Origin of the sequence: Methanosphaera sp. ISO3-F5 (genome assembly GCF_034480035.2) — an archaeon.
Taxonomy (GTDB): Archaea; Methanobacteriota; Methanobacteria; order Methanobacteriales; family Methanobacteriaceae; genus Methanosphaera.
Map to the genome: position 1 here is coordinate 2291362 of NZ_CP118753.2, position 214683 is coordinate 2506044.

Below are 214683 nucleotides of genomic sequence, written 5' to 3' on the forward strand. Positions count from 1 at the left end.
AAGCCTGAAAATCACAGTAAACAGGACGAGCAATGTGGGTTATGGTTCCAAAGTTTACGTTAAAGGATTATTAACAGATAAAAACGGTAAAATAATAAAAAACACGGTGATAACCATAAATATTAATGGTAAAATTATCAGAGCTAAAACTAATAATAAGGGAACATATAATCATAGCTTAACTACCAGCAAATTAGGAACTAATAATATTAGTGTAAGTTATCCTGGAAACAAAAATTATAATAAGGTTACTAAGAAGGTTACTTTTAAGGTAGTGAAACAAAAGACCAGGTTAAGTATTGCTTCTGTTAAGCAGGTCTCTGGTATGAAGAAGGTTAAAGTTACTGGTAAATTTGTTACTGTTGATGGTAAGGCAATCCGTAATAGTAATGTTCTGGTAACGGTTAATAAGGTTAAGAAGTATGCGAAGACTGATAAGTATGGTGTGTATACCGTTACCGTGAATGCCGTGAAGGGTAAGAATAGTGTTCTTGTGAATTTCGGGGGCAATCGGTTCTATGAAAAAAATTCTGGTGTTAAAAAATCTGTGAAAATTGTTTAAATACAATTTTTCTTTGACCTCCCCTTTTTAATCTATTTTTTTTAATAATTTGGACTTTCCTAGTATATTTTTCATTTAATACTGATTATTTTTACAAATTAACTTGTTTATTTCTAATTTATCAACAAAGACCGTTAAAATTATATACATTAGTTGAAAGAATATAAATCATAATAGATAAGTTTACAACAGACAAACTTGTTCTATGTTAACAAATTACAAGCATAGGAGGTAGTGACAATTAGGAACAAAAAAGTGAAAATAGTATTAACAGTCATGACAATACTGTTTTTGTTTTTAATAATCAGTAATGTTTCCGCAACAAATGAAACCGTGACTCTAGAAAAAGACTCAACTAATGATAACATAGACACAGTAAGTTCACAATCAAATGATAAAAGCGTGAAAAAACAACTTATTGAAGAAAGAATAGTTAAAAAAGATAATGCAACCACTGAGAGCAACCTTCAACTAGAAGATCCAGACATTCGTTTAAGTGATTCAGAAATTCATCCAGGCGTGGAAAAAACATTTCTTGCACTGGTACCGGAAGATGCTAATGGAAGCAGTGTATTTAAAATAAACAGTAAGACAATTTCTCCACAATTACAAAATGATGCAGGAGTAGTAACATACACTTATATCATACCAAAAACATACAAATCAGAGGAATATACATTAAGCTTAGTGTTTTCAGGTGACGAGAAATATGCCGGAAAAACCGTGAATGCTACACTAACCTTAACTCCTGAGGGAGGAAGAGTTAATGCCAGCATGATCATGAACAATAGAAGCATTAAATATGCAAAGCCAAGCATGTTAACTGTTAAATTAAACAAGGATGCATTTGGTGTAATAATACTAAAAGCCAATGATACTAACATTTCAGCAATAAAATTTACAGATGGAGTTGCAAAATACAATTATACCACAAAACTTACTCCGGGAGTTTATACTTTAACAGCACATTATAATGGAAGTTACATGTACACTCCGACAACAGTAAATGCAACATTAACTATTAAGAAATTAAAATCAACATTAACATTAAATAATATTACATCAAAGGCAGGAAAGTTAACTTTATTTAAAGCTGTTGTTAAGAATGAATTAAATAAGTCAGTAAGTGACATGAATGTTACATTTAAGTTAAAAAATAAGGTGATAGGCTCAAATATTACAGACAACAGGGGAGTTGCAAGATTATATTACACGTTACCATCATCATTATACAATAAAACATACAATATTAGTGCAATAGGACTGGCAACAAACACAACATCTTGGTCAAAAAATACTGGTATACTTAAATTAACACAACTAAAAACAAGTGTTAAAGTTCCAAATATTTCAACCAAACCTTCAAAAACTGTGGTGATTTCGGCCACTGTACTTGACCAATTCAATAATTACGTGACAAAGGGTAATGTTACCTTCAAGAAAAGTGGAAAGACACTGGGTAGGGCAAAGGTTGTTAATGGTTTTGCAAAATTCACATACACCACCAACTATCGAACATCAAATAAGACAAATGTTTATGCTACTTATAAGGGTGATTGGAAGTATGCTTCTTCAACAGGAAAAGGAACATACCAGGTTACTAAGCTAAAAACTACTGTAAGTGCTAATGCTATTGATGCAAAGCCTAACTCTGTCATAACATTCACTGCAATAGTAAGAGATCAGAACCAGAACTATGCAACGGATGGTAGTGTGAAATTCTACCTGAATAGTAAACTGATGAAAACTGTTAAAGTTAAGAAGGGTATTGCAACGGCAAGGTATGCTTTAAAATCATATTCTGCTAAGAATTATAGGATAAAGGCAGTTTATAGTGGTTCAAAGATTTATAAGCCAAGTTCCAATACTAATACTATGACTGTGACAAGGTATGAAACTACTATTACTGGTAGTGAAATGTTTGCTATGGTGGGTTCAAAGTCAAAGATTACGCTCAGCGTAGTTGATGAGGAAAGATATAATGTGAATAAGGGCAGAATTAAGTATTATATTAACAATAAGTATATTGGAAGTGCTAAGGTAGTTAATGGTGTTTCAACTATCAGGTACACTGTTCCGAAGGAGTATGATGGTAAGATTGTGAAATATTATGCCAATTATGTTAAAAATGGAATTTATGATTCCAGTTCATATAGTGATAGTTTAACTGTTACTCATCAAAAGACTGTGTATGTTAGTCCAAATGGTAGTGACACGAACCTTGGAAGTAAAGCTAAGCCGTATAAGACTATTAAGTATGCTTTAAATCATATTTCATTATTTGGTACGATTAAGTTAGCTCCAGGTACTTATTCAACTTCTGGATTAAAACTTAACACGTCTGTGAATATTATTGGTAGTGGCAGGTATGTTACTTTTATTGATGGTAAGAATAGTGGTGTTCCAGTATTTAATATTACCAAGAAAAATGCAGTTCTCACGATGAGGGGAATAACCATAAGGAATGCTAGGAGTAAGCACCAATTTAGTGCACCTGCAATCGTAACATCAGGTAAATTAAACATCATAAATTCAAGATTTGCAAACAATACTGCTAGTGGAGCATTCTCTGGTGGGGCAATATATACTAATGGAATACTAAATGTTACAAACACGGAATTCAATAACAACAAGGTAACCAGCACCAACAGCCAGGGAGGAGCAATAAGATGCTACGACAACACAACCTACATAACCAACTGTAAATTCATAAATAACAAAGTTACAGGTAAAAACTCAACCGGAGCATCAGCAATATACTCCGATTCATGTGACATAATCATCAACCAGACAACATTCACCCAGAACATAGCAAAAGGAAAATACATAACAGGAGGAGTAATCCGTAGCATAGCCAGCGCAATTGTAATAGAAAACACTAAATTCACAGGCAACAAGGTCACTGCAACAGACTATGCAATAGGAGGTATCATAGGATCATTAAACAGTGGAATATCCATGATAAAAACAACAATAACCTCAAACAATATACAAGCAACAAACACTGCCGGAGGAAGCGCAGTATACATTGAAACTGCTGCAATGGACATTAAGAATTCAAGAATATCATCAAATACTGTGAGTGCAAAGAACACTTATGGTGGAGCAATATACACATACAAGGCAAATATCAACATCAACGACTCACAAATCAACAATAACAAGTTAACAGACACTGATAATGCGTATGGTGGAGCATTATATGCTTATGATGGACAGATTAATATAACAAAAACAAAATTCAACAGTAACACTATTAAAGCTAAGAAACTGGCATTGGCCGGAGCAGTATACACATACTCAAGGATAGTGATTAAAAACTCAGAGTTTGCTAAAAACTATGTGAATGCAAGTAATCTTGGTGGAGGAGCAATAGCTAACATGGGCCAGTTAACAGTTACCCATTCAAACTTTATCAACAACACAGCATATCATGCTGGTGATGCGATAACTGCAACAAATACTTCAAAAAACAGTGTTGAAAACAATTATTGGGGTTCAAGTAAGCCAACATGGAGTAATCTTTTATACAGTGTACGTAAGCCAAAAGCATACTCTAAGACCAGAATAAAATAATTAGGATTAACTAGTGTTAATTCTAACACTTAATTCTCTTTTTTTAATATTTTTAATGTTTTACTAGAACATAATTCTATTATAAGAATTATCTTTAGGCAAAAATTATTATATTTTATAAAATAAAAAGTATTCTATATATAGAAAATTTAGAAACAATAAAATAATAATAGAATTAAATTTAATAATATTTTTTTTTAATAAGGATAAGGAGTGATAAAATATGGGATGGGATGATGCACCAGCTCATGTATGCAGAGGAGGAGATGCTAGAGGACTTGCATTCTGTTGTCCACCAGTAAAACCATGCCCTGTTCATACAAAAATAGCAGAAATAGGACTTAGTCCACAAGAGTTCGTGAACATTAAAGAAGAATTTGGTAAAAAAACAAAACTTGGAGTAGGTGCTGCAACATGCTTTGGTTCCCTGATCTGGTGTTGTAAAGCTTCAAAACCATGCCCACTCAGAGACATGGAACTTCAGGCCAATGGAATTTCACATGATGAATACATGACCCTGAAAAAAGAGTTAGCAGAGGAAATACTTAAACATTCAAATGTTAACACCAACTCATACACTGATGAGGACATTAATAGTCTTGCAGAAACATTCAACATATCCTTTGATGAAGCAAGACAGGCACTTGATGATGCAGATAATGATTTGAAAACTGCTATCAAGAATTTAAGACTTAAAAGTTTATAGTTAAACTTTTAATAATTAACTTTTTTTTATTATTTAATTTTTTTGAGAGTATGTTACTATGGGACTTACTTCCTTATTTTTTGAAATGAAAAACAAGCATGTTTTGATAATAGGTACTGGTAGTGTGGGTATTCGTAGGAGCAAACGCTTCCTGGAAAGTGATGCGAGAGTTTCCATAATTACACATGATATTGATTCAAGTGTTAAAGAGGAACTTGAATCCTTAGGGGCTACTTTTTATCCTGATGAGTGTCGGGACAGGTTACTTAGTGAATGTGACCTTGTTGTTGTTGCAACAGATAATCTGGAGTTGAATGAGGAGATTGCTCTGAAGGCTAAGGATAAGCTGGTTAATTGTGCTAGTGATACTAGTTTAAGCAATGTTATTGTTCCTTCCACGTTCATGCTGGGTAATGTGACAGTATCATTATATACTGGTAATAAAAGCCCTCTTATGGCTAAGGAATTGCGTAAAAAGATTCAGAGCGTTATTACTCCTAGGGATATTTTAAATATTGAGTTACAGGAACGTGTTAGAGAACTTCTTAAGAATAATATTGATTCTCAGTCAGAAAGAAAAGAGTTTATGATTAAAATAAAAGAGGATTCTGTTGTTCAAGGATATATTGATGATGAAGATTTAGATTCTGCTGTATGTTATGTTAAAGAAAAGTTATTATTAAGTTAATTATAGTTGAATAGAGACCATATAATGTTTAAGTAGTATAAACTTAAAATATAATAAAAAGAACAATACTTTATTGAAATAATAAAAGGAAATACCATTTTTTAGGAGAATGAACTGATGCTAGTTAACATAAGAATAGATTTCAAAATAGCTGATGTAGGGTCAATGGAAAACTCATATGCGAAGCTTGATGCTTTAAATGAAAAGATACATAATAATACTAAAGTTTTAGAAGAAGTTACCCTGAAAACGTGCAATCGTTATGAAATATACTTAATTTTAGATGAAAATATTAACATTCCAACCACAACATTCATAGTTGAAAAGGATGATAATGCAATTAATCATTTGTTACGTTTAGCATCAGGTCTTGAGTCCATGATTATGGGTGAAGATCAGATCCTTGGACAAATTAAGAATGCTCGTAAAAAAGCTATTAAGGAAGAGACTATTGGTCCTAAGCTTGAAAAGGTGTTTACTAAGGCTATTCATGTCGGACAGTCAATTCGTAAGAACACTCATATTAATGAGGGTGGAGTGTCTGTTGGTAGTGGTGCTGTAGAACTTATTGAACAGAAGTATGGTAGTGTTGATGATAAGAATGTTCTTATTGTTGGTGCCGGTGAAATGGGTACTATTGTTTCCAAGGCTTTGCTTAATAAGAATACTAATGCTATTGTGGTGGCTAACAGGACTTTTGATAAGGCTCAGCAATTAGCTGGTGAGCTTGATGGTATTGCTATTCGTTTTAAGGATATGGATGCTACTCTGGACAAGATTGATATTTTAATCAGTGCTACTGGTGCTCCTCATAGCTTAATTAATAAGGATAGGTTATCATTTTTACCTGAGGAACACTTGAAAAACATGATTATGTTGGATCTTGCTAATCCTCGTGATATTACTGAGGATGTTAAGGAGTTGGGTGTTCAGTTGTATAATCTTGATGATCTCAGATATGTTCAGGATAAGAATGTTGAAAAACGTGTGAAGGAAGCTGAGAAGGCTGAGAAGATTATTGCTGATGAAACTGTTCTTTTGAAGGATGCTCTTAAGCAGATGGAAATTACTCCTATTTTATCTTCCCTTAATGTTGAGGCGGAGAAGGTTCGTAGTAATGAGTTAAAGAAAACATTGCATATGCTTGACTTGGATGAGGGTGATGCTAAGAAGTTGGAATTGTTAACCCATAGTATTGTTGATAAGATGTTGTTTAAGATTATTAAGAATTTGAAGTTAGCTGTCAGTAATGATGATGATGAAACTATTAAGGTTGCACGTAAGGTTTTGATTGATTATAATGAGGAGTAAATATTTCCACCCCAACAACTATTTTTAAATTAAAAAAAACCAAGTAGTATTCAGGTAGTTGTTACTATAACTACTAATTTAATCTAAGTTATTTTTAAAAACAAGTATTTATCAGATAATTTTCTATTTTTAATTAATATTAATGTAGATGTACTGTAACTTTTTTATCAAAATACTGTTTACAAATAGGAACACGAAAATAAATTAACTACCCCCAGCATTGAATTATTCAATTCACAAATATTAATGTAGAAAATTATTGACTATTGACTGTTAAAACAGTAAAACCTTTAAAAGATTAGCTTAATTTCTCATAACTTAAAGAATACAGTTTAATCTATATTATTGATAAAATTTTTAGTATATGGACATGCTACCAAACATTTCCCACATACAGTATCTGCTTTCCCAAGATTTTTCTCAGACACCCTTAATGCATATTCTTCACATTTTTTATCATTAAAGAATTCATCACGATATATTTTATAGTTCCATTCCTTACCACTTATTGCTCCCCCTAGACAAGCTTCCTTACATATAATACATGACCCACATTTTGATTCTAAAATTGGTGTTCCATAATCCAGTGGTGCATCAGTTAGAACTGATGACAATCTTAATGCAGATCCATGATCATACGTTGTTAATAATGCTGATTTGCCTATCCATCCAAGCCCCGCTTTTGTTGCAACTGTTTTATGCGGCAGTTCAAATGAATTATTTTCTCCAAAATCATGACCTAAACGTTTTTTGGTTTGAGCATATGCATTATATCCTTTTTTTATTAGAAATTTTTCACATAACATTCCAAGATTGTCTAATTTGGAGTTCATTTCAACTAATTCCATAACGTATTCCATTGTTGGAGCATTAGTCATTCTTCTAATAATGTCCTTAGGATATGTTATGTAGAATATTATACCGGAATTATATCCTTCAATTATTGTAACATCACTAATATCTGCAAATCCGACCCGGTCTGCACCATGTTTTAATAATAGTTTCCTTAATTCTCCTGATAAAGACATGAAGTAATATTTATTTATGAAATTATATTAACATTTTTAAATTATTACCATAATTGTCCGATTGATGAGATTAGTAATAATTTTTTTTTGAAAAAATAGATTTGATAACGGCGTTGAAAAGTAAGAATAAGATAATTTGTTATCTTATTCTTTTGCAGCTAAAACTATGTCTTCTGCTTTAATAGTTTTACGACCAGCATGTTTTGCAAATTGGTATGCACGAATTGCTAGGCTTTCTCCTACTTCTTCAAGTGCACCGGCTAGTTCTACTGCTGCTTCATCACTTACTCTTGCTGCACCAGAATTTTTTAAAATTCTTTTGATAGGTGCGATTGGTAATTCTGTCATAAATATCATTATCTCCTTAATTTAATTAATTATAATGTTTGATAGTCTCAATATATAAATGTATCTTAAAATGATAGGAATATTCCAATAATTTTGTTTTTTATTGTCTGTTTTTGAGAAGATTAATTATCTACTTCCATCTAGAAGATATATCCTTAAAAATATATAAAAAAAATATTAATCATAACTAATATTAACACTAACAAATATAATTTAAAATATAAACAATACAATCAATAAGGAGGAAATCATGATGTATAATAAGATATTATTACCTACAGATGGTTCTAAAAATTCTGAAAAAGCAATAAAACATGCACTAACAATAGCAGAATACGAAGATGCAGAAATCATTATTCTTAATGTAGTTGACAGTGTTTACTTAACAGGATTACCAGAAGAAGATTTAATCACAAAATCAGAGATGATCCTTGAAGAGGAAAGTAAAAAAGTTACTTCAAGAGTTGAAGAAATAATCCATGAACTCGAAGAAGAAAAAGGATCAAATGCAAAAGATATTAAATTAAGTACAAGAACAGTTGAAGGTAATGCTGCTGATGTAATACTTAAATTATCTGAAAAAGAAGATATAGATTTAATTGTTATTGCAAGTAGTGGTAAACACATGCTTGACAGATTCCTTCTAGGTAGTGTAACTGAAAAAACAGTCAGACACACAAAAGTTCCAATTCTTGTTATTCCAAATAAGGAATAACTACCTTATTTTTAATTTTTTAAAGCAAAACCACATTTAAATAGGAAAAAAAATATGAATAAAAAACTTATAACTTATACTATTATAACTTATTACTAATACAATTATAACTTATAAATAAACAAAGTATAACAAATAACTTACACACTTATAACAAAACAAGAAAAAAATAAAAACCACAACAAACAAATATAAACACATTATAAATCCTTAAAAAATAGAAAATGTTAAAGAAAAAACAACAAAAGGAGGAAAAAAACTTTGGCATACGAAGGATACCTCAAAGATTTTCTGGAAACATCCAACATAACCGTAGGAGACACAATAAAAGTAACAAAACCAGGAATAACCCACAAAGGAATGTTACTCGAAAAACCAGATTACTCAAATGAGAACACAATAATACTAAAACTAAATAGCGGATACAACATAGGAATAGACATCAAAAACGCAAAAATAGAAAAAATCAGCACAGGAGAAAAACCAAAAATAGAACTAGACCCTGTAGACAAAGAAATAAGCCCCAACAAACAAAACCTATCCATCCTATCCACAGGAGGAACAGTAGCAAGCGTAATCGACTACAAAACCGGAGCAGTACACCCAGCATTCACCGCAGACGACCTGCTAAGAGCAACCCCCGAACTAGTAGACCATGCAAACATAGAAGCAAAAGCAATATTCAACATACTAAGCGAAAACATGACCCCCCAATACTGGAAAGAAACAGCAGAAGCAATATACAACGAAATAAACAACGGAGCAGACGGAATAATAATAGCACACGGAACAGACACAATGCACTACACAGCATCAGCACTAAGCTTCATGATAGACACCCCAGTACCAATAGTACTCACAGGAGCACAAAGAAGCTCAGACAGACCATCAAGCGACGCATTCACAAACCTAATGGCATCAGTAACAGCAGCAAAATCAGACATAGCAGAAGTAACAATATGTATGCACGCAACAGAAGACGACCCACACTGTGACCTACACAGAGGAACACGAGCAAGAAAAATGCACACATCCAGACGAGACACATTCAACAGCATAAACATGAACCCACTAGCAAAAATAGAAAACAACAAAATAACAATAAACGACAAAGAAATAAAATACACAAAAAGAAACGAAACAGAACTAAACCTAAACAATAACCTAGCAGACAAAGTAGCATTAATAAAAATGTATCCTGGAATAAACCCAGAAATCATAGACCTATACGTTGACAAAGGATACGATGGAATAGTAATAGAAGGAACAGGACTAGGCCACTGCAGTGACGACGTAATTGATAAAATATCAAGAGCAACAAACGAAAACATACCAGTAGTAATGACATCACAATGCCTCTACGGAAGAACCAACATGAACGTATACAGTAGTGGAAGAAGATTACTACACGAAAATGTCATACCAGTAAGTGACATGCTACCCGAAACAGCATACACCAAACTATTATGGGCAGCAGGCCAAACCGACAACATAACCGAAATACGCAACATAATGCAAAAAAATCTTAAAGGGGAACTAAGTACAACAATATCCCAGAATTATTTTATAAAAAACTAGAAGGAATGAAAATATGCCAGAAGATAAATTTGATTATAAAAAACTAGGATTAATGATGGGATTAGAAATACACCAACAATTAGACAGTCAAACAAAACTATTCTGCAGATGCCCAAATTCTTTAACAGACAAACAACCAGAACGAAAAATATACCGCCGATTAAGACCAACACAGAGTGAACTAGGAGAAATAGACAGAGCAGCATACGAAGAATCACAAAGAAACCTACAATTCGTATACGAAGCATACAACCACCACACATGCCTAGTGGAAGCAGATGAAGAACCACCAGCAAAACTAAACCAAGAAGCAGTAGACATATCAATCATACTTGCAAGCCTAATGAACATGAAAGTAGTGGATGAATTCCACACAATGCGTAAACAAGTAATTGATGGAAGTAACACCAGCGGATTCCAAAGAACAGGTATCCTCGCAACCGACGGATACGTTGAAACAGAATTCGGTAACGTAACCATAGAAACACTAGGATTAGAAGAAGATGCAGCACGTCGTATAGGAGAAGAAGAAGGAAAAATAGTATTCAGACTAGACAGACTAGGAATACCTTTAGCAGAAATTACAACATCACCCGATATGCACCACCCAGAACAAGTAAAACAAGTAGCATACCAGTTAGGACAAATACTAAGAAGTACTCGTGTAAAAAGAGGACTTGGTACCATAAGACAAGACCTTAACATCTCAATCAGAGAAGGTGCAAGAATAGAAGTAAAAGGAGTGCAAGACCTTGAACTAATGCCTACAATAGTAGAAAATGAGGTTCAAAGACAACTAAACCTAATCGACATAGCAAACACACTAAAAGAAAGAAATGCCGAAGTTGAAACAAAAATATATGATGTAACAGAAGTATTTGAAAACACAGAGTCAAAGGTTGTTAAATCAATACTCGCAGAAGACAACAGTAAAGTATTAGCAATAAGGCTCAGACACTTTGATGGACTTATAGGCAGAGAAGTACAGCCAGGCAAAAGACTTGGAACAGAATTCAGTGAACACGGAAAGAAAATGGGTGTTTCAGGATTATTCCATACAGATGAATTACCAAATTATGGTATAACCCAAGAAGAAGTAGATAAAGTAAAATCCGAACTTGACGTAACCGGAGATGATGCATTCATACTAGTTGCAGGTCCGGAAGAAAAAGCATACAATGCATTACAGGAAGTTATTAAACGAGCAAAACAATCACTGGAAGGTGTTCCTGAGGAAACCAGACGTGCACAGGATAATGGTAATACTGAGTACATGAGACCATTACCAACTGCCAGCAGAATGTATGTTGAAACGGATATTCCAACAGAAGTAATAGACCCTGAAAGAGTAAAACGTATCGCCTCAGATCTTCCAGAACTACCAGTAGTTAAAAAGGAACGTATACAAAAAGAGTATTCTTTAAGTGAAGAGTTAGCAGAACAATTAGTTCAACGTAACAATGCAGATTTATTCGAAGAAATTAAAGCAGAACTCCCAAGTATGGATGCTACCAAGATTGCATCAGATATCGTGTCCACCATCCGTGATTTGAAACGTGACGGACAGGACGTATCATTATTAAATAAGGATGTTCTTGTAGAAATTTTTGCTCTTGTAAATGATGATGTGATTCCTGCTGCTAAGACAGAAGTCATATTCAAAGACGCATGTAATGGAATTAGCCCAGAAGAATCAGTTAAAAAGAATAATTTGGAAAAATTGTCTGATGAAACAATTAGTGCTGGAATTAATGAGATTGTAGAAGAAAACAAGTCTATGATTGTAGAACGTAAGATGGGTGCTATGGGCCCACTTATGGGTAAAGCTATGGCTAAGTTCCAGGGAAAAGCTGACGGTAAGACTGTGAGCAAATTGTTAACCCAGGAAATTCAGAAAATTATAAATTCCTAAAAAAAATAGTTTTTGATGTGTTTATATTTATTCACATCTTTTTTTAATTTCTTTTTTTAGTTCATCCCAGAATACTATTTCCTCACCACAACCAGAGATAAATATTGAATCATATTCTGAATTATTTATAATTTCTATTATTTTGTTTATTCTCTGCTGGAAGTCAAATTCTATAGGAACATATGTTGCATCATAATCATCCTTTAACTGATTATAATATTCCTCAGCTGCATCTAATGATGTTCTACCCGGCATAACAATTAAATTATCAGGATTTAATGCTTTAATTGATTCTGCATGATCTTCAAATATTTCTTCCTCATTAGCATCGGGTGTTGTATATATGAATTGTAAGTTTTCTTGGATAAAATCTTTCATGAATAATGAATTAATTTTTAATGCATCACCATTATCTCCCTGTCCTACTCCTATTACCTTGTTTCCAATATTCCATATTTCAAAACGTCCCGGTGGTACTATGAATTCATAGTTTTCAAAGAATTCCTGTAAACTTTGTTGAATGTTTTCACTTGATGAGAAAACTGAGTATGTGGTTATTGCAGTTAAGCAATTGTATATGTTATGCAATCCTATTAATGGCAATTCTAGTTTTAAAGTGTATTGAATGTTTTTTCCCTGGATATAATTGTATACATCTGCATTTATTGTTAATTTACAATTATTATTGTCTTTAATGTATTCTGTTAATTTAACGTTTAGTTCTGGTTTGCTGAATCCGCAGTCACATGAATAAATTCCTCTATGATTAAAGTAACGTTTTTCATATTTGAGTTTGTTTCCACATTTTGGACATTTGGTTTCCTTTTCTTCGAATATGTCTTCATAATTTTTTAAGTCTAGACCATAGTACATTACTTTATTATCTGATTCCTTGTTTTTTCCTATGAATGTTGTGTATGGATCGTCCCCATTTGTTATTATAACACCATTTTTCATTGACTGTGATAGTAACGTTTTTGCTTTAACATAATTTTCGAATGGGTTTTTAACTCCTGCCACTTGTGTGTGTTCCCTTGATATATTAGTATATGCTACTCCTATTGGTTGGATTGTGTTACAGATTAAGTCTGGAGTTCCATGCTCGATATCTCTTATACCATATTCGAAAACTCCAAATTCTGATTTTTGTTTTAGTAGAGCTGTTGCTAATGAGTATATTGTGTTGTTACCTACACTTGATGATAGGTTATAGTCTTTTGAGAAGAGTTTTATTAGCATTGTTGTGGTGGTTGTTTTACCGTTTGTTCCCGTGACAAGTATTGACCCCCTTTGGATTTGTTTAGAAGCCAAATCTTCTAATCCTTCTTTGCCCGTGACTTTCAGGTATACTAATCCTGGGAAGCTTTGTCCTCCGGTTGGAAGAATTTTCAGAAAGTATGTGGACAAGTTTGCCATATTTTTTGCAATAGCATATTTTATCTTATTAACCATTATTAAACCCCTATACACCTTAATTAAATTATCCTGATAATTTAAATGTTAAAAATAATTTTTTTTTAATGATTATTTTTTTATAAAAAGAACATATCACATTTATAGTATGTTATTATATAGTTTTATTATTATTTAAACTATTATTATTTCAGGGTACCAGATTCGGATAATAATTATTCATATTTAAATAGATATAATATTAATATAGAATTATTGAGAGTACTTGACAAAATTATTTTTGATAGAAAAAAAGTATTACTCCCTTTGGGATAATCCTTTTATATCTTATAAAAATAATGATTGTCTTTGCAAAATCAAACTAACAATTATTACAAAATAATTATGATATAATCATAATTTTTTTTGTAAAATGTTTAAATGGGTTTAATTTTACTTGGAGCGTACTGGACCCACTTATACAGTCGTTCAAAATTGAATTTCTGCTTACATTTACGTATAATATTGGCAGCAGCATTTACATCGGCATTGATAAGTTTTCCTTCACTTGTTTTGTATAGTCCTCTTTTTATTCTTGTTCCTTTGAATTCATAAGATTTGTTATTGTTTGGCCGGTATGTTGGTAGTATGTCGTTGTCTAGGAAGCTGCTTTTGCTGGTGTAGGATTCTTCTTGGATTATTAGTGTTATGTCGTGTATTTTGCATTTGTTTTCTAGTTTTTCTTTGAATTTTTTGAATGCCATATGTGCGAATATTTGATTTTGAGGTGGTCTCATATTGCTTTGGTTTTGAAAATCCTTGTTATATCCGAGAACTATTGTACCAATATCCTGTTTTTCACATATACTTAGTATAAACCGGGTGACGTGATTTAAATAGTTGTTTTGTATTTGTTTAAACTTGGTGTTTATCTTTGTTATTCTTTTGGATTTTTTTAGACCTTGTTTATTTAATATTGATTGGTAATGTGCTATTTTTTTGTTTTTGAAGGCTATTTGATTTTTTAGAAATCTCCCGTCCACAATAAATGGAGTCCCTTCCGTTGTAACCAGTGTTGCAAAATTATTAACACCCAGATCAATACCCATAACATTATCTTTATCCAAACCGAGTGGTTCTTTTTCTATTTGATAAGTAAAGTTTGCCTTAAACATTTTACCATCGTCTATTGGTATTATTTCCACCTGAATAATCTTTTTATCACGTATATCCTCTGGAATTTTAATCCTAGGCCTATACTTCACATCATCTAATTCTTTCTTATATTTCCTACTAAGAGGTAATTCAATAAAACCCTCCGCAAGTTTCTTTTTAGAAGAGGTTATAGACTCTTTCGGTATAATAATATTATGTAAACGATTGTCATGCTTTTTAGGACTATTAACCTCCCGATCAAATTCATTATCAATTTTTTTATTCAATAATACAACATACCCATTAAAAGAACCCACATGCTTTTTAATAGTCGCATTTGCCAAATGAGCTTGAATAAAAGAATAAACATCACCATATTTAGATTTAACTTTATTAATAATGGTTTTATAATTTATTTTTTTATAATGTTTTTCATCACTTTTTTTGATTAAATGGGTTGTTTCTACAGCATAATTTCTTAAATCATTAAGTTTAGATGAAATATCCACTAAAACATTAAACTGCTCCTTAGAAAGCCCACGAACCAGAATACTCTTAGTCAAATACAAATTATCATCAACACACATAACAAATAACTAAAAAAAAAATTCACCCCAATTTCAACTTTTATAAAAAAATCATAAAAGAGTAAACAATAACATAAAATATAAAATATACTTATAATTTATAAAATTATTGAATAAACTTATGATTTTATAATAATATTCTATACAAACACATATATAAATGTAATCCAGACATGATAACAAATAAAAGGGGGGAACTGATAACTAATATAAAACCCATAATCAAATAAATATAATAATAAACAAAAAAAAATGTCAAAATGAAAAAAGTATTACAAAAACAAATAAAAAGATAATTTTGTCAAATACTAATTGAATAAAAAAAAAATTGTAGAAAGTGAGATTATGTATGATGTTATTATTATTGGAGCAGGTCCAGCTGGACTTACTGCAGGAATTTATGCTGGACGTGCAGGATTAGATGCTCTTATCATTGATCAGGGACAGAGTGGGGGTACTGCAAATACTGCTCCATTAGTTGAGAATTATCCTGGTTTTGATAAGATTCCGGGTGATGAGTTGATGAAAAATGTTTCCCAACAGGCAGGTTTATACTGTGATATTGAAGAGTTAACGATTGTTCAGGAAATAGTGAAAAGTTCTGATAATTCTTATGAAGTGGTTACTCATAAGGGTTCTTTTACTTCCAAGTATGTTATCTTGGCTACTGGTTGTGAACATAGAACTTTGGATGTTCCTGGTGTTGCCGAGTTTACTGGCAGGGGTGTGTCCTATTGTGCGGTTTGTGATGGTAATTTCTTTGTTGATCGTGAGGTGATTATTGTTGGTGGAGGAAACAGTGCTGCTACTGAGGCATTGTACTTGAATCGTATTGGTGTTAAGTGCAGTATTGTTCATAGGCGTGACAAGTTAAGGTGTGATGTTAAGCTTCAGGAAGATCTTGAAAAGAACAATGTGCCTATTTATTGGGATAGTGAGCTTAAGGAAATCAGGGGCGAAATGATGGTTGAGGAAGCAGTTATTATAAACAAAAAGACTGGCAAGGAAACAACACTCAAAGTCAATGGAGTCTTTATTGCTGTGGGCAATATTCCAAATAATAAGTTAGCACTAGATTATGGAATTAAATGTAATGAGTACGGATATATCATAACTGATGAAAATATGAAAACCAGTGATGACAACATTTATGCAGTTGGTGATGTAACAGGCGGAATAAAACAGATAGTTGTAGCAGCAGGCCAGGGTGCAATAGCCAGTGACAGCATCCAATACTTATTAATATGATTAACATGACAAACAAAGAGTTACAAGAAGAAATAATAAATGATTTAAAAAATGACTTCCCAGAAATAGAAATTGAAACAGAAAATGACAACATTATAATAAGAGCAGATACAAACACATTATGGGAAATATTTGAAATATTATACAAAGGATTAGATAATGTTGAATTTAATATGGATAAAGATAAAGATAGCCATATAATTATAAAAACATGAAAAAACGATTAACGAGGTGATGCAATGAAAAATAGGGCAGAAAGCAAATATTTAACAGATGAACAGATAAGACAACAAATAATACAAAACAGGGTAGAGGCAAAAGTTCTTGTAATATCACCAGTAGGATACCCAGTAGAAAGTAATTTCATTGAATCCCCACAAATAGAAGTGTCCAACAAGGAATTATTTGAATTATATGCCAAAGAACAGTGGAATGGATACAAAGTACATAAAAATCAGTACATATTTGACCAAAAACTGATGCCTGACTTTGCATTTCAGGTAGTGGAAGTAAGACCAGATAATTCATATATAACAAACAATACTTCAATTCTTGTCTTATCACCAGAAACAAAGGTAGAACTGGTTAAAACAAGCACTGATATTAAAATTGATGATGTTATAGGTCAACAGAAAGCTAAAGATAAAACTAGGATTATAACAAAATATTTGGAAGAACCTGAACGATTTAATGGATGGGCACCTAAAAATATATTGTTTTATGGTATGCCCGGAACAGGAAAAACCATGCTTGCACAGGCACTGGCAAATGAGTTGAACATTAATATTCAGATGATTAAAGCAACCAGTCTTATTGGTAGTCATGTTGGTGATGGTGCTTCTCAGATACATGAGTTATATAAACAGGCAAGGATTAAGAAGCCTACATTGATTTTTATTGATGAGATTGATGCTATAGCTTTGGAGAGAAAATATCAGTCATTGCGTGGTGATGTGACAGAGATTGTTAATGCTCTTCTTACTGAAATGGATGGTATAGAAGATAATGATAATGTTATTACAATTTGTGCTACTAATAATCCGGCATTGTTAGATTATGCTGTTAGAAGTCGTTTTGAAGAGGAGATTGAATTTACATTACCTGATGATAAGGATAGATTGAAAATTTTGGAAAACAATGTTAAGATATTACCTTTGGAATGTGCTTTTAATATAGATAGTGTTATTGAGAAGACTAAGGGTTTGTCTGGTAGGGATATTAAACAGAAGGTTTTGAAAACTGCTCTTCATAAGGCTATTACTGAGTCCAAGGATGTTATTGGTGATGAGGATATTGATTATGCTATTAAGGAGTGTAGGAAGGAATTTGTGAATTCTGATACTATGTTTACATAATTCTGTTTTTCTATTTTTTTTATAGAATTTAGTTATAAGTTATTAGATTTTAGTTTTTATTAAATAACTTAAAAGTTATAAGTTATTAAAGATAAGTTATAATTATATAAAAAAGTAAGAAAGAATTCCAAAAAATCCTAAAAGAAATGAACAAAAAAAGAACAAATAAAAAAATAATAATAAAATTTTAGAAAATAATAGAAAAAATAATAAAATATTAAACAATATCCAACAATCAAAAATAGTTATAAATACTATGAAAACCAAATATATAAGTAGTGAGAACGGAAAGGGTTTTCCTACTTGAAAAACCCTGAAAAAAACCGCCCTCAAAACAACCCCCAAAAACCAAAAAAAAGGGTACAAAAAAATAATTACAATAAAAGGAGATAAAATATATGTCATATGTTGACGAAGTAATTGACAAAATTACAAAAGAAAACCCAGGTGAACCTGAATTTCACCAAACACTAAACGAAGTATACAAATCAATAGAAGTAGTAGTAGACGCAAACGAAGAACAATACAGAAAAGACGCACTTCTAGAAAGACTAGCAAACCCTGAAAGACAAATAAAATTCAGAGTACCATGGGTAGACGACGAAGGCCAAGTACAAGTAAACACCGGATACAGAGTACAATTCAACAGCGCAATCGGACCATACAAAGGCGGACTAAGATTCCACCCATCAGTAAACATAGGAATCATAAAATTCCTCGGATTCGAACAAATATTCAAAAACTCACTCACAGGACTACCAATAGGCGGAGGAAAAGGAGGATCAAACTTCGACCCTAAAGGAAAATCAGACCGCGAAGTAATGGCATTCTGTCAAAGCTTCATGAACGAACTATACAGACACATCGGCCAAGACCAAGACGTACCAGCAGGAGACATAGGAGTAGGTGGCCGTGAAGTAGGATACCTATACGGACAATACAAAAGACTCACCAAACAATACGAAGGAGTACTAACCGGAAAAGGACTAACCTTCGGAGGATCACTCGCAAGAACAGAAGCAACCGGATACGGACTACTATACTTCGCACAAGAAATGCTAAAAGCAAACGGCGAAACACTAGACGGAAAAACCGTAACAGTATCAGGTTCAGGAAACGTAGCAACATATGCAATAGAAAAAGCACAACAACTAGGAGCAAAAGTAGTAACAGCATCCGACTCAACCGGATGGGTATACGACCCAGAAGGAATAGACGTAGCATTACTCAAAGACATCAAAGAAGTAAGAAGACTCAGAATGAGCGACTACGCAGCAGAAAGACCATCCGCAGAATACCATGAAGGAAAAGGAGTATGGACAATAGAAGCAGACGTAGCACTCCCATGCGCAACACAAAACGAAGTAGACATAGACGACGCTAAAAACATAGTAAACAACAACTACTTCGCACTATCCGAAGGAGCAAACATGCCAACAACACTCGAAGCAACAAAATACCTACAAGACAACGGCGTACTCTTCGGCCCAGCAAAAGCAGCAAACGCTGGAGGAGTAGCAGTATCAGCACTAGAAATGAGCCAAAACTCAGAAAGACTATCATGGACATTCGAAGAAGTAGACAACAAACTCGCAAACATCATGAAAAACATCTTCAAACAAATCCAAGACAGCTGTGCAAAATACGAACAAGGCAACGACTACGTTGCAGGTGCAAACATTGCAGGATTCGAAAAAGTTGCAGAAGCAATGCAAGGACAAGGAATCGTATAGATTCACTCACCACTCACCTCCTCTTTCACATACAAATACTCATTATATAAAAAAAATTAATTATATTTAAACACATATTCATCCAAACCAATAATGAAAAATAATAAGTTATAATTTATTAAAGTATAATTTATAATAAAACTAAAGTTTTACACAACAAAAAATATGACCAAAAAACTTGAACAAAAAATTATAACTACATCAAAAAATATTTTAACATAACAAAAAAAATGCCATAAATAAATATAATAATGATTAGGGTATTATTGTTTCTAATTCTACACAACAGATAGAAAAAAATTAACGATGCAATTAATATTTCATTCATAAGATTTGCATTATTATGAACATTTTAGTAATAGTTTTTACATAATTATTATATAATTATGAATTTTATATTAAAAAGGTGATTATTTGTCAACATTTAAATCGTTAGAGGAAGCTCGTGAAAATTTCAAAGAGGATAAGTTTGCAACTAATATGGGTGCAAGGATTGATGAATTAACAGAAGAGTATGCTGTTTGTAGTTTAGAATTGAATGATAGTCATAGAAATGCCTATGGTGGAGTTATGGGTGGGGTGATTTTTACTCTGGCTGATTTTGCTTTTGCTGTTTTATCTAATCATATTCATTCTTTGACAGTTGCTCAGAGTGTTAATATTAATTATTTGAGTGCTGCTAAGGGTGATAAATTAATTGCTAGGGCTACTTGTAGAAAAAGTGGTCGTACTACTTCTATTATTAATGTGGATATTAGTGATGATACGGGTCGTGATGTTGCCGTGTTTATTGGTAATGGGTTTAAACTTTAATCATTACATTCCCCCTTTTTGAGTTTGTTTTATTTTTTTTCCAAGAGTTTATGATAAGTTTTTAGTTATAAGTTTTTAGATTTAAGTTATAATATATATGATTAGTATAATTAACATCCTAAATCAAAAATATAAATTAAGAAAGAAAAATGTAAAGGAAATATTTTTTATGAGTAAAAAGGGTTCAGTAGAAGAAAGAGACTTAGTCAATAAATTATGGGATGCAGGTTTTGCCGCCATGCGTGCACCAGCCAGTGGAGGTGCAACAAAAAGACCATTACCAGATGTTCTTGCAGGTAACGGCAAAATATATCTGGCAATAGAAGTAAAATCCACCAGACAAGACCACATATACATTGACAATGAGAAAATAAGCAACCTACAAGAATTTTGCAACATATTTGGTGCCACACCCTATATTGGTGCTAAGTTTATCCGTAAACCTTGGAGATTTGTTAAAATAGAAGATTTACATATTACCCGTAGCGAAAATTATAGAGTCAATACAGATCTTGCTTTCAGCAAAGGTTTAGATTTTGAAGAAATAATAGGTGGTACTAAGCAGACTCGTTTAATTTAATTATTAATTTTTTTATTATAATAAGTTATAAGTAACTAAGTTAAAAATAATAATTACATAAGTTATAAAATATATAAAAAACATGGAAAAAAAAACATGTCAACACAAAAAACAAATAATAAGGAAGTACTAATATTTCACAATACTTCCTGCAGCATCACGCCTGTACTTTCCAAACTCAGAAAGTTGACTTAACTGTTTTTTATCAAATACTGGTCCTTCTACGCATACTCTGTAACCTGTATCGTCTATACAGCATTGTCCACATATTCCTAGACCGCATTTCATGTATCGGTCTAATGCTAATTGACAGTCTACATCATATTTTTGACTTAATTCTAGTAGTTTATATGACATTATTTCTGGTCCACAGCCCACGATTATGTCGTATTCTCCGGTTTGAAGCATTTGTTCTGCTAGTTCTGTGCTGAATCCTTTAAATCCTTGGCTTCCATCATCGGTACATTCATGTACTTTTATGTTTTCTTTTTCAAATTTTTCAACGAAGACTAATTCTTCTTTACAGCTTGCAGCAGATATTAGGTCAACATTATCATAGAAGGATAGTAATGGTGCTAGTGATGCTATTCCTGATCCTCCACCTACGGCTAGTATCTTCTTATAATCTGATAATTCGTATCCGTGGCCGTATGGTCCTCTGATTCCTATTTTGTCGCCGACATCTATGTTTTCATACATGTTTTCTGTGAATGGTCCTGCTTTTCTTACTGTTATACCCATTTGATTGTTTTCTTTGTCTATTACTGATATTGTCATTGGTTTTTCTGTGTTTAAGTCCCATACCATTACGAATTGTCCTGGATGTATGTCTTCTGTTATTTGGAATGGGAATATGAATGTTTTTACTGTTGGTGTTTCGATTATTGTTTCTTTTATTGTCACTACTTTTGGTACTTCATCATCATATACATTTTGAATCATCCTAAAAACACTCCTTATAGTTCATGTGATAATCCTATTATCTCGGTTATGTTGTTATATCCGTTTTCTTCTAGGAATATGCTTAGGTCGTCGGTTATGTTTTTGAATATTTCCGGGCCATCATACATTATTGATGTTCCTATTTGCAGTAGGCTTGCTCCTGCATACATGAATTCAAGCACATCCCTGTAATCTTTTATTCCACCGACTCCGAATATTGGTATGTCGACTGTTTTATATGTGTTGTATACGCATTTTAGTGCTATTGGCTTTATCATTGGCCCTGCTATTCCTCCGAGTACGTTGTTGAGTATTGGTTTTGCTGTCTGGTAGTCTATTCTTAGTCCTGGTCCTACACTATTTATTAGTGTTAGTGCGTCTGCTCCTGCTTCTTCGCTTGCTTTTGCTATTTTTGTTATGTCTGTTACGTTTGGTGTTAGTTTAACTATTATTGGTACGTCTTTTATTGCATCTTTTACGCTGCTTACTATGTTGTATGTCATTTCGGGGTCTTCGCCTATGTTTGATCCGAATCCACATTTTGCGTGTGGGCATGAAACGTTTAATTCGAATGCGTCAACTAGTTTTTTTGTTTGTTCTGCTACTTCACAGAATACTTCTTCACTATCACCATATATTGATGCTATTACTGGTGTTTCGTCTCGTATTTCTTCTAGTTCCATTAGTTCTTCCTTTTTTGCTTCGACTCCTGGGCTTGCTAGTCCTACTGAATTTATTACTCCTCCCTCTATTTTTACGATTGTCGGGTTTTCGTATCCATCGTTTGCTTCTAAGCTAAATGATTTTGTTACTATTCCACCGGCTCCTGCTCGTGCTACCATTTTCATACTGCTGGCAGTTGTTCCGAGGATTCCTGCTGCTAAAAATAGTGGGTTTTTCAGTTTCATTCCAAGAATATTAGATTTTAACATGATATTTCCTATTCCATTTTTTTTATTAGTATAATTTTTGTTTTTTAAAGTTAATTAATATTAATTAATAATACTAAAAATATTATACATGAAAGCTTTTATTACAACAACTAGTTTTGGATTTATTGCCCTGGATGAAGAATTTAGTATTGTTGATAAATTCTTGTTTGATGAAAGGCAGGTTGAATTCTTAGAGAAAGTTGAAAAGAGGGAGTTAACTGATGAAGAAGTTGAATTGATTGGACGTTTACTTGAAGATTATGATGAGGTTATCATTGAAACTAATAAGAGTAAGTCAGTTTATGATGCTTTATTTGATCAGGGAAATGTTTTTGTTGAGAATTTCACGGGTCATGGAGATTATGTTAGGGCGAATTTTGATGAAATTATTTCTTCGTTGACTGATGTTGATATAGGAAAGAGTCTTAACAGTTCTTATAATATTTTAGCTTCTCGTAAAATACGGGAGTCTGTTAAAACTAATGATGTTATGATTGTTGAGACGATTAATTCGTTAGATGAAATTGAGGAAAGTAGTGGAAAGCTGATTGAACGTTTACGTGAATGGTGTACTCCTATTCTTCCGGAGCTGGATAAGCTTCATAATCATGAGTTGTATTCCAGGATTATTGCCGAGTATACTAGTCGTGAGAATATTATTGAATCGAATGTTTTGGACAATACTCATGTTAGTTTAAATCCTGATTATAGTGTTGATATTGGTGAAGCTGATTTGATGATTATCCGGTCTTTTGCTAAGAGTGTGTATAGTTTGTATGAAACTAGGAATACTTTGGAAGAGTTTATTGATTCTAAGATTAGGGAGGTTGCTCCGAATATGTATGATGTTGCTGGGGCTAATCTTAGTGCCAAGCTTATTGCTCATACTAATGGTCTTGAGAATTTAGCTAAGCTTCCTAGTAGTACTGTTCAGATTATTGGTGCTGAGAAAGCTATTTTTAGGCATTTGAAGACTGGTGAAAATCCTCCTAAGCATGGTTTGATTTTCCAGCACCCTCTTATTCGTGGTTCTAACTGGTGGGTTAGGGGTAAATTGGCTCGTGCTGTAGCTGGTAAGATTACTATTGCGGCTCGTAAGGATGCTTTTAGTGGTGATTATGATCCAGGTTTACGTGTTGAGCTTGAGGAAAGAATTGATGAGATTAAGAAGGCACATCCTTTTCCTGAACGTAAGAAGAATAAGAAGGATGATTCTGGTGATAATGGTCGTAAGAAGAAGGGTAAGAAAGAGCGTGGAAAGAAGAAGAAACGTAATAAGAAGAAGTTAAGAAAAGGAGAATATACTTATTAAGATGAGGAGTTGAATATTATGCAGGTAATTGAGATTGGTGAAAATGTTTATCAGATTGATAACAGTATTGCTACTGTTAATTTGACTCCTGGGATTCAGGTGTATCAGGAAAAATTGATTGAATATGAGGGTAAGGAGTTACGTATCTGGAATCCTAGGCGTTCTAAGTTAGCTGCTGCTATTGTTAAGGGTTTGCATACTTTTCCGTTTAAGCATGATTCTAAGGTGTTGTATCTTGGTGCTTCTGCGGGTACTACTCCTTCGCATATTTCTGATATTTGTGTTGATGGTCGTGTGTATTCTGTTGAGTTTAGTCCTACTATGATGAGGGATTTTCTGGACGTGTCAGGTAATCGTGAGAATTTGTTTGCTATTCTTAATGATGCTACTCGTCCTCATAATTATCAGCACCTTGTTGAGAAGGTTGATGTTGTTTATAGTGATGTTGCTCAGGCTACTCAGACACAGTTGTTCCTGGATAATTTCAGACTATTTGGAAAAGATGATTGTGTTGGAATATTAATGATTAAAGCTAGAAGTATTGATGTTACCCGTAAACCAAATGATATTTTTAAAGAAGAAAAGAAACGTTTAAAAGAAGGTGGCCTGAAAGTTATTGAAGAAATAAAACTAGACCCATATGAGAAGGATCATATAGCATTTATTTGTGAAAAAAATTTCTAAAAAAAAGTATGAAAAAATTAGAAAAGGATTATAACATAGAACATACCTTCTCAACAATCCTTTTAGATATGTTCTCCTTAGTATCAAGACAATACTTCTCATAACCATCACGATCAACCAGGTAAACCTCATTATTATCAGAACCAGGCCCACCATCCTCAACCAATATATCATTAGCAACAATAATATCAGTACCATAATTATTCATACGATTAACCGCCTTTTCTATGAGAAACTCCTCACTAACACCAGCCTCGGCCTTAAAGCCAACCACAAAAGTGTCAGGATTCAAAACTTTAATCTGTTTTAAAAGCTTAGGCAACCTAGTAAAATGCACAGTAACATCATCATCCGATGAAATCTTATTTTCACAAACATCACCCACCGAAAAATCAGATATAGCAGCTGCCGAAACATAAACATCAGAACAGACAACTTTTTCTTTTAAAACATCCATCATTTCACGAGTAGACTCAACATCAATCCGGTGAAAAAGCTTAGGAACATGAGTTCTTATAAGACCACAGATAAGTGTGACATTTGCTCCCTGCCGGTAGGCTTCCTTAGCAATTTCAACACCCATCTTACCAGAACTTCTATTGGTTATACCCCTCATAGCATCCATAGCTTCAAAGGTAGCACCAGTAGATACTAAAACATTCTTACCAGCAAGCTTCTGATTACCAGTTAATCTTTCAACTTCCAGGACAATATCATGCCTTGATGGAAACTTAGCCTTACGTTCAGATTCATTAGGCTCCATAAAATAGACATGCTCATTATCTTCCTTAATCTTCTCAACATTATCACTGATTGCTTCATACATTGATATGTGCATTGAAGGAACAAATAAGATGGGAGTATCATAACCACTAGCAGTTAAGAGCAATGTTGTGACTGTTGTATCTGCAATTTTATGTGCAAACTTGCTGATAGTGTTTGCAGTTGCTGGAGCTACTAGTATCAAGTCTGCCTGTGCTCTTGTTACATGTTCCACATAACCAGTAATCTTGGTTATTACAGGATTTTTTGTGGCAAACTCCATGGAGAGTGGAGTTATGATCTCTGTGGCGGCTTCTGTCATGAAGCATTCCACTTCATATCCATGTCTTTTTAATTCATGAACTAATTTTAAATCTTCTGTAGCGGCTATGCTGCCTGTTATACATAATATTATCTTCATCTTATCGCCTTATTATGAAAAGAACCTGTTTACTTGTTCCATGAATGTTGATGCTAATGAACCATCATATGTTGGGTCGTTTTTTAGTTTGAATGTTCCCATTATTAAGTCATAACTGGACCTTTGTGATTCGTATGATTCCAGTGGTGCTGAGAAGAGTACTACATACATTTTTCCGTTGCTCATTTTTATCCATGTTGCAACATGTTCTTTTTGTGTTCCATCTGCCTCGTTTACAAGGTATCTGTGTACTATTACTGACTGGTTGTTTATTGTGGTTTTTACTTCCTGGATATTCACATAGTTCGGTGATTTAACCAGATTTTTATTATTGTTACTGCATGCTTCCTGTATGTCTGCTCCAAGTTCTAATGGTACTTGCTGTACTACTGCTGATATTTTAGGATTTTGTTTATCTGCTACTGCTCCTATTGATCCTTCTGCTACGCTGTTTACTACTTGCCAGCTTTCAGGGTATTGGAATGTAATACCGTTTGATTCGAATGTTTCTCCGGATTTGAACAGGTCGTCTGTTATGCATCCAGATAATGAAACTACTATTACTATCAGTATTGGTATTAGTATTATTGTTTTGTTTATTTTCATGTATTACACCCCCCTAATTACCGGAACTTGAACTTGAACCTGAACCTGAGCTACTCGAACTTGATCTTGAACTAGAACCTGAGCTGCCCGAACTTGATCTACCACTACTTCCATAGCTACTGCTGCTTGATGAACTAGAACTACTTGAAGATGACTTCTTATAGTTAGAATATGATTTCTTAGAATATGTCTTAGTCTTATTATAAGTTATATTTGCAGTATTATTAGTCATATTTGAAGCATTTAATGTTGTTGAATCTGCTGAAAAAGCAGTGTCTGATACTGTTACATTAGGTGAAGTGTTTGCTTGAGAATTATTTATAGCAGTAATTCCCGCAATTATTCCAATACCAAATGCCAACAATAAGAACAGTATGATAAATGCCCTCTTGGTTGTGCTACTGAACATGTTAGCACGCTGTATCTGTCCATAATCTTTTCCTTCACTTTTAGAGTACTGGTCTACAAATTCATCATATAACTCTTCTTTTTTAGCCTTTTTTTCTTTTATGAGTGAAGGTTTGAATCCTTTAGATTCCTGAAGTTTCGATACTGTTTCCTTGTTACCTAATTTTCTTTCATAACGTATACGTAGTGTATCATATTCATCTAATGTTATGTTTCCTTTATTTTTTTCTTCTTCCAATTCTTTTAATTTTCTTTCTATATTATGTCGAGAGCTTCCTCTTGCTATGCTAATTCCCCCCAACAGTTATAGTTGAATAAGAACCTAGTACCTTAAGGATACTGACTTCTTCTTCAATTGCAGATAATGTTCTGTTTATATGAGGCTCATTTATATGTCCCTGCATATCAATAAAAAACAAGTATTTGCCCATGCCCTTTTTTGAAGGTCTGGATTCAATTCGAGTAAGGTTTATGTTTTCCTGAGCAAAAAGTCGTAACACTTCATAAAGTCCTCCGGGCTTATCTCCTTTTAATAAGATAATTATTGATGTTTTATCATGTCCTGTGACTTCTTCTTGAGATTTTTTTGAAATTATTACGAAACGTGTAATGTTATTATCATAATCCTGAATGTTTTTATCTATTATTTCTAGATTATATTTCTCTGATAATATTTCATTACCTATTACTGCGGCGGTGGATAATTCTGTTACATAACGAGCAGCATTTGCCGTGCTTGACATTGCATGAACTTGTTTGTTTATGTTGTTTATATAATGTCTGCATTGAGCTAGTGCTTGTTGATGAGAACAGATTACGAATATGTCATCCAAGGTTTTTCCTTTCTGTGCTAAAAGATTCTGTTTTATTGGTAATTCTAATTCTTTGTATATCTTCAGATTATATTGTGTTAAAGCATCTAGTGTTACGAGTACTGATCCTTCTGTTGAATTTTCAATTGGCACTACTGCTTCGTCTATTTCATCATTTTCTAATGATTCGAAGATATGAATTATATTATCATAGGGCACTATTTCAGTATCCTTATCTATAACTTTTAGTACGGCTTCATGGGAAAATGTGCCTTCTGGTCCCAGGTATCCTACTTGTTTATTTTTTTTCATTATTATATAATATGTTTAAATATCTTGTTAATGTTTGTGAAAAAATAGGGTGTACATTTTTTTTGCTTGGAGGTTAATGCTAATGAAAATATAAAAATATTAAAAGAGGAAATAAAACTATTTTTAGTAGTTTCCTCTTTTTCTGTTGTAGTCATAGATGTATTTGAGTATGTCTGTTTTTGAAACAATACCCTGTACCTTGTTTTTGTCATCAGATACTGGCATTCCACTGAATTCTTTTTCAATCATTATTTTTGCAACTTCTGCTATTGAAGCATCTTTTGTGGTTGTTTCAATTGTCTGTGACATTACTTCCTGTATGAAGAGGTTTCTTATCTGTGAGTGCTGATATTTTTCAGGTACTCGTTTTTTGAAGTCTATGATTGTTTTTGCCATGTCTTTTGCTGTGAATATGCCTATGATGATTCCATTGTTTACTACAACTAGTCTTGCAATGTCGTTATCTATCATTAATCTTCTTGCATGTACTAATCTTTCATCTGGATTAATGGTTATTACACGTTTTGTCATTACGTCTTTGATTGGTGTTTCTGAGTATGCGTCGGTGTTTGCTTCTTTGAGGAAGTCTGTTTTTGTCACCATACCTACTATTTTGTCACCATCAGTTATTGGTATTCCACCTATATGGTTTTCCACCATCTTTTTAAGAACTTGTACTTTTGATTCTTCAACATTTGCTGTTATTACTTCATCGGTCATGATTGTTGAAATTCTCATGTGTGAAAGTGGAACTTCTTCGTATTTTGCTGAAGCAATTTTTGTTGCCATGTCTTTTTCTGTTATGATTCCTACAAGTTCGTCTGTTTTTGGAGAAATGACTGGTAATCTTGAAATTTTATGTTTACTCATCAGTTTTAAAGCATCATTTATTGTTTGATCTTTACGTACTGTGATAATATCTTTAGCCATTACTTTATCTATTGTCATTTAAATCAACTCCATTTATTTTTTAAACAATATAATTAATTCTATGGTTTTCTAGATATAAATAAATATTTCTTAGTTTTGAATATTTTTGTAGAAAATCTTTATTTATTATTGGATTACTGATTTTAGTAAGTCTCTTATTGTTATTATTCCGACCAGTTTTCCTGTTTCATCGTCTGTTACTGTTAAACCTCTGATATTGTCTTTGAACATTTTATCTGCTACTTGGTCTAGTTTATCATATTTGGATACGCTTATAACATCTTTAACCATTAATTCTTCGATGGATACGTTTACCACATCATCTCCTTCATTTGAGAATAGTTTTGCGAATAGTTTGTGTTCTCCGATGTATTTAAGAATGTCTGATGCTGTTACAAATCCTAGTAATTTTTCTTCTTTACTGGCTGATTTTACATCTTCCCCTACTATTGGTATTCTTCTTATGGAGTTTCTTACCATTATTTTTGTTATTGCTTCTATTTTTGTTCCTGGAGTTGTTGTTATTAGGTTGGTTGCCATTACATCCTGTACTTCAACTGAGGATATTAGTGTTTGTAATTTTTTTACTACATCTCCTTCTGTTACCATTCCAACTATTTCTTCTTCACTGTTTATTATTGGGAATCCGCCTATGTCTTCTTCTAACATTAGTGTTGCTGCATCTATTATTGTGTCCTTGTTTGTCATGGTTTTTACGCCGGTTGTCATGATTTCTTTTATTGGTGCGTTGATTGCTGATAGGAAGTTTCCTTTATGTTTTTCTGTTATTAGATTGTATTTTTTTCCTCCTCCAAAGAAATCTAGTATATCCATTGTGGTTACGATTCCTAAGAGTTTTCCTGTTCCTGGATCAGTTATAGGTACTCTTCTTATATCTTTTTGACTCATAAGGTTTGCTATTTCAATTATTGTTGAGCTTTGTGAAGCAGTTACAACGTCCTTATATGCTATTTTCATGATGTCGCCGTCATTTTCTGCTTTTTTAGTTTGTAAGTCTAGGTTATCGTATGTTTTTAATTTTTTGATTAATTTATTTTTCATTGTTTTGTCTCTCCTTGTGTTTTGGTTTAATTTTTATAATATAATTGAAATTTGTTTTATACTAATATTTTTTTTTTAATCATCTGAGTCATCTATACAATCAGAGCAGATGTATTTTCCGTCAATTTCTTCTAGTTGACCGTATACACCACAGTTTTCACATACTCCTTCGTCGAGGTTTTCATCGTAATCTATTGAATAACTTGCACCGTCTTGGTAATTCTTATCATCTATACTTTTTTGTTCTATGAATATTTCGATAAGTTCTGGTGATACTCGGACTATGTCTGTGAGTGTTATTATTCCTTTGAATTCTTCTTTGTCAAAGACTAATAATACTTTGCGATTGTTTTTAATCATTAATGAAGAAGCTTCATATAATGTTGAGTCTATGTCTGTTTCCACATATTTGTCCATTACCATTCCCGCAGTTATGTCCTGTGGTGAAATATTTTTTGATACAACCTTTGAAATAATACTGTTGGTTGTTACTATTCCCTCTACTTTGTCATCTTCTATAACCACGGAACTAATATCGTTTTTAGTCATTATGTCTGCAATATCGGATATTGCTGTGTCACTTGTTGCTGTTATTACATCGTATGTTACAGCATCTTTAATACTAAAATTGTTATCCATTTCTAATTCCATGTTTATCACTACTCCGAGTTAAAAATTTTTTAGTAACATAATTATTATTATGTTGTTTATAATATACTTATTCTTTTATTATGTGGAGTGTTTTTAGTGTATTATTTAATTTTTTTGTGTGCGAACTATTTTTTCTGGTTTTATGTTTGGTTTAGGTGTGTACTGTTTATTTTTGTATAATCTGCTTGTTTTTTATGTTAAATGATTAATTAAGGGTTTTGATTAAGGGAAATTTTTTAGAGTGGTGAGAAAATTTTAAATAGTATAAAAACCTAATAGTATGAAGTTTGAATTTAGTTGTATTGGAAATTATCGGCTTATCTTATTTGTTAGTGTGTTATTGTGAGTAACTGGTGTTGAGGGTTGTGTGTTCTGGGAAAAAAATAGTTAATATATGGTGGGTGGTTATGTTATTCTATTTCCATGTATTTGTGGATTTGGGGGATTATTGCTACTTTGAAATGTTTTCCTATTGTTTCGGATATTTTGAATAGGTTTTCTTTATTTTTCCATAGTGACATTGGACTTACTGGTTGCACTATTATCTCCACATTGCTACTTACCCCGGGTATTAAATCCTTCAAAATATCTTCAATAATCTGGGTGGAAGTTGTTGGAGATACAACTATTTTAATATAATATTGAATATTATTGTCTTCCATTATTTGTATGGATTTTAACTCATTATCATATACATTTAACCATTCATCTTCACTGTTAAAATGTTCCGGTAATTTAATATCCATCGAAACAATATCAATGACATCACACAACTTTGCCAAATTATCCGGCAAAGAAGCATTAGTTTCGAGCATGGCCCTGTAACCATATTCGCTGAGAAAATCATGAATATAATCACAGTGAAGCAAAGGCTCGCCACCAGTAATTTCAAGGGAATCAACATCAACAGTCATAAGACTCTGAATTTCTTCATTTAATTCCTCAAAGGAATAATACCTTCCAACATCCACATTTTTACTATCCTGGGTATCACAGTACTTACAATCAATATTACATCCGGCAAAACGAATAAATATCTGACGTTTACCAATCAATAAACCTTCACCCTGAATACTGGAAAATATTTCAATTATTTTAGATTTAATAAGAATAACCCCAATTATTTGTTAAGAATATGACGATAAGTAGCTCCCTGACCGATACCTTCATTGACGCGTACTTCTATATATTCCAGGGTATCCATATCACTAAGTTCTTCAACAATCTTATCAGTAATATAAACAGATAATGATTCTGCAGTAGTAGAAGGTATTGGCAGTAATAGTGCATCCTGTTTTGGAAGCTTATATTCCAGACAGTCCAGGACTGTGAATTCCACCGATTTATCATTATCAAGGGTAATTTCCAAATCAGGACTATCCACTGGTATCAGTACTCTGTGATCTAGTGACTTGCAGATTTTCCTAGCAATACTCTTTAAAATTTTGAAGTCTATTACGAAGCCGAATTTTCCACTTCTTTCTCCGGACACTTCCACATCCACTATGTAACTGTGTCCATGTATTTTTCCGCATGATTCGTGTCCTATTACCATGTGTGCTGCTGAAAATCTTAAATTTGCATGAATTCCATCTAAATTTACTTTCATATCATTTATCCTCCTAGAATACTTTTGTTTTTGTAATGTCTTTATCTATTGTTTCTATCATTTCTATATAAGCTTGTGCTATTTCATCCTGTAGGTTGTGAATGTCGTTATGGCTTAGATTATTATCTTCTAAGGCTGATGTTTGAACATCATCAGGTGTTCCTTTTGTTGTAATGTTTAATGCAAAGTGCATTTTCATGCTGCTGATTGATGCTGTGGCTATGGATACTGATAGTTTTTTATTGTCTATGAATATGTCATCTCCGTCTTGTGTGGTTTTGATTCCGTAATTTAGTAGTTTGTCTCTTGTTATCATTACTAGGATTCTTTGTCTGTGGTATGCTAGTTTCAGGTTTCCTGGTTGTTCGTCGAAGTGTTCTACTATGAAGTTTAGCATGTTGTCTCCTTTAATATCTAGGCCTACATCTTCATAGTCTATTAGGTTATCGCCTAGTATGTTCATTGGTCCTATCCATGATACTATTGTTGAATCTTTTACTTTAAATTCCTGAAATGCCCATGATGGATTTATTTGACTTCCATCATATTCGTTTCCATCTTCCCATTTTAAGTACTGCATTTTATCACTCATTATTTACTTATATTTTTAGGATGTATTAATTTTAATGATAATTGATCAATGCTATCAAGTTAAGGATTTCTTCTTTTTAATATCTTATTTTTCTATTTAATCACCATTTTTAACTTTATTTTTACTTAATTCTTCATATTATATTATTATACTTTATACTACTAATTGTTTTTTATTTATATCTATTTTTAAGTATTAATTATAGTTAATTTTATATATTACTTATTATATAGTTTTATTTAAGTAATTAGATATGTTAATAGTTTTTATTTGATGTATTGTCAAGTTTTTGTTATTTATATTTGTTTTTGGTGTGATTTATTATGTGTTTCATGTCTTTTGTTTCTGATTAGATAGTGTCAACACTTGTGGGTATGAATTTCATATTACAATATAGTTACAAAAGTATGAAGTTAAATTTGATGTTATAAATTTGTTTTTTATCGCCCCTTGTGGGCGTGCTTCAAAAAATAAGTGATAATTAGGTTTATATAGTAAAAAGGAGAGATATTATATTATGAAATCCCAAAATACCTCTCCTATTAATAATTATGACGACAAACAATATAAACTTGACGATTATTTTGATGAACTACCTAAGCAATGTAGCCGAAAAGAATATATAGAAGATAAAATTGAAAAATTAAATTCCAATTTAACGATCTTTAAACTTAATGATACGTATCATTTAAAACAGAAACATGTTTATTGTCCTGAATGTTATTCTAAAGATATAAATGAAAAAGGATATTACTCTAGAGGAATATTATTAATGGATTATGGTCTTGTTGATTGTAAAATTAAACGATACAAATGTAAACATTGTGGAAACGATTTTTCAGCAGATATTTCTTCTATTGTAAAACCTAATTTTACAGTATCAAATGAAGTATTAGACATTGTAGAAACATATTACTCAATTGACTTCACAAATGTCAGAAAAATCAGAGAATTCTTTGAAAAAGTTCATGGAATTAAGATATCCCATCAAGAAATTCAAGACATCTTAGTCGATTATCATATTCATTTTAATCCAAATATTAAAGAATATTCAGGATATTATGCATTTGATGCTTTATGGATAAAAATAAAAGAAATCAGTGATAAATACGTGTTTTTATTAGCATTAGTTGATGTGTGTCATGATACTATTGTAGCTTATAAAGTTGTTGAACATGAAACAGAAGAAGAAGTACTAAAATTTCTCAAAGAAGCCACATCAAATCAAGAACGAAAAGCCATTACAACAGACTTAAAACCCGAATACATGTCTCCCATCAATGCTTTAGGATTTAAACATCAATTTTGTAAATTCCATTTTAAACAAAATAACAATAGAATTATCAGAAAATATGTTAAAGATAACAATCTACCTGAAGAAAAAATAAAAGAATATAAAAAGTTTTTACCAGAATTATATGAAATATATGATGTAAAAACTCAAACAGAAGTAGCAAAAATCGTAAAAAACTTGAAAAAGAAAATAAATGACTTTCCCGAAGTTATTCAATACATAATTAATGAAAAATCAGCACCGTATTTTAAAAACTTAACATATTTCCTTGAAAATGCAAAAATCGAAAGCACAAGCAATATCCTAGAAAGAATATTTGAAGATCTTGCTCCAAAGCATGTGAAAAAATGTTATAAAACTATAAAAGGATTTTTATCAAGATTTAACTTAAAATTAAAGCGATGGGATGAGAGAAATGCGATTTACTGAAATGATGTTAAAATACCCACACATCTTGACACCACCTCTGATTATCTGGAAAAAATTAATAAGTATTGTTGTAGAAAATATGTATTAGATGATGTTCATTTTACTCGTAAGCGTAAAATTGGGATGGATGATTTGATTCTTCATCTTATTACCAATAAAAACCGTGCTAATGTTGTAGAATGTTTATCTTTTTATAAAGAACTTAAACAGGATGATTTTGTGACTATTACTCCTCAAGCTTTTAGTGAAAAACGACAATATTTGGATCCAAGAGTATTTGTTGATATGAATTCTGATTTGATGTCTGATATTTATAATCAAAGTGATGAATTAAAGGAATATAAAGAATATTGGGTATTTGGTTGTGATACAAGTGTTATTGATTGTCCTAATACACCTTTAACTAAAAAAGAATGGGATGTTCCAAAAGATAATCCTATCCACGAATATCGTAGTAGAGCAAGAATTTCTGCCATTACTGATGATTTAAATCATTTTATTCTATCTTCAGAAATAGTTCCTAAAAATACATCAGAAGTAGAGTTAGCAATAAACCACATAAACGATTTAAAAGATAAGATAACTCTCAATAAGAGTATAACAGTATATGACCGAGGATATAACAGTACAAAACTAATATTATATCACTTGATTAACAAATCAAACTTCATAATAAGATTAAAAAAGGACACCTATAAAAATCAACGAGCAAAAATGCTATCAGATGATGAAAACATAGAAATCAAAGTCAAAAAAATTCATAAAAAAGATTTAACACCTGAAGAAAAAATAATTGCTAAAAGTATAGGAAACCCACAAATAAGAGTAGTGAACATACCAGTAACAAGATCCAATGGAGAAACATACATAGAATCATTAATAACCAATCTTCCACAAGAAAAATTTACCCCAGAAGACCTTAAAAGATTATATGGAACCAGATGGGAAACAGAAATCAATTTCGACAGATTAAAAAACAGATTAGACATAGAAAACTTCTCAGGACAAAAGAAAATAACTATACAACAAGACTTTTACAGCCACATATTCATTTTCAACATACTAATGGCAACATACAATGACGCCACACAACAAATAAACCGAAAATCACGAAAAGAAGTACAAGAAAAACTAGAATACAAACCAAACTTAAACACAATAATAGGACTAATAAGAAAATACCTATTAAAACTAGTATTCGAAGATAAAGCAACACGGACAAAAATAATAAAGCACATAACAGAAATAGCATCCAAAAGTTTAGTCACAACAAAAATAAGCCCACCCCCAAACACCAACAACAGACTAGCACAAGACCCAACAAACAAACACCCCGGAAACAACAGAAAACCATAAAAAAACAAAATGAAAAAAAAGTTACTTCAACACAAAATCCTTAACTTGATAGCATTGATAATTGATAGTGGGGGGGGGGTGGATGTTTTGTTTTATGGTGGGGGAGTTTAGTATGTGATGATAAATTTTGAAAAATAAATAGTGTGTAATGTACATATAGTATGTGTGAAATAAAAGTTTATGACACCAAAATATAATTTATTAAAATAACATTAAATTTACTGATATTTATGCCATTAACATTGAATATAAATAAGGCAGTGATGCATTAAATTAATGTTTGTATTGGAGGGAAAAAAATAAAAGTATTATAAAGTTTCATTAACCCTATCAATATCAAACTTAGCAGTACTTGCAATAGCCATAACAGCCATAACACCAGCCTGAACAGGATCAGTAACAACCAAATCAGCATGATCCCTTACTGAACCCACCATATTTAAACTAATAACCTTTACGCCATAATTCTCTTTAATTTCATCAATAGCATCCACAATAGAACCACCCATCAATGAACCTGCAAGTACCAGTCCACTTACGCGTGGAAGACTGCCAACAGCACGTACCGCTTCTGCTAATTTTTGTTCACCTGCCAGTGGTATGGTATCAATACTTATACGTTCACCCCTAATATTATGACGATCAGCCTCTGTTATAGCACCAAGCGCTACCTGAGACACCTGTGCCCCACCGCCGATTATGATGATACGCTTCCCCCATACCTGATCCATTGAGGGTGACTTGCTTATTTCTTTAACCTCTGATAGATTATTCAGCTCATTAATTACATTATCCAAAGACTCTACTTCTTCAATTTCCATGTAAATATGTGCATTATCTATAGAATCTTTGTGCATATGTGTATAAACAATATTTATATTGTTTTGAGCTATAAAATCTGTTATTTTTCTTAGAACTCCTGGTTTATCGATAGTTTTTATGTTTATTGCATTTACCATTTTTATCACCATAAAAATAAAGATTTGAATCAATTATGACTAATTATTCCTAGTTAATGTTTTGTAGAAAATATTTATAATATTTATTTCATCTCTTTTAATTCAGCCATGAAAAAATAATAAAAAATATTTTAATGAAAATAAAGCAATCTTTATATACTACGTTATTAAATATAATAACTGTGGAACAAAACCACAATAAGAATAACAATTAAAGTAAGGGTATTGTTATTAAGATTAAAAATTAATAAATTTAGACCCCTAAAATATATATTCAAGTAAAAATAAGGAAAATATTCACCATTTGATGAATTCTTGAATGACAATATCCTTTGCACATCCCACAAGAATATACAAAACTTGACATTCTTTTTTTTATAAATTTTTAAAATGCTTTAAAAAACAGTAGAACATAAAACATTACTTAATAAAAAATAATTCTCAATAAAAATAGTAAAATTAATTAAAAATAGGAAATGAATCCTCTTTTAATAGCTATCCATACGGAAAACTTTCATAACTTTTCCAAAAAAGCCCATTTCTTCTTGTTTTTTGACTTTCTTAGGAATAGCATTGTTTGGTAGTCTTACCTCATATCCACAATTTGGACATAAAACTTTGTCTCCTCCACAACCACAAGTACAATCAAGTAATTCTTCCTTGGATTCGTCAAATTCGTGTCCACATAATCTACATGATATCATATTATTAGCCTCATGTTATTTTTTAAATACTTCTTTAAGTTTTTTTAAGAATGATTCTTCATCAAATTCTTGTTGGCGTAGCTCTTTAGGAACTGGAACATCATGTCCACAGTTAGGACATAATACATTACTTCCATGACAATCTCCAAATCCACACTTAAAGTCACATGGTCCCACAGTTTTTTCATCAAACTTGTTACCACATAACATGCATTGTATCATATTTTTTTATCCTCCCATTTTATTTCTTGTTTTTATTAGGATATTTTTTAGTATTAACTCCAATAATCATGAAAAAACACCTCCCCATAAATTCTTCTAAAAAAAAGATGTAATAGTATAAAGTGTTATACTATTTATTTATATCCAAGTAATAATCCTCCTTGGAAAACAATGAGTGAAAGCACGTAAGCAATGACCAGACATATACCTATTGATGCAAACATCCATTTCCATGAGTTGGATTCTTCCTTGATAGCACCGATTGCTGCGAAACATGCAGGGTATAATAAAGTGAATACCATGAATGAAATTGCTGATAATGGTGTGAACATCTGAGAGAGTACACCTGAAATTCCTTGTTCATCATCTTCTGCTAGTGAGAATAATGTACCGAATGTTGATACTACAATTTCTTTTGCCATTAATCCGAATACTAAAGCTACTGCTGCTTGCCAGAATCCGAATCCTAATGGACCAAATAGTGGTGCTAATATGCTACCAAACATACCGATTAGGCTGTTTGCTGAACCGTATTCTACTCCAGGTGGTAGGTTTGCTAATATCCATACAAGTACGGATGTACCTAATATGATTGTACCTGCTTTTTTGATGAATAAGAATCCTCTTTCCCACATGTGTAATACTGCACTTTTTAGTGTAGGTATTCTGTATGGTGGAAGTTCCATGATAAATGGTGATGATTCTTCTGAGAATACTGAGCTTTTAAGTACTTTAGCTACTATTATTGCTACAATCATACCTAATATGTAGAGTCCGAATGTTACTACTGTTTGTTGGAATGGATCAGAGAAGAATGCTGCTGTGAATAATGCGTATATTGGCACTCTTGCACTACATGATATGAATGGTATTGCTAACATTGTGGATATTCTGTCACTTTCGTTTGATAATGTTCTTGTTGACATGATAGCAGTTACTCCACATCCAAATCCTAATATCATTGGAATAAATGCTTTTCCTGATAATCCCATTACTTTGTGCATTGCTCTGTCTATTACGAATGCTGCTCTTGCCAGGTATCCTATGTCTTCTATTAGACTTAGTAGGAAGAACAGTATGAAAATGATTGGTACGAATGTTAGTACTCCACCTACTCCACCGATTACTGCATCTATGAGTAATGATGAGACTAGTCCTTCACCGAATATTTGGAATAAGTATTCGCTTAATATTCCCCATCCTTGATCTATTAGGTCTTGGAATGGTGCTCCTATTGTGTATGTGATTTGGAATATTAAGAATATTACGATGAAAAATATTGGAAGTCCTAAGTATTTGTTTGTTACTATTTTATCTATTTTATCGGTAATTGATTCTTTTTCGCCTGTTGGTTTTTTTACTGATTGTTTTAGGATTTTGTCTATTTCTGCGTATCTTGCATCAATGAATGTGTCGTCTACATTGTCATTGAATTTGTTTTCTAGTTCTTTTCTTATTTCTGTTACTTTTCGTAGGTTTTGTTTGTCTGATGATTGTTCGGCTAAGTCTAGGACTTCGTCGTCGCCTTCGAGTAATTTTACTGCTGTCCAGCTGTCTGGTGCAGATCCTACTTTTAAGTGTGGGAATAGTTCTTTTACTTGTTTGATTTGTTCGTCTAGTTCAAATCCATAGGTTAGGTTTGCTGAGTTGTCGGATGGATTTTTTGCTGCTTTTATTGATGCTTTTACTAGGTCGTCTAGTCCTGTTCCTTCTCTTGCATCAACTACTACTACTGGTATTCCCAGTGCTTTTTCTAATTTTTTTATGTCTATTTTGAACCCTGCTTCTTCAGCGTAGTTTAACATGTTTAATGCGAGTATGGTGTTTGCACCAGTTTCCATTATTTGTAATGTTAAGTATAAGTTTCTTTGTATGTTTTCTGCGTCTATTACGTTTATTACTGCGTCGTTTTCTTCGTGTATGATTGCGTCTCTTGAAACTTGTTCTTCTACTGAGTATGGGGTTAAACTGTAATTTCCTGGTAAATCTATTACTTCAATATCATAGTTATCAAATGTAAAACTACCAGATTTTAGTTCTACTGTTTTACCTGGCCAGTTTCCTACGTGTTGTTTCATACCTGTTAGTTGGTTGAATACTGTACTTTTTCCTACGTTAGGGTTTCCGGCAAGTAAAAATTTTAATTTCTCCATGTCATACCTCTTAACTAACTTATCAATTTAGGCTTGCCTAAATTGAGTTGTATTTTATTACAACTTAAAATTTAAAATGAAAATAAATATTAACCCTTTAGTTAATAATAAATAAAAAGATACAATTAATTAGATTTATTCTAATTCAATTGCCTGAGCTTCTTCTTTTCTTAAAGCCAAAGAAAAACCTTGAATTCTAATTTCAACAGGATATCCTAATGGTGCTTTCCTTTCTAATTTTACTGGAATTCCATTAATTAAACCCATTTCCCTGAGATGTTTACCAAGAGTTCCTTTTACTCTGTGTTTTCTAACAATTCCTGTTTCTCCTGGTTTTAAGTCATCTACTGTTTTTGCCATGAAATGCCTCCTATAAATAATATAAGTTTATCTATGATATTTTACCATCAAAAAAAAATATTTAACACGATAATTAGGTCAATGAAATAATTTTTTTTAAACACATAATTAGTAATACCTAATTAGGTATACCTAAGTTTTTCATAGTATATAAAGTTTTGGTGAATAAAAATTTATAACAACAAAAAAAAGTAACAAAAATAATAAAAAATTGAAAAAATAATAAAAAAAACACTAAAAAAAAATTGTAGAAGGTAATTAGTTACCTTCTAAAGCTTTTCTTTCTTCATCTAATTTATGTTTAGCCATTTGGAAGAGAACTAAGTAATCAGAATCATCCATAACAGGAATAACTTCTAAACCTAATGCTTCATGTTCTTCAATCCAATCATCATTAAGAACAGGAACTTCTAATTTAATTGGTTCATCGCTATGATTAACAACAATTAAGTTTCTGAAAGTAGTTCTAAGTTCTACAATGTATCCACCTAAACCTATTATATGATGTTCACGTAATACTATTTTCATGTTATCACCTTATAATAATACAGTTGTTAAAACAGCTGTTACAACTCCCACTACTGCGATCATACTTGTAGCAATGACTGTAGGATAGAATTCACGGTTAGTGAATAATGGTGCGAAAGCACTGGTTACAGCAATTGCCATTGTGATGATAATTGAACAAATAATAGGTATTATTATTGAAATATTCAAAGGATTTAGAGCAAAGAATGGTGGCATACCTAAGAATAATGTTGAATAAATACATGCTCCAACAAATATTAAGGAAGCGTGAGCCATTGTATAAATTGCTCTTGATTTTGACATATATTCCATAATAGGACCTTGAATTACATCAGAGTGACCTTCCAAGTATGCGAAAGGATTTGAATTTAATATAATTAAGAATCCTATGAAGAATACTATTGAACCAATTATACCTGGTAGAGTGAATAAGAAAGCACCGTTAACTTGTTGGAATCTTACGATTTCAATTAAGTCAATACTTCCAGCCATTATTACAGGTATAAATAATGCTATATAGAATGGTAAACTACCAAATGAAACAAGTCTTAATGACCTATTTGCACTTATTGTTTCTAAGAATGATTGTTTAGCACCTCTATGTTTTCCACCTTTTGCTTGGTCAGGGAAAGGCATTGTTTTAGACATAAGTGACTGTGAGAATGAACTCATGAATAAATATAATACTTCTTCCACTTTTAATAAACCTACAACTGCTACTATACTAGCAAATGGACCCCATGCTGCCATTACAGGAGGCATTAATATAAGGAATAATGCTGCTACTACAATCAATGTTACAATAGGTAATGCGTTGTATACTCTTGGCATAACTGCTGATGGTTTTAAAGCTTTTTTATAAAAGAACTTTAATGTAGTGTATATACCAGGACTAGTAAGTTGAGGTCCAATCCTTTGTTGTACCCTAGCTTCTGATTTCTTTTCAATACCTGGTAACCATAAAGCTACGAAACCAGCAATTATGAAAGTAACGACTACATAAATGATTGATGTTAATAAATCCATTGTCTGATCTCCTATAATTTAATTATTTGTATAGCTCTATCAGTACAAGTGAAACATGGATCACAAGAAACGATTGCAAGCTGAGCATCCTGTACTGGGTGACCAATACATGATTCTTGCATAGCACCAATGTTAGACATTGATGGTGTTCTTATAATACTGTGTCTTACTTTTCCATCTTCTAAACCATATGAATGGTAACATACACCACGAGGTACTTCTATGTAACTTTTATATACTGGAGAGTCAACCATTTCCCAATCCCTATTTACAACAGGTCCTTTAGGTAAGTCTCTGATAACTTGTCTAATAATTTTAGTTGCTTCAAAGATTTCTGTAGCTCTCATTAAAATGTTAGCTGCTACGTCTCCACCATCTTGAGTTATTACATCAAATTCAATGCCTTCATATTCTGGCATTTTTGTTCTGTAATCATATTCGTATCCTGTTGCCCTTAATGTTGGTCCGGTAACATGTAAATCTAATGCTTGTTTTTGTGATAATTGACCTGTACCAACAATACGGTGCATTACCATAGGGTCTGAAACAAACCTTTCAGCAAAGTCTCCAACTTTTTCATCGATGTAATCCATTACATCAAGAATTCTTTGTTGTTCTTTTAAGTTTAAGTCTGCTCTAGGTCTTACTCCACCGAGTACAGATATACCGTATTGTACCCTGTTTCCACCCATCATGTATAATAGTTCCATTACAGATTCCCTGATGTAGAAAATTCTCATTGCGAATGTTTCATGGTTTAATACTTCGGAACCGTGTCCTAAGTAAAGCATGTGACTGTGAAGTCTTTCAAGTTCCTGAGCTAATACTCTTAAGTATCTTGCTCTTTCAGGTATTTCTATACCGAGTGCACCTTCACCAGCACGACATGAGTTGAATATGTGTCCATTTGAACAGATACCACATACTTTTTCTGTTAAAGCATTTGCTTTTTCTACTGGTAATCCTTCCATGATTCTTTCAATACCTCTATGGTTTAAACCTACAGTAATCTCAGCATCCTTAACTATTTCGTCTTCTACGAATAGTCTTACTCTGTAAGGTTCTAATGCTGCTGGATGTACTGTACCCATATCGATTTCTGTTTCAAAAACTTGTCTTTCTACTTCGTTACAAGTTGTTGCTCCATCTATTTTTGTAACCATATATAAATACTCCTTACAAATTTTTTAATCTTTTAAGCCATTAATGATAGGAATAACTGATGCTACACCAGCCACTACATCTTTAGCTCTTACTGCACATCCAGGGATTTTTGCATCTACTGGTATTACGTTTTCTACTGGTCCTTCGATTTCTTCGGATGGTATTTCTCCGTGAATATTTTTGTAAACTCCACCGGTTAGTGCACATGCTCCTACTGCAACAACTAATTTTGGATTAGGTATTGATTCGTAGATTTTTATCAGTGGTTCTTTTGTCCAGTGAGTTACAGGACCACTTACTACAAGAACATCAGCTTCTCTTGGGTTCCAAGTTAAGTATACGTTATACTGTTCTAGATCGAATTTTGGAGATAAAACTGCGTTAACTATTTCAATATCACAACCGTTACAACCACCAGTATATACGAGCATTACGTGGATGGATTTTGATCGTGAGGTTCCTTTAAGTCCCATATTAATCCCCCTTATTCCTCTACAGCTTCACTTGAATCAGCTGCTGATTCTTCTTGAGCTTTTAGTTTTTCGTTCATTTCTTTTCTCTTTTGGATAATTGAATCATCAGTTAAATATTGTGCGATATATTTAATTTTTGCATCTGGTATTTCACTAGGATCCAAAAGCATACTGTTTACATCTTTACTACATTTATTACCAACGTGATTTGGATGTATTGTTGCTGCTACTCCAAATAATGCGAAGATAGGACAGAAATCGTGACAGTGGTAACAGTGAACACAATCAAGTTCATTGATTTCTGGTACTGCTGTTTTAACTATTCCGTCTGCAATTTCTACTGGTTCTATTGGAGTCATTACAATAGCTTTTGTAGGACATACATTTGAACATCCACCACAACCAATACATTCAACTTCTGCAACTAAAGGTGCTGGTTTAACATTTCCGGTTAATACATCGTTACGGAATTGCATGTCAGTTACACGGTCACTTGCAAAGATTAATCTTTTGAGGTTGGTATAAATTCCATTTAAAAATATTTTTCCTAAACTCATATTTGTGCCTCGAAATCTCTTTGTATTTTAATTGCTCTTGCTGGACATGCAGTCTTACAAGCTCCACAGTAGATACATCTGTCCTGGTTAATATTCAGGTTACCTTCTTCGTCAGCAGTGATTGCTTTGAATACACATGCATCTACACAACGATTACAGCCAACACATAAGTTGTTGTTTATCATTGAGTATCCACTTGAAATTTTCATTTTAAGTGGTGTGGTTTTTGGTATTGCACTTACAGGGCAGTGCATTGCACATTTTTCACAAAGTACACATTTGTCAAAGTTTACATTTACTCCGTCATCGGTTACAGTAATTGCATCTTTTGGACATACTTCTTCACATATTCCACATTTTAGACATTGTGGTGCAACTTCACCGTTCCATGTAGCGCTTGCAAATTTACGTGCATCGTATTTACATTCGCTTACACATCCTCCACACATTACACATACTCCTTCAAGTGTAATTTTAGAATCTGGTACGAATTCTAGTACGCCTTGAGGACATGCGTTTGTACATGGTGCGTGTTCGAAGTCTGTTGCACATGCTGCTTCTCCGTTTTCGTTTCCGCATAGTGTGCATAAGTCAACATCGAATCTGATTCTTTTGTTAACTATTTGTAATGCTTCTGTTGGACATGCGTCTGCACATAGTTCACAGTCTACACATGCTATCATTCTTGTATCATTTTCAACGTCATATTCTGGTTGATTGATTTCAAGTTGTAAGTGTTTTGCTGTGATTGCATCGTTTGGACATTCAATTAGACATTTGTAACATAATGCACATTTTCCCATGTCGACTTTGTATGGGCCGCCTTCTTCTACTGGTCCTATTGCGTCTCTTGGACAGACATCTATACATAAGTCACATTTTGTACAGACACCTGGTTCTATGTATGAGAATTTAATTGAATTTGATGGACAGAAGTATGCACATCTTCCACATTCTATACAGTCTTCATGGATGGTTCCCACGTATAGTCTGCTTGCAGAGTCTTTTTCTGTTGGTACTGCCTTTTTAGGTGCTGGCATTCTTGCATCGTTTTTACATGCTGGTACACATACTCCACAGTTGGAACACATTCCCATGATTTTTCCATCTTTAACTGTAATTACATCTACTGGACAAACGTTGATACACATTCCACATAAGTTACATTTAGTTCTGTCTACTACATAACCACCAAACTTGTTTTTAAATATAGCTTTGTTTGGACATACACGTTCACATTTTCCACAAGTTATACAGCTAACTACTTTTCCGTCTACTAATTTTATTGCATCAGTAGGGCAAGCATCTACACAATCACCTGAGCCATCACATTTTCCTGGATTTGATAAAAACATTCTCTATTACCCCACTTAAGCTTTAATTTTAGTTCCTATTAATCCTCTTCCAATAATTGCTCCGATTACACCCATTACAAATCCTGGTCCTAATGGTAATCCACCATAGTATGGGAATGTTCCTAACCAGAATGCTACTAGTAATGCACCGATTATTATTGCTATCCAAGAGGATGTGTTTAATTTTATTCCATTAGTTGGAGTTTTATGCATCATTGCTCCAGCTATAATCCCTATTATTAAAGCACAAATTGTTGGCCCGGTGTATAACATACCGAATAAATTAGGACCTACTGATTGTAAGAATGGTACTGTTGTTTCTAAAACCATTAAAACTCCTCCTAATCAATTTCCTCGTTATCTATGTAATCTCCTGCAAATTTAGTTACTCCGTAGAAGAGTATTACTAAAGTTGTTAATCCGATAAATACTTTTACACCGATTGCGATGTTAAGGTATGGGATTATTCCTGCGTGTAATGCGTCAGGATAGTTTAACATAGATTGTAATCCTGCTGGTACTAATCCGTAAATGTTTGTACCTACATTGTAAAGGAATGAGCCACCAGCAAATAATCCTACTAATCCTAGGCATATGTAAAGTAATGCTCCGCAACTTTCCACTAGGGACATTCTTGCGTGGGATAAGTTGAATGGATTATCTTTTAGTCCGTAAGCAAGTATACATAATATTGCTCCAGAAGCCATCATAGCTCCACCTTGGAAACCTCCACCAGGTGTTATGTGACCACCGAGTATTGTCATTATACCATAGCCCATCATAATAAATGATACGGGGTATGCGATTAATTTAAGAAGATCACTCATCATCGTCACCTCCAAGGTTTACTTTTCCTCTGCCGAATACTAACATTGTGGTTACTACTGCACTTACTAAGATAAATGCTTCTCCAAGGGTATCGAATCCTCTGAAATCGAATACAATGTTTGTTACTAGGTTTGGTGCTATTGATACACCAAGTCCTTGGTATATGTAGTTGATACCAGGGAAGATCATTCCACTGAAGTTAACCATTGAGTTTAAGAATATTGCTGAGAATGCTGCTATAGCTAATATTAGTGCTATGTCTCTTATTGAAGCCTGCATCTAGAATACCCCCCAGTAGAATACTATTGCAAATATTGCTAATGTTAATACTGCGTAGAACATCATGTTGTTGAAATCATCACTATGTTCTTTGTACAATTTAGGCATTATTGGTGTTGCGAACATGAATAATAACATTAATGCTACTACTACAACAATCATTAATGCTGGACTGACAAGTCTTATTGTTAATGCAGCTATTAGTAAGGATGCCATTAACACTAATTCTGCAGACAGGATTGATGATGTTTTTGATCCGTTTACTAATGTTTTTTCTGGATCTTGCCCAAATGTACTTTTTAAAGTTTCTACGAATTTGTCGTACATATTCATCTTATCACCTTACTATAATGCAAATGCTGTTAGTGCTAATACACCTAATCTATTTACTACTAAACCAGGGAAGAGACCTATGATTAAACATACGATTAAGAACACTACCATTACTGCTACTGTTGTTTTTGGTATTGGTGCAGATGATATTTCTAGATCGTCAGGTTTTTCTCTGAGGAATATTGCGTATGCCATTTTGAGGAATGCGAGGAATGTTACAATACTTAATATTATCATTATTACTGCTAATTCTGGGATTCCTGCTGCGATTGCTGCTTGACATAATAAGTATTTACTTTGGAATACGTTGAATGGAGGTACTCCTGCCATTGCGAATCCTGCAAGTACTGTTAGTAATGCTGCTGTTGGCATGGTTGGTAATAATCCACCAAGTTTACTAATTTTACTTGTTCTGGTTTTGTATAATACTAATCCGAATCCTATGAATAGGAATGAAGTTACTACTAATTCGTTTACTGCTTGGAATAATCCTGCTGTAATACTGAGTGGTGTTGCTAATCCAATACCTACTCCTATGTAACCGAGTTCTCCTACTGCTAAGTATGCGATGATACGTTTGTAGTCATCTTGTACCATAGCCATACATATACCTAAGATCATTGCAACTACGCTTACTGCGAGCATTGCCATTTGTGCTGTAGGTAAGTATCCGAAGATTCTTATGATTACTAATCCTATTGCGATACATGCTATTACGGAGAATGATTGTAATAACATTGATCCGCTAGGTAATCCTTTTGAATAGATTTCTGATTTAATTGCGTTGAATGGTGGTAATCCTGTTGCGTATAACCATCCATAAATTAACATACCTGCTGCAAATAATAATACTGGGTTTGTAGGGTCTACGAGTCCACTGTGTATCATCATTACTATATCGGTAATGTTTACGTTACCTGTTAATCCGAGGATTAATGCTATACCTAAGAGCATGAAGGATCCTCCAACTTCTCCAAGTAACATGTATTTTAAACCAGTTTCATAGTTTCCTTTTACTCTTGATACTAGTATAAGTCCTACTTGTACTAATGCTGCAATTTCAAAGAATACGTATAAGTTGAATATATCGTCTGTTAATACGAATGCCATTAATGCTGCTGATAGCATGAATAACATGTATAAGTATACACCGGATGTTTTCTTTGTTTCAGCAATTGATATGAATACTGCACACATTGCTACTAGTCCTAGTATGAAGAGTATTACTTGTTGTCCTGGACCGAATGCGTATGTAATTGCTGGGTGGAATAATTGAAGGAATGCTCCTTTACCTGTTATTAAGGTGTTTATTGCACTTGGTATTGTTGCTGTTAATCCACCGTTTATTAGAGGTTTGTATCCACCAAAGAAGTGGTTTCCGTATACTGCGATTATTGGAATTATTGGTAGACATATTGCTCCAATGTATCCGAAAAATTTGGTAACACCGCTGTGCTCATGTAATAAGTTTACTAATACAGCACATATTATTGGAATAATTACCATTAATGGTATAAATATTGTTCCATCCATTAGCAATTACCCCCTTTGGTTGTATTTATAGCACTATTCATTGTTTTCCTCTCCTAATTTTTTATCGTTTAAAAGAGCGGTCGCACTAAGTGTTCCATGTCTTTTGTATAAAACTACAGAAAGTGCTAGCATTACTGCAAGTGTACTTGCACCAATTACGATACTGGTAAGTACTAATGCAAATGGTAATGGATATGATGCTTGACCTAAAAAGCTGTTTACATCCATATTTTGTAAGAACATATATGGAATTCCGTTTGCTCTGTAACCTAATGCGATTAATAATAGGTTTACACCGTCTCCAATAAATGCTGCTCCTATAATTTTCTTAAGAACATTGTCTAGGTAGACTAATGCTATTAATCCGATAATCATTAAAAGTGCTGCTGTGAGTAATGCACCTAATTGAACAATTTCTACTGCCATTAGGAATCACCTTCCACTTCATCGGTTACAGGAGGTTCTCTAGTTTTTAATACTGAAAGACCAACTAGTGTTGGGACGATAGCTGCTCCTACTACAGCTTGTGTTAATGCTACATCTGGAGCTAATAATATTTGATGAATAGCTGCTATTGCAAATCCAGTTACACTGGTTAAAACTGCCATTTTAAGTAAATCTTTTTGTATTAAACATACAATAGCTCCTAATATTGCGAAAACATATAATGCGATAGGTACAGCATTTTGTACTAAAATATTTACATCTATCATTTTAATGCTCTCCTTGTTCTCCACGGTAATGTCCACTTGCTATAGCGTGTGTTGCGAATGGTGCTAGTATAAAGTATACTACTCCTAATGCTGGTTCTCCAATTAATATTAAGATTAATACACTGACCATATCAACTATACCTAAAATTTCTAATCTTCCAAATACAGCGTATTGTAATGCATCATCTGTATTTGATAATAATCCTTTTGCGGTAATTAATACGATAATACCTAGTATAATAAAGACTATTCCTAAAATGATTGAAATTGGATCACCCATAGTTAAGGAAAGACTTAATCCTGCATCTGCCATTATATTTCGCCTCCACCTAAAACTGTAGCGGCTGCAATTGTTCCAACTGGGCTTAATATAATTAATGCAAATGCTATATCTCTACAGAATGTAACTCCTGTTAATGAGGTTACCATTGTAAGTACTACTGCAAGAGCAATTGTGAATCCTGCTACCCCAGCTAATGCTGAACCAGTAGTTTTTCTTGCTGCTATTCTTAAAGTAGCAAACATGTAGATAACTAGACATAACATTAGGAACAATTCAGATATTGTTAAAAAATCCATCTCATCACCCTATGCTTATTCTAACATTTTCTTAATTGTTGACTCAAGAGGTATGATGTCCTCACGTGAACGAGGAGTTAATGCAGATACTGTTAATACACCAGTTTCTTGGTTCATATCAATTGTGATTGTACCAGGTGTTAAGGTGATTGTGTTGGATAGTATTGCAAGAGATACTGGACGTTTAAGGTCTGGTATGATCTCCACTACCACAGGATCTACTTCACCCTTGAGACAGCAACTAGCAGTGCTTAGTACTGCCTTAATTATTTCGACTACTAATCTTACGAAAAATTCAATTCCGTAGATTATTCTACTTAAAAACATAAATTAAACTCCGTTTTTATATATTGAACATCATCCATAACATTATTATAGAATTCTCAGAGAATCATATACCATATAATCTCCAAGCCATCCCCCATTGTTCACCTGGGTTAATCTGACTCCTATTTCAAGCCAAATGTTAAGTTAAATTAATTAGCTACAAAAACTCCATACTTAAAAAAGAAAAACTTCACATTCAAGTATATAGTATGAATATATTTATGAGAAACTACATATTTAATTGTTATGAATTATGTTTAGGCTAACTTAAAAAATACAAATAATTATAGACAAAATGTAACAAAAAAATAGAAACAAACAAAAAAAGAAAAAAAGGAATTTAAATGATATAATTGAGGAAAGGCCGGAAAGTAAACAGTATATGACCAAACTCATTCACATAAGCAACTGCCAAAAACAGCCATATGCCAATAAAAACAAAAGCCAAACCCCTATGATACTCCCTGTCAGATAATGGCCAGAAAACTGCAAGACCAGACGGAGTCATCAAATCCAATATAAGATGACTGGAAGCACCAAGAAACAACATAATAAATATTAACCTCCAATCAATAACACTAATATTAACAGGTGCCAGGAAAAGACAAACCGCCAACAATATCTCATAATAAGTAAGAACCCTCCTACTGACCACAAAATAACCAAGAAGTGACAACATCACAAAAATGGCAAGATTATTAGGCATCACATAATTAGCATAATCCGCCAAACTAATAACCACGGGAAGAAAACCCATCATCATAAACAAGAAAAGAAAACATATGACCGTCACACCAATCAGCGAATGAGTTAAACCCCTATGCTTAGAATAATAAAAAGTAACAGCAAGCAATATTATGATTAAACCAGACAATACCGAACCTTGAAGAATAAAAAGCAACAATGAAATTATTATACCAACAAGGAACATAGAATTAACCTTATACTTATTATGCTTATGATCCATATCAGGAATAGAAGCACCAATAAGTGCAAAAAACAAATAAAAGAAGCTTGGAATAAACGGTAATGCTAAAATAATTCCAGCTAATGCATGAGTCTTGTATGATGGCATATCTTCAACCCTCCCACTTTAAGTTAAATGAATATATTAGTTAATATTATATTACACCAAAATAATTTAAAAAACTAATTATTTGACTATAAGAAAAATCAACACTACCCACATCAATAAAGCCACACCGTGAAACACTCTCACAAGTAACAGCCGGAACACCCCTAATGTTTGATTCATCCTCAACAGCACCCCTTAAAACAGATCCCGCATCACCCACCGGCAAAATCCTGGATGAAGTATCCCTACAAATCCTTTGCGCTATCCTAACACTCTGAATAAGAGGCCTTACCGAACAGAATACTGAAGCAAAACCAGGCTTTTTACCAGGATCAGTAGTATGACAATCACAAAGAGCAGTTACATTATTATCCACAGCATAATCAACTATACTCCTAGTAACACCACACCTATGAGCATTACGATTCATATCCAAAGAATTAAACTCCCTAATATTAAGCATTGTAGACTCCGGAATAGAAAAAGGCATTATATGAAGTTTACATTTAAGATTAATATTACCCATAATAATTTCATTCATCAAACATACCAATGCAGCCTGTGAAGATAATTCATCACCATGAACCCCACCAACCAACATCAAATCATAACGACCAGAACCAGTTGTGAAAACTATGGAACCATCAAGTGTTCTATCAACACACCCCACCAATTCACTGTTTTTCCTGAAACCACTATTAATAAAATAACGATTCAAATGAGTATTAGCTAAAACATTACCACCAGTAGACGAATCTATAGAAATAAAATCAAAATTAGACATGAAAAAAACCCATCCTATTACTAAATGGTATGTTTAAAAAAATATTTAAAAGTAACACACAGGAAATAATACCCAGAAAAAAAAATATAATCTGTAAACTATAATTTTCCCAAAAAAAAGATACTGGTATGAAGTACCACTAGTGTACCCCACACCTCACTACAAAAAAAGTAATAATCGGTTAAGATAACAAAAATCATGCTAAAGTAACATTACTAGTCTTCTTATACGCATTATAATTTTTGTTACCATTATATGCTAGTGTTAAGGATATTTTCTTAGTAGTGACTGGTTTTGTTATTGTGTATGTTCCTTCGGTGTTTGTTTTTGCAGTGTATGTTTTGTTGTTGATTGTGATTTTTACGTTACTGTTCATCAATACCTTATTGTTAGCATCCACCAGTTTACCTGTTATAGTAGCCTTTGCATTACTGTAACTGCTACCGGTTAATGTAACTTTAACGTTCTGTTTTGCAACTTTGAATGATGTCTTAGCAGTAGCCTTCTTATAATTCTTATTACCCTTATAGGACACTGAGACATTATTTACACCAATACTGGTTGCTTTTAGTGTTAAAGTGTACACTCCCTTGTTATTGGTTTTTGCAGTGTATGCTTTACCATTAATGTTAATATTTACTAGTGTGTTCATAATAACTTTACCATTAGCATCAGTTAACTTACCAGTAACCTTGACAGTGTTTTTGTACTTTGTACTGGTAATCTTGTTTACTGTGATTTTCAGTCCCTGCTTATAGACTTTGAAAGTTTTCTTAGCAGAAACCCCGTTATAATTCTTATTACCATTATAAGATACTGTTACATTATTAGTGCCCACAGTCTTAGCAGCCACCGTGTATGTGAATTTACCGCCAGCAACAGTCTTAACCTTAACAGTCTTACCATTAATGTTCAAGTTCAAAAGAGTATTAGCAATAAGTTTACCATTAGCATCACTTAAAACACCCGTAATTTTTACTTTATCACCATAATATACAGATTTAATACTATCAAGTTTTAGTACAAGATTCTGACGTGCCACCTTAAATGTAGTAGTGTTCTCAGCATAATTATAATTATTATCAGCATCAAAAGACACAACAACACTATTATCACCAACAACAGAAGCACGAACAGTTAAATTATATACTCCATCTTTATCAGTGGTGACTTTCTGAGCAATACCACCAACACTCACACTAACAGGACTAGAAGCAATAACATTACCATCACAATCACTAAGCTTACCAGAAATAGTGACGTTCTGACCAAACTTAGCACCAGGAATACTATTAACTGTTATAACAGCATCCTTAGCCATGTTATCTTCCAATTGTTTAAGAATAGCATCCAACTTATCATTCAACTGCTTATTCTGGTCCTGTAATGCTTTGTTTTGTTCTTGTAATGCCTTGTTAGCATCAGTTAAATTCTTAGCAGTACTGTCTAATTTATCATTTAACTCTTTGTTTTGTTCTTGTAAGTCCTTGTTTTGTTGTGTTAAATTATTTTTAGTATCATTTAACTGTTCTGATAAATCCTCATTATCTTTTGTTAAGTTATCAAGTTGTCCCTGTAAGTTCTTGTTCTGTTCTGTTAGGTTAGCTGTTTGATTAGCTAACTGTTCTTTAAGCTCATTATTAGCCTGAGTAATATTATCTAATTGTTCACTAGTTTTATTGTTTTGTTCCTGTAATTGTTCTAGTTGTTCTCGTAGTTTATCATTTTCTTTCTGTAAGTCATCTAACCTGTTTAGTACTTCGTTCATTTCACGATCAGTATCACGGATAGTAACATCCTTACTAGCACTACTTCCATAAACATCAACCGTACCGTCGAATGTTACGGTGAGACTGTTTACACCAAGGCATGGAGTGTAAGTGTAAGTATATTCACCATCATTATTAGTAGTTACAATTACTTTAGAACCGTTAAGGTTTAATGTAAGATTAGCACCACCAATAGGAGTATTCTTACTGTCCACAAGTTTACCAGTGATAACTAACTCTTCACCATACAACGGACTATTAGTCTCCAATGTAACAGTACTGTTTAACATCTGAGTAATTTTCACATTACGCACAAAATCATTATAATAATAACTGCCCGTAAAGTTAGCAACAAGATACTCGTCACTGTACCCCTCAGGAAGAGCAACATTAGATATGAATTTACCATTACTTACCCTACCAGAAGCTAACTCCTGACCATCCAAAGTAGACAATACAATCCTACCATCAGTAACATTCACTCCTAAGTTATCACTTAAAGTTAACTCAACATCTGCAACATTACCATCCACACTTACCATAGGAGTCACGAGAACATCAGCCTTACTAGTATTCAAAGTGATAGTGGTAGAGTTTGTATTGTATGCATCAGTACTTGGGAAACTAACTGTAATCTTACCTGAATCTAACCATTCCTTAGTAACCATTTCATCTAATGTTGCAATACCATCAACCGTTTCAACTGTGTAACTTGAACGTCCAACAGTGAAAGTAACATTAGTATCACTTACAGGATTACCATTCTGATTAAGGAAAGTAGCAGCAACTGTTGCTTTCTCGTTAAGTTTTGCAGTGAATTCATCAACAGTTATTGTTACATTGGATTTAACTACGTCAACATTTACTTTAGTTACATTGTCATTGTATTTAATCCCATCATAATACCATACTTTAATAGGATAATTTCCAATAACATATGATGGTAATGTAACAGTTGTTTGACCATTAACTAAATCTTTCTTATCAATAAAGTATCCATCATAATAAACTTCAACATAACCACTAGTAACAAGCATATTGTTATCAATATCATTAACTGTAACTGTAATTACTGGTGTATCATCAGCAAAGTACTGACTTTCACAACCAATACTTATCTGAGTACTATATGCAGGATTGTTATCCTCAACAATATTGTCACCACCAGTGACACTATAATCACCAAATGATGAACTGGCAATCAAAGTATTATATCTAACATTATTATTGTTTGAATCATCATCAAAGATTATAGTATATTCAGCAGTAGTGTTTACTGTGTTATTTTCAAAAGTGTTAATTCTTGAGTTAACTATGTTAATTGAATTGGCAGAATTGAAAATGTTATTATTGAATATGTTATTACTAGTTGAATTTAATGTAACTTTACCATTAAAAGTACAACCATCAAATATAATATAACTTTGATTAACAATTAAATCCTTATTGAAAGTACAATTATAGAAAGCTATATTACCAGTTTCAAAAATAACATCCCCATCAAATGTGATACTATTAAAGTTAGTTTCTTCAGAACCTGCAAGTAAATACACATTAGAAGTTAAACTAATATCACTCATATCTGTTAAATTTAACGCCTTGTTAATATACATGTCATTTAGATTAGAAGTATATATTAAGATATTAGATGATGAATTAACAGTATTTAAAAGATTACCATTATTATCAAATACTTGATTAATTTTTACAGAAGTGAAAAGAATATACGTGTTATCTTTTGGATATTCATTCATTACAATAGAATCTATGTTAGTAAAATCTTCAGAGTTAACATATCTTGAGATTGATTGAACTGTTGAATTAATCAATAATAAATAGTTTCTTATTCCAGGTCCTTTACCTGTTGGACCAACTTCGTATGGTATTATTGAGTTTTTAACAGTTAAAAAAACTCCTGATACGCCGAAGTTAAATGTTGAAAGGAAAGTAGAATTCTCTATTACTAAGTCAACTGACCAATCGTTCCAATCTTCATCAAGACTACTAATCTCATATTCTTTATCACTTAAATTAAATACTAAAATATCACCATCTTTAAAAACATCTGCTTTAAACATATACTCTTCAAACCAATCATCATAAGTGAAATATTCTTCAACATTACTATCATTTATATAGAACACCCTTGGCATTTTTACCTCTTCATTGTTGCCTTCAGATGTAAATTCAGTACTGTTACTTATAGCATCTTCACCATAACCATTATTACTAAGTAACTTGTTATTAGTTAGAGTATTATTTTCACCAGTTATTTTTACTGCATATTCTTCATCAGAGTATATTTCATTGTTATTTAATGTATTGTTATTACCGGTAACTGAAACTTGATTTGCAGTATTATTTTCAAATTTAACATTATTGTTTATTGTTACTGTATCTTTGAATGTGTTGTTGTATACTGTTGCTTGGTTAATTGTTGTTTTTGTGTAAAAAGTATTATTTGTTACTATTCCTGGGAAAGATATTTCTGCAGGTGTATGTGCTCCTTCAACCGCATTATAATCAGAATATGTTATAATATTGTTTTTAAAGGTTATTGAATCAACTTCTGTTACCACCCCATATTCAGCTTCTGCATATTGATTTTTTAGTGGGATAGATGTGTCAATATAATTGTTTTCTATTATATGTCCTTTACCTGATAATGCTAAACCATAACATGTTCCATAACCATACGTGTAAAATGAACGGATTGTGTTATTTCGAATTGTTATGTTAGTAGAAGAACCCCCACCATACGTGGTGATATATAATAAATTTCCTATTATTCCTTCACTTCCATCTCCTTCAATGGTGTTGTTTTCAATAAAACAATTTTGTGAACCGGTAATTACTACATTACTGTGTCCACCATTTGCAAAAGTTTTAAAAAAACTGTTAGCAACAGTAATATTATTCGAATTATCACGGATAGTAAATGATCCAACACCAAAACCTATATTTGATTCACAAATTGCAGTAATATTATCAATATGTACATTTTCAGTATTGCTTATATTAATCCTAGTATTATGAAAAGTTATTCCAGTAATATTAGTTCCAGCACTTCCTTCCGTTAATTGGAAAATACCATTAGTATAACTACCGGAAGTATCAGTAGAATGTGTATCCAAATCAATGTAAGCATCACCACTAGATGAAATAATATTTAACGGTTTATTAATATTTAAAGCATATCTTGGATTATCTAATTTACCTTGAATGTCAATAGTATCCCCTTCAGTTACATTTTCATTAAATTTACCATCAGTAATATATTCATCAAAGTTGTTTGAGTTTAGTGTGATTGTTTGTGCTTCTTTTTTTATATTATTTTTCTTATTTTTTGTAATGATTTTTTCATTAACACTGCTTGTTATTTCATTATCATTTTTAGATTTCTCTGTAAGATTAATTGTATTATTACTTTTTGTTGTGTACTTTTTAGTATGTGTTACTTGATCTGAATTATCACTGTCTACAGTATTAAGTGTAGTTTGATCAATATTAACACTTTGTATTGCTACTTCATTTACAGTATCTTCAGATACTTCTGTTGCCATTGTTACTGACATACATAGTATTAGTAGCATTCCTAGTAGAATAGTCTTGAAAAACTTACTATTCAAGATGATTTCCTCCATTATTTTTTTAATGAATGATTATAAGTTCATTTTTAATTAATTTTTTATTATAATCATTGTGGAATTTCTTGTATTCTTGAATAAATGTGGTTTTGGTATTTGTGGGAATGTTTGATGAGTTTATGTAATTTTAATAATTGGGTTATTATTGAGTTTGTGTGTCTTATGTAATCTTAGTTTATATTTTTTTGTATTTTTTTGATTTATTCTTGAATATTCATTCCATAACTTAATAATATAGGAGAAAAAGAATAGTAATTGTATTAATTTAGGAAAATATTATATTTTGGGTTTTATATATTTTCTAAGATTAATATGGATTATAGTGACAATATTTTTTTATACATGTTTCATTTTGCAAATTTCTGTAATGTTTATTGTCACTATATATTAATACTAGTTCTCGTTCTTCATTATTAAGTTAATATTATATTTGTCGCCCCCCCCCCCCCTTTAAACTATCGAAATTATTGTAAATCATAAAACTAGCCTATATTTATTCTTTTTGGTTAAAAATATTCCATGATTTTTCCTTTTTTATTATAATTTTGTATTAGTGGATTATTGAATAAACTGTTATTTTTTATCAATTTTTTCTTAATATTAAGTATTATGGTTGAGTATTTAGTGTAAAGTTTGTATGATTAAGGTAAGTGTGCTTAATTTTATCATTTTGTTATATCTTTATAACAATATATCTTATAATGTAAGAGTTAATTGTATATTTCTTTTTCCTGAAAAGTCTTAATTAACAAGTGACTATTAATTGTTCTAGAAAATTGATTTACTGAGAAATGGTTATATTTAAGAGTTATTGGTTATATTTTGTTTTATCTGGATTATTGCGTGTTATATTAATTATCTTGTTTTTATGAGTAAGATTTTTATTAATATATAACTTAAAATAATTATAGTAGTATATGTTCATTATGTATGTTCAATTGAATGAAAATTACTAAATATTATGTAATTTGGAAGGGTGGTACTGTTGTTAGATTATATTGATTATGATAGGGAAAGTCCTTTTGTGCCTGGAAAACCTGCTCCTCCTGATTTGTTCATAGGACGTAGAAATACCATTACAAAAATTTTAAGAAATATACCTAAAGTTAAAAAAGGGAATACACAACATTTTTTTTTAACAGGAAAAAGAAGAATGGGCAAAACCTCAGTAACAGAGTATATTAAAAGATATGTTAAAAATAATTATGATATATTCGGAGCTTACGTATCTAATAAAGGTAATAATTCAGTAGAAACATTAACTTCCATGATTATTGAATCTATTTTTAATGAAATGCCTCAAGATTCCTTGGCAAAAAAAGTTAAAAAATGCTTTGGAGATCATGTTGAAAGTATTGAAGTTAAAGGTAATAAAATTAATATTAAAGCTGATGATTTACTGGAAAAATCATTTAAGGATAAATTTCCTGAACATCTATCCGAAATATATGAAAGAGAATTATCCGAGGAATATGCTGGTTTACTGATTATTATAGATGATATAAAATGGATTATCTGAATCAAAAGAGTTCGTAGATTGGTATAAGAAATTTGCTGATACAATAGCTGTGAACTATGATAATTTACCATTATATTTCTTACTAGCAGGGTATCCTGAAAAATTTGAAAATATGGTTCAACAAGAAGAATCATTCGGAAGTATATTTCACTATGATTACATTGATGCTTTAACAGATGAGGAAGTATCTTCATTTTTTGAAAGCTTGTTTAACCAGGAAGGATATGAGATTAAAAAAGAAGCTTTAAACTACATGGTTAAATATTCATCAGGATTACCCTTATTAATGCAGCAAATAGGAGACTCAATATTTTGGGAATGTGAAACAACATTTATTGATGAAAATATTGCAATAAATGGTATTTTTAAAGCTGCTGATGAAATTGGAAATAAACAGATAAAACCTGTTCTAAGTCAAATTCAAAGTGAAAATTATGAACCCTTACTCGAAAAACTAGTTGAATTAGAACTTAGTTCATTTAAACGATCAGAACTAATTAAAATAATGAAAAATACATCAGAAAATGTGATAAAAAATTTCTTATATAAAATGGTGGATTTAGGCATATTTGAACAGGTAGGTCATAAAAATAGTGGCTTATATAAATTTAGTAACACATTATATTATATGTATTTTTTAATCAAGAAATTTAAAAAAGATCAAATGAGATAATAAGTTCACATACCCTTCTACACACATCCCTTTTTTGTATAAATTTTATTCAAATATTGCTGAAAGAGAAAAATAAGCATATATTTCAATAAAACAAGAACTATCTTTCAACATTAAAAAGATTAGGAAAATTTAATCCAAACTAAAACATGATATTTTTAAATAAACTTATTAGGGAGAATTATTTAAGTAAATAATTGTACTTAAATAAAGAGACTTAATGTAATTTTATATAAGAATAGGGATTATGAAAATATATTATATTAAATAAAATATTTCAAGACAATACATTCTAATATGGCTTGTCGAAGGAATGTTTCCCATAACCAATTAGTTTTTAAGTATATTTAAATAGGATAACATATATTAAGTTAATATAAAACATTATATTTTTAGAGGTGAAATATTATGGCTGAAGGTAGAATGATTACTATTCAATCCAATTTATGTCCCTTTATTGTTGATGTTCCTAGTTATGTGAAGGATAATAATAAAGTAGATGTTGTAGATATTAAATTACAAATTTTACTAAAAAAATGTATTGACTTGTTAAACAACCCCTTAATTTCAAATACTACAATTGATGAAAATGAAAAATATTTCTTCGAATCAGTAATAAATATGTCCGATTACATTATGAATAATGATAAAACAGATCAAAATGTGACTTTTCTTTATGATCTATTAATATCCTTTTTTGATTTTGTTGAAAAAATAATACAACATCATAACAAGTTAATAAAACAGGATAGGTATACCCAATTATTTGATGAATACAATTCATTATTAATATCCCAAGAAGAGCTATTTAACAAAGAAATAATTTGTGAAGATCCTGAACCATCAGAAGAGTATTTTAACAAACTTGATACTGAAAATAAAGAGTATACTTCTTTTGAAAGTTTTGATGAATTAAAACAATATATTGATGGTGAATAAAAATATGAAGATTTATTATGGTAATTTAGCTTTATCATTTTTCAAGAAAAAAAATAAAATGTTAATTAATAGAATTCTAAAGAAAATAAAATATATTAGTCAAAATCCTTATGAAAATTTTCCAGTTTTAAAAGGGAAAATAAACAATTAAAAAAAGTGAGAGTTGGACAATATAGAATAATTTTTGAAATAACTGAGGAGAGTCTTATTATTAAAGATATTAATCATAGAAGAAATATCTATGAAAAATATTAATCATAACCATAGTCATATCATATCAAGTGTATATTTAAGTAAAGTATTATGAGAACCATTTATCCATAGGGTTAACTATTCATCAGAAAAATGTGATAAAAAAATTTCTTATATAAAATGGTGGATAATGGCATATTTGAACAGGTAGGTCATAAAAATAGTGGCTTATATAAATTTAGTAACACATTATATTACAGGCATTTCTTGATCAAGAAATTTAAAAAAGAGTAAATGACATAATAAGTACACATACCCTTCTACACACATCTTTTTTTATAATTTTTTTCAAGTATTGTTGAAAGAGAAAATTGAGATATATGAAAAAGTTATTTAATCAATTCTTTTGCTTTGTGTATAAATTCTTCGGTTTGTTATAATTTTAAAGTGATAGTCTTTATTTAATAAATTAGAACAAATCTTTAATTAAAAAGGAGTTTTATAAAATATTTTATTGGAAAAATATTTTATTCAATAGAATGAATAAAAAACATACCTATTTTATTCTATGAAATGAATAAAAATTTATTTATAAAATAAAAAAAAAGTAAATGATTAATTACTTAAATATATACATACTTTTTCGAGAAAAGAAGAATTAAATAAATTTGATAAATTAAAAATATTATATAATAAATGTTATAATAACTTTTTAGATAAAAATTATTATATACATAATATATTTTTAAACCTGAACCCAATATTAAAACATGCTTATTTTAAATTAAGGAGAATGTTGTGTATGGGATATAAATTATGTTTTCATCTTTTATTATAGAATCTGTTTTATCTGAGATTATTATTCCAATATCAGCATTATACTTTTTAATTGCTGATTTGATTTGTTTTTTATTTTTTTTACCTATTCCCACTTCTATGGGTACTGGTTTGTTTGTTAAATCTTTGATTATGAAGTCTACTCCCCCTTTTTTAGGATCATAATATATTTCTATACTGTCTCCGTGTTGTTTTATTAATTTAAAAAGTGTTGATGCTATATAATTTTCCAGTAAAATTCCAAGGTATTGTTTGTAATTGCTGGCCACATCTCCTTTCATTAAGAAAAAAGATGCTTTTATTTGTGTGGACAGAAAATAATATTCTTTTGATTTTTTTTCTCGTTTAGATGTTGAACCATATGCTTCAATAGGGAATATGAGTTGTGTTTTTTCTAATATTTCCAGTATATTTTTAACTGTATTTTTATCTATATCTAAGTTGCTTGCTAGGTTATTATTGGATAGTGTTCCAGGTTTTTGTTTTGCAATGATATTTATTAAGCTTAATGCAGAAGTTATTGTTTTAGTATTGAAAGAATCAATTAATAGCATGTCTCTTTCTATTACCCTGTCTTTTATTTCTGAAGTCTCTTTAATGAGATCTATATGTTTTTTATATAACCCGAAGGGTAAATCACCGTATTGTATGAAAGTTTCCCATTCTTTTTTCAAGTCATTTGGCAATTTTTGAGCTATGTTAATTTGAAATGCTTTTTCTATTTTTGTGATTTTATGTGTATTTGGTGAAAATAACATTTCATATATTGTTTCTTCCATATTATAAGAAAAATCTAAATTGTATTTTATATTAAGGTATTCCTGGAAGTTTAAGGGATATATTTCTTTTTTAATAGAACGTCTTGCCATATCTGCATTCATTTCTAAATTTAATGCATTTGATCCTGTGAATATTGTAAAGACATTTACATTTTCATCAAAGACTATTTTTCCTGCAGATGCCCAATTAGGATCATATTGTGATTCATCTACAAAAATAAATAATGCTTCATCGGTGAATTGGTATTTTTCGTTTATTATCTTTATAAAAACATCAAAGAATTTCAGTAAGTTTAGATTAGGTTCATCTTTTAATCTTTCTAAATCTAAGTATAGTACTTTTGTTGATTCAATATTTTTAGTATTTATAAGATAATCATATAATTGGTATAATATTGTTGTTTTTCCTACTCCCCTAAGTCCCGGCATTACAAAGAATTTATCAGTATTTATTTCATTTAAGAAGTTATCAATGTATTCTTTCATTTCGAAATATTCTTTTCTTTGTCTTAGATATTTATATTCGTATTTTAATTTTGATTCTATTAATTTTGGATTGCTATTTATAAGATTTAATATGTAAGTTCTAATTTCAAATTCATCCATATTATACCACCTATTATTATTGTTTGTTATTACACAATAAAATAATTTAGTGAAAAAAATCACCAAAAATATTAACAATTAGTGAAAAAAATCACCAAAAAAATATTGTTATCGCCAAAAATCTAATTTTAGATAATACAGTCCTCAAGCAAATTTCCATAAAATTACTCTTTTTCTGCATTTTAATAGGATTCAATTTGAAAATAAAATATCCAATAAACCATTAAATTGCTTCTTAGAAAGCCCACGAACAAGAATACTCTTAGTCAAACACAAATTATCATCAACACACATAACAAATAACTAAAAAAAAATTCACCCCTTATTATTCCACTTTTATAAAAAAAAATCATAAAAGAGTAAACAATAACATAAAATATAAAATATACTTATAATTTATAAAATTATTGAATAAACTTATGATTTTATAATAATATTCTATACAAATACATATATAAATGTAATCCAGACATGATAACAAATAAAAGGGGGGAACTGATAACTAATATAAATCCCATAATTAAATACATATAAAATAAACAAAAAAATGTCAAAATGATAAAAAGTATTACAAAAAGACAAAAAAAGATAATTTTGTCAGATACTCATACTTTAAAAAATTTAAAATTGCGCATTGATTAACCGATTCATAAGGTGTTCTGGTTTGTATTATTTATTATTATAGTATGGCAAATGTTTTTGATGGTATGTATATTATGTTATCCTTTTTTTCTATTTTTTGTGATGTATTTGATATTATTATCCCATATTCTGCATTATATGTGTCTATTGCTGTTGTAATCTGTTTTTTATCCTTTTTTCCTTTTCCTACTTCTATTGGTATTGCATTATTGAATTCTTCTTTTATTATGAAATCTACATTGATTTTATTTGAATCATAGAATAAATTATAATATCCATAACTTTTTTCGCATATTTCATGTAGTTTTGATGCAGTCATGTTTTCTAATAATATTCCTTCATATTTTTCTTTGTTTCTATAGTTATGCCCAGTTTTTTTAGATAATACATGTTTGATACTACTGGTTGCAAAATAGTATTTCCACGGTTTCCTACTTTTTCTAGAAGAGTTACCATATGCTTCACAATGAAAAATTAGATGAGTGGTTTCCAGTACTTTTAATATGTTTTCAACATTTGTTGCTGATGTTTTTAAATATTTGGATATTTTATTGTAGGATACATCTGCTGATTCCTGTAATGAAAGGTATCTTAATATTCTATTGGCATTTATCTGATTTTCTAATGTGAAATTTTTAATTTGAATCATGTCCGTGTTGATTACTTTATTTGTCATTTCTTCAATTTTATTGATTATTAGGTTATTGTCTTCTTCATTATAGTATGCGGGGAAACCGCCATATAAGAGGTAATCGTACCAGTCATTTCCAGAGTAGTTTTGATTTTTCAGTATTGTGTTTGTTCCTTTTTCTTCAATTTTTTTGGCTTCTTCTATTTTAGCATTAAATAATAACTCTTTTAATGCTTTTTTTGTTTGATCAATTTCTATTCCATATTTTAGTTTTAAGTGGTGTGCATATGTTAATGGTGGAATAGCTTGTTTACATGTTCTTCTGGCTGTATCTGCATTATATTCTAAGTTTAGAGCTGATGAACCTGTAAATATCATGAATATGTTTGGTGTTTTATCATATAATATTTTTCCTGCTATTGCCCAATTTTTATCATATTGTGCTTCGTCTATTAATAAGTAAATTTTCTTGTTTAGAGTACTTATACTCGTATTATGGAAATTGTTTATGTATTGTTCAATTAAGTTAACTATGTTGCAGTCTGTTATATAATTTAGGTTTTCAGTAGAAAAATATAATATGTTATGATGGGGTATGTTTTTTGTATAAAATAAATATTCATATATTTGATATAGGAGTGTGGTCTTCCCTACTCCTCTAATCCCAGGCATTACTATAAGTCGGTTTATGCTTTCTTTTTCTTGAAATTGGTCAATGTATTTGATTATTTGATAATATTCGTTTCGGTGGGTAAACTTATGGTTATTGTTTTTGGTTAATCTTTTAACATATTCGGGCATTATATTTATTTGTTCTTCTAGAAAATTATTTAATATGTCCTCTTTATTTTTTGTCATATGTATTTCTCTCAATAATGTTTTCTTAAAAAGAATAATTTATAAAAATATTTGTTTAAAACAATATTTTTTTTACAAAAATATTTTTATAAAATTCATACTATGATACACAAATATTTGTGTAAAGTATTATATATAATTTATAATCAGGATGTCCATCAAAACTTATTTCCTCATCAAATAAGTTCAAATTTATTATATGATACTTTTATAATTGTACTTAATTACATATTCATTTTAAAACACCAATTGGTATGACTTTAACACCATCTTCTCGTGTATATGCCATTTGTCCCCCTGTGATAACTGCTAAAAAACTAGGTTCTTCCAATTCTATTTTATTATTTTTAACACTCTCTTTAATTAATCTTTTTAATTTTAATAAGTTTTGTGCACCCTTATCTATTTCTTTATTTCCTAATTTGAATTCTATCAGAGCATATCTGCCATCATTTAAATATATAACTGCATCAGCTTCAAGTCCACCATCATCATTATAGTATAATATTTCCCCACCTACTTTGCTAGAATATACTAATAAGTCCCGTATGCATAGATTTTCAAATATGAATCCAAATGTTTCAAAGTCTTTTAATAATTTTTCAGGTGTTAGATTAAGACTTGCTACGGCTATTGATGGATCAATAAATTCTTTTTTGTATGATTTTCGGATAGTGTTAACTGACCTGATATTTGGAGACCATGCAGGAATATTTTGTATAACATATAATTTTTCTAGTGCATCAATGTATGAATTATATGTAGGTAATGAAATGTCACCGTATTCTGTTTTAACATCTTTCATAAGTGTTTTCTTAGTTGCTAATGTTGATATATTTCGAGAATATGATTTTAGGATTGCTTTTACTCTTTGTGGGCTACGTTTAATTCCATCAATTTCTGACACGTCAGTGTTACAGATTATGTCAATATAATCAGATACTATTGCTAGTTGGTATTTTTTATTTTTTTTTGTTAATGATTCCGGCCATCCACCTCGACAAGTTGCAAATATTAATTCCTTAATTGTTAAATTTGACGTGATTCCATCTATGTTTAATGTATTATTATTAAATAAATCCATTAAGGATATTTTTCCGGTTGATTCTCCACTTTCGTACAAACTCATAGGGCGCATGACTATTCTTTTAATTCTACCTGCTCCGGAATGCATTATTTTATTTTCATCTACTATTGTTGAACCAGTCAATATGTACAGGCCATCTTCATCAGATTCATCAACTAAATATCTGACTGTGTCCCATAGTTCTGGTGCCATTTGCCATTCATCTATTAATAATGGTTTTTCATCATTTAATAATTCTATTGGATTTGTGTCTGCAAGTTTTAAATATGATTTACCATATATTGGATGTTGTAATTCTCTTATGCTTTTTGATTGTTGTTTTGCTGTTGTGGTTTTACCGCACCATTTTGGACCAGTGATTAATACTGCACCCATATATTCTAATGATTCTTTTAGTTCTTGATCAGTGTACCTGGGCAGATATTTTTTCATAATATCACATCTATTTCGTACTTTTCATCCTATTTATTTTATACTTTTCACCACATTTATTTTATACTTTTCATCAAGAATATATATTCATCATAGAAAGTAGGTCGAAGATGAAAGAAGGAAAGATGTTTCAATCTTTCAAACAAGCAATTGGAATTACTTTAACCCCATCCTTACGAGTATATGCAAAACCACTACCTGTTATTACAGCTAAAAAACTTGGTTCAGGGATATGTGTTTCTCCTTTTTCTTTTTTATCAATGATTATTGACTTTAATTTAAGTAAATTCTTTGCACCTTTATCAATTTCCCTAGTTCCAAGTTTGAATTCAATCAAAGCATAGTTTCCATCATCTAACTCCAAAACACAATCAGCTTCTAAACCATATTTATCATTATAATAACGAACAACCCCATCCAAACTAGTGGAATAAACTCTTAAATCCCTTACACATAATGTTTCAAATATAAATCCTAATGTTTCAAAGTCATTTAATAACTTTTCAGGACTTAAATTTAAGCTTGCCACAGCAATTGATGGATCTATAAATTCTTTTTTATGTGTTTTTCTCATTGCTGAAGCAGAACGGATATTGGGAGTCCATGCTTCAACATTATAAATCAAGAATATTTTTTTAAATGCCTCCAAATATCTGTAATATGTTTTTTCATCAATAGATCGGAAATTAGCTGTTATATCCTTAAGAATTGTTTTATCTGTAGCTAAAGTTGATATGTTCCTAGCATAAGATTTTAATATTTGTTTTGCTATATTTGAATCCCTTTTAACCCCATCTACCCGTGAAATATCACTATTACATATGACATCAATATACGATTTTGCTACACGCAATTTACTTTTTCTTTTATTTTTAGTTGTGATTATAGGCCAACCTCCACGACAAATAGCAAATATTAATTCTTCAAATGATAAATTAGAAGTTATACCATCAATATTTAAATCCGGGTTATGGAATAGGTCCTTTAAGGATATTAAACCATTTGATTCTCTGCTTTCATATAAACTCATCGGCATCATTAACATCCTATGAATTCTACCTGCTCCTGAATGTTGTATTTCTTCTTCATTAACAACTGTTGAACCGGTTAGAATATAATTACCCATTGTTCCCAAATCATCAACACTATTGCGTACCATATCCCAAATCATAGGAATTACTTGCCATTCATCAATCAATCTTGGTTTGTCTCCATCAAGCAGTTTTTGGGGATTAAATTCTGCAATTTGATAATAATATTCTTTTCGATTTGACTCAAGTTTTATGATACTTTTAGCTTGTTGTTTGGCAGATGTTGTTTTTCCACACCATTTTGGACCAACAATTAAAATAGCACCCATATCTTCAAGATACTCCTCTATTTCTTTATCAATAATTCTTGGATAATATTCATTCAATTATTAAACACCCCTTTTAAAATAATAATTAGTTATATATTTGTCATTTTGATGATGATATTTTCATAGATTAAATTTAACATTTTACATACATATATTTAACAATTATACATAGATATATTTAACCATTTAAATACTCTTATTTGACTATATCTTGTTTTTGAGAAGATTTTAAAAATTTAATCCCAAAATTTTACCAAAAACAATCCCAAAATTTTACCAAAAACAATCCCAAAATTTTACCAAAAACAATCCCAAAATTTTACCAAAAACAATCCCAAAATTTTACCAAAAACAATCCCAAAATTTTACCAAAAACAATCCCAAAATTTTACCAAAAACAATCCCAAAATTTTACTTGAAACAGTATCCCAATATATAAAAAACAATTTTAGAATAAACAAAACAATCAGACATTAACATCAACAGGAGAACATTGACAAAAAACTAATAATTAGTTTAATGAAAGTAAATCAATAATTGAACTGTATGCTTTAATTATATCCAATATTCTAGTAATAAAAAACTATGAATAGAGAATATTTAGATATAATATGAAAAGAGATTGAGTTATAGGAGATAATTATAAACTTCATCATAAATATGACTTAAACTAATTTGTATTTTTTTCGTTATAGTACAGTATAACGAAACACAATTTTTAAAAAAATAATTAAAAAAATAAAAAATATTATAATAAATAACGAGAATAATAGAAAAAAAAGTAATACTTAAATAATAAATTTAATAAAAGTAATAGTAGTGATTATTTAAATCATTATCCTGACAGGATTTTACATAGCTGGAAGTAATAGATTGTTAGAACTAAACTTGGAGAACGTAAAACTAACTTACACTCCAATTTTTTTTTATAAAAATATTTCTAAATGGTGTCTATACCATGAAAAAAGAGCATTGCTATGCCACTATAAAAATGACCCAGCCGTAAAAATGCTTAATGGAAGCTTATTTTCTTTCTTCCATTTCCTGTCCAAGGAGGTGAATAATATGTTCAAAGAAATAGTACTAATATTAATAGTACTAAATCTTGGAGCATTTGAGTTCTTCTTAAGACTCATTTGTTTTAAGATAAACATGTTTTCATTCCAACTCTAATAAAATATGAAAACATTTAACAGTGGAAAGCAAAAAGCTCATATTGGCTAGATGCCACATATACCACGTTACATAATAATATGTAACCTCTGGTATATAAACCTTTAACTATTTTTAAAACAAGAGGAAAATATGATTAACCCTATTTATTTAGAGAAAAATAAACTTATTTATTTAATAATCTACCAAAAAAATTTTACTCTAATAATATTATGAAAAATAGAAATTTAATAAAAACTAATAGTAGTGATTAATTAAATCATCATCCTGACAGGATTTTACATAACTGGAAGTAGTAAATTGTTAGAACTAAACTTGGAGAACGTAAAACTAACTTACACTCCAATTTTTTTTTATAAAAATATTTCTAAATGGTGTCTATACCATGAAAAAAGAGCATTGCTATGCCACTATAAAAATGACCCAGCCGTAAAAATGCTTAATGGAAGCTTATTTTCTTTCTTCCATTTCCTGTCCAAGGAGGTGAAAATATGTTCAAAGAAATAGTACTACTATCAATAGTACTAAATCTTGGAGCATTTGAGTTCTTCTTAAGACTCATCTGTTTTAAGATCAACATGTTTTCATCACATTTCTAAACCAATATGAAAACATTTAACAGTGAAAAGCAAAAAGCTCATACGGGCCAATTGCCATATACCCTGTCACATAATAATATGTAACCTCTGGTATATAAACCTTTAACTATTTTTAAAAACAAGCAAAAAACATGATTAACCATAATTATTATAAGTAATATAACAAAAATTTATCCTAATGAAATTATATGAAAAATTTCCAGTTTACATCATATAAGATTATACTCTCTTCTTATCAGCACCATTTATGGGAATAGTTCCAAATCAGAATTCATATATAATCATTAAACTTATTAAAAAATAACAATATAATATATATTAAGAATAAATCCTAATTTAATAAATTAATAATAAAAAATTTTAATTAAAACAATAAAACCAGGAAAGGTGAAATGATGGAAAAATGTGTACTAGCATTTAGTGGAGGATTAGACACATCAGTATGTGTAAAACTCCTAGAAGAAAAATATGATATGGAAGTTATAACAGCTTGTGTAGATGTAGGTCAACCAGAAGATGAAATAAAAAGACCACAAGAAGCTGCAGAAAAAATAGGTTCAAGTAAACATTATACAATTGATGCAAAAGATGAATTTGCAAAAGATTACGCATTCAGATGTATAAAAACAAATGCATTATATGAAGGATATCCACTCAGTACAGCATTTGCAAGACCACTTATTGCTAAAAAAATTGTTGAAATCGCAGAAAAAGAAAATGCTACAACAATTGCTCATGGCTGTACAGGTAAAGGAAATGATCAGTTCAGATTTGAAGCAACAATCCGTTCAGAATCAGACTTCAACATTGTTGCACCTGTAAGAGATTATAATCTAACACGTACTGAAGAACAGGAATATGCAAGAGAACATGGAATACCATTACCATCCGAGAAAATTTACAGTATCGATGAAAACATTTGGGGAAGATCCATTGAGGGAGGATTACTGGAAGATCCTGCTACACCAGGTCCTGAAGATATTTATGCTTGGACTAAATCAACAATAGATGCACCTGATGAACCACAAATTGTGAAAATAGAATTTGTGAATGGTGAACCAGTAAAACTTGATGATGAAGAATTAAATCCTGTAAGTTTAATCAGAAAAGCAAATGAAATTGCTGGTGAACATGGTATTGGAAGAATTGACATGATTGAAGACAGAATAATTGGTCTTAAATCACGTGAAAACTATGAAACACCTGGTGCAATATTATTAATTACTGCTCATTCTGCATTAGAAAAACTCATATTCAGTCGTGAAGAAATCAAGTTCTGTGAAAGATTAAGTGAAAAATATGCAGAACTTGTTTATAATGGTTTATGGAATGAGCCATTAAGAGAAGATTTAGATGTGATTAATGATCATATGCAAAAAAGAGTTAATGGTGTTGTAGAAGTAAGATTACATAAAGGTTCCATGAAAGTTATCACTAAACAATCACCATGTGCATTATACAATGAAGAAACTGTATCCTTTGATGATAAAGAGTTAATTGATCAAAGAGAAATGATTGGTATGGTTAAATACCATGACATTCAAGGTGCAGAATATCATAAAGTTTGTAAAAGAAACTAAGTTCTCACATTTTTAATCCCCAACTATTTTTTTTAATTTTTTTTTGTTACAAAGTTTTTGAGTTATTTTCCAATAGTAACGGAAACATATTTCTGATTAGTATTAGAAAATTAATAAAAAAACATCATTTTATTAATGAATTATATAAAATAAATAGCAGATATGAAATAGAATATTATTAAATGTTTAATATTATTAATATTAACAAAGTATATTAATTAATAATGATAAATCATGATATATAAAGTGAATAAAATTCACAAAAAAATATTTTAAAATATTTATATAAACAGGAGAAAATAAAATGAATGATTTATTTGATTTAAAAGGACAAGTAGCATTAGTAAGTGGAGCATCATCCGGTATTGGAGTAGACATGGCAAAAGCATACGCAAGATACGGAGCAAACATCGTAGTAACCGGAAGAAGAAAAGAAAGATTAGATCAAGTAGCAGAAGAAATCAAAGAAATCGGAGTAGACTGCATAGGAGTAGTATGTGACGTAACAGACACAGAAAGTGTAGACAACTGTGTAAAAGAAGTAATGGACCACTTCGGAAGAATCGACATCCTCCACAACAACGCAGGATACGGAGCAACCAAAGAAGCAGAACTCTTAACAGACGATGAATGGAACAAAACAGTAGACGTAGACCTCACAGGTACATTCAAAATGTCAAGAGCAGTAGCACGTGAAGCAATGATACCACAAAAATACGGACGTATCATAAACACCGCATCAATGTTCGGATTAGTAGGAACAATGGCAACACCAACCTCACCATACGCAGCAGCAAAAGGTGGAGTAGTAAACCTCACAAGACAATTAGCAGCTGAATGGGCAAAATACAACATCACCGTAAACGCAATCTGTCCAGGTACATTCCCAACAGAATTAACCCGTTCAACAATCGACAACGACGAATACAAAGCATATACAAAAACAGTAGTACCAGTAGGAAGATCCGGTGTTGACGGAGAACTAGATTCAACAGTAGTATACTTAGCATCACCTAAATCAAGTTACGTAACTGGTCAAGCTATCGCAGTAGATGGTGGATACACCTGTATATAAGTAGGATTCTCCTCTTATATTAATTTTTTTTTAATAAACTAAGCTCCAAAAAAAAACTAGAACAAATACTAATTCTAAAAAAAAATAATCATAAAAAAAATAGTTAAAAAAGATAGATTTTAAAATCTACTAGTTAATAAGACCCTGTTGTCTTAAATATTCAGTGAAAGAAACTTTTTCTTCACCAGAATCTTCAGATTCATCTACAGTATCTTCAACTTCCTCTTCAGCAGTTTCTTCAACCTCTTCTTCAGCAGCTGCTTCAACTTCCTCACCAGTAGTTTCTTCAACCTCTTCTTCAGCAATTTCTTCAACTTCTTCGTTTTCTGGTTCAGAAGGTTCTTCTTCTATTTTTCCTTCTGCCTTGAGTTCATCAATTTTTTCAAGTATTTCTTCAGCTGCCTGAGCTATAGGGTCAGTTACCTGGGATACTGGTGGTGCATATGAGAATTCCATTGATACAACATCATCACATGTGAGTTTTTGTGACATTATTGCTGTCATTGTATCTACTCTTTCTGCTACTGCTTCCTGGCCGAACATTTGACATCCAATTATTGTTCCATCTGTTTTTGCTATGAGTTTGATGTGTAATGGTTTACTTCCAGGATAGTATCTTGCTCTGCTTAGTGAGTCAATACTGCTTATAACAACATCTATGCCTTTTTTCTCTGCTTCTTGTTGTGTGATTCCTACTGCTCCCATTTCCATGTTACCAATTTGTGATACTGTTGAGTTTAGTACTGGTTGGAAGTCTATTTCGTGTCCTGCTAGGTTTTTTGCAAGGATTATTCCCTGTCTTACTGCGGTTGTTCCTAGTGGTGAGAGGGTTATTTCTCCTGTAATTGCATTTGTTACTTCCACACAATCTCCTGCAGCGTATACGTTTGGTACGGTTGTTTCCATGTGTGGGGTTACTTTTATTGCGAATTGTCCTAGTTCACATCCTATGCTTTCTGCTAGTTCTGTTTGTGGTCTTACCCCGGTGGATAGTATTACCATATCTGCTGGTTTTTCTTCTCCATCTATTGTTACTGATTCTACTTTTGTTTCCCCGTTTATTGATTGTACTGCTGATCCTGTTAGTATTTCTATGTTGTTGCTTTGTAGGTGTTCTTGGAATTTGTCTGACATTTCTTGGTCGAATGATCTTGGGAATAATTGTGGCATCATTTCAGCGATGGTTACGTTGATTCCTTTGTTTGCTAGTTCTGATCCTAGTTCTAATCCGATTGCTCCTCCACCGACTAGTGTTACGTTTTTACAGTTTTGTGAGTATGCTAGGATTTCTTCTCCGTCTTCTACTGTTCTGACTTTGAATACTCCTTCCAGGTCTTTTCCTGGTATTGGTGGTATTAATGGTTTTCCTCCTGTTGCGATTACGAGTTTATCGTATTTGAGGTTTTGTTTGTTTCCTTTTTTGTCTTCGTAGGTTAGTTCTGTGATGTCATTGTTGATTTCGACTACCTGGGTTTCTGTGAATATTTTTATGTTTTTTCTCAGGTAGTCTGTTGGTTTGTGCATTATGATATCTTCGAATGTGTCTATGTGTCCACCTATTACGTATGGTATTGCACATGGAGAGTATGCTACATGTTTTTGTGTTGTAAATACTATTATTTGTGATTCTTCATCATATTTTCTTATATTTGATGCGGCAGTTAATCCTGATGCTCCTGCCCCGATTATTACTATATTCAAGGGATTCACCTGTGTACAAAATTCTATTGTTAATATATATTTAATTTATAATTATTATATTTTGGTTTGTTTTTGTTTGTTTTTTTATTAATTGTTTAATTTTCTATTATTCTAACAGTCCTCTTATTGTTTGTGCGAATTCAGATTCAACTATGCTTTTTGCTCCTAGTGTTTTTGAATGCGCATCTAGTTCTGTTACTACATTGTCAAAGCCCATTTGTCTTAAGGGTTCAACTAGTCGTGGCCCGTCTGTTACTGCTATTGTTTCTCCGGGTACATTGGTTACTTCTACTGCGTGTGGTACTCCTAGTATTATTGTCAGGTCTGGCTTTATGTTGTTTAGTATTTCTTCTGCTTTTATTCCTGTTACTGGGTATTCATCGAGTCCTCCTGTGATGTGGTCTGGTTTTTTGTAGATTGTGTTGTTTACTGTTTGTGCATGATGTTTTATGTATGGTAATCCTATGTTTTCATCAGTGTTTGCTATGATTATTGGCTGGTTTTCGGGTGAATGTTTTGTCCAGTTTATTGTCATTATGTCTGCGAATAGGTAGCTTGTCTCTTTTTTAGCATTCAGTACTATTGCAACCTTTTTTCCTTCTTTTATTGTGTTTATGACTTTTTTTGCTATTGTTACTTTGTTGTCTCCGTAGTCTGGTTGTATGTATGTTCCCTTTGCCATTCCTCGTGTTTTTTCTAGTTCTGTTGCTTTTTGCAGCATTTCTGATTGTCTGTCTACTTCTTCTTGGCTGATTATTCCTGCTGTATTTGCTGCTTTAAGTGCTTGAATTGCTCCTGCTGTGTTGTCTCCTGCTTCGTATCCTCCGTGTGTTTCTACTATGATTATGTTAGCATTTATGCCTGCTTCTTGGGCGTTGTTTTTCATGTTTTCGCCTATGATCATACTGGCACATGTTCCTACTATTCCTATTGTTTCTGGGTGGAATGTTTCTTCTACTTCTCTTATTGTTTCCACTAGTTTTTCTCCTGCTCCGAATATGAAGTCGTTTTCGTTCATTGCTGTTGTTATTACTCTTATTCCTTCATCTTCGAGTAGTCTTCCTGTTCTGAAGCAGCATCCTGCTGGTCCGTGCATTATTATTACATCTACTTCAAGGTCTCTTAGCGTGTATAGTGCTGCTGCTATTGGGCTTGGTCGTGGATGTATCATAACATTTCACCTTCTTTTAGTCTGTATTGTCCTACACTACTGTATTTTACGTTTTCATATTTTTCTGAGTCTAGTATTGGCAGTGCTGTTATTATTACTTTTTCTATTTTTTCTGGGTCGAGTTGTCTGTATTCTGGTGTGTCTGTCATTACTATTATACAATCTGCATTGTATGCTTCTTCTAGTGTTATTTTTTTGGCGTTGTGTTCTTCTATGATTTCTGCTGGTATTTTATCATCATGCACCCATACTTCCACGTCTCGGCTTACAAAGTCATCTATTAGTGTGAGTGATGCATTGTCTTTTTGTGTTTGTAATGTTTCATCCTCTGTTACTCCTAGTATTGCTACTGTTGTTTCGAACATTGCCAGGTGTTCTTTGAGGTATAGTTCTTTTTCTGCCATGTATGCCATGTGGTATGCTACGTAATTGTTTGTGTTTCGTGCTGTTTCTGATAGTTGTGATGGTTCTCCGTATTCGTTGGCTATTTTGTTTACTTCGTCTGCGTCTCTTGTTACTTCATTTTTTAGTATTGGTTTTGGGTAGAGTAGGTGTATGTCTTCTCCGGTGTTTGCCACGTCTATTGCTTCGATTAGGTCTATTGTTATTGCCTCTGATAGTATTGCCATTTGGTTGGATAGTGCTACTAGTGTGTCTTTGTATGCGTTTTGTAGTATTGGTATGAATTCTGCTGTTTGTATGTGTTTTACTGTTGTTATTTGTTCAGGTAATGTTTTGTATAGTTGTGTTGTTTTTTCTTGGCATTGTTCGTTTTTTCCGGCTATTATTCTCTGGTTGTTGTTGATTACTGTTGTGTATGCTAGTTTTATGTCTGGGATTAAACCGTATTCATCTATTATTTTGGACATTTTCAGAACGGTTCTTGGTGGTACTTTTGTGTCAAATATTAGCAGTACTTCATCTAGTACTGTGTCTTGTAGTTTGGTGCATGCTTCTTCTAGTTTTTTTGTATTGTATTCACCGTTTATTATGCAGTTTTGTGTGAAAATTACTGCATCGACCTGGGAGAATGTTGACATGTCGCTTGTCTTTTCTAGTGTTGTGTTTATTGTGGAGTTTTCATCGTATACTAGGATTTCTGAGTTTAGTTTTTCGTATTGTTCCAGGTTTGTTTCGTTATCTGGGTAAATTAATGTTTTCATGTTTAATTCACCTTATTTGTTTGCTATTATGCTTATGATGTCTGATTGTTTTAGTTCTTGTTCACTGGATATTCTCATGTTTCGTCTTGCATCGATTGCATGTGTGAATCCGTCGCCTATATCTGTGTGTATGCAGTATGCTAGGTCTCGTGGGTTGGATCCTTTTGGTACTAGAAGTGCGTCTGGGAGTATGTTTCCTTTCTGGTCGGAGTATTTGTGTTCATCCTCTACTGGGTATACTACTATGTTTTCTAGTGTTTCATATACTGCTTTGTTGATTGTTTCTTGTATTCCCGTGGATCCATACTTTTTAAGAACGTTCTCGTCTATGTATTGTAGTGCCATTTTCTGTTTATCTGATAGTTTAGTGTCATCTATTATTTCGAAGTGGTCTTCTCCTGACACGTATTTTATTAGTCCTGCTTTTTGTGCATTTACTAGTGCTAGTTCTGATTCTGCACTTGTTGGGATGACCTGATCATACTGTTCTTTTAGTCTTCGAATGTTTTCTTCGGCTTGTGGTGTATCTATTTTGTTGGCTACGATGATGATTGGCTTTGCTGATTCAAGTATTTTATCTATGAATTTAAGCATGTCTTCTTGTTCCCATTTATCGTATTCATCATTCATTATACGTTCTGCTTCGAGTACGTCATCTAATAGTACTCCTGCTCCGGTTAGTTGTTCAGAGATTACTTTTGCAAAGTTTAAGTGTTCGCTCATTACTTTTCTTATGAGTCTTGGCCAGTTTCTTTCGAGTATGGAGTACACCCACATTGTTACCTCGTGTTTTAAGAAGTTCACATCATCCAGGGGGTCATGTGTTCCTGCTTCACACGGATTTCCTTCAGCATCTGTTCCTCCTGAAGCGTCTATTATATGTATTAATGCTCTTGCTTGACTAAGGTCGTCAAGGAATTTGTTTCCTAAACCTTTTCCTTCATAAGCTCCAGGAACTAATCCTGCAACATCTATCAGTTCTACTGGAATATATCTTATTCCGTCTTCACATTTGCCTGTTCTTGGGTTGCATGTTAATTCTAATTCTTTACATGGACATTCAGCTGTCACGTATGCTATTGCAGCATTTGCATCTATTGTTGTGAATGGATAGTTTGCTACTTCTGCCTCGGATAGTGTTGCTGAATTAAAAAATGATGATTTTCCCACATTTGGTTTTCCAGTTACAGCGATTTGTAACATATCATTACTCCTATAAGTTGTTAAAATAATTAAAGAATATGTTAAAATAATTATTTTCGATAAATAAATTCATTAATATATTATTAATATATGTTTTTTTTAGATAATTAATTTAATCAAAAAAATAGAATAAGATGTGGAATTGTTAAAATAAATAAAAAATAGAATAGGTTAAATGATTACTACACACATGTAGCCAAAGTCCATATTCTTAGCTTCGCCAAGCGTTACTTGAACTATTTGTTCATCAGGATAACTTAATTTTTCACATATTGTTATTTCATGTTCTGGACTGTAACCATGATCTATAAGATATTCTGCGAGTTCACTTATGTGCCTATTTGGCAATACAATGTTTGGCCTTGTATTATCTAGTTTTTCCAGCAAATCCTCAGTTGGTGCTCTTCCACCATGTATTGTTAAAAGATTTGCAGTATCCCAAGGTATCTGTACTTTAGCAGCAGCTAACTGAACAGAACTAATACCCGGTATTACATTAACCTTTGTTTTTGGAGATAACTTTTGCATAGTTTTAAGCATTCCACTAAAACCAGGATCACCCGTTGATAATACAGATACTTTTAATCCATCATCAAGATAAGAAACTGCCATTTTAACAGTTTTTGGAATATCTCTTGGCTCTAATACAACCATTTTAGCATCAACATAATCAAATAAGTCAAGAGACCTTTGACTACCAACCAATACATCTGAATTTTCAATAGTTTCAATAGCACCCAATGTTAAATATTCACGGTCCCCAGGACCAATACCTACAATATTCATTTTATTCATAACAGAATCACCAACTTACTAATTTAGTTTTAAGTATTAATAATATATTTGAAGTAACAATGTAATATATTTTCTAAATATATATACCTAATTTTAAGAAGAAATAAGAATGGTTAAAAAAAAAATGAAAAAAAAGAATTAAATATTAAATCATTTGAAGGATTGCTGGAAGCATTCCATAGAGTATGAGAACTAATAGTATAGCTATTAATATGTAACTGAAAGTTCTTACAATGAATTGTACTTTTTCATCACTTATTTCATGATTATGTAAGAAGTCCAGTAAGTTGTTAAATCTTCTGCTTATCCAGCATCTGACACTTAATGGTAATGGCCTTGTCCACCAGTTAAGAGTATTGTTAAAATCTTTTCGTCTATCTTCTCTTATCCTGTAACCTACTATTTCTTCCAGTATTAAACCACCATCTAATGGTTTCATAGGTAGTAAGTTAAATGTTCCCACTGCAAAGTTTAACAGGAATACAAGATAGAACAGTTCCCTTAGTTGTGTTAGTATCCATGGGATAAATGTTCCATATTTACTATTTGCTTCCGGGGTTACTATTACATGCTCTTTTGATCTGACACCAATATAGGCTCTGCTGTTATTGTTAGGATTTTCTCTTGCAACTACATGATACGTTCCAGTATCTGTTGTGATTGTAACGTTTTCACCTATCTTGTTTTTGTCCATTATTTTCATGTAGCTTTTTGTATTAACTACTGATTGGTTATTAACCTGTTTTATTATCATCCCATTGGATAATACTCCTTCAGATGGACTTGCCGGCACTACACTTGTTATTTCCATACCATCTGTTGTGTAGAAGTCTCCCGCCGTTATAAGTCCGCCTACAAGTAGCATTAATACTATTCCTATTACTGCTAGTCCCATGTTAAACATTGGACCTGCAAAGTATACTCTTAGTTTACTTATTCCATTAACTTTTTTAAGTTCTTCCTCGTTCGGTTCTACGAATGCTCCAGGGATTATTAGAAACAAGAGTAATCCTACTGAGTCTATGGCTACGTTTTCTACTCTTGCCAGTACTCCATGTCCTCCTTCATGTATTATGAGTACTGTTGCTAATGCAAGCATTCCAGTACCGAATGGTATGTAAAGGGGAGATCCTGGAACATCTACTCCAGGCAGTATAAGTGATACTGTTGGCATTTCAAACATTAATTGTAATGACCAAACGAGTGATACCAGCATCAGAATCATTAGGAAGAACCCTACTGGTATTCCAATGTTCATATATGCTTTCCAGAATCTTGGAGCCTTTTTTGCTATTTTATCGATAATATCATGTAATCGTTCTGTTTTAAGCATTAACACTATTCCTTCAACGGTAATATTGTATTTGCCTTTAAGTAGGAATGCTAATACCCATATTATTATGAATCCTATTACATAATACCATAGTGCGTTCATTACTTTAACCTTCCAGAGGGTGGGCATTTATTTTTATGCCATTTGATTTTCTATTGTGGTTGTGTTTGCTTCTACTAACTTGTCTACTTCGATGTTAACTATTTCTTCAGATGAATTGTTTATGATGAAGTTTCCACTTGTAACTTCCCCAATAACGGAGAATGCTATGTTATCTTCTTTTAACACTTCTTCTATTGTGTTTATTTTATCCTGTTTTACTGTGATTATGAATCTGCTGTTTGATTCTGAGAATAGTTTTTCATCCTGTGTTAATTCCACATTTGATGGTATGTCTGATATGTTGACTGTTACTGATTTGTCTGATTTTATTGTCATTAATGCTAGTGCTGTTATTAATCCTCCCTTGGATATGTCATGTACTGCTGTTATTTCATCATTGTATTCGTTGATTAATTTTTGTATTTCCATGGATACTTCATAGTTTTCTTCTAATCTTATTTCTGGTGGGTATCCCTGTACTACGTCATGTATTTCTTTGTAGTATTGTGATCCGTCTAGTTCTGGGTAAGTGTTTCCTATGAGTATTACTGCATCTTTTTCTTCTTTGAGTGTCATTGTTTTTATGTGTTTGTTGTCAAGTACTCCTACAGTTCCTACAATTGGTGATGGATTTACTGTTACTCCTTCTGTTTCATTGTAGAAGCTTACGTTTCCGCTGATGAATGCTGTGTTGAATTTGTTTGCCACATCACTCATACCTGTTACTGCTTGTTTGAATTGCCAGAAGACTTCAGGTTTTTCTGGGTTTCCAAAGTTTAAGCAGTCTACTAATGCTATTGGTCTTGCTCCCATACTTATTGCATTATTTATAGATTCCAGTACGGCTGCTGCTGCTCCCTGGTATGGGTCTAGTAGTACGTGTGTACTGTTACAGTCTGTTCCTATTGTGAATGATGTGTCATTGTCTACTTTTATTACTGCTGCGTCGTCACCAGGTTTTACTACTGTTCTTAGTTGTACTTCGTGGTCGTATTGACTGTATACCCATTTTTTGCTTGTTATGTTTTCTGATGCGAGTAGTGTTAATAGTGCTTCTTCTGGGTTTGTTTCTGGTATTGTTACTTCTTTTATGATTTTTTCTGGTTCTTTTGCTTCTCTTTCTATTATTGGTGCATCTGTGAATAGTATGTTTGGTGCATGACAGATTTCTTTGTCTCCATCTTTTATGATGAATTCTCGTTTGTCTATTATTTCTCCTATTACTGCGTGTGATAGGTCGTGTTTTTCACATATTTGTGATGCTTTTTCCACGTCTTCAGGTGAGATTGCAAATACCATACGTTCTTGGGATTCTGATAGCATTATTTCGTATGGTGTCATGTTTTCTTCTCTTAGAGGGATTTTGTTCAGGTCTATTAGTGAACCGTTTCCTCCTTTGTCTGCCATTTCTGATAGGCAGCATGTTAGTCCTCCTCCTCCAAGGTCTTTTACTCCGTGTATGTCTAGTGTTTCTAGTAGTTCGTAGGTTGCTTCCATTACTCTTTTTTTGGTGAATGGGTCTGCTACTTGTACTGCTGGTCTGTCTTCTATTTCTGAGTTGCTTGTTAGTTCTTCGGATGCGAATGTTACTCCGTGTATTCCGTCACGGCCTGTTGTTCCTCCCATTAATAGGTAGACGTCTCCTACTATTGGTGCGCTTCCGTAGACTATTTCGTCTTTTTTTACTAGTCCTGCGCATACTACGTTTACCATTGGGTTGTATTGGAAGTTGTCGTCGAATTCTATTTCTCCTCCTACTGTTGGTACTCCGATTCTGTTTCCGTAGTCGGATATTCCTTTTACCACGTAGTCGAAGATGTATTTGGATCTTTGGTCGCTCATGTGTCCGAATCGTAGTGCGTCTAGGAGTACTACTGGTTTTGCTCCCATACTTATTATGTCTCTTACTATTCCACCTATTCCTGTTCCGGCTCCACCGTATGGTTCTACAGCGGATGGGTGGTTGTGGCTTTCCATTCCTATTGCTAGTGCGTATTCTTCGGTTAGGTTGACTATTCCTGCATCATCCCCTGGTCCTAGTATTACATCTGGTCCATCTGTGGGGAAGTTTTTTAGGATTGGTCTGCTGCTTTTGTAGGAGCAGTGTTCGGAGAACATTACATCCATCATGCCCAGTTCTAGTTCGTTAGGTTCTCGTCCTAGTACTTCTTTTATATATTTTAATTCATCATCAGTTAAAACCATAAACTCATACAACCTTTTACAATTTTTTTTTATTTTGTTTAAAATTTTTTTATTTATTCTTTTATGAATATTTTAAGTTGTTCTTCTTCTATTTTCCATTCTTTAGTGTATCCTTCTGATGAAGTGATATTTTCGAATTCTAGGTTTTCAGTACGTACTTCGTTGGATATGTAGTCCTGGTGTGGTAGTACTGCTTCTTTGAATTCTTTGCTGCATTCTACTATTACTTGTATGTTTGCTTCTACGTTTAGGTCGAGGTCTTTACGCATGTCTTGTATACGACGGATTAGTTCTCTTGCCATTGCTTCGGAGTAGATTTCTGGTGTTACTTCTGTGTCTACGTAGACGCTTCCGTTTTCAAAGTCACAGCTTACGAGGTTTTCTGGTACTTCTTTTTCGAATAGTATTTCTTCTTCGACTAGTGTTATGTCTTTGTCTTCGAAGTGGATTGTGTATTCTCCGTTTTGTGTGACTTCTTCCATTATTTTACTTGCGTCTGTGTCTTCTGCTTCGAAGTATTTTTTTACTCTTCCAAGGTCTCCTCTTAGTTTTGGTCCTAGTATTGCCATGTTTGGTTTTGCTATGATTATTGCATTTTCTAGTTCTGTTTCTATTGTTATTTTCTTGGAGTTTGCTTGTTCGAGGAGTACGTTTTCTAGTGAGTTTATTGCCTGTGTTACTTCATCTTTTTCTGTTACTACTGTTATGTTTTGTACTGGCCATCTTAGTTTGAATCTTGCCACGTCTCTTGCATGTGCACTTGCTTCGATTATGTCACGGATGTGGGTCATGTTTTCTTCTAGTGTTGTGTCGATTTCGTTTTCATCGTATTTCCAGTCTAGCATGTGTACGCTTTCTGGTGCTTCTGTTTCTACTCCTCTTATGAGGTTTTGATATATTTCTTCTGTTACGTGTGGTGCTATTGGTGCAAGTACTCTTATAAGATCTTTTAGTGTGTAGTATAGTGTGTAGTATGCTCCTAGTTTGTCTGGGTCGTCACTTTCTACCCATGTTCTTCCACGTATTAGTCTTACGTACCATCTGCTTAGGTCTTCTAGTACGAATTCTGTGATTTTTTCTGTTGCTCTGTTAAATAGTAGTGATTCTATGTCTTCTCCTACTGATTTTATGAGTGTGTTTATTCTTGATCTTATCCATAGGTCTTCTTGTCTGAATTTTAGGTCTTTTTTGTTGTGTTTTGTTGGGTCGAAGTTGTCTAGGCTCATGTATGTTGTGCTGAAGTAGTATACGTTCCATAGTATGTTGAATAGTTTTGATGAGTTCTGTACTTCGTCCCAGTTGAATTTTAGGTCGTCCCATGGCTTGTTTGCGTCTAGCAGGTAGAATCTTAGTGTGTCTGCTGAGTATTTTTCTATTACTTCTTCTGGGCTTACTACGTTTCCTATGGATTTACTCATTTTTTGTCCTTTGTCGTCGAGTGTGAATCCGTGCATTAATACTTTCTTGTATGGTGCTTTTCCGAATGCTGCTACTCCTAGTCCTAGTTGTGAGTAGAACCATCCTCTTGTTTGGTCGTGTCCTTCTGTTATGAAGTCGTATGGGAACCATTCTTCGAAGTTTTCTGATGGGTCTTGTGGGTAGTGTAGTGCTGCCCATCCTGCTACTCCTGAGTCTATCCATACGTCTAGTACGTCTGGTACTCTGTGCATGTCGTGTCCGCATTCGCATGGTATTGTTATGTTATCTACGTGTGGTCTGTGTACAAAGTCTCCTGTGAGTGTTTGGTCTCCGGATAGGTCTCGTAGTTCTTGTTTTGATCCGACTACTACTTTTTTGTCACATTCTGGACAGGTCCATATTGGTATTGGTATTCCCCAGTATCTTTGTCTGGATATTGTCCAGTCTCTTGCGTTGGATACCCAGTCTTTGAATCTGCTTTCTCCAGCCCATGATGGTACCCATTCTACTTGGTCTACTTGTTCTAGCATTTGGTCTTTGATTTCTGTTACTTTGATAAACCATTGTTTTGTTGCTATGTAGATGATTGGTGTTTTACATCTCCAGCATAATCCTACTCTGTGGTCTATTGTTCCTTCTTTTAGTAGTGCGTTGTGATGGTATAGGTCGTGTGTTATTTCAGGGTTTGCTTCTTTAACGCCTTTGTCTGCATATTTTCCTGCTTCACTGGTGTAGCAACCGTTTTCTCCTACTGGACAGAATACTTCTATGCCATTTTTTACTCCTACTTCGTAGTCTTCTGGTCCGTGTCCTGGTGCTGTGTGTACACATCCTGTACCATCTTCTAGTGTTACGTGTTCTCCGAGTATTATTTTGTGTGGGAATTGTGCTTGTAATGGTACTTCTTCTCTTAGTGGATGGTAGTATTCTGTGTCTTTTAATGATTCTCCGGTGACTGTTTTAAGTGTTTCGTATTCGTTTTCTTCGAATAGTGAGTTGATTAGTCCTGTTGCCATGAGGAGTACTTCTTGGTCTCCGTCTTTGTTTGTTATTTTGATGTAAGAGTATTCGAATTCTGGGTGTACGCTTACTGCCATGTTTGCTGGTATGGTCCATGGTGTGGTTGTCCATATTAGCACGTAGCTTGGTGCGTCGAATTCTTGGTTTACTAGTTTGAATTTTACGTATATTGATGGGTCTTGTTTTTCGTCGTATTCTATTTCTGCGTTTGCTAGTGCGGTTTCACATTGTGGGCACCATGTGATTACTCTTTTGTCTTGTACTAGTAAGTTTCTTTCGTCTGCTTTTTTTAGTGTCCACCAGCATGATTCCATGTAACTGTTGTCGTAGGTTACGTATGGGTCTTCCCAGTCCATCCATATTCCCATGCTTTTGAACTGTTCGGTCATGTCTTCTTTGTTTTTTATTGCGAATTCTTTACATTTTTCTACGAAGTTGTCTATTCCGTATTTTTCTTCGATTTCTTGTTTGCTTTGTATTTCTAGTATTTGTTCTACTTTGTGTTCTATTGGTAATCCGTGTGTGTCCCATCCTGCTTGTCTTCTTAGACTGTATCCGGACATGCTTTTGTATCTTAGGAATGAGTCTTTTATGGTTTTGTTCCATGCTGTTCCTAGGTGTATTCTTCCACTGCAGTATGGTGGTCCGTCTAGGAATGAGTATTTTGGTTTGTTTTCTCTTTGTTTGCTTGTTTTGTTGTATATGTTCTGTTCTTGCCAGAATCTTTGTATTTTATTTTCTAATGCTTTATTATATCCCTGTTCTACCTCATTTATTGGCATACAGTATCTCCTTTTAATTTATTTTTGTATGGGTTTTTTTATCATATTGAGTTTATGGTATTTTTTTTGATGAATTAAACCCCTTTTTTGTTATAATTGTTTCATAATGGTAGATTATGTAACATTATATTAATTTATATTTTTGTCATTACTTACAGTAATATTTACCTATGTTATGGGTGTTGTCAAAATGTGTGGTGAAGTTACCTTTTCCATCATAAAATTGCGTTTCGAGAATCCCATCTTTTAAGCTTCAAATTTAGTCTAGATAAAAATCCACGTAATGTTTTAAATTTATTTTTTAAAGATTTAGGTGCTAAATCACCAAAAATACGTTCAATCCAATTACTAGTACGTTCAATAAAACTATCTTCAAGAAACATAGTTAAATAACGAGAATAAGGACGAATCTTTTTATCAATAATCTCATTAATAACATCCGGAAACTCTTCACGCCTACCAGAGAGATTATCCAATATATCTAAAACTTCAAATCTATTGTTTGATTCATAAATTTGATAAATTTCTTCTAAATATTTTTTATATTCCTTATGAGTCTTTTTTGAGATATTGTTCTCTTTTACATGATTATATAAGTATTTGTTGATGTTTTGTTTGGTGTGGAATTCACAAAATTGGTGTTTGAATCCTAAATCTTGTATTGGTTTTCGATAAGCAATATGTAAGTCAGTTGTAATTGCTTTACGGGGTTGATTAAGAGTAGCATTTCGTAAGAAATTATAAACTTCCGTACTATTTTCTTCTTCAACTATTTTATAATCCACCAATGTTCTATGATGTACATCAAATAATGCAAAGAAATAAACATAATTATCACTAATTTCATCTATTTTAACCCATAAACTATCAAACACATAATATCCAGAATAAGTTTCCAAATTAGACTCATATTTAATAATATAATCGACTATAATGTCCTGTACTTCCTGATAAGATACGCATACATTATGTATTCTTTTCATGATCTCCTGTATTCTGCGAACGGGAGTACCACAAATAGCATAATAATTCTGTATTATCTTCATAATACGCTTGGAAACACTGAATTTTCTATCAACTACACTGCTAATATCTGCAGAAAAACCTTTACCACAATTACGACATTCATAACGTTTAATACGAGCATCAACATTACCAAAAACATTTAAAACAAGCTTTTTAGGATAATAACCATCTTCAACAACATGTTTAGAACCACAATGAGGACAATAACTCCTAAATTGAGTAAAAACAACACCATCTTTAGTTTCAAAAACTTTCAAATTATCCGCAATCCGAGATAGCTTAGATTTCACATAATCCTCAGCACAGGAAACTGGAAGATCATCATCAAAATAATTATCCAAATAATCTACAATCAAATCTTTACAATCAACAGATAATAAATTTACACATTCATCATCAGTATTATCTTTTCTAATAACATCAACCAATGGTTCACTAAAAAAACCGTCAAGTTTAAGTTGATGACCAACATAATTAATAATAGGAGAGTTATTTTGTACTTTCATAATATAATATCTCTCCTTTTTACTATAAAAACTTTATTATCGCTTATTTTTTAAAACACGCCCCAAGGGGCGAATAAAACTAGTAAAAATTAACATTTAAAAAGAATTAAAAAAGTATTACTTTTTTGCTAAAAAGTAACTGAAAATTCATCACCACACATTCTGACTACATCATGTTATGGTAGTGGAGTGTTGTTTATTTTTTATTTGTGAGTAATAGCAAATTGTTTTAAAATAGCTTTTTATTATGTGTTTTTGCTATAAATTGTTTTTTAAAAATAGTGTTTTTGTTTAAAAAAAAATGAGGCATCCTCAGAGTATTTATCTTTCTCTAAGGATTACCTCTTAATTATTTGGATTTTATGTGTTTTAGCATTTAACTTGTTGTAATATCAGTTGTTGTTTCCCTAGCTGCATGATATGATTGTCTTTCACCAGTAACTATCATTACTGAATGAACTTTTTCGCCAGGGGACAATTTTAATCCACTTAAATTAACTTTACCATTTACTATGTTGAAGTATTTGGCTTTACCATTTTCCTGGTAAGTTCTTCCATTAATTTTTATGGCTATTGTACTGTTTCCAACCAGATTATTACCTTTGTAGTCTGTCATTGTTGCTTTTACGCTTAACTTTGTTCCTTTTACGGTTGTTTTTACAAAGTTAATTGTTACATCACTTTTATCTACGTGGAATACTGTTTTGTTTCTAGTGTCTGGGTAGAATGATGGGTTATCATATACTGCTTCTAGGCTGTAGTGTCTGATACTTCCATTTTTGTAGACGCTAGCTGTTCCAGGTTCTACGTAGTAAGTGTATGTTGCAACATTGTTTATTACATCTACATGTATTTGTGAACCGCTTTCATCCTTGATTGTGTTACCGTTTACTTTGAATATCACTGTTCCATCTGTTGATAGGCTTGTTTTATTCTTAGCGTTGTGGGTAACATCTTTTAGGTATGCTTTGAAGATAATGTTATTATCTTGTTTTCCTAGTGTTGGAACGGTTGTCACAGTTAGTGTAGCTCTGCGTTTTTGTATTTGTGCAGTTACCACACTTGACGTGCTTGCCTCGTATTTATAACTACCACTGTATGATGCTGTGAGGTTTTTAACGTTGCGTAGGTAAAGATCTGCTGTGAGTGTCACGGTTACTTTACCATTCACTACTTTGAATTTAAGTGGTGCTGCTTTGCTGTCGAACCTGTAGTCTTCTCTTAATGTTTTACCATTTAGTTTGAATACTAGGTTTCCTCCAGTTATGTTTTTACCGTTTGTATCGGTTACATGTGCAGTTAGGGTAATCTTTTCTCCAACAATTCCACTTATTTCGTCAACTTTTACTTTTGTGTTGTATTTGCTGACTACTTGTGTTGTATTGAGCAATACTTTGTTGTAAGTATCGTTTCCAGAGTATGTTACAGTTACTGGGTTTGTTCCTGCTCTTACGTCTGGTATTGCTGCAGTGTATTTACCGTTACTGTCGGTTTTTACTACTTTGGTAGTGTTTGCATATTTTACAGTAACTTCTGCGTTTGGTATTGGTTTGCCATTGGAATCTTTTAAGGTTCCTGTGACTGTTGTTGTATCATCAACTTTTGCTGGTGTTAACTTATTGGTTGTGATGGTTGTATTTACTTTAGGCACGTCTACCGTGAATGATTTTGTGCTTGGTGTGTAATTGTCGCCATCATATTTTACTTTATAAGTTTGTGTACCAGGAGTTGTTGGAACTGTTACGTTAACTTTTCCATCTTTGACAGGAGCTTTAATAGTTTTGCCGTCAGGAGTGGTTATTGTTACTGTTCCTGTAGATACAGGTTTACCATTTTCATCTGTGATGTTTGCAACTATGTTACTGTTACCTGCATCAACTTTTGGCATTGCAACATCAACGACAACATCAACAGTGTCTACATTAAACTTCTTAGCATTATTAATCAGGTAGTGTTCACCATCACCTGCATATGTTACTGTGACATTGTTTACGCCGGCAGTTGTTGTTGGATTGTTCAATACATAAACACCTTTACTGTTAGTTGTGGTGTTATATTCTTTTCCATTAACTGTTACTTTGATTGGCTTGTTACTTACTGGTTTATTGTTTTCATCCAGCAAAGTTCCAGTAATGTTAACGTTTCCTACTTTTGCCGGACTTGATACATTTAATGTTAATATTGTGTCAAGTTTATCAACTAATAATACTCCAGTATTGTCTGTTGCCCTGTACGTTTCGTTACCAGCATAACTTACTATTATATTATTAATTCCAACTTTTGTAGGTGTTGTTGTTACTGAATATTTACCATTCTTATCTGTTGTAGCATTTAATGTTTTATCTCCTACTTTAACAGTTACTTTTGCGTTTGGAACTGCTTTTCCATATTGATCCACTAATATACCATTGATTGTGGATGGTAATCCTAGTTTAATGGTACTTGGTGTTTCAAATGTTATAGTAGTTATTAATGGACTTACTGTGAAGTTGTACTTGTATTCAACTTTATGTACTTCATCTTCAAATGAAACTGTTATATTGTTGGTTCCAGTTGAATTTGTAGGATATGAGTATGAATATGTTCCGTTTTCATCAGTTTTTACCGGTACGGTTTCACCATTTACTGTTACATTAATTTCAGTATTTGCTATTGGTCTATTGTTTTCATCAACTACTTTACCACTGACATTGAATGTTTCTCCGATTACTACTGGTTTAATAGGATCAGGAATAACTGTAATGTTATGTTTAGGTATTTGTGTTTCTTCGATTTTGCTTGATGAATTTCCATAAACGGTTGTTCCATCATAAACAACATCCAAGTTGTATGTTTTACCAGCTTCTGTTGGTACTGATATTGTAACTGTACCATTTATGACTCTGCCGGTACCAATAACTTTATCACCATCTTTAATTTCAACGGTTCCTTCAGTTACTGGTTTACCTTCACTATCAGTTACTTTTACATCTACTAAGCTTGTTCCAGGTTTTGGAGTAATTTCTGCAACAACATTTGTTTCTTCCTTAGATACGTTGAATGTTGTTTTGTTACTTGTTCCGATTAGGTTATTGTCTCCAATAAATGTTACGGTTACATTGTTTACTCCGGTTAATCCGGTTAAGTAGTTATATGAGTATTCTCCGTTTTCATCAGTGGTTGTTGTGTAGTTTTTACCGTTTACTGTGATTATTACATCAACATCACTTACTTTTAATCCAAATTCATCAGTTAAAGTTCCGTTTATTTTTACTATATCACCTGTTGTGACACTAGTTAATGTTGGAACTGTGATGTTAGTATGGACTGGTTTTACGTTGAATGTTGTGTTCATAGTTAATGGTGCATATGTTTCATCACCTGCAAAGTTAACCACTACTAATTTATCACCTGTAGTGATAGGATTATATGTTACACTGTAATTACCCTTATCTCCTGTTTTTACTTTTGCTATTTCTATACCGTTTACGGTTATAGTTATGTTAGCATTAGTGATTGGATTATTGTTTTCATCGACAAGTAATCCTGTGATATTTGTACTGTTGTGTACAATAGTATCATTCACAGTTTCTAATGATAATTTTGCATCATACTTAGGAACGTCTAATATTATTGTTTTATTAAATGATGTGCTGTTAGTTGTACCATTGTATACTATTGTAATGTTATGTGGTCCAGGTGGTAGTGTAATATTTGTTGTTAGGTTACCGTTTTCGTCAATGGTTCCATTACCTATTACAGTACCGTTTTCATCTGTGATGTTTACAAATCCGCCAGGAATTGCATTACCACCTTCATCGGTAACATTAACTGTAATATTTACTTTACCATTTTCGATGTCACTAACGTTAACTTCCACATGACTGCTGTGTTCTTCTACTATGAATTTACCTGTATTATTGGATTCAATGTATACATCTGTTCCATTGTAGAATACTTTAACTTTGTAGTCTCCAACTGTTGTACCAGTAACATTTAGTGTGTAGAAACCGTTACTATCTGTTGTAGCGGTGTACTTAGTATCATCACCTTCAACTGTGATGTTTATCACTGCATCTTTGATAGGGTTTCCTCTGCCATCAACGAGTGTACCGTTAATTGTAGTGTTACTTCCTACCTTAATTGGACTAATTGTACTTACAGTTAATCCTGTGAACATCTTATCAACTATGAAGTTAGTTGTTCTGTTTACTGCAGTGTAATTATCATTACCAGCAAACTCTACAGTTACATTGTTAAGACCAACAACACTACCAGTTACATTATAACTGTAATAACCTTCCTCGGTTGTTGCGTTATATACGTTTACACCATTGACTGTTATAGTTACGTTTACATCGCTGATAGCTTCACCAGTTTCATCAACAAGACGACCACTAATAGTAGTGTTATTTCCTACAACTATAGGAGTATCGGCTGTAACATTTATTACACTGAATAACTTGTCTACTGTGAAGTTGTACTTGTATTCGAGTGGTTCGTATCCTTCTCCAGTGTAGGATACTGTTACGTTGTTGATGCCTGTGGTGTTTGTTGTGTATGGAAGTTCGTATTTTCCGTTTTCATCTGTTGTAACCGGTTTTGTTTCACCATTAACTGTTATGTTAATTTGTGTGTTTGCTAGTGGTTCGTTGTTTTCGTTTACAATTGTACCAGTTATTTCTGTTTCTGTTCCAAGTTTTGTTGGAACGGTAGCATCTGGTATTACACTGAGTATGTGTTCTGGTATTGTTATGTTGAATTTGTATGATGATTCTTCGTATACGCTTGTCTGGTTGTATACTATTGTGAAGTTGTATTCTCGGCCAGCTTCCAGATCAGATACTGGTATGTATGCTGTTCCGTTGATTACTTGACCAATAGTTATTACTTCACCTTCATCATTTCTTACTTCAACAGGACCATAGGTCACATTTAATCCACTGATTGTCTCGGTAACATTTACTTCAATAATATTAGCACCAACACGAGGACTGGATATATTAGCCCTTGTAGTAGTGTTAATACGTGTTACATTGAAACTAGTACTGTTAACTGTTCCAATAATGTTATTGTCACCAATAAAGGTCACGGTAACATTATTTACGCCAGCAGTACCTGTTGTGTAATTGTAACTGTAATTACCATACTCATCAGTAGTAGCAGTATAGTTTTTACCATTTACTGTTATGATTACTTCAACATTGCTCATGTTAAATCCGAGTTCATCTACAAGAGTACCGTTAATGTTCACAACACCACCAATAGTAATGTTATCAATATCTGATACTGTGATGTTAGTATGAACAGGACCTACATTGAATGTTTTGTTTACACTTAATGGAGCGTATGTATCATCACCAGCAAAGTTAACAATTACCTGTTTTTCACCAACTGTTGTAGCATTATATGTTACACTGTAGTTACCATCTTCACCAGTAATTACTTTAGCTATTTCTAATCCGTCAACGGTTATTGTTATGTTAGCATTAGTGATTGGATTATTGTTTTCATCTACAAGTAATCCTGTGATATTTGTACTGTTGTGTACAATTGTATTGTTGATGTCTTCTAATGATAATTTTGCATCATATTTTGGAACATCTAATCTGATTGTTTTATTATATGATGTGCTGTTAGTTGTACCATTGTATACTATTGTAATGTTATGTGGTCCAGGTGGTAGTGTAATATTTGTTGTTAGGTTACCGTTTTCGTCAATGGTTCCATTTCCTATTACGTTACCGTTTTCATCTGTGATGTTTACAAATCCGCCAGGAATTGCATTACCACCTTCATCGGTAACATTAACTGTAATATTTACTTTACCATTTTCGATGTCACTAACGTTAACTTCTACATTTGTGCTGTGTTCTTCTACTATGAATTTACCTGTATTATTGGATTCAATGTATACTTCGCTTCCATTGTAGAATACTTTGACTTTGTAGTCTCCTACTGTTGTACCAGTAACGTTTAGTGTGTAGTAACCATCATTGTCTGTTGTAGCATTGTACTTATCACTATCTCCGACTGTAATGTTTATCACAGCATCAGTTATACCGTTTCCTCTGCCATCAACGAGACGACCACTAATTGTTGTATTACTGCCCACTTTAACAGGACTGACAGTTGTTACATTCACTGCAGTGAACATCTTATCAACATAGTAATATGTTGTAGTATTTACTGCTGTGTAAGTACTGTTTCCACTATAAACAACAGTTACATTGTTAAGTCCTAGAGTATCAGTCACAACACTTAAAGTATAATTACCTTCACTATCAGTAGTCACGGTATCATTTAGTTCTCCATTTATCCAAACTTCAACACTTGCACCACTAATACTATTACCTTTTTCATCTTTTAACACACCAGTAATCGTGGTAGTATTATTGATTACTATAGGACTTGTAGCATTAGCAGTTATTTGTGTAAATATTGGACTTACAGTGAAATTAAATGAAACACTGCTACCATTATAGGTATCGTTACCATCATAAACGATTGTTACATTATTTATACCAGTAATGTTTGTAGTGTTAGTGTAAGTAAACTTACCATCAACATCAACAGGAACTGTTGCATTTATTCCATTAATACTAATATTCACAGTTGCAGGACCTACAGGATTATTGAATTGATCCACAAGAGTACCATTAACTATGATAGTATCATTAATTTTAACAGCATTAACTGCTCCTGGAATAATTGTAGTGTTAAGTTTTGGTATGTTTTTGGTTGTGGTTGTTGTTGAGTTTTCGTAAATATCTGTTCCATCGTATTTGACTGTGAATGTGTATTCTTTTCCAGCCTCTGTTGGTACGGATATTATTGCTGTACCATTAACTATTTTACCAGTTGCTATGGTTACTGTTCCATCTGTTACTGTTATTGGACCGTCTGTTACGTTCTGTCCAAATTCGTCTGTAACATTTACTGTGATTAAACTTATACCAGCAACTGTGGTGATTACTTCCGCAGTTGTGGTTGTTTTAATTCTTGTTACGTTGAAAGTTGATGTGTTTGTAAATGCACTTATTGTATTGTTTCCTTCGAATGTTACGGTTATGTTGTTTTCTCCTACAACGTGTGCTGTGAGTGTGATGTTGTATCCTCCAGTACTGTTTGTTGTAGTTGTGTAATTTCTACCGTTTACTGTTAGGATAATTTCAGCATCTGCTACTATGTTATTGAATTCATCGGTTACTGTACCGTTTATGTTGGTAGTGTTTCCTATTGTGATGTTTTCAATTTCTGTGATTGTTGCATTTGCTGTTAATTGTCTTGCTTCGAAGGTTTTGTTAACTTCTACTGCTTCGTAGGTTGCATTTCCTTCGTATACTACCCGTACAGTGTTTAGAACTGTGGTTGTTGCATTGTATTCATAATTATATGTTCCATCAGTTACTGTTGCATTTGTTACAAACTTGTTGTTAACATATATTGATACGATAACATTGTCTAAGTTGTTACCATCAGTATCTTTTAATGTACCTGTAATGTTAGTTGTGTTACGTACTATTGTGTTGTTAATATCTTCAAGTGTGAGGTTAATTCCATATTTTGGTACATTCAGTACTATTGTTGTATTGTATGGTGTGCTGTTTGTTGTACCGTTGTATGAAATTGTGATGTTATGTGGTCCAGGTGGTAGTGTAATATTTGTTGTTAGGTTACCGTTTTCGTCAATGGTTCCATTACCAATTACAGTACCGTTTTCATCTGTGATGTTTACAAATCCACCAGGAATTGCATTACCACTCTCATCAGTAACATTAACTGTTATGTTAACTTTACCATTCACAATATCAGATACGTTAATTGCTACATTACTACTGTGTTCTTCTACTATGAATTTACCTGTATTATTGGATTCAATGTATACATCTGTTCCATTGTAGAATACTTTGACTTTGTAGTCTCCAACTGTTGTACCAGTAACATTTAGTGTGTAGTAACCATCATTGTCTGTTGTAGCAGTATACTTAGTATCATCACCTTCAACTGTGATGTTTACCACTGCATCTTTGATAGGGTTTCCTCTGCCATCAACGAGACGACCACTAATAGTAGTGTTAGTTCCTACTTTTATTGGACTAATAGTTGTTACATTCACTGCTGTGAACATCTTATCAACATAGTAATTGGTTGTTGTGTTAACAGGTGTGTAAGTATCATTACCTTTGTAGATAACTGTTACATTATTTAGTCCTAGAGTATCAGTCACAACACTTAAAGTATAATTACCTTCACTATCAGTAGTCACGGTATCATTTAGTTCTCCATTTATCCAAACTTCAACACTTGCACCACTAATACTATTACCTTTTTCATCTTTTAACACACCAGTAATCGTGGTAGTATTATTGATTACTATAGGACTTGTAGCATTAGCAGTTATTTGTGTAAATATTGGACTTACAGTGAAATTAAATGAAACACTGCTACCATTATAGGTATCGTTACCATCATAAACGATTGTTACATTATTTATACCAGTAATGTTTGTAGTGTTAGTGTAAGTAAACTTACCATCAACATCAACAGGAACTGTTGCATTTATTCCATTAATACTAATATTCACAGTTGCAGGACCTACAGGATTATTGAATTGATCCACAAGAGTACCATTAACTATGATAGTATCATTAATTTTAACAGCACTAACTGCTTCAGGAATAATTGTAGTGTTAATTTTAGGTATTGTTACTGTGTATATTGTACTGTTAGCTGAGTACTTGGTTATTCCTTCATATGTTATGTTTAGTGCGTGTTCTCCAGGGTTTAGTACTATTGCTGTTACTAATTCTCCGTTAATAATGATTCCATTACCAAGTTCTTTGTCACCTTCTTTGATAGTGACTTTTCCTGTGGTTACATTATTATTCTTTTCATCAGTAACGTTGATAGTTATGAGATTGTTTCCTGGGCGTGGGTTTGTAATATTTGCAGTTATATTTGTTGGATGTGCTGTTACATTAAACGTGGTACTGTTAGCTGTACTGTTAAATGTGTTGTTTCCAGCATAGTATACTGTAATATTATTTTCGCCTACAACACTTGTTGTGTATTCAATGTAATAGTTTCCATTATCATCAGTAGTGTTTGTATAGTTTACACCATTAATTTCTATGGTTACTGGTGCGTTTGGAATTATGATGTCAAATTCATCAACGAGTGTTCCATTAATTATTACAGGATAGTCAACGGTTATGTTTTCTATGTTTGTAATATTAATGTTTGAGATGATCTTGTTAACTGTGAAGTTTCCTGTTGCTTCTATTCTGGAATGTGTACTGTTTCCTGCAAAGACTACGAGCACTTCTTTGAATCCAGAGGTTGTTGCATTGTATTGACAGGAATAGTTACCATCTTCACCAGTGGTTACATTAGCTATTGCTATTCCATCAACATATATTGTCAAATTTTCTCCAATGATAGGATTATGTTCTGCATCTTCATAGTAGAGGAATCCTGTTATGTTTGTGGAGTTTCTGACTTTTGTATCGTTTATGTCATTTATTGTGATGTTTAAGTTGTATAATGGAACTTCAAGTGTTACAACGGTTCTTGAAGATTTGTATAATTCTTCTGTTCCATTGTAGACTATTATGATGTCCTGTACTCCAGGTTCTAGTGGAACACTTATTTCCACTGTACCATTTTCTCCAACTGTACCATTACCTATTGGTTCACCATCTTCATCATAATAAACAAGTACTGTTCCTTCTGGAATTGGGTCACCGTTTTCATCAGTTACATTTACAAGTATTGTAGCATTACCTGCTTTAACACTTGTTACATTAGTTGTGATGAACACATCAAGTTTATCCACTGTGAATGTCACATAGTCATCCACTGGTTCTTGTGAATAGTTTCCTGCATAACTGAGTGTTATGTTGTTTAATCCAAGTTGTGTTGAATTGTATTCGAAACTGAAACGTCCACGATTATCTGTTTTAACAGTTTTTGTTGTGGATTCGTTACCGTTTAATGTTACATTAAATTCTGTGTTAGCTAGTCCACGTCTTGATTCATCTATCAAGTAACCTATTACTGTAGTGTTTTGTCCAAGTTCCACATTTGTTGCTTCGAGTTGATCGAAGTGTGTGTATATTTTTATGACATTTACTTGGTAAGTGTTATTTGATGAGTAGTACTTGTCTGTACCATTGAATCTGAATGTGATGTTCTGTAATCCTACTTCATTAGCAGTAACGGTATAGTTCACATCACCTAATCCACGTGTACTGGTATTTAATTTTTCAATTCCGTTCATGTATACTGTGATGATTTGACGATCTAATACATTACCATATTCATCAAATAGTATTCCCTTTACAAGTATTTTATCTCCATAGTTAACTGGAGATATTCCTGTGATGTTAATGTGTGTGATGACTTTTTCCACTTTTATTTGATAGGTGTCAAATGATTTCAGATATTTGTTGTCACCAGTGAAATTTACTGTAATGTTGTAAATTCCATCTTTTGCTTGAGTGAAATTAAATTCGTAACTACCATCATAGTCTGTAGTATCATGAGCTACTACTACTCCATTTATTGTTAGGTTAACTATTTTGTTTCCTAGTTTGTTTCCAAATTCATCCTCGAGTATTCCAGTTATAGTGGTTGTGTCACCGACTTTGATTAGTCTGTCAGCACTTACTGAAATATCAGTGACATATGGTTTTACAATAAATGTTGCAGTATCATGACTACCCCAGTATACATTATTTGTTTCAAATACAACCCTTACATCATTTCTTCCTAAAACACTAGTAGTGTAGTTATAATAGTAGTAACCTTCTTCATTGGTTCGTAGGTTGATTGCTTCGGCTGCATTGTTTATATACATTTGTACTGTTGCATTAACTATTGGAGTACCGTTATGTAATACAAGGTATCCTCCTAGTTGAGTTACGTTTCCTACTAAAACAGGAGTTTCAGATGTAACATTTAGCATTGAATCTAATCTTAGTACTTGTATTATGTCCTTAGTATATGAGTTTAAGTAGAATAATGATCCTTTGAATTCAGCGGTAACATTTTTTGTTCCATATGTTGTGTAAAATACTGGTATGCTTATTGTACCGTTTTCATCAGTGATGAATGTGTCTTGATGTTCATGGTCATTAGCTATTATTGATTCGTTAGCTAATGGGTTTCCATCAATATCCTTTAAAGTTATGTTAATTGTTACATTATCATAAACATGTATTGGTGATGGTACTGTTATTGTTGTAATTGTTCTTTGTTTTACTGTTATTTGATGAGTATTACTTGATGAGTTATAATAATCATCCCCATCAAATTTTACGGTTATATTGTTTAATGCAACCTTATCGAAGGATACAAATAATCTTACCGTACCGTTACTGTCTGTTGTTAGATTAGATTCTGTGTAATCTGTTCCATTTATTGTGATTATTAATGTTTTATTTGCTAATTGTTCTCCTTTTTCATCAGATAAAGAGAATAATATGCTTTCTTCTGTTCCAACTGTTGTTCTTTCAATAGTTGATATTGTTACTGTTGTGTTTTTGAAGGAAGTGATTCTTATTGTTCCGGTTTCTGCTTGACTTTCATAGAATACATTATTAGTATTATATAGTGCTCGAATATTGTATCTACCATAATCTGCTTCAAGAACTTCTAACTTATCTGTAACAAGTTCATATTTACCATTAACTACTGTTACATTACCCAGTTCTATTCTTTCACGAAGACCTGTGGTAAAATTAGTATATTCTGCAGTTAATGTCACATTTCCAATGTTTATTGACGGATAACCTTCACTTGTTACGTTTCCTACAATAACTGTTTTTGTATCAAGGTTTTCTGTTACAGCTATACTTGTAACTGTTGCAGCACGGAATACTGTGAATGTTGCCGTAGCCGATGAGGCTGCATGATGTTCATCACCTGCATAACTTACTGATACCTGTACAGTAGTTCGTTCAGGCCATGTCCAAGGAATCTCATAGTATACTTCTCCATTGATAACATTTAGTTCTAGAGGTTCATGTTCCCCTACTGTTAAATTAACCTTTCCAGTTAATGGAGTGTTTCCGTTTTCTTCAAGGTTAATTCGTACAACACTTGTCCTGTTAACATATGTGTTATTAGGACTTACTGCAACCCAAGTAGTATTTTTACCTAATAATAGATGAACAGGTAATGAAGAGTTTCTGTACTTGTAATCTTCAAGACAGTATGCTGTTATAGTCACATTATCATTTGTATTTATGGTGACATTAACAGTATAAGATGCTAGGTCATCAGTTTTAACAACAATAGACTCTATTACCGTACCATTTTTAATTGTGGTTATGTTAATAGTCTTATTTTTAATTAAATTATGATCTATGTCATATAATGTGAATGTAATATTTACATCCCCACCACCAGAAGGTAAAGCAGTAGTATTACTGTGGAAGTGTGTAGGATATCTTTCAATAAAGAGTTGTCCACTTACTTCTGCAGGTATTGCATATTGATCACTTGATTCATGCACTGATGCTACTACTTGTATATGCCCATTTTCATAAGCTTTGAATAAGTAGGTGATATTACCGTTTTCATCTGGTACTTTTACAATTCCTGTTTTGTTTGTTACATTTAATGTTATGTTGAATACTCTGAGTGTACTGTTGTTTCTTGAATCATACAAGGTTACATTTATGTATCCTTCATCATCAGGATGTGAGACATTGTTTGGTAGTGTTAATACCATGTGAGTTGGGATTTTTATTATTTCTATTGTCCCTGTGGTATTAGAGTTAACATGAGAACTGTTACCTTCAAATGATGCATTCATTGGATAATTACCATAAATAGGGAAACTGATATTTTGTATAACTACGTATCCATTTTCACCAGTGTTTCTAGTGTATTTTGTACCATTGATGTAAACTGTTATGTTTGCATTCTTTAGCAGAGTGTTATTCTCGATTTCATATAATGAAACTGTGACATTTATTTTGTCATCAACATATGTCTGATTTATAGGTGAAATAACAATTCTTGTTGGTTTACCCATATGTACCTCAGTTTTAACATTCATGTCCTGATAATGATGACTTAATGATTGATAAACGGCTGTTGCATTAGTTAATGATTTTTTAATTGAAGGTCTGTATATTCTTACACTAGCATTACCATCAATAACTCGTCCTTCACCAATACGATTGAACTCTTCATCGTATAAGTAGACTGTACCATTTCTTACTGTGTCATTATAAATGTTTCTTAAATTAACAGTAACATTAACAAAATATTCCAGTACCTCAAGTGGCACATCTATTAAAACAGGAATATCTATTGTATCATTAAGATAATTGTCAATATAAGTGTTTCCTGTGATACTTTGTGGTTGAACCTCACCTAGAAGCATGTCTCTTGTAAGATCAGTGTTTGAATCAAATAAGTTATTAACAATTGTTGCAGAAACAACACTGTTAAGTATAACATATCCTGTTGGACTTGTTACTTTATTATTTGATACTGTATTATCAGTTAGTGTTAAAACTCCTAGATTTAGTATAACTGATTTTGTTCCAATGTTTGAATCGATTGTTGATTCAGTTATGGTTACATTACCACGATTTTCAAGAACTGCCCCGTCAGGTGCATTGTTTAATGTGAATTCATCATTATTTGCTGTGAAGTTTGCATCTGCAACATTGTATAACACTCCACCACTAGCGGTTGCTGTATCCTTAGTATATATGTTACCAGTGGAATTAATGTTTCCCCTGTTATAGAATACCCCACCATAGTTTGCAGTGTTATCAGTGTATGTGTCACTTCCAAGAACATTTACTGTTGCTCCCTGAGTCACATACATCACTCCACCATCATTTGATGCCCGGTTATGTCCATATGTACTGCCAGTAGTGTTTACTTCAGCATTTCCATCAAGATATAATACTCCACCCTCTGTAGCATTGTTTTGGTTAAACATTGATGATGAAATATTTGCCTTGGAATCGTTTGACACATATATTGCTCCACCCTGTGTTGCTTTATTTGATGAGAAAGTATCATGTTGTGAGTTATATATTACTTCATCAAGATATATTGCTCCACCCTGTGTAGCATTGTTTTGTGTGAAAGTTACTGTTGAAGTATTTAAGTCTGATTTAGTATAAATAGCAGCCCCTTTACTTGCAGTGTTGTTAGTGTATTGACCACTGGATAAGGATACTGTTACTCCTTCATCAATATATAATGCACCATTATCTGCATTATTTTTAATGAACTGGTTTCCATTAGTGATTAACTGGCTGCCTTTTTGTGCATATATTGCACTACCATTTGTAGCATTACCATTTTTATAGATACCGTTTGTAGAATTAAGAACTACTGTATCATTCAGGTATATTGCTCCACCAAGTGTTGCCTTGTTTGAATCAAATGTTGTACTTGTTTTAACTGTTACAGTATTGTTTGCTTGTGCATATATTGCACCACCCATACTTGCATTGTTATTTATGAACTCGTCAGCACTTGTGGTAATATTACTCTGATTACCCAAGTATACTGCTCCTCCAAGAATTGCACTGTTATTCACGTATTTTACATCACGTGATGAAGTTATTACAACATTTTCTTCGGTAAATATTGCTCCACCATTTTGGCCTGCAGTATTTCCATCAACTTCTATTTGTTGAATAACTATGTTCCTATCGGAACAGGCGTATATTGCACCACCATTCTCCAAAGCAGTATTGTTGTAGTAATTGTTTCCTCTTCCACTAAAGGTACCATTATCTATTAATGCTCCACCATTTGTAGCACTGTTTGCTATGAAAGTGTTGGAATTGGCTGATACTGTTGCATTGTTATATAATACACCAGCACTGGTTGCATTATTATTTTTGAAAATATTGCCTTCTGATGTAATCATACCATTATTGAATACTACTCCACCAATTGTAGCATTATTTTCTTCAAAAGTACTGTCCCTTGCAGTTAAAGTACCATTATTGTATATTGCACCCCCTATAGGTGCTGTGTTATTAATATTAGTACCTGATCTTTTTATGATTGTACCATTTTCAGAGTTGAATGTGGCACCACCATATAATGTTGCAGTATTGTTAATTAACTTATTGTTAATACTCTCTATAGTACCATTTAGGTTGTAGATTGCTCCACCAATCTGTGCGGTGTTGTTTAGGTAGATTTCATCTTCTGTATCAACCATACCTGCTTCAACATATAATACTCCACCATATTCTAGTGCTTTGTTGTCTGTATAATTTGATCCTTCTGATTCAATTGCCCTATTTGTCTGGTTTACATAGAATACTCCACCACGAGTAGCCGTGTTATTATATGAATGGTCATAATTTGTGTCAAATTTACCATTGTTTTCTATGTAGAATACTCCACCTAGGGTAGCATTGTTATTTCTGAATACACCCCTACCCGATATTAATTCTGCCCTATTTGTAAGGTAAACCACACCACCATTTTCTGCAGTGTTATTTTCATAAATATCATCAGATCCTACGAAATTAGAATCAGCTCCTGTAAGGAATAATGCACCACCATTGGTAGCACTTAAATTATAGTAGCCGCTATTAATTGATGTTATTGTACCTTCTGAATAAACTGCAGCACCATTCACAGCACTGTTGTTGTTGAATGTTTCATTATTCAATTGGATGCCAGCATTTACACCAACAGCTAATGCTCCACCATTATTTGCAGTGTTATTTTCGTATTTGTTTCCAGTTAAACGACCTTCAACACCAGCTTTGATAAGTATAGCTCCACCACTTGTTGCTGAGTTATTAACAAAAGTGTTGTTTTCTATGATTAAATCTAGAGCTCTGTTAACTGCTATTGCTGCTCCACTTGTAGCATTGTTGTTACTGAATGTGTTGTTAATTATTGTCCTTATTTGACCATAATTTGTATTATAAATGTATATTGCTCCTTCGTTTGCTGCAGTGTTGTTGATGAAAGTGTTATTTTCTAGATATAAACTTTCACCTTGAGCCATATAAATAGCACTATCCATTCCATTATTATTTAGTGAGGTACCATTGATGAAGTTAGTATTGGTAATTTTTACATTACCCTGTGCATCATAAACAATTGCTGCTCCCTTAGGACTTTTGGAATCTATGAAAGTAACATTATCTATTGTGAGGTTTGCATAGTCAGTTCCTACCCTAATAGCTCCACCGTCACTAGCTGCTGTAGAATTTATAAATACTGAATCAATGATTGTTAAATCACCCCTATGAATCAGTATTGCTCCTCCTTGGTTAGCCGATGAATTTATAAATGTACAATTGGAGATATAAACGGTTGGTTTATGAATTCCATATATAACTCCTCCCATTACGTTATTATTAGAAGGATAACAATTTTGAAAAGTTAAATTTGTAACATTTAATGTAAAGAAAATACCAGTATCTCTGTTTCCACCAACATGTAAAAACCTATTCTTATTTTTACCATCAATTATAGCACCGTTACCTATAATTGTAAGATTTCTTAAAGCAACTTCTTGCCTCCAAGTTAGCTGTTCATAAGTGATTTCATATGTTTTAGTTTCAAATATGAACGTAGAATTTTCAGTGGCTGTTCTTAAATTGTTCATGAAATCATTCCAGGTATGTATGTTATATACTGACTGGGCTTGTTTTAGTGTTTTGGTGTTTGTGTTTTTTTGTATTGTTTTGGCGTTTGTGTTGTTGTTTGTAGTTGTTTTGTTGTTTGTCGTTGTTGTATTGGATGTCTGACTAGTATTTTTTTCGCCTATTCTATTTGTAGTGACTGATTTACTAGTATCTAAGTCACTATTGATTTTTTTATTTTCGTTTTTGTTTGTTTGTACGTTATTTGTTGCATGTGTTGTTTGTGTTGTTATGGTTGTGTCTGTTTGGTTTGTGTTGTCGTTCTGGTTTGTTGCTGTGGTTGCTGTTAGGCTGCATAACAACAGTATTATGACACATGTTAAGAAAATTATTTTCTTGTTTAACGTGACTTATACCTCCATTTTTGGACAAAAATTACCCTTGTCTTGTATATTTGTTTTGTTAAGTATTTATAATTTGGTTAATTATCAAATTATATGTTGCATGGCTTGTTATTGTTTTTTTATATTTTGTTTAATGTTTGGTGTGTTTGGTTTGTGTGTTGTTATTTGTTGTTTTTTGTTTTTTTTTAGTGTATTGGTGTATATATAGTGTATTTAAATTTTTATAAATTAACAATGTTATATAATTTTTTTCTGAACAATGTTTAAAATAAACATGAAAAAACTTATTGAAAAATCAATAATTTTAAGTATCTTAAGAGAATTGGAAAATATTATCAAATTTCCTTACATAATAAGAATTATTTTAAAATAAATCTGTTAATAAAAAAAGCAGCATTTCAAACTATATGCAATTAAAAAGAATAAGAGTAATGGATTTGAATCCATTATTAGAATGTTCTGAGTTTTCCTTCGAGCATGAAGTCTTTGATGTCTGTGATGTTTCCCAACCATTTGTCAATGATTTTTGTTACATCTTCTTCCACATCGTCTATGCTGTATCCTTCTTCTGTTGTGATGTGTGCTGTTGCTGTTCTTGGCTGGTCGATTGGTTTTCCGATTTGGCTGAGTATTATCATGTCGATGTTTTTTACACCTTCCACGTCACTTACTACTTCTCTTGTGATTTCATTGGATAGGAGGTTGTATATTTTTCCCACGTGGTTGATTGGGTTTTTTCCACTGGTTGCTTCCATACTCATTGGCCTGTTTGGTGTGATGAGTCCGTTTGCTCTGTTTCCTCTTCCTACTGATCCGTCGTCTCCCATTTCTGCGCTTGTTCCTGTTACTGTTAGGTAGTATCCTGATTCGTCTTTTTTGGTTTCGTCATCTGCTGTGTTTATGAGTGTTTCTACGTTGAGGTCTGTGGTTTTTGCTGCTAGGTCTTTTACTATGTCGATGAGTTCTTCTTTTCCGCTGAGGTATGCGTCTCTGTCATCTACGTATTTGGATACGAATGCTGCTGCGATTGTGAGTGTGATGTCGTCTCTTTCTCTTAGTCCCATTACTTTTATGTCTTCTCCTACGAATGGGTGTTGTTTTTTGAATGATTTGCTGTTTAGTAGTTCTTCTGTTTTGAGTACTAGGTTTTCTGTTTCGCTGAATGGTGCGAATCCTACTCCGAATGATGTGTCGTTGGATGATGGTATTTCGTTTGGTCTTTGGAATACATCTCTTAGGTCTGCGCTTCCTTCTCCTATTTTACATTCTACTACTGTTCCGTATTCTACGTCTAGGTTTATGATTGTGTCTTGTAGGAATTCTTTTGCTGCTTCTATTGCTATTGTGTCTACTCCTACTTTGTGTGTTTCTCCGTTTGGTAGTGTGAATTGGTTTGCTGCTCTTCCTGTTAGTAGTATTTCTATTGGTTTTATGATTTGTCCGCCACCGAATTTTGGGTCGGATTCTCCTGCTGTGATTTGTACTTCGTCTGTGTTGTGGTGTAGTACGTGTCCTACTTTTTCTTTGTATGTTTGAGATAGTACTCTGCTTACTGCTTCTGCTATTCCGTCACTTATACTGTCTGGGTGACCTATTCCTTTTCTTTCTACTATTTCTATTTCGTTTAGTTCTACTGGTCTTTGTATTGCTTTTTCGATTTTTATATTTCTCATGTGTACACCTAATATTTATTTATTTGTTTTTGATAATCGAATTATAGTTATAACTAGTTTTTTATATGAGTTTTGATGTTTTTTGGTTTTTGTTATGACATCTCATATTATTTTTTTTGATTATTAAAAAATTATACTGGTTATATATATGTTTATCAAATATTTAATAGTTATTTATTAATTTTTCAGTATAATTTAAAAATTTTTGATTAAAAATATATAAATATTATAAAGTTTATAATTATATTAGAATATTATGTATATAATTAAAATATATAACAATAAAAATGAACAAAAATCAAAGATTGGAAACATTTCTTGTGCAGATACCTTCACCAAAAGATTACTAGGATTAATGGGAAAAAACAAATTTAATGGATTAATATTCAAACAAAAACATCAATCAAAGTATTACAACAGCATCCATACAAGTTTTATGAAAGTTCCAATAGATATACTATATATAAACAATCAAATGAAAATACATGAACTAACAACATTAAAACCCTGGCAATTATATATACCCAAAAAAGGAAATATAAAACACATTATTGAATTACCTGAAAAAAGTATTAACAAACATAACATAAAAATTAATGACAAGGTAGTGATAACCCATGAAAGACAGAAAAATTGATAAACCAAAAGGAATGATACAAACTGCCATGAACAAAACCAGAAAAAAATTACATAAAGGTAATTTCAAAAAAAAATTATTCAAAATAGTACCACTCACAATAACAAGCGACAAACTAGACCCAATATTCAACGATTATAAAATAGTACACATAACAGACATCCACATCGGCCAATGGATTACAAAAGAAAAACTTGACGGCGTAGTAAAACTAATTAACGACCTAAAACCAGACACAATAGTAATAACCGGAGACTACGTATCATACAAAGCAGAAGAATACATACAAGACCTAGAAGAATGTCTTAAAAAATTAGAAGCAAAAGACGATATCATATCAGTACTGGGAAACCATGACTACTGGACAAACCCCGAAGCCATCAAACAAATGCTAAAAGACAGCAACATAATCAACTTAGAAAATGAGATACATATCATTGAACGAAACAACAAAAAACTACAAATTGCCGGAATAGACTGTGTAACAGTAGGAAAAGATAACATAGGCAAAATAGAAGAAAAACTTGACTATGACTCCCCAGCAATCATGCTAGTACATGAACCAGACTTTGCAGACACAACATGCAAACTAGAACCATTCATACTCCAACTGTCAGGACATAGCCATGGAGGCCAGTTCTCAATTCCATACATAAGAACACCCGTCAGAGGAAAAAACTTTATAAAATATCCTAAGGGAAGTTATGAAGTTGATGACATGATCCAATACACAAATAGTGGAATAGGTACAAACATGTTCTGGTTTAGAATAAACTGTCCCCCAGAAATAACCGAAATAAAACTAAAGGTAGAATAAATATGAAGATACTGTGGGCAATAACAGGTGCCGGACACTTACTAAAAGAAAGTATACATGTAATAGACGAACTATCACAAAAACATGAAATAACAATAGCCCTATCAAATGCAGGATTAGAAGTAGTTAAAAAATATGGTTACATGACCAAACTTGAAGAAATCAGGGACAAAAAACCAGAAAACATGATAGTATGTGATGAGGATGAAAAATATTCATACCCGCTGAGTGGAAAAATTACCCATGAAAAATATGACCTAATCATTGTAAGCCCCACAACAGCAAACACAACAGCAAAAATAGTTCATGCAATAGCAGACACACTTGTAACAAATATAGTTGCACAATCAGGAAAAGGCAGAATACCACTACTAATCGTACCCGTAGACCAAAAAGAAGGAATCATCACAACAAAGATACCACCATACATTAAAAAAGATGCATGCCAAAAATGTGAAGAATGCAAACCCGGAAACATATGCCCCAAAAAAGCAATCAACCCCCCAAACATAAACACCATACAATGCATAAACTGTATGAAATGCAGAAATAAATGTCCACATAATGCCCTAATAACAGACAAAGAAATAGAATTATATATCAGAAAAATTGATGCAGAAAACACTGCCAAACTTGAAGAAATCGAAAATATAAAAACAATATTCCATCCAGAAGATATATTAGAGGAAGATGTGTTGAACTAATCATCATCCCAACATTTCAATAACTCTTTTTTAAAGAATTTATGCACATTTTCTGCACCAACAATCTCCTCATCCAACACCCACCATGATGGATAAAGAATAAATGGTTCCTGTTGAGTTCCACCAATACCTCCATGACTACCAATAAGCTCCTCAAAAGCGTATACTTCACCATTAGATGAATCATATTCACTATTAACCAATATATCCGGAACATGGTCAAAATTATCTGTTCTTTTAAGATGATCCACTACATGTTCACCATACTTTTCCAGAAAATTACTTCCAACAATTTTATCATCATCCAAATAATACACATCATTATCTGATAGGACCATAGTACCAAGTATCTCCGATTTTACCATTACAAATCCTATACCCTCATGATTAGCAAGACCATTTATTAATCCCGGAAAAGCATCCTCCATCTGTTCATAGGTTAACCTACCAGGCCAGTCAGTAAAGTATATGAGGCCAAGATTACCTGATGCCAATACTATTGTCTGAGGAGTTTCATCCTTCACCAACTCTTCACTCACAAGGTCTACGCCTATATCATACTTATCAGATAATTTCTGTAATCTGTCAAGAATAGGATCCTTTTCTTTAATATAATCCCTTTTTTCTTTTATTTCCTTAACAATTTTCTTATTAGATGCATTCTCCTTTGCATTGCCAAATATCTCCCTAGCATGACTAATCTTTTCTTGTAACTTTTCCCTATTTTCTCTTGCAATAGGACGTATAGTGAAGTTTTCTCCGAAGTGATCCTGGTTTGAATAAAGAATACTGTGAATTGTAATATTATCAGGCAAATAAGAACTTACAAGATCATTTAGTGATACACCATACTTTTGTTTAAATGTAGGTCCATTAGATTGTCCATGATCAGATAAAACAATAATATTATATTTACGCTTTGAATCAAGCACAGCCCTATGTACACGTTTAATCTGAGTATCAACCTGTCTTAGAGCATGAAAAGAATCCTTATCCCTAATTCCTGAATGATGAGCAATTTCATCATAACCCATATAAGTAGCATACATAGTATTAAACCGGCCAGCATACACATCACCTATCAGAGTGTATGTTGTAGCCTCCCTCATAACAATATTTGCACCACTTCTTGAAACAAAATAATAGAATCCTCTCTTAATCCTAGGCCGAATATCCCTAACAGTATGTTCTACTCGTGATAACAATTCAAGAAACATATCCGCCATAAACAATACCAGTATCCTTGTAATAATATAAGGTGAAGAATACAGGTAATACCATGTTTTAGTATAAAAATCAGATAGCTTGGTTAATTTACTATAGGTTAACAGACAGTCCTCAGCATCACCCGAAAACAGGTTACTTCGACTAGCCCCCACGTTTGACAATAAACCATCACCATCAGATATTCTTCTTTCAATACTGATTGCATCAGACAAAGTATTTGAAGAAACTATCTTGTTATCATTTTCTTTTTCAACCCAACGAAAAGCAGGTATGTTAGAATTATTTCCATGCAATATTCCTGCCTGTGAAGAACTTGTCTGACTTGAAAGATCAGTTTGCCATTTTGTAAGCTTATGACTACCATCATCAAGAAATCTTTTCAAGTAAGGCATACTACCATTATTTAATGCTTCAATCAATACATCATATGCCAATCCATCAATTTCCAGGAATATGAAACCTTCCTTGTCAATATTTTTATTTGGCTGAATTTGTCTTCGTAACACATACCTGTAATATGTAGAGTCCTCATCAATATCCATTATTAAGGAAATTATAGAGTTTATAAGGCCTAACAATAATGGTATTGAAAATAGTGAAATTCCTTCAATTGAAAAGGCAGGAAATATTATACTTATCACATAAAGTATAATTCCATCCAGTAGGAAAGTTCCAAAACCTAAAGTGAAAACTATAAACTTTAACGAAATATATGACAATACTGGCCATAATACAGCATTTATTATTGATAATAATGAAATCACTATTAATGCTGTTGTAAAATCAGGTAAGTTTATTCCGCCAATAGTTTGGGTTATTATAAAGAATATTAGCACTTCTAAAAATAGGAATATTAATGTTTTAATTATTCTGGTAAAATTCTCTCTAAAAAAATCATACATTTTAAAAAGACCTCCAGAGCAATTAATTTAAGTAAAAGGGGGGTGGTTAAATGAGAGAAAAAATTCTCTGTTTAAAATTCAATGTAATCGTATCCTTCACAACCTTCATCGAATGCGTAGTGTACTGTTGTGAAGTTGCTCATAAATTCTGTGACATCTTCTGTAACATCTTTTTCATCCATCACTACTTGTTTGATGAATTCTGCTACTTGTTTCATGTCATCTTCTTTAAGTCCACGGTGTGTTAATTCTTGTGTTCCCATTCTGATACCTGATGGGTTATCACTGTTATTTACGTCATCCCATGGGAGTAAGTTTTTGTTTAGGATTATGTTGTTGTATTGTAATGTTTTTGCCATTTTAGATACATCACCAAGGTTTGCTACATCCATTGCTACTTGGTGTGATTCTGTGAATCCTTGATCTTCACATAATACATTGAATCCTAATTCGTATAAGCTTTGAGCTAGTGCTTTAGCGTTGCTTATTGTTTGTTTAGCATAGTCTTGACCAAATTCTAACATTTCTGCTGTAGCAATACCTAGTCCTGCCATGTGGTGTAAGTGGTGGTTACTTACTACTCCAGGGAATACACAGTTATCTATTTTTTTATGTAAATCTTCTTTACAGAGGATGATTCCTCCCTGTGGTCCAGGGAATGTTTTATGTGTACTTCCTGTTACCATGTCTGCTCCATCTGCTACTGGGTCTTGGAATTGTTTACCTGCAATTAAACCTAATACGTGAGCTCCGTCATAGATAACTCTTGCTCCTACTTCTTGAGCTACTTCAACTGCTTCTTTAACTGGTTGTGGGAATAAGAATAAACTACCACCAAGAACTATTCCTTTTGGTTCTTTGTCTCTGATTTTTGCTGCTAATTTATCCATGTCTACGTTCATTAATTCTGTATCCATTGGTACTGATGAGGTTTTAAGTCCTCTTATACCTGCTGCACTTACGCCTGCATGACTTATGTGTCCTCCTTCAGGTACGTTAATACTCATTAATGTGTCGCCTGGTTTTGCGATTGCGAAGAAACATGCTAGGTTTGCTACTACTCCACTTGTTGGTTGTACGTTTGCATGGTCACATCCGAACAATTTTTTTGATAAATCGATTGTTATTTGTTCGATTTCGTCTATGTAGTCGCATCCTTCGTATAATCTTTCGCCTGGTAATCCTTCTGCATATCTGTGTGAAAGGTCAGATGCTATTGCTTCTCTTACAGCTCTACTAGTAATGTTTTCACTAGCGATTAAGTTTAAACTATTTTTCATCCATTTATGATGAGTTTTGGTTAATTCTTTAATTTTTTGTGCTTGTTCTAAGTTAGACATTAATTTTATTCCTCCAAAAAAGATTTCGCATATTAATTTTCTTATTAATATTAAAGTTAAAAATGCAGTAATGGATAATCCATTAATATATTTGATATTATGTTTATTTTTTAAAGTATAATTAGTTTATGTTTAGGAGGAAATAGTTAGAATATTTGTTATTTATGTGGTAGTGTAATTAGGAAATATTTAAAAACAGTATTTGATTTGTGGAGTTTATTTAAAGGTAAATATATAAAGGGTGTTGAACCCTTTATCATATACATACTAGTATGCTTATTTACCGAGAGCTGCTTCAATTTGAGCAAGTATTTGGTTGTTTTTGAAGTGTGCTTGATCGAGTGCACCGGTTGGACATGCAGCTACACATGTTCCACATCCTTTACATAAAGCTACGTTTACGTGGGATTTACCGTCTACGATTTCTAATGCTCCGAATGGACATAGTTCTACACAAATTTCACAACCACCACAATTGTCTTCATCTACTTCAGCGATGATAGGTTCAATTTCTACTTCTCCTTGGATCATAGGAATTGCTGCTCTTGCTGCTGCACCTGAAGCTTGTGATACTGTGTCAGGAATATCTTTAGGACCTTGTGCTACACCTGCGAGGTATATACCATCGGTCATTGTATCTACAGGTCTTAGTTTTGGATGTGCTTCCATGAAGAAACCATCTGCTGATTTGGATAATCCTAATGTTTGTCTGAGTGTTTCTTGTCCTTCTGGAGGTACAAGTCCTACAGATAATACTACTAAGTCGTATGTGAATGCGGTTGCTTTACCGAGTAAAGTATCTTCTGCACGTACTGTGATTGTTTTATCTTCGTTTTCGATAAGTTGTGCTGCTTTTCCTCTGATAAATTTGATTCCGTATTTTTCTTGTGATAATCTGTAGAATTCTTCGTAACCTTTACCGAATGCACGGATATCTATGTAGTAGATTGTTACTTCGGTGTCTGGTTCGTGGTCTACACATAATTGTGCGTTTTTCATTGCGTACATACAACATACTCTGGAACAGTATGGGTTTCCTACTTTTTCATCACGAGAACCTACACATTGTATGAATGCTACTCTTTTTGGAGTTTCACCGGATGATGGTTGGATTACGTGACCTTGGGTTGGTCCAGATGCGTTGATGTATCTTTCGATTTGTAATCCTGTGATTACGTTTTCTGCTTGGTCAAAGATGTATTCTTCTTTGAGTGTTGGATCGAATGGGTCGTATCCTGTTGCTACTACTATTGTACCAATTTCTAAAGTGATTTCTTGTGGTTCTTGTTCGTGGTTAATTGCACCGATTTCACAAGCTTTGTCACATAAGTGACAGTTGATACAGTAGTCTTTGTCGATGGTTGCTACGAGAGGTACTGCTTGTGGGAATGGGATGTATGCTGCTTTTACCATACCGGTTCCTTCGTCGAAGTAGTTTGGTATTTCTATTGGACATACTTCTTGACATACTCCACAACCTGTACATGCTTCTTCATCTACGTATCTTGCTTTTTTCTCTACTGTTACTGTGAAGTTTCCTATGTAACCGTCTACATCTTTTACTTCTGCGTATGCTATGAGTTCGATGTTTTCGTGTTTTGCTGCATCTACCATTTTAGGTGCTAGGATACACATTGAACAGTCGAGTGTTGGGAATGTTTTATCTAATTGTCCCATTCTTCCACTGATGGTTGGGTTTCTTTCTATTAAGTATGTTTTGAAACCTAAGTCTCCTAGGTCGAGTGCGGTTTGAATACCTGCAATTCCTCCACCAATAACCATTGCGGTTTTTGTTACGGATACTTTTTCTGGTGTTAATGCGTCAAGTAATCTTACTTTTGCAATACCCATTCTTACTAAGTCTTTTGCTTTTTCTGTTGCACCTTCAGGATTGTCTCCGTGTACCCATGAGTCTTGTTCTCTTAAGTTTACGAATTCAAATAAGTATTTGTTTAATCCTGCTTCTTCTACACATCTACGGAATGTAGGTTCGTGTAGACGAGGTGAACATGCTGCTACTACAACTCTGTTTAAGTTTAATTCTTTAATATCATCTTGAATAATTTTTTGTCCTGGGTCTGAGCACATATATTTGTATTCACGTGATACCACTACATCTGGAAGGGTTTCAACGTAATCAGCTACTGCTTTACAGTCTACTACTCCACCGATGTTTACTCCACAGTGGCATGTGTATACTCCTATACGTAATTCTTCATTATTATCTGCCAAGTTAAATCACCTATTTATTAAGACTATTGCTTACATCACGATTTTTTATTTATTAGGGAAAAAATCAGTTAAAAAACCTACAAGTTAAACTATTAACTAAATTATATCCTATACTTTAAAGTTACTAGGACTTTATATATAAACTTTTATTTTGTTCGTACAAAAACAAATCAATATATTGGTTAAAAAAAATTAAATTAAAAAAGAAATCAAAGCAGTTAAAGTAAACAATCCCAACACAGTATTAGTGAAAATCATCGAACTCATAAGTTTAGTGTCCAAACCATAATTAATAGACAATACAAGAGCATTCATAGCAGTAGACATACCAGCTTCAAGAACAGCAACCTTGAAACTTAAGCCCCCAAAACCAATGAATCCCAACATCAAAAACATTACCACAGGAGCAACAATTAATCTAACAAATGATACAAACAATGAATCAGATAAAGAATGCCTAATCTCATTAAAATCTAAACGTAACCCAAGAGTAATCATTATCAAAGGAATTGTAGCCTGACCAAGATAATTCAATGAATTTTCCAAAACATAACCATACTGTAAATTAAAAACATTAAACACTAAAGCAAAAATTACCGCCCATAACGGAACAAAAGATACCGACTGTTTTAACACTTCTCTCCTGTTACCACCAAACACACTTACTAACAGCATACCCAAGATGACAAAAATAACAGTAGTTTCTAAATCAAAGAATATGGCATGCAAAAATCCATCATTTCCAAACACGCCCATACTGATAGGAAAACCCAGAAATCCAGTATTCATCATAGCACAGGCAATCATAATCGTCCAAGTTTTTATCTTAGAATAATTTCTGAACTTACAAAACAGATACGCTAAAATAATGCAGACCATACTGATAATTAATGCAAAAAAAGGCAAAAACAGCATGTCAGAACTAATGTTTGCACGAGATAAATTAACAAAAATCAAAGAAGGCAAAGTTACATCGAGCACTATCTTCGTTAAGGTGACACTATCCTGAACTTTAAGAATATCATGTCTTTTAAGTGAATAACCTAACACTATCATCAAAGTTGGAACTAAAATAATCTCCAATGGAGTAGCCATAACATACCTCCCATTATCTATAAAGTAATTTTTGTTAAGACACATATAAGTAATTACAATACTGAAATAATTACTGGCAATGTAAGTAAACTAATTATTGTTGTGATAAATACCACTGCACTAACTAATTCCACATCCAAGTCATATGTTATTGCAAGAACCAGAGAATTCATTGCTGTTGGCATAGCAGATTGCAATACCGAAACCTGTAACATCAAACCGCTAAAACCAGTACCTGCCAATAATGTATATAATATTATAGGTGCTATCAATAGTCTTGAAAATGATACAAATACAACATCAGACAAATATGATTTGAAATCCTTGAAACTGATAGTTAAACCTAGAGACAACATTATGAGTGGTATTGCAGAGTTTCCAAGGTATGTTAATGAGTTTTTCAAAACATAACCTAGGGGTATGTTGAATATGTTGAAGATTAAACCGAATATTATTGCCCATAATGGGACAAATGTCAAACCATTATGAATGACTTCTTTTTTGTTTCCTCCGAATATTGTGGATAATATTATACCAAATATTACAAATAGTATGGCAACTGCCATGTCATAGAATATTGCGTAGGTCAAACCTTCATTACCAAACACTCCTAAAACAATTGGATAACCAATAAAAGCAGTGTTCATCATTGAAAGTAATATTATTAATGTCCAAGTTTTGATTTTAGAATAACCTCTTAACTTAGAATAAAAATATGCAATCAACATACATATGAAGCTAAGGCCAAATGAAATAAGTGGAAGCAAAATCATCTGCCCCTCAATACGAGATGATGAAATATTGATAAATATAAGAGCAGGTAAACTAATATTCAGAACAATCTTAGACAACAAAGAACTATGATCATCATCCAAAATATTAAAATATTTCAACAACACACCTACAATAATCATAAAAGTAGGTACTAAAATAACTTCAATAGAATTTACCATAATAATAATATAAAAAAGAAAATATAAAAAAATTTAGAAAAAAGGAGTTTAAATTTAATCTACTAAACCATCAGTAGTAACTTTAAATACTGCTTCACCCTCAGGTAAGTGAGGACTGTCAACTAAACGAGCAATTCTTTTACCAGATAATCCTTTTTTAAGTAAAATCCTATAAGTTGATGCGTGACCTAATACGTGTCCACCAACAGCTTTAGTTGGAGTTCCAAAGAATGCATCCGGTTTTGATTGTACCTGGTTAGTGATAAGCACTGCTACATTATATGTATTAGCAATAGTTTGTAAAGTGTGCAAATGCTGATTAAGCTTTTGTTGACGGGTAGCAAGGGATTCCCTACCAACATATTCTGCCCTGAAATGTGCCATTAATGAATCCACAATGATAAGTTTAATGTTTGAACCACTTTGAATCAATTCGTTAATTTTATCTGCCATTAACATTTGATGACTGCTGTTAAAAGCTCTTGCTACATGAATTTTTTTAAGAACTTCCTCAATTTCTAAACCAAATGCGTTAGCTATTTGTTCTACTCTTTCTGGTCTGAAGGTGTTTTCTGTATCAATGAATACTACTTCTCCTTCAAGTCCGCCTTCTTCTACTGGTAGTTGAGTAGTAACTGATAATTCGTGTGAAATTTGACTTTTTCCTGAACCGAATTCTCCATATACTTCTGTGATGGATTGTGTTTCTACTCCACCACCGATTAGTTCATCTAATCCTTTACTTCCTGTTGTGATTCTTCCAACATCTTCACGTCTTTCCATTACTTCAAATGCTGTTTCGAAGTCTATTTTCTCTGCCTTACGTGCTGCTTCAATAACTTTTGCTGCTACACCTTCACCTATTTCTACTTTAACACTTAACTCTTTTGGTGTTGCTGTTGCTAAACGCATCATATCAGCAAATCCTGCATCTCGTAATTTTTGTGCTGTTTTTTCTCCTACACTTGGTAAATCTTCTAATTCTGCCATGTTTTATCTCCTATATTTTTATTAGTGTTTTTTTTATAATACTATGACTAAACGTCTGACATTTAATCTTATATCTTCATTATAATCATTATATTGTGCATCAGCTATTATGGTAGCTTCATGTCCTATTAGATCTTCAATTTTTGAGGACATTGATGATTCGTCCCCAGTTTGTTGGAATATTTCTATTACTTCATCAGTGGTTGTTTGTATTAATTCTTCTGCTTGTTTTCTGAAGAAAGTTGCTGTTATTGAACCTGTTTCATCTTGTAGTACTGTTTGTATTATCATAAGATAATCTGGTTCTTCTATTTTTTCACCACAATGATCACAAATATATCCTTCTTCACTTTGTACTATTCGTTTGTTACAATTTGGACACATTGCATATAATATTTTTTCTCCGTTGATTTCTTGGATGTTTCCTTTAACTTTTATGTGTTGGTCATCATCTTCTATGTCTTCTATCATTTTTTCAACGAAGAGTTGATTTTCTATTTCATGCATTGTTGGCATTAGTTCTGCTTCTTCTGGTCTTGCTTGTCGAATAGTACTGGAACCTGATATTGATAATCGTAGCTTGTTTTCTTGTAATTGTATTACAGGGTTTTCTATGATTATTGCGGATCCTTCAGTGAATTTTACATCGGTTGCATCATCCCAGAGTGATACTTGTATTTCTCCAGTTTCATCTGCAACATAGACTGCTCTTACTTTACCGTCTCGGCCATCTGCTCTTGTGAATGTGTTGATTTCGTTTATTGTTGTTACTCTTACTCTTAGTTTTGTGTTTGTTTCGTTTTCTTCTAGTTGACTGATTGTTCTGTCATTGTATCTGTCTTGTTCTAGTTGTTGGTATGATGGTAGGTTTGTTATTTCATCTTCTTCTGGTATTGTTATTCTGGATGATTTTCCTACGCTTAGTTCCATTGTTCCTTGTCCTAGTCTTGTTCTTGCATTTTCTATTTTTAGTGCGTCTCCTAGTCCTTGGTTGATGTCTGCTTTATCATCCCATAATGATGTTCTGACTACTCCTGTTTCATCTGCTAGTTCTATGGATCTTACTTGTCCCTCGGTTCCGTCTACTCTCTGGAATTCTCTGATGTCATTCATTGCCAGTATTCTTCCTATTACATCTACTTCTCTTCCTTCGTCTTGGTCTATGTCTAGTATGTCTTTTATTTTTGCTACTTCGAAGTTTTTGATTTGTTCTAGTTTTTCTTTTAGTTCTTCGTCGATGTCCGGGTTTAGTACTATTGCTGCGTTCCATCCTGTGTTGTATCTGTAGCTGTCTCCTGAGTAGTCATCGAATTCTATGGTTCCTCCTTCTATTTTGATGATGTCTCCTTTGTTCATTGCTATTTCTGTTTCTTTGTTCCATAGTGTTACGCGTATGGATCCTGTGTCGTCTGTTACTTCTATGCTTCTTACGTGTCCTTCTGTTCCATCATTTTTTTGGAATGTTATTGTATCGTATATTTTTGTTAGAACTCCTAGTATTGTTACGTTGTCTTTTTCTGTTGCGTTTCCTATTTTGAATATTTCTTGATGGTATTCTGGGAGGTCGTAGTCTCCTTTTACTATTCTTCCGTTCCAACTGTTTGATAATGAGAATGTTCCGTTTCTTTCTTGTGCTCTTGCTTTTATGATTTTTATTGTGTCGTTTTCTTTTAGTTCTAGTGTTTCTACTAGTTCTGTGTCATTGTTCCATAGGGTGAATTCCATGTTTCCTGTTGCGTCCATTACGTCTATGGTGATTATTTTTAGGGTTCTGTCTTCTTTTTTTATTTCTCGTAGTGTGGCTATTTTGGTTATTCTTACGATGACATTGTATTCTCCATCTTCTGTGATGTCTCCTAGGTTGGTTATGTTTTGTTGGAATTTTGGTAGTTCCGGGTCTACTTCTTCTGGCATTACTTGTATTGATGAGTTATTTCTCATTTGTACTTCTAAGTCTCCGGTGTATCCTTTTCTTACTTCGAGGTTGTTGATTTTTACTATGTCACCTTCGTTTATTCTGGACATGTATTTCATGTTGTCTGTCCACATTACGACCCTTATTTTTCCTGTTGTGTCTTGGACTGTTAGGTTTGCGACTTTTCCTTCTCGTCCTTTTTTGGTTGTGAATGTTTTTATGTTGGAGATTGATAACAATCTTCCTTGGATACTGATGTTTCCGTTTCCTTCAACTAATGAAGAGATTTTTTGTACTTGGTTTGTGTGTGTTTGTTGAATATTTTCTCTTCCTGCATATTTTTCGACGGCCATGTTTACTACTTGTTCTTCAGTGATGAATGGTGATTCACTGTTTTCTATTGTTATTTCTTCAATATCTTTTAAAAAGTCTTTATATTCAACTTTATCTTTTACTTCTTGATATCTTTCTTTGTAATATTCTTCATTTTCTGAAGTCATATTATCATGTCTCCTACGTGGGTTTTTATAATTTTTACTTGATAATCCTTTTTAGATTATCTGACAGGAAATTTATGAAAATTATATTTTTTCATGTATATTTACTATCGTATGATTAGATTTTTGTAAACTCTATATAAAGGTTTTTATGGTAGCATATGGTAAGTACTACTGAATATAAATAATCATCATAAATTTCATTATCATATAATTAAATTTTATAGTTTTATCTTAATTATTGAAAAATTCATAATAAAAATACTGAATTAATAATAATTATATTGTATTAATAAATATACTACTTGTAATACTTAAATGTTTGTAAAAGAAAAATAAAATAATAAAAAACAATAACAAAAATATAATGAAATTGTACATAAAATGTATATAAAATGCAACAATATTGTATCCAAATTTGAAAAAACACTTTATATACACCAAGTTAAAGAATAATTAAGGGTGAAATACAAAAACTACATAAAAAAATAGAAAGCCTCCATATCAATAATACCAAGTTAAAACTTTAATTACAAAATAACTATAAAACCCCTAATAAGATAGAAACTAAAATTCAAAAAGCACGTATCACCCACATTTTAGTTTCAAAAAAACACAAGAATAATTAAAGTTTTAAACTCATTTTTTATTTTTAACTATGTATATTATACATGATATCCACATCCCACAACACACCACTAAAAAATATCTTTTTCCCAAAAAATACTCCCAAAATAATAGACAATAATAATAATCAAAAATACCAAAAATATATATAAAGTGAAATTATCTTTCAACAAAAGATTAAAAAAAATAATATCATATATCTATTCAAAAAAAAGATCACTTTAAAAATAAAAGAATATTAAGAAGGGAGGTAAAAAAAACTATGTCAATGACAATAACTGAAAAAATATTAGCAAAAGCTTCAGGAAAAAATAAAGTAGAAGCTGGAGAAATAGTAATGGCAGACATAGACATTGCTATGGTACACGACTTAACCGGACCACTAACACTCCAAGCACTCGAACAAATAAATACAGATAAAGTATGGGACCCAGAAAAAATAGTAATCCCATTTGACCACCAAGTACCAGCAGACACATTAGACGCTGCAAAAAACCACCAAATTTTAAGAGAATTTGTAAAAGAACAAGGAATAACTAATTTTTACGATGTATACGAAGGAGTATGTCACCAAGTAGTACCAGAAAAAGGACATGCACTACCAGGAACAGTAATTGTAGGAAGTGACTCACACACCTGTACAAACGGAGCACTCGGAGCATTCTCAACAGGAATAGGATCAACAGATATGGCAATGGTATTTGCTACAGGACAACTCTGGTTCAAAGTACCAGAAACCAACAGATTCAACATAACAGGTAAACTACAAGAAAACGTAACAAGTAAAGACGTAATCCTAAACATTATAGGACAAGTAGGACAAGACGGATCAACATACAAATCATGCGAATACGCAGGAGAAACCATACAAAACATGGAAATGTCAGACCGTATGGTACTAAGTAACATGGCAATAGAAATGGGCGGAAAAACAGGTATAGTAGAACCAGACAAAATAACAGACGAATACCTTAAAAATAGGACAAACAAAACATACACAAAATTCACAACAGACCTTGACGCACCAAGCCTAAACACAATAGACATAGACGTAAGTGACCTAGAACCACAAGTAGCATGTCCAAGCCACGTAGACAATGTAAAACCAGCAAGTGAAGTAGAAGACGTAGAAATAGACCAAGTATTCATAGGTTCATGTACCAATGGAAGACTAAAAGACCTACAACAAGCAGCAAAAGTACTTAAAGGAAACAAAATCAAAGAAGGAGTAAGAACACTTGTAATACCAGCATCAAGAACCATCTACCAACAAGCACTAAAAGAAGGACTAATGGACATATTCGTAGAAGCAGGAGCACTCGTATGCAACCCATGCTGTGGACCATGCCTCGGAGGACACATAGGATTAATAGGAGACGGAGAAGTAAGCCTATCAACATCCAACCGTAACTTCAAAGGAAGACAAGGAAGTCCAGAAGGAAAAGTATACCTAAGTTCACCAATAGTAGCAGCAGAAAGTGCATTAACAGGACACATCACATCACCTGAAAACAAATAAAAAAAAATGGAGGGTAAAAAGTTATGGAAAAAATAATAGAAGGAAGAGCCTTAAAATTAGGAGACGACATAGACACAGACAGCATACTCCCAGGAAGATACCTAACACTAAGCAAACCAGAAGACCTAGGAAAACACGTAATGGAAGGATACGACCTACACTACAAAGACAAAATCCAAGAAGGAGACGTAATTGTAGCAGGAGCAAACTTTGGATGTGGATCAAGCCGTGAACACGCACCAATAGCCCTAAAAGCAGCAGGAATCAAAGCAGTAGTAGCAAAATCATTTGCAAGAATATTCTACCGAAACGCAACAAACATAGGACTACCCCTAGTAGAAGCACCAAACGGACCAGACGACATAGAAGAAGAAGACATACTCAAAATAGACCTAGAAGAAGGAACATTAAAAAACAAAACACAAGACAAAGACTATGACTTCACAAAACTACCAGAATTCATGTTCGAAATAGTGGAAAATGGCGGACTAATAGAATACCTAAACAAAACAAGATTTAATTAAGAGGACAAAAACATGTATAACATAGCAGTAATTCCAGGAGACGGAATAGGAGAAGAAGTAGTAAAAGCAACAACAACAGTACTAGACAAACTTGACGTTGAATTTAACTACACCCATGCAATAGCCGGAGACAAATGTAAAGAAGAAACAGGCGTACCACTCCCAGACGAAACCATACAAATTGCAAAAGAATCAGATGCAGTACTATTCGGAGCAGCAGGAGAAACTGCAGCAGACGTAATCGTAAGATTAAGACATGAACTAAGCACATTCGTAAACCTAAGACCAGTAAAATCATTACAACCAGAAAAATATGGAAACATAGACTTCATGATTGTAAGAGAAAACACTGAAGACTTATACATAGGAGACGAAGAAGAAACACCAGAAGGTGCAATAGCAAGAAAAAAAATAACCAAAGCAGCATCAGACAAAATATGCGAATATGCATTCAAATATGCAAAAGATACTGGAAGAAAAAAAGTAACTGCAGTACATAAAGCAAACGTTCTCAAAATATCCGATGGACTATTCAAAAAATGCTTCTATGAAACAGCAGAAAAATATCCTGAAATAGAATCAAATGACTTCTACGTAGATGCAACAGCAATGTACCTTATTACAAACCCTCTCGACTTCGAAGTAATTGTAACAAGTAACTTATACGGAGACATATTATCTGATGAAGGAGCAGGACTTGTTGGTGGCCTCGGAATGATACCATCCGCAAACATTGGAGACGAAAACGGTTTATTTGAACCAGTACACGGATCAGCACCAGACATTGCAGGACAAGGAATTGCAAACCCTGTTGCAACAATACTATCAGCATGTATGATGCTTGACTACCTTGGAGAATCAGAATCAGCACGCAGAATAGAAGACATTATCGTTGAAGTTATCCAGGAAGGAAAAATTGTAACACCAGACCTGGGTGGAACAGCATCAACACAGGAAATGGCAGAATACATTGCAAGCAAAATATAAAAAAAAGAATAATATAACGTAATAAAAAAAATATGATAAACAATAATACATAAGGGAGCAAAATAAAATGGCAAGAAATAAAAAACGAACAACTATCGAAAAAATCCGCAGATTAAACACAACACAACTAGTTGCACTATTTATTATATTCATTATGGTAGTCAGCTCAGTATCAGCATTTGTACTATACTTAGTTTAAACAAAAAAAATGTATTATTATACAATAGGAGAATAGATATTATGATAAAAATAGGAGCCGTAGTAGCAGAATTCAATTTTGATATTACAAGCATGATGTTAGAATTAGCAAAAGAACATGCAAAATTCTTAGATGCAGAAATTACAGAAATAATTGCAGTACCAGGCGTATACGATATGCCTATAGCAATCAAAAAATTATTAGATGATGGAAATGTAGATGCTGTAATCACACTCGGTGCAGTAATCGAAGGAGACACAGAACACGATGAAATAGTTGTTCAACATGCAGCAAGAAAAATTACAGACCTATCACTAGAATACAACAAACCAGTAACCCTAGGAATATCCGGTCCGGGTATGACAAGACTTGAAGCACATCAACGTGTAGAATACGGAAAACGTGCAGTAGAAGCAGCAGTAAAACTTGTTAAAAGGTTAGCATAAACATTAATCCCCTCCCTTTCCTAATATTCTTTTAAACAATAAATTATTAAAGGAACAATGAAAATATGGAAATTTTAACACCTGAAGAATTAAAAGAAAAATATAATGATCCTTGGATAACACCATACCACGAAATACTAACAGTAACCGATACCGATGAAGAAAAAATAGAACTCATAGAATACCATCCATGCCCAGTTGGTTCAGATTGGATGATAACACAATACAAACAAACCAGTCCTCTCATAACAGATGCAAAACGTGATGGAAACAAACACACCTATTATGTTAAAAAAGGTAAAACAGAACTACGTCTTAAGCCAAGTTATCAAGCAGCAGGAATAGAAGAAGCAAGTATTGAAGAAGATGAAATTAGAATAGTTCATGCAGGACTTGCTGGTGCGGGAGTTGGAGCAGCATTTTGTCGTGGGAAAGCCGAAGGCGTGAAAAGGATTGAATTACTTGAAAAAGGTGGAGGCTCAAAAGTTGGACGTGCAGCCATCATAACACCAAAACTTAAAAAAGTTATAATAGGCTTAGATGATACTGATATTCCAACAGAAGGTGCAACTTGGACATTAGCAAACAATATTGCAAATGAAATTCAGGATGAAAAAGGCTACAAATATCTTGAACATATCACTTGCCAACTATATCCAAATAATCCTAATAAAACTAAGAATTGTGTTTCAATAATACTGGTATTTGCTGTTAAAGAGGATGAGAAGGAAGATTTAATATCAAGTATTAAATCCAAACTTAAAGAAAAAACTTTATCAGACAATACTGCTTTTGTAGTATATGAAAAATTAGATATTCCAGAAGCTGTTCAACAATATGGTTTAGAAGCTAAAAAGTCAATGAAATATTTTGATGAAGCTGAACGTATTGCAAAAGAAAACAATATTCGGATAGAATATGTTACCGGACAAGGTGGACTGATTGGTGCACTTGCAGCAATAGGATTATATAACAACCCAGAAGAATATGCTAAAGTCTATTATGAAGAATAGACTTATATTAAACCTCTTTTTTTTAAATGGAATTTTTTTGCCATCCTACAATGGCACATTGTCCCATAGATACACTTCCATCTCCTGAACATGTTTGTTCATGTTGTACGAAGACGTAACCTTCCTGTTCAACATATGTTTTAACTACTTCTGATATGAATTCATTATAGAATACTCCGCCGGTTACTCCAATCACATCAGTACCATGTGCTTTTGCAGTTGCTACTGCTAATTGTGCTAATTTTTCGGCCAGTGCTCTTTGGCATGCACATGCTATTTCTTCTACTAGTACTCCACTATTTATTAAGTCAAGAACATCTACCAGTAATGAGCTTGTATTTATTATATTCCTATCATCTGCTAATCTTGATTCAAGGAGTATGTCCAGTACGTCGAATCCTTCTCTTGCTGATGATTCTAGTTTCATGGAACATTCTCCTTCGTATCCCCTGTTTCTGCTTATTCCTAATAAAACACTTATACTGTCTAATACTCTTCCCATACTACTAGTGTATGCTGTGTTGAAGTTATTTTCTAGTTGTTTTAGGGTTATGTCCACTTCTTTTTCTCCATATTTGAAGTATGATGCATAGTTTGTTTTCATTATTCTTCTTAGTTCTTCAGTATCCATTGCATCATAGAGTATTCCCATTGCCATCCTTATTGGATATTTTGTGCTTAGATCTCCTCCAGGCATTGGTTGTAATTCTAGTCCTCCATGGTTTATGTAGTGTCCAGTGTTGTTCAGGTAGAGTACTTCTCCTCCCCATATGTTTCCGTCTTCACCATAGCCTACTCCATCTGCTGCTATAACTACCATTTCGTCTAGTTTATGTTCTGCCATCAGGCTTGCTGCGTGTGCATGGTGATGTTGTACTTGTATCATTTCTGCATCGTATTCTTCTGATAGTTCCTTTGCTAGTTTTGTTGTGTTGAATTCTGGGTGCATGTCTGCAGCGATGTAGTCTATGTTGTCACATCTTGTTAGTTTTAGTAAGTGTTTTATTGCGTCTTCCATGAATTCTAGTGTTTGGAATTTTGATGTGTTTCCTATGTGTTGTGATGGGTAGCATTTTCCATCTTTTAGTACTGAAAAGGTCACATCTAATTCTGGTCCTACGGCTAGTATGTTGTCTGTAACGTTTATGTTGGAGAAGTCGAATGGTTTTGGCACGTATCCTCTTGATCTTCTTATGAATCCTGGTTTTCCGTTTCTGAATCGTATTACACTATCGTCGCATCTGTTTAGTATTGTTCTGTTGTGTAGTAGGTAGTAGTCTGCTATGTTATCTAGTTTGTCTACTATTTCTTCATTGTTTATTAGCATTGGGTTTCCTGGCATGTTTGCTGATGTCATTACATATGCTGGTTCTATTGTGTATTTGAATAGGAGGTGGTGTAGTCCTGTGTAGGGTAGCATTATTCCCTGGTTGTGCAGTCCTGGTGATAGTTTTTTGGATAAGCAGTAGTCTTCTGATTTGTTTAGTACTACTATTGGTCTTGCTACTGATTCTAGTATTTTTTTTTCTTCTTCTGTGTAGTCTACGAATAGTTTGGCTGTTTGCATGTCTGGTGTCATGCATGCGAATGGTTGGGTGTATCTTCCGAGTCTTTCTCTTAGTTTTTCTATTGCATCATCTGTTGATGTTTTGCATACTAGGTGTGTTCCGCCTATTCCTTTTATTGCCAGTATGTTTCCTTCATCTATTAGTCTGCTTGCTTCTCTTATCGGGTCTCTTGATGGTATTTGTCCATCTTTGTATAGGTATACTTGTGGTCCGCAGTCTGGACAGCATGTTGCTTCTGCATGGTATCTTCTGTTTAGTGGGTCTGTGTATTCCTGGTTGCAGAATGAGCATAATGGGAAATCGTCCATTGTTGTGTTTTTTCTGTCATAGGGTACTTCATCTATTAGTGTGAATCTTGGTCCACAGTTTGTGCATGCTGTGAATGGATAGTAATAATGGTGGTCTTTTGTGTTTAGTATTTCGTTTAGGCATTCGTCACATATGCTCATGTCTGGTGGTATTACTGCTGATCCGGATAGTTTGTTGCTGCTGGTGATTATTGTGAAGTCTGTGTATTTGTTTTCTTGTGTGACTTCTTCTTTGATTTCTACTTTTATATCATTTATTTCTGAACGTACTGGCTTATATTCTTGTAGTTCGTCTACGAATAGGTTTATGTCATCTATTGTTCCTTGTATTATTATTTCAACTATGTTTCCCATGTTACGTACGTATCCGTTTAGGTTCATTACTTTTGCTAGTCGGTATACTGTTGGTCTGAAACCTACTCCTTGTACTATTCCATCTACTAATAAGTGTGCAGTATATTCTTTCATGATATCCCATTACTTGTTTTTAATGTATTAGTGTATCTTTTTTTAAATATTAATATAGATAGGTTTAAATAGAATTGTAGACTATGAAAAAGTATATGAATTAATTTGTTATTATGAGGAGTTTTTTTATGAGAGATATTTTGATGAGATTGATTAATGGTGAGATTAGTATTGAAAGTGCTGAAAATGAGCTTAAGATTATGCAGATTCATGAGATTGGTGATAATATTAAGTTTGATTCTACTCGTGAGAATAGGGTTGGTGTTCCTGAGGCTGTTTATTCTCAGGGAAAAAGTGATGAAGACTTGCTGAAAATAATCAACAATATCAATTTTATAGACAATTTAATGATAACAAGACTCCCTGAAGACAGGTTTAATTCCATTAAGAATAAAATAAATGAAGATGTTCTGGAAAAATCAACTTATTATAATAACGCATCTATATTAACCATTAACAAAAAAGAGCCGAAAAAATGTAAAGGAAAAGTAGGCATAATAACAGCAGGAACAGCAGACATACCCATAGCAGAAGAATCAAGAATAACCCTACAACAAGCAGGATACAAAGTAGTAACAACATACGACGTTGGAGTAGCAGGAATACACAGACTAATAGATAAAATAGCATACATACTAGAAGAAAAAGTCGATATCATAATAACCCTTGCAGGAATGGAAGGAGCCTTACCATCAGTAGTAGCAGGAATAGTAGACATGCCAGTAATAGCCGTACCAACATCCACAGGATACGGAGTTGGAGAAAAAGGATTCACAGCACTATTTGCAATGCTACAATCATGCGCCCCAGGTATTGCAACAATGAACATTGACAACGGATACGGAGCAGCAGTATATGCAATAACAATACTAAAACAAATAGAAAAAAGAGTAAACGAAGGATACTGATATAAAAAAAGAGTTGATAAAAAATGATAATAGAAATCATATTCATGATAGGGCTAATAGTTGTTGCAGGAATAATCTTAAACCTCATACTCGACATAGGAAGTACCCTGCTAAAAATTGTAGCACACATCATATCAGGATGGATACTACTAACACTAGTGAACTTAGTACCTGGAATATACATTCCAATAAATACTCTTACAGTACTAATATCCGGATTTGGAGGAGTAGTAGGTACAGTACTACTAGCATTCCTATACCTAATATTCTAATCTTTTAATTTTTTTAAAATATCCTCCACACCATAACCAAAACCTTTTTCAGCCAATACCTTATCCGCAGCACAACCCAAAATGAATGATGCAATATAAGCTGCATCAAATGGTGAAACTTGTGTTGCTAAAGCAACAATTAATCCAGCGAGAAGATCACCTGTTCCTCCAATAGTCATACCCTGATTTCCAGTTTTATTTAATTTATAATCATCCACTGATGATATTATATCAACAACATCCTTCAACAATATTGTAACATTATATTCCACGGATAACTGTGTTAATAACCTAATTTTATCATCTAATTTTTTAGGAATATCCCTGCCAAACAAGCCCGTAAACTCATGTTTATGGGGAGTTAACACCATATTATCTTTTAACAAGTCCCTGTCAATTAATTTTAAAGCATCCGCATCAATAACCAATGGTATATCAATACTTGACAATATTTTATTGAATAATATTCCTGTTTCCTTTTCAATCCCACTACCTGATCCAATAAGTACTGCATCAACCCGTTCAGATAATTCCATTACCATGTCAAATGCGTCCATAGTCAATATTTTACCTTCAACACCTCGAACAATAAACTCTGGATTATACTGTTTAATTATGTTAGCAGAAGATTCGGGTGCAACAATATACACCAAATCCACAAGTTGTGTCAGACAACTATTAGCAGCAAAGACCACTGCCCCAATATAATCAGGATTTGAACCAACTATCAACACGGACCCGTTTTGTCCTTTATGAGAATCAGTACCGGGAGTTTTAAGTTTTAGAAGGTCACCCTCTCCAACATATTCCTCTGAAACTCTTGGTATTCCTATATCCAACACTTCTATTTCGCCAATATAAGACTTTTGAGCCTTAAGTAATCCTGTTTTCATCTTATGTAATGTTAGTGTAGTGTGAGCTACCACTGTCTTATCCACTACCTGTCCATTATCAGGGTTTAATCCTGAAGGAACATCTACAGACAGTACGATTGCAGGCGAATAGTTTATTGTATCCACTGCACTTGAAATTGGTTGTCTGAGTTTTCCATTAACTCCTGTTCCCAGTATTGCATCCACTATAATATCAGAATTATCTGGTTGTATCTGTGTAGAATCTGTAATAATATTTAATTTAAGGTTTTTATCTGTTTGAGCTATTATTTTTATTGATTCATAGTTTGTTCTGGAATCTGGATTTTTTATATTTTCTGGACGTGCCAATAGGAATAAACGTACTTTATATCCATGATTCAAGAGGTGTCTTGCTATAACAAAGCCGTCTCCACCATTTCCGCCAGTCCCTGAATATATTGATACCTTTTTTTTATTGGGGTATGTGTTTACAATATAATCTGCTATCCTTGTTCCTGCATTTTCCATTAATACCAGTGTAGGTATATGATTATATTCCGTGTTTTTATCTGTTGCCCTCATTTCTAATGGTGTTAGTATGTCTTTCACTTTCACATCCCCCCTCTAAATCTATTTCTTTATTCTATTAGGTTTATCTTATATTTTCCCAGGTTGCCACCATAGTTTCCTGCAGAAATTTTAACAACATCCGGTACTGATTTTATTGCATTAATTGCATTTTGTGTAGCTTTTTTAACACTTTCTTCTGTGAGTCCGTCAAATACTATTTCATATACTCCGTTAACTTCTTCGGGCAGTTTTGTTGTTTCTACAGTGTCTTTGAGTGTTGGACAATATTCTTCATTTGTTGTTGCGTGCATGAATTTATATTTTTTAGATCCTACTTTTGAACCTGATGCAACTATCCCACCAGGAAATGGAGTTATAACTCCAGGAACATCTTTTATTGCATTAACTGCTGCTTCTGCTGCTATTAGTGCTGAAGCTTGTGTTTTTGCCATTATGAATAGGTTTCCTCCAGCTACTGCATTTACTATTCCGAAGTTTTCTTCTATAAGGAAGTCCCCTGACATTACAGGTATCTTATACATTTGCTTATCGTATAATTCTACTTTTTCCTGGTATCCATCTGCAAAGAATGCTAATTTAAAGCCTAAGTTTGTTTGTTTTTCACTATCAGGTAACAAGTTAAAAACTGCTGTTGTTGGTGCGGTCAATACTGCTTGTCCTATTCGTTCAAGTAATTGTTCTTCTACCTTTTCTGTTTTGTTCTGACAGATTATTATTGAATAGCCCGGTCTTCCGTCTGGCGTGTTTTCTGGGCCTACATACTGGTCAATACCTGCTTCTGCAGGACATCCTATGAATGATGTTGCAAATCCTGTTGCTTCTGTTGCAGCTATTTTTGCCAAGTTTTTTGTTGCTGCTGTGATTAATAAATGTGATGCTTTCGTATTGAATGCTTCTGCATATGTGTCTTCTATTATTAGTGAATTCATAAATAAGTAATCTCCATGAAAATTTTTTATTAAAAAAAAAAGAGTTTATAATAAGAGTATTGACTATTCTACTTGGTCTAATACTCCTGTTCCAAAGAATGGCAGTAATATAACTCCTAATATTAAAACCATCCATAATGATATCATACGTTCTATTAATGTTGCTGCAGTACTTACTGATGCTGATATTCCCGCCATTGAATATAGGAGAATCATAACTCCATCGATTGATCCTAGTCCACCAGGCAGTAATGGTATAATACCTATTAATGATGAAACCAGGAATACTGCTGCAATCATTCCTAATGACACGTTAACTCCAAATGCCATGAATACTATGTATACTCTTAGAAGTTCCAAAAACCATACAAGGAATGATATTGCTGATGCTACAATTAACAATCGTTTATTACTTAACAGGTATTTCAGACTGTTCTGAAAACCAAGTAATGAAGTGAGAGCTGTTTCTTCATATTTATCCACTTTATTAGTGAAACGTTTAATTTGTCTAAATACCCATTTAACAGTAGATAATGCAATTGCTTCATTAAAACATAAGAGTATAATGAATAGTAATGCTATTATAAACAGTAATAATGATATTAACAATAGTGAAAATAGTGAAGCACTTAAATGCAGATAGAGCATAAGATAAGCTATTGCAAAAATAGCTAATACCATAAATGGGAATGTGTCAAATATTTTATCACCCATTACTGATGCAAATGTTCTTTTAAAGTCCTCATTTGAACTTTTACTAAGCAGATACGCACGTACAGGTTCTCCACCACTACGTCCACTAGGTGTTAAATCATTTATAGCAAGCCCGATTATTGTCATTGCAAATAATGGCAGTTGTTTATGTGGTATGTTTAATGATTTACATATTATACTCCAACGAGTATTCCATAAGGCTAAAATAATAATTTGCACAACTATTGCCAATAACACATAATTCATGTTAGCTGTTTGCAGTGCAGATAATATTTGGTCTGGTCCTATGAACATTATCATAGCTATTAAAATTATTAGACCTATTGCAAGTAATACTCCTATTTTTTTATAATCCATAGTACCATCCAACACTTTTAAGAGAAATATGATTCTTTATTATATAAGTATTATGTTAAAAGTAATTAATTAAATTATATATTAGAAAAAAATTATTAATATGTTAAAATATAAGTAGAAGTATTATACGAGGACAAACTTATGATAAATGTTATAATTATTGGTGGGGGAAGAGTCGGATTACACTTGATAGATACCCTTAGAAAACGTCATAATTACAGTATTACCCTTATAGAAAATCATAAGTCCATTTATGATATTGTTGATAAAAAATATGATGATGTTAAAATCATAAAGGGAGATGCAACAGATAGAAAAATATTAATTAAGGCTGGCATCGAAACGGCTGATATTCTGGTTATTGCAACCAGTATTGATGAAGTTAACTTATTAGTGGGTATCATTGCACAAGATTATAATTTGAATAAGATTATTGCACGAACTACAAATCCATCACATATGAAAATGTTTAAAAAGTTAGGCTTGAATGAGGTAGTTAGTCCCGAACTTGCAGCTTGTAGTGATATTGAGAAGAAGATTATTCCACAAAACATTTCCGAAATTGCAGTTACTGGTAAGGGAGATTATGAACTTATGGATGTTACTGTTAAGTCCAGTAAAGTAATTGGTAAACGTATTGGTGATATTAGTCCTAGTAACGATTTTATAATTGTAATGTGTCATAAGGATGATAAATTTTTAATTGCTGAAAATAATATTGTTTTAGAAAAAGAGGATGTTGTTAGTGTGCTTGTTAGAACTAAAGCAATTAAGAAAACTAAAAAGTATTTTACAAAATCCGGAATTCTGCCTATATGAGAAAAAGGGTGGTTATGTTGAAGAGTTTCATAATCTGGATGCTATCATAACAGATAAGGATATTTGTTCTGGAACTTGTGATATTGCGTATGGTCCATGACCTGAGAATAATTGTACTGCATCCAAGTCTGCTATTTTTAATATTGATTCTCTCATTTCCTGAATATTTCCTGTTGGAAGGTCTGTTCTTCCAAAGTTTCCTCCGGAGAATATTGTATCTCCACTTATCAGACTTTTTCCATCAAATAAGCATATTCCTCCACGTGTATGTCCTGGGGTGTGTATTACTTCATAGTCTCCTATTTTGTCGCCTTCGTTTAGTTCTTTGATTTCTAAGTCTGGAACTTCCATTCCGAAGGATGCGGCTACTGTTGCATTTGCATCTTTATCTTCTACTGTTTTTAGGTCTAATGGGTGCATGTATATTTCATATCCGTATTCGTCTTGTAATTGTTTACATGCTCCAATATGATCAAAGTGGCAGTGTGTGGCTACTATTTTTTTTATATCTGTCATGGCTAGTCCTGCTTGGCTGATTTCATTTTTTAGGTATTCTATGTTTTCTCCACTTCCCGGATCTATTAGTGTATCGCCTATTATGTAAGTGTTTGAATCTCTTCCTTTTCCCATTATGATTATTATATCATCTACTTTATCCATTATATCACCTGATAGTATAATTATATTTTTGTATGTGAAAAAATAATTATGATTTTTTATAATTCTATCGTTATTTTATTTGAAAATTTTTCTGTTATACTAATATCTATGTCGGTGTAAACTTTTTAATATTTTGTTTAACATAGTTAATCGTATGCAGATAAAGACTATTCTTCTAAATGATATTGACTATATAACCCGTAATGATAGGGCAGTAATAAGATTGTTTGGTACTGATCCTGAAAGTAATGAGAATATTATTGCTTATGATAGTACATTTGTTCCTTATATGTATGTATTAGCTTATGATGTGGATAAATGTTTAACTCAGTTAAGGGAGTTTGGTTTGGATAATCTTGAAGTGGAAAAAAAGATTGATATTGGTGTTGAAAGAGAATTTATTAAGATTACTTTGAATCATCCGCAGGAAGTTCCAAAGTTAAGGGACAGTATCAGAGACTTGAAAGAGGTTAAGGAAATACGTGAGTACGACATACCATTTTATAGAAGGTACCTTATAGATAAACAGATTACGCCGAGAAATATTATTAAACTAAAAGGTCATATCATTAACAAAGAAAACTATGAAACAAGTATAGATGACGATGTCATATTATTTAAAATAGAAGAAGAGCCTGAAGACACAAACAATACAATAACCAGAAACAAAATACTTAGTTTTGATATTGAAGTATACAACGCTGAAGGTATGCCCTCAGCTGAAAAAGATCCAATCATCATGATGAGTCTAAGCGGAAACTATGGCTACAACAAAGTATTATCAACAAAAAAATCAACAAGAGATTTCGTAGAAACACTAGATTCAGAAGAAGAAATGCTGAAACGTTTTGTAGAAATTATTAAAGAAGAAAATCCTGACCTGCTCGTAGGATACAATTCAGACAACTTTGACCTGCCATACATAAAAAAAAGAGCAGACACCCTAAAAGTCAAATTAAATCTGGGCATAGACAATAGTAGTGTAAAGTTCATGAAGCGTGGATTTAATAATGCAGGAGTTATAAAAGGAAGAGTTCATGTTGACTTATACTTACTCATAAGACAGTACATGCGCTTAGAACGTTACACATTAGAACGTGTTTATGAAGAGTTATTTGATGAAGTAAAAATTGACGTTCCCGGAGACAAAATATACAAATACTGGGATTCAGATGATGAAAAATTAGAGGAATTATTTGATTATTCCATGGATGATGCAGTAACCACCACAAAGATAGGTGATAAGATTACTCCCCTCACTATTGCACAAAGCAGGCTCGTAGGACAACCATTATTTGACATTGCCCGTATGACCACAGGGCAGATGATAGAATGGTACCTGATTCTTAAAGCTTATGAACAAAACAACATAGTACCGAACAAGCCGACAAATATGGAGTATAATGAACGCAGACTATCAAAAAGAAATGAGGGAGGATATGTTAAAGAACCGGAAAAAGGCTTGTTTGAACACATTGCCTATCTTGACTTTAAAAGCCTGTATCCAACAATAATTATTGCACAGAACATATCACCCGATACTTTTACTGATGGTGAAGGTTTAAGTGAAGATGAATACTATACATGTCCAGAAAATGGGTATAAATTCAGAAAAGAACCTAAAGGATTCATACCATCCATTATAGGATATATATTGGATGAACGACAGAAAATTAAGAAACTGATGAAAGAAGAAACCGTGCCGGAACAGAAAAAGGCTTATGACTTTGAACAACAGGGACTTAAAAGATTAGCAAATTCAATGTATGGTGTTTATGGATATTCCAGATTTCGTTGGTATAAAAAAGAATGTGGTGCTTCAATTACTGCATGGGGACGAGAATATATTCAGGATGCTATGAAAAAATCAGAACAATATGGTTTTAAGCCAATATACGCAGATACTGATGGTTTTTATGCTACTTATATTGGAGATTTAAATTAAATTTAAAATAATATATGTATAAAAAAACATATATGTTAATAGAATAAATAAAGGGAACACATTTTTATGAAGTTTACACCATTGCAAATGATAGTAATGATTGTTGTATTAGCAGGAATAGTTTATGGTACTTATTCTGCTACAATGGCACAATTACCTGACATTACAGGTACGGTTGTCGGTAATACAAGTAGTCATAATCAAACAAACATGATTCGTGGAACAATATATGTAGAAGATGATTCACATAACAACATATCGATTATTATCACTAACTCGACTAAGATTTACAAGGAAGGTAAGGATGACAAGTTAAGCGATGGAAAAATTAGTCAGTTAAATAAGAATTGTAAGGTAGAAATTCATACTGTTGGAGAAGCTACCAACACTATTCCTCCCCAAATTGTTGCTGAAAAAATTATAATTAAAAAGAAAGATAAGTAATCTTTCTATAATAACTTATTTTTATTAAGAAAAAAAAATTTAGTTTATTTTTGTAATTCTTTAGGATATCTGTATTCTTTAGATATTATTCCATCAGATATTGTTATTCCCTCATTTTCTAGTAAAAACTCTTTATATTGACCATCTGTATTTCCGGCATATCCTCCAACGGTCCAATCTGAACGTACTGTTCTATGGCATGGTATTACTAATGGATAATAATTATTGGATAATACGTTTGCTACTGGTCTTGCACTTCTTGGTTTTCCTATTAGTTCTGCTAGTTTTTTGTAAGATGTTACTTTTCCGTATGGTATTTTATTTTGTTGTCTGAGAACATCTTGTTGGAATTCTGTTAAGTCGCTGAAGTCTAGTTTGTTAATATCGTATTTCACTTTTTTTCCTAAGATAATGTCTTTTATGTCTGACATTGTTTTGTATATGAATTCGTTGGGATTTGTTTCTGTTATTACTCCGCTGAAACGTATTCTTCCATAGTTTTGTTTTCTTGTTTTTAATTCGGGTAATAATACTTGTTCTAGAATATCAGTTTTACTATTCCATACTATACCTATTTCACCAATTAAAGAGTTGAAAGATATATATTTATGTATACCTAAATTGGACACCCCCTATTTTATCAAAAGGATAGTTATGAGTAATTAATATTATATTTCAAGTAACATATAAAAATATCTAGAAAAGAAAAGTAATAAATATTATAATAAAAGTATTAATAAGTTTCGATAAAAAAAAGAACAAACATCCAATGAGAAAATGGGGTCACTGGGATTTGAACCCAGATCCTAGGATTTCTCTTGTCTCAGCACTCCAATTGATCATCATCGTTATGCCTCAGTGTGCGCACTTTCTTCAAAGACAACTGGAGTCCCAGATGATGCCTGGTTACACTATAACCCCAATCATGTAAAAAAGATACTAAGACCAAATCTACTAGGATATAATAATATCTATATAACAAAGATATATATAAATTTTTTCATAAAAAAAATAAGAAAAAATAAAAAAATCTAAATTTTTTCATCCTCATCAAGAGCAACCCTCATAGTATCAGAATCTTGAGGCATATACCTTAAGAAATCATTAGCTGCCCTTCTCACATCAGAAGAACCAATAATATAACGGCCAGCAATAATAATATCAGCACCATTATCTAATGCAGTATTAACCTTTTCAGGAGTTACTCCACCAGCAACAGCAATTAAACCTCTTTCATTTAACTTAGATTTAATATCCCTAATATTACCCCATTCAGATTGTTGCTCATTATCATTATCATTCATAGTTTCAGAATCAATATTTCTATGTAATAATACAATATTAGGTTTTAATTTAAGTTGTTCAAGTTTTGCCGGAATATCCTGTACATTCATCATGTCAAGAATAGAATAAATTCCCTGTTTAGAACATTCATGAATAGCCTTTTCAATAGATTCATTAGTACCTAAACCAGAAATTGCAACCGCATCAGCAGTTTCATCAGCAGCCATTTTAACTTCAACTCTTCCAACATCTAATGTTTTTAAATCAGCAATAATAAAAGCACCAGGTCTTTCTTCCCTAATTTTACTAATAATTTCTACACCAAACTTCTTAACTAGAGGAGTACCAGCTTCGATTAAAATTCTTTCACGTTTTGGTAAATCTCTTATAATACTACGCATTTTATCTTCATTATCAAGATCTAATGCAACCTGTAAGTAAGGTGGGTTCCATAATTTCATAGCCTTGAATCCCATTATTGGATGTGTTCCCCTATCTTTTTCAGCTAATACTTTATCAACAGATGGATATTTATCAAATGCACGTTTAATTGCAAGTTTTGTAGCACCATAATTATATTGATAAATTTTACGATAATCTTTAGCAGAAGGATCAATGAAAACATTAACCATTAGAACTAAATCTTCAACCATATCTCTTGGAATAATTTCCTCTTCTACAGCATCAGCCACAGCCCTTCCAACTGCTGTTTGAGCCGGACCAAAAATTTTACTTGCATCATCCAAGTTTTGTACTGTTACTTTAGGTACAATAAGTGTTGCAGGTTTTGTTGGTAAGTTAGGTCTTATAACAGATAACAATGGTGTATGTCCAACAGACATGCTTGCCATATTTGTTGCAAATGCTGTTCCTACAGGACCATTTTTATCTCCAATTATTAAATCGATATGAGCTAATTCAGGCCCATCACCAATTAAAGCTTCTCCTATTTCATACATAAGTTATTCTCCATTATATTTTTGATAATGATCCATTGTAGATCATTAGATATTGGATTAAAATTTTTATTATAATGATAATATATATGTTATTTTTCAATAATATAATTGACTATACAAGTGGATGTAGTCAGAATGTGTGGTGATGAATTTTCAGTTACTTTTTAGCAAAAAAGTAATACTTTTTTTAATTCTTTTTAAATGTTAATTTTTACTAGTTTTATTCGCCCCTTGGGGCGTGTTTTAAAAAATAAGTGATAATAAAGTTTTTATAGTAAAAAGGATGGATATTATATTATAAAACAAGAAAATAACTCTCCTATTACTAATTATGTTAGTCATCAACTTAAATTTGACGGTTTTTTTAGTGAACCATTGGTTGATGTTATTAGAAAAGATAATACTGATGATGAATGTGTAAATTTATTATCTGTTGATTGTAAAGATTTAATTGTAGATTATTTGGATAATTATTTTGATGATGATCTTCCAGTTACTTTTGCTGATGATTATGTGAAATCTAAGCTATCTCAGATTACTAATAATTTGAAAGTTTTTGAAACTAAAGATGGTGTTGTTTTTACTCAATTTAGGAGTTATTGTCCTCATTGTGGTTCTAAACATGTTGTTGAAGATGGTTATTATCCTAAAAAACTTGTTTTGAATGTTTTTGGTAATGTTGGTGCTCATATTAAACGTTATGAATGTCGTAATTGTGGTAAAGGTTTTTCTGCAGATATTAATAGTGTAGTTGATAGTAAATTCAGTGTTTTCAGGCGCATTATGAAGATAATATAGAATTACTATGCTATTTGTGGTACTCCAGTTCGTAGAATACAGGAAAATCATGAAAAGAATTCATAATGTATACTTATCTTACCAGGAAGTACAGGACATTATAGTCGATTATAGTATTAAATATGAGTCTAATATAGAAAATTATTCTGGATATTATGTATTTGATAGTTTATGGGTTAAAATAGATGAAATTAGTGATAATTATGTTTATTTCTTTGCATTATTTGATGTACATCATAAAACACTTGTGGATTATAAAATAGTTAAAGAAGAAAACAGTACTGAAGTTTATAATTTCTTACGGAATGCTACACTTAATCAACCACGTAAAAGCAATTACAACTGACTTACATATTGCTTATAGAAAACCAATACAAGATTTAGGATTCAAACACCAATTCTGTGAATTCCATGCAAAACAAAACATCAATAAATACTTATACAATCATGTAAAAGAGAACAATATCAAAAAAGAGACCCATATGGAATATAAAAAAAATATTTGGAAGAACTTTATCAAATTTACGAAGTAGAAAATAGATTTGAAGTATTAGATATATTGGATAATATTTTTAGTAGGCGTGAAGAGTTTCCGGATGTTATTAATGAGATTGTTGATAAAAAGATTCGTCCTTATTCTCGTTATTTAACTATGTTTCTTGAAGATAGTTTTATTGAACGTACTAGTAATTGGATTGAGCGTATTTTTGGTGATCTTGCACCGAAATCTTTAAAAAATAAATTTAAAACATTACGTGGATTTTTATCTAGACTAAATTTGAATCTTGAAAGATGGGATTCTCGAAACGCATTTTTATGATGAAAAAGGTAACTTCACCACACATCTTGACAACACCGATTTCTACTGAGCCAAAAAAATATTAAAATATAAATTACAAAGTATAATTTAACTGCCTATTTTAACAGTACTGGATAATAAGTAATTCAATGCGGGTGGAAGATATTATGAAAATAGATACACATATACATAGTAAATATTCAAAAGATTCCATAACTCCTTTAGAGGAAATTATTAGATATAGTCAGAAAGTTGGTTTGAATGCAATTGCAATAACAGATCATGATGAAATAGAGGGAACTTGGGCTATTAGAAAATTAGAACATGATGGTTTAATATTGATACCTGGAGAAGAAGTAAGCAGTACTGAAGGTCATATAGTAGCATTAGGTATAACTGATTATATTAAACCAATGCAAACTCCTGCAGAAACAATTGATCAGATTCATGACAATGGGGGAATAGCTATAGCTGCTCATCCATACTGTTTTTATAGGAGTGGAATTGGAGATATTGTAAGAAGTTTGGATGTGGATGCTATGGAAACTAAGAATTCACGGTTCATATTGGGTGCATCTAACTATTTGGCAAAGAAAGTGTCTGAAAAAGATAATATACCAGAAATTGGTGCTAGTGATGCTCATTTTCCTAAGGGTATAGCTCGTTGTTATACTGAGATTCCTGATTGTGATTCTGTGGATGAAATTATTAAAAATATTAAGAAAGGAAATACTAAGGCTCATGGTGAAAGAACACCTATGAATCTTATAATTAAAGAAGTTATAAGAAAAAAAGGAAGGAAAACTAAGCCTAAAGTTGTAGATTAACTGCAGAAAGTTAATCTAAACTCATGTTCTTCGATAACTTTTTTTGCACTTATCCTATTTTTATGATTTGTAGAATAATTGCTTAGTATTGTCTGATTTGTTGTTAAATCGTCTAGAATATATTCTTTATCTGATAATATATCTGTTACTGTTTTTTTAGATATTGAATCGTTTTCTTCTACTTTTAGTAGTATATTTTTGCCGTTTACTGAGTAGGAAGATAATATGTTTAATCTATCTGTTACTTCATTATTATTTGGCGTGAAGTCTTCTTCTTGATTTAGTACATAAAACATTGCTATTATAACTATAAATATTAGTAATAGCGATATTAATGCATCATATAATAGAAATTGTCCATTTTCATTCATGTTTGTTCTGTATCCACCTCACTATATCTTCTTTTTTTGAGATAACTTCTCTTGTTACTTTATCTATTTCCTGTTTTCCTTCTTCGAAGTTTATAGTTTTTATTTCATCTACTACTTTTTTTACTGGAGTGTATGCTGCTTCTCTGAATTTGGGAACTAATTCTTGTATTTCTCCCGTGCTTTTTTGTATGGTTGTTTTTCCTGTGTTGTTGACATAGCCTATTATTCCGGATTTGATGTTTTCTTTTTCTAATGTTTTGATTATTTTATCGGCAGTGTTTTTTGGAGTTATTATCATTAGGGAGTCGATTGATACTCCTAATGGGTCTATGTTTAAAGTTTTTAACATTTCGTATACTTTGGGATTTATTAATTCTATTATTTTTTCTTCGTATAAATGTATTCCGAGTCCTGTTGTTTTATTTATTTCGTTGGCATCTCCGTTGATTCCTCCGTTGGTTATATCTGTTAATGCATGGATTTCGTTTATTGGGTTTAGTAGGTTTGATGCTTTGATAAATTGTACGTTTAGTGTTTCCATGATTACTTGGGGCATGTTGTTGTAGATTGCTGTTGTGGTTATTGTTCCTCCTCCTGATCCTTCTGTCATTAGTATTATGTCTCCGTTGGTTGATTCGCTTCTTGCTGTGGGCTTTTTTGGTGAGGTTCCTACTGCTCCTACTGCTCCTACTAGTCTGTCTCCGAGTACCATGTCTCCTCCTACTCTTAGTGTGCTGCCTGATACTAGGGGGACATTGGTTAGTTCACTTACTGCACATATTCCTGCTGTATAATCTAATATTTTTGCTATGTCTCCGTCATCTGCTAGGTGTATGTCACTTATTAGTGCTACTGGTTTAGCTCCCATTACACATACGTCTCGTAGTGTTGCTCTTGCTGTATGGAAACCTGCTAAGAAGGGGTAGTCGCCTAGTCTTGAATGTATTCCATCTATTGCTGTGGTAACGTATTGTGTGTTTTTATCTATTTTTACTACTCCTCCATCATCTTGTGCTGTGGGGTTGACTATTGATGATGTTTTGGTATTTTTTATTATTTCTGCGATTTTGCTGTGAACATAGAAGTCTCCTTGTCCGCGTGATCCTACTCCGAATTCTCCCATGTGTATGTTGGTTTTTGGGTATGTTAGTATTTGGTTTTTTTCGAGTTGTTCTGTTATTTGTACTTCTTCGTATACTGCTTGTGATAGTTTTGTTGATTGTGTTTGGTTTATGTTTTTGTAGAATCGGATTATTGTTGAAAGTTTTTCTATTGTTTCTTTTTCTGTTTTTGATTCGTGTATGCATTTTTTCACGTAATTTTCTATGTCCATAAAATCACTTTATTAATACTTTTTATTAAAAAAGTATGATATTATTTTTATCATACCAATATATAAAAATTTTCATAAAAAAGGAGTTAATCTATAAGATTAACAAAATTCTTCAAAATACTTAAACCTGCCCTTCCACTCTTTTCAGGATGAAATTGAAGTGCAAAAAGATTATCCTTACCAATAGCAACAGGAACATCAAAAGCATAATCAGTATATGCAGTTATATATTCCGTATCACTCGGATTAATATAATAAGAATGAACAAAGTACATATACTCATTATCAGCTCCTTCAAGAATACTTAGATTATTATCTGAAGTATCATTGATTTTAATTTGATTCCACCCCATATGAGGAATTTTAAAATTAGAATCCAAATTAAAACGTTTAACATCACCCTTTAACAAGCCCAAACCAGGAGCATCAATTGTTTCCTCACTAGATTCAAATAATACCTGTAAACCAAGACATATACCCAGTAATGGTTTATCTGAATCCACATGATCCTTAATAATGTCTGCAAAAGGAGAAATATTATTCATAGCAACTCCAAAAGATCCTACACCTGGAATTATAAGAGCCTCAGCATCAGTTAGCACATCCTTATCAGAGGATACTTTTACATTCACACCTATACGGTTAAAAGCATTGTAAATACTGCGTAGATTACCGCTTCCATAATCTACTATAACAATATCATTAATAATAACACAACCTAAAAAAGAGAGAAAGAGAATTATCGGTCACCAGATGGTGTTTGGGAATCATAGAAATCTTTGATTCTTATTGTGTCATCAAGATCCGGTGTTGATACTTCATGTAATACAGTGTTTTCTATGGCCACGATAGTGTGTGGAGTGTTTGGTTCTATTCTTACCGTATCTTTTGCTCCGAAGTATTGTTTTGAGTCTTCAAATTCTATGTATCCTTTACCGCTTACTATGTACATTGTTTCATCCTTGTTTGGATGGTAATGGAAACTTGTCTGATACCCTTCTTTAATGAATAATTCCTTGGTAAGGTATTTTTCTGTGTATATGAGTATTTTTTCGTATCCCCATGGTTTGTCTTCCCTGTTTTCGTATTCTTCTTGTACTTGTTGTAATTCTTTACTGGTATCTACTGCCATCCAGAATAAACCGTTTTCTTTGTAGTATCCTAATTTTTTGTCTTTGGCAAGTTCTGGGAATAATGTTTTTTCTATGTCTCCAGTTTTATAGTTTCCAAAGTCTAATTTTCCTTTTGAGAAGTATATTCCACCATTTATATAATAATCTAGTAATGGTTTTTCTTTAAATGAAACAATTTTGTCTCCACTGAGTTCTACTATTCCATATGGTGAAGTCATTTGTGTGATAAATATGTTGAAGTCGAATGGACTTTTTTCTCCGTCTTCTATCATTTTTTTAATACTTAGATCAGCTACAACGTCACCATTTCGGATTACACATTGAACTCCGTCATCCATATGTTCCATACCTAATCTTATAGCATTAAGTGTTCCTAGTGGTTGTTCTTCTTTAACGTATTCCACTTCAACGCCCATGTAATTGTTTCCATAGCGTTCTTCTATTTTTTCACCTAAAAATCCAGTTAAAAGTATTACTTTGTTTACTCCTGCACTTTTAAAGTCGAATAATTGTTTGTCTAATATAGTATAATCTTCTTTGAGTTCTACGAGTGGTTTTGGTACTGTTTCAGTAACTGGTCTGAGTCTTTTTCCAAAACCTCCACATAAAATCATACCAACTGTTTCATTCATTTAAATCACTTTTATATTGTTGTTTATTAAAATCTTTTTAAGTTAGTTAAATCTTTTTTTTTAATAATAAATAAATTTTGTTAAAAATATTTATAGTGTGGTAACTTTGCATCCATCTTTTTCTACTATTATTGTATGTTCTGTTTGTGCAACCATTCCGTCTGTTTTTTCTTTTAAAGCAGCGTATGGGTATATTGATCTTGATGTAATTAGTGGTCTCATTGCTCTGTTTAGTTTGTGTTCATCGTATCCTTCCATTAGGTGTCTTTGTGCAAATGGGAAGTATGTGAAATCTTCTCGTATTGTTTTTAGTAATTTTTTTGCATCTGGTTGTCTTAATGGTCTTGTTCTGAGGTAGGAGTATATGTAATGGTGTGGTATGTCATTTACCATTCCTACTCCATTTGTTGCAAAAGGTTCTATTGCTACATGATCTCCTTCTTTTAGAATTACTGAACTTTTTTCTGGATAGTTTGGTATGGATAAACCTGCATGTAGGTTATATTGTTCTAGGCTATGTCCGCTTAGATTTACTATGGGGGTGTATCCTTTGGAATGCATTGTTTCCTGTACTACTCTTCCTATGTCTTCTAAGCTTACTCCATCTTTTATGATGCTTATTACATTTTCTAATGCGCTGCTTGATGCATCTTTGATTGCGTGACGTTCTTCTATTTCGTCTTCTGTTACTGTTGGATTTCCATCATCCAATCTTCCGGGCATTTTTAGAGGGTTTCCTTCTTCATCTACTGGTTCTGCATTGTCTCCTTCTATTATTACTGTTACTGCTGTATCTGATATGTATCCGTCTACTTCTGCTCCCAGATCTATTTTTACTATGTCTCCTTCACATAATAATGTGTCGTCATTTGGTGGTGATGTGTAATGAGCTGCTATTTGATTTATTGACACATTGCATGGAAATGATAAACCTGCCCCTGTACTTTTTATTTCAGATTCTATCCAGTTAACTAAGTCTATTACTTTCATTCCAGCTGTTGCTTTTTTTGCTGCTTGTTTTCGAACCTTTGCTGCTATTTTACCAGCTTTTTCATATTTTTCCAACATTTTACATCACTACTATCATATTTATTTATCATAGTATATATTTGAATAGATAAGTTTATATATAAGTTCATACTTAAATTTATATAGCTCTTTACAGAGCAGTTATTTTTATTGCAATAGCGGGGTGGGGTAGTCTGGTGATCCCGCGGGGCTCATAACCCCGAGAGCCCTAGTTCAAATCTAGGCCCCGCTACTATATTATATTATTAATCTATTTTTTTTGGTAAGCTAAAGCACAGCTAACGGTAATTATTACTGAGGAAATTCCACACACTATGATTAAAAGACGTGACGCTCTTCATTGACGTACACTGAGAAGTGTGACCCTGTGATAGAAACGATACGATAGACTATAATCAAGCAATAATAGATGATACAATTGGGTTGATTAGCTTAACATTAGTAATCGATGAAACGAACAATCCACGTAGTGCAAAAGTAAACATGTAAAATTATTACAAGGTAACTTGCTAAGATAAATGCTGTGGTATAACATGAAGTGGATTACTCTTAGCATACCAAAAAACTTTAATATAATTAAATAATTTTTTTAAAAAAAAGAGAATTTTTAATGACTACTTTTTCAATTCTGAAAGTTCATCACTAATTTTATTAACACGTTGCTCTAATTCAGACACGCGTGCATCATTACTTTCCTTGTATGATGAAAAATCATCATTTAATGCATCACATCTCTCAATGATTTGATCCAAATCTTTATGAGTTGCAAGATTCCAGTCTTCAATGACTTGTTCACTCTGTTCATCAATAAATTGAGATATCTTCTTAGACATAGCATCTGTTTTTGATATATGTTCTTCATCATCATCCTGAACTCTATCCTTGAATTTATCACTGAATCCATTTACTTTTTCAGATATGTTTGCAACATATTCTTCTTGAGCAACACGATTTGATATTCCTGAAGCTTGAGCATGAATATTTTGATAAACTGGATTGTTGGTTGATTGTAAATAATAATATAATAATATGAGAATAGCAACGACTAATATTATTATTGCAAGTATTGTTGCAGGATCCATAGTTTCAACTCCTATTCATTAAGTAAATCATTTAACTCTTTTTCTTTCTTATCTAATTCAACAGATAATTTTTTTAGTTTAACTAGTTCATTTTTAGCTTCTAACTGTTCTACTCTTTCACTAACCTGAGTACTTAGTAAACCTACTTTAGCAGCTATTTCGGATGTGTTTAATCTAATTTGTTTTAACTTTTCCTGGTCCTCTTCAGATAAGTCTGCAAAACTTTCTTTTCTCTGCTTACTTTCCAAGTCTTTTTCGACTAATTCAATTTTCTTAAGTTCAGCTTGTTTTTCTAGCAATCTGATATCATTTTTTGAGACTGTGCTTTTACGCCATTCGATTACTATGACTATTACTGCTATTAGAAAAATTACGGCTAGTATTAGTATGAATATTTGTTCTGATGTAAATATCATGTCCATAACTATCATCCTTTTGTTTAAATATAATAAGTAGTATGTTATTTATAAATTATATCTTTTACTAAGTAAAATTACAAATTTAAAAATAGGAATAAAAACACAATATAATATAATGATAAAGTTTAGACAATGTATGATGGGGGCAATATAATTAGTCAAAGTAAAGTAATGATAGTACTGGGAAGTGCATCAGATTATAAGGTAGCTCAAAAGGCTGTGAATGTATTTGAAGAAATGAACATTAACTATGATTTACGTGTAGCATCTGCACACAGAACACATCAAAGATTAAAAGAAATAATTGTAAATGAAACAGAAGAAGTAGAAGTTATAATAGCAATTGCTGGATTGGCTGCTCATTTACCTGGAGTAGTTGCAGCATACACAACAAAACCGGTTATTGCTGTTCCGGTAGATGTGAAATTAGGTGGTTTAGATTCATTATTATCTTCTACAGAAATGCAGCTGGGAACACCTATAGCTACTATGGGTATTGACAGAGGAGATAATGCTGCATGGCTGGCATGTCAGATTATTGCATGTAATGATGAAGAAATGAAAAATGTACTGAAAGAAAAAAGAAATGCATATAATGCTAAGATGCAGAAATCAGAGGAAGAACTTATTGAAAAAATAGCAGGCAAACATTATAGGAAAACAGCCTTGAATAAACAGGAAGTTGTATCAATAGATAAAGAATATAATTTAGATGATGATACTAAAGTTGTGATAATTTCTGGAAATTATTCTAATATGGAAACTGTGCGTAAAATTATTCAGACACTTGAAACTCTTAAAATTAAATGTGAATATAAGGTAATTTCTGCTACTAGAGATCCATATAAACTTGAAAAATATATTGAGGATATTGATGAAAATGTTGACTTGTATATTGCAGTCAGTAGCTTATCAACAATCCTTACAGGTGCTATTGTTTCATTAACAACCAAGCCAGTTATAGGGGTTCCATGTACTACAAGATTATCTGGTGTTGATTCATTATTAAGTATGATTGAAATGCCCCCTGGAGTACCTGTTGCTACTATGGGATTAGATGCTGGTGAAAATGCTGCTTTATTTGTTGCCAGAATATTTTCAATATATGATGATGATATTAGAAATGAATTGTTACAGTTTATGAAAACATTACATAGAAATGTATACTATGAATAAAGAGGAGAATAGATATGTCCCGTTTGATTGATGAAATTAATGATAATATTATAGAAATTGATGATGAAGTTTCCACTGAATATGAAATTACTTCTATTTTAAAGAGACATCCTAAGGATACCTTAGTTTTTACTAATGTTAAAGGTTCTGATATGAATATCATATCTGGTATTTGTAATACGAGAGAAAAGATTGCTAATTCAATTAATACTAGTGTGGATAAAATTACTGAAAATATTATTGATGCTACAGGTAATCCTACTAAAATTAGTGATGTTAAAAATTTTGATGATGTTTATCCAAATAATGAAAATGCAGATCTTAGTAAACTTCCTATCCTGAAACATTATCCTAAGGATAAGGGCAAATATATTACTGCCGGAATTGTTATTGCTAAGGATCCGGATACTGGATTGACTAATGCTTCTATTCATAGAATGTTGGTTCATTCAGATACTGAGTTAGGTATTAGGATTGTTCCTAGACAGTTATATACTTATTATAAGAGAGCTGAAGAGTTAGGTAAACCTTTGGAGGTTGCTATTGCTATTGGTCTGAATCCTTCTACTTTACTTGCTAGTACTACCAGTATTCCTATTTCTGAAAATGAGTTGGAGGTTGCTAATACTTTCCAAGATGGTAATTTAACTTTAGTTAAATGTGAAAGTGTTGATATTGAAGCTCCTGAGTGTGAGATTTTACTTGAAGGTAGGATTTTGCCTAATGTGAGAAAAAGTGAAGGTCCTTTTGTTGATTTAACTGATACTTATGATAAAATTAGGGATGAACCTGTTATAGAATTAAGTAGGATGCATTATAAAGATGATCCATATTATCATGCAATTCTTCCTGCTGGTAATGAACATAAGTTGTTACAGGGTTTGCCACAGGAGCCACGTATTTATAATAGTGTTAAGAATACTTTGCCAACTGTGCAGAATGTTGTTTTAACTGAGGGTGGTTGTTGTTGGTTACATGCTGTGGTATCTATTAAGAAACAAACTGAGGGTGATGCTAAAAATGTTATGATGGCTGCATTATCTGCTCATCCTTCATTGAAACATTGTGTTATTGTTGATGAGGATATTAATATTTTTGATCCTGTTGATGTGGAGTATGCTATTAGTACTCGTGTTAAGGGTGATGATGATATTTTCATTATTCCTAAAGCTAGGGGGTCATCATTAGATCCTGTTGCTGAAATTGATGGTACTACTACAAAAATTGGTGTTGATGCTACCAAATCGTTCCATAATTTAGATGATTATGAAAGAGTGAGTTTTACTCTTGATGATTAAGGGTGTAGTGTTTCTTTTTTGTTGTGAAGTTACACTTGCAATATATGTCTGAAATTTTTTATAGAATAGGGGAGTAAGTATCCCTAGTTAAAAAACATCTAATAATATTACATTAATGGTGATAACAAAACAATTTTCGGGATACTTAACTTTATATGTAATATCATTATTTTTTCCATTTTTCTACTTTTTTTGAACAATATTGAACTATTTGAATATGTTTAACTAACTACTTTGACTATTTTTAAGAGGTTTTTATGGTATGTTTTTTAACTTAATACAAAAATACAATATATGATACAATATTTAAACATTAAAAACAAAAAATACTGAAAAATTAAAAAATGTTTAAAATATTTGTACCATAAACAATAATATACACAACATTATATTTAAACATTTCTAAAAAAATAACTAAAAAATAAAAAATATACAAAAAAATAACTAAAAAAATAGAAAACATTAAAAAAAATAGAAAATTAAATATTAATATTTAAAAATCTGAACTTGGAAGATGAATCAGCAAACAAATTAGTTGAATTAGCATCAGAACTTTCCACCACAACCTCTACATATTGACCATCACATGTACCATTATACAATAAGCCATGACTAGAAGAGTTCAAATCAAAACTATCCACTGTCTCATTATTAACACTGAAAAGATAAGTTCCATTCACAAAAGAACCCGTTACCTGAGCAACCTTAGTATTATTAACATAAACCGATAAAATCTTAGCAGATCTAGCCTGAGTAGTAATCTGAGAAACAACATTTACAGTAGTATTATTAATAATATCCAATTTAGTTTGATTACCATCAGCTTCAATATTAGCAACTTCATCATTATGAATATTACGGACAAGATAAGTATTTTCAAACAAGCCCCTTAAATCACTATCCCTCACAACAGTTTCAGTAGCAATATCCAAGACTTTCCTTGGATCCTCAGAAATCCTGATTAAATCATTTTCATTACCAACAGGCTGTTCCAACTGATAAGACTTACCATCAATATACATAAAATCACCATAATGCGCCTGTAACGTATTAAGAGCAGAATTTGATAAACGAATAAGATGCTGTTCATTTTCAAGAGCACTTTCAACAGTATACGGACCCCTTACATCAACACTACTCCTAGGTTGACTAACAGTTGAAATCACAAGATTCTTACTGGCTGGTTCAATAGAAATTTCATTAGAAGAAATGTTAACAGAACCCAATAATGAAACTACAATAGCAAATAATATAATCACAGATATAACAACCGGAAAATGCATACGCATAAACGATTTAAAAATCTGTAACGTAGGAATTTTAGTCTGCTTATACATTCTAAAAGACATTCGAATAATCTTAAAAATATAAAACAATGAAATAAACAATCCTAACAAAATTACTAGAGCAGAAACAAGAGTACCCATATATTTAATAAAAAATAATCCGAATATACCGAATGTAATAAGAGATAAACCCATTATTTCCATTCTTATAGCATTACCTAAATCATCAACCAAAGTTAATCTACCATAACTGATAGCACGATCAACAATAGTTCTAACTACCTCATTAGCCATTATATTAAGTTCTTGAAGGGTTGACATTTCATGAACCATATTACCTATATCAACCTCTTCAATCCTCATACCCTGTGCATCAGCATCCAATACAATACCTATATCTACACCATAATCATGCTCTAAGTCAATCTTATCTAAAAAACTTTTTATTGCAGCAAATTGACCACTTAATGGTTGATCAAAATTTAATTCTGGAAAAAAGAATTGTAATAAAGGTTTTGCTGTTAATTCTGTTACCCTACCTGCTTCTCGTTTAAATTTTGTTTTAGTGATATCGGCATTACCTTCAAGTATAGGTTTAATTATAGCTTCAACTTGATACTGATTAATTTCAGATAAATCTGCATCTAAAAAAAGAACTATTTCATTTGTTACTTTTTTAAGTCCTGTTTTCATTGCAGAACCTTTGCCCTTATTTTTTTCATGCTTCAATAGTATGACATCATTAAATTTAGAAACTATTTTTGATGTGTTATCCGTTGATCCATCATCAACAACTATTATCTGAGTTATTTCACTTACTTTTTTCACTGTTTCTAAAACATGACCTATTGATTTTTCTTCATTAAATGCAGGGATTACAATAGAAACTGTTTTATTAACATAACTTTTAGAGTTGTTAAAAAAAAGTAATGAAGCCAAAATAATTATTATAAATGGCAGTATTTGAAACATGAAATCTCCTTAATTTTTTGTAAATTTTTTAACTATTATTAAGGTATATAAATTATACTATAAAATAGTTTATCTCCAAATGAAAAAAGTTATCAACATAATACATATAAATTAAATCCGAAATAAGATATGTTTAAGAAAGTGAAATCATAGTAGTAACCATAAAGTATAAAAAGGATGAATGATATACCATAATAATAGTAACATAAGTTTTAATAGGGGCCTGTAGCCTAGCCTGGATAGGGCGCGGGACTTCTAATCCCGAGGCCGTGGGTTCAACTCCCACCAGGTCCGCTCATATTAACTTAATAACTATTTTTAAAAACATAATTTACTTAAATTATTATAATTAATATAAATATATTAGATATGGGTTTGTAGCCTAGCCTGGATAGGGCATCAGACTCCTAATCTGAAGATCGGGGGTTCGAATCCCCCCAAATCCGTATTAAATAATAAAAGTCTGATAAAAAAAGAATAGCTAATTTTAAAAAGAGATGTTTAAAAAGAGAAAAATATTATTAGAACATACTTACTCTATTGAACGTCCTAATAAATGACCGATTAATGTAATTATAATCATTGCAACTATAATTAATGCAACTATTGGTACAAAATCCATAATATTACCTCGATTTTATTAAATCCTTAAAAGTTTATAATCAAATATTTAATAATAATAGTATATATTTTTTATTAAATTAAATAAGCGATTTAAACCATTATTAAAAAAAAGGTTTTGAGAAAAAAATTAATCTCAACCATTTTGTCAATTGACATTTTGTCTTAATTGTCTTATACTTTGTAGTACTACCTAAAATTATACATGATTAATTGACCCTACTAGGATCAACATCTTTTCCTTGATAATCCCCATTAACATCAATTAAATACCATTGACCATATTCATTACTGTTTTTATTAATGTTAATAAATAAAGTTCCAACCAATGCATTATTATCAGAATTATAAACTTTTACAGAATATAATCCGTTTTCATCTACTGAACATGATTCCCTATCAGCATAAATTCCAAATGCAAAGTTGCTTTGTGCACCTTGAACTACTGAATTTACTTCAGACCAGGTATTATCATCCACAGATGAATCAGTTACAACTTCATCTCCTTCAGGACGATCATTTCCAGAAGATGATGAGGAACCGTTAGCGTTTGAATCAGTACCAGTAGAAGAACTACCATTAGTACTTGAATCAGTACCAGTAGAAGAACTACCATTAGTACTTGAATCAGCACCGGTAGAAGAACTACCATTAGTATTTGAACCACTATTAGCAGAAGAACTATCACTAGTTGAAGTACTGGCTGATGAAGCACTTCCAGAATCTGATGATGAGGAACCTGAATTACCAGCATTATCACTGCTAGAAGAGGAACCTGAATCAGAACTGCTTGAAGCTGATTCACTATTTGTAGCTGAGCTAGGTATAGTTACAGGATTTTCTGAGTTTACTATGCTACTTTGGGATGTAGCACCTGCTGCTGAACTATCAGGTTGTGTATTCTCAGATTGTTGCTGAGCCTGTTGCTGAGCTTTTGCTTCATCTTTAGCTTGTTGAGCCTGAGCTTCTGCTTGAGCTTGTTGTTTAGCTTGAGTGTTAGCATCTGTTTGAGCTTTTTGTTGACTTTCTTCTGGTGCTGTTAAAACCTCTGTTACTGGTGTATCTTCAGTATTTACACTGGCAAGAGGATTTAATATTTCTTGACCAGGATTGATTTGATAGGTAGCTGCCACAATACCTATAAGAGCTACTATTAAGACGGACAATATAATTTTTTTATCCATCATTTCACCTTATTGATTATTTGTTAGCAGAACACTATGTGTTAAATAATTGTCTATTATATAACGTTTTATAATATATTATATATTATTAGAAAGTATATAAGATTTTTTAATCAATTTTATTAAATTCCGGTATTGCTTTAGTTTTCGTAATATCTGTGATAATAGTTCTAGTTTTATGTTTTTCTGGGTTTTCTACTTGATTAAGTAGTTCTTCAGCATATTTTAGAGCATTTTTATATTTTGTTATTGCGGTTTTTAAATCATCAATTGCATCTGGATCTCCCATGTATAATCTTTCTTCTATATTGAATAATTCTGTGAATTCTTCACCCATCATATGCATATTGATTGAATCGGGTTTGATGAAAATTTTTATTTCAATGTCTTGTGTTATTTCATAGTATTTTCTTGGTCTTCCTCTTTCTATTTTTTGGAATGATGGATATATTAATCCTAATTCTTCCATTGCTTTAAGATGTCCAATAATTGCTTTTTGTCCTACATTTAGTTGTTGTGATATTTGACTTACAAATCTTGGTTCTTCTGTTAGTAATGCAAGTATATCACGTCGTGTTTTACATCCGATTACATCAAGAACAGCTTCTAAATCCATAGTATCACCTTCGATTTTTAATTGAAACTTCTGTATAATATTATATTGACTACAATATATAAATGTTACCTAAGGTAACTAAAATACCGTTAACTTTAAATACTTAAAAATTTAATCTATAATTAACAAAAAATACTTTTATAACTTAGGGTTACTATAATAGTTTAAGCCCTTAAATCTAATAAAATAATAAAAAAAATTATATGATAAAACAAATAAGGGTGAATAAATGAGCGAAGAAAAAAAAATAGAAAAAGAAGAAATCGAAAAAACAACAGAAAACACAGAAGAAACACAAGAAGAAACAGAAGAACCAACAGAAGAAGACATAATACAACAACAAGAAGAAACAATACAACAATACAAAGACAAACTACAAAGAATACATGCAGACTTCGAAAACTACAAAAAAAGATCCGAAAAAGAAAGATTAGAATTCGTAAAATATGCCAATGAAGGACTAATACTAAAAGTACTGGAGGCCTACGAAGATTTAGAAAGAGCATTAGAAGTCAAAGAAGATAAAAACCTAAGAGAAGGTGTAGAACTAATATACAAAAAAATGACCAAAATCTTAGAAGAAGAAGGTGTAGAACCAATAGAAACAGAACACCAAAAATTTGACCCATTCAAACACGAAGCTCTAATGACAGAAAACAACGAAAACTACGAAAACAATGAAATAATACAAGACCTACAAAAAGGTTACACTCTAAACTCAAAAGTAATACGTTACTCTAAAGTAAAAGTATGTAAAAAATAATAACAATTACGATAATAAATAATTAAAAAAAAAGATATAAGGTGATATTTATGGCAGAAGAAAAAGTAATCGGAATAGACTTAGGAACAAGTAACTCAGCAGCAGCTGCACTAATCGGCGGAAAACCAACAATCATACCAAGTGCAGAAGGAGCAACACAATACGGAAAATCATTCCCAAGTTACGTAGCATTCACAGATGACGGAGAAGTGCTAGTAGGAGAACCTGCAAGAAGACAAGCAGTAACAAACCCAGAAAACACCATAAGTGCAATCAAAAGACACATGGGATCAGACTACAAAGTAAACATCAAAGGAAAAGAATACACACCACAAGAAATATCCGCATTAATCCTACAAAAAATCAAAAAAGATGCAGAAGCATTCCTCGGAGAACCAGTACAAAAAGCAGTAATCACAGTACCAGCATACTTTGACGACAACCAAAGGACCGCAACAAAAGATGCAGGAAAAATAGCAGGACTAGAAGTACTAAGATTAGTAAACGAACCTACCGCAGCAAGCCTAGCATATGGATTAGATAAAACTGACGAAGAAGACGTTAACATATTAGTATTCGACTTAGGTGGAGGTACGTTAGATGTAACCATCATGGAATTCGGAGATGGTATCTTTGAAGTAAAATCAACAAGCGGAGACACAAACCTCGGTGGAACCGACATGGATACAGCTCTAATGAAATACTTAGCAGAAGAATTCAAAAAAGAAAATGGCGTTGACTTATTAAACGATGACCAAGCAGCACAAAGACTCAGAGAAGCAGCAGAAAAAGCAAAAATTGAATTATCAACAACACTCACAACAGACATTAACTTACCATTCATTACAGCAACACAAGCAGGACCATTACACTTAAACATGACCCTAACCAGAGCAAAACTAGAAGAACTAGTAGACGGCATTGTACAAAAATGTGGAGCACCAATCAAACAAGCAATAAGCGATGCAAAAATGGCAAACGGAGACATTGACAAAATCATCCTAGTAGGTGGACCTACAAGAATGCCAATCATCCAAAAATACGTAGAAGACTTTGTTGGTCAAAAAGTAGAAAGAGGAATTGACCCAATGGAATGTGTAGCATCCGGAGCATCCATCCAAGGAGGAGTATTAGCTGGAGAAATCGATGACCTCGTATTATTAGATGTAACACCATTATCCTTAGGTATTGAAACCATGGGAGGAGTAGCAACAAAACTCATCGAAAGAAACACAACCATACCAACCAAGAAAAGTCAAATATTCACAACAGCAGCAGATGGTCAGACAAGCGTAGACATACATGTTGTACAAGGGGAAAGACCAATGGCAAACGACAACACAACCCTTGGCAGATTCCAACTAGTAGGTATTCCATCAGCACCAAGAGGAACACCACAAATCGAAGTAACATTCGATATTGATGCAAACGGTATAATCAACGTATCTGCAAAAGACAAAGGAACAGGTAAAGAACAACAAATTACCATCACATCATCCAACAAACTATCCGATGAAGAAATAGAACAAAAAGTAAAAGAAGCAGAAGCACACGCTGAAGAAGACAAAAAACGTCAAGAAGAAATTGAAATCAGAAACAACGCTGACTCATTAGTATACACTACTGACAAAACTTTAGAAGAACTTAAAGAACAATTATCTGAAGACAAACAAAAATTACTCAAAGATCAACAAGCAGAACTTAAAGACGCAATAGAAAAAGATGACATTGATTTAATTAAAGAAAAATCAGAACAATTAGATAAAACCATCCAAGAAATTGGAGCAGAAATTTATCAACAAGCTGCTCAAGCTGCTCAAGCTCAACAACAAGCAGAACAAGATAATGCTAACAACCAACAACCAACAGATGATGATGACACCATTGATGTTGACTTTGAAAAAAAATAAATTAAACAATTAATTAATTAACTACAAAAACAATATATCCAATATAGACGTGAACGATTATAGTTAAGGAAAAAAATATTCCTTAACTATTTTTTTTATAAATTAAAAAGGGGAAAATCAATGGCAGATAAACGAGACTATTATGATGTTTTAGGCGTTGATAAAAACGCTGACAAAAAAACCATTAAAAAAGCTTACAGAAAGCTTGCAATGAAATACCATCCAGATGTTAATAAGGATGACCCTGATGCTGAAGAAAAATTCAAAGAGTTAAGTGAAGCATACGGAGTATTATCTGATGATGAAAAAAGACAGAGATATGATCAGTTTGGTCACGCAGGAATGGATGGATTTAGCCAAGAAGACATATTCAACAACATAAACTTTGAAGACATATTCGGTAACTTCAGCTTTGGTGGAGGTCAAGGCGGATTTGGTAGCATTTTTGAAGATTTATTCGGATTTGGAGGTGCACCAAACAGAAGAAATGACAGGGGCAGAGACATAGCACATACTATTGATATTACATTAGAAGAAGTTGCTAATGGTGTTTCAAAAGACTTGGATATTACTCACCTTAAAAGTTGTCCACACTGTCATGGAGAACGTTCAGAACCAGGTACTTCATCAAAAACATGTACCTCATGTAATGGTTCAGGACAAGTCAGACAAGTCCAGAACACACCTTTAGGACAATTTTCAACAGTATCCCCATGTCCTCAATGTAAAGGTGAAGGAAAAATTATTGAAACTCCTTGTACTGAATGTCATGGAAAAGGTTTAACCCGTACTACAAACAAGATATCAATACCTATTCCTGCTGGTGTTGAAACAGGCAGTAGGTTAAGAGTTGCAGGTGAAGGTGATGATGGCCTTAATGGTGCTCCTGCTGGAGATTTATACATTACCATTAATGTTTTACATCATGACTTATTTGAAAGAAATGGTCAACATTTATACTATGATTTAGATATAAGTTATGTGCAGGCTTGTCTGGGATCAGAAGTTGAAGTTCCTACAATAGATGGTGGTACTGCTACCGTTAAAATCCCTGCAGGTACTCAGACCGAATCAACATTTAAACTTAGAGGAGAAGGTATTAAACACGTGAACTGGTCCGGTAAAGGTAATTTATATGTTAAAGTTCATGTTGTTGTTCCTAAAAAGTTATCCGATAAACAAAGAGATTTACTTAAAGAATTTGCTGATGTTAGTGGGGAAGAAATTTCTCATGCTAAAACGGGCTTCTTTGATAAGGTTAAGGAGTCTTTAAATAAATAATTTTCTTTGTTCCCCTTTCTAATTTTCTTTTATTCCTATTTTTGATGTGATTGTTATGATAATTTCTGATGACAATGTTTTTTTAGATATTGTAATTGATGATGAAAAGTTTTCATGTTTAAAATTTTCTGAAGTTGAAGAATTATTACATGAATACAAGTATAAAAATAATGAAATGTTACCCAAAGAAATGATTAGTATTCCTAATTGTTATGCATATTTTAATAAGGATGACGAAAATAATAGGTTTACTTGTAAAATTTATAAAACATTACTTGGTTCAGATAGATGGATAATGTTAATGTATGATGAAAATGAGGGTTATGCATTATACCAAAATCCGGAAAATAAAAAATATCAACTGGCATGGTATCATACAAAACTTGAAAAACCACTAAGTCCAAGTGAAGAAAAAAAAATCATGAAATGTTACTGTCCAATAGGAAAATGATTAAAAAGATTAAAAACTAAAAATTAATACATAGAAAAAAATGGTGATAATAAAATGGCATACGACGCAGAAATTTTAGTAGTAGGATGTGGAAATGTCCTGTTTAAAGATGATGGATTCGGTCCGGCAACAATAGATGAAATTGAAAAACACTTAGATGAAAGACCATTACCATCCAATGTAATGACAATAGATGCAGGAACTAGTGCTCCACATTACATATTTTCATTACCAAACCCATTATGGAAAAAAATAGTTATAATAGACATTGCAGACTTCGGAGGACAACCGGGTGATGTTAAAATATTATCTAAAGATGATGTTCCTCAAGGAAAATATCAAGACCCGCACTCTGTTTCAGTAGCAGATCCTCTTGAAGAGCTACAAGAAGTAGAAATAGTAATCATAGCCTGTCAACCAGAAAAAGTATCTTCACCATTTGTTGAATACGGATTAACCGACAAAGTTTTAGAAGCAATTCCTAAAGCAATAGACCTTGTTTATGAAGAAGTTAAAATATAACTTCAATCCCAAACTTTTTTTTTAAATTGTTTTAAGTTTACCGTATTGTCCTCCACGACCTGCAGTAATTTGTATAGTGTTATCCCTATAAGATTTTATTACTTTTGCAAGTGAAGGGTCTGTTTTTCTTATTTGTTCTATATCTGTATCCAGTAATATGTTGATTTCTGTGCCAAATTTTTTAATCAAATTATCATATCTTGTTTGAACATATTTTGTTGTTATTCCTTTATCATGTACCATGCTAAGCAGTTCTGATAATGGTAGTATATACTGATAATGTGGCCTGTTTTCTGGGTGGATTGGCTGTTCATATGTGGATAATTCCCTGATTCTTGAGAGTACTCCTTTTTTTATTTGTCCTCCACATGTGCATTTCATGTTTTGTTCTGATGCTTTTTCTATAGTATATGATTTATAGCATTTGATACATCCTGTTTCATGGTATTTTCCCATTTTAGGGTTTATTCCATAGTTTTCTATGATTTTTCCTTTCCTTATTGATTTTTGTAGTTCTTTGAAGGATAATTTTTTAATTTCTATCTTGTTAAATTCTCGTCCTATTCTATGAGGCCATGGTGAATGGGAATCAGAGTTTGTTAGGAATGTATAATCTTTAAGTTCCCTTATTGTGTCTGCCAGGTATGTGTCGCTTGATAATCCTAGTTCCACAAAGTCTGGTTTTCGAGTGTAGCAGTCGGTTATTGAATCATATTGTTTGTATATTCCAGTCCATGGTGTGAATATGTGTGCTGGTCCTATCAGGCAATCATATTCTTGTGTAATATCCATTATTTCTGATGCGTTCATCCGTAGTTTTGGTCTTCCATCGGCGTCCATATTTTTTACTGTGAATTCTTCTCTCATCTGCCATGCTGTTTCTATTGAGGGTATTAGTATTAGGTGGTGTATTCTCTGATTATCTTCTACTTCTGTTGTTATTAGGAAATTTGTGTAATTGTTTTCTTGATGTTTAAGTTCGTATATGCCGGTATATTCTTTTTCTTGTAGGTTTTCTTCTAATGTGTTTAACCATTTGGAGTGAAGTGCGTCTCCTGTTGCTATTAAGTTCAAGCCTTTTTTAGATGATTCTTTAGCCATTATTGTTGGAATCATGTTTTTTGATGTTGCCATTGAATATTTGCTATGTACATGTAAATCTGCAGTTATTATCATTTTGTATCACGGCGAAAAAATAGTAATGTGAAATGATGTTGGGGAGAGGATGAGTTTATCCGATGTATCTTAGATCATCAGGACTTTGTACTGGTTGTTCCATGCCCATTGGTGGTAGTTTTTGGGTTGCTGCTATTCTTTTTTGTGTTTCTTCTATTTGTTCTTCTATTTCACTTAAATCTATTTCAAAGTTTAATAATTCAAATAAGACTAGTAGTACTGCTTTTGCTGCACTTGCATCTATATAAAATCCTGGAGTTTCTCCCATTAGACATAGCCCTGGAATGTCTTTTTCTTCAGCATAGTATAGTAATAGACCTGATGCTCCTATTATTGCTCCACCATCTTCTTTTCGTATTTCGGTATTTTCTATTTCTAGAACTTCTTTTATCATTTCTTCGTTGTTTGCTGCAACAAATACTCTGTTTTTGTCTACGAATTCTCCTGTTCCTAATCCTCCTAGTGTGTATATTTTTGTTGCTCCTAGGTCTTCGAAGTAGTCCATTAGTACTTGTGATATTGCTGTTTGTCCTTCAAAGTCGGATCCTTGTGAATTTCCTGTTAGTAGTATTACGTCCTGATTGTTTTCGCCTAAGTCTTTTATGTAGAAGAATTCATTTTTCATGTGTTCTATTAGGCCGTTTTCTTTCATTGTTACTTGTGGTGGGAAGTAATCTGATTTTAGTTCTGCGAATTTTGTTGCGTCTAATTGTTTTATTATTTGGTCTACTACAAATTTTCCTACAAATCCTATTCCTGGTAATCCTTCTAGTACTATTGGATTTTCTAATTTTATTTCTTCTGTTTGGGTTATCTTGTTTTTTTCTACCATTTTAGTCCTCCAAGGCTTCTTGTTGTTTTTTTAGTATTCTTCTATATTTTCCGTATTTGTCTTGTGGAGAATATCTTGCTGGAAATATTACTCCTGTTTTTTCATTACAGTCAGGACATTTTTCTTGTAATGTGTATTCCATACATTTGTTGCATCGTCTCATCTGAAATTTCATAATATTATATTAATCGTATTCTTACTTATAAGTGCTTATTAATTTTTTTTTTACACTTGCAATGTATGTCTGGATTTTTTTTTATTTGAATTGTTTCATGAATTCTTCTAGTTCATCTTTTATTTTATTTAGTTGACTTGAACCAATATGTCCTATGTGTGAATTATATACAACTAGTTTAGAATCATGTATTAGTGAGTGCATAGGTATAGCATCCAATTCTGGTGGGAAATATTGATCCTCCTTTATGGCAATTATGAGAGTTGGTGCTATTATATTTGATACCTTGCCTGTTAAGTCATAGTTTATTGTTGCTTTATTTCTATAATATGCATCATAAACATTTTCTTCAGAATCTTCTTGTGCAAATTCATCCATATAATTATCAATTTCTTCCTTAGTCAAATCCATATAATACTGTCTGGATAATCCAAAAGAGTACATTGCTTTACTGGATAATTGTAATGATCGTTTCATTTGCTTATCAGGACTTCCAAAATCTGGGTCTGATTCAATAATATCATTCATTACTTTTCCAATAATATAATTTTGTCCACCCACCTTATAACTACTGACCAATGATATTACAAAAGCAATATCATTAGGATAATATGCTGCCCATGTTAAAGCTTCAAAACCTCCCATAGAATTTCCTATAAGTCCTAACGGATTAATTATATTCAAGGCTTCTTTCAGAAACATTCTGTTAAAATTTACCATATCCAATACAGTATATTCAGGATATTCATTGAACATATCTGATGTGCTGGGACTGCTACTTCCAGGTGTTCCAAGAGTAGATAAAGAAACAAAAAATAGTTTATTTGTGTCAAATGCTAAATTTTCACCAATAGCCTCTTTGATACGTTTTATTGATGCATAATTTCCACTTGTTCCATGAAAATATATGACTGCATTTGTTATATGTCCTTCTTCATCATATTTTGGTGTTCCGAATGTTATATATTCGACTTTTAAATTTTCTAAAGTTGTACCATTATTAAATGTGAAATTATTTAGAGTATAATAATCTGGATTAATAGATTCTATTTCCATAAAAAGTCCTCAAAAATAGTTTTAAAAAATAATTATAAAAAAAAGTATGTGAATGGAATAAATTTAATCATCTAATTCACGATGGAAACTACCTTCTCCATCATTTTCTTCAATCATTCCAATACATTTATCAGCTGACTCTTTTAATATTTTTTCAGCTGTAGGGTAATCTTGTGCTGTTACCATCACTCTGTATTTAGGTGCTCCCACACATTGAACTTCAACATTATCTGATTCAATAGATTCTAAAGCTTCAATAATTATTTCTACACCATTTGGTTTATATGAAGTTATGTCTATGTATCCAGTGATTTGCACTTCTGGAGTTGAAATGTTTTTCTTAGCTACATCAGTTATTATTTTTGCCCATTCTTCATCGACATCAATTGCTAATAAAACTTCTTCACCCTCATCAGAAGCTAACTCAAATCCTTCATATAAGTCCCCGAATTCTTCCATTATCAGATATCCTACTTCATCATAAGCCTCATCTAAGGTTTTATTGATTGATCTTGCAGATATCTCTAATAATTTTTCTGCTTTTTGTTCTATTTTCCATTGTTGAATTCTACGGGTTCTTTGATCTTCACGAATACGTTTTAATGAAGCATCAACATGACCTTTTTTAGGGTTTACTCTAAGTACACGTGCTACAATTTTTTGGTTTTCTCGTACATAATCTCTTATGTTTTTTACCCAACCAGAAGATACTTCAGATATGTGAATAAATGCTTCTTTTCCTTCATATTCTTCTAGTTTAGCGAATGCACCATAACCTAATACTTTATGAACTGTTCCAACAATTAGATCACCTTCTTCAGGCCATTCTTTGTTCATTCTAACCATATAATCACCTGGATTTAGTAATCTTGTTGTGTGTTATTTAGTGGTTTAATACTTCTACAATTTGTGCATAAATTTTAGAACGTCCACCTTTTGGTTCAACTAATGTTTTACCACAGATAACACATTTTACTGTTGAAGCTGCGTGGTCAAATATAACTTGGTGGTTTTCACAGTCACCACATTTTACTTTTAAGAAATTACTTTGTTGTTTAGCCATTAAAAGTTCCTCCATTAATAAATATTTGCTTAGTTGGATACAAATTCAACTTTTCCTGCACGGAAACCTGAGCCTTTGATGTGAGATTTTCCACATTCTTTACATTTGTATCTTAAGTCTAATTTTTTAACAGGTTTACTTCCTGATGGTAAAGGCCTTGGGTAACCTCTGTAACCAGCAGTTACACGTCTGAACTGACGTTGACCCCATTTAAGTTCACTTGCTTTTCTTCTTTTGGATGTGTGTACTTCGTGTACTGTGTGTGTTTTACATTTTGGACAGTAAGTCCTTCTTTCTCGTGGTATTTTCATCTTTTCACCTCGTCATTATGTAAATTAATTAAATGATAATTAATTTTAATAAAGCATGATTATACTTTAATTCGATAAAATATTTGAATAAATTAGATAGAATTTATTCTTTAAAAAAATATAATACAATTTCTTGTATCGTATTACACAAACAAATATTTTTATGGTCTACATAACTGATTCTATAGCCATATATTTGTTTATAAATAGTTTTCCTAATTGTTCGTTAAACTTAGAACAATCAATAATTTATCTATATTATATTATATTAACCATCTATATTTATAATTAATTATTTTGAAAAACAGATTTAAAAAAAACAATAATAAAAATATTACTTGATAACATTTATAACATCATTATCACTTAAAATTTTAACTATTGATTCTGGTAATAAAACAATATCATCAACAGAAAAAGGACCATAAGTTTTTTCATTCTCATCAAGAATATCAGTTGGTATATCCTTCTTAAATTCAACCAATTCTTCAGTATTAAATGTAGTTTCAACAGTTACTTCAGATTCCAATTCCGTATTATTTTTTTCTTCAGAAACTTCTTCAACTATATTTTCCAGATTATCCTCTGGTTTTGGTTCATTCTGTAATGAAACTGTGTCTTCTTCGGGTGGCTTAGGGCCTTTAAATGGTGTGGTTATATCTCGTTTTACTGGCTTAACAGGATTATTATTTTCATCCAGTAAAATATCATCCGGAGCTTGACCAAACATCATTGCTATTTGACTTTCATCAAGTAGTGGTGCTTTAGGCTTTGAAGTCTTTTTATTTTCATTAATTTCTGGTTCTGCAACATCATCACTAGGAGTGCTTATTGTATCTTCAGGTTCAACTTCCTCTTTAGAAGGAACTTCCTCAACCACTGGTTCTTCTTCAACTGCTGGTTTTTCTTCAACTTTTCTTTCAGTAGGCTTGAAACCAATTTTTGTTTCATTAGACCTGTTTAAAATAATCTTATCCATCAAATGTTCTCTATGATCCACCAGCATATCTACAATTTTCCTATAAAACTCCTCTTCCTCAGGTGTAGTATTATATGGTATCACATCGTACAGGTCAGAATCTTTTTTATGTCCTTTAAAAATATCATGACCCTTCTGAACATTGGTTGCTGCAGTACTTACTATTTTAAATTCTCTTCTTTCACAAATTTCTGTTGTAATTCTTTGAGCATCACGTAATTGATATGCTTCCAATGATAGAGGATTATTGTTAACCATTTTTAATAATTTTTGAAGGTAATTTGAAGCATCAGTATAAAAAGAATCATCTACCTCAGATAATGTACCAGTAGTTCTTTCTTTTTTCTGAATATCCCTTAATTTTTGAAAAAAAGTATCCAATTAAATTCCCCTATTATGAATTATCCTTAAAAAAATATGGAGAGTAATTAATCTTCTTCTATTCTAGGAGCTAATAAAAATGATAATTCTCCTTCATCGTTCATTAATTCTAAAACTAAAGTTAATGGCATGTCATCTCCAAATTGAACATATGTCTTGTCTGCAAATTTTTCTGCTTTGAGCATTTCTTTAATATTTTCTATTGCATAAATTGCTTTAGCTGTTTCTGATAATTGTTCACCATGAAGATATTCTACTTTTGCATCAGCGAAATCACCAACAGCTTCTAATGTAAGATTATCTTCATCAACATTAAATGAAACCCTGTCAGCTACTATTTCAATGTCTTGTATTGCTTCTTTAAGTGTAGCTATTGGTATTGATATGTTTACAGGATATTCTATTTGTGGTTGTGCTGGAGTATCATATTCTAAATCAATGAGTTTTACTTTGAAAGTTTTCTTAATTGCTCCTTCAAAGGTTAATATAAGACTTCCTGCATCTACTGTTAATTCCATAACATCATCAGATTTGGATCTTTTAAGCACTTTCATTAATTCTTCTGTGTCTAAGTTTAGTTTGATTGGTTTATCACATTCATATATATCAAATAAACTTTCTTTTAATTCTAAATGCACGTAAGTAATGTGACTTCTATCAATAGCATTTAATCTTAGTCCGTCTGAGTCTACTTCTATTTGTACTTCGTCAACGATTGATGATATTGCATCAAAACTTGTTTTAAAAATACTTGGGTCGCTTAATACTAGTTTGAACACTATGCCATACTCTCCTTAAAAATAATTTTTATAATATTTTTTTTTAATATATTTTAATCTTTGATAAACATGGATATTAAATTTTATTCTCCAATGACATAAATTATTATTAAAAATAGATTCAGGTTAAAAAAAATAGTTCAACTATTGGAATGAATAGAGGGTCATGCGTTAATTATATAGGGAGATTATTTCTTATTTTTCTTATTTCTTGGTTGTGGCTTAGATGATGAATCCATATCATCCATCATATTAGTTAAGTTGTTTAACCCGGATAATTTCATTATTTCTTTGTAGAATGATAATATAATTAAGATTATACCTAATAATATTAATCCCATAGCTATGGATTCATGTTCTCCGTACATAACATGGTCAGATATTTTAACTACATCTTGCATTGCCTGGAATATACCAATCAATGTAATGATTATACCTACTGCTATCATTATTATTTTTGAAAATGATATTCTGCGAACGGTAATTTTAGGAAGTGGATTTTTTTCTATTATTTTATCTGTATCAAATTGATTAAGTAATGGTACTCCATCACTATCTACTTTAACATTGTCAATGATTTTTGTATCATCATTTAATGATTTTTCCTTATCATCAAATTTATGTACTTGTTTTTTTGGTCTAGCTATAGGTTTTTTATCTTTTTTATTTAATCCTAGTTTAGAGGATAAATCAAATTTTTTACCTTTTTTAGGTGTTTTATTTGGTTTTTGTGGTTTAACTTCTTTGTTTAAAACTGTTTCTTCCTGATTATCTTTTTCAGCATTTACATTATTGAAATCTACCTGTTCTATTTCATCCATCAACTGGAATTTTTCATCTTCAATATTATGATTTTGTTTTTTAGAACTAGGTTCAGAACCCTTAATGATTTTTCCACTTTCACTATCATATTCGGGAACATTTTCTAAATTTTTTTGTTCAAATTCATCAAAGAAGTCTTTTTCAGTTTCTATAGTGAAATTATCATCCAATACATTTAATTCTTCTAAAGGATCATAGTTTTCATTACTTCCTTTGTTTGAACTTTTTTTATTGTTAGTCATGATAAATCACTTCAACCAAAAATACTAAAATATTTATGATTATATTTTAATTTTTCAAATAATAAATAATTTACTATTATACCTTTTCCTTTTAAAAGAAAATATGAGAATCAAATTAAAAAAAATATATTACGATTAGTTATCTAATCGTATTCCCTCCATGTATAATCACATTCTGTGCATCTGAAAAATCTTGTTTCTGATTCATCTGCACTTCTTGTTTGTTGTAACCACCAAAATGCTATTTTATTATCACATTTTGGACAGATTACTTTAATAGTTGGTAATGTTTTCACATTTCCATCAGTTACTATGATAGTATCTTCTTTATCTACTTTTTCCGATACTTCATATTGTTTTTTGGATTCCTCAGTAACTACTTTTTCATAACCGCAAGCATCACATGAGAATTTACCTTCTTTTGGAAATAGTACTTTTCCACAGTCTGGACAAAATTCCATTTATAATCATTTCTCCTACTAATTTGTTTTTTTATTAATAATATATTTGTTAATAATATACCATATAATTATTTAAAATATTCCCGAATCTCTTAATATAATATTATGATCAAATGCTAAATTTAAATTCTTTAATTTATTAATTTCAATAAATTTTGCATCTTTAGCATCTGAATCTGATTTTAATGATCCTCCAATTATTTTTGCTGTGAATGCTACGGTTACCGTATGCCCTCGGGGATCCCGGTTAGGATCTGAATATACTCCGACTAATTTTGTCAATTCTATGTCTAATCCTGTTTCTTCTTTAGCTTCTCTTACTGCTGCATCTTCAACTTTTTCACCATACTCAACAAATCCTCCAGGTATAGCCCAATGATCCATGTAAGGATTATTAAGTCTTTTTATTAGTACTATTTGACCGTCTTTAACAATTATAGTATCTACTGTTAATGCTGGATTTCTATATTCTGTCATGAAAATAAATTTATTAAAAATAGTTAATGAAATTAGTGTTAAAAAGTGTATTAAAAAAAGTTTTAGAAGAATTATTCATTGAATGCATTATTTAATGCTTCTTTGAATTCTGTTGCTTCTGATTTTACTGTTTCTGAAGCTGTTATTATTGATTCTTGTGGATTAGAACTTACTACTTCAAATTCTGGTTGACCAATTAAGGGATGTGTTATATCATATGCTGCTGCACTTACTTCATCCTGTGCCATTAGTCTTTTTCTTAAAATATTACATATTGTATGACTTTCACCAGTTATTTCTAGAACTACGTGTTCTGGTTCATTTTTTATATATTTCACCTTTAAAAACCTCCATAATTACTTGATATATTTCGTGAATCAATTTTACCACATTCACATACTAATTGGTTATTATCAAGTTTCATAAATTTACGACAATCGGTACACATTGCCTTTATAACACCAGTATCCTCTTCAGACGTGCTTAAATCTATATATTCTGCTCCGTATATGTTCAATACTTTTGCTTCTACTATATCTCCTATTTTAAACATCTCATGTAATGAGGATATGAAATCAGTGTTAGCTTTTGATATATGGATAAATCCCTTATATCCTGTCACTAATTCTCGATTAAATCCTTTTATCATTTTTATTGTTACCAGTGCTTTATTCTGTTTGACTTCCGTAATATGACCTATAACATAATCTCCTTCTTTAAGAAAACTTGGAGGATTACTTGCTTGTATGGATATTGTTTTTTCATCCTTATCTATGACAATCCTTCCATTAATACTTGCTTTAACGAATCCATCCTCTATGTATGTCCATTCTGATGGTATGTACTCTTCATAGGTACATAATACTTCTCCAGGCAGAACGAAGTCATTTTCTTTATGAAACATAATTACATTACTCAAGCTATTATCAGAATTATATAATATATTATTTATTTTCTTTATAAATAATAAAAGTATCTATAATTGTTCATCATGGATAATTATTTCATCCATCATGTAATCATCCCAGTCCCTTAAGCCAAGAACTATCTCCAACTCCTGAGGCGTAAGTACTGGTTTCTTGTACATTGCACTGTCATCTATAGCAATTCTAGGACATGCAGTCATAACAAATGCATCAAGATTGTAAGGTAACAGTAAATCCGGTGATATGTAATCCATGTTAAGTATTTGTGCTTCATAACCCTGTTGTCTTATCATTTCCTTAAGCTTTAATGCTAAATCAAACCTTAGTTGACCTTTCTTGGATGACATTATAATACCAAATGATTTAGCATCACCTGCCTTTGTTATTCGGGCAAACCGTACACGTATAATTTTATCAGCAAATTCTTCAATATCACGTGATTTTCCTATGAATGGATCGGCCACTACCACTTTCTTGTTTGTGAATAGTTTCACTCCCAATGCATGGAAATCTCCACTACCCACATATATTACTACATCCACATCCAGATTTTTTATTGAAGTGAAATTACATCCAAGTACTTGTCCTTTACCAGTTCCCTGCCCATTATCCAGTTTTACATCATATCCTCTGTCCCGGATTGTTTTTATCATTTCATCTATTTTATGTATGTGTTGGGTTGTAGTTACAAGTCCTACTGTTTTAACATCATCATCCAGTTTACTGAGTGCATCAATTATTGGTGCTTCAACATCAGCCGTAGAGTGTGCTTCAATAAATAGTACAGGACAATCTGTCCTGATAGGAAGGGGAGTATGAGCAAAGTGTACAACAAGGTCAATATGCTTATTTACCTTAATATCAGCCAAATCACAAGCTCCGAAACATGGATCAGCATCTATAATTATGTTAACATCTGGTAATTCCTTTTGTATTGTGTTTGAAACGCTGACTGCATCACTCTTTAATCCTTCAGGAAACTGTAAAATAACATTCGTTGCATCTATTTTTTTTATCTTATCTATTATTACATCAATTTTGTAATCATAATTAAGAGTAGCCATAATAATAACCTAATCTTCAACTATAGTGACTTTTCCATCAACCATCTTAATTTTAACTAATGTGTTGATTTTCTTACCTGTTGCATCTTCAACTATTATTTTTCCATCATCTTTTTCTATAGGAAGAATTATATGTTCAATATTTACTCCAATTTTATCTAATGCAGATATTACACTTATCAGTGTACCACCAGTACTTACAACATCATCAATTAGTAATATATTGTCCTCTTTTTTAATGTTGTTAATGAATAATTCACTTTGACCATACCCTGTTTCCTGGTGTACTTGTTGTTCTCCTTCTAATCCATAGGATCGTTTCCTTATAACTACGAATGGAATGCCTGTTTTTAATGATAATGCAGTAGCTAATGGAATACCCATTGATTCTACTCCTACAATCTTATTAACATTTGATAAATCAAAATTATCCACTATGTAATCCATTATTGAATTTAACAATGAAGTTTCGACCAATGGAACCCCATCACTTATAGGATGTACGAAATAGAAATATTCACCCTTTTTAACTACAGGACATTCAACTAATGATTTTTTTAATTCTTCTAACATGATACTATCCTCAAATTACTTTAATATATATAATATATATACTCCGATACAATTGAAATACTTAATTATTAAAGTGATTGAAGATATATTATATAATAATAGACAATTAATAATAAAGCACAAGGGGAGGTTAACAGATGCTAGAAGGATTAAGCGATAGTCTAACACAAACTATGAAAAAACTAGCAGGAATGTCAATAATAGACAAAAAAACACTGAAAGAAGTAACCAAAGATATTCAACGTGCATTAATACAGTCCGACGTAAACGTTAAAGTAGTTTTCGGATTAACAAAGAAAATAGAAAAACGAGCACTAGACGAAGAATTACCAAAAGGATTAAGTCCAAAAGAACATGTGATGCGCATAGTTTACCAGGAACTAGTAAACCTTATTGGAGAAAAACCAGAAGAACTAAACATTACACATAAACCCTACAAGATAATGATGTTAGGTTTACAAGGAAGTGGTAAAACAACCACAACAGCAAAACTTGTAAGACACCTTAAAAAGAAAGGACAAAACTGTGCAATAGTATGTACCGACACATGGAGACCAGCAGCATACGAACAATTAAAACAATTATGTGAACCACTGGACACACCAGTATTCGGAGACCCACAAAACAAGGACGCCATTGACCTGGCACAAAAAGGATTAGAACAATGTGGAAACAAGTACGACGTGATACTAGTAGATACAGCAGGTCGTCATAAAGAAGAACAAGACTTACTAGATGAAATGAAAGAATTAAGTACAGTAGTAAAACCAGACGAAGTTATACTAGTAATAGATGGTACAATAGGTCAACAAGCACGTAACCAAGCAGAATCATTCAAACAAACCACAGATATTGGATCAATAATAGTAAGTAAATTAGATGGTTCAGCAAAAGGAGGGGGTGCATTATCTGCAGTAGCAGAAATACATGCTCCAATCAAATTCATAGGTACCGGGGAACGAGTAGATGACTTTGAAGCATTCGACCCAGAAAGATTCATATCAAGACTACTGGGAATGGGAGATCTTGATACATTAATCGAAAAAGCAGCAGAAGTCACATCAGAAAAATCAGACCAGGAAATGATTGACTCAATCATCAGTGGTAAATTCACATTAAAAGACATGGAAAACCAATTAAACATGATGAACAAGATGGGACCTATACAACAAATCATGAAACTAATTCCTGGATTAGGAAACCAGTTACCAGCAAATGCATCAAAAGTAACTGAAGATAAACTCAACACATACAAAATCCTAATGAACTCCATGACAGACTATGAACTAGAAAATCCAGAAGTAATCAAAAAATCCAGAATAACCCGTATAAGCAGAGGAGCAGGATTAACCAATGATGACGTGAAAGACCTCCTGAAATATTATAGTGTAACCAAAAAAGCACTAAAAGGAATGGGTAAACGTAACATGGGCGGACCAATGGGTAAACTCATGAGACACATGAATAGACAATAAACCCTGTTTCCACCCCCTTTTTACATCATTTTAATAAGAATAACTATTTTTTAATAAAAAAAATTAACAAGGAAAATAAAATGTCAACAAATAATGAATATAAACTATGTTCTAGATGCCTAGCAAGGATAAGTAGAAAATTTCAGAAAACAGAAGAAAACGAAAAATGCAGTATCTGCGACAACCTACTCCTACACGAAGACAAGATATACCAACTAATCTATAACAAGATACATAAATTTGACATAGAATTTAACACATTTTACATAGCATGTCAAGTAACTTATGATAAACTAAACATAGCAGAAAAGAATATTCATAAAGAAGTCAACTACCAGGGAAACAATGGATTGAAAAAACAGTTACGGAAAGACTTATCCCAGATGCTAGTTGAGAAAATGGGAAAAACAATAGACTATAAAAATCCGGAAGTAGTTATCAACATAAAAATCAGAAAAAAACCATTCAAACACAACCCATACCCAGAAATAAACAATTTAACAGTATTCATAGACAGCAACCCCCTATTTATCGAAGGAAAATATCGTAAACTAATCAGAGGAATACCACAAACAAAGTGGCCATGCACAGAATGCAAAGGAAAAGGATGTTCAGCATGTAATGGAACAGGCCAACAATATCCGGAAACCGTAGAAGGATTAATAGGAAAACATTTACTGCCCATGGCAAAAGGAAAAGAAATAAAATTCCATGGATCAGGACGAGAAGACATCGATGTACTTATGCTAGGAGAAGGAAGACCCTTCGTAATAGAAGTAAAATATCCATTCAAGAGAAGTATTGACCTAAAATTCTTAAGAAGAGTGGTAAACAGTCATAGCGATGGTAAAATAGAGATAAACGACCTGAAATTCGTAGACAATAACAGACGTGCAAGCATTAAAAAAAGTTCTACAGAAAGTTATAAAGTTTACTCTGCAATAGCCGAATTTGAAAATGGTGTTACAAGTAATGATATTAAAAAAATAGAAAAACTAAACATAATAGAACAAAGAACACCAAAACGAGTAGAACATCGCAGAGCAGATAAAATTAGAACAAGAAAAATAATGAATCTTGAAGTAGAACGAATAAACAGTAAAAAATTAAGGTTAATCATTAAATGTCAGGGAGGATTATATATAAAAGAACTAATCTCCGGTGATGAAGGAAGAACCCAACCTAGCGTTAGCAGTGTTTGTAAAAACAAATCAATATGTTCACAATTAGATGTTTTGAAAGTTCATATTCCACAATAGCATAGTCTTTCTATTGTTCTGCAAGGAAGACATCCTAAGGTTCCTTAATTTAAGATTATGTTAAAACAATTAGTAGCTAAATGGTAAAGAGAGTGTGCAACAATTATTGTGTTTTAGGATAATTGTTATGGGCACTTTAATTCAATTTTAATTTTATATTCTATTTTTTAATTTAGATTTATTGTCTTTTTATTGTTTGTTAGTTCTTTTTGTTCTATGTTATGTATTTTTACTATGTTTTGTGCTGTGGCCATGAGTGTTTGTTGCATTTTTGCGTTGCTTAGTCCTAGTATGTGATATTGTCTGTATTTTAGTGTGTATTTGTTGTATGCGAATCGTGGTTCGACCATTGGCATTCTCTTCTTGTATTGTGCTTGTCCGTTTGGTGTTTCGAATTTATAAGCCAGTAGTTCTTTGGCATCGCTTGTGTAATCGGTTATTACTTTACCTGTCATCTTGTTGGTTAAGCAGATCTTTTTGGATGGGCATTTGCTGCATTCACTGGTGTAATATATTATTCTGTCCGTGTATTTTCCAGGGTAAACTTGTTTAACAGGTAGTATTTTGTTTTCTGGACAGATGTATCCGTAGTTTTCTTCGTCTTTTATCATGTTATGTTTTCCGTATCCGTCTTTTTTGTTATTGTTGGTTTTTCTTTGGCTGTTTCGTCTTAGACAATCTTTTTGTTTGCCTGCTTGTTCTCTATTTGGCATTAATATTGAGTATTTTCCTTCTTCATAGATATCGTGTACTGTTTGGTTGGTGTAGTATCCGTTATCGGCTAGTATATCCATGTTTTGCATTATTTGTTCTGATTCTTCATTTGTTAGGTTTAGGGCGTTTTGTAGGTTTGTTTGTGTCTGGTTTATCATTGGTATTAGTTGTTTTTGGTCGTTTCCATCTGTGGTTACGTCTACTGCTATTATTAGTCCGTTTTTGTTGTCTACTACTATTTGTTCGTTGTATCCGGTTTGTGTTATTCCTTCTTTGTTGGGACTTTTACGTGCTTCTGGATCTGTATAATTAACGGTATTTTTACCACTCTTTTCTAGTTCTGTTTTGCATTTTTCTAGTTTTTTTATTTGTTTGTATGCTGTTTCTGGGTGTTCTATGGCTTGTTTTAGTATTTGTTTTCCACAGAAGTTTAAATCATTTTCATCGATGAGTTCATACATTTCTTCGTCAAATTTGCTCTCATCATGCTCCATACTGTTTTTCATCGGTTTATTACGGTAAGTATCTAATGTTTGTTGTTCTTCATCCACTTCATCTTGTGATTCTTCGTGTTTTATTTTCTTTATTGTTTTTGCTTTTTCATCTGGTTTAACTTTGATATTACGTGCTTCTCGTAGTGCTTCTTTGATTTGTTCTTTGGTATTGTTTGTATTTTGTACTGTTTTGTTTTCTCGGTTTTCTAAAGCTTTATTTTCTTCCATATCAGTAATAATGCCTTTACGGATGATATGTAAAAGTTTTAGTACATCTTCATTGGTTAAATTATTATATTTATTGGCATATGCTCGTGTTTTACTTCCATCAATGCTGATGCTGTCTAAATCAATTAAATTTTTGTTATGTCCATAATTGATTGTTTCAAGAAAAATTTTTTCTATAATCTCCTTGTGTTCGCGTTTAAAAGCTGCGATAGTGCTGAAAACAGGGGTTTGAAATCCAGCCAAATACATAAACACGATATTCTCACGAACAATACGTTCCAACTTACGACTACTATGAATAGAATAAATAGTACCCAAGATAATGATACGAACCAACATGGCCGCAGGATAAGCCTTCTGACCAGGAGTATCAACATACTGAAAATCAATCTCACTAAAATCCACACAATTCACAAGCTTTTCAATAAAAAAACAAACATGATCATCAGGAATCATAGTACGTATATCCTTAGGTAACAAAAATGTCTGACCAATAGTATCTTCTTGTAAAACCATAAATAACAAAACCATTAAATTCAATTCTCTATATAATATATTTATACAACCTTATATATAAATATACCTAAAAAACACAATTAATAAGTAAAATAAAAATGAATACAAAAAATTTATAAAAAAATAATTAAAATCAATGAATTATAATAAAAATAAAAAGATTTAAAGTATAAAAAAAATAGTTATATCTGAGAGTTGTCGCACACCCTCGTAAAAAAGCCAAAAAAAGTGAAAATATGGATAATAAAAAAATAATTTCATTATCACACAAATAATTGGAAATTAATTAATATATAATGTTTTATTTTATAGTAGTATTTCTTTTAATAACTTTTCCACTTCGTATGTATATAGTATTTTTGCCACCAGGTGTGTTGTAAAGTAATTTACAGTTATTTAATGTTGTTACTCCCTGTTTAGCATTATAAAGTGCTCCCCCATATTTAGCCTTGTTATTACTTATTGTACAAGAGTTAACAGTCAGTTTTCCAGCATTCATTATTGCTCCACCTTCTGTTGCTGTATTACCATTTATTGTACATTTATTTATAGTTAGTTTACCTGTATCATAATTACTTATTGCTCCAGTAGCATCTTCTCTACCAGTAGCTTTATTATTATTTATCTTGGAGTTCGTAAGAGTCATTTGTCCCCAGTTCATTATTGCCTCTGCAAATTCATTTTTGTTATTGTTTATCATTGTTTTATTTATAGTCATTATTCCACTGCTTAATATTGCACCTTTATTATTACCGTTAATTGTACAGTTATAAATAACTATCTTATTGTCACCACTAATTGCTTGTGCCTTGTTATTGCTAACTGTGGATCTTTTCATATTCAGAACTCCTCCATTGTTACTTATTGCCACACCTGGTGCAGTGTTACTGTTAATTTTTGAGTCTGTTATTGTAACTGTTCCACCGTTATTGTTTATTGCTGCACAATAATTTGTTGCCTTATTGTAATTTATTGTACTTTTTGTGATTGTCAATTTATTACTGTTGCATATAGCTCCGTCTTTTGATGTGTTGTTGTTTATTTTGCACTGAATTATTGTTGCCTGATTATCATTAGATAATGCTCCCTTGTTATTGATGAACACAACGTTTTTCATGTATAGTTTCATCTGATTGTATACTGCTCCTTCCTCTAACGCTTTGTTGTTTTTTAATGTGCTGTTTCCAATGATTAAATTTCCTTCATTTTTTATCGCACCACCAATTTCTGTTGCTTTGTTACTAAGTATTGTGGTGTTTTTCATGTATATGTATTCATGATTACTTATTGCTCCGCCTGACTTGGCAGTGTTGTTATAGAAGGTAGAATCTGCAATTATGAGTTTTCCTTCAGAATTTTTTATTGCTCCACCGTATGAAGAGTGACAATTTTTTATTTTCAGTTTTTTTATTGTGACATTACTTTTTCCGATGTCTAAGAACTGGTACTTGTTAGCACCGTCGATAATCTTATTGTTTCCATTAATGTAATATATTCGATTATCTCCTATAACAGTATTTGCCTGTAATTTGATATTTGCCCTTAAATTAATTGTTATTTTATCATAATTAGCTGTCAAAGCTTTTTTCAGTGCCTTGTATGTTGATACATTATATGTTTTTTTTGTAATGGCTGTTTTTCCTATTTTCTTTTCATTTTTTTGTATTACTTTAGTTGATTTTTTTACATTTTTTGTCGAAACATCATCTGTTATTTTGTTATCATTATCTGTATGTATTGTTTTGTTAACTCCTGTTGCAGAAACAATACCTACCAGCAAAATAATTAATGCTAAAAGTAAAATAATCTTTTTAGATGATTTATTTATCATTTTTTTCAATTCCACATAACTTTTTTTTATAATATTACGTATCACAAGCGCATATTTATATTTTTGGATAAATATTTTAATTTGATGGTTTTGATGGGTTTTTTAAAATTTTTGGTGGTTGACAATGAGATAGTGTCAACACTTGTGGGTATGAATTTCATATTACAATATAGTTACAAAGTATGAAGTTAAATTTGATGTTATAAATTTGTTTTTTATCGCCCCTTGTGGGCGTGCTTCAAAAAATAAGTGATAATTAGGTTTATATAGTAAAAAGGAGAGATATTATATTATGAAATCCCAAAATACCTCTCCTATTAATAATTATGACGACAAACAATATAAACTTGACGATTATTTTGATGAACTACCTAAGCAATGTAGCCGAAAAGAATATATAGAAGATAAAATTGAAAAATTAAATTCCAATTTAACGGTCTTTAAACTTAATGATACGTATCATTTAAAACAGAAACATGTTTATTGTCCTGAATGTTATTCTAAAGATATAAATGAAAAAGGATATTACTCTAGAGGAATATTATTAATGGATTATGGTCTTGTTGGTTGTAAAATTAAACGATACAAATGTAAACATTGTGGAAACGATTTTTCAGCAGATATTTCTTCTATTGTAAAACCTAATTTTACAGTATCAAATGAAGTATTAGACATTGTAGAAACATATTACTCAATTGACTTCACAAGTGTCAGAAAAATCAGAGAATTCTTTGAAAAAGTTCATGGAATTAAGATATCCCATCAAGAAATTCAAGACATCTTAGTCGATTATCATATTCATTTTAATCCAAATATTAAAGAATATTCAGGATATTATGCATTTGATGCTTTATGGATAAAAATAAAAGAAATCAGTGATAAATACGTGTTTTTATTAGCATTAGTTGATGTGTGTCATGATACTATTGTAGCTTATAAAGTTGTTGAACATGAAACAGAAGAAGAAGTACTAAAATTTCTCAAAGAAGCCACATCAAATCAAGAACGAAAAGCCATTACAACAGACTTAAAACCCGAATACATGTCTCCCATCAATGCTTTAGGATTTAAACATCAATTTTGTAAATTCCATTTTAAACAAAATAACAATAGAATTATCAGAAAATATGTTAAAGATAACAATCTCCCTGAAGAAAAAATAAAAGAATATAAAAAGTTTTTACCAGAATTATATGAAATATATGATGTAAAAACTCAAACAGAAGTAGCAAAAATCGTAAAAAACTTGAAAAAGAAAATAAATGACTTTCCCGAAGTTATTCAATACATAATTAATGAAAAATTAGCACCGTATTTTAAAAACTTAACATATTTCCTTGAAAATGCAAAAATCGAAAGCACAAGCAATATCATAGAAAGAATATTTGAAGATCTTGCTCCAAAGCATGTGAAAAAATGTTATAAAACTATAAAAGGATTTTTATCAAGATTTAACTTAAAATTAAAGCGATGGGATGAGAGAAATGCGATTTACTGAAATGATGTTAAAATACCCACACATCTTGACACCACCGACAATGATAATAGATATACTTATAAACTATGAAGATTATAAATATAATACAATATTAAAACATAGGATAAAGTTCTTGATTTTAATATTCAGGAACATATGTTATAATTATATAAAAAAAATAATTTCTTTCTTAGCTCTAAAGAAATATTTTCGAAGAAATAACTCATTGAAGGATAATTAGAATTTAGTATTCAAATAATAATTAGTATTACTAATAATTAGCTGTTAGTCAACCTAAGACTAGAAAAACCTAACATTTGTGAAATAAAACCTATAACTCACAAAAAACCTATAAATTCTATTAATTATAAATGAGATGATAAAAGATGAAAAAATCAAAAGGATTTAAAAGTCGATCAAGGTATAAACTTAAAAAAAGTATCAGACCTAAACGAGCTAACATTATATCTAAAAAAATACAAGTATTTGAAAATGGTCAAAAAGTACACATAATTACTGATTCAAGTTTCCAAAAAGGACAACCACACCCAAGATTCCATGGAAAAACTGGTGAAGTTGTAGGACAAAAAGGACGAGCATACCTCGTTGCTATTAAAGATGGAAACAAAGCAAAAGAATTAATTATTAGACCAGAACATCTTAAATTACAAGCACAAGAGTGATTATGATGATTGGAAAAAAAGTCATTGATACAAAACCTATTACAATATCTGAAGCAAGAGAAATTCTAATGAAAAAAGTAGAAGAAAAAGCTGATGAGAATAACGAAGTCGATGGCCGCCAATTTACATATGAACAAAACCTTACTATTGATTATGTCAATAAGTTTGCACTTCTTGATGCTGAAGATGCTAAAGAGTTAGTTTCAAAACTTGAAGAGTATCTTACAACTGTTCAAGCAGTGAAAGTAGTGGATTTGATGCCAGAGGATCTTGATGACTTAAGATTAATCTTTGCAAAAGAAAGGGGAACTTTTGAAACAGAAACTTTACAAAATGTTCTAGATTTATTGGATCAATACCGATAAATCAATCCCTACTTTAATTCTTCTAACCACCAACATAAAATTTACCTAATTTTAAAGAAAATAATTGAGATATATATTATGCCTAACAATACTAAGGAAATTTTAAACAAGTATAATATTAGATTAGATAAAAATAAGAGTCAGAATTATCTTATTGACAATAATAAACTCGAGAATATTCTTAGAAATGCTGATATTCAATCTGATGAAACAATTCTTGAAATTGGTGCCGGTATTGGAACTATGACAATTCCCATGGCAAAAAAGGCATTTAAGGTCATTGCTATAGAAAAGGATCCAATTATTGCTGATGTTCTAGGTCAAAGAATTGTTAAGGAAAAATTGGATAATGTTGAGATAATTAATGATGATGCTTTGAAGATAGATTTTCCTGATTTTGATAAGATTGTTTCTAATCTTCCGTATCAAATTTCTTCTCCGATAACTTTTAAGTTTTTGGAATATGATTTTAAAAAGGCTGTTTTAATGTACCAGTTGGAATTTGCTAAGAGGATGAATGCTGAGGTTAATTCTAAGGAGTATTCCAGGTTGTCTGTTGCATTACATTATAGGGCGGATATTAGTATTATAGATACTTTGCCTCCTGAGGCTTTTGTTCCACAGCCGAAGGTTAATAGTGCTGTTGTTGAATTGATTCCTAAAAATAGTGTGGATTTAAATGATTGTTTTGATGATGTTATAAGAGCATTATTCCAGCATAGAAATAAGAAGGCGAGAAAAGCTTTAATTCAGTCTGCTCATGAGTTACATTATGATAAGAAAGAGTTGAAGGCTTTGTTAAGTGGTGTTGATAATGATTTGTTTGAGGAGAAGGTTTTTAAGCTTAGTCCTGATGAAATTTTAGAAATATCTGAGGTTATTGGTGAGTTGTTATGAATTATGATGGTGTTGAGTTTAATGAGTGTGAGGAGGTTTATCCTCCTGCTGAGGATACTTTTTTGTTAATTGATAATTTGATGGTTCAAAGTGGTTATGATGTTTTGGAGATTGGTACTGGTACTGGTTTGGTTAGTATTTGTGCTTCATTGAAATGTAGTAGTGTAACCTCCACGGACATTAACCCATATGCAATTAAATGTGCAGAAGCTAATATTAAATTAAATAATCGTGACAATATTACTGTAATAAAAAGTGACTTGTTTGATAATATTAATGGCAAGTATGATTTGATATTATTTAACACACCTTATCTACCTGTAACAGATGAAGAACATGTTGATGATGAATATTCAAAGGCATGGGATGGAGGAGAAAATGGAAGAGAAGTAATTGACAAATTCCTAAAACAAGCCCCACAATACCTTAAAGAAAACGGAACAATACAATTAGTACAATCCTCATTATCAGATAATGAAAAAACAATACAAACACTGAAAAAACTAGGATTAAAAGCTGAAATAACTGCTATTGAACACATATTCTTTGAAGATATAACACTTATCACAGCTTACAAAGCATGAAAAAAATTGTTTATTCTATAATTTCATACTTCATATTTTCAAGAAATCTTTCAGGCCTTAACTCAATGACAATATCAGGATTATACCATTCAATTAGGTCTGTATTAAAATACCAATGATCCCAATACGCAAACATACTTTTAAAGAATACATTTAACACATCCATATAACGGTTTGCAGCGGAAGACCTTAACAATAAACAATCCATATCAGATAAACTAAACCTATTACGCATATAAACTGAATCCCTTACCCCAACTTTAGCAAATTCTTCAGGCATGACAAATGGATTGTCCGCATATTCATACTTATCCGAATATTCTAGGAACATGAAATCATAACGGTCAACTATCTCTTTCTGATCCATACGCGGATGCTTAAAATGACATAAATCCCCATTTACTGGCACTTTCTTATGAATTGTGTTCTCCTTTATTGCTTCTTTATACATCTGACTACTTACTTCACTTCGTATGTCATGCATCATTTCTGCAGAATACTTTAATGCACCTTTAAAATTTATATGAGAATCACATTTATAATAATCACTAGGCTCCAACACATCTATAAAGTCTGGTACCAAGTCCCCTATTAAATCATAATTTCTGTTTATTACCTTAGGAGTGAATGGAAGATAATCCTTACATACAATTGCCTTATCAGGTATTACATAGAACTTATATTCTATCCCCCTCTCCTCACAATACTCTTTTTTGGAGTTATAACTTTCCCTGAATAGTTTTTCATCAAAGTTATTCTCAAATCCTTCAACAAAATGTTGCTTTAATTCATAGTTTGTATCATTATTTAAGAACACGTAATTATCTAATCCAACAGTATGTAACTGTATGTATTTTTCATTTAGTAAGTTCAAATCATCATAAGACATAATATGACCTCAGAATAGTTTTCTTATTTTATCCGTAAAGCTAGTTTCAAGAGCTGTTTCACTTTTTTCTTGACTATTTTCCTTTTCTTGTCTGAGTATTTCCCTAATTTCATCCGATACTCCTCTGTTTTCATGATATTCTACTTCAACAGGAGAAGTTCTTGGTTCTAATTGTAGTGTACTTGTATTAACAAAGATTCCCTCATTAGTCCCATATTTCCATAGTAATGTATGTTCATCTAAGATCATGTTCGGAATTTTTACTTCAAAATCAGCCCTATTATCCACTATTTCTGTATGACTAAGTGATTGTTCATCTAACTTTAACACTGCTTTACCCCTTAACTGAACATTATCCTGAACTTTAATGTAAGACTTAAACAGTACTGTTTCTTCTCGTTTACAATAATAATCATCTACTATAATTTCAGCATTAATTTTTTGTTCATAACTTTTGTTAAATAATAATAGTACAGACTTAGTTTTTTGTTCAGCTTGTATGGAACCACTATAAGAGAAACGTAGCATATATTCGTTTTCAGGTTCTATGTAATCCGGTAATTTAATATTGAATTTTACAGTACCACTTGTTACCTCTTTTATATCCAGAAGTATGTTTTTATTTAATATACAGGCTATACGTCCTGTTGTAACTGGTTTAAGGTTGTCCGTTAAACATTCAATGTTTATATTAAATTCTCTTGTTGGAGTAAATATAGGATTTTCTACATTTATGATTGTCATTGCAAAACTTCCAATAATAACTTTTTATAATCTTTAATAATATCTTTAAACTAGTTAATTGTTAAATGTTTCAACGAAATAGGCTGATTATTATAAAAGTATAAATATAACTTGAAACTAATCATAACTAGATGATTAAAATATTGAAATAACTATTGTATGTTTTGTATAATAGTAATATAATCATCTAAATGAAATTAAATTATAGAAGCCAAGAAATAAAAAATAATTATGAAAAATAAGCCTAGAAATAGAATAGTGGAGGGAATTAATATGAATAAAATTACTCCAATATTAACCTTAATCATTATTGTGACAATAGTATCTGTTTCAGGATGTATCAGTGTAGTTAACCCTGAAAATACTTCCCAGGAAATAAACAATATTGTTAACAATTCAAACCAAGTACCTGATAGCAGTGAAAACTCTGCTAACATAAGCGCCCAAAACGTGAATAAAAGTGGTAACATACAAAATACCAGTGCCAACTCTGATAAAATGAACCAATCATCAAAAGCATCAAAAAGTAATGATACTGGTGATAATCATTCATCAATCGATGGAATCACACCAAAGATTACACCAAATGATGCAAGAAAAATAATGGACAAAGAACTTAAAACAAATTATTCTATAGACAATGCAGTATACACAATCTCAGGTTATGTTGAGAACGGAACACCATATTATAACATTAGTATAGAAAAATTTGATGAAAAAACGTCAAAAAATACTGTTATAGGCAATGCCATAATGAATGCTAATACTGGAGAAATAATTAATAATACTCTAGAAAAAGCTGCTGAAAATAGAAATAATAATGAAAAAGTATATTCAGTTGATGAGGCAGGAAAATTTGTTGATATAATTTATAAGGGAGAAAAAGTATCTGTAAGAGAAAATTATCCTTATTATAGTCCACAAAATGGTAAAGTTTATCATTCACGTGAAGAAGAAGCTGAAGATTTATACCAATTATCAAAAGCTATTAAAAACTAATAATTTTTATCTCCTTTTTTCTAATTTTTTTCAAGTATTTTACCGATGATTTGTTTGTATCCTCTTACGATGTAACCTACTACTATTCCTGCAAATATTGTGCCTAGACCTATTCCCTTAAATGTTCCATATAATAGTAAGGATAATATTGCACCTATTATTACATTGGACGTGTCAAATCCTGTTTTTAATTTTCCGAAGTCTATGTGTGTTACATGTCTTACTGCTAGGGATACTCCTTCTCCTGGAAGTACTATTGCATTTGATATTACTTCAAAATATACTCCCAGTGCAATTATAAAACAGCTTATTATGCATAATATCCATTGTGATATGTAGTTTGTTGGTTCTATTGGTGTTAATATGTATAATGCGTAATCTATGAAGTATCCGAATATTATTGTCACTACTATTTGCATCCATTGTTTTCTCTGGAATTCTGATTTAAGTATCAGTACTTGGATTATTATTAATAAGAAGTTAAATATGATTGTTATCATGCCTAATGATAATGGTACTGCATATTTTAGTACGTTAGGTATGCATGATATTGGTGTTGTTCCTAAATCTGATATTACTGATAGTGCTACGCCGAAGGACATTATGAATAATCCAATAATTAGTATAATATAGTTTTTTATTGTTTCTTTCCAATTTATTTCACTTATATGATTGTTTCTCCTTGTTTTGTTTTCTTTTTTCATTTTATCTATTATTATGTTTGTTTTTTAAGATATTTAAAGGGTTTATTTTATTATTATTCATTAGGTTTTGAATGTGTTTAGGCTATTTATTATGGGGGTGTTGTCTTATTTTTCTCCTGCTATTACGAAATATCTGTAATATTTGTAGTATATGTCCACGTTTTTGTATCCTATTTCTTCGTACCATTTGATTGTATCGTGTAGTGTGGCTGGTTTATCTAGTTTTCTTCTGTTTCTTAGTGTTTGTTTTTCTTCTTCTGGTATGTTTTGTTTGGATAGGTGTGTTTCGTCTTGATTTTTGTATATTTTTTCTGTGTGTTCTGTTGATCCTCTTACTTGGTCTGCGTTTATGAATATTCCTTGGGGGTTTAGTGTTTCGTATATTTTAGCGTATAGTGTCTTTTTTTCTTCGTCTGTTAGGTGATGTATTGATAGTGATGATACTATTATATCATAGTTTTCTGTGAAGTCATATTCGAGGTAGTCTGCTGTTATGTATTTGAATTTTTTGTTATTGAATTTTGTTTTTGCAACTTTTAGCATGTCAGTTGATAAGTCGAGTAGTGTTATGTTGCTTTGGGGGTGTTGTTTGTATAATAGTTGTGTTAGTATTCCTGTTCCTGCTCCAAGGTCCAGTATTTTTGGGTTTTCATAGTTTTCTGTTAGTTTTATTACTGTGTTGTAGTATATGTCCATGTGTGGTATTGCCTGTTTTCTGTATTTATCATAGTCTGTTGATGCTTTGTTAAATGCATCTAGTACTTTATTGTTTTCCATTTTTTTTCTTTCCTCATATTGCTATTTTCATGTTTAGTATATATGTTTCTGGTTTTATTACCTGTTTTAAAAATTCTTCATTGTTATTGTTATCGTATGTTAGGTATGTGTGATTTTTGTTGTTTTTTATGTGGATGTGTATTGTTTCGTTTTCTGTTTTTAGTAGTTGTTCTAGTTGTTTGTTTATTTTTGTTATTCCTTCGCTTTCTTCGGTAATGTTTTCTGAGAATGTGTTGGATAATACATATTCTGTCTTTGAGTTTGTTATAATATAATATTTACCTTCGTTTAATAAAGTTTTACTTATTGTAAATGCTTTACATGACCAACTACTGTTATGATTATAGTAGCAGGATTCATTATTATTGTCTTTGTTGAATGAAGTTGTTTGAAATCCATAATCTAATAGTATGACTTCACTTTTTGATAGTATTTGTTTCTTGTTTGATAAGGAATTTCCTGAAATTAACATTTTATTATCAGGATTGTTCTTGGGATATAATGTTAATTCATAGCTTACACCACTTGGGAAGTAATCATTTAAGAGTTGGTTATTGTTTTTTAGTTTCATCAGTTTTTCATAACTTATTAGATGATTATTTTCTGTTTTTAATCCTATTGTTTTCAGATTTTTGAGGTTTGTTTTTTCCCAATTGCTTGGTGTTCCACTTGTTTTAGTTAGTGTATTCATATTATCTTCTAGGATACTGTTTAGTTGTTTGTTGTTTATTCTTGTTACCTGATTATCATTTAATGTTACTATTGTGAATGTTATTAAACTTAATATTATTGTTAATATTATTATATAGAGTAGTAAATCCGTTATTATTATTTGTCCTTTATTATTCATAATCCGTACTTTGTTTTATGTCCATTGTCAAGGTATAATACTGTTTGGTTATTTATTTTTATTATGTTTCCTTCATATTGTGTATTTTTATCATTTAGTAATACATGATCTATTGATGCTGGTGCTTTTTCATAGATATGTGTTGGTTGTATGAATGTTTCAAATCCGTAGTGATTGCAATGGGTCTTGTTTTCTAATCTGCATAGTATGCACATTCCGTCATGGCTGTTATGGTAGTAATGATTTTTTAGGCAGTTTGTTATTGTTTGGTTGTTGTTTCCATGGTGGGAATATTCTTCGTATGGGCATTTTTTTATGATTATTGGTGTTGTTATGTTTTGGTATGCGTTGCTATTTTCTATGTTTAGGTATTGTTCTAGTTTATCTTGGTAGTGTATTTGATTGTTTTTGTATTCTGCTCCTGTTTTTAGTGTTGGTAGTGGGTCATATACTGGGTATTTGTTATCGGTGATGTCTATTAGTTTGGTTTCGTCCTTGTTTATTTGTATGTTTGTGTTGTTTGTTGTTGCTTTGATGTGGTATTTTAGTTCTATTTTAAATGGATTGTTGGAGGAGTCTATTGTTTTTATTTGTGTGTTGATGTTTATGTTGTCTTGTTTGTATTTTTCTTGTTTTTGATTGATTTTTGATTGTATGTATTCTTTTGAATATTTTCGGCTGTCTTTTAATGATTTTTTGGTGGTTATGATGTTTAATGTTATTTCGTGTAGTGATTGTTTGGTTGTTGTTATGATTTCGTTTTCAAAATCTTCTGTTTTGCTTTTCAGTTTTTCTGATTCTATTGTTTGTATGGTGTTGTTTGTATCGTGTGAGTATTCTTCTATTATTATGATTGTTAGCATTATTATTGGTATTAATAATAGTAGGATAAAGATACTTGTTATGTAACCATTCTTATCTGTAATAATTTTCATAATATTGTTAATAATATTATGTTGTTAAATCATTATTTATAAAGATTACTAAAAAATATTGAAAATGTTTAAAAAATAGTGATAAAAATAAAAAAATTAGTCAATAATTTCAAATGAAGTTACAATAACATTTAACTTATATTTGTTTGAATAATATTCATCATCATCCGTCATGATATCCATTATAATTCTCATATTATCATCATCCAAAAAGGACAATAATCTTGACTTGAAATTATCCCATTGTTCCTGAATTTCCCCATCATTATAAGTTCTACTTATTGTAGAAATATCCTGAGACCATTTACCTTCATTATGATACTCCAATATTTCAGAAACAGGAAAACCTTTAACAGTTATCCTAATTGAAACAGAAATAACATTCCCTGAAGATAATCTGTCAACAATAGAATAATGAACTATCTTATCCATAATACCACCTAAATAATACTATGAAATCCCATATAAATATACTTTTAAACAAATACCCCATTAAAAAAGTATTACTTTAACCCCCTAAATATGTCAAAAAGTATTAAATAGTTTTATCAATAACGAAATATATAAATGAAAACAAGGTTTCAAATAACTAATAATAAATAGAGGTTAAGTAAATATATTAATTAAGAATAATTTTAAAAATAATCGAATTTATTATCCGGAGGAAAAAATATGAGTGACATTATAAAAGGATGGCGTCATAACGATCAAAGATATAACCTAATAGGAACAAAATGTAACAAATGTAATGAAACATTTTTCCCAAAAAAAGTAGTTTGTCCAAATTGTAGAAGCCATGGTGACATAGAAGACCTCCAATTTAAAGGAACTGGAAAAATCTACACATACTCAGTAATCCACGCAGCAACAGATGACTTCAAAAACAACTCACCATACGCTGTAGGAATCATAGAATTAGACGAAGGTGCAAAAGTAACCGCACAAATAGTTGACTGTAATGTAGAAGAACTAAACATAGGAGACGAAGTAGAAGTAGTCTTCAGAAAAATACGAGAAGAAGGAAAAGAAGGAGTAATATCATATGGATACAAATTCAAACTCAAAGAATGATACAGGAATCCTACTAGTAGGACATGGAAGCAGATTACCATACAACAAAGAAGTAGTACACTCAATAGCAAGCAAATATGCACAAAGCAAACCAGACTACAATATAGAAGTAGGATTCATGGAATTAGCAGAACCAAACATACCAACAGCATTCAACAAACTAAAAGAAACAGGAGTAAAAAAAATCATAGTAACACCTGTATTTTTAGCACACGGACTACACACAAAACGTGACATTCCAACCATATTAGGATTAGAACCTTCAGAAGAAGCAAAAAAACTAGGAAAAGGACATTCACACGGACATGGACACCACCACGATGAAGGAGAAGAAGAACACGGACACCACCACCATCATCATCACCATGATGAAGCAGAAACAGTTGAGTTTGATGGAGAAATCATTTACACCGAACCATTAGGTGCAGATGACGCTATAGTAGATATAATAGCTGAAAGAGTAAATCCACATTTATAACAAAAAAATATAATCCCCACCCCAACAATAATTTTTTTATAATCTTTTTTTAAAATATAACAATATGAAAAACAAAGCAATATCTGAAGTTGGAGAAAAAAAACTAATCAAAATACTTCTAGATAAAAGAGATAAAAAACTAGACATCACTGACAAAACAATAAAACACAGCTACCATGATGATGCCGCACTAATAAACAACACAACAAAATACACAGTAATCTCCACAGACATGCTAATACAACACACACACTTCCCCAAACAAATGTCACACTACCAGATGGGAAAAAAAGTAGTGACAGTAAATGTAAGCGACATACTAGCAATGAATGCAACTCCAAATTCAATATTAATATCAATGGGACTGCCCCCAACAATGAAACTAAATGAATACAACGAATTAACAGACGGCATAATAGACAAATGCAACGAACTAAACATCACACTAATTGGAGGAGACATAAACCAGAACACTGAAATAATATTATGCGGCACCAGCACCGGTAAAATAGATGATAAAGTAAAATTACAAAGAAATATAGAAGAAAACAATTTAATCGGAGTAACAGGCGAATTAGGTGGTCCAGCAGCCGCACTAGATTTATTAAAAGAAAATAATAACACCAACAAACACAAAAACCAAAAAATTATACAAACATTACTAGAACCAGAATTACCAGTAACAACATCAGAAATACTAAGAAAATATCCCGAAATAACAACCAGCATAACAGACATTACTGATGGTTTAGCAGTAGAATTAGGTCACTTACAAAACAAGAATCCTGAAATTGGATTTGAAATATATTATAATAAGTTACCATATAATAAGAATATAGAAGAAATAGCAGAAAAAAATGATAAAAAATTAACTGACTATCTTCTCCACTTTGGTGAAGAGTTTGAACTACTCTTAACAATTAACAAAGAAGAATATGAAAAACATGCAAATGAACTAAATATTCAAATAATTGGTAAAACAAACAATACAAAGAAAATAACATTAATAAAAGATAACAAAGAAAAAAATATTCCTATTAAAGGATACGAACATTTAAAAGATGATACAGATGAAACGATGCACAATATGTCCAAATAACTGTTTAATAGACAATGCAATATGTGGACGTAAACCAAACTTTGACGAAAACATAGTTGAAACTACTGTTATTGCAATAGATCCTATCGAAAAAAAACCATTATACCATTTCCTCCCAGGTACTAAAACACTATCAATAGGTACATTAGGATGTAATTTAAAATGTTTAAATTGCCAAAACCACAGTATAGCTCAACCAGAAAACCCTGATAAAGTAGAAACCAAAAATTATACCCCAGAAGAAATAGTTAAACTAGCCCTGGACAATAACATTAAAAGTATTTCATGGACATACAATGAACCAACAATACACCCAGAATGGATTATTAACACTGCAAAGATAGCACAACAACATAACATTAAAACAATACTAGTAACAAATGGTTACACATCACAAGAAACATTAGAAAAGCTTAAAAAATATGTTGATGCAGTGAATGTTGATTTAAAAAGTCCAGAAGAATTATTCTATGAAAAAGTTTGTCTAGGACACCTGGAACCTGTATTAAACAGTATTAAGTTTTATCTAAATAATAAAATACACTTAGAAATAACCACCCTGCTCATAACCGACCTAAATAGTGATTCAGTACCAGAAGTTGTTGAAACAATAAAAGAATTAGATACTAATATCCCAATACACTTTTCAGCATTTTATCCTCAACACAAATTATCAACTTTGCCACCAACAGACCCAGACCTAATATATGATGCATGCTTCTTTGCAACAGGCTTTGACTTAAAATACGTGTACTCAGGAAATGTTCCTCATTCTAATTATGATAACACTTACTGTAAATTTTGTGATGATCTGCTAATAGAAAGGGAAGGTTATTCTGTTAAAAATTATATTGAAAATGGTAAATGCACTAAGTGCGAAAACATGATTAGTGATGTAATAGAAGAATGAGAAGTATTTAAAATACTCCTCCACCACCTCCACCGAATCCTCCAGATCCAGGTCCGCCTATGTCACCAAAGGATCCTGTGTCAAATCCACTATTACCATAATCAGGATTATTAAAACCATATGGAACAAATACTCTGTGCATATTATACATACCCCAGAAGTATCCAATAGATACTACATCCAAGTCATATAATACTGTTTCTGGAATATTATTCATTTTTATATATTTTTTCATATTTTTTGTTACTTCATCTGCACAGCCTAGTGCTGTTGCATATACCAAGATTTTCCCCCATACCTGTATTGATTCAGGAGGTCTTTCATTGATTAGACTAAAATCTTTAATATATTTTTCAAAATTCTTCCATTTATCATGAAATTCTTTACCCTCATATGTCCAAGTTCCTAAAGGCGTATCTATAAAGAAGAATATTATTAACTGTTCTATTATCAATATTAGAGAGAGTATGATGCCAATTACTACAAAATTACCGGAACCAAAGATTAATAATCCTAATATAAATATTACACCAACCAGTATTGCTAATATGTTATATCCAGACATTATGTTTTCTTTACTTTTATTATAGTATGTATTTACCCTTGAAACTGGTACATCTTTAAGTGCATCTATCTTCCATGCATTAACAAACTTTTGAACATTATAAGTATCTTCACCTACACTTTTTAGTGATATTTGCTGTTTTTCGTTTTCATAATTAGCTAAGAAATCTATTATGTCCTTTTCATGAAGCTTTAAGCTCAGAGTATTCTTTTCATATCTCCTGATTATTGTATCATCCTTGTTGCTTACTACTATTTTATAGTATTTTCTATCTATTAAGTCAAGTAATGTGCTTGTAAATGCATCAGGGCTAAGTTCATCCACTATTCCAGGAATCATTGCATTAACAAATACTGGTGAGTCATTTGTAGGTATTTGACTTTCATAATCTGCCTTGTAGATTATTTTTGGATTTCTTCCCCATTTTAGATAGAATGCTAACGGTGCAAATATTAATAATAATGCTAATATTGATGGAATCATCCAGATTGTATTGTTAAAGTTTTGCTTGTTAACATAATCTTGTTGATCTTGTTCTATCTGTACTTTTGCATCCTTGTTTATGATATCAGCATGTTCAGTACTTTTAAAGAATGATTTTGGCATGAGTATACGTTGTTCTGCTGTTGTTTCTGATGGGATGTTGTTATATTCTGTTATTAATGTGTTTTCATCATTCCATTGTGAACTTTTTACATTGGTATCAGGATTGTTCCAGTATTGAGTATCTTGATGATTGCCCGGTACTTTTATCATTGTTTTTAATGATTTTATTTCCTGATTCCAACCGTTTCCCCATGACATGTACTGTAATTCTGCTATATCATTGTATATTTTAACACCTTTTTCTATATTATAATGGAATATTACTGTTACATCCTCATCTGACACTTTTTGTGTCTTGTCTTCATCCTTATATAACCATACTTTTATTGTTACTTGATTAGTTCCGTTTTGTACTTCTAGCTTGTTATGATAGCCTGGAGTTTCTACTTGTATGTCTTTGATTGATTGTTCACCGGATAATGGTATTATTCTTGTCACACCATTTACTGTTCCAGTGATTGAATATGTTATTTCATCAGTTACTTTTGTTAATCCATTATCTTCCACTGTTATTGATTCTTTAGCTTGAGGTAAAGAGTAGCTTCCAGTAGCTGCATATGTTAATGGCATGATAATAAAAATTAACATTAATATTGAAATAATTATTTTAGTTTTATTGTTTAAATTCATGACAAAACATCTCTGGTGTTAATGAATATTAAATATTTTAATAATACAGGATAATATAATTACCCCTTAAAAAAATAGTTTGAAAGTGGGGTGTGAATTTAGAAGGTTCCACCTCCACCTCCACCAAATCCTCCTCCACCAACACTTCCTATTCCATCTGAATCTGAATTTGATGGTGTTAATGAGGTGAATGTTGAGTTAAGATGGTCAAATCCACCATAGTAAGCAAATAGTACTACCTGTGAATCTGGGTAATAATCTTCTGATACGTTTGTTAAGTCAAAGTATTTTTTCATGTTTTTTGTTACTTCCTGTGCACATCCTAATGCTGCTGCATATACCAGGTATTTTCCCCATACCTGTATGGCTGCAGGTGGTCTTTCCTTGATTAAACTGAAGTCTGTAATATAGTTTTCAAAATTCTTCCATTTATCATGATATTCTTTTCCTTCAGGTGTCCATCTTCCTGCAAATGTGTTTGGTATTACCATCATCATTATTGATTCAAAAATCATTATTACAATTATAATCATAAGTATCCAGAATATGTGTGGTGGAATATCTATGAACATGGTTATTACTATAGATATTATGCCCAATACCAATAATACTACGGATAAGAGCGAGAATATTTCTGATCCTTTGCTTATGAAGTATTTGTTGATTAGTGAATTTGGTACTTCCTGTCTTGCCTGAATTTTCCATGATTCTTTGAAGTCTTTGAAATCTACTGGATCACCGGTTTCACCAATAGATTTTAATGATATGTCCCCATTAATGTTAAATTGTTCCAAGTAGTTTATTAATGATTTTTCGAATGGTTTAAGGTTACTTGTATCCTGATTTTTGTATCTTAGTACTGTGTCATCATCTGTACTTGCCATTACCTCATAGAATTTCCTGTTTATTAAGTCAAGAATTGTTGCATGAATTCCATTGTCACTTATTATTCCGACATCACCATCAACTATTGTGTTTACTTCTATTGGTGATGAATTTGTTGGAAGGTCATATTCATAGTCTGCATGGTATGATATTTTAGGTTCTCTTCCATATAATCCATAGATAGCTAATGGAACAAACAATAATAATCCAAATATTCCTGTTATTATGCTTCCCATTGTATTATAGAAGTCACTATTTTCCTTGTATTTCTTTTGATCTTCTTCTATTTGTGCCTTTGCATCCATATTTATTACTTTAGCATTTTCTGTGCTTTTAAAGTATGATTTTGGCATAAGTATACGTTGTTCATAGGATGTATGTGCTCCTATTGATTCAGATTTTGTTGTTAAAGTGTTTTCATTTGTCCATTGACTTGAAACAACATAATCTTCAGGGTTATTCCAGTATTCTGTGTCCTTGTTACTGCCTGGTATGTGTATGTTTGATTCAAGGTAGTCCACACTACTGTCCCATTCCTTTCCCCATGTCATGTATTGTAGTTCTGCTATGTCGTTATATATTTTAACGCCTTTGTTGAATGTGTATTTATATATAACTTCTACTTTTTCATCATATACTTTTTTTGTTTTTGCTTCATCCTTATAGAGCCATACTTTAAGTCGTGTTTTACCGTTTTGTTCTATGACTTCTAGTTTATTATAGTATCCGGGTGTTTCTACTGATATGTTAGTTATTGATTGGTCACTTGCTAGTGGAATATCTCTATAAACACCATTTACATGTCCTTCTATATCGTATGTAACATCTTCTGAGATTATCGTTGAACCATCATCATTTACTGTTATGTCTTTTATCACTTCAGGTAATGTGTAATCGCCATCATCTGCGAATGATACTGGCACTAATAAAAACATTAATATTAAAGAGATAATGAATATTTTAGTCTTCAATGTTATCTCCCCCCATAGTTTTGTTTTAAATATAATAATTAATTTTATTCTAATAGTTAATATGTATATTGAAAATTATTATATGGGAATGTTTTTGGAAAAATAGAATATTTAAAAAATAGTTAATGATTAAAAAGGTTATTTTAATCATTAAAATTGTACTTTAGGTGCAGCTCTTGTACCTTCTTGTGCTTCAAAGAATTCTGATTTCTTAAAGTGGAAAATACTTGCAATGATGCTGCTAGGGAATTGTTCGCATAGATTATTGTATTTTAGTACTGTGTCATTATAGAATTGTCTTGAATAAGATATTTTATCCTCTGTTTCTGATAATTCTTGCTGTAATTCTATGAAGTTCTGGTTTGCTTTAAGATCAGGATATGCTTCACTTACTGCAAATAATGATTTTAATGCACTGCTAATCATATTATCTGCTTGTGCAACTTCTTGTACTGTTGTTGCATTTGCCATGTTAGCTCTTGCCTGTGTTACTTGACTTAATGTTTCTTTTTCATGTCCTGCATATCCTTTTACTGTTTCAACAACATTTGGTATTAAATCGTTTCGTCTTTGTAGTTGAACATCTATTTGACTCCATGCATTTTCTACTCTGTTCCTACCATTTACCAGGTCATTGTAGTACTTTATTAGTAGAAGTACGATTAGTATAATTATTATAATTAAAATAATTAACCACCAATCCATAGTTAGGCCTCCTTTTATTTTTTTATTATTGTATAAGTTAATTATATTATTAATTATAAAAAATATATATAGTTATTTAGGATTAAGTGGGAGACCAGATAATGAGTACGTTTAGAGACTTGCAGTTATTATCGGATGCAGCATATTATGACAGATGTAATTATGTTAATTATAATGTTGATAATGTGCTGGAGGAAACTGATAAAATTAAGGATGGTATTTATCATGCAAAGGCAGGTAGTAGGGATGTGCCATTATTTAAGATTTTAATGACAAATGAATGTAACAATGATTGTGCTTATTGTACTAATTGTATGGAGCATAAGTACCAAAGGGCTAGATTAAGTCCTGATGCTTTAGCAAGAATTTATATGAAGTATTATGAAAACAATACTGTTGAGGGCTTGTTTTTAAGTTCGGGTATTATTAAAGATGCTGATACTACTATGGATGAGATGATAGAAGCTGCACATATTCTTAGAAACAAGTATTCATATAAGGGTTATATTCATCTGAAAATTATTCCTGGCAGTAGTAAGGACCATATTAAGCATGCTATGCAGCTTGCTGATAGGGTTAGTATCAATATTGAATCTGCTACTAAGGATGGTCTTAGTGATTTGTCAAGTACTAAGAATTATGATAAGGATATTCTTAAACGTCTTGATTGGATTGATAATTTACATAGAAGAGATCATAGTCTTGCAAGTAGTGGTCATACTACACAGATTATTGTTGGTGCTAATGAGGAGAATGATGAAGACATATTGAAACAGGTTTATACTTTAACTAAGAAGTATGATGTGTTGTATAATTATTTCAGTAGTTTTACTCCTGTTAAGGGAACGCCACTAGAAAACCATGAAGCCAATGATACTAGAAGGACGGGCAGATTATATCAGGCTGAATACCTGTTTAATCAGTATAATTACACTGTTGATGATCTTATATTGGATGATGATGGTTTCCTTGATGTTAATAATGATCCAAAATATGTTTCAGCACTGGAAAATATGGATAAATATCCTATTGACATTAATACTGCTAAATATAAAGAGCTTATACGTGTTCCTGGTATTGGTTTAAAATCTGCTAGACGTATTAGGCATTTGGTGGGTCAGGGAGAAAAGATTACTAGTTTAAAGCAGTTACAAAAGTTAGGTGCTAATATAAATAAGTGTAAAATATTTGTTAAGGTTGGAGGTTCTTATCAGAGTACTTTAATTTAGGAAAAATAGGTGTATAGTTACGGTTGTAACTATAGGATTATTATAAATCTTCAAATAATTCCCATATTTCAGGATATTTGTCGTGTATGGCTTCTTCTAGTATTAATGATGCTTCATTACTAATACTGAATTCGGGTGTTGTTTTTTTAAGGTATCTTAGTACTGCTGCACTTTTTGCTGACCATAAGCTTATTCTTGGATTTTTATTTATTTCTTTTTTGATTTCTTCTATTTTATCATCATCTAATTTGAATGAATTATTAGGTTGTTTTGGTTTTTTGACTTCTTTTATGATGGTTTCTTGTTTTGTTTTATCTGTTTTTTTATCTGTTTTCTTATCTGTTTTCTTTTTTGGTGATGATTTTTTTATTAGTGCATCTAATCCTCTTCCTAGTGATCCTTCTGCCATGTTTTATTCACCTTCTAATTTAATTAATTCTTTTGCTAGTTTTATGTATGATTTTGTTCCTGGACAATCTGGGTCGTAGATTATGCATGGTTGTCCAAAGCTTGGTGCTTCTGCTAATTTTACGTTTCGTGGTATTTTTTCTTTGAATATGTATTCTTGGTCTTTGAAGAAGTCTTTTACATTTTTTGTTACATCTTTTGATAGTCTTGTTCTTGGATCGTATAATGTTATGAGTATTCCTTTTATTGGGCATGAACTTTTTAGTCGTGATTCTACTAGTTTGATTGTTTCTAGTAGGTCTGCCATTCCTTCTAGTGCATAGAATTCTGCTTGTATTGGTATTATTACTGAGTCTGTTGCTACTAGTGCGTTTAGTGTGAGTATTCCTAGGGATGGTGGTGCGTCTATTAGTATGTAGTCAAATCCTAGTTCGTATTCTTCTAGTTTTTCGTTTAGTATGTAGGGATATCCTAGTTCTTTGCTTAGTTCTATTTCTGCTCCGCTTAGTGATATGTTACTTGCTATTAGGAATAAGTTTGGTACTTCTGTTTCTAGTACTGCTTCTTCGAATGTGCATTTTCCTGTTAGTAGTGAGTAGATGGTGTTTTCTACTTCGCTTTTTTGTATGCCCATGCTTGTTGTTGCGTTTCCTTGTGGGTCCATATCGATTACTAGTACTGTTTTTTCTTGTGTTGCTAGTGCTGCTCCTAGGTTTACTGCGGTTGTTGTTTTTCCACAGCCTCCTTTTTGGTTTAATATTGTGATTATTTCGGTCATTTGATAACTCCTTTTTTTTATATCATTATATTATATTAAATTGTTTATTGAAAGTAATATTTATAAGTTATAATAGTAAAAGTAATTAGTTATAACTTATAAGTTATCCTTTGAAAAAAAAGAGAAAACTAATGAAAAAAAATCATTAATTAAAACTTAACACGTTTAGAAACCTTATATGGTAAAGGTAACTTTCTAAATGGTAAACCTTCAGTTAAACCATGAATTTCATCAGCTAACTGTTCAACAGTAACTTCCTCTTTAGTATCATCCATACGTCTATTAACTGTAATAGAATCATTTTCTACTTCATTATCTCCTACCACAATAGTATATGGAATCCATTCCTTACCAGCATTTCTAATCTTCTTACCTACACGTTCAGGAGTATCATCAATATCAACCCTTACATTTAAGTCCTTAATTTGTTCATAAACTTTTTCAGCATATTCTAAATGATTATCAGTAACTGGTATAATTCTAACCTGAGTTGGTGCTAACCATAATGGTAAAGCTGGTTTAGAACCTTTATCAGTAGAAGTTTTCTCAAGTAAACTACATATAACTCTTTCTAAACTTCCAGTTGGACTACAATGTAATATGGTTGGATATTGTTGTTCCTCATTCTCATCCAAATAAGTAATACCAAATCTTCTAGCACTCTGAATATCCATCTGAACAGTAGGATTTTCAATAGGTCTTCCAAGATCATCAATTGCAGCAAAGTCAACTTTTGCATTCCAATAATGTTTCATCTTAGGAATAACTTCAAGAACTACAGGTTTCTTAATATGTTCTCTTACAACTTCTTTAACCCAATCCTCATTTTCTGCTAAGAAATCTTTTGTTACGCGGAATGCTACTTCATAATGTACACCAAGGTCACTTTCAGTTTGAGAACACATATCTACTTGCTGAGCAAATATTTCTTTTGCATGTTCATCATTTAAGCACACACTATGGAAATCAGGCATTGTGAAAGCTCTTAATCTTTTAAGTCCTACTACTTCCCCTTGTCTTTCAAACCTGAAACTTAACTGTGATAATTCATATATTCCTACAGGCATATTTTTCCATGTTAAGAAAGAATCTGCCATTATCCTGAATGCTCCAAAACAACATGCAAATCTTAACATTAATTCTCTGTGTTTAGTTTTTAACCTGTATTGTCTTTCACCAAATTTTTCTGCATGTTCTCTGATTGCATTATCAGCCAAATCATACATTACTGGTGTATCAACAGGCATTGCTCCTCTTTCTGTTACAAGATTATACACATAATCTCCGAGTAAATCCTTAACAAGTTTTCCTTTAGGATACCATCTTATATGACCAACATCTGCTGAAGGTTCATTACTTGCCAATTCTTTTTCTTTCATTAATTTTACATGAGGAGGTTGTTTACCTGAATCTTCATGAGACATACCTTTTTCATGATTAACTAACTGTTTTAATGTTTTAGTTTGGTACTTGTAATCATCTGTATCATATTTTTCTCCATCTTCTTCTAGTATATAGAATGTTGATGGTTCTTTTTCTTCAACTTCTTCTTCAACATCTTCATCTTCTTCTGTTGTAATAGTTCTTGAAAGTTCAGATAAAGGATGTCCTTTACAAGCCAATTCAAATGATTTATACCAACCAAAAGGAACTCTTAATACTGCTTCGTTATTATCAACAAGTTCTACTTCTATACCTTTTAGAATTTGTTGAGCAACTGCAGGATTTGATAATGAAGAACTTAAATGTGCATAAGGATAAACTACTATATTATCAGCATTAACCTTATTCTGTACACTTAATATTTCTTTAACTGTTTTTTTTATGATTAACTCAGGATTTTCTTCATCTTCTTTTTCCACTGCAATAAAAGCCACTAATGCGTTTTCTACACCATCTGCTCTTTTTTCATCTTCGATATCTTCTGCTATTTTAGTTTTACTTCTAGTCTTATAACGTAAGTAATCTGAATGTATCATTAACGTTCGCATTTTACATTTTTCCTCCATTAAAATGATAGTTTAAGTTATTCATAAAAAAATGAAAAATAATTTTAAATTTAATTTAAAAATACATATTTTAACTATTAATATTTATATAATTCATAATATATTAAAATATTTGTAAGAAAAAAAAGAATAAAAATCAAACGGTTGTTAATTTAAGGCCCATAATACCAACTATTACGAGAAACAAAAAGAAAAGTTTTACAGGTGAAGTTGATTCATTTAAAAATAGTATACCAACAACAACTGTTCCAATAGCACCTATAGCTGTCCAACACGCATATGCAGTTCCCAAAGGAATTCCCTGAACTGCTTTTTCTAGTAACACCATACTTATTATAAGAAATATGACTGTTAATACCGAAGGTATAATCTTTGTAAATCCTTCTGAAAATTTAAGTGGAACTGCCCATAGTACTTCACATACTCCAGCTATAACTAAGTAAATCCAAGGATTCAAGAAAATATATCCCCAAATCATTATATTTACATAAATTCAGGTGCTTTAATACCTAAAAGTTTTAAAGAATTCTTAAGAGTGATTCTTGAAGCATCAACAAGTTTAAGTCTGAAACTTTCATGTTCTGATCCAATAACTTGTTGTGACTTATAAAATTTATTAAAAGCTTTTGAAAGACTTGAAGTATACTCAGTTAAATGATGTACTCTTCTTTCATCTGCAGATTGTCTGATTATTTCAGTGAATCTTGACAATTCTTTTACTAACTCTTTTTCTTCATCTTCCAATTCATAATCACATTTTACATCAGTAAATTCATCAAATTCTGTTTTTGACAATAATTTACATGCCCTTGCATGTGCATATTGAATAGATGCACATCCTCTTTCAAAGTTAAGAGCTTCTTCCCATTTGAAAGTAATAGGTTTTTCTGGTGATATCTGATTAATATAGAATCTTACTGAACCTACACCAATAATTCTTGCAATTTCATCCATTTCTTTATCAGTGAAATCCATGTCACGACTTATTAATTCATCTTTTGCATGTTGTGTAGCCTGTTCGATAAACTCATCAACTGAAATGAATACTCCTTTCCTTGTTGACATACTGCCTTCAGGCAAATTGATGAATTCATAGAATACAACTTCTGGTGCACGGTTTCCTGATAATTCCAGTGCTAAACTTAATTGTTTTGCTGCTAGTTTATGGTCTGCTCCAAGTATATCTAATGAAATATCACTATTTTTTGTTTTATATTGATGATATGCAAGGTCTCTTGTAGCATATAAGCTTGTACCATTAGATCTTCTTAGAACTAGTTCCTTATCTACATCATATTTTTCTAATGGTAAGTATAATATGTCTTTTAATATTGTGAAAGGCTGTAGTTTTTCTAGCACATTTTCTACTGAACCATTTCTTAGGAATGTACTTTCCCATTTAAATAAGTTCATTTTAATGTTTAAATCTTTAAGTGTTTGTTTTATACCATCAAGACAGTTTTCTACAACAAATTCGAATGAATCTATTAATTTTTGGTCATCTCCATCCTCATATTTATGTAATATTTCATCAATTTCTTGGTTGTAGTCTGGATTATTTTCCAGTTCCTGGTTACATTTGAAGTATACTTCACCTACTGCATGGTCTATTTTTTTATCTTCATCAAATTCGTATCCAAACTTGTTCATTCCCCATACTATTATTGCTATTTGTCTGCCCATGTCATTTACATAGTATTGTGATTCTACCTTATAACCTGCATGTTGAAGTACTCTTTTTAATGAATCTCCAAGTATTGCGTTTCTTAAGTGTCCTACATGTAATGGACCATTCGGATTTGCTGATGTATGTTCCAATAGTATTGATTGATCTTTTTCTGGTAATTCTCCATATCTTTTATCAATATAATTCACTATTTTTGTTGAGAACAATGTGTAATTGATGAAGAAATTTAAGTATGGTCCTTTTGTTTCTACTTTTTCAAAATATAATGGTAATTTAATGTTTTCTTTTATTTCTTCTGCTATTTCTACAGGTGACTTTTTTAGTTTACCTGCTAATGAAAATGCAACATTGCTTGATATGTCACCCATTTCAGGAGTTGGTGGTTCTTCGAATGTTAATTCTTCATCTAACTTTACTCTGAGTTTTGTTAAAGCTTCTTCTATACTTTCGCTTAGTTCTTTTTTTAGTTTTGAATACATCTTTTGCCTCCTTTTATTTTATAATCCTCTAAACCATAATGTAATATAACCTATTTTAGGAATTATGAGAAGTGAATTTCCTATTGTTATTACTTTTGATTTTACTTGACTAGGAGATACTGGTTCGGGATCTTGAACTTCATTATTATCTCCCTTGATAATATAATAATTTGAACCATTTATTTGTCGTACCTCTATTACCCTATGTATTACTGGTTCTGAATACCATGTTGCATCATATACAACAACATCACCAACACGAACATCAGTATATGGATTAAATTCTTGTATACCATATGTATTTACATTTTGTGTAGCAACTATATCTCCCCTATAGAATGCAGGTTCCATACTACCTGATACTACTACACTTAGATGGGAAGATAATATTAATGCCACAATTAATATTAGTGCATAACTTAATATTTCACGGGCAAGACTTGTATTGGATGTTTTTTCATTGGCTTGTTTTTCTTGTTGTTTTTTCTTTTTATCCCTGTTTTTACGTTTTTTAGACAAGAATTCACCTCCATATAATTCATTTTTATTTATTTTATGTTTATTTTAGTACTGCACCTTTATCTGCACTTGTAGCAAGTTTCTGGTACTGTCTTAGCCATCCTTTAAGATCTCTTTCTACTGGTTTGACTTTTGATAATCTTTCACTGATTTCATCATCAGTTAATTCTAGTTTAATACTTCTTTCTTTTACATTGATGGATACTATGTCACCATCTTGTATTGCAGCTATTGGTCCTCCTTCTGCTGCTTCTGGTGATATGTGTCCTATACATGGTCCTCTACTTCCACCAGAGAATCTTCCATCTGTTATGAGTGCTACGTGGAATAATTCCCTTCCCATAATTGCTGCTGTAGGGTTTAACATTTCACGCATTCCAGGGCCACCTTTAGGTCCTTCATATCTTATTACCACTACATCTCCATCTACTATTTTATCATTTTCTATTGCGTTTACACATTCTTCTTCTGAGTTAAATACTTTACATGGACCTGAATGTATGAGCATGTCCTCATTTACAGCTCCTTGTTTAATAACTGAACCATTTGGTGCAATATTTCCATATAATACTGCTATTCCACCTTCTGTTCTTACAGGATTATCTATTGTATGTATTACATCATAGTCTACATCTGTTACTTGTGTTAGATTTTCTTTCACTGTTTTTGATGTGCATGTTATGCAATCAGTATGTAATAGTGATTCTAAGTTTTTCATTACTGCTGGTATTCCACCTGCTGTGTCTACATCTATCATTCTGTTGTTTCCACCAGGTCTTATGCTGCAGATGTATGGTACTTCGTGACTTAATTTATCGAATAGGTCTATGGTTACATCTAGTCCTCCAACTTCGTGTGCTATTGCTGGTATATGAAGTGTTGTGTTGGTTGATCCTCCTAGTGCTAAGTCTACAATTATTGCGTTTTCGAATGCTTCTTGTGTCATTACATCTGATGGTTTGATGTTGTTTTCTATGAGTGAGAATATTTTTTTGGCCGATTGTTTTGCTATTTCGATTTTTTTCTCACTTACTGCGTGAGCTGTTGCACATCCTGGTAAGCTCATACCGAGTGTTTCTGTTAGGCATGCCATTGTGTTTGCTGTGAATAGTCCTGCACATGATCCTGCTCCTGGGCAAGCACATTTTTCTAATTCATATAAGTCTTCTTCTGACATTTTTCCAGATTGTGTTGCTCCAACTGCTTCTGTTACGTTGATGAAATCTACTGTTTCACCGTGGAATTTACCTGGCATCATTGGACCACCTGTTATTAGTATGGTTGGTATGTCTAGTCTTGCTGCTGCCATTAACATTCCAGGTACTACTTTGTCACATGATGGCATGCATATTAATGCATCAAATTGATGTGCCATTGCCATACTTTCTACTGTGTTTGCTATGATTTCTCTTGATGGTAGTGAGAAATACATTCCTTCATGGTTCATTGCTATTCCATCACAGACTGCCATTGTATCAAATTCGAATGGTACTCCACCTTCTGCTCTTATTACATCTTTGACTTCTTGTACTAAGTCTTTTAGGTGTATGTGTCCTGGTACTATGTCTGTATAACTGTTTGCTATTCCTATGAATGGTTTTTTCATGTCTTCATCGTTTAAACCACATGCTCTTAGTAGTGAACGATGTGATGTTCTGTTTATTCCTTTTTTTATATTGTCACTTCTCATTTTAAACGACCTTTTATAATTTAAATATTATAATTAAGTTAATAAAATAAAGTTAAAATGTATTAATTTTTCATCATTATATAATATATAATATATTAACAATCAATAATAACCTTTTGTAAAATATATAAAATTAATAGAATCAAACAACTAGAAAAATAAGAATAAAAACGATTTTTACACAACAAGAAAAAATAAAAAAACATTGAAATAAAATGAATTAAATTTTTAAATATAACTATTTTCAAATAACTAAAATTAATATATGATAAAATATAAAATTATTAAATGAACTTGAAAAAGTTTATTTTGTTAAATTTATATTCCACATACAGGGCTCGTAGTCTAGCCAGGATTATGACGTGGGACTTCGGATCCCAAGATCGGGGGTTCAAATCCCCCCGGGCTCGCTATTTAACAAAATTTTTTAAAATAACTCTTTTTTAACTTAATTATTTGAAATATTAACTTCAAAATGACTATAAAGGACTATATTCTAACTTAATATACTCATCAATAGATTCACGTGTCGTACCAATTATCAAATTATAACCTACAATAGAATCATTTCTGATTACTTCCTCACAAACCCCTGAAGCAATTATATTTTCATCATTTTTCACAATTCCTGTATAAGTATGAGTAAATGATAATATTTTATCTATTTTAACATCATTATTACCTTCCAACACCTGTACATCTTTAACATGAAATGTTGCTGGAGAATCATAGGAATCTTTATCATCACTTATCGTACATTTGATTTTCATTTTTCCTATAGGCTTATTAATTACTTCATCATATTTTTCTACTTCATCAGGATGTTTAGTTAATAATATAGCAAATAATGTTCCCTTTATTAATCCCCTATTATTTTTACGTGCCTCGTACCATTGGAATTCTTCTAATGTCATTGAATCATCCTTGATTCGAATATCATATACTTGTTTCCAGTAATCCCCACTGATTTTGTCTAATGGACTATTTTCGTCATCCTTTAATTTTGAATATAATTTTATTGCTTTCCTATGATTTGATTGTCCAAAAATTACAAAATCTATGTCTGAATCATTATTTTGTAAATTTACAATGGTTGAACCAGTCACTCCCATGTCTTCATAACTTATGCCTGCCTGATTATGAAATATGGAGGATAATAATCGGATTTTGTCATAGAATATATTGTTGTCATCTGACTCAATTATTTCTTTTAATCGTTTAATTGGACTGATAATTTCAGATATATCCTCTTTAGGAACTCCCATCATCTTTTTATTTTCAACATTCCAATTAAACAGGTAATCTGGATGATTTTCTTTGATATATTCATATGCTTCATTACTGTTTACTTTTTTGTATTTAATTCCATTGATTTCACGATTACCATTACTGCATGGAACATATCTGAGAAATGATATGTAATGAGTACTTGGATGATTATAACTGTTTACTGCAAAAAAAAGTCCGTCTTTGGTCTTTATAAAATACCTTGGTTGAATATTCATAAATAAAACACCATTTACATTACTGTTGAAGTGTTTATTGAAAATGTTATTTAAAATTATAGGAGATTATACTATTTTGAAAATAAACAAGCAAATGTACATGATATATTACATTATCATAATCAAAATATTAAATTATAATAAATTATATTAATAAAAAAAATCATATTATTAAAAAAGAACTTTTTTTGAGTATATATAATAAATATAACTTTTTTAAAAACAATTATCAGAGGAACGGTAATATGTCATATGACTTTAATTTAAAAATAAAAGATAATCACTTAATGATTGGTGAACTAGATGCTAATGATTTAGCAGAAGAATTTAAAACACCATTATATGTAATTGATGAAGAAAAAGTTAGAGAAAATTACAACAAATTATTCACTGCATTCAGTAGCAAATATGAAGATTTACACATGTGTTATGCAGCTAAAGCAAACACAAGCCTTGCAGTATTAAAAATATTAGAAGATGAAGGAAGTTACATTGATGCAGTAAGTCCTGGTGAAATATACACAGCATTACTTGCAGGATTCACACCAGATAGAATAATGTTCACAGGAAACAATGTGACAAACGAAGAATTAGAATATGCTCATAAAACAGGAGTTACAATAAACCTTGACAGTATATCAGCTCTTGAAAGATTAAGTACCATTGAAGGAACAGAAGGAAAAGAAATATCAATAAGAGTAAATCCAATGGTAGAAGCAGGTCATCATGAACACTGTATTACAGGTGGACCAAAAAGTAAATTTGGTATAAAAGAAGAAGAAGCCGTTGAAGTTTACCAGAAAGCAATAGACCTCGGATTTAAGCCAATAGGTATGCATTCACATATAGGTTCTGAAATACTTGAATCCGAACCATTCATGTTAGCAGTAGAAACAATGATGGACATTGCAGGAAAAGTACATCAAGAAGTAGGAGTTGACTTTAAATTCCTAGACTTTGGTGGAGGATTTGGTATACCATACGAGCCAACAGAAAATGAATTAGACTTAGAAAAATTCACAACAGACATTATAAATCTTTTCAAATCCAAAGTTGAAGAATATGACATGGAAAGTCCATCATTCTATATTGAACCTGGAAGATTCCTAGTTGGTAACGCAGAAGTATTATTAACAAGAGTAAATACAATTAAAGAAAGCTACCGTAAATTTGCAGGAGTAGACTGTGGATTTGGTACACTCCTAAGGCCAACAATGTATGGATCATACCATCATATTGTAGTAGCAAATAAGATGAATGAAGAAAATGTTGAAGAAATTGATATTGCAGGTAACCTCTGTGAAAGTGGAGACCTATTTGCTAGGGATAGGCCAATGCCTAAACTAGAAGAAGGAGACCTTCTCGCAATATTAAATGCTGGTGCATATGCTTACAGTATGGCATCACAATATAATTCAAGACCTAGACCGGCAGAAGTATTAGTTAACAAAAAAGAAGCAGATGTAATAAGAAGAAGAGAAAGTTTCAGTGACTTATTTAATGGTCAGAAAGTTCCAACAAGGTTATTAAAATGATTAAAGAAATAAATTTTACAAAAATGCATGCACTGGGTAATGATTACATAGTAATTAACGAAACAGATGAAACAGTCATCCCTGAAGAATCAAAAAATGATGTATGTGCTGAAATATCACAGAGAAGATTTAATGTTGGTGCTGATGGTGTAGTTTTTGCATGTAAATCTGATAAGGCTGATGTAAGATTCCGTATCTTCAATAGTGATGGTAGTGAAGCTGAAATGTGTGGAAATGGTATTCGCTGTCTTGCTAAATATGTTTATGATAAAAACATTGTTAAAAAAGAAGTAATGCAAATTGAAACAATGGAAGATGTGAAGGAAGCTAGACTTACAGTAGAAGATGATGAAGTTATTAGCATAGAAATTGATATGGGTAAAGGATACTTTAAACCAGAAGAAATTCCTGCAATAGCACCTAGTGGAAATGTTGATGAATTCATAGATGAAGAAATTGATGTTGAAGGTGAAAAGATAAGGATGAGTTCAGTAAGTGTGGGAAACCCTCATGCAGTATGTTTTACTGATATTAATATTGATGATATTGACTTAGATTTCTATGGTCCTCGTATTGAAACTCATGAAGCATTTCCTGAAAAAGTGAATGTGCACTTTGTGAATATTGTTTCTCCTGAAGAAATTAATATTTTAACTTGGGAAAGAGGTGCTGGATTCACTTATGCTTGTGGAACAGGTACTACTAGTTGTGTTCTTCTTGGTTATAAAATGGGTTTACTTAATGAGAAAGTACATGCACATTTATCTGGTGGTGACTTAGACATCACAATTAGTGATTTTACTGATTACTTAACAGCTACTATGAAAGGTGCTGCTGTTAGTGTATATGAAGCTAGTATGAATGTTGAGTTATAATTCAACATCATAAAATTTTTTTATTTAAAAAAATAGAAGGGTATTAAATGAGAAGAATAAGGGTTATTGATTTTAATATTGCTCTTGTAAAAAGAATATTTCATCTTAGGTTTTGGGTTGCTGGTTTAACTAGGAAATCTAGAGTTATGGATAAGATTATTAAAAGAACATTGTTTGATCATGATGGTACATATTTTATTCCGAACAATGAAAGTGTTAAGAATATTTCTTCTCAAACAATTACCATGAATTACGATATATCAAAACCCGATATGATTGTCATGCCTAGTGACATTATTAAAAGCGTAATCAACGAAGCAGATGACATAGTAATCATGAACAAATGTTTATGCCGAAATTCTACTGAATGCACAGAATATCCTAGAGACTTAGGATGCATATTCCTAGGAAAAACAACAAGAAAAATTTCAAGAAGACACTGCCGTGAAGCAACAAGAGAAGAAGCAATCGAACATATAAATAAATGTTCAGAAGCAGGGCTTATACACATCATGGGACGTAACAAAATGGATACAGTGTGGATGAATGTAAGGCCAAACTCAGAATTGCTTACAATATGTAATTGTTGTCCATGTTGCTGCTTATGGAGAGTATATCCTAATTTAAGCGACACTATACAGAATGATTTCTATAAACTTCCAGGAGTATCATTGAAGTATGATATTGAATCATGTGTAGGTTGTGGAAAATGTGTTGAAGTATGTTTTGCAGATTGTATAACCATTAAGGATAATAAAGTATCCATAGACCAGGAAGTATGTATTGGTTGTGGACAGTGCAGTAACAATTGTCCAACAAATGCTATCGAGTTACAATATGAAAAACGAGATGTTCAAAGTGTCTATGATAAAATAAATTCATTGGTTAATATAAAATCCTGAAAAAACCAGACATATATTGCAAGTGTAAAAAAATATGAATAAAAAATAGTAAATAAGAGGATTATTCTTCTAAATCATAATTACGATTAAAGTTTAAATCTCTTGTTTTATAAATTGTTGCCCTTCTAAGCTTTAATAATTCTTTTTTCTTTTTATCAAAGTCTTCCATTGACTTAATATTTTCTTTTACATAATCAAGAATTTCATCCACAACTGCATTTTGATGTACCCAGTTACAGTCTTTACAATTCCATACACTCTTGTCTTCTATCCATTTTCCACCTGTTGATCCATCGGCACATGGATAAAATGGGCAGTAACAGAATGTGCAGCTTTCTTCATTATTATGGCATGGGAAATATTCGCAGTCTGTATTTTGTCCTATTTGGATGTCACCATTAAAGAATCTTTCATAGAATTCTTCTGTTTGTTCTGGTAGTTTTGCAGACATTTTGTATCCACGTGGTGTTATCATTTTACCTTTTTTAACATAAGTCATTGAATTTCCGACAATTATTGTTGTTGACATGTGAATATCTTGGTCTTTAAGTTCTTTGAGTTTACATATGTGAGTTATTGTGTCTGTTCCTTCTGTTTTTACTATTCCTACTGGTGTTTCAGGGTTTCTGTTTTCTACTAGTATGTCACATGCTGTTTCAAAGGGTACTGTTCTTGTTTTACTTTTTGGATTGTAGAATGCTATTACTAAGTCTGCTATTGCTGCATATTTAATTTTTCTTTGTATTTCTTCTAGAGGAGTTAATAAATCACTTAAACTTATTATTGCAAGGTCATGTAATGGTGCTCCTAATGCACTTGCTGAATATGTTGCTGCAGTTACTCCAGGTATTACTTCAAATTCAAGGTCAGAATATTTGTCAATTATTTGGAAGTATACATTTGCCATTCCATATATTCCAGGGTCTCCTGAGCTTATTATTGCAACTTTTTTTCCTTCTTTTTCCATTTCTATTGCAAGTTCTACTCTTTCCATTTCATCTCCCATACCTCTTCTTAGAACTTCTTTTCCTTCCAGTAAGTCTTCGATGTGTTCTAGATATGGATGATATGCTATTATTACATCAGCTTCTTTTATTCTGTCTGCTGCTTTAAGAGTCATGTGTTCTCTTTTTGATCCTATACCAACTAAACTTATCATTATTTTACTCCTTTATTATGATATGATTACTCTTTTTTAAAAAATGATTAATTTATAAATTTATATTAACAGTAATTCCTATGGTAATACTGTATTTTTTATAATATATATTATTAATGATTAAATTTTCAAATTATAATGAATTATAATCTTTAAAAATTAAATTTAAAAAAAAATAGATGTTAAGAGGGAATTATGCTCTTGTTTTTTGTTGTTTTTGTGAATTGTTTGTATTGTTTGTTTTATTATTAGTATAATCCATTAAACTTTGTATTGAACTATTAGCATTACCTTTGTTCTGATCATAAAGAACTATTCTTTCTTTTAATGCTATGGATGTTGTGTTTACTTTCACTCTACCTGTTGAATATATTTCTCCTACTGCTGTTGCTGTTACACTGTATGTTTGTTCTGGTACTATTTGAATGTATCCTCCAGAAGTTACTTGTGTATCTTTTGTTGCTAAGGCTGTGATTGTTATTGTTTGGTTTCCTGTATTGTCATTTGATATTTTCGCTGTTACAGAGTTTAAGTTTACACTTAGGTTTGTAAGGTTATTTAATACTAATGCTACATCTTCCTGGTTAGTGATGTTTAAGTTATCCTGGTCTGTTAGGCTTTTTTCGTTAGTGAATGATGATACTAAATCTGATCCTTCATCAACTTGTACTGATAATAATTCTAATGGATTTACTGGTCCTGATGAAATAAGACTGTATGATGCAAATAGTCCAATTTCAAAAAACAGAACAATTGTCACTATAAATAATAATATTTTCAATAATCTTGACATGGTTCACCCTCTTATTTTTCCATTGAAAAAATATTCCTATATAATTTTAAGTAGATTATAGTATATAGATATTTTTAAAACTTTGAAAGTATAAAGAATTATATAATAATAAAAATTTTTTTGTGACTAAATATTTTTAAATGATTTTCATGCCAAACGATATAATTAAGAAATTCCAGGATGTTAAATTATTATTGAATAATAATGCTTTTGCAGAAATTAAAGCTAATAATGATACTGATTATTTTATTAATGAACTTATTGAGTATATTGAGGAGAATGAAAAGAATCAGTTTATTGTAACTACTGATACTATAAGAAATTATCAGCAACATGAACGTGAACGTATACATGAATCAATCATAGAAAATCCTAAAACCAAAGAAATACGTGAAAATCAAGAAACACCTTATGAAATACTGTTGGACGTTACTAATAAATCATATACTGATGGAGATATTAAAGATTTAAACAAATACTTCAACAACAGATTTGAAAAACTTAAAAAAATCATACAAGAAAACCCCGAATACAACAAAGTGGAAGATCTTAAAAACACAAAAACAAATATTGACAATCTTCATGTTATAGGTATTGTAAACAGTATAAATAACACAAAAAATGGTCATAAAATAATTGAAATAGAAGATACAACAGGAATTGGAAGCGTAATAGTACTTAAAGATAATGAAGATTTATTAGAAAGCAGTCAAACAATTGTTAAAGATGAAGTAATAGGTGTAACCGGCAGCACAAATGGTAGTTTAATAAGAGCAGATGAAATAGCTCATCCAGGTATTCAAAGAAGAATTATTGACAAGCCAATGGATTTCTCAGCAGTATTCATATCAGATGTACATATTGGAAGTAAACAATTTGATGAAAAAGCATTCAACCGTTTTATCAAATGGCTGAACGGTAATTATGGAAGTGAAGAACAACAAGACTTAGCTAATGATGTGAAATATTTAATTATTGGTGGAGATTTAGTTGATGGTATCGGAGTTTACCCAAACCAAGAAAAAGAATTAAAAATTAAGGACATATATGACCAGTATGAAGAAGCTGGAAGATTACTTGGTGATGTGACAGATATACCTATCATAATTTCACCAGGAAACCATGATGCAACAAGGTTAGCAGAACCTCAACCAGCATTAACTGAAAAATATGCAAAGGATTTATGTAAACAGAAAAATGTTGAAATGGTAAGTAATCCATCTATGATTAAATTAGATAATATTAATGTTCAGGTTTATCATGGACGAAGCTTTGATGATATAGTTATGGCATTAAATGGTTATACTCATGCTGATACTGATAAAATTATGAAATTGTTAGTTGAAAAACGACATCTTGCACCAATTTATGGGGAAAGAACTCCTCTTGCCAGTGAATTTGAAGATTATATGGTTATGGATGAAATTCCTGACATATTACATACAGGGCATGTTCATATAAATTCTCATGTAAAATATAAGGGGATTCATATGTTAAATTCTGGAACATTCCAGAAACAGACGGAATTCCAGAAAATTTATAATATTGTGCCAACATATGGACAAGTACCTGTTATTAAGAGAGGAACAATGCAATTATTAGATTTTACGAATGATTAGGTGATTATATTGGATAATAATATTATAGAGAAAATAGTTAAAACTGCTCATCATATTTATGATAAGGATATGATTTTAGGTAAAGCAGGAAATATAAGTATATTAGATGATTCTGGAGAATATATGTATATTACCGCCTCTGGAACTGACTTTAAAAGTTTGGTTCATGAAGATGTTATAAAAGTAAATATTGATGATTTAAGTTATGTTTCTGCTAACAATAAAGTTCCATCAATGGAAACTAATTTGCATGTGGGTGTTTATGAAAAGAGGTCTGATGTAAGAAGTGTTGTTCATGTACATTCTCCTTATGCTACAGCATTTGCTTTTAGTGATAAAAAGTTACGTCAACTTGAAGGTTTTGGTGAAATTACTGGAGAGTACATAGCTGAAGTTGATTATTATGCTCCAGGTAGTAAAAAGTTAGCTAAGCATGCTAGTGATGCTTTGAAGAATGAGGATAGTGTCTTGTTAAAGGATCATGGTTTAATTACGGTGGGGAAGGATATTGATGAAGCTACACTTCTGTGTGAGTATGTAGAAGGTATAGCTAAAACTCAATATATTACACATGTGCTTAATCTTTAACTGCTTCCAATTCACTTAATATGTTCCAGATAAGAATTCTTGCATGAATAGGAATGTTAGGATCATTACTTATATCATCTAATATTGATATTACAGTACTTGCTTTTATGGTTGGTTCATCATCATCTTTTGCTAAAAGTGCTGTTGAATCTTCTGCAGCTTTCCTTATATTTCTTGGTACACTATTATCGTTAATGATTTGTGATAATATTTCTGTACAATTTGCGAATATTTCTTCGTTATTCATTATATCAGACATAAAAAATACACTCCCTATTTTTTTAATAATAATTTATAAATAGTCTTAATACCAGTTTAAAATAATTTTATTCTTAATGTATATTATATTATTATATTTATGTTAATCATATTATAAAAAATAGATGATTTAAAGAAGAAAAAAAAATATTTGATATGAAAAAATAGTAAAGTAAAATTTAATATTAGACAAGAAAGAACATAAATTGCAAGTGTAAAGTTTTAATCAGATAATGAAACGGCAATAGTCACCCCATTATATGCTGTTTTTTTGAATATTAAATGAGACCCAGTACCATTAGCAATTAAGGCTGATGGTTCACATACTCCTTTAACTCCAAATTGTTTCATCACAAAATCTGATTCAGAACATTCCTCATTCTGATATGCTTTGATTTCATCCATTGGTATAATTTTTAATTCTTTGTTAAGTTCTTTGATGTTTTCCAGGATTCCTTTTTCATTCGCTTTAACATCGGCTGTGGCGAAAAAATCAATTCTTAATGGTGAAAATTCAAGTATGTTACAAGCTGAAATGATGGCATTTTTTACTTTATCATAGGAAATATCTTTTCTAGCACCTATTCCCATCACTAATTGTTTTGGTTTTAGTATAACTTTATGATTATCAACAGTTGCTGTTATATTTTGGTATTCTTCGCTGATTTTAGTATTATATGATTTTTTCACTTCATCAGTTAATATATATGAGTATTTTGGATGTAAACATAATTCTACTTGAGTATTGTTTACTAATGCTTTGTTAATGAATTTAATATTTTTAGGATTTTCTAATGTGCAGTAAAATCTTTTAGCTATTGAATCAATACCTACCTTGTTGTTTACATCGGTGGATGTTGTTATGACAGGTGTTGAGCCAAGTATTTCTGCTATTTTTAATGTTAAATCGTTTGCTCCACCAAAATGGCCACTAAGTAAGCTTATTGTGAAATTTGCATTATCATCTATTAGTAACACTGCAGGATCTGATAATTTTGAATTTACGTGTGGTGCTATTGATCGTATCATTATACCTGATGCCATTATTCCTATTATGCAGTCGTATTTATCAAATATTTCATTTACAGTATTTATTATATTTTTGTGGTATTGTTTTACATTTAGGAATAGTGGATTTTGGATTAAATTGTCATATAATTTATCGGATATTTCTTTTCCTTGGTTTGTAACTGATAGTATTGCTATATTCATTTTTAAGACCTACATTATTAAGATTAATATTATGAAATAGATTATGATTATTGTTAGAATAAAAAGTATTGATGTTACTTTTGTTATGTTTATTGCTTGTGATATTTTTTCTTCGTTTAATTCGTCTGTTCCATATCCTAATTCGTATACGTTTTCTTTTATGAGAGTTATGTTTAATGCTCCTGCTGTTGCTGCCATTGGATATCCGCTGTTTGGGCTTGGTGTTTTTAGTGCGAATTTTTTCATGACATCGTATGATTGTTTATAGTCGTATTTTAATAAAAATGCTGATAGTATCACATAGTATCCTGTTATTCTTGCTGGAATATAGTTTAATATGTCGTCCCATTTTGCAGGATAGCATCCTATGTTTATTAATTCTTTAGTTTTATATCCTAGCATTGCATCCATTGTGTTTGATGCTCTGTAGATTATTCCTCCGAGTATTCCTATGATTATTCCGAATGGTATTGTTAGTATTGTAACATAGAATAATGGTGATATTATACTGTCTGTGATGTTTTCGGTTAGTGTTTCTATTGCTGCTGATGTTATTCTTGATTCTGTGAGTTGTTCTGTGTTTCTGCTTACTAGGTATGACATTGATTTTCTTGCTTTGTTTATGTCTTCTTTTAGTTCTGTTTGTATTTTTCTTACGGATTCTATTAGGAATTTTATGGAGAATGTTGTTGATAGTAGTATTGATGCGAAAATTAGGAATATCCAGTTGTTGATGTATGCTGTTATTATTAATAGTATTAGGCTTATTATTGTGAATGTGAATATGGTTGTTATTATTGTTAGTAGTCCTGATGTTTTTGTGTTTGGGAGATAGTTTTTCATTTTTTCGATGAAATTTCCCATGTATATTACAGGATGTATTTTGTTTGGTACTTCTCCTATGATCATGTCAATTATTATGGATATTAATATGATTGAAATGGCATAGATTGTTGTTTCATATATCATTGTTTTAAGTTTTATTTTTTAAACTATATAATAGAGGTACATTGCAAGTGTAAATTTTTGTTTTGATATTTTTTTGTGTGTAATAGTGAGACATGTGTTGCAAGTGTAATTTTTATTTTTTTATTTTTGTGAGGTATAATAGAGAGGTGTTTTTCAAGTGTAAATTTTTTTGTAGTTATAGGTGTGTGTTACAGTCATATGTTTCAAGTGTAATTATTTTTTATGTTAAATTTTATGGAATATGTTAAGTTTTGTTTCAAGTGTAAAATTTTAGAAAATAAAATATTAAGTATTACTATAATACTTAAATTTATTTTAGTATTACTTATTTAGATATTTTTAAAAACTATTTTTTTAATAAAAAATATCAAATTAAACTAAATATAAATTATTATTTATTATTTATTTATTATATTATTATATTATTATTATTTATTTATTATTTAATTAATTATTTATATTTTATTTTTATTATATTATATTAATATTTTTTATTTTTTTATTTAAAGATATTATATATCTTTATTTTATCAAAAACACTTATATAAGTATTTTCTTCATCTTTAAAGTTTATATAAATATTTTCATTTACCCAGTTTTCAATTTTTCAAGAGGGTACACATTTTATTTTTACACTTGCAATATACGTCCCTCTCTCTAAATCTTTTTATACTATAAATAATATAATTAATAATTAAATTATTTTCACTTGAAATTTTAATATTACAATTAATATTATACTTGAAATGTATTTATCAAGGAGATTAAAA

General features: G+C 31.9%; 187 protein-coding genes, 5 tRNA genes and 1 other RNA gene (1 of these 193 only partly in view). 71 read left to right on the plus strand and 122 right to left on the minus strand.

The annotated features are described in order from the left end of the window. From PXD04_RS21730 to hemA, 5 genes are all read left to right on the plus strand, one after another. Nucleotides 1-562: the final stretch of an Ig-like domain repeat protein gene (locus PXD04_RS21730; protein ID WP_323736891.1), read on the plus strand. Its footprint begins 8075 nt before the window's first position; 562 of the gene's 8637 nt are visible here — the last part of the coding sequence; its start codon lies beyond the left edge, outside the window; the stop codon is at nucleotides 560-562. 255 nt (nucleotides 563-817) lie between these two features. Next, nucleotides 818-4138 carry an Ig-like domain repeat protein gene (locus PXD04_RS21735; RefSeq protein WP_323736892.1) on the plus strand — a complete coding sequence of 1107 codons (3321 nt, stop codon included), beginning with the start codon at nucleotides 818-820 and terminating at the stop codon, nucleotides 4136-4138. Between the two features lie 223 nt (nucleotides 4139-4361). Next, on the plus strand, nucleotides 4362-4844 hold the full coding sequence (locus tag PXD04_RS21740) for a methanogenesis marker 9 domain-containing protein (RefSeq protein ID WP_323736893.1): 483 nt from the start codon (nucleotides 4362-4364) through the stop codon (nucleotides 4842-4844). Between the two features lie 58 nt (nucleotides 4845-4902). Beyond that, a complete protein-coding gene (locus PXD04_RS21745; RefSeq protein ID WP_323736894.1) occupies nucleotides 4903-5532 on the plus strand; it encodes a bifunctional precorrin-2 dehydrogenase/sirohydrochlorin ferrochelatase in 630 nt (209 codons plus the stop codon). A 117-nt stretch (nucleotides 5533-5649) separates the two neighbouring features. Further along, nucleotides 5650-6843 carry a glutamyl-tRNA reductase gene (gene hemA, locus PXD04_RS21750; protein WP_323736895.1) on the plus strand — a complete coding sequence of 398 codons (1194 nt, stop codon included), beginning with the start codon at nucleotides 5650-5652 and terminating at the stop codon, nucleotides 6841-6843. Between the two features lie 332 nt (nucleotides 6844-7175). Here the strand turns inward: hemA and PXD04_RS21755 are convergent, their stop codons facing one another. Next, a complete protein-coding gene (locus tag PXD04_RS21755; protein WP_323736896.1) occupies nucleotides 7176-7871 on the minus strand; it encodes a 4Fe-4S double cluster binding domain-containing protein in 696 nt (231 codons plus the stop codon). Nucleotides 7872-8015: 144 nt separating this feature from the next. Beyond that, nucleotides 8016-8219 carry a histone family protein gene (locus PXD04_RS21760; protein WP_323736897.1) on the minus strand — a complete coding sequence of 68 codons (204 nt, stop codon included), beginning with the start codon at nucleotides 8217-8219 and terminating at the stop codon, nucleotides 8016-8018. A 250-nt stretch (nucleotides 8220-8469) separates the two neighbouring features. Between PXD04_RS21760 and PXD04_RS21765 the strand changes: the two genes are divergently transcribed. The 3 genes from PXD04_RS21765 to gatE all read left to right on the plus strand — a co-directional run bounded on the left by PXD04_RS21765 (nucleotide 8470) and on the right by gatE (nucleotide 12424). Further along, a complete protein-coding gene (locus PXD04_RS21765; RefSeq protein ID WP_323736898.1) occupies nucleotides 8470-8934 on the plus strand; it encodes a universal stress protein in 465 nt (154 codons plus the stop codon). Between the two features lie 261 nt (nucleotides 8935-9195). Further along, the gene (gene gatD / locus PXD04_RS21770) at nucleotides 9196-10512 is read left to right on the plus strand and encodes a Glu-tRNA(Gln) amidotransferase subunit GatD (protein WP_323736899.1); all 1317 of its coding nucleotides are present in this window, start codon (nucleotides 9196-9198) and stop codon (nucleotides 10510-10512) included. 13 nt (nucleotides 10513-10525) lie between these two features. Continuing rightward, on the plus strand, nucleotides 10526-12424 hold the full coding sequence (gene gatE / locus PXD04_RS21775; protein WP_323736900.1) for a Glu-tRNA(Gln) amidotransferase subunit GatE: 1899 nt from the start codon (nucleotides 10526-10528) through the stop codon (nucleotides 12422-12424). Nucleotides 12425-12451: 27 nt separating this feature from the next. Here the strand turns inward: gatE and PXD04_RS21780 are convergent, their stop codons facing one another. Further along, nucleotides 12452-13876, minus strand: coding sequence for a Mur ligase family protein (locus PXD04_RS21780; protein ID WP_323736901.1), 1425 nt, complete (start codon nucleotides 13874-13876; stop codon nucleotides 12452-12454). Nucleotides 13877-14253: 377 nt separating this feature from the next. Further along, a complete protein-coding gene (locus PXD04_RS21785) occupies nucleotides 14254-15534 on the minus strand; it encodes a transposase (RefSeq protein WP_323736902.1) in 1281 nt (426 codons plus the stop codon). Between the two features lie 369 nt (nucleotides 15535-15903). Here PXD04_RS21785 and PXD04_RS21790 point away from each other — a divergent pair, with 369 nt between their 5' ends. The 6 genes from PXD04_RS21790 (at nucleotide 15904) to hjc (ending at nucleotide 21287) form a co-directional block, all read left to right on the plus strand. Then, nucleotides 15904-16806 (plus strand): NAD(P)/FAD-dependent oxidoreductase, encoded by a 903-nt coding sequence (locus PXD04_RS21790; RefSeq protein ID WP_323736903.1) that lies wholly within the window; start codon nucleotides 15904-15906, stop codon nucleotides 16804-16806. 5 nt (nucleotides 16807-16811) lie between these two features. After that, nucleotides 16812-17021, plus strand: coding sequence for a hypothetical protein (locus PXD04_RS21795; protein WP_323736904.1), 210 nt, complete (start codon nucleotides 16812-16814; stop codon nucleotides 17019-17021). 24 nt (nucleotides 17022-17045) lie between these two features. Then, nucleotides 17046-18161, plus strand: a complete 1116-nt coding sequence (locus PXD04_RS21800; protein WP_323736905.1) for an AAA family ATPase — start codon at nucleotides 17046-17048, stop codon at nucleotides 18159-18161. A gap of 398 nt (nucleotides 18162-18559) precedes the next feature. Further along, the gene (gene gdhA, locus PXD04_RS21805) at nucleotides 18560-19894 is read left to right on the plus strand and encodes an NADP-specific glutamate dehydrogenase (protein WP_323736906.1); all 1335 of its coding nucleotides are present in this window, start codon (nucleotides 18560-18562) and stop codon (nucleotides 19892-19894) included. A 480-nt stretch (nucleotides 19895-20374) separates the two neighbouring features. Beyond that, nucleotides 20375-20707 (plus strand): PaaI family thioesterase, encoded by a 333-nt coding sequence (locus tag PXD04_RS21810; RefSeq protein WP_323736907.1) that lies wholly within the window; start codon nucleotides 20375-20377, stop codon nucleotides 20705-20707. Nucleotides 20708-20876: 169 nt separating this feature from the next. Then, nucleotides 20877-21287: a Holliday junction resolvase Hjc gene (hjc, locus tag PXD04_RS21815; RefSeq protein WP_323736908.1), complete on the plus strand. Its 411-nt coding sequence runs from the start codon at nucleotides 20877-20879 to the stop codon at nucleotides 21285-21287. 129 nt (nucleotides 21288-21416) lie between these two features. On the opposite strand, the gene PXD04_RS21820 is transcribed toward hjc, so the two are convergent. Both PXD04_RS21820 and PXD04_RS21825 read right to left on the minus strand, forming a co-directional pair. Next, entirely contained in the window at nucleotides 21417-22229 is an 813-nt protein-coding gene (locus PXD04_RS21820) for a dihydroorotate dehydrogenase electron transfer subunit (protein WP_323736909.1), read from the minus strand. 14 nt (nucleotides 22230-22243) lie between these two features. Next, nucleotides 22244-23161: a dihydroorotate dehydrogenase gene (locus PXD04_RS21825; protein ID WP_323736910.1), complete on the minus strand. Its 918-nt coding sequence runs from the start codon at nucleotides 23159-23161 to the stop codon at nucleotides 22244-22246. Nucleotides 23162-23249: 88 nt separating this feature from the next. On the opposite strand from PXD04_RS21825, the gene PXD04_RS21830 reads away from it, so the two are divergent. Beyond that, nucleotides 23250-24473, plus strand: a complete 1224-nt coding sequence (locus PXD04_RS21830; RefSeq protein ID WP_323736911.1) for an ATP-binding protein — start codon at nucleotides 23250-23252, stop codon at nucleotides 24471-24473. An 18-nt stretch (nucleotides 24474-24491) separates the two neighbouring features. Then, nucleotides 24492-25157 carry a fibrillarin-like rRNA/tRNA 2'-O-methyltransferase gene (locus tag PXD04_RS21835; RefSeq protein ID WP_323736912.1) on the plus strand — a complete coding sequence of 222 codons (666 nt, stop codon included), beginning with the start codon at nucleotides 24492-24494 and terminating at the stop codon, nucleotides 25155-25157. Nucleotides 25158-25185: 28 nt separating this feature from the next. Here PXD04_RS21835 and coaBC read toward each other — a convergent pair whose 3' ends face one another. From coaBC to PXD04_RS21885, 10 genes are all read right to left on the minus strand, one after another. Further along, nucleotides 25186-26340 (minus strand): bifunctional phosphopantothenoylcysteine decarboxylase/phosphopantothenate--cysteine ligase CoaBC, encoded by a 1155-nt coding sequence (coaBC, locus tag PXD04_RS21840; RefSeq protein ID WP_323736913.1) that lies wholly within the window; start codon nucleotides 26338-26340, stop codon nucleotides 25186-25188. Nucleotides 26341-26352: 12 nt separating this feature from the next. Continuing rightward, nucleotides 26353-26946, minus strand: a complete 594-nt coding sequence (locus tag PXD04_RS21845) for a PsbP-related protein (RefSeq protein ID WP_323736914.1) — start codon at nucleotides 26944-26946, stop codon at nucleotides 26353-26355. A 13-nt stretch (nucleotides 26947-26959) separates the two neighbouring features. Then, complete coding sequence (locus PXD04_RS21850; protein WP_323736915.1) at nucleotides 26960-27592, minus strand: hypothetical protein; 633 nt, start codon at nucleotides 27590-27592, stop codon at nucleotides 26960-26962. 49 nt (nucleotides 27593-27641) lie between these two features. Next, entirely contained in the window at nucleotides 27642-28478 is an 837-nt protein-coding gene (gene pheA, locus PXD04_RS21855) for a prephenate dehydratase (RefSeq protein WP_323736916.1), read from the minus strand. A gap of 123 nt (nucleotides 28479-28601) precedes the next feature. Then, nucleotides 28602-29426, minus strand: a complete 825-nt coding sequence (locus tag PXD04_RS21860; RefSeq protein WP_323736917.1) for an HPP family protein — start codon at nucleotides 29424-29426, stop codon at nucleotides 28602-28604. A 108-nt stretch (nucleotides 29427-29534) separates the two neighbouring features. Continuing rightward, the gene (locus PXD04_RS21865; RefSeq protein ID WP_323736918.1) at nucleotides 29535-30470 is read right to left on the minus strand and encodes a CBS domain-containing protein; all 936 of its coding nucleotides are present in this window, start codon (nucleotides 30468-30470) and stop codon (nucleotides 29535-29537) included. A gap of 75 nt (nucleotides 30471-30545) precedes the next feature. Beyond that, entirely contained in the window at nucleotides 30546-31121 is a 576-nt protein-coding gene (locus PXD04_RS21870; RefSeq protein ID WP_323736919.1) for a cyclic nucleotide-binding/CBS domain-containing protein, read from the minus strand. Between the two features lie 410 nt (nucleotides 31122-31531). Beyond that, nucleotides 31532-32245 carry a 7-carboxy-7-deazaguanine synthase QueE gene (locus PXD04_RS21875; protein WP_323737403.1) on the minus strand — a complete coding sequence of 238 codons (714 nt, stop codon included), beginning with the start codon at nucleotides 32243-32245 and terminating at the stop codon, nucleotides 31532-31534. Beyond that, nucleotides 32242-32730 carry a 6-pyruvoyl tetrahydropterin synthase family protein gene (locus tag PXD04_RS21880; RefSeq protein ID WP_323736920.1) on the minus strand — a complete coding sequence of 163 codons (489 nt, stop codon included), beginning with the start codon at nucleotides 32728-32730 and terminating at the stop codon, nucleotides 32242-32244. The genes PXD04_RS21875 and PXD04_RS21880 overlap by 4 nt, the downstream gene beginning before the upstream one ends. A 13-nt stretch (nucleotides 32731-32743) precedes the next feature. Then, on the minus strand, nucleotides 32744-33310 hold the full coding sequence (locus tag PXD04_RS21885; RefSeq protein WP_409988259.1) for a DUF366 family protein: 567 nt from the start codon (nucleotides 33308-33310) through the stop codon (nucleotides 32744-32746). A gap of 529 nt (nucleotides 33311-33839) precedes the next feature. Here PXD04_RS21885 and PXD04_RS21890 point away from each other — a divergent pair. After that, nucleotides 33840-35045, plus strand: a complete 1206-nt coding sequence (locus PXD04_RS21890) for a hypothetical protein (protein WP_323736922.1) — start codon at nucleotides 33840-33842, stop codon at nucleotides 35043-35045. 54 nt (nucleotides 35046-35099) lie between these two features. Further along, nucleotides 35100-36401, plus strand: coding sequence for an IS4 family transposase (locus tag PXD04_RS21895; protein ID WP_323737404.1), 1302 nt, complete (start codon nucleotides 35100-35102; stop codon nucleotides 36399-36401). A gap of 308 nt (nucleotides 36402-36709) precedes the next feature. Here the strand turns inward: PXD04_RS21895 and PXD04_RS21900 are convergent, their stop codons facing one another. The 24 genes from PXD04_RS21900 to PXD04_RS22015 all read right to left on the minus strand — a co-directional run bounded on the left by PXD04_RS21900 (nucleotide 36710) and on the right by PXD04_RS22015 (nucleotide 57751). Continuing rightward, nucleotides 36710-37360 (minus strand): DUF5612 domain-containing protein, encoded by a 651-nt coding sequence (locus PXD04_RS21900; RefSeq protein ID WP_323736923.1) that lies wholly within the window; start codon nucleotides 37358-37360, stop codon nucleotides 36710-36712. A gap of 488 nt (nucleotides 37361-37848) precedes the next feature. Beyond that, nucleotides 37849-38064 (minus strand): hypothetical protein, encoded by a 216-nt coding sequence (locus PXD04_RS21905; protein WP_323736924.1) that lies wholly within the window; start codon nucleotides 38062-38064, stop codon nucleotides 37849-37851. A gap of 15 nt (nucleotides 38065-38079) precedes the next feature. Further along, nucleotides 38080-38286 carry a hypothetical protein gene (locus PXD04_RS21910; RefSeq protein WP_323736925.1) on the minus strand — a complete coding sequence of 69 codons (207 nt, stop codon included), beginning with the start codon at nucleotides 38284-38286 and terminating at the stop codon, nucleotides 38080-38082. A 134-nt stretch (nucleotides 38287-38420) separates the two neighbouring features. Continuing rightward, nucleotides 38421-40439: a ferrous iron transport protein B gene (feoB, locus tag PXD04_RS21915; protein WP_323736926.1), complete on the minus strand. Its 2019-nt coding sequence runs from the start codon at nucleotides 40437-40439 to the stop codon at nucleotides 38421-38423. A 135-nt stretch (nucleotides 40440-40574) separates the two neighbouring features. After that, a complete protein-coding gene (locus PXD04_RS21920; protein ID WP_323736927.1) occupies nucleotides 40575-40799 on the minus strand; it encodes a FeoA family protein in 225 nt (74 codons plus the stop codon). Nucleotides 40800-41057: 258 nt separating this feature from the next. Further along, entirely contained in the window at nucleotides 41058-41327 is a 270-nt protein-coding gene (gene ehbP / locus PXD04_RS21925; protein ID WP_323736928.1) for an energy-converting hydrogenase B subunit EhbP, read from the minus strand. A 9-nt stretch (nucleotides 41328-41336) separates the two neighbouring features. Then, complete coding sequence (locus PXD04_RS21930; protein WP_323736929.1) at nucleotides 41337-42353, minus strand: respiratory chain complex I subunit 1 family protein; 1017 nt, start codon at nucleotides 42351-42353, stop codon at nucleotides 41337-41339. A gap of 11 nt (nucleotides 42354-42364) precedes the next feature. After that, a complete protein-coding gene (locus tag PXD04_RS21935; RefSeq protein WP_323736930.1) occupies nucleotides 42365-43516 on the minus strand; it encodes a nickel-dependent hydrogenase large subunit in 1152 nt (383 codons plus the stop codon). A 24-nt stretch (nucleotides 43517-43540) separates the two neighbouring features. Further along, nucleotides 43541-43990 (minus strand): hypothetical protein, encoded by a 450-nt coding sequence (locus tag PXD04_RS21940; RefSeq protein ID WP_323736931.1) that lies wholly within the window; start codon nucleotides 43988-43990, stop codon nucleotides 43541-43543. A gap of 11 nt (nucleotides 43991-44001) precedes the next feature. Beyond that, nucleotides 44002-44547 carry a 4Fe-4S dicluster domain-containing protein gene (locus tag PXD04_RS21945; RefSeq protein ID WP_323736932.1) on the minus strand — a complete coding sequence of 182 codons (546 nt, stop codon included), beginning with the start codon at nucleotides 44545-44547 and terminating at the stop codon, nucleotides 44002-44004. Continuing rightward, entirely contained in the window at nucleotides 44544-45902 is a 1359-nt protein-coding gene (locus tag PXD04_RS21950) for a 4Fe-4S binding protein (RefSeq protein ID WP_323736933.1), read from the minus strand. The genes PXD04_RS21945 and PXD04_RS21950 overlap by 4 nt, the downstream gene beginning before the upstream one ends. 15 nt (nucleotides 45903-45917) lie before the next feature. Further along, nucleotides 45918-46232 (minus strand): hypothetical protein, encoded by a 315-nt coding sequence (locus PXD04_RS21955; RefSeq protein WP_323736934.1) that lies wholly within the window; start codon nucleotides 46230-46232, stop codon nucleotides 45918-45920. Nucleotides 46233-46243: 11 nt separating this feature from the next. Continuing rightward, nucleotides 46244-46738: an MnhB domain-containing protein gene (locus tag PXD04_RS21960; protein ID WP_323736935.1), complete on the minus strand. Its 495-nt coding sequence runs from the start codon at nucleotides 46736-46738 to the stop codon at nucleotides 46244-46246. Beyond that, on the minus strand, nucleotides 46722-47009 hold the full coding sequence (locus tag PXD04_RS21965) for an EhbH (protein WP_323736936.1): 288 nt from the start codon (nucleotides 47007-47009) through the stop codon (nucleotides 46722-46724). The genes PXD04_RS21960 and PXD04_RS21965 overlap by 17 nt, the downstream gene beginning before the upstream one ends. Then, a complete protein-coding gene (locus PXD04_RS21970) occupies nucleotides 47010-47336 on the minus strand; it encodes an energy-converting hydrogenase B subunit G, EhbG (protein WP_323736937.1) in 327 nt (108 codons plus the stop codon). A gap of 18 nt (nucleotides 47337-47354) precedes the next feature. Continuing rightward, the gene (gene ehbF / locus PXD04_RS21975; protein ID WP_323736938.1) at nucleotides 47355-48875 is read right to left on the minus strand and encodes an energy conserving hydrogenase EhbF; all 1521 of its coding nucleotides are present in this window, start codon (nucleotides 48873-48875) and stop codon (nucleotides 47355-47357) included. 33 nt (nucleotides 48876-48908) lie between these two features. Then, on the minus strand, nucleotides 48909-49301 hold the full coding sequence (locus PXD04_RS21980) for a cation:proton antiporter subunit C (RefSeq protein ID WP_323736939.1): 393 nt from the start codon (nucleotides 49299-49301) through the stop codon (nucleotides 48909-48911). Continuing rightward, nucleotides 49301-49588, minus strand: coding sequence for a DUF4040 domain-containing protein (locus tag PXD04_RS21985; protein ID WP_323736940.1), 288 nt, complete (start codon nucleotides 49586-49588; stop codon nucleotides 49301-49303). Before PXD04_RS21985 ends, PXD04_RS21980 begins: the two co-directional genes overlap by 1 nt. Before the next feature lies 1 nt (nucleotide 49589). Continuing rightward, nucleotides 49590-49901, minus strand: coding sequence for a cation:proton antiporter (locus PXD04_RS21990; RefSeq protein WP_323736941.1), 312 nt, complete (start codon nucleotides 49899-49901; stop codon nucleotides 49590-49592). Continuing rightward, entirely contained in the window at nucleotides 49901-50167 is a 267-nt protein-coding gene (locus PXD04_RS21995; RefSeq protein WP_323736942.1) for a hypothetical protein, read from the minus strand. The genes PXD04_RS21990 and PXD04_RS21995 overlap by 1 nt, the downstream gene beginning before the upstream one ends. 15 nt (nucleotides 50168-50182) lie before the next feature. Next, nucleotides 50183-50494: a Na+/H+ antiporter subunit E gene (locus PXD04_RS22000; RefSeq protein ID WP_323736943.1), complete on the minus strand. Its 312-nt coding sequence runs from the start codon at nucleotides 50492-50494 to the stop codon at nucleotides 50183-50185. Between the two features lie 340 nt (nucleotides 50495-50834). Further along, nucleotides 50835-51569, minus strand: a complete 735-nt coding sequence (locus PXD04_RS22005; protein ID WP_323736944.1) for a metal-dependent hydrolase — start codon at nucleotides 51567-51569, stop codon at nucleotides 50835-50837. Between the two features lie 46 nt (nucleotides 51570-51615). Then, a complete protein-coding gene (locus PXD04_RS22010; protein ID WP_323736945.1) occupies nucleotides 51616-52353 on the minus strand; it encodes a hypothetical protein in 738 nt (245 codons plus the stop codon). A gap of 196 nt (nucleotides 52354-52549) precedes the next feature. Next, on the minus strand, nucleotides 52550-57751 hold the full coding sequence (locus PXD04_RS22015; RefSeq protein ID WP_323736946.1) for an Ig-like domain repeat protein: 5202 nt from the start codon (nucleotides 57749-57751) through the stop codon (nucleotides 52550-52552). A 1003-nt stretch (nucleotides 57752-58754) separates the two neighbouring features. Here PXD04_RS22015 and PXD04_RS22020 point away from each other — a divergent pair. The 3 genes from PXD04_RS22020 to PXD04_RS22030 all read left to right on the plus strand — a co-directional run bounded on the left by PXD04_RS22020 (nucleotide 58755) and on the right by PXD04_RS22030 (nucleotide 60900). Next, nucleotides 58755-59288, plus strand: coding sequence for an ATP-binding protein (locus PXD04_RS22020; RefSeq protein ID WP_323736947.1), 534 nt, complete (start codon nucleotides 58755-58757; stop codon nucleotides 59286-59288). Nucleotides 59289-59337: 49 nt separating this feature from the next. Next, complete coding sequence (locus PXD04_RS22025; RefSeq protein WP_323736948.1) at nucleotides 59338-59961, plus strand: hypothetical protein; 624 nt, start codon at nucleotides 59338-59340, stop codon at nucleotides 59959-59961. A gap of 408 nt (nucleotides 59962-60369) precedes the next feature. After that, the gene (locus PXD04_RS22030; protein WP_323736949.1) at nucleotides 60370-60900 is read left to right on the plus strand and encodes a hypothetical protein; all 531 of its coding nucleotides are present in this window, start codon (nucleotides 60370-60372) and stop codon (nucleotides 60898-60900) included. A 971-nt stretch (nucleotides 60901-61871) separates the two neighbouring features. Here the strand turns inward: PXD04_RS22030 and PXD04_RS22035 are convergent. The 4 genes from PXD04_RS22035 to PXD04_RS22050 form a co-directional block, all read right to left on the minus strand. After that, nucleotides 61872-63314 (minus strand): ATP-binding protein, encoded by a 1443-nt coding sequence (locus PXD04_RS22035; RefSeq protein WP_323736950.1) that lies wholly within the window; start codon nucleotides 63312-63314, stop codon nucleotides 61872-61874. A gap of 679 nt (nucleotides 63315-63993) precedes the next feature. Next, the gene (locus PXD04_RS22040) at nucleotides 63994-65445 is read right to left on the minus strand and encodes an ATP-binding protein (protein ID WP_323736951.1); all 1452 of its coding nucleotides are present in this window, start codon (nucleotides 65443-65445) and stop codon (nucleotides 63994-63996) included. A gap of 232 nt (nucleotides 65446-65677) precedes the next feature. Next, nucleotides 65678-66964: an ATP-binding protein gene (locus tag PXD04_RS22045; RefSeq protein ID WP_323736952.1), complete on the minus strand. Its 1287-nt coding sequence runs from the start codon at nucleotides 66962-66964 to the stop codon at nucleotides 65678-65680. A 130-nt stretch (nucleotides 66965-67094) separates the two neighbouring features. Beyond that, complete coding sequence (locus tag PXD04_RS22050; RefSeq protein WP_409988260.1) at nucleotides 67095-68381, minus strand: ATP-binding protein; 1287 nt, start codon at nucleotides 68379-68381, stop codon at nucleotides 67095-67097. Nucleotides 68382-70491: 2110 nt separating this feature from the next. Between PXD04_RS22050 and PXD04_RS22055 the strand changes: the two genes are divergently transcribed. Then, nucleotides 70492-71676: an argininosuccinate synthase gene (locus tag PXD04_RS22055; RefSeq protein WP_323737406.1), complete on the plus strand. Its 1185-nt coding sequence runs from the start codon at nucleotides 70492-70494 to the stop codon at nucleotides 71674-71676. A 304-nt stretch (nucleotides 71677-71980) separates the two neighbouring features. Then, complete coding sequence (locus tag PXD04_RS22060) at nucleotides 71981-72751, plus strand: SDR family NAD(P)-dependent oxidoreductase (protein ID WP_323736953.1); 771 nt, start codon at nucleotides 71981-71983, stop codon at nucleotides 72749-72751. Nucleotides 72752-72880: 129 nt separating this feature from the next. On the opposite strand, the gene PXD04_RS22065 is transcribed toward PXD04_RS22060, so the two are convergent. The 12 genes from PXD04_RS22065 to PXD04_RS22120 all read right to left on the minus strand — a co-directional run bounded on the left by PXD04_RS22065 (nucleotide 72881) and on the right by PXD04_RS22120 (nucleotide 105834). Beyond that, nucleotides 72881-74452: an NAD(P)/FAD-dependent oxidoreductase gene (locus PXD04_RS22065; protein ID WP_323736954.1), complete on the minus strand. Its 1572-nt coding sequence runs from the start codon at nucleotides 74450-74452 to the stop codon at nucleotides 72881-72883. Between the two features lie 106 nt (nucleotides 74453-74558). Then, a complete protein-coding gene (gene cfbD, locus PXD04_RS22070) occupies nucleotides 74559-75620 on the minus strand; it encodes a Ni-sirohydrochlorin a,c-diamide reductive cyclase catalytic subunit (protein WP_323737407.1) in 1062 nt (353 codons plus the stop codon). Then, nucleotides 75620-76786: a UDP binding domain-containing protein gene (locus tag PXD04_RS22075; protein WP_323736955.1), complete on the minus strand. Its 1167-nt coding sequence runs from the start codon at nucleotides 76784-76786 to the stop codon at nucleotides 75620-75622. The genes cfbD and PXD04_RS22075 overlap by 1 nt, the downstream gene beginning before the upstream one ends. Before the next feature lie 12 nt (nucleotides 76787-76798). Next, nucleotides 76799-77989: a redox-regulated ATPase YchF gene (locus PXD04_RS22080; RefSeq protein ID WP_323736956.1), complete on the minus strand. Its 1191-nt coding sequence runs from the start codon at nucleotides 77987-77989 to the stop codon at nucleotides 76799-76801. A 171-nt stretch (nucleotides 77990-78160) separates the two neighbouring features. Further along, the gene (locus PXD04_RS22085) at nucleotides 78161-78784 is read right to left on the minus strand and encodes a cobalt-precorrin-7 (C(5))-methyltransferase (RefSeq protein ID WP_323736957.1); all 624 of its coding nucleotides are present in this window, start codon (nucleotides 78782-78784) and stop codon (nucleotides 78161-78163) included. A gap of 145 nt (nucleotides 78785-78929) precedes the next feature. Beyond that, on the minus strand, nucleotides 78930-80219 hold the full coding sequence (locus PXD04_RS22090; RefSeq protein ID WP_323736958.1) for a site-2 protease family protein: 1290 nt from the start codon (nucleotides 80217-80219) through the stop codon (nucleotides 78930-78932). A gap of 33 nt (nucleotides 80220-80252) precedes the next feature. Continuing rightward, nucleotides 80253-82424 carry a phosphoribosylformylglycinamidine synthase subunit PurL gene (gene purL, locus PXD04_RS22095; RefSeq protein WP_323736959.1) on the minus strand — a complete coding sequence of 724 codons (2172 nt, stop codon included), beginning with the start codon at nucleotides 82422-82424 and terminating at the stop codon, nucleotides 80253-80255. A 53-nt stretch (nucleotides 82425-82477) separates the two neighbouring features. Further along, nucleotides 82478-85645 carry an isoleucine--tRNA ligase gene (gene ileS, locus PXD04_RS22100; protein WP_323736960.1) on the minus strand — a complete coding sequence of 1056 codons (3168 nt, stop codon included), beginning with the start codon at nucleotides 85643-85645 and terminating at the stop codon, nucleotides 82478-82480. A 215-nt stretch (nucleotides 85646-85860) separates the two neighbouring features. Next, nucleotides 85861-87177, minus strand: a complete 1317-nt coding sequence (locus PXD04_RS22105; RefSeq protein WP_323736961.1) for a hypothetical protein — start codon at nucleotides 87175-87177, stop codon at nucleotides 85861-85863. Nucleotides 87178-87553: 376 nt separating this feature from the next. Next, the gene (locus tag PXD04_RS22110) at nucleotides 87554-103780 is read right to left on the minus strand and encodes an Ig-like domain repeat protein (RefSeq protein ID WP_323737408.1); all 16227 of its coding nucleotides are present in this window, start codon (nucleotides 103778-103780) and stop codon (nucleotides 87554-87556) included. 238 nt (nucleotides 103781-104018) lie between these two features. Next, nucleotides 104019-104189 (minus strand): hypothetical protein, encoded by a 171-nt coding sequence (locus tag PXD04_RS22115; protein ID WP_323736962.1) that lies wholly within the window; start codon nucleotides 104187-104189, stop codon nucleotides 104019-104021. A gap of 421 nt (nucleotides 104190-104610) precedes the next feature. Continuing rightward, a complete protein-coding gene (locus PXD04_RS22120; protein WP_323736963.1) occupies nucleotides 104611-105834 on the minus strand; it encodes a methionine adenosyltransferase in 1224 nt (407 codons plus the stop codon). 256 nt (nucleotides 105835-106090) lie between these two features. Here PXD04_RS22120 and PXD04_RS22125 point away from each other — a divergent pair, with 256 nt between their 5' ends. The 3 genes from PXD04_RS22125 to PXD04_RS22135 are packed head-to-tail and all read left to right on the plus strand — an operon-like array spanning nucleotide 106091 to nucleotide 107992. Continuing rightward, a complete protein-coding gene (locus PXD04_RS22125) occupies nucleotides 106091-106471 on the plus strand; it encodes a DUF192 domain-containing protein (protein ID WP_323736964.1) in 381 nt (126 codons plus the stop codon). Beyond that, nucleotides 106452-107288: a metallophosphoesterase gene (locus tag PXD04_RS22130; RefSeq protein WP_323736965.1), complete on the plus strand. Its 837-nt coding sequence runs from the start codon at nucleotides 106452-106454 to the stop codon at nucleotides 107286-107288. Before PXD04_RS22125 ends, PXD04_RS22130 begins: the two co-directional genes overlap by 20 nt. Nucleotides 107289-107290: 2 nt before the next feature. Continuing rightward, nucleotides 107291-107992 carry a flavoprotein gene (locus tag PXD04_RS22135; protein WP_323736966.1) on the plus strand — a complete coding sequence of 234 codons (702 nt, stop codon included), beginning with the start codon at nucleotides 107291-107293 and terminating at the stop codon, nucleotides 107990-107992. On the opposite strand, the gene PXD04_RS22140 is transcribed toward PXD04_RS22135, so the two are convergent. The 7 genes from PXD04_RS22140 to PXD04_RS22170 all read right to left on the minus strand — a co-directional run bounded on the left by PXD04_RS22140 (nucleotide 107989) and on the right by PXD04_RS22170 (nucleotide 119146). Next, complete coding sequence (locus PXD04_RS22140) at nucleotides 107989-110121, minus strand: phage holin family protein (RefSeq protein WP_323736967.1); 2133 nt, start codon at nucleotides 110119-110121, stop codon at nucleotides 107989-107991. The genes PXD04_RS22135 and PXD04_RS22140 overlap by 4 nt on opposite strands. A gap of 71 nt (nucleotides 110122-110192) precedes the next feature. Beyond that, a complete protein-coding gene (glyA, locus tag PXD04_RS22145) occupies nucleotides 110193-111461 on the minus strand; it encodes a serine hydroxymethyltransferase (RefSeq protein WP_323736968.1) in 1269 nt (422 codons plus the stop codon). Nucleotides 111462-111737: 276 nt separating this feature from the next. Further along, nucleotides 111738-113693: a CoB--CoM heterodisulfide reductase iron-sulfur subunit A family protein gene (locus PXD04_RS22150; protein ID WP_323736969.1), complete on the minus strand. Its 1956-nt coding sequence runs from the start codon at nucleotides 113691-113693 to the stop codon at nucleotides 111738-111740. Between the two features lie 192 nt (nucleotides 113694-113885). Beyond that, nucleotides 113886-114788 carry an AEC family transporter gene (locus PXD04_RS22155; protein WP_323736970.1) on the minus strand — a complete coding sequence of 301 codons (903 nt, stop codon included), beginning with the start codon at nucleotides 114786-114788 and terminating at the stop codon, nucleotides 113886-113888. Between the two features lie 53 nt (nucleotides 114789-114841). Continuing rightward, complete coding sequence (locus PXD04_RS22160; protein ID WP_323736971.1) at nucleotides 114842-115741, minus strand: AEC family transporter; 900 nt, start codon at nucleotides 115739-115741, stop codon at nucleotides 114842-114844. A gap of 54 nt (nucleotides 115742-115795) precedes the next feature. Continuing rightward, the gene (radA, locus tag PXD04_RS22165) at nucleotides 115796-116731 is read right to left on the minus strand and encodes a DNA repair and recombination protein RadA (RefSeq protein WP_323736972.1); all 936 of its coding nucleotides are present in this window, start codon (nucleotides 116729-116731) and stop codon (nucleotides 115796-115798) included. A 33-nt stretch (nucleotides 116732-116764) separates the two neighbouring features. Next, the gene (locus PXD04_RS22170) at nucleotides 116765-119146 is read right to left on the minus strand and encodes an OB-fold nucleic acid binding domain-containing protein (RefSeq protein WP_323736973.1); all 2382 of its coding nucleotides are present in this window, start codon (nucleotides 119144-119146) and stop codon (nucleotides 116765-116767) included. A gap of 886 nt (nucleotides 119147-120032) precedes the next feature. Between PXD04_RS22170 and hacA the strand changes: the two genes are divergently transcribed. The 6 genes from hacA to mmp11 all read left to right on the plus strand — a co-directional run bounded on the left by hacA (nucleotide 120033) and on the right by mmp11 (nucleotide 124458). After that, entirely contained in the window at nucleotides 120033-121289 is a 1257-nt protein-coding gene (gene hacA / locus PXD04_RS22175; protein ID WP_323736974.1) for a homoaconitase large subunit, read from the plus strand. A gap of 23 nt (nucleotides 121290-121312) precedes the next feature. Beyond that, on the plus strand, nucleotides 121313-121813 hold the full coding sequence (locus tag PXD04_RS22180; RefSeq protein WP_323736975.1) for a 3-isopropylmalate dehydratase small subunit: 501 nt from the start codon (nucleotides 121313-121315) through the stop codon (nucleotides 121811-121813). A gap of 12 nt (nucleotides 121814-121825) precedes the next feature. Continuing rightward, on the plus strand, nucleotides 121826-122800 hold the full coding sequence (locus PXD04_RS22185) for an isocitrate/isopropylmalate family dehydrogenase (protein ID WP_323736976.1): 975 nt from the start codon (nucleotides 121826-121828) through the stop codon (nucleotides 122798-122800). Nucleotides 122801-122867: 67 nt separating this feature from the next. Next, complete coding sequence (locus PXD04_RS22190; protein ID WP_323736977.1) at nucleotides 122868-122999, plus strand: hypothetical protein; 132 nt, start codon at nucleotides 122868-122870, stop codon at nucleotides 122997-122999. Nucleotides 123000-123040: 41 nt separating this feature from the next. Next, a complete protein-coding gene (gene ribH / locus PXD04_RS22195; protein ID WP_292475396.1) occupies nucleotides 123041-123445 on the plus strand; it encodes a 6,7-dimethyl-8-ribityllumazine synthase in 405 nt (134 codons plus the stop codon). Between the two features lie 65 nt (nucleotides 123446-123510). Continuing rightward, nucleotides 123511-124458: a methanogenesis marker protein 11 gene (gene mmp11, locus PXD04_RS22200; protein WP_323736978.1), complete on the plus strand. Its 948-nt coding sequence runs from the start codon at nucleotides 123511-123513 to the stop codon at nucleotides 124456-124458. Between the two features lie 22 nt (nucleotides 124459-124480). Here mmp11 and hypF read toward each other — a convergent pair whose 3' ends face one another. Beyond that, nucleotides 124481-126802 (minus strand): carbamoyltransferase HypF, encoded by a 2322-nt coding sequence (gene hypF, locus PXD04_RS22205; protein WP_323736979.1) that lies wholly within the window; start codon nucleotides 126800-126802, stop codon nucleotides 124481-124483. A 128-nt stretch (nucleotides 126803-126930) separates the two neighbouring features. Here hypF and larB point away from each other — a divergent pair, with 128 nt between their 5' ends. Together larB and PXD04_RS22215 are read left to right on the plus strand one after the other, a co-directional pair. After that, nucleotides 126931-127710: a nickel pincer cofactor biosynthesis protein LarB gene (gene larB, locus PXD04_RS22210; RefSeq protein ID WP_323736980.1), complete on the plus strand. Its 780-nt coding sequence runs from the start codon at nucleotides 126931-126933 to the stop codon at nucleotides 127708-127710. Nucleotides 127711-127733: 23 nt separating this feature from the next. Beyond that, nucleotides 127734-127982 carry a pro-sigmaK processing inhibitor BofA family protein gene (locus tag PXD04_RS22215; RefSeq protein WP_323736981.1) on the plus strand — a complete coding sequence of 83 codons (249 nt, stop codon included), beginning with the start codon at nucleotides 127734-127736 and terminating at the stop codon, nucleotides 127980-127982. Here the strand turns inward: PXD04_RS22215 and PXD04_RS22220 are convergent. From PXD04_RS22220 to PXD04_RS22230, 3 genes are all read right to left on the minus strand, one after another. After that, on the minus strand, nucleotides 127979-129445 hold the full coding sequence (locus PXD04_RS22220; RefSeq protein ID WP_323736982.1) for an NAD(P)H-hydrate dehydratase: 1467 nt from the start codon (nucleotides 129443-129445) through the stop codon (nucleotides 127979-127981). The two genes, PXD04_RS22215 and PXD04_RS22220, sit on opposite strands and share 4 nt — an antisense overlap. 29 nt (nucleotides 129446-129474) lie before the next feature. Beyond that, on the minus strand, nucleotides 129475-130356 hold the full coding sequence (fhcD, locus tag PXD04_RS22225; RefSeq protein ID WP_323736983.1) for a formylmethanofuran--tetrahydromethanopterin N-formyltransferase: 882 nt from the start codon (nucleotides 130354-130356) through the stop codon (nucleotides 129475-129477). A 63-nt stretch (nucleotides 130357-130419) separates the two neighbouring features. Next, a complete protein-coding gene (locus PXD04_RS22230) occupies nucleotides 130420-131427 on the minus strand; it encodes a UPF0104 family protein (protein ID WP_323736984.1) in 1008 nt (335 codons plus the stop codon). Nucleotides 131428-131568: 141 nt separating this feature from the next. Here PXD04_RS22230 and PXD04_RS22235 point away from each other — a divergent pair, with 141 nt between their 5' ends. Further along, nucleotides 131569-132246 carry a TrkA family potassium uptake protein gene (locus PXD04_RS22235; RefSeq protein ID WP_323736985.1) on the plus strand — a complete coding sequence of 226 codons (678 nt, stop codon included), beginning with the start codon at nucleotides 131569-131571 and terminating at the stop codon, nucleotides 132244-132246. A 27-nt stretch (nucleotides 132247-132273) separates the two neighbouring features. Here PXD04_RS22235 and PXD04_RS22240 read toward each other — a convergent pair whose 3' ends face one another. Further along, the gene (locus PXD04_RS22240) at nucleotides 132274-132906 is read right to left on the minus strand and encodes an MBL fold metallo-hydrolase (RefSeq protein WP_323736986.1); all 633 of its coding nucleotides are present in this window, start codon (nucleotides 132904-132906) and stop codon (nucleotides 132274-132276) included. A gap of 133 nt (nucleotides 132907-133039) precedes the next feature. Between PXD04_RS22240 and PXD04_RS22245 the strand changes: the two genes are divergently transcribed. Both PXD04_RS22245 and PXD04_RS22250 read left to right on the plus strand, forming a co-directional pair. After that, nucleotides 133040-134851 carry a DNA-directed DNA polymerase gene (locus PXD04_RS22245; protein ID WP_323736987.1) on the plus strand — a complete coding sequence of 604 codons (1812 nt, stop codon included), beginning with the start codon at nucleotides 133040-133042 and terminating at the stop codon, nucleotides 134849-134851. A gap of 66 nt (nucleotides 134852-134917) precedes the next feature. Continuing rightward, entirely contained in the window at nucleotides 134918-135295 is a 378-nt protein-coding gene (locus tag PXD04_RS22250) for a hypothetical protein (protein ID WP_323736988.1), read from the plus strand. A gap of 44 nt (nucleotides 135296-135339) precedes the next feature. On the opposite strand, the gene PXD04_RS22255 is transcribed toward PXD04_RS22250, so the two are convergent. The 3 genes from PXD04_RS22255 to PXD04_RS22265 all read right to left on the minus strand — a co-directional run bounded on the left by PXD04_RS22255 (nucleotide 135340) and on the right by PXD04_RS22265 (nucleotide 137538). Continuing rightward, entirely contained in the window at nucleotides 135340-135924 is a 585-nt protein-coding gene (locus PXD04_RS22255; protein ID WP_323736989.1) for an MGMT family protein, read from the minus strand. Nucleotides 135925-136073: 149 nt separating this feature from the next. Beyond that, nucleotides 136074-136216: transfer RNA gene (locus PXD04_RS22260), tRNA-Trp, on the minus strand. 110 nt (nucleotides 136217-136326) lie between these two features. Continuing rightward, on the minus strand, nucleotides 136327-137538 hold the full coding sequence (locus tag PXD04_RS22265; RefSeq protein ID WP_323736990.1) for a bifunctional 5,6,7,8-tetrahydromethanopterin hydro-lyase/3-hexulose-6-phosphate synthase: 1212 nt from the start codon (nucleotides 137536-137538) through the stop codon (nucleotides 136327-136329). 375 nt (nucleotides 137539-137913) lie between these two features. On the opposite strand from PXD04_RS22265, the gene PXD04_RS22270 reads away from it, so the two are divergent. The 4 genes from PXD04_RS22270 (at nucleotide 137914) to PXD04_RS22285 (ending at nucleotide 139962) form a co-directional block, all read left to right on the plus strand. Continuing rightward, nucleotides 137914-138336 (plus strand): hypothetical protein, encoded by a 423-nt coding sequence (locus PXD04_RS22270; RefSeq protein WP_323736991.1) that lies wholly within the window; start codon nucleotides 137914-137916, stop codon nucleotides 138334-138336. A gap of 49 nt (nucleotides 138337-138385) precedes the next feature. After that, the gene (locus tag PXD04_RS22275) at nucleotides 138386-138682 is read left to right on the plus strand and encodes a hypothetical protein (RefSeq protein WP_323736992.1); all 297 of its coding nucleotides are present in this window, start codon (nucleotides 138386-138388) and stop codon (nucleotides 138680-138682) included. A 156-nt stretch (nucleotides 138683-138838) separates the two neighbouring features. After that, nucleotides 138839-139156: a hypothetical protein gene (locus PXD04_RS22280; protein ID WP_323736993.1), complete on the plus strand. Its 318-nt coding sequence runs from the start codon at nucleotides 138839-138841 to the stop codon at nucleotides 139154-139156. Between the two features lie 146 nt (nucleotides 139157-139302). Continuing rightward, on the plus strand, nucleotides 139303-139962 hold the full coding sequence (locus tag PXD04_RS22285; RefSeq protein WP_323736994.1) for a PHP domain-containing protein: 660 nt from the start codon (nucleotides 139303-139305) through the stop codon (nucleotides 139960-139962). Here PXD04_RS22285 and PXD04_RS22290 read toward each other — a convergent pair. The 5 genes from PXD04_RS22290 to map form a co-directional block, all read right to left on the minus strand. Then, nucleotides 139959-140333: a hypothetical protein gene (locus PXD04_RS22290; RefSeq protein ID WP_323736995.1), complete on the minus strand. Its 375-nt coding sequence runs from the start codon at nucleotides 140331-140333 to the stop codon at nucleotides 139959-139961. The two genes, PXD04_RS22285 and PXD04_RS22290, sit on opposite strands and share 4 nt — an antisense overlap. Further along, complete coding sequence (locus PXD04_RS22295) at nucleotides 140326-141666, minus strand: AIR synthase-related protein (protein ID WP_323736996.1); 1341 nt, start codon at nucleotides 141664-141666, stop codon at nucleotides 140326-140328. Before PXD04_RS22295 ends, PXD04_RS22290 begins: the two co-directional genes overlap by 8 nt. An 86-nt stretch (nucleotides 141667-141752) precedes the next feature. Further along, nucleotides 141753-142373, minus strand: a complete 621-nt coding sequence (gene hisH / locus PXD04_RS22300) for an imidazole glycerol phosphate synthase subunit HisH (RefSeq protein ID WP_409988290.1) — start codon at nucleotides 142371-142373, stop codon at nucleotides 141753-141755. A gap of 32 nt (nucleotides 142374-142405) precedes the next feature. After that, the gene (locus tag PXD04_RS22305) at nucleotides 142406-143431 is read right to left on the minus strand and encodes a sugar phosphate nucleotidyltransferase (RefSeq protein WP_323736997.1); all 1026 of its coding nucleotides are present in this window, start codon (nucleotides 143429-143431) and stop codon (nucleotides 142406-142408) included. Between the two features lie 90 nt (nucleotides 143432-143521). Further along, entirely contained in the window at nucleotides 143522-144499 is a 978-nt protein-coding gene (gene map, locus PXD04_RS22310) for a type II methionyl aminopeptidase (RefSeq protein ID WP_323736998.1), read from the minus strand. Nucleotides 144500-144617: 118 nt separating this feature from the next. On the opposite strand from map, the gene PXD04_RS22315 reads away from it, so the two are divergent. Both PXD04_RS22315 and rnpB read left to right on the plus strand, forming a co-directional pair. Next, nucleotides 144618-144692: transfer RNA gene (locus tag PXD04_RS22315), tRNA-Met, on the plus strand. A 30-nt stretch (nucleotides 144693-144722) separates the two neighbouring features. Next, nucleotides 144723-145018: RNase P RNA component (rnpB, locus tag PXD04_RS22320), an RNA gene on the plus strand. Between the two features lie 56 nt (nucleotides 145019-145074). Here the strand turns inward: rnpB and PXD04_RS22325 are convergent. After that, nucleotides 145075-145542, minus strand: a complete 468-nt coding sequence (locus PXD04_RS22325; RefSeq protein ID WP_323736999.1) for a hypothetical protein — start codon at nucleotides 145540-145542, stop codon at nucleotides 145075-145077. An 11-nt stretch (nucleotides 145543-145553) separates the two neighbouring features. After that, complete coding sequence (locus PXD04_RS22330; RefSeq protein WP_323737000.1) at nucleotides 145554-145964, minus strand: hypothetical protein; 411 nt, start codon at nucleotides 145962-145964, stop codon at nucleotides 145554-145556. Between the two features lie 129 nt (nucleotides 145965-146093). Between PXD04_RS22330 and purE the strand changes: the two genes are divergently transcribed. Together purE and PXD04_RS22340 are read left to right on the plus strand one after the other, a co-directional pair. Continuing rightward, entirely contained in the window at nucleotides 146094-147137 is a 1044-nt protein-coding gene (gene purE, locus PXD04_RS22335; protein WP_323737001.1) for a 5-(carboxyamino)imidazole ribonucleotide mutase, read from the plus strand. Nucleotides 147138-147163: 26 nt separating this feature from the next. Continuing rightward, complete coding sequence (locus tag PXD04_RS22340; protein ID WP_323737410.1) at nucleotides 147164-148435, plus strand: UbiD family decarboxylase; 1272 nt, start codon at nucleotides 147164-147166, stop codon at nucleotides 148433-148435. 479 nt (nucleotides 148436-148914) lie between these two features. On the opposite strand, the gene PXD04_RS22345 is transcribed toward PXD04_RS22340, so the two are convergent. Beyond that, nucleotides 148915-150693 carry a glycosyltransferase gene (locus PXD04_RS22345; protein WP_323737002.1) on the minus strand — a complete coding sequence of 593 codons (1779 nt, stop codon included), beginning with the start codon at nucleotides 150691-150693 and terminating at the stop codon, nucleotides 148915-148917. Nucleotides 150694-150912: 219 nt separating this feature from the next. On the opposite strand from PXD04_RS22345, the gene PXD04_RS22350 reads away from it, so the two are divergent. After that, nucleotides 150913-150987 (plus strand) — tRNA-Arg (locus PXD04_RS22350). Between the two features lie 77 nt (nucleotides 150988-151064). Next, nucleotides 151065-151139 (plus strand) — tRNA-Arg (locus PXD04_RS22355). Between the two features lie 384 nt (nucleotides 151140-151523). On the opposite strand, the gene PXD04_RS22360 is transcribed toward PXD04_RS22355, so the two are convergent. Continuing rightward, nucleotides 151524-152498: a hypothetical protein gene (locus PXD04_RS22360; RefSeq protein ID WP_323737003.1), complete on the minus strand. Its 975-nt coding sequence runs from the start codon at nucleotides 152496-152498 to the stop codon at nucleotides 151524-151526. Between the two features lie 109 nt (nucleotides 152499-152607). Then, nucleotides 152608-153114 (minus strand): ArsR/SmtB family transcription factor, encoded by a 507-nt coding sequence (locus PXD04_RS22365; RefSeq protein ID WP_323737004.1) that lies wholly within the window; start codon nucleotides 153112-153114, stop codon nucleotides 152608-152610. A 229-nt stretch (nucleotides 153115-153343) separates the two neighbouring features. Here PXD04_RS22365 and grpE point away from each other — a divergent pair, with 229 nt between their 5' ends. From grpE to frhD, 5 genes are all read left to right on the plus strand, one after another. Further along, nucleotides 153344-153877 (plus strand): nucleotide exchange factor GrpE, encoded by a 534-nt coding sequence (gene grpE, locus PXD04_RS22370; protein WP_323737005.1) that lies wholly within the window; start codon nucleotides 153344-153346, stop codon nucleotides 153875-153877. A gap of 50 nt (nucleotides 153878-153927) precedes the next feature. Next, nucleotides 153928-155787, plus strand: a complete 1860-nt coding sequence (dnaK, locus tag PXD04_RS22375; RefSeq protein ID WP_323737006.1) for a molecular chaperone DnaK — start codon at nucleotides 153928-153930, stop codon at nucleotides 155785-155787. Between the two features lie 120 nt (nucleotides 155788-155907). Further along, nucleotides 155908-157068: a molecular chaperone DnaJ gene (gene dnaJ, locus PXD04_RS22380; protein ID WP_323737007.1), complete on the plus strand. Its 1161-nt coding sequence runs from the start codon at nucleotides 155908-155910 to the stop codon at nucleotides 157066-157068. Between the two features lie 55 nt (nucleotides 157069-157123). After that, a complete protein-coding gene (locus tag PXD04_RS22385) occupies nucleotides 157124-157519 on the plus strand; it encodes a hypothetical protein (protein WP_323737008.1) in 396 nt (131 codons plus the stop codon). A 54-nt stretch (nucleotides 157520-157573) separates the two neighbouring features. Beyond that, the gene (gene frhD, locus PXD04_RS22390) at nucleotides 157574-158041 is read left to right on the plus strand and encodes a coenzyme F420-reducing hydrogenase, FrhD protein (protein WP_323737009.1); all 468 of its coding nucleotides are present in this window, start codon (nucleotides 157574-157576) and stop codon (nucleotides 158039-158041) included. Nucleotides 158042-158062: 21 nt separating this feature from the next. On the opposite strand, the gene PXD04_RS22395 is transcribed toward frhD, so the two are convergent. The 16 genes from PXD04_RS22395 to hpt form a co-directional block, all read right to left on the minus strand. Next, entirely contained in the window at nucleotides 158063-159217 is a 1155-nt protein-coding gene (locus PXD04_RS22395) for a TIGR00375 family protein (protein WP_323737010.1), read from the minus strand. Between the two features lie 55 nt (nucleotides 159218-159272). Beyond that, on the minus strand, nucleotides 159273-160049 hold the full coding sequence (locus PXD04_RS22400) for a proteasome assembly chaperone family protein (protein WP_323737011.1): 777 nt from the start codon (nucleotides 160047-160049) through the stop codon (nucleotides 159273-159275). Between the two features lies 1 nt (nucleotide 160050). Beyond that, nucleotides 160051-160224, minus strand: coding sequence for an RNA-protein complex protein Nop10 (locus PXD04_RS22405; protein ID WP_323737012.1), 174 nt, complete (start codon nucleotides 160222-160224; stop codon nucleotides 160051-160053). An 81-nt stretch (nucleotides 160225-160305) separates the two neighbouring features. Further along, complete coding sequence (locus PXD04_RS22410) at nucleotides 160306-161280, minus strand: alpha/beta fold hydrolase (protein WP_323737013.1); 975 nt, start codon at nucleotides 161278-161280, stop codon at nucleotides 160306-160308. A 63-nt stretch (nucleotides 161281-161343) separates the two neighbouring features. Beyond that, complete coding sequence (locus PXD04_RS22415; RefSeq protein WP_323737014.1) at nucleotides 161344-162126, minus strand: translation initiation factor IF-2 subunit alpha; 783 nt, start codon at nucleotides 162124-162126, stop codon at nucleotides 161344-161346. Between the two features lie 37 nt (nucleotides 162127-162163). Beyond that, nucleotides 162164-162343: a 30S ribosomal protein S27e gene (locus PXD04_RS22420; protein WP_323737015.1), complete on the minus strand. Its 180-nt coding sequence runs from the start codon at nucleotides 162341-162343 to the stop codon at nucleotides 162164-162166. Nucleotides 162344-162372: 29 nt separating this feature from the next. Continuing rightward, on the minus strand, nucleotides 162373-162654 hold the full coding sequence (locus tag PXD04_RS22425; protein WP_323737016.1) for a 50S ribosomal protein L44e: 282 nt from the start codon (nucleotides 162652-162654) through the stop codon (nucleotides 162373-162375). A gap of 334 nt (nucleotides 162655-162988) precedes the next feature. Further along, on the minus strand, nucleotides 162989-164014 hold the full coding sequence (locus tag PXD04_RS22430) for a hypothetical protein (RefSeq protein WP_323737017.1): 1026 nt from the start codon (nucleotides 164012-164014) through the stop codon (nucleotides 162989-162991). A 47-nt stretch (nucleotides 164015-164061) separates the two neighbouring features. Further along, a complete protein-coding gene (gene pcn / locus PXD04_RS22435) occupies nucleotides 164062-164793 on the minus strand; it encodes a proliferating cell nuclear antigen (pcna) (protein ID WP_323737018.1) in 732 nt (243 codons plus the stop codon). Nucleotides 164794-164981: 188 nt separating this feature from the next. Then, the gene (locus PXD04_RS22440; protein ID WP_323737019.1) at nucleotides 164982-165857 is read right to left on the minus strand and encodes a hypothetical protein; all 876 of its coding nucleotides are present in this window, start codon (nucleotides 165855-165857) and stop codon (nucleotides 164982-164984) included. Between the two features lie 143 nt (nucleotides 165858-166000). After that, complete coding sequence (locus PXD04_RS22445) at nucleotides 166001-166318, minus strand: transcription factor S (RefSeq protein WP_323737020.1); 318 nt, start codon at nucleotides 166316-166318, stop codon at nucleotides 166001-166003. Between the two features lie 72 nt (nucleotides 166319-166390). After that, on the minus strand, nucleotides 166391-166795 hold the full coding sequence (locus tag PXD04_RS22450) for an NUDIX hydrolase (RefSeq protein ID WP_323737021.1): 405 nt from the start codon (nucleotides 166793-166795) through the stop codon (nucleotides 166391-166393). 71 nt (nucleotides 166796-166866) lie between these two features. After that, entirely contained in the window at nucleotides 166867-167133 is a 267-nt protein-coding gene (locus tag PXD04_RS22455) for a DNA-directed RNA polymerase subunit L (RefSeq protein WP_323737022.1), read from the minus strand. A 2-nt stretch (nucleotides 167134-167135) separates the two neighbouring features. Then, on the minus strand, nucleotides 167136-167699 hold the full coding sequence (locus PXD04_RS22460; RefSeq protein ID WP_323737023.1) for an exosome complex RNA-binding protein Csl4: 564 nt from the start codon (nucleotides 167697-167699) through the stop codon (nucleotides 167136-167138). A gap of 72 nt (nucleotides 167700-167771) precedes the next feature. Continuing rightward, nucleotides 167772-168785, minus strand: a complete 1014-nt coding sequence (dph2, locus tag PXD04_RS22465; RefSeq protein WP_323737024.1) for a diphthamide biosynthesis enzyme Dph2 — start codon at nucleotides 168783-168785, stop codon at nucleotides 167772-167774. 9 nt (nucleotides 168786-168794) lie between these two features. Beyond that, the gene (gene hpt / locus PXD04_RS22470) at nucleotides 168795-169358 is read right to left on the minus strand and encodes a hypoxanthine/guanine phosphoribosyltransferase (protein ID WP_323737025.1); all 564 of its coding nucleotides are present in this window, start codon (nucleotides 169356-169358) and stop codon (nucleotides 168795-168797) included. Between the two features lie 137 nt (nucleotides 169359-169495). Between hpt and PXD04_RS22475 the strand changes: the two genes are divergently transcribed. Next, nucleotides 169496-170833, plus strand: coding sequence for a signal recognition particle protein Srp54 (locus tag PXD04_RS22475; RefSeq protein ID WP_323737026.1), 1338 nt, complete (start codon nucleotides 169496-169498; stop codon nucleotides 170831-170833). 80 nt (nucleotides 170834-170913) lie between these two features. Then, nucleotides 170914-172092: a tRNA pseudouridine(54/55) synthase Pus10 gene (locus PXD04_RS22480; RefSeq protein WP_323737027.1), complete on the plus strand. Its 1179-nt coding sequence runs from the start codon at nucleotides 170914-170916 to the stop codon at nucleotides 172090-172092. Between the two features lie 167 nt (nucleotides 172093-172259). On the opposite strand, the gene PXD04_RS22485 is transcribed toward PXD04_RS22480, so the two are convergent. Both PXD04_RS22485 and PXD04_RS22490 read right to left on the minus strand, forming a co-directional pair. Continuing rightward, the gene (locus PXD04_RS22485) at nucleotides 172260-174044 is read right to left on the minus strand and encodes an IS1182 family transposase (protein ID WP_323737028.1); all 1785 of its coding nucleotides are present in this window, start codon (nucleotides 174042-174044) and stop codon (nucleotides 172260-172262) included. Between the two features lie 301 nt (nucleotides 174045-174345). Continuing rightward, entirely contained in the window at nucleotides 174346-175875 is a 1530-nt protein-coding gene (locus PXD04_RS22490; RefSeq protein WP_323737029.1) for a right-handed parallel beta-helix repeat-containing protein, read from the minus strand. A gap of 292 nt (nucleotides 175876-176167) precedes the next feature. Here PXD04_RS22490 and PXD04_RS22495 point away from each other — a divergent pair, with 292 nt between their 5' ends. From PXD04_RS22495 to PXD04_RS22515, 5 genes are all read left to right on the plus strand, one after another. Continuing rightward, nucleotides 176168-177373 carry a hypothetical protein gene (locus tag PXD04_RS22495; RefSeq protein WP_323737030.1) on the plus strand — a complete coding sequence of 402 codons (1206 nt, stop codon included), beginning with the start codon at nucleotides 176168-176170 and terminating at the stop codon, nucleotides 177371-177373. A gap of 365 nt (nucleotides 177374-177738) precedes the next feature. Next, on the plus strand, nucleotides 177739-178035 hold the full coding sequence (locus PXD04_RS22500; RefSeq protein ID WP_323737031.1) for a 50S ribosomal protein L21e: 297 nt from the start codon (nucleotides 177739-177741) through the stop codon (nucleotides 178033-178035). Nucleotides 178036-178037: 2 nt separating this feature from the next. After that, nucleotides 178038-178400, plus strand: coding sequence for an RNA polymerase Rpb4 family protein (locus PXD04_RS22505; RefSeq protein ID WP_323737032.1), 363 nt, complete (start codon nucleotides 178038-178040; stop codon nucleotides 178398-178400). A gap of 78 nt (nucleotides 178401-178478) precedes the next feature. Further along, a complete protein-coding gene (rsmA, locus tag PXD04_RS22510) occupies nucleotides 178479-179297 on the plus strand; it encodes a 16S rRNA (adenine(1518)-N(6)/adenine(1519)-N(6))-dimethyltransferase RsmA (protein ID WP_323737033.1) in 819 nt (272 codons plus the stop codon). Beyond that, nucleotides 179294-179881, plus strand: coding sequence for a HemK2/MTQ2 family protein methyltransferase (locus PXD04_RS22515; protein ID WP_323737034.1), 588 nt, complete (start codon nucleotides 179294-179296; stop codon nucleotides 179879-179881). Before rsmA ends, PXD04_RS22515 begins: the two co-directional genes overlap by 4 nt. A gap of 10 nt (nucleotides 179882-179891) precedes the next feature. Here the strand turns inward: PXD04_RS22515 and PXD04_RS22520 are convergent, their stop codons facing one another. Together PXD04_RS22520 and PXD04_RS22525 are read right to left on the minus strand one after the other, a co-directional pair. Further along, nucleotides 179892-180770 (minus strand): hypothetical protein, encoded by an 879-nt coding sequence (locus PXD04_RS22520; RefSeq protein WP_323737035.1) that lies wholly within the window; start codon nucleotides 180768-180770, stop codon nucleotides 179892-179894. 9 nt (nucleotides 180771-180779) lie between these two features. Then, entirely contained in the window at nucleotides 180780-181514 is a 735-nt protein-coding gene (locus tag PXD04_RS22525) for a hypothetical protein (RefSeq protein ID WP_323737036.1), read from the minus strand. A gap of 273 nt (nucleotides 181515-181787) precedes the next feature. On the opposite strand from PXD04_RS22525, the gene PXD04_RS22530 reads away from it, so the two are divergent. Beyond that, nucleotides 181788-182513: a hypothetical protein gene (locus PXD04_RS22530; protein ID WP_323737037.1), complete on the plus strand. Its 726-nt coding sequence runs from the start codon at nucleotides 181788-181790 to the stop codon at nucleotides 182511-182513. Between the two features lie 20 nt (nucleotides 182514-182533). On the opposite strand, the gene PXD04_RS22535 is transcribed toward PXD04_RS22530, so the two are convergent. From PXD04_RS22535 to PXD04_RS22555, 5 genes are all read right to left on the minus strand, one after another. Beyond that, nucleotides 182534-183217 (minus strand): YczE/YyaS/YitT family protein, encoded by a 684-nt coding sequence (locus PXD04_RS22535; protein ID WP_323737038.1) that lies wholly within the window; start codon nucleotides 183215-183217, stop codon nucleotides 182534-182536. A gap of 105 nt (nucleotides 183218-183322) precedes the next feature. Further along, complete coding sequence (locus PXD04_RS22540; protein ID WP_323737039.1) at nucleotides 183323-183994, minus strand: class I SAM-dependent methyltransferase; 672 nt, start codon at nucleotides 183992-183994, stop codon at nucleotides 183323-183325. Nucleotides 183995-184007: 13 nt separating this feature from the next. Then, on the minus strand, nucleotides 184008-184844 hold the full coding sequence (locus PXD04_RS22545) for a hypothetical protein (protein WP_323737040.1): 837 nt from the start codon (nucleotides 184842-184844) through the stop codon (nucleotides 184008-184010). Then, on the minus strand, nucleotides 184841-185779 hold the full coding sequence (locus PXD04_RS22550) for a hypothetical protein (protein ID WP_323737041.1): 939 nt from the start codon (nucleotides 185777-185779) through the stop codon (nucleotides 184841-184843). Before PXD04_RS22550 ends, PXD04_RS22545 begins: the two co-directional genes overlap by 4 nt. A gap of 96 nt (nucleotides 185780-185875) precedes the next feature. Beyond that, nucleotides 185876-186211: a hypothetical protein gene (locus tag PXD04_RS22555; protein WP_323737042.1), complete on the minus strand. Its 336-nt coding sequence runs from the start codon at nucleotides 186209-186211 to the stop codon at nucleotides 185876-185878. A 240-nt stretch (nucleotides 186212-186451) separates the two neighbouring features. Here PXD04_RS22555 and PXD04_RS22560 point away from each other — a divergent pair, with 240 nt between their 5' ends. The 4 genes from PXD04_RS22560 to amrS all read left to right on the plus strand — a co-directional run bounded on the left by PXD04_RS22560 (nucleotide 186452) and on the right by amrS (nucleotide 189337). Continuing rightward, nucleotides 186452-186850: a Zn-ribbon domain-containing OB-fold protein gene (locus tag PXD04_RS22560; RefSeq protein WP_323737043.1), complete on the plus strand. Its 399-nt coding sequence runs from the start codon at nucleotides 186452-186454 to the stop codon at nucleotides 186848-186850. Next, the gene (gene cfbA, locus PXD04_RS22565; protein WP_323737044.1) at nucleotides 186822-187328 is read left to right on the plus strand and encodes a sirohydrochlorin nickelochelatase; all 507 of its coding nucleotides are present in this window, start codon (nucleotides 186822-186824) and stop codon (nucleotides 187326-187328) included. The genes PXD04_RS22560 and cfbA overlap by 29 nt, the downstream gene beginning before the upstream one ends. 64 nt (nucleotides 187329-187392) lie before the next feature. Next, on the plus strand, nucleotides 187393-188427 hold the full coding sequence (gene thiL, locus PXD04_RS22570; RefSeq protein ID WP_323737045.1) for a thiamine-phosphate kinase: 1035 nt from the start codon (nucleotides 187393-187395) through the stop codon (nucleotides 188425-188427). Next, the gene (gene amrS, locus PXD04_RS22575; protein ID WP_323737046.1) at nucleotides 188399-189337 is read left to right on the plus strand and encodes an AmmeMemoRadiSam system radical SAM enzyme; all 939 of its coding nucleotides are present in this window, start codon (nucleotides 188399-188401) and stop codon (nucleotides 189335-189337) included. The genes thiL and amrS overlap by 29 nt, the downstream gene beginning before the upstream one ends. Nucleotides 189338-189344: 7 nt before the next feature. Here amrS and PXD04_RS22580 read toward each other — a convergent pair whose 3' ends face one another. From PXD04_RS22580 to PXD04_RS22590, 3 genes are all read right to left on the minus strand, one after another. Further along, a complete protein-coding gene (locus tag PXD04_RS22580) occupies nucleotides 189345-191138 on the minus strand; it encodes a DUF2207 domain-containing protein (RefSeq protein WP_323737047.1) in 1794 nt (597 codons plus the stop codon). 98 nt (nucleotides 191139-191236) lie between these two features. Further along, nucleotides 191237-192994: a DUF2207 domain-containing protein gene (locus PXD04_RS22585; RefSeq protein ID WP_323737048.1), complete on the minus strand. Its 1758-nt coding sequence runs from the start codon at nucleotides 192992-192994 to the stop codon at nucleotides 191237-191239. A 150-nt stretch (nucleotides 192995-193144) separates the two neighbouring features. Beyond that, on the minus strand, nucleotides 193145-193699 hold the full coding sequence (locus tag PXD04_RS22590) for a LemA family protein (RefSeq protein WP_323737049.1): 555 nt from the start codon (nucleotides 193697-193699) through the stop codon (nucleotides 193145-193147). 101 nt (nucleotides 193700-193800) lie between these two features. Between PXD04_RS22590 and PXD04_RS22595 the strand changes: the two genes are divergently transcribed. Then, complete coding sequence (locus PXD04_RS22595) at nucleotides 193801-194928, plus strand: radical SAM protein (RefSeq protein ID WP_323737050.1); 1128 nt, start codon at nucleotides 193801-193803, stop codon at nucleotides 194926-194928. Nucleotides 194929-194968: 40 nt separating this feature from the next. Here the strand turns inward: PXD04_RS22595 and PXD04_RS22600 are convergent, their stop codons facing one another. From PXD04_RS22600 to ilvD, 7 genes are all read right to left on the minus strand, one after another. Further along, nucleotides 194969-195337, minus strand: coding sequence for a hypothetical protein (locus tag PXD04_RS22600; protein WP_323737051.1), 369 nt, complete (start codon nucleotides 195335-195337; stop codon nucleotides 194969-194971). Nucleotides 195338-195340: 3 nt separating this feature from the next. Beyond that, on the minus strand, nucleotides 195341-196114 hold the full coding sequence (locus PXD04_RS22605; protein WP_323737052.1) for a ParA family protein: 774 nt from the start codon (nucleotides 196112-196114) through the stop codon (nucleotides 195341-195343). 149 nt (nucleotides 196115-196263) lie between these two features. Next, nucleotides 196264-198105 (minus strand): threonine--tRNA ligase, encoded by a 1842-nt coding sequence (locus PXD04_RS22610; protein WP_323737053.1) that lies wholly within the window; start codon nucleotides 198103-198105, stop codon nucleotides 196264-196266. A 154-nt stretch (nucleotides 198106-198259) separates the two neighbouring features. Then, entirely contained in the window at nucleotides 198260-198580 is a 321-nt protein-coding gene (locus PXD04_RS22615) for a multidrug efflux SMR transporter (RefSeq protein WP_323737054.1), read from the minus strand. Nucleotides 198581-198606: 26 nt separating this feature from the next. Continuing rightward, a complete protein-coding gene (gene argS, locus PXD04_RS22620) occupies nucleotides 198607-200289 on the minus strand; it encodes an arginine--tRNA ligase (protein ID WP_323737055.1) in 1683 nt (560 codons plus the stop codon). Nucleotides 200290-200307: 18 nt separating this feature from the next. Further along, a complete protein-coding gene (locus PXD04_RS22625; protein ID WP_323737411.1) occupies nucleotides 200308-200715 on the minus strand; it encodes a signal peptidase I in 408 nt (135 codons plus the stop codon). Between the two features lie 133 nt (nucleotides 200716-200848). After that, the gene (ilvD, locus tag PXD04_RS22630; RefSeq protein ID WP_323737056.1) at nucleotides 200849-202498 is read right to left on the minus strand and encodes a dihydroxy-acid dehydratase; all 1650 of its coding nucleotides are present in this window, start codon (nucleotides 202496-202498) and stop codon (nucleotides 200849-200851) included. Between the two features lie 334 nt (nucleotides 202499-202832). Here ilvD and PXD04_RS22635 point away from each other — a divergent pair. Then, a tRNA-Arg gene (locus PXD04_RS22635) sits at nucleotides 202833-202908 on the plus strand. A 69-nt stretch (nucleotides 202909-202977) separates the two neighbouring features. On the opposite strand, the gene PXD04_RS22640 is transcribed toward PXD04_RS22635, so the two are convergent. Then, nucleotides 202978-204003, minus strand: coding sequence for a DNA polymerase subunit beta (locus tag PXD04_RS22640; protein ID WP_323737057.1), 1026 nt, complete (start codon nucleotides 204001-204003; stop codon nucleotides 202978-202980). A 245-nt stretch (nucleotides 204004-204248) separates the two neighbouring features. Between PXD04_RS22640 and lysA the strand changes: the two genes are divergently transcribed. The 3 genes from lysA to PXD04_RS23490 all read left to right on the plus strand — a co-directional run bounded on the left by lysA (nucleotide 204249) and on the right by PXD04_RS23490 (nucleotide 207315). Then, the gene (gene lysA / locus PXD04_RS22645; protein WP_323737058.1) at nucleotides 204249-205538 is read left to right on the plus strand and encodes a diaminopimelate decarboxylase; all 1290 of its coding nucleotides are present in this window, start codon (nucleotides 204249-204251) and stop codon (nucleotides 205536-205538) included. Then, nucleotides 205535-206413 carry a diaminopimelate epimerase gene (dapF, locus tag PXD04_RS22650; RefSeq protein ID WP_323737059.1) on the plus strand — a complete coding sequence of 293 codons (879 nt, stop codon included), beginning with the start codon at nucleotides 205535-205537 and terminating at the stop codon, nucleotides 206411-206413. Before lysA ends, dapF begins: the two co-directional genes overlap by 4 nt. Nucleotides 206414-206955: 542 nt before the next feature. Continuing rightward, nucleotides 206956-207315: a 4Fe-4S binding protein gene (locus tag PXD04_RS23490; RefSeq protein ID WP_409988291.1), complete on the plus strand. Its 360-nt coding sequence runs from the start codon at nucleotides 206956-206958 to the stop codon at nucleotides 207313-207315. A 61-nt stretch (nucleotides 207316-207376) separates the two neighbouring features. Here PXD04_RS23490 and cobJ read toward each other — a convergent pair whose 3' ends face one another. Together cobJ and PXD04_RS22665 are read right to left on the minus strand one after the other, a co-directional pair. Further along, entirely contained in the window at nucleotides 207377-208474 is a 1098-nt protein-coding gene (cobJ, locus tag PXD04_RS22660) for a precorrin-3B C(17)-methyltransferase (RefSeq protein ID WP_323737061.1), read from the minus strand. 193 nt (nucleotides 208475-208667) lie between these two features. Beyond that, on the minus strand, nucleotides 208668-209267 hold the full coding sequence (locus PXD04_RS22665) for a hypothetical protein (protein WP_323737062.1): 600 nt from the start codon (nucleotides 209265-209267) through the stop codon (nucleotides 208668-208670). A 149-nt stretch (nucleotides 209268-209416) separates the two neighbouring features. Here PXD04_RS22665 and PXD04_RS22670 point away from each other — a divergent pair, with 149 nt between their 5' ends. Next, a complete protein-coding gene (locus PXD04_RS22670) occupies nucleotides 209417-210886 on the plus strand; it encodes a DNA-directed DNA polymerase II small subunit (protein WP_323737063.1) in 1470 nt (489 codons plus the stop codon). Then, nucleotides 210887-211474 (plus strand): class II aldolase/adducin family protein, encoded by a 588-nt coding sequence (locus tag PXD04_RS22675; RefSeq protein WP_323737064.1) that lies wholly within the window; start codon nucleotides 210887-210889, stop codon nucleotides 211472-211474. It begins immediately after the preceding gene. Here the strand turns inward: PXD04_RS22675 and PXD04_RS22680 are convergent. From PXD04_RS22680 to PXD04_RS22690, 3 genes are all read right to left on the minus strand, one after another. Further along, the gene (locus PXD04_RS22680; protein ID WP_323737412.1) at nucleotides 211464-211721 is read right to left on the minus strand and encodes a UPF0147 family protein; all 258 of its coding nucleotides are present in this window, start codon (nucleotides 211719-211721) and stop codon (nucleotides 211464-211466) included. The two genes, PXD04_RS22675 and PXD04_RS22680, sit on opposite strands and share 11 nt — an antisense overlap. A gap of 233 nt (nucleotides 211722-211954) precedes the next feature. Continuing rightward, nucleotides 211955-212944, minus strand: coding sequence for a cobalt-precorrin 5A hydrolase (locus PXD04_RS22685; protein WP_323737065.1), 990 nt, complete (start codon nucleotides 212942-212944; stop codon nucleotides 211955-211957). Between the two features lie 9 nt (nucleotides 212945-212953). Then, a complete protein-coding gene (locus PXD04_RS22690; RefSeq protein ID WP_323737066.1) occupies nucleotides 212954-213913 on the minus strand; it encodes a cobalamin biosynthesis protein in 960 nt (319 codons plus the stop codon). Nucleotides 213914-214683: the final 770 nt, after the last annotated feature.

Coding starts and splice junctions, on each gene's coding strand:
- PXD04_RS21740 (WP_323736893.1), top strand. CDS start 4,362: ATGGGATGGGATGATGCACCAGCTCATGTATGCAGAGGAGGAGATGCT.
- PXD04_RS21745 (WP_323736894.1), top strand. CDS start 4,903: ATGGGACTTACTTCCTTATTTTTTGAAATGAAAAACAAGCATGTTTTG.
- hemA (WP_323736895.1), top strand. CDS start 5,650: ATGCTAGTTAACATAAGAATAGATTTCAAAATAGCTGATGTAGGGTCA.
- PXD04_RS21755 (WP_323736896.1), bottom strand. CDS start 7,871: ATGTCTTTATCAGGAGAATTAAGGAAACTATTATTAAAACATGGTGCA.
- PXD04_RS21760 (WP_323736897.1), bottom strand. CDS start 8,219: ATGACAGAATTACCAATCGCACCTATCAAAAGAATTTTAAAAAATTCT.
- PXD04_RS21765 (WP_323736898.1), top strand. CDS start 8,470: ATGATGTATAATAAGATATTATTACCTACAGATGGTTCTAAAAATTCT.
- gatE (WP_323736900.1), top strand. CDS start 10,526: ATGCCAGAAGATAAATTTGATTATAAAAAACTAGGATTAATGATGGGA.
- PXD04_RS21780 (WP_323736901.1), bottom strand. CDS start 13,876: ATGGTTAATAAGATAAAATATGCTATTGCAAAAAATATGGCAAACTTG.
- PXD04_RS21790 (WP_323736903.1), top strand. CDS start 15,904: ATGTATGATGTTATTATTATTGGAGCAGGTCCAGCTGGACTTACTGCA.
- PXD04_RS21795 (WP_323736904.1), top strand. CDS start 16,812: ATGACAAACAAAGAGTTACAAGAAGAAATAATAAATGATTTAAAAAAT.
- PXD04_RS21800 (WP_323736905.1), top strand. CDS start 17,046: ATGAAAAATAGGGCAGAAAGCAAATATTTAACAGATGAACAGATAAGA.
- gdhA (WP_323736906.1), top strand. CDS start 18,560: ATGTCATATGTTGACGAAGTAATTGACAAAATTACAAAAGAAAACCCA.
- PXD04_RS21810 (WP_323736907.1), top strand. CDS start 20,375: ATGGGTGCAAGGATTGATGAATTAACAGAAGAGTATGCTGTTTGTAGT.
- hjc (WP_323736908.1), top strand. CDS start 20,877: ATGAGTAAAAAGGGTTCAGTAGAAGAAAGAGACTTAGTCAATAAATTA.
- PXD04_RS21820 (WP_323736909.1), bottom strand. CDS start 22,229: ATGATTCAAAATGTATATGATGATGAAGTACCAAAAGTAGTGACAATA.
- PXD04_RS21825 (WP_323736910.1), bottom strand. CDS start 23,161: ATGTTAAAATCTAATATTCTTGGAATGAAACTGAAAAACCCACTATTT.
- PXD04_RS21830 (WP_323736911.1), top strand. CDS start 23,250: ATGAAAGCTTTTATTACAACAACTAGTTTTGGATTTATTGCCCTGGAT.
- PXD04_RS21835 (WP_323736912.1), top strand. CDS start 24,492: ATGCAGGTAATTGAGATTGGTGAAAATGTTTATCAGATTGATAACAGT.
- coaBC (WP_323736913.1), bottom strand. CDS start 26,340: ATGAAGATAATATTATGTATAACAGGCAGCATAGCCGCTACAGAAGAT.
- PXD04_RS21845 (WP_323736914.1), bottom strand. CDS start 26,946: ATGAAAATAAACAAAACAATAATACTAATACCAATACTGATAGTAATA.
- pheA (WP_323736916.1), bottom strand. CDS start 28,478: ATGAAAAAAAATAAACAAGTAGGATACCTGGGACCAGAAGGCACATTT.
- PXD04_RS21860 (WP_323736917.1), bottom strand. CDS start 29,426: ATGACAATAGATAAAGTAATGGCTAAAGATATTATCACAGTACGTAAA.
- PXD04_RS21865 (WP_323736918.1), bottom strand. CDS start 30,470: ATGAAAAATAAATTAATCAAAAAATTAAAAACATACGATAACCTAGAC.
- PXD04_RS21870 (WP_323736919.1), bottom strand. CDS start 31,121: ATGGAATTAGAAATGGATAACAATTTTAGTATTAAAGATGCTGTAACA.
- PXD04_RS21880 (WP_323736920.1), bottom strand. CDS start 32,730: ATGAAAGTAAATTTAGATGGAATTCATGCAAATTTAAGATTTTCAGCA.
- PXD04_RS21885 (WP_409988259.1), bottom strand. CDS start 33,310: ATGCAGTACTTAAAATGGGAAGATGGAAACGAATATGATGGAAGTCAA.
- PXD04_RS21890 (WP_323736922.1), top strand. CDS start 33,840: ATGAAATCCCAAAATACCTCTCCTATTAATAATTATGACGACAAACAA.
- PXD04_RS21900 (WP_323736923.1), bottom strand. CDS start 37,360: ATGGTAAATGCAATAAACATAAAAACTATCGATAAACCAGGAGTTCTA.
- PXD04_RS21905 (WP_323736924.1), bottom strand. CDS start 38,064: ATGATATCATGTAGATTATGTGGACACGAATTTGACGAATCCAAGGAA.
- PXD04_RS21910 (WP_323736925.1), bottom strand. CDS start 38,286: ATGATACAATGCATGTTATGTGGTAACAAGTTTGATGAAAAAACTGTG.
- feoB (WP_323736926.1), bottom strand. CDS start 40,439: ATGGAGAAATTAAAATTTTTACTTGCCGGAAACCCTAACGTAGGAAAA.
- PXD04_RS21920 (WP_323736927.1), bottom strand. CDS start 40,799: ATGGCAAAAACAGTAGATGACTTAAAACCAGGAGAAACAGGAATTGTT.
- ehbP (WP_323736928.1), bottom strand. CDS start 41,327: ATGAAAATAGTATTACGTGAACATCATATAATAGGTTTAGGTGGATAC.
- PXD04_RS21930 (WP_323736929.1), bottom strand. CDS start 42,353: ATGGATTTATTAACATCAATCATTTATGTAGTCGTTACTTTCATAATT.
- PXD04_RS21935 (WP_323736930.1), bottom strand. CDS start 43,516: ATGGTTACAAAAATAGATGGAGCAACAACTTGTAACGAAGTAGAAAGA.
- PXD04_RS21940 (WP_323736931.1), bottom strand. CDS start 43,990: ATGGGACTTAAAGGAACCTCACGATCAAAATCCATCCACGTAATGCTC.
- PXD04_RS21945 (WP_323736932.1), bottom strand. CDS start 44,547: ATGAGTTTAGGAAAAATATTTTTAAATGGAATTTATACCAACCTCAAA.
- PXD04_RS21950 (WP_323736933.1), bottom strand. CDS start 45,902: ATGTTTTTATCAAATCCAGGAAAATGTGATGGCTCAGGTGATTGTGTA.
- PXD04_RS21955 (WP_323736934.1), bottom strand. CDS start 46,232: ATGGTTTTAGAAACAACAGTACCATTCTTACAATCAGTAGGTCCTAAT.
- PXD04_RS21965 (WP_323736936.1), bottom strand. CDS start 47,009: ATGCAGGCTTCAATAAGAGACATAGCACTAATATTAGCTATAGCAGCA.
- PXD04_RS21970 (WP_323736937.1), bottom strand. CDS start 47,336: ATGTACGACAAATTCGTAGAAACTTTAAAAAGTACATTTGGGCAAGAT.
- ehbF (WP_323736938.1), bottom strand. CDS start 48,875: ATGGATGGAACAATATTTATACCATTAATGGTAATTATTCCAATAATA.
- PXD04_RS21980 (WP_323736939.1), bottom strand. CDS start 49,301: ATGGCAGTAGAAATTGTTCAATTAGGTGCATTACTCACAGCAGCACTT.
- PXD04_RS21985 (WP_323736940.1), bottom strand. CDS start 49,588: ATGATAGATGTAAATATTTTAGTACAAAATGCTGTACCTATCGCATTA.
- PXD04_RS21990 (WP_323736941.1), bottom strand. CDS start 49,901: ATGGCAGATGCAGGATTAAGTCTTTCCTTAACTATGGGTGATCCAATT.
- PXD04_RS21995 (WP_323736942.1), bottom strand. CDS start 50,167: ATGGATTTTTTAACAATATCTGAATTGTTCCTAATGTTATGTCTAGTT.
- PXD04_RS22000 (WP_323736943.1), bottom strand. CDS start 50,494: ATGTTTTTAAGTAGAATAATCTACGGAATTGAATTTTTCGTAAGATTA.
- PXD04_RS22005 (WP_323736944.1), bottom strand. CDS start 51,569: ATGCCATCATACAAGACTCATGCATTAGCTGGAATTATTTTAGCATTA.
- PXD04_RS22010 (WP_323736945.1), bottom strand. CDS start 52,353: ATGTCTAATTTTGATTTTATTTCTATAGATTCGTCTACTGGTGGTAAT.
- PXD04_RS22030 (WP_323736949.1), top strand. CDS start 60,370: ATGGCTGAAGGTAGAATGATTACTATTCAATCCAATTTATGTCCCTTT.
- PXD04_RS22035 (WP_323736950.1), bottom strand. CDS start 63,314: ATGGATGAATTTGAAATTAGAACTTACATATTAAATCTTATAAATAGC.
- PXD04_RS22040 (WP_323736951.1), bottom strand. CDS start 65,445: ATGACAAAAAATAAAGAGGACATATTAAATAATTTTCTAGAAGAACAA.
- PXD04_RS22045 (WP_323736952.1), bottom strand. CDS start 66,964: ATGAAAAAATATCTGCCCAGGTACACTGATCAAGAACTAAAAGAATCA.
- PXD04_RS22055 (WP_323737406.1), top strand. CDS start 70,492: ATGGAAAAATGTGTACTAGCATTTAGTGGAGGATTAGACACATCAGTA.
- PXD04_RS22060 (WP_323736953.1), top strand. CDS start 71,981: ATGAATGATTTATTTGATTTAAAAGGACAAGTAGCATTAGTAAGTGGA.
- PXD04_RS22075 (WP_323736955.1), bottom strand. CDS start 76,786: ATGAAAACATTAATTTACCCAGATAACGAAACAAACCTGGAACAATAC.
- PXD04_RS22080 (WP_323736956.1), bottom strand. CDS start 77,989: ATGTTACAAATCGCTGTAACTGGAAAACCAAATGTGGGAAAATCATCA.
- PXD04_RS22085 (WP_323736957.1), bottom strand. CDS start 78,784: ATGAATAAAATGAATATTGTAGGTATTGGTCCTGGGGACCGTGAATAT.
- PXD04_RS22090 (WP_323736958.1), bottom strand. CDS start 80,219: ATGAACGCACTATGGTATTATGTAATAGGATTCATAATAATATGGGTA.
- purL (WP_323736959.1), bottom strand. CDS start 82,424: ATGGTTTTAACTGATGATGAATTAAAATATATAAAAGAAGTACTAGGA.
- ileS (WP_323736960.1), bottom strand. CDS start 85,645: ATGCCAATAAATGAGGTAGAACAGGGATATAATAAAGCATTAGAAAAT.
- PXD04_RS22105 (WP_323736961.1), bottom strand. CDS start 87,177: ATGAAAGTACAAAATAACTCTCCTATTATTAATTATGTTGGTCATCAA.
- PXD04_RS22110 (WP_323737408.1), bottom strand. CDS start 103,780: ATGAACAATTTAAGAACAGCCACTGAAAATTCTACGTTCATATTTGAA.
- PXD04_RS22120 (WP_323736963.1), bottom strand. CDS start 105,834: ATGAGAAATATAAAAATCGAAAAAGCAATACAAAGACCAGTAGAACTA.
- PXD04_RS22125 (WP_323736964.1), top strand. CDS start 106,091: ATGTATATAATTAAAATATATAACAATAAAAATGAACAAAAATCAAAG.
- PXD04_RS22130 (WP_323736965.1), top strand. CDS start 106,452: ATGAAAGACAGAAAAATTGATAAACCAAAAGGAATGATACAAACTGCC.
- PXD04_RS22135 (WP_323736966.1), top strand. CDS start 107,291: ATGAAGATACTGTGGGCAATAACAGGTGCCGGACACTTACTAAAAGAA.
- PXD04_RS22140 (WP_323736967.1), bottom strand. CDS start 110,121: ATGTATGATTTTTTTAGAGAGAATTTTACCAGAATAATTAAAACATTA.
- glyA (WP_323736968.1), bottom strand. CDS start 111,461: ATGTCTAACTTAGAACAAGCACAAAAAATTAAAGAATTAACCAAAACT.
- PXD04_RS22155 (WP_323736970.1), bottom strand. CDS start 114,788: ATGGCTACTCCATTGGAGATTATTTTAGTTCCAACTTTGATGATAGTG.
- PXD04_RS22160 (WP_323736971.1), bottom strand. CDS start 115,741: ATGGTAAATTCTATTGAAGTTATTTTAGTACCTACTTTTATGATTATT.
- radA (WP_323736972.1), bottom strand. CDS start 116,731: ATGGCAGAATTAGAAGATTTACCAAGTGTAGGAGAAAAAACAGCACAA.
- PXD04_RS22170 (WP_323736973.1), bottom strand. CDS start 119,146: ATGACTTCAGAAAATGAAGAATATTACAAAGAAAGATATCAAGAAGTA.
- hacA (WP_323736974.1), top strand. CDS start 120,033: ATGTCAATGACAATAACTGAAAAAATATTAGCAAAAGCTTCAGGAAAA.
- PXD04_RS22180 (WP_323736975.1), top strand. CDS start 121,313: ATGGAAAAAATAATAGAAGGAAGAGCCTTAAAATTAGGAGACGACATA.
- PXD04_RS22185 (WP_323736976.1), top strand. CDS start 121,826: ATGTATAACATAGCAGTAATTCCAGGAGACGGAATAGGAGAAGAAGTA.
- PXD04_RS22190 (WP_323736977.1), top strand. CDS start 122,868: ATGGCAAGAAATAAAAAACGAACAACTATCGAAAAAATCCGCAGATTA.
- ribH (WP_292475396.1), top strand. CDS start 123,041: ATGATAAAAATAGGAGCCGTAGTAGCAGAATTCAATTTTGATATTACA.
- mmp11 (WP_323736978.1), top strand. CDS start 123,511: ATGGAAATTTTAACACCTGAAGAATTAAAAGAAAAATATAATGATCCT.
- hypF (WP_323736979.1), bottom strand. CDS start 126,802: ATGAAAGAATATACTGCACACTTATTAGTAGATGGAATAGTACAAGGA.
- larB (WP_323736980.1), top strand. CDS start 126,931: ATGAGAGATATTTTGATGAGATTGATTAATGGTGAGATTAGTATTGAA.
- PXD04_RS22215 (WP_323736981.1), top strand. CDS start 127,734: ATGATAATAGAAATCATATTCATGATAGGGCTAATAGTTGTTGCAGGA.
- fhcD (WP_323736983.1), bottom strand. CDS start 130,356: ATGAATTCACTAATAATAGAAGACACATATGCAGAAGCATTCAATACG.
- PXD04_RS22230 (WP_323736984.1), bottom strand. CDS start 131,427: ATGGATTATAAAAAAATAGGAGTATTACTTGCAATAGGTCTAATAATT.
- PXD04_RS22235 (WP_323736985.1), top strand. CDS start 131,569: ATGATAAATGTTATAATTATTGGTGGGGGAAGAGTCGGATTACACTTG.
- PXD04_RS22240 (WP_323736986.1), bottom strand. CDS start 132,906: ATGGATAAAGTAGATGATATAATAATCATAATGGGAAAAGGAAGAGAT.
- PXD04_RS22250 (WP_323736988.1), top strand. CDS start 134,918: ATGAAGTTTACACCATTGCAAATGATAGTAATGATTGTTGTATTAGCA.
- PXD04_RS22265 (WP_323736990.1), bottom strand. CDS start 137,538: ATGTATGAAATAGGAGAAGCTTTAATTGGTGATGGGCCTGAATTAGCT.
- PXD04_RS22275 (WP_323736992.1), top strand. CDS start 138,386: ATGAAAAGAATTCATAATGTATACTTATCTTACCAGGAAGTACAGGAC.
- PXD04_RS22285 (WP_323736994.1), top strand. CDS start 139,303: ATGAAAATAGATACACATATACATAGTAAATATTCAAAAGATTCCATA.
- PXD04_RS22290 (WP_323736995.1), bottom strand. CDS start 140,333: ATGAATGAAAATGGACAATTTCTATTATATGATGCATTAATATCGCTA.
- PXD04_RS22295 (WP_323736996.1), bottom strand. CDS start 141,666: ATGGACATAGAAAATTACGTGAAAAAATGCATACACGAATCAAAAACA.
- PXD04_RS22305 (WP_323736997.1), bottom strand. CDS start 143,431: ATGAATGAAACAGTTGGTATGATTTTATGTGGAGGTTTTGGAAAAAGA.
- map (WP_323736998.1), bottom strand. CDS start 144,499: ATGTTGGAAAAATATGAAAAAGCTGGTAAAATAGCAGCAAAGGTTCGA.
- PXD04_RS22325 (WP_323736999.1), bottom strand. CDS start 145,542: ATGGATCCTGCAACAATACTTGCAATAATAATATTAGTCGTTGCTATT.
- PXD04_RS22330 (WP_323737000.1), bottom strand. CDS start 145,964: ATGGACATGATATTTACATCAGAACAAATATTCATACTAATACTAGCC.
- purE (WP_323737001.1), top strand. CDS start 146,094: ATGTATGATGGGGGCAATATAATTAGTCAAAGTAAAGTAATGATAGTA.
- PXD04_RS22345 (WP_323737002.1), bottom strand. CDS start 150,693: ATGTTTCAAATACTGCCATTTATAATAATTATTTTGGCTTCATTACTT.
- PXD04_RS22360 (WP_323737003.1), bottom strand. CDS start 152,498: ATGGATAAAAAAATTATATTGTCCGTCTTAATAGTAGCTCTTATAGGT.
- PXD04_RS22365 (WP_323737004.1), bottom strand. CDS start 153,114: ATGGATTTAGAAGCTGTTCTTGATGTAATCGGATGTAAAACACGACGT.
- grpE (WP_323737005.1), top strand. CDS start 153,344: ATGAGCGAAGAAAAAAAAATAGAAAAAGAAGAAATCGAAAAAACAACA.
- dnaK (WP_323737006.1), top strand. CDS start 153,928: ATGGCAGAAGAAAAAGTAATCGGAATAGACTTAGGAACAAGTAACTCA.
- dnaJ (WP_323737007.1), top strand. CDS start 155,908: ATGGCAGATAAACGAGACTATTATGATGTTTTAGGCGTTGATAAAAAC.
- PXD04_RS22385 (WP_323737008.1), top strand. CDS start 157,124: ATGATAATTTCTGATGACAATGTTTTTTTAGATATTGTAATTGATGAT.
- frhD (WP_323737009.1), top strand. CDS start 157,574: ATGGCATACGACGCAGAAATTTTAGTAGTAGGATGTGGAAATGTCCTG.
- PXD04_RS22395 (WP_323737010.1), bottom strand. CDS start 159,217: ATGATAATAACTGCAGATTTACATGTACATAGCAAATATTCAATGGCA.
- PXD04_RS22400 (WP_323737011.1), bottom strand. CDS start 160,049: ATGGTAGAAAAAAACAAGATAACCCAAACAGAAGAAATAAAATTAGAA.
- PXD04_RS22405 (WP_323737012.1), bottom strand. CDS start 160,224: ATGAAATTTCAGATGAGACGATGCAACAAATGTATGGAATACACATTA.
- PXD04_RS22410 (WP_323737013.1), bottom strand. CDS start 161,280: ATGGAAATAGAATCTATTAATCCAGATTATTATACTCTAAATAATTTC.
- PXD04_RS22415 (WP_323737014.1), bottom strand. CDS start 162,126: ATGGTTAGAATGAACAAAGAATGGCCTGAAGAAGGTGATCTAATTGTT.
- PXD04_RS22420 (WP_323737015.1), bottom strand. CDS start 162,343: ATGGCTAAACAACAAAGTAATTTCTTAAAAGTAAAATGTGGTGACTGT.
- PXD04_RS22425 (WP_323737016.1), bottom strand. CDS start 162,654: ATGAAAATACCACGAGAAAGAAGGACTTACTGTCCAAAATGTAAAACA.
- PXD04_RS22440 (WP_323737019.1), bottom strand. CDS start 165,857: ATGACTAACAATAAAAAAAGTTCAAACAAAGGAAGTAATGAAAACTAT.
- PXD04_RS22445 (WP_323737020.1), bottom strand. CDS start 166,318: ATGGAATTTTGTCCAGACTGTGGAAAAGTACTATTTCCAAAAGAAGGT.
- PXD04_RS22450 (WP_323737021.1), bottom strand. CDS start 166,795: ATGACAGAATATAGAAATCCAGCATTAACAGTAGATACTATAATTGTT.
- PXD04_RS22460 (WP_323737023.1), bottom strand. CDS start 167,699: ATGTTTCATAAAGAAAATGACTTCGTTCTGCCTGGAGAAGTATTATGT.
- dph2 (WP_323737024.1), bottom strand. CDS start 168,785: ATGGCTACTCTTAATTATGATTACAAAATTGATGTAATAATAGATAAG.
- hpt (WP_323737025.1), bottom strand. CDS start 169,358: ATGTTAGAAGAATTAAAAAAATCATTAGTTGAATGTCCTGTAGTTAAA.
- PXD04_RS22475 (WP_323737026.1), top strand. CDS start 169,496: ATGCTAGAAGGATTAAGCGATAGTCTAACACAAACTATGAAAAAACTA.
- PXD04_RS22480 (WP_323737027.1), top strand. CDS start 170,914: ATGTCAACAAATAATGAATATAAACTATGTTCTAGATGCCTAGCAAGG.
- PXD04_RS22485 (WP_323737028.1), bottom strand. CDS start 174,044: ATGGTTTTACAAGAAGATACTATTGGTCAGACATTTTTGTTACCTAAG.
- PXD04_RS22490 (WP_323737029.1), bottom strand. CDS start 175,875: ATGATAAATAAATCATCTAAAAAGATTATTTTACTTTTAGCATTAATT.
- PXD04_RS22495 (WP_323737030.1), top strand. CDS start 176,168: ATGAAATCCCAAAATACCTCTCCTATTAATAATTATGACGACAAACAA.
- PXD04_RS22500 (WP_323737031.1), top strand. CDS start 177,739: ATGAAAAAATCAAAAGGATTTAAAAGTCGATCAAGGTATAAACTTAAA.
- PXD04_RS22505 (WP_323737032.1), top strand. CDS start 178,038: ATGATGATTGGAAAAAAAGTCATTGATACAAAACCTATTACAATATCT.
- rsmA (WP_323737033.1), top strand. CDS start 178,479: ATGCCTAACAATACTAAGGAAATTTTAAACAAGTATAATATTAGATTA.
- PXD04_RS22515 (WP_323737034.1), top strand. CDS start 179,294: ATGAATTATGATGGTGTTGAGTTTAATGAGTGTGAGGAGGTTTATCCT.
- PXD04_RS22520 (WP_323737035.1), bottom strand. CDS start 180,770: ATGTCTTATGATGATTTGAACTTACTAAATGAAAAATACATACAGTTA.
- PXD04_RS22525 (WP_323737036.1), bottom strand. CDS start 181,514: ATGACAATCATAAATGTAGAAAATCCTATATTTACTCCAACAAGAGAA.
- PXD04_RS22530 (WP_323737037.1), top strand. CDS start 181,788: ATGAATAAAATTACTCCAATATTAACCTTAATCATTATTGTGACAATA.
- PXD04_RS22535 (WP_323737038.1), bottom strand. CDS start 183,217: ATGAAAAAAGAAAACAAAACAAGGAGAAACAATCATATAAGTGAAATA.
- PXD04_RS22540 (WP_323737039.1), bottom strand. CDS start 183,994: ATGGAAAACAATAAAGTACTAGATGCATTTAACAAAGCATCAACAGAC.
- PXD04_RS22545 (WP_323737040.1), bottom strand. CDS start 184,844: ATGAATAATAAAGGACAAATAATAATAACGGATTTACTACTCTATATA.
- PXD04_RS22550 (WP_323737041.1), bottom strand. CDS start 185,779: ATGAAAATTATTACAGATAAGAATGGTTACATAACAAGTATCTTTATC.
- PXD04_RS22555 (WP_323737042.1), bottom strand. CDS start 186,211: ATGGATAAGATAGTTCATTATTCTATTGTTGACAGATTATCTTCAGGG.
- PXD04_RS22560 (WP_323737043.1), top strand. CDS start 186,452: ATGAGTGACATTATAAAAGGATGGCGTCATAACGATCAAAGATATAAC.
- cfbA (WP_323737044.1), top strand. CDS start 186,822: ATGGATACAAATTCAAACTCAAAGAATGATACAGGAATCCTACTAGTA.
- thiL (WP_323737045.1), top strand. CDS start 187,393: ATGAAAAACAAAGCAATATCTGAAGTTGGAGAAAAAAAACTAATCAAA.
- amrS (WP_323737046.1), top strand. CDS start 188,399: ATGAAACGATGCACAATATGTCCAAATAACTGTTTAATAGACAATGCA.
- PXD04_RS22580 (WP_323737047.1), bottom strand. CDS start 191,138: ATGAATTTAAACAATAAAACTAAAATAATTATTTCAATATTAATGTTA.
- PXD04_RS22590 (WP_323737049.1), bottom strand. CDS start 193,699: ATGGATTGGTGGTTAATTATTTTAATTATAATAATTATACTAATCGTA.
- PXD04_RS22595 (WP_323737050.1), top strand. CDS start 193,801: ATGAGTACGTTTAGAGACTTGCAGTTATTATCGGATGCAGCATATTAT.
- PXD04_RS22600 (WP_323737051.1), bottom strand. CDS start 195,337: ATGGCAGAAGGATCACTAGGAAGAGGATTAGATGCACTAATAAAAAAA.
- PXD04_RS22605 (WP_323737052.1), bottom strand. CDS start 196,114: ATGACCGAAATAATCACAATATTAAACCAAAAAGGAGGCTGTGGAAAA.
- PXD04_RS22610 (WP_323737053.1), bottom strand. CDS start 198,105: ATGCGAACGTTAATGATACATTCAGATTACTTACGTTATAAGACTAGA.
- argS (WP_323737055.1), bottom strand. CDS start 200,289: ATGTATTCAAAACTAAAAAAAGAACTAAGCGAAAGTATAGAAGAAGCT.
- ilvD (WP_323737056.1), bottom strand. CDS start 202,498: ATGAGAAGTGACAATATAAAAAAAGGAATAAACAGAACATCACATCGT.
- PXD04_RS22640 (WP_323737057.1), bottom strand. CDS start 204,003: ATGAATATTCAACCAAGGTATTTTATAAAGACCAAAGACGGACTTTTT.
- lysA (WP_323737058.1), top strand. CDS start 204,249: ATGTCATATGACTTTAATTTAAAAATAAAAGATAATCACTTAATGATT.
- dapF (WP_323737059.1), top strand. CDS start 205,535: ATGATTAAAGAAATAAATTTTACAAAAATGCATGCACTGGGTAATGAT.
- PXD04_RS23490 (WP_409988291.1), top strand. CDS start 206,956: ATGAATGTAAGGCCAAACTCAGAATTGCTTACAATATGTAATTGTTGT.
- cobJ (WP_323737061.1), bottom strand. CDS start 208,474: ATGATAAGTTTAGTTGGTATAGGATCAAAAAGAGAACACATGACTCTT.
- PXD04_RS22665 (WP_323737062.1), bottom strand. CDS start 209,267: ATGTCAAGATTATTGAAAATATTATTATTTATAGTGACAATTGTTCTG.
- PXD04_RS22670 (WP_323737063.1), top strand. CDS start 209,417: ATGCCAAACGATATAATTAAGAAATTCCAGGATGTTAAATTATTATTG.
- PXD04_RS22680 (WP_323737412.1), bottom strand. CDS start 211,721: ATGAATAACGAAGAAATATTCGCAAATTGTACAGAAATATTATCACAA.
- PXD04_RS22685 (WP_323737065.1), bottom strand. CDS start 212,944: ATGAATATAGCAATACTATCAGTTACAAACCAAGGAAAAGAAATATCC.
- PXD04_RS22690 (WP_323737066.1), bottom strand. CDS start 213,913: ATGATATATGAAACAACAATCTATGCCATTTCAATCATATTAATATCC.